This is a genomic window from Exiguobacterium sp. s48 (assembly GCF_018617395.1).
Lineage (GTDB): Bacteria > Bacillota > Bacilli > Exiguobacteriales > Exiguobacteriaceae > Exiguobacterium.
This window is the reverse complement of the sequence record NZ_JACSKC010000001.1, coordinates 1,379,903-1,610,588: the sequence shown is the minus strand read 5'-3', so window position 1 is coordinate 1,610,588 and position 230,686 is coordinate 1,379,903. Positions and strand designations below refer to the sequence as shown.

The following is a 230,686-nucleotide window of genomic DNA, read 5'->3' as shown; positions in this document are numbered from 1 at the left end:
TTTGATTACCCGATAAGATACAGCATCAGTCACTTTAAAGTTTTTATCGTAATAATTTAAAGTATTGGAAGCGATGTAAATAGTGCCATTGGCTTTTCGATTTACAATTACAGAGTGATACCACCCACTACTATTTTTAAATTGAATAATATCCCCTACACTTGCATTGCTGATAATTGTACTTTGATTAGTGCTTGTTACAGTTTTCATACCTTTTTTTGTCCAATATGAATAAAAGTCAGTGACACGAACCCATGAAGTAGAGGTTTTGTCCCTCATGTAACAACTGTTCGAACCGCTACACTCCATATAGTTATCATTAAACCAGTATGTTGTAGTTTCAAGCATTCCTTTATTTACAGGGGAAGGTTTGCTTTCCACTTTCCCGCCAGCATGAATAGCTTGTGAGACGAAGTTTGTACAATTTAAGTTATATCGTTTGTATTTTGGGTTAGTTTTTTCTGCGTATTCTTTTGCGTAAACTATAGCTTTAGAGGGACTGTAAGTTGACATCGCCGATAAATCAGATGGTTCAGATTTTGTGATATACGATGCTCTGCCCACTTGTTGTTCTTCTTCATTACGTAGTTTAATTTTCTCTTTAAGTTCTTCGATTGTCATATTTAAGAAATGGGTATCCATATATTCATTAGGGTTATCAGATTGGAACAAACTTAATTGATAAAGGTATTCTCCTATATAATAGTTAATTGATTCATATTGAGGATGAACAAGTAATGACTGATCTTGGTGTTCTAATTGTTGTGCCATTAGGTATTCCACATACTCGTGAGTACCTAATTCGATATCGATGTTGTTATTTTTCATGTTATCAATTAAAACCTGTTCAATTTCTTTAAGTGTAATATCTTCTAGTTCTCCAGCATATACCGAGCTATTGCTAGAAAATAATGTTCCTAGAATTAAAGCAAACATAATAGGAAGTGCAAAGAATCTTTTCATAATTTGATGCTCCTTTTTTTATTTTGTTCAAAAATAATGGAAACATTTTCATTCTGCATCCGAAAGCAATTATATTACAATCCGATAACAATTAATACAACTTTGGTTGATTATAGTAACAAATAACTATTAAAATGTATAATTTGTACCTAATCCCAATATTGTATTTCTTTTGATTATCTTCTCTACAATATCAATATATGAATATATAAAATTAAAAATGACACTATATTTTAATGTGTTATCAAAATTAAATAAATTCTGTAGGGTAAGGTTTTTGTAAAGAATGAAAAATGAATTTAGTGCAAGGTACGAAAAAAGCACCTCCTGAGGAGATGCTTCAAGATTAATACACTTCGTACGTCTGTCCAGTCTGCGCGCCTTCGACGCTCTTCACGTAGGCGAGGGCGACCCGTTCACCCGGTACCGCCTCGTAACCACGGAAATAAGGACCATACGCATCGAGTGCTTCGACGAGGACGTTCGGACTGACGTTGTTGATGCGGATGCCCCGTGGCATCTCGATCGCCGAACCGGTCACGAATCCTTTGATGGCACCGTTCGCGAGTGCCGCCGATGCGCCTTCTTTGATGGGGTCGTCCATCAAGATTCCGCTCGTCAGTGTAAAGCTACCACCATCGTTCACATAATCGAGCCCGAGAAGGACGAGGTTGACTTGTCCTTTAATCTTGCTGTCGATACTCTTCTGATTATCCGCCGGCGTCATTTCGGAAAGTGGACCGAAATGCGTGCTGCCCGCCGTGCTGATGACCGCGTCGACGCGCCCGACCGTCTCATACATCTGGCGGATGCTGTCTTCAGAAGTGAGATCGACTTGCACGTCCGCCCCGTTACGCCCAGCCCGGATGATTGTATGTGTTTTCTCCAACTCTTTTGCGACGGCCTGCCCGATCGTGCCGCTTGCCCCGATGAGTAAAATTTTCATGTGAAAATTGCCCCTTTCGTCACGCTTAGATTCCACTTCAGAGTAGCGGATGACGAGGATGTTCGGCAATCAAGTTGCCTCCGGTGGGACGACCGTGCCTTGGTGGAATCGCATCTTCCAACGTCCGTCCACGAATACCCAAATCGAGCTGCGACGTGTCACACGATTTAGTTTCGGTTGAACGAGACGGTACGTCACCAAGACGTGACCTTCCGTCAACGGATGCAGCGTGAATTCGGATAACTCCGCCTCGATCGGGTCGAGCTGGAGTGTCGTCTGATCCCAATTTTGATACAGCAAACGTCCCGAGCTACCGATTTCAAAGAAGTCGTCGGTCAACAGTTCACGCAATCGCTCCGTCGACTGCCTGACTTCCGTCGTCAATAACGCTTCTTCTAGTGTTTGAAGATGATCTGCCAACTCGTTCATGTCACGACTTCCTCTCTTCGTTGATTCATCACGATGACGCCGAGGACGATCAACAAGAGACCGATTCCGTTCAACGCCGAAAGAACTTCCCCGTACACGAACACCCCGATGAGTCCGGTCGCCACCGTCCCGAGTCCAGCCCAAATGCTATAGGCGATACTGAGGGGAATCGTCTTTAACACGATGCCCATGAGGGTGAACGAGGCGGCGAAACTGACCAAAAGGACGGCACTCGGCACGAGATTCGTGAATCCGTCCGACAGCTTCAACATCGATGTCCCGAGTACCTCAAATCCGATAGAAAAGAACAGTAAAAGATAGGCTTTCATGCCGATTCACCTCACACTTTCATCAAGACGAGCCCGATGATGACGAGCCCGATCCCCGCAATTTTTTGACGACTGATCTGTTCTCGGAAGACGACGAAACCGATCACCGCCGTGAGCGCCGTCCCGACCCCGCTCCAAAACGCATAGGCGAAGCTGAGCGGGATGGTGAAGAGGGCAAGTGATAAGAGATAAAACGCTGTCCCATAACCGAAGGCGACCCCGAGAATCGGAAGTCGGCTCGTCGAGGTGGCGTTCACTTTCAACATGCTCGACCCGAACAGTTCCGAGGCGATGGCCCCGACCAAATAGATGAATCCCATATTACGAACCTCCTTGAACCAACTCGTCACATGATTCCCGAATGAGTGTCGCCGCACGGTCCTTGAACGACTCACTGTACCCATAAAGAACGGCGAACCAAAAGCCGTCACAGAGGAGACGAAGTTTTAAAATCGCATCCTGATCGGGCCCATCGGCAGCGAATCGCTCGTTCCAACCGGTCGATACGTCGCTCCAAATCGACTCGCTCGTCGCATCTTCTTGTGAGGAGATGAAGACGGCGACAAGGTCTGTGTCTCCATGATCGACATCCTCCAATGTGGCGAGCGCATAGGCGCGGGTGAACGAATATGGACCATCGGAGAGATGATCACTGATTCGTTTCTCGAACGTCTCGATGGCGAGCTCGTTCATCTGACGCAACAAGTTGGCCTTGCTGTCGAAATGGTAGAGGACCCCGGCTTTTGTGATGCCCGCTTTCGTCGCCAACCGTTCGAGCGACAACTGACTGATGCCGTCCTCTCGAATCATCTGGGCGGCTGTTTGTAGCAACAATTGTTTTTTATTCATGATCAAACACCTCGCTTTACTATACTGACCGTTCAGTAAAGTCATCCTATCAAATATTGATTCAGGTTGTCTAGCGAAATGACTGATGGAATAATGTGGGAAAGGAGGTGTCGTGATGGGTTCGCATTTGATGCATCTCGTCATCGCGAACGAGATGTTCCCAGCGTTGTCAGAGGTGGATGAGGTCGCATTTATGCTCGGAAGTCTTGCGCCGGACGCAACGACCGAAAAAGGGGATTCACATTACTATGCGGGGAGACATGATGATTTGTCGCGTCGCCTCGATTTCGAACAGTACTGGCGTGATAGTGAGGATGAGGAGATGTCATTTCGACTTGGTTACTATGCGCATCTTGTCGCGGATGAGATATGGTTGCAAGGGTTTTATAAGAGTTGGCTGAAGGAAGTCATCGCACAGAGTCCAGAGAAACAGGCAGCCTATTATGCGGACTTTGATGCGTATAATGCTCGGCTGTCGAAACGCCTCGGGACGTTCGATTTTGAACGCTTGAAAGGAAATCCGAAGTTCGTTGAACTGGTCGAAAAAGTCGAGCGGGACGCGGCGATGACAGAAGAGGGGACGTACACAATGTTCTTGCCGCATCAGTTCGATGGCTATGTCGATACGTGTGTCCGCCGCTGCCTGGAGATGGTCAAACGGAAGCGGGCGATGCTCGTATGAACAAGCGATTTGCCCCGCTATACGCGACGCTCGGACTCTTCCTCTTGACGGTCATCACTTTTTTCACGCTGAACGGACGGGTGTTTCCGAATCTCGAATTGATGATGGTCATCTGGGTATATGTCGCGATTGATGTCGGATTGTTCGTCACATTGATTTGGGGATTGTTTTGGAAAGATCAAGTCATCAAAATATACACAATCCTTGCGACGATTGGATTGATGATTCCATTGTCGATTTGGATTTTCTTGTTGCTGTTGGCGAATGGGATTTCGGAGGCGTGAGTCAGATGGACGAACCGAAGAACATTCCGTTTCTAATGCGCCGTGTACCATTTTTTATGTTGTATGCCCTTTGCGGTCCGCTTGCGCTTGTCATCTTGATCATTTACTGGCGAGACACATCGACTGACGATCGAGGACCGTATTTGTTTTTCTCGGTTGTATTCTCGCTGTTCTTCATCACGAAAATCATACCGGACGGATTATTGAGTATCGTGATTTTTTCAGCGACGTATACGTTCGTCTTATTCGCCACCTATATCATTCTCAATCGAAAACGAAATTCGACTGACAATGAGTAACTTTGAAAGTGGACCTCCACTTTCTTTTTTTGTGCGTGCATTTATAGAAAGAAAAATTTTCCTATCCGAATCTTGTCAAATTGGCATTGCGCATCCACATTTTGTTTGCTATGCTACTTGATGAAAACGACAATGATAATCATTATCAATGAGAATGAGTACGTGAGAATAGACATACATAACCAACGCGACTCGTTCCAGATATGAAAATCATTGAACTTTACATACAGAGGAGATGGATGAAGTGGGGAAATTCAAGATTTCACTCATGTTGACGTTGCTCGTCTTCGTACTCGCCGCATGTGGCGGAACGAGTGAGACGAAGAAAGAAGAAAACGTCGACGGCGCAACAAAGACAGAGACGGTCGAAATTACAGACGCACACGGCACAATCGAGGTACCGGTCAACCCGGAGAAGGTCGTCGCCCTTGATAACCGGACGTTCGAGACATTGGCAGCATGGGACATCGACTTGGTGGCGGCACCGATCGGACTCCTTCCAGCGGAGTCACCATACGCATCTGACAAAGACATCGCAGACGTCGGCATGCACTTCGAGCCGAACTTAGAGGCGATTGCGGGAGTTGACCCGGACGTCGTCATCGTCGGTCAACGTTTCGCAGATTACTACGAGGACATCAAAAAGTTGGTACCGGAAGCAGCGGTCATCGATTTGAACATCGAAATCCCAGAGGATTCAGGCACACCGGGTGAGATTTTAGTCAAAGGATTGACGGACACGACGCTCACACTCGGAAAAATCTTTGACAAAAACACAGAAGCCGATGCCATCGTCGCGGACCTCGAGAAATCGATTGAAGACGCGAAAGCGGCATACAACGGAGAAGACACAATCATGTCGGTCATCGTATCGGGTGGAGACATTGGGTTCTCAGCACCGGTGACGGGACGCGTGTTCGGACCGATGTACGACATCTTCGGATGGGTCCCAGCCCTTGAAGTCGAGAAGACGACAGGTGACCACGAAGGTGACGAAGTATCCGTCGAAGCCATTGCGGAAAGTAACCCGGATTGGTTGTTCGTCCTCGACCGTGACGCACCACTTGGTAACGCGGAAGGTGCTGTACCAGCAGAGGACGTGATTGACAACGCACCGGCGCTTCAAAAGACGACGGCTGTGACGAAAGAGCAAATCGTCTATGCCCCGAAAGACACGTACTTGAACGAATCGATTCAAACATACGCAGAATTCTTCAACAGTGTCACGGAAGCGCTCGCGAAGTAAGGTTCCGTCATGCAAAAACCTTTGACAGCCAGGGTTGAGACGATGTCTCAGCCCTCCTTTTCTAGATTGTGGACGAAGTCGTTCATGTTCACCGTGATCATCGTCCTCGGTTTGGCGGTGCTGTCGCTCTTTACCGGGGTGTACGATCTGTCACGGACAGACGGATTCGATATGTTTTGGATCACCCGAGTCCCACGGACGATCGCCCTCATGCTGACGGGTGCGGCGATGGCGATGGCGGGGCTCGTCATGCAGCTCATCACGCAAAACCGACTCGTCGAACCGACGACGACGGGGACGCTCGAATGGGCGGGACTCGGACTGCTCACCGTTTACTTACTTGTACCGGCACCGAGCCTCATGATGCGGATGACCGGGGCGATCGTCTTCTCGTTTATCGGGACGATGGTCTTCTTCTGGTTCTTACGTTCGGTCAAACTTCGTTCATCGCTCATCGTGCCGATTATCGGGCTCATGTTAGGGGCGGTCATCTCCGCCATCTCGACGTTCCTCGGTCTATTCTTCCGAGCAAGCCAGGCGATCGAGGGCTGGTTCGTCGGTTCGTTTGCCTCGGTGCAAATCGGGCGCTACGAGTACCTATGGGTCATCATCGTCGTGACAGTGCTCATCTTCTTACTGGCGAATCGCTTGACGCTCGCGGGATTAGGGGAAGACATTGCGACGAGTCTCGGCGTGAACTATAACCAGCTCATGATGATGGCGACGGGGCTCATCGCCTTATCGGTCGGGGTCGTGGCGACGGTCATCGGGAATTTACCGTTCCTTGGACTCATCGTCCCGAACCTCGTCTCGATGTTCCGCGGGGATGATTTACGCAGCAACTTGCCATGGGTCTGTCTTGTCGGGATGGGTGCGATTCTCGTCAGTGATTTGATTTCACGGACGATCATCATGCCGTTCGAACTCCCGGTCTCACTGATTCTCGGGACGGTCGGGGCAATCGTCTTCATCATGATCTTGATACGACAACGGAAGAAGGGAGGGGTTCGATGAGTACGGTCATGGAACGAGACGGTGTCGAAGTATCAATCGGGGAATTGAGAGAAGAACGTCATGCCTCAGCGTTTCAATCGAAACGGGCGAGCAGGCGCTATTGGCTCTTCTTAAGTGCCTTCATTCTCGGCGGACTGTTGTGTGCGCTCGGGCTTCTACTTTATAACAATCCGGTCCCGATGGACTCTCCGTCATTCGTGCCGGTCGTGGAACGGCGAATCGTCGCCATCGTCACGATGTTGATTGCGTCACTCTGTCAAAGTCTTGCGACGGTCGCATTCCACTCCGTGACGAACAACCGCATCATCACGCCATCGCTGCTTGGATTTGACGCGCTCTATTCGACGATTCAGACGAGCATGGTCTTCTTCTTCGGGGCAGGGGCGTTGATCGGCTTCTCGGGGACAAGCGCCTTCTTGACACAGGTCGGCCTCATGGTGACGATGAGTCTCCTCCTTTACGGATGGCTCTTGTCAGGGAAATACGCCAACCTGCAGCTCATGCTACTCATTGGGATCATCATCGGGACGGGTCTGAACTCGGTGTCGTCGTTCATGCGCCGCATGCTCGCCCCGTCCGAGTTCGATATCCTGCAGGCACGACTGTTCGGCTCGGTGACGAATGCCGACGTGGCGTACTTTCCCATCGTCATCCCGATCGTCGTCATCGCCGGGACACTCTTGTTCCTGTTCTCGAATCGATTGAATATCGTCGCACTCGGCAAGGACGTCGCGACAACGTTCGGGATGAACCATCGGAGGAGCGTCATCTACACGCTCGTCCTGATTTCACTCCTCATGTCCGTCTCGACGGCGCTCATCGGACCGCTCACGTTCTTTGGATTTTTAGTCGCGACGCTCAGCTATCAGGTCGCCTCGACGTATGACCATAAGTATGTCTTTCCGATGGCGTTCGCCCTAGGGTTCTTCGTCCTGACGAGCGCGTATTTCTTTATGTATCACATATTCCAGACGCCAAGTGTCGTCTCCGTCATCATCGAACTGTTCGGCGGACTCATCTTCTTGGCCGTCATTCTAAGGAAGAGGTCGCTATGATTCAAATCGAACAAGTCAAAAAATCGTATACAGACGATGTCCACATCGGACCGCTCACGCTCGACATCCCGAAAGCCAGGTTCACCTCACTCATTGGGCCGAACGGGGCGGGCAAATCGACGACGCTCATGATGATCGGACGGTTGCTCAACTTAGACGAGGGACAGATCCAAGTCGCCGACATGGACGTGTCGAGCACGAAATCGAAAGACTTGGCGAAAATCATCACCATCCTGCGCCAAGAGAACCACTTCGTGACAAGGCTCACGGTCCGACAACTCGCCGGATTCGGGCGTTTCCCTTACTCGAAAGGGCGCCTCACGAAAGAGGACGAGGCCATCATCTCGAAATATATCGACTTCCTCGATTTGACCGCGCTCGAGAACCGCTATCTCGACGAGCTCTCAGGGGGGCAAAGGCAGCGTGCGTATGTGGCGATGGTGCTCTGTCAGGAGACGGAATACGTCCTCCTCGATGAACCGCTCAACAACTTGGACATCGCCCGTTCGGTACAGATGATGGAGTATTTGCGCCACGTCGCCGACGAGTTCGGACGGACGATCGTCACGGTGCTCCACGATATCAACTTCGCGGCGAAATATTCGGATCGCATCTGTGCGATGAAAGACGGACAGATCGCTGCGTTCGGAACGGTCGATGAGATCATGGACGCGAAGATCTTATCCGATATTTTTGAGACGAAACTAGAAATCATCGAAGGGCCGTATGGGCCGATTGCGGTGTATTAAGCCAGGTTAAATCACGGTAACTTTAGACCACAGTATTACCAATACTTCAGACTTTATAAATGAGGAGGATTCACATGAAAATTGACTGGACACCGATCACCAAAGTAGTGGCCGAGGCACCGGATACATACACGTTCCATCTCGCCTTACCACCTGAGTTCACGTGGCAGGAAGGGGCGCACACGCATCTCGCGCTCGAAGGGTTCAACGCCGGGGACAAGCCGGATCGGAGCCTCGTCCGCCATATGTCAATCTCGACATTGCCAAACGAGGGGGCAATCGGGATCACGACCCGCATCAAATCTGAATGCTCAACGTTCAAATCGATCCTTCGCGACATGGTGCCGGGGGACAAGGTTGCCTTGTTCAAGACACATTCGAACGTCCCACTCGAACGGAGTGGGAAGAGCGTCTATCTCTTATCGGCTGGGGTCGGACTGGCGACATTCCGTCCCGTCGTCCTCGAGTACTTGGCGAACGGGGAAGGTGTCCCGCATCTCCATTCGTTGAACGTCGATTCGTCGAAGGCGTATCTGTTTGGTGACGTCTTCGAATCGAACGAGCACTTCACGTCAGAGTTCGTGCCGAGTCGGAAAGACTACTACGAACGCGTAGAGAGGATGGCATCCGACAAGGGCGCCTTGTTCTACATCGTCGGTAGTGACGAGCTGTTGCGCGAAACAATCCACGTGCTCCGGACAAACGGAGTGGCATGTGACAACATCAAGATCGACAAGCATGATTTTCAGCGGGAAGATTTTTTAGGCTGACACTCAAACCGGGGACACGTGCCCCGGTTTTTTCGTGCACAGCTGGACGAAGCGCTCGAAGATGCCACGTCCGTCCGGGGTCCCAATCGACTCGGGATGGAACTGGACACCGTACGTCGGATGGGTCGGGTGTTCGAGTGCCATGATGACACCGTCTGTCGTCTCCGCCGTGATCGTCAGTTCGGTCTCTTGTACAACGAGCGAGTGATAGCGCATGACGTCCATCGACAAGCCTTCGAAAAGGACGCCTGGCACCGTATTGATGCGCGACACTTTCCCATGCATCACCTCGTTCGCCCGTCCGACGACCCCACCGAACGCCTCGGCGATGACCTGGTGACCGAGACAGACCCCAAGAATCGGGATGTAGCCGGACAATTGTCGCACGACCGCGAGCGAGACACCGGCGTCTTGTGGACCGCCGGGACCGGGAGAAAGGATGATGCCACTCGGGTTCATGCGACGGATTTCTTCTATAGTATGTTCATCGTTCCGGATGACACAGACATCACTGAATCGGGCGACATCCTGATAGACGTTATACGTGAACGAATCGTAGTTATCGATGAGGAGAATCATGCGAACACCTCCAAAAGGGATTTGGCTTTATGCAGCGTTTCTTCATATTCCGACACCGGGTCTGAGTCATAGACGATGCCGGCACCGGCTTGGACATGGGCCGTGTCACCTTGGACGACCATCGTCCGGATGGCGAGGGCGAAATCGAATCCGCCACGGACGTCAATATAGCCGACCGCCCCGGCGTAGACTTCCCGTTTCACCGTCTCGAGCTCGTCAATCAACTGCATCGCGCGAATCTTCGGAGCCCCGGAGACGGTACCGGCCGGAAGACAGGCACGGAGCGCATCGATTGGGGTCACATCGTCACGTAAATCCCCTTCGACTTCCGAGACGAGATGCATCACGTTTTTGAACCGTTCGAGCTCGATGTGTTTCGGGATGGTGACCGTGCCGACTTTGGCGACCCTCCCGATATCGTTCCGTCCGAGGTCGAGGAGCATCCGATGTTCGGCGAGTTCCTTCTCGTCTTGAAGGAGTGACTCTGCATGACGCATGTCTTCCTCGACGGTCTTCCCACGAGGGCGTGTCCCAGCGATCGGGTTCGTCGTCACTTTGCCGTTCTCGACCCGGACGAGACTCTCTGGTGAGGCACCGAGGACGATCGCTTCCCCGAGGTCGATGTAGAACAAGTACGGACTTGGATTTTGTTTCCGCAGCGTCCGGTAAAAGTGGAACGGGTCCCCGGTGAACGTCGCGTCGATTCGTTGCGACAAGACGAGTTGGAACACCTCGCCCGCAAGGATCGCCTCTTTCGCCTGGAGCACACGGTCGATGAATTCATCTTTCGGCGTCAAAATCTGCTCGCTCGTCCGGACGACCGGTTCGAGGGCGTGCGTCTCCGGAGTCTCGAGCTGTTCGCGGATGGCCTCGAGTCGCATCGTCGCATCCGTCTCGCTTGTATCGATCAAGATGACCTGTTCTTCGAAGTGGTCGTATAAGACGACCGTCTCATAGCGCTGAAAGAGTGCGTCCGGCAAATCACGCGTCACGGTCGGCGTGTTGGGGATTGGCTCATACACCCGAAGCAAGTCGTAGCCGATATAGCCGACGGCACCGCCGATGAACGGGTACGGGGCAGTGAGGTCGTCACGGGTGGTCCGTTCCGACAGGGCATGGAGCGGGTCGTCCGCATAGACCGTCCCCGTTGCATCCGTCACAGCGTTCCCGTCGACCCGGATCGTCTCGATTGGGTTCGCCGCGATGATAGAGTAGCGGCCGTGTTTGCCTTCCGCGCGACTTTCGAGTAATACCTTTCGTTCACCTTGCAGTCGGTGGAAGATTGCCACCGGTGTGAGTTCGTCACCATTGATGATCCGTTGTTGCATTGAAAAAACCTCCTTATAATGGATAGTAGAAAGGGGATATGCCGATGTCAGTTTTACGACCTGACCAATTTTCAGGCGAAGCGTTGACCGAGCACATCGAACTCGAGGACATGCTGTCACCTTACCTTGGTATTAAATCCGATGAACTGAATCTTGAATATTTTGAGGCTGTTGTTCGTCATGCCCAGCAATTGTTTGATGCGTTGTTCGAAGAGGGTGACCCCATCCGGATCGTTTGGCATGTATATGGACAGCCCGTCAAACCGACCCGTCTGTTCCGTTACATCCGGGACAAATCGGTACGCTTCAAGACGACCGCCACATCGTGCATGTTCGATGACGAACCGTTATGGATGTTCACGGTGCCGGTAGCGGACAAGTCCGCAATCCGTGTGCGACCGCTCCTCGAGGCGATTTGTTATCAAGATTTTTATACGAAATCGAAACCGCGTTTGAACGGAGAATTCACAACGTACCCTCTCGTTCAGTTCATCCACGAACGAGAGGGGCACGTCTTGTTCGTATACGATGACCGCGGTGCGTATATCCGTGGTACGTCACCAGCCCACCTCCAATCGCTCAAACAAAAAATCTCCCCGTCCCACATGCCCAATCGGACATGAAGGACGAGGAGATTCCCCGTGTTGCCACCTTCGTTGAAAGACGCCTTGTCTTCCCACTCATCGCGAACCATCATTCGCTGTCCCCGATAACGGGAGGACCCGTCAGAGCCTACATGTCGGTCTGAACGCTCAAAAGCCCATTCACGCAAGGCACGACACCGGTTCGCATCGACCACCGGCTTTCTGAAGACGTCCCTTCGCGCTACTCTTCTTTCTCATCGCGAGTTCGTATGAATGTTATCGTTACTTTAACGGGATAAAGATGCGTTGTCAAGCATCATTTGATCGAAGCGTGCTCCACCGGACGTTTTCCGATGAACGTGAACGTGATCCCCAATGCCAGGAGGGGAAGGAGCCACCACTTCGTAAAGAAGAAGAGGGTGCCCCGATACATGAACCACTCCATGCCCCAGTAGGCAATCAGTGTGATCAAGGGAGCGAAAGACAAGCGCTTCAGGTGCAGTGCGATGGCGACGCCTAGTCCGATCGTCAACGTTGGAACGATCACGAGTTGCCATAAGAACGGATCGATATAGTCAAACATGGAGCATCCCCCTTATAACGATTTGTATCCTAAGAAGTATGGGCGCCACATCGGGTCGTGAATCGAGTTGATTTGAAGCATCTCGCCCCCGGCATGGATGAAGAACTCGTCATCGAGCATGATGCCGATGTGGGATGGGCCCGATTTGTACGTGCCGGCGAAGAAGATGATGTCTCCGCGACGACCACTCGTGATGCCTGTCCGTTTGTTCTTGAAGTGTCCGCTATACCAATAGCCCGACACGTTCGTGCGCCCGCCGATCTTCCCGGCCTGGTTCGTCGCATAATGGATGAGACCGGAACAGTCGAATCCACCGTTCAGTGGTGACTGCGAGCCCCATGTGTACGGCGTTCCGAGATGTTTCACGGCAACGGCAATCATGCGTTCTCTTTGTGAGGTATCGCGTTTTTTTAACAAGGCATCCTGCTTGATGCGGATGTCTTTCGTCTTGACGTAGACGGGGCGCCAGTCGTACTGGATGAGATACGAGTCGCCACTCTTCCCGCGTGGGTAGATGCGACGTCCGGCATCGAGATAGCCGATCGGACGGGTGTCGTTCGGGTTTGCATAGAACGGTGTCTTCTTCGTCGTCCGGTAGTGGGCGGCCGTATAGACGCTCGCCGGCTGAATCGCCTTCGGTTTCGTCTCGGCGATATATGGGTTCAACACGTATACGCGTTTCCCGGACGGAAGACGAACGTGCCAGAAGTCGGCATCGATCGAGCGGAGTCCGACGAGTTTCGTTCCACGTGGCAATGTGCCGGCCGGACGACCATATGCAACGTCAGCCGAGAAGTACGGTGTCCCGTTGAATTGCGTATAGAAGACCGTTCCTGCCTTTGGCTTCGCGGTCGGTTTCGAGACGGCGAGGTAGCCGGTCGCGACATAGCGATATGCCCCGTTCAGACGGATGCGCGTGTAGTACCCACTCGTCCCGTATGTTTCGATGAGTTGACCGCGTTTTAATGAACCAACCTGTTTCACGACAGAGGTCGAGGCGTATACTTCCACCTCGTCATAACGACTGTAACGCTTCCCGGTCGACTCGAAGCGAGGCGGTTTCTTCGTACTTGTCACACTCGTCGGGACGAAGTAGTAGTTCCCTTTCGTGAAGATACGGGTATAGCCTCCTCGGGTGCCATAGATATAGACGAGTTGTCCACGCTTCAGGGACAAGGTCGTCTTGGATGATTTCATCGTCCGAGCATAGACAGGTGTATTCTTCGTGATGTAGCGCTCACCAGTTTTCAAATATGGCGGTTCCGTCGTTCCGAGTGATGCGGATTCGACGAAGACATATTGTCCGTTGTAATAGATACGGGTGAACAAATCATCTGTCCCATAGATGCTGACGAGTTGACTCCGTTTGAGTGAGCCGACTACGTGTTTCTTGTCTGTGTCTAAATAAATCGATACCTCTTTTTGAGCATAACGACTCCCCGTTTTAGCGTAGCGGGGCATCTTCGCGGCTAATACGTCTCGGTTCATATACACATATGCGCCGTTTTGATAGAGGCGGGCCATCGAGCCATTCGTTCCATATACACTTACTCGTTTGCCTCGGACAATCGTCCCGACGATCTCACCGTCTTCATTCATATATGAAGATGTCGTCAGAACGAATTGTGAGTCCGTCTTAAATGGAATCCGATTCGTCATCGAGAGCGGGATATATCCGATCTCCCCATTCAAATTGATACGCAACTGTCCATCGACGAGGAAGCCGTTCAAGGTTTGCCCGGCTTCGAGCTCGGCGATTGTTTCCCCGTCTGGTTCGGACAAGACGAGCGCACCTGCTTTCGCGTAACGGGTCACAGTCTCCGGGGCCGTCTCTCCGAGGGCGTCACGAGAAACATATGTCCCGTCCGTCGTGAGAAGTAGATCGCCTTCGATGTCGAAGACGTCGACCGCTGTCCCGATGGGGAGTGTCTTAACAAGGTTTCCTGCCTCATCGAGCGCATCTGTTTCGGTGTGGACGTAACGTGTGACGGCATAAAGGACGTCGTCGTTTCGAACGAATCCTGTTTGAGAAGCGATGGTAACAGCCGTATGCGTTTCGGTAGAAGTTGAGATTTCCACACGTTCCGGTTGATTGGTCACTAAGAGAACCATTGATTCGTCTGGATCAGCATAAAGGGTCGTGCCAGCACGAAGCATGGCGTCTGACCCGACCGCCTGTGCGGTAAGCGTCCAAAGTAGGGTAAAGAAAAAGAGCAAACTGAAGATTCGTTTCAATATTTCCACCTCGGTTCATGAAATTTACAATTTTTAGTATATCCTTTATAAATGCGAAAAAGGTTGCATATTTCGATAAAAGGGAAATGATTGAGAGATTCAGCGCTCGGCATTCCGCTCGTTCGTTTGCGGTCATCTGTGCTATGATAAACGGGGAAAGGAAGGGACAACTATGGAGACACTCAACATGAAACAACTTTCTGACGACCGGTCGGCCCATCAGGTGGCCGGCGATCTCGACGCGATGCGGGCGCTCATGCACGACTCGTTCCGATATGTCGATTCGAGCGGGCGTCAGTTCGATAAAGAGACGTTCTTAGACCAGTACGTCGACCCGACAGCGATTCAATGGATCGCACAGGACACGGTCACGTTCGATGAGACGGTACGCGGCGACCTCGCTGTCGTCCAACTCTTGTTAGAAGAGAAGTTCATCATCGGCACGAACGCCTACGAAGGTCGGTTCTGGATGCTTCATCTTTATGTGAAAGAAGATGGCGTCTGGTTATGGCAAGGCGGACAGGCGACGATGATTAACGAAGGCTAAGCGTTCAGGCACTCCAAACAGTGGGGTGTCTTTTTTTATTAAATGAAGGAAATGTGAATTTGAAAAAATTATACCTATTTTAGAAAATTTATGTACCCTTTTGAAAAAGGACAGATTATAATAATTTTGTAAACGATTGTCATTATTCTTGAGGGGGACCCTACTTATTATGAAGCAACCGAAATATGCAGCACTTTTCCTTGCGGGCACACTCGCATTCGGAGGTATCGCGCCTTCGACAATCGTCAACGCAGAAACGACGGAAGACGTTACTGCTCCTGACGCACCTGTATTATCGGCACCATACCACACATCGACATCACTCACGATCACTGGTGAAGTGGCTGCGAAAGCGGAGATCTTGATCAACGGTAAGACGTACGTCCGTACCATCTTAGAAGGTGGCGAGGCCGTCTTCAAGATGTCACCACAATCGGTCGGCAAAGTTATCGACGTCCGTCTCGTCGACGCGAGCGGCAACGTGAGTGACACGACACGCGCCATCGTCGCAGAAGATCCAGAAGCACGTCCTGACGCACCGGTCATCAAACCGTTGACAGAGACGTCACGTGAAGTGCGCGTCGTCGGGGAGCCGGGACAATACGTCGAGCTCTCGATCGGCAGCAGCACGTATAAAGGGAAGTTCGATGCGAACGGTCTCTACCGTCGTGGCATCGCGCCGCAACCGGCCTACTCATGGCTTTCGGCGAAGACGATCACGACGAAAGGCGCGACGAGCGACGTCTCGAAACGTAGCGTCTACAAAGACCGCGTCGCACCGAGAACGGCGACATTGACACAGTCCGTGACGGCGGCATCATATGGTGTCTTCGGAAAAGCCGAGCCGTATGCGACAGCCATCGTCAAGATTGGCACGAAGTCATACACGGCACCGGTCATGTCGACTGGGAAGTTCATCGTGAAGATCCCGCGTCAAGCGATGGGGCAGAAGATGTCACTCGTCATCCGTGACGGTGCAGGCAACGTCAGCCAACCAAAAGCGATCACGGTACAGCACGCGCTCTACAACAACTTCCACCGTGTCTACTTTGAAGGGATGAAGGTGACGGTTCATAAAGAAGTCTTCTATGCAGATGCGACGACGAAGTATGCGGACACGTTCGTACCACTCTTCTTCGGACATCCGTCGAAGTCGGGCCTCGGGTTCCTCCTCAGTAGTTACACAGAGGACGGATCGGTCGCTGGATTTGAGAAGTTGACGCTCCGTGTCGGTCGTGCGACATATTCGCAAAACATCGACGAGTACGATGTCTATTATGACGAGTTCGACGACGGCTCGGTCGAAGAGTCATACTTGTTCGAACCAGATGCGAAACTCATCAGCTTCGTCGACAAGTACGTCCGTCCGGAAAACCGGATCACGGTCATGGTCCAAGGAACGGATTACGACCTCGAGTTCAACTTATCGGGTGCAGAGAAACGCGCATTTATCCAATCGCTTCAATACGCAGGATACTAATTCCTTAGGACCGGTGGAGACACCGGTCTTTTTGGTGAACGGAGTTGCAACATGAAAGACAAGCGAGATCTCATCTATTCGCTCAAACCCCTACCGGTTACACCTGTCTCATCGAATCGATTCATGTGGTGGATGAAAGCATTTCTTCTATTATTAATCCTCGGCTGGTGCATGACGATGCTGAACATCGTAAGTGAAAACTCGATGGAGCATTACCTGAAAAGGGAATACGGTGTCGAGCAGATCTATTATAAAGAAGAAGGACGCTTTTATTATGTAGTCGATCGCCAGTTCAAGTTCGAACGGTTCTCGAGCGCGACCGAAGACCACGGGTACTTACGGATCGAGCAGATCGACTATACCGACCGATACGGGAACAAGGTCGACTTTCGCTTCATGAAAGTCGCAGGGCTCTTCTTCGACCAAACCGACCACGAGACGAATCTGAAAGTGCTCGAACGTAAAAAGTTGAACAACGAACAATTATTTGAAGAATGAATCGAAATGTTTTAGAAATCTTTTTGTTACATTTTTGAAACATAAACCGATAAATAACGTAGAACAACGTGGAGCCAAACGCTTCACTATTTAGGAAAAGAGGGAAAAAGGTATGAAACAAGCTTTGCAACGCCTCGTTGCATTTGTATCGGTCCTCGCGCTCGTCGTGTCGCTCGTCCCAATGCGGACGATGGCAGCAGGTGCGGCCGATGTGAGCGGGGCCACTTTACTTACACCTGGACAGACTGTCGACTTTACGACAGGAACGGACACGGTGAACACATATTGGTACAAGATGGAGCGAGAAGCTTCATCTATGACACATATGGAGATTACGATGGAAGCGTCAGCCGTGACGAACATCTCAGTCTACCCGAGTGCTGAAATGGCAGCTGCTGATGAGACGTTCGATCGCTACCGGGCGAGTGCTGCACCGGACGCAGAGACGTCAGTCGCAAAAATCCAATTCCCATACGCATGGGAAGGTCCATACTACATCAAAGTAGAATACATGCCACTCGAGACGATCGATGAAGAGGGTGCGGTAACTCCACCGACGGCAGCCGATGTCTCACTTGGTTATAAATCAGTGAAACTCCCAGTGAAATATGAAGAAGGAAACGGAACGATGTGTCCGGTCGAATCATTGCTCCCGATGCCAGAGGATGGCGGGTTGCTCGAGTTGATTCGTCGCCTGCAAGAAGAGATTCTTGGTGCGTCGGAGGCGGGACGTCAGTTGGAGGCCCTCTACTATAAGTCGTCCCCGTACCTCGTCCGCAAATTAGCATTTGACAAACAGAAGCGGCAAGAGGCGTTGACGGACCTTCAGACGCTACGTCCGCTCATCACGTCACTCGTCAACAAAGAAAGCCACACCATCACGAAAAATGAAGCGGCTGCAATCAACCGCATGCACGCTTTGGTCAAATCAAGTGTACCGAGTGGAATCAAGTCGGAAGTGAATGACTTGGCTACATCGGTCGATATGACACGCCTTGCCGGTTCGACGGTGGAAGACGTGTTCGCTCAGATTGGAATGGAGCTTCAAACGGTAGATACACCACGTTATATCGTTAAATACAAATCACAACCATCGACATCGATCGGCAAGATGAATGCCATGACGGACGTCTCGGCAGAACGCATCTCGATCGGTCGTCCGGGCGACTACTTCGCGCTCGTTGATGTTGAGTCGGCAAGTACGAAGATGCAAGCAAAAGCGAAAGCGACATTGAACGCCGATTCGAACGTTGAGTTCATTGAACCCGTTCAGACGTACAAAGCGTTCGCGACGGATTCGAGCTATGAGTATCAATGGGCAATCAACGAGAAATCGGTCCTTCAACCGATGAAATATGCAGGTGTCGGGCTGGAAGGCTATGAGGCACTCCGTCTTCCAGGTCGTTCAATCAAAGTAGCCGTACTCGATACAGGTGTGGATGATCGTCTGCTCGACTTTAAAGGAAAAGTCGATGTCGCGAACGGAAAAGACTTCACGGACCCGAATGGGGATGGGAGCTCTCGTGATGGGAACGGTCACGGGACGCACGTTGCCGGTGTCATCGGAGCAGTACGGGACAACGGTGTCTCGATGCGTGGAATGGTACCGAACGTATCCATCTTGCCTGTTAAAGTACTTGGTGCAGACGGGACGGGAGATACGGATCAAATCGCACTTGGCATTAAGTATGCCGTCGATGCGGGAGCAAAAGTCATCAACATGAGTCTCGGTGGCGGTGAAAGCCGGACGATCGGTTACATGTTGAAGTATGCCTATGACCGCGGTGTCGTCGTCGTGGCGGCAACGGGGAATGAAAGTGAACCGGAAGTATCTTATCCGGCTTCTTCGAAGTATACGATCTCGGTCGGAGCGACGAACTCGCTTGGAATCGTGACGGATTATTCAAACTATGGGTTTGGTGTCGATGTCGTGGCACCAGGTTCGAAAATCGCGAGCCTTGTCCCAGATGGGAACGTCGTGTATTTGGACGGGACGAGCATGGCGACGCCACACGTCACAGGCGTCGTGGCACTCTTGAAATCACAACACCCGACCCTCACGGTCGAGTCGATCCGTACGCTCTTGCAACGGACGGCTGACCCGGTCGCCTTCTCAGGCGGAGACGTACCGGAAATACCGGTAGACCCGGAAGACGATTGGGACTTTGAAGAGACAGGTGTCTCGTTCACGTTGCCTGTTTCGTATTATGATGTATTAGGTGGTTACGGCAAGGTGAACCTTCATCGCGCCGAATCGATGCTTCGCTTGAATGCGAACCGTGCGGTCGTGGCGGAAAATGCGGCGAACTTCAAAGTGAACGTGAAGTCAGGTACGGTCGTCTCCGTTTATAACGGCGATCAAGTCGTCGGACGCGGGACGGCGAAGCAAGCCGTCGCATCGTTTAAGATGAAACCACAATCTGCAGGGACGGTCTTGCGTGTCGTCTACACGAACGGCAAGTATCAGTCGACGGAACGGTTGATCGTGGCAGCAGGCAAGCGTCCGGCCAGTCCGTCGGTCACAACGCTCCGTGCTGGCGCGAGAGCGGTGTCTGGTAAAGCGACACCGGGTATGACGATTGTCGTTCGCAATGCGCAGCGCCAATTGTTCGGGACGGCGATGATTCGTCCGGACGGCACATACAGTATCAAGACGCGGGCTCTCCGCAAAGGAGAATCCATTTACGTCCACGTGGAAGATTTGAACGGCCGTGCCGGACAAATGACACGCGCAATCGTCAAATAAGCTAGTTCCAACAGGAGACGGGGATGCCGATGGGCATCCCCGTCTTTTTGCATAGGTTGCGAGTCGCTGTCGAGAAGATCAGACGAGGTTCGGATGATAGAAACGTAGATCGTGAAGAAAAAACGGCGTCAGGTGGATACGATTCGCCTGTCATCGGGTAGGTCGAAAGTCCTCGGAGGACGGGAGAAGGCTGAAACGAGAGGCGCAGATGAGATAAATGGAACACATCTAATACTTTTGGATAACTTTGGTTTTGTTAAACAGGTCAATGATTTTATGAGTTGGAAATAACTAAGGTAAACATTGGACTTTAAGAATCAATATTGTAAATTAAATACTAAAGGTAATTAATGGTATAAAAATGGTTTTCAGCAATCAAAACCGATTAAATCGCTTTAAATCAACAAAAATCGACGCGTTTCGACATTTCCAAAAAAGGTAAACTTAAAAATGAATTAAACTAAAATATCCAAAATTCAAAAACGTTACCATTTTTGCGAAAAAAAACGCTTGTGTCGCTTGGAAGTGTTATGTATATTATGGATGTAAGGTTTTCCAAGAACAGTCTTGGTAAATTGTTCAAGATGATTCTTGCAAAGACTTCTATCGGGGGAGAACGCCCGGTCTACAGAAGAGTCGGTTACATAATCATTAGTACTTTATTCATTGTTATGGATACATGACTCCGAACGAGATCGGTTGGGCGAGGACGGTAGAAAAACCTATCTACCTAAGGGAGGATTTACATCAAATGGCTAAGAAGAAACAATTCGTTACTGCAGCGGCAGCGTTCGCAGTAGCAGCATCAGCAGTAGCGCCTGCAATCACAGCAGACGCAGCATCATCAACAGTCCGTCTTTCATCGGACTACGTACGCGGCGGGGACCTCGACGCGGCACTTGACAAAGAGTACAAAGGTAGCGAGATCTACTGGTACAAATCGTCAATCGACATGAACAAACTTGGCGTGTTCCAAACTGCTAAAGGTTTTGTAAAAGGCCAAGGCATCCGCGTTGAGAAAAAACTTCGCGTTTTGAACCACGCACAAGATATCCAACCTGAAGAAATCGTCCTCGAAGAAGGCGTTCCTGCATCAGGTCTTCGTATTCAGCCAGTTCTCTTCGCAGACGGCGTGAAATACAACAAAGTTGTCACATACGCTGGTTTCTCAACTGAGAAAGCTGGAGAGTTCGAAGGAACATTCACTTACTCGAACAAAGCATTCGGCGTTGTAACAAAAACAGTTAAATACAAAGTAGTTGCTTCGAAAGTAGAACTTTCTGAAGTGAAGAGCGAAGTTATGGACGACGTTCTCTCAGTAACTGCTGACGTGAAAAACCTCAAAGACGGCGAAAAAGTTGAACTCGTTGTGTACGCTAACCGCGACATGAACGCAGCTCTTCCAGCTGTTCAAGCAGAAGTTAAAGACGGAAAACTTTCAGTTAAGTCTGGTACACTTCCTGCAGGTAACCACTCATTCATCCTCCGTTCAGGCGAAGTGAAGACTGACGTTATGAATTTTGTTGTCGAAACACCAATGGTTAAAGAAGTTAAAGCGATCAACCTTAAGCAAGTTGAAGTTAAATTCAACAAGGAACTCGACAAAGCAACTGCAGAAACAAAGACTAATTACTCGTTGAAAGTAGGTTCAACTACAGTTAACCCAACTGCAGCTGAAGTTACTTCAGAAGGCACAGTTCTTCTTACCTTTGCTGAGCAGGGACAATCAACAGATGCAACGCTCACAGTTAAAAATGTGAAGACTGCTAAAAATGTAGTAATCGCTGATGCTACTAAAGATGTTCGTTTCCTTGACATCGTTGCTCCAACTGTAGGAGAGATTTCAGTAGTAGCTCCACGTATTATTCGTGTGAACTTCTCTGAACCATTAAAATCAGCACCTACGTTCAAATTGAACAACGGTCAAACAGCAATCGTTTCTACAGAATGGGTTGAAGGTCAAGACTACGCAGACCTTACAATTGGAATTGATCCTGAAAACGGTTCATCACATTCACTTGAGATTTCTGGTGGAGCGGATTACGCTGGATTCAAGATTGATGCTGTAACGAAAACATTCGTTTACCAAACAGATGCTACTGCACCTAAAGCTATGATTTCAAAAGTTGTTGATAACAACACAGTTGAAATTAAGTTTGATAAAGAAATCAATGCTTCGACATTGACTTCAAACCTTGAAATCTTCCACACTGTTAAAGGTGCGTCTGGATACAAAGCATCAGCAGTGACATCACTTAAATCTGGTACTAATGACACGATTGTAGTTGACTTCCCAGTAGTGTTCCCTGAAGGTCAAGTGAAATTCTTCTTGGGCTACGCTGACGATAAAGACACGCTTGTTCAAGATAAGTGGGGCAACAAATTTACTGCAACTGAATTGTCTGCAGTGTATGCAGCTGATACTGTAGCGCCTACACTTGTATCTGTTGAAGGTAAAACTAAAACAACAATCGAACTTAAGTTCAGTGAAGAAGTGACTGAAGCTTCAGCTAAATTGGCGGGTAACATTGTTCTCACTGACGCTGACAATAAAGTTGTTGCACAATCTGCAACACTTGGTGAAGATGGCAAAACAGTAACGTTGACTGCAACTGCTGACCTTGCTGGTGGAAACTACAAAGTGACTGTGAAGAATGTTGTCGATGCTTCAAACAATAAGATTGCTGAAGTTTCACGCACATTCTACGTCAATGACATGGTTGCTCCAACAGTGATCGAAGACGCTGACCTTTTAGCTGGAAACAAAAAAGTTAAAATTAAGTTTAGCGAAGCGATGAACGCTGCTTCAATCACAGACAAGTCGAAATATAAACTTGCTGACGCTGACCTTGATTCTAAAGTGACAATCACAGCTGTTGATGGTAACAAAGCAGTTATCCTTGACTTCTCTGCTACTAATGAAACATCACTTGCTGATGCTAACATCACGGTTGGACGTGTAGCAGATGCTACTGGTAACTTAACAGCTAATTTCTCAAACCCTGTTAAGGTTGCTGCAGCTCAATCTACTGTCGCTGCTAAAAAAGTAGAAGTTACTGCAAAACGTACTGTAAAAGTCTACTTTGATGAAGTGATCACTGGTGCAGTTGCAGGAGATTTCATCGTAAACGATGGAACAAAAGACTTAGGTACAACTAATCTTGTTAATTCAATTGTTGATGGCAAGTCGGTTATTACACTTACTGTAGACGGAGACTTAGCTTACGACGCAGCTGGAGTTACAGTTTCTTCTGCAACTGAAGTAAATGCTAAAAACAATGATGGTCTTCTTGTAGCATTTACTGATAAAGTAGCTGATGACAAGTTCGCACCTGAAATTAGTGTTGCTGAATTTACCGATGGCGTTGCTGCAAACGATCAAGATCTCTTGGCAGTTAAATTCACGGAGTCACTTTACGTTCCTTCAGTTCAAGATTCAGACTTCACAGTCGCTGGCCGTGTGATTGAAGAAATTTCAGTTGATGCTGATACAAACACAGTGACATTGAAACTTAAAGCTGATGGAAATGCTGATAGCGCTACACCAGCTTCAGTCTCAATCGTAGGATCTGTTGAAGATGCGAAACGTAACGCTAAGACTTCACAAGTCTTCACAGGGATTATTATTAAATAAGAATGAAACGCTATCCGTATCCTCGAGGTTTGAACGACCTCTAGGATACGAACCGGATGACGACACAAACTAGTAGTCACTCTGATGATCTCTTAGCCCCCCTTCCATACTGAAGAAGGGGGGGTTTTTGTGCTCATTATTTTCGAGGTAAAGGAATAATTAAATGCTAACAAAATTCATAAATTGGAATTTTTGTCTGTTGGTGAAAATTTAGTAACTGTATTTACGATTCTGTAAAAGCACCGGGACGTTATAAGAAATCCTTAACACTCACATGTGGAAAGTACTATGTTTCTTTGAATCGTGGTTATTGGAAGAGTGATAATGGGAAGTAATTGTTGAAAGTCACTTCTACACATCTCTTGCCAACCGTATCAGTAAATAAAGTTACAGTTGGCTCGATGAAAGTGAGTAGCAAGACCGAGAAACGAGCGACCGTCACGATGACGATTGGGAAAAAGTCGTATAAGCGAACGGCTGATGCGAAAGGGAATTACTCGTTCTCGATCAACAAACAAAAAGTAGGGACGTCAATCAAGGTGACGAGCAAGAATAAATATGGCTCTTCGATAAAATCGATTAAGGTCAGCAAATGATGACAAACCACACTTTTCAAATAGAGAGGTGTGGTTTTATTATGTCTTATCATCAATCACCACTTGAAATTGGATGATCGCTTAATGATGTTGCCATGATGTAGGTCTGTAATGACTCGTAACTTGGTGTTATTCATGTGAATGAATATGTAGAAACTATCTAATGGGGGTAATTGGTGATAAAAGGGTATAACTATTAGAGGTAAAAATCTTTGTGACTACTCCAACACATCCGTTACCATAAAATTAAAAAAACAGAAATCGTTTTCATATCTGATGTGCTAAGGTTGAGGCGTAAGACTTCACTGATAATGGCAAAACTACGCGAAAGCTAGTGACGCAAAGCTACAGGGCCTGTAAAATGGCAGCCAGTTTCCAAAGGAGGTTCGTCTCGTGAAGAAATTCTTCGCAGGGATATTGGTATTGTTGTTCGCACTGATTGTGGTGCGACCTGACACCGCTGACGCCGCAAGTGCGCGTGTCGATACACAGACGGGGAAAGTTGAAGTGTACGTCTCGAATCATGATACAGGAACGCTCAAGTTCGAGGTTCGACAAGGGGAGCAGGTTCGTACTTACGATGTCTATAAAGGAATGAATCATTTTAACGTCAACTTCGGGAATGGAGATTATACGTTTATGCTTTATCAGTCATCCGATGGGAAACGCTACAAACGTGTCTATCGTCTCCAAAAAACGGTACGCCTCTCTCATTCGACAGCACCGTACCTCCATTCCATTCAAAATGTCTCCATCGATTCTGCGACGTCGCGTCTCGCCTCGTCGTTGTCACGTTCATCATACTCCACTTCGACGCAAACGCTCGTGACGAGCCGTCACGTCAATCGACTCATTGACTATGACGACAACAAGCTCATGAAGCTCTCATCCACATATCTGCCGGATAATGCCGAAACGATTCGGACGAAACGGGGGATTTGCTACGACTTTGCGTCCTTGAACGCTGCACTCCTTCGTGCCCAAGGCATCCCGACCCGGCTTGTCATGGGAACGGCGAAAGGAATCAATGGCTATCATGCATGGAACGAGGTGTTCGTGAACGGAAAGTGGCGTGTCATCGATGTGACGCGTGACGTGACCGAGCGACGGACGACGACGTACCGCGACGCCTCTGACTATCGTGCCACACTCTATGATTGAATGACGACCAAGGTCCCTTCCTGAGAAGGCGGCCTTTTTTTGGTATGTTCTTTGAGGCGAATCTCCTTGTTCCACGTTTGTGATGTCTGCAAACAAAGACACAGGAGGAAACGCACATGAAACGATGGTTATCCATGGTCTTGACCATGTTGCTCGTCGTGCAGCCGTTCGCTGTCTCACGGATGGCGTATGCGGAAGGGGACCCGGTCATCACGGACCCGCAACCACCGGACAATCCGGTCATGACAATCACCGACAATATTTTGGACGCGTATACGATTCGGACGACCACGACGGAAAACGTCGAGGTGAGTACGGTCACGACGGACTCGATTGTCGAAATCAACTACAACTGGTCAATCCCGAACGGGCACAGCTACACGGACGGATCGACGTTTACGTTCCAGATGCCGAGTGAGTTGAAGGTGTATGACGCGGTCACGAATGAACCGCTGAACTTCAACGGTCAGTCGATGGGGACGTATTCGCTTGACCTTGATGGTACGGCGACGATGACGTTTAACGACAACGTCTACAAGTACTCGAACATCCAAGGGACGATTCAAGCCCTGACACAAGTGAAAGAGACGACCGAGATTTCAGAAGAGCGGACGGTCACGATCACCCCAATCGAGAACAAGCTCTCACACACGTTACCGGTCGGATTAAAAAATCCAGGGAAAGACATCACGAAAGCCGGTGTCGCCGACCGACCGTATAACCCGAGTTCCATCGAGTGGACGGTCGAGTTGAACAAAGGGCTGAAACGGATTGAGAATGCCCGTTGGACGGATGTGATTCCTGCTGGCCTGGCGTATCGCGCCGACAGTATGGAAGTAACCCGGCTCGTCATGGCGATGAACGGGAGCGTCATCCGTGAAGAACCGGTGACGGGTTTCACCGTCGACACGACGGATGGTCTTGCTATCGACTTCGGGACAATCCAAAATGCCTATCGTCTCACGTTCATCACGGACATCGTCGATGAAGAGGTGGCGACATTCAACAACGTCACAAATCTCGAAGGAACATCCTTCTCTAAAGCAACGGCCTCAGCGACGGTTGCTGCTGGGCGTGGGACGGAGCTTGAGAAACGGACTGCAGGCTATGACGATGTCAATCAGACCATTTCTTGGCAGTCAGACATCAACTTCCGTCAACGCACTTTAGGCTCGCTCGCGGTGAAGGACTTGTTCACCGACACGCATGAATTGGTCGACCTCACGTTGTATGAAGTGACGCTCGATGCCAATGGGAACATTTCGAATCGAGTGGAGGTTCCTGTGACGACAAGCAACATCACAGACACTGGACTCGAAGGATTTACGCTTGACCTTCCGAAGAACGGGACGGCGTATCAGCTCGACTATACGACACGTGCGAAGAATCGTGTCGTTACCTCAGGTAGTGTGACAAACACAATCGAAGTGAACGGCTGGAAGAAGTCGGCGACACAATCAATTGGACAAGCCGTCTTGCGAAAGACGCACAAGGCGCCCGATTATGCGGCGGAAACAATCGAATGGTCGCTCGAGTTGAACCGGGACAAGCGTGTGATGAACGATGTCGTCATCACGGACACGTTCCCGAACAACGGATTGACATTCATCGGAGATTCGCTGACAATCAGCGGATTGACGAAAGGAACAGACTATACGGTCACGCCTGACGCGAACGGCTTTACCATTCGCTTCAACGTACAATTGATCGACACACATAGCATCACGTATAAGACGGCGTTTGATTACCGCGAGCGTCTGGACGCGAACAATACGAGCTTCATCAACGAAGCGACCGTCGAGTGGGTCGATGAATCATCGAACGGTCGTACGGTGACGACGACGGATTCCGTCCAACCGGCATCGAACACGCGCAACAATGGATTCAAAGGTGGCACGTATAACGCCGTCACGAAGGACATCACTTGGAAAGTCGGGATTAACTATCATGAGTATGCGACGACGAACCTGACCGTCACCGACACATGGGAAGGGACGCAAATACCGGACAAGGATTCCTTCACCGTCGCGAAGATGACGCGCGGTAGTGGGGCGAATGCCTACTCCATTGATGCGACACCAATCCCATCGTCTGCTTACAACGTCATGTGGAGTGAGACGGGCTTTGTTCTGACGTTCAACGAACCGACGAGTGACGCATACGTCATCTCGTATGACACGAATATTGGTGATACGAAAATCGCACCGTCGTACAAAAACACGGCCGTCGTCACAGACGGGGCGACGGAGCTCGGGAACTTGCCGGCGACGGTGACGGTTCGTCATGGTGGCGAATACAACGAGAAGCGAGGCATCCAGCAAGGGAAGCTCATCGCCTGGACGATCGACATCAACTTCGGACAATCGTCGTTACAAAACGTCAAACTCCGTGACGTCCCATCGAACAATCAGGACATCCTGCTTGATTCGTTGAGCGTCTATGAGACGACAGTCGCTGCGAACGGTACGGTCACGAAGGCAGGGAAGCTGTCGACGGATGCGTACACGGTCCGAGCGATCCAAGAGATGGGGGAGTTCGAACTTACGTTCAACAATCCGATCGATCGCCCTTACATCTTAGAATATGACTCGTATATCCTGGCTGCGGTCGGGACGGATATCACGAACGACGTCTATTTGACGGCGGACGAGGTCTCCGAGAACACGACGACGAAACAATCGAAGGTCCGAGTCGCCCGCACGTCCGGAATGGGGACGGCGAGTGGAGAACTCGGTGAATTGACGATCACGAAGACGGATGAGTTGAGCGAGAAGAACTTGAGTGGGGCCTCGTTCGACTTGATCGATACGGGTAGTGGTCGTACCGTCCGTCGTGGCACGACAGGAACCGATGGAACATTGACGTTCGGTCGTCTTCTTTACGGGGACTATCGTCTAGTCGAAACGAAAGCGCCGGACGGTTATTTGATTTCGACGGCGTCTCGAAACATTACCATCGCGAAAGTGAAGGAAACGACGACCGTCAAAAACAACACGATTCGTCAAGACGTCGAATTGACGAAGACGTCGACTTCCGGCAAGGTGCTCGAAGGAGCAGAATTCACGTTATATGACGCTTCAGACAATATCGTTCGTCAAGGGCTTGTGACGGACAAGGACGGTAAGATCACCGTGAACGACCTCGAGCCGGGTATGTATGCCTTCGTCGAAACGAAAGCGCCGACGGGTCATCTTCTCGATGCGAAGAAGCATGGTTTCTCTATCGTGAAAGACCAACTGACAACAACAAAAGTCGGTGTACAGAACCAACCGTTCAAATCAATCGAATTGACAAAAGTCGATTGGAAGACGGGCTTGGCGCTACCAGGTGCCGTCTTTGACTTGAAAGACATGAACGGGAACACGCTCCGTAGTGGGCTCGCGGCCGATGCGTTCGGTGTCCTATTGATCGAGGATCTCAATCTCGGCACATACCAACTCGTCGAGACGAAAGCGCCGGACGGGTACGTGTTGCCCGAGAAGGCGTACACGTTCACGGTGACGCTTGAAAGTGACGCCGTTCAAAAAGACAACGTCAAAAATGAGACGATGAAGCGTGTGAAGCTGACGAAAGTCGACAAAGACACGAACGCCGTCCTTCAAGGCGCGGTCTTCACGTTATATAACAGCAAGAACGAAATCGTCCGTGACAACGTGACGACGGGAGCAGACGGAACGGTCGTCGTCGACCGATTGGACATCGGTACGTACACATTCGTCGAGAAGACCGCACCGACCGGCTACATCTTAGACAAGACACCACATGCGTTCACGGTCGAATACGGACAAGACGTCGATGAACAGATCACCATCACGAACGAGCAACAAAAGTCAGTTCGTCTCGTCAAGACAGATGGGGTGAACGGAACACGCCTCGCCAATGCGACGTTCTCGCTCTATCATCAGAGTGGTGTCCTCGTTCAGGCAGGATTGAAGACGGATGCGAACGGAGAGATCCGGGTCGATCGATTGAACCCTGGTGCGTATTATTTCCAAGAGACCATTGCCCCATCTGGATACATGCTAGACATGACGGCACGTCCGTTCATGCTCGTACGCGGAACGAACGACGTGACGGAAGTCTATGCAACGAACGATTCGTACAAAGCGGTCCGAATGACGAAAGTCGACTCGGAAACAGGCAATCGTCTAGCGGGTGCGACGTTCAAACTCGTCAACACGTTCGGAACGACGATCCGCGATGGACTGGTGACGGACGCGACGGGTGAGATTTATGTCAGCGGCCTCACACCAGGTAGCTATGCGTTTATCGAAACGAAAGCACCAGACGGTTACTTGCTCGATACGAAAGAGCACACGTTCAGCGTGGTAGCACGTCAAGCGGCACCGACGACACTCACTGTCACGAATGAACAGAAAAAGTCAGTCCGTCTCACGAAGACGGATGTCGCGACAAGCAATGTACTTCCGGGCGCGACATTTGACTTGATCGATGCGTCGGGTGACGTCGTCCGTGAAGGACTCGTCACAGATGCGTCTGGAGAGATCTTCGTTCGCGACCTTGATCCGGGCGACTATGCGTTCATCGAGACAAAGGCACCGGCAGGCTACATCTTAGATACGACAAAGCACGAGTTCACGCTCACAAGCGGGACGAATGAAGTTCTCGCGGTCGACGTGACGAACGACTCGTACAAAGCGGTCCGTCTCATCAAGACAGACAGTGAGTCTGGTGATGTGCTTTCAGGTGCGACGTTCAAGCTGTTGAATGGTAAAGGGGAACTCGTGAAAGCGGACCTCGTCACGAATGAAGACGGAGAGATTGTCGTCGAGGAGCTTGTCCCAGGTGATTATCAATTCGTCGAGACGAAGGCACCGAAGGGGTACTTCTTAGATGAAACATTGCATCCGTTCACGTTTGAGCGAGGTGATGTCGAGAAGACGGTCAAGGTTGAAAACGACCGTATCAAGACACTACTTGTCAAGAAAGTCGATGAAGAGACGGGCGAACCACTCGAAGGGGCTACGTTCACATTGACCGATGCAACCGGTGAGGTGTTCACCTTTACGACGGATGCGTCGGGCGAAGCGCGCGTGACCGATTTGAGACTCGGCACGTATACGCTCGTGGAAACTGAGGCGCCGTTCGGCTATGAGTTGGACGAGACGCCACGGGTGATCCGATTCGAGCGCGGTGGTGCGAACGAGCAACAGACCATCGTGGAAAACTCGGCAGTGTATTTCGAATTTGAAGAGCCTCAGATTCCAGGAGGGAGCGGAGAAAGCGGAAATGGTGACGCGGATACCGAATCGACTCTTGGAGCAGGCGACAATAAGAAATCGACATTGACGGAACGCCTCCCGTTCTTAGGGGGAGAGTCCTCAAATAGTTGGTGGATCGGCTTGTTGCTCCTTGTTATCGGGAGCGCCTTCTTATGGCGAACAAGACGGAAAGCCGTTTGAGTCAAAGTCGTTGTGTCAATATATGCATAACAAAAACGGAACCTCCAGAGGGTTCCGTTTTTGTTATGCAGTCTGTTTTTGCTGTTGCTGTTCTTGGCGTCGACGAATGAGCTTGCGTCCGAGCTGAATGCCGGGCCGCTCGATGAATCGATACGTGACGGATGCGATGACGCCAGAGACGAAGAGCGTCACGAGGAACGTCAATATCCATACCGTCGTCACATGATATTGCTGGATCCACATTTCTTTGAATAGGTGATTGACCCAGTCGAGGACGAAAAAGTGAACCAGGTACAGGCTGAAGCTGATATGCCCGATGTACTGCATCACCGGATGGTTGAGGATATGTCCCCGAATACCGGATAAGCCGAGAGCCAACAGACAAAAGGCGAGACCGAACAGCGCATGTTTTGGGAACGCGCTATAGACATCATATGGAGTAATCCCTAGTACGATAAGTAACGCAATCGAGCCGAACGTCATCGCATAGTGCGTTCGCACGGACCATGATTGGTCGCGCCACACGAGATACAACGTGACCCCCATCAAGAAAATCGGCAGCTGGTTCGGGAACCAATAAAAGGCGAAACTCTTCACGTCCATAAATGGCTGACTCTGCTCGGTCAGGAGATGCAGGACGATACTGAGGACGAGCGTCGATGTCGTCCATAAGATCCCTTGACGCGCTGTCTTGATCCATTTGAATAGAAGCGGCACACATGCATAAAATAAAAATTCGTTCGAGATGGACCAACCGCCCGGCACGAGACTAAATAACCACTCGGGATGCAGGACGTTCGTGAACGTCAACGTCGAGACCAACAGGGAGAGTGTCACCTCAGGATAGGCTGTTGAAATCCCGATGAATTCATTGATTACATCAAAACTTAAATAAAAGAGCAAGGCAGCATAAAACATCGGCGCAATCCGGAAAAAGCGCTTCGTGTAGAAGTCCTGGAGCGGAATCTTTCGTGATGCCGTATAGCGTTCCAATGAATAGAACAACGTGAACGCGCTGACGATGAAAAAGAGTTGGACGCCGCGCGACCCTTGTATCCCGATATGATATAACCAATCGGGCAACTCTTGGAGGGAGCGTGTCGAGTGTGTCAACACGACCCCGAGGATGGCATAACCGCGAAGGGCATCTAAAAAACTGAGCTTCTGCACCTGATATAATCTCCTCTATACATTCCATTTTTTCTTTCCATCACAATCTAGCATGTCGACGATGACGTGTCTATTTCATTCCAGTACTTGTGTTCAAACTGTAAAATAGCATTTACATTAAATCGGGACGGACATCTGTCGCGTCTCTTTATTCGAGAGCGTGTACGTCACGATATAGTTCGAACCAGATACTTTCACATTCGCCGACCGGATCGTCGTCTTCGACTGGTCGAGTCGGATGAGCGTGAGGTAGCGCACGTCTTTCCCGGTGTTATACGAGATGACTTGCGGACGGGGCTTCCATTCGTAATCCTCGACGGCGACGAAACTCGTGCTGTTACGCATCGATGAATTTTTTAGGTTGAGCTGCATGAGCTGAATCGTCCGATCGTTCGAGTCGCCATAGACGACGTTCTGGGTCGTCATCGAGCTTTGACGGAGTTGCAAGCCTTCCGCAAGGTGGAATCGCTGCACGAACTTTGAAGTCGTCGGGGAGCTGATTCGGTCATAGACGACGAGTGTCTGTTGCCTGTCATAAACGAGCGTCCGCCGGTGCGTCGTCCCGTTTCCGATGAGTTGGCTCTCTCCAATCGTAAGGAGCGAGGAGCCGAGATTTTGCACGGTCTTGATGTTGCTCTTCCCACGCATCGTGGAACGGAGGTCGAGGTTCGCACCGTCGCGGTGGACGGTATTATGGGCATCGACGCCAAAGACACGCTGGCGCTCGGGCCGATTCGTATAGCCATAGCGTCCCGTCTCGATGATGAAGTCGCGCCCGAGCCCGTACAGGTCGATGCTCAAGTCATCGGCATGTTTATGGGCACTGCTGTGGTAGCCGGCCGTCATCATCACCTGGGTCGCCTGGTTGAATGCGCGAGGTGGAGATGCCCAGTATTCGCGCATGAAGCTATATTGGTTGCTGATTCGTTTCGCCGTGACGGGCGGACGCGTCCCTTCCTTCCCTTGGGTGAGGGCGAAGACCAGTTCAGGGAAGTCCTCGATATGAGGAATGATCGAAGTGTTCCGTCTGACGCCGGACGTGTCCCCGAAAATCGGGAGTGCCCCGTTCGGTTTGATCATATAGGTCAGCTGCTTCGGCATCTGTTCAACCCGTGCCATGCTCGAAGGGAGTGAGAAGCGGTTCGCTTCTGCCCAAATGAGGAAACGGTCGAGTACGTGATAAATATAGGACTGATAGCCGGGCGAGTGCTCGAGATGGACGGCGTCCGACGTGATGCTGTGCCGAATTTGTTTATCGAGGCGACTATCGGCGAGCGTCTTCCATGCTCTGCTCTGGTCGAACTGTGGGAACGTCTGCGCGATGGCGGTGAGCGCCATGTCTTGGAAGATCCCATGGTTGTGATCATTTTTATAGAAGCTAGCCGTTGCGAGTAACGTACCGTGGTCGTGCAGGGTGCGTAACATCAGACCGGTGAACGCCGTATCTTTATAGAGAGAAGACGATTTGTAGGCATCCCAAAAATTTAAGAGATGGAATGTCCGAATCGACGTGCCATGGTCGTTATACGGCCAACGGTACTGTTTGTAGTTCGCAATCGGATGGGCTTTCGTCCAACTTTTAACGACCCGTACCCCGTACTTCAAATAAGCGGTATTGCCGGTCTCGTTATACGCCTGGGTCAATTGATTGAGCACCGTCAAATAGTGAATTTGGAACGGATAGGAATTGCTCGACGAGCTCGGGATGTCCCGGTGCCAGTCGAACGTATCGATATTTGGGACGGACAATTGATATGGTTTTGACGGGATCGACCAATCTCCTCGAATCGCACGATTGGCATAATCGACAGCGCGCGTAGGTGTCAATTGTTCATATTCATATGGCGCGTGAGGTGGCATCTGTTTCATATACTCATGCGCCAGTCGTGCCGTTCCGCTCGACTTCAGGTTCGAAGCGGTGAGTGGGTCTCCGAGTAAGAGTTTGGCCTGACTTTTTTTTATGTATATTTTTTTCGTATTACTCAGTGCGATATAGTACCAGCCGGACGTACTGATGGCTGTGTAGCGTTTCGTTGTCGAATACGCTGCCACTTTCGTCAATCGACCGTTCTTCATTTCGTAGACGGTCGCATTCGGAATGGAGCGAATATCGAAAGGGTTCGTCGCGGCCTGTACGGAATCGGTCGGGGTCATGCCCCAGACTCCAATCAAGACGAGGACGAGAAAAATTCGTTTCATGGATACACCTCAATAAATTTGGATTTACTTCTTTTTCAAAGTATACCATGAGGTGAGTTTATTCCCTTAATTTTCTATATCCTCTTTGTTTTTAAGAGAGACGTGATTAACCTGTCTTCCACAACGCGAGATGAAGAAGTACGATCGGTACATATTGAGATCTTATTTGGGAAAATATGATAAAGTGAGGTGGGTCGAATGCGTTGTATGTTATATGTCAAAGGAGAAGATGTGAATGAAGCACGTTAGTTTGTTTTTGTTACTATTTTTTGTGACGGCACTCGTGATTTACGGAATCTCACTGACCGCGCCGGGGTTATTGGTACCGATTGTGTACTTGGCTATTGCGGCATTGATTGGAATCATCGTGTACTTACTCAAAGTGTATATCGTAAACAGGTAAGAACGATTCGACTTCAATCAGCGATGGACCGATTTTGTTCAAGCAGATATCGATATCATCATCCTTAACCGATTTCCAAACGAAATAAGGCCGACCTGTGAATAGGTCGGCCTTCTTTATCTGGTCTGACTTAATCCAACGTCAACCGTTCGACCGCATCGCGCAAATGATTCTCGCGGACGCGAATGTACCGACGTGTCGTCTTCGGCTCGGCATGTCCGAGTAATTCAGATAACGTCGTCTCCATGACCCCTTTGTCATATAGGTGTGTCGTAAACGCGTGCCGGAGCGTATGAGACGTGACGGGATAGCCGAGTACTTCGATGGCAGCTGTGGTCAAATGGCGATTGATGGTCGTTTTACAAATCAAGGCGCCACGTGCAGAAGGGAAGACATACGGCGAATCCACGAGTCGTCGCTCCTCATCGAGATAGGTAGAGATGACAGTATAGATTTGATCATTCAATGGGATTTTCCGAGGTTTTCCCGTTTTGGATTCAAGGACATACACGATTCGCTCCTTTAAATTGATGGCATCACATGTCAGCATGCGTACCTCATTGATCCGCATGCCCGTATGGAGCTGAAAGGTTAAAAAGGTACGATACAGAGGACTGTCAATCGCCTCGATGACGGCGGACAACTGTCTAGGAGAGGGAATCTCCGAAGCTTGTCGCGCGGTCACTTTTACCCGTAGTTGATGGAAAGGATTATGAGTGACAAGGTGTTCGGCGATCGCCCAGTCATATAATCCACGGAGCGCGCTCAAATAGTTGTTGATGGTCACAGGCTGACATCCTCCGGAACGGAGAGCACCGAGATACGGGATGATGTCTTGTCTCGTCTTGAAATCATCGAGTGTTCGTTCGTCTCCCATGATTTGCTGGAATCGGGCGAATTTATAAGCCGCCTGACTGACCGTGTTGTTCGATTTTCCGGTCATGCGTAAGTAGTGGATATGCTGGTCGACAGCGTCCTTCATGTGTAAGGTCATCTTCATTCTCCTCTTACTCGTTGTCCTCACGGAGCATCCGCTGGAGTTCCGCCTTATAGGCACGGAGGCGGCTCGGGGAGTATCCGAGCGAGGCTTCGGTTCCGTGAAGCATATGGCAGAGTAAGGTGAAATGACGATTTGGTAAAGTGGAACGCTTGTCGTCTAGCCAAAGGGACAGCGGCATCTCGCTCTTGTCGATTTGTTCGGGGAGTCGCTCACTCGTCACCTCGTGTTGGAGCGTCTTCGCCTGCTTGGCGCGCTCGTTCAAAATCGCTCCACGGATGCGGATGAAACAGTAGGTTTTCCCTAGCGTCTTGCCGTCTTGGATGGCTCGCCATAAGGCGATCCGTGCCGTCTGGGCGGCATCGTCGACTTCGTTCGGATGGAGATGGAGTTGTCGGATGACGTAAAAGATCATTGGTTCCCACTCTATGATTTGTTCGTTTGCGTCTAGCATGATGGGCTGCTTTCCCGCGCGCGTCTCAAGTTTCCTAGGTGGATACAGCATAATGGTTGTTATGCAGATTTCGCACCCTGCCAACGTTGATGTTTCGTCAAATCAAACAAGAGGTAACCTCGAAATGCTGTATCTCCATTGCGCCAAGCCTTATGAATCAAAAGCATCAATTCTCTATAACAACCATTATAGAAGGATGTCGAGCCTGAATTTTCTAAAAAGGTGAACGATATCCAAGTTTTAGTTGTTTATCATTCTGTTAATGGATATAATTTACAGGGTGAAATCAAACAGAAACTGTGAGGAATATCATGAAACCTTTGTATACACGATTGTCCATCAGTGCGTTGAGCGGGATGCTCCTATTCGCGCCGGTGACGACGGCTTCGGCCAACTCAGACTTTAACGTGCGCGTCGCTCCGTCGACGACGCTGCATGAGATGAAAGGGAAGAAACTGGTCCCGTTACAAAAGACGAATACGACAAAAGAGTATCGCATCGTTCGCCCATCCGGATGGTATTATTTGGCCATGTCTGGTGGCAAACGGATTTATATCAAGAAAAGTCAAGCGGAGGTCGTCCCGGCTCGCTCATTGACGAAATCACGGATCCAATCGAAGACGAACCGTCCGCTCATTCATACATATATGAAAGAGACCGATACTCACGTTCCGTATGAATATGATTCGCTCTCGACCGAAAAGGCGAAACAGTACGCGGACCAGGCACTTGCCGGCAACTGGTACATCCCGGCGGAGCCGAAACAATTGTCTGTTCCGAACATCGACACATTCAACTGGCATAAGGACGTCCCGGCTGTCGACAATAACTCGTTCCCGTTCCAAATCCACTATATGACGGTGCTCAATCAATTGACCCAGGCGTATAACGACTCAGGCGACCTCGCCTATCTCAAATATGGCGAGCGTCTCGTCAAAAGCTGGACGAAAGCGCATCCGGCCTATAACTACAAGCGACTCAAGTGGGGATACAATGACCAGGGGACCGCGCTTCGTGTCTTCCATCTGTTGAACTTCTGGGATGTATACAAACAGACGTCGCTGAACAAAGACCCGGCGTTCACCGAGCTCATCTTGAAGACGTTGTATGAGCACGGTGAGATTTTAGCATCCGCTGACTTCTATAAAAAAGAGCACAACCATGGAATCTTCCAAGACATGGCACTCACAGCAATCGCACAGACGTTCCCAGAGTTCGACAAGAGTAAGACGTGGCAGTCCCTCGCGAGCTCGCGCCTTCAGGCACAACTTGCCTTCAGCATTTCGCCGGACGGGACTCACCTCGAACATTCACCTTACTACCATGTATACGTGTATGAAACGTTGTCGCAGTTTATCGAATGGGCCAACGCCAACGCCTTCGTCTTGCCGTCGCGGTCGGGGTATATCGAGAAGATGCCAGATCAGCTTACTTATATGTTGAAACCGAACCGAACGCTCCCGATTTTCGGTGATACGACAGGCTATTTAAAAGCGATGAACATCATTCCAAAGACCGAGAACTATCCGGAACTCTCTTACGCCGTCAGTGGTGGGGCAGAAGGGACGGTGCCGCAACAGTTGACGAAACAACTCGGTGACCAGTACAGCTTCATGCGTGAATATTGGTCACGTCCACCGGAGTCGTTCTCGGGAGCGACCCAAGTGATGATGACGGCGGGGTATCATAGTACCGCCCACAAGCACGCCGATGACTTGAGCATCGACCTGTATGGGCTCGCTCGTGACTTCATCGTCGAGACGGGACGCTTTGGCTACTCGACGGACCCACGACGCCGGGAAGTGCTCAAGGTCGAGGCGCACAACACCGTGCACCGCTACGGGGATGGTCTTGATTTGAGCGCGAGTATGGTCGGCAAGAGCCGAATCGTATCGGTCGAGGACAAGGGCGATACGAGTATCGCCATCGGAGAGAGTGCCCTCGTCGGGAAAGGCGCGACCCATCGCCGGACGCTTGTCTATGACAAGGCGAAGATGCTCGTCGTCTACGATAAGATCACTTCTCCGGCACCGGACATGTTCGTGCAGCGATTCCATCTCGGCGATGGCTTGAAGCCATACGCCGGCTCGACAGACGCTCAAAACGTGACGTTCCGAGATGACAAGCGCCGGACGATTCAGTTGATGCAGCTCGAGACGGACGAAGAATCGTACATGTCGATTCAACCGAGTCATTTGTCTGTCCGTAACTTCGAGTGGAAACCACGTGAACAAGTCGTCTCGATCGAGTATGGGGATGACGTCCGTTACCTCACGCTCATCCGGATCGACCGGACGAGCACGTCGATCGTCGATGCCTCATTAGCCGAGCAACCCGAGCAATACGTCGTCACGTATACGCTCTCGAACGGCACGACGAATACGATCAACGTACCAAAATGAGCATGGCCCAGCGAAAGCTGGGCTTTTTTGTGTGAACGACTGGCTAACTCTTGAATCCCACCATTTGCTAAGGTAGAATTTTCAAGTATAACAATTGACAAGTGAGGGAACGAATGGAACATTCAATTGCAAGACTCGTCGCCCAGTTCGGTGGCTCGCTCGCGGCACGGGGAAGCCACGGGTGGGACGTCGTCATCTCGGCGGGGACGATGTGTTATCAGTGGAAAGGAAGACGGGTCACACCAGAGGCTCGACTCGAGAAGACCAAGACGGGTCGACTCATGCGCCCATACGGTCGTTATTATGTCGTTCGTCTTGACGGCAAACAGATGCTCGTCCAAACGCCCGATGCGATGCTCGTCTTGACGCATCCGCTCACAAAGGCGAGACTAGCCGACCGGATGGAGCGACTGCTCGTGCATCAGTATATGCGTGACAAGCGTCCCATCGCTCCGTACCGCTATGAACGGTTGACAGATGATCAGGCCGTGCGTTTTGCGGACGGTGTCTTACTAGGGAACTGGTATATTCCGGCGGCACCCGATGCCTTACGTGTCGCCGACATTTCGACGTTTGATTGGGACCGCATGGTACCGGAAGTGGACAACAACTCTTTTCGCCTTCAGCTCCATTATTTGACGACCGTCCATCAGTTGACGCGTGCTTTCGAAGTGACGGGCAATATCGACTACATAGAACATGCGGCACGCATCGTCGACAGTTGGCATGCTCATCATCCTGCTTTCACGGTCAGTCGAAAACGGGTGGCGTACCACGAGCATGGCACGGCAATCCGGGTATTCCACCTGCTCGGGTTCTTTGAGGCGTATCGATGCGCGAACGTAAAAGATGACCCTAACAGGACGGAACGAATCTTAAAAATGTTGTACGACCATGCGGTCCTTTTGGCGACGCCGACGTTTTATCGGCCGCGTCATAATCACGGGATTTTCCAGGACATGGCGCTCTTCGCCATCGCCTCCTGTTTCCCGGAGTTCGACCGGAGCCCGGAATGGGAACGGGTCGCCCGCGCGCGTCTCGATGCCCAGCTCGATTCGAGTCTTGCTATGGACGGGACCCATCTCGAACATTCGCCAGGCTATCACGTGTACGTCTATCATATTCTTAGCCGCTTCGTCGACTGGACGAACGTGAACGGCTTCCCGTTGTCCGACCGATTTGACGTCATCGACGCGATGCCGGGGCGTCTCGTCCATCTGATTAAGCCGAACCGGACCCTCCCGATGGTCGGGGATACGGGCGGTCAAATCCGAGGACGGCATCTGATCCCGCGGGTCGAATCGCATCCACAGCTCGACTATGCACTGAGTGGGGGACAGGGAGGAATTTGTCCGACTGAACGAATGGTGAATCTCGGTTCGAATTATGCCGTCATGCGTGAATATTGGACACATCCGAAGCGTCCGTTCAGTGACGCGACGCATCTCTTGATGACAGCCGGCTATCATGGCCCCGCCCATAAACATGCGGATGACTTAAGCCTTGAATTGTATGGACTCGGTCGCGACTTCATCGTCGAGGCGGGACGTTATGGGTATGCGGATTGTCCGGAACGAGCGGAGGCGATGCGTGTCATGTCACACAACACCGTCCATCGTCTCGGGGAAGAACTTGACCTATCCGTTGATCGGGTCGGAGAAAGTGGGATTGTATCTGTCGAACCGATTGGAAAGCAGGTAGTGGCGACAGGTGTGAGTCGTCTTATCGGAAAGGGAGCGGTCCATACTCGGAAAGTGGTTTACGATCAGGCACGAACACTCGTCGTCTATGATCGGATCACGTCACCGGAACCTGACCTGTTCGTCCAAAGATTCCATGTGGCACCTGGACTAGAGCTCGTCGAAGGAACACCGGAATCACAAGATGTTCGCTTCAAGGATGCATCGAATCGAGCCATTCAATTCGTTCAACTGATGACGGGTGACGAGTCGTATATGACGATTGAAGAAAGTCACGTGTCGGTTCGTGATTTTGAATGGGTGAAGCGTCCGCAAGTCGTGTCCATCGAGTGTGGGACCGAGGTTCGCTTCATGACGTTGATTCGACTCGACCGAACCAATTCGCGCATCGTTAAAACAGAAGTGGTGGAGACGAAGGGAAGTTCTGTCGTCTCCTACTGGTTAGCGAGCGGGACGAAGCACGTCATCCGTATTCCTCATTGACTATATGATGAAATAGTAGAATAAAAATCTGCTTTGATGAATTTTGTCAATTGAGGAATCGTTTTTTGTGAAAATTGTAAAAACCTTAAAAATCTTCAATTTGTGATTGTTTATTCGCGTCGTTTCCGTTACGTTAGAACTAGAGCGATTTGTACATATGAGGGAAAAACGGACGACTTTGGGGTAAGGGAATTTAGTATAAAGTCGAATGATGTAAGCGCTTCCTTTGTGTGTCCTCTTCGCAAATCTGAAAGGGGAATTGGACATGACTAAGAAATCATCTCGTAAGTTGTATACAGCATTCGCTGTAGCGGCCGTGTCAACAGCATCGCTCGCACCAGTTGCTGTAACGGAAGCTGCGTCAAAAGCACCAGTCGTGAAAGCGAAATCGGCTTATGTGTATGCAGGGGACTTGGACGCGGCACTCGATGCTACATATGAAGGCGCACCGATCCATTGGTACAAATCAAGCGTGAACTTGGAGAAATTAGGTACATTCCAAACAGCTAAAGGAATCGTCAAGGGCAAAGGGAAGTACATTGAAAAACGTGTACGCGTCCTCGATCATCCGATTGAAATCCTTCCACCGTCTGAGCCACTCGTGTTCAAACAAGGGAAGCCAGCACTTGGCATCGTGAAGCAACAAGTAAAATTCGCAAGTGGCACGTATGAAAAGGCAGTACGTTGGAGCAAGATTGACACGAGTGAAGTCGGCGAATTCGTCGCGACGGCTACATATACAAACCGTGGAAAAACAATCACACTTGAAGTTCCTTATACAGTAGAAGGCTACAAACTCTCCATCATGCACACGAACGACACACACGCAGCGCTTGACCTCGCACCAAAACGTGCGACAGCAATCAAGCAAATTCGTGCTGAGAAGCCAGATAGCCTCTTGATCGACGCAGGGGACGTCTTCTCGGGTTCGCTTTACTTCAACGAGTTCAAAGGTCAAGCCGATCTTAAACTCATGAACTACATGAAGTACGATTTGATGGTACCGGGTAACCACGAATTTGACCTCGGTACAGAGCAAGGGCACAAAGAACTTGCTGATTTTGTTCGTTATGCGAACTTCCCGTTCGTCAGCTCGAACGTCAACTATTCAAATGACCAATACATGAAGAGCCTCTACCGTGACGAAGTTTCGCAAAAAGCGTATAACGGTCGTCTTTACGAAGGGGTCATCAAAGTGGTCGATGGTGAAAAAGTCGGATTCTTTGGTTTGACGACGGAAGAAACGGCGACAATCGCTAGTCCAGGTCCGATTCAATTCCAAAACTACATTGCAGAAGCACAAAAAGCGGTCGACGCATTCAAAGAAATGGGTGTTGACCAAATCGTTGCGGTCTCGCACCTTGGCTACAATGACAACCCGGAATTCGACAACGACTTGTTGCTTGCTGAAAACGTAGACGGAATCGATATCATCGTCGGCGGTCACACGCACACTCGTTTGAGCGAACCGGTCCTCATCACACAAGGAAAAACAGAGCCGACGGTTATCGTTCAAGCGGACCAATACAGCAATTTCCTCGGAACAGTTGATGTCGAGTTCGACAAAGATGGAAAAATCATCAAACATGCAGGCAGCTTGATTGACGTGAAGGGACTTCAACCAGATCCATACGCGGTCGAATTGCTCGCACCATTTAAAGATGTCGTCGATACAATCAGCCAAGACCCAATCGGCGTCTCACTCACAGCTCCACTCGATAACCCACGTGACAAAGGTGACGTCAACGCACCGAGTGTCCGTAAAAATGAGACGGCGCTCGGTAACTTGATTACAGACGGTATGCTCACGAAAGCGAAAGAATATGATTCTGCTGTCATCGGTGCCGTTCAAAACGGTGGTGGAATCCGTGCAGCAATCGATGCTGGTCCTGTTACGACAGGTGAAGTGTTGACGACACTTCCATTCGGAAACACACTTGCCATCATGAACTTGAAAGGTAGCGAGTTGAAAGCAGCCTTCGAGCGTAGCGTTGGTATTTATCCAATCGAAAACGGTGGATTCCTTCACGTATCTGGATTCAAAGTATTGTTCGACAGCTCGAAACCAGCTGGTGAGCGCATCGTCAGCTTGCAATATAACAATGGTACAGAGTTCGTTGATGTCGAAGATGCGACGAGCTATAAAGTTGCAACGAACTTCTTCACTGCACAAGGTGGAGACAACTATGTAGAATTTAAGACGGCATTTGAAGATGGTCGCGTCAACGACCTCGGTCTCATCGACTGGGAAAACTTCCGCGATCACTTGATCAGCCTTGGTGAAGAAGTTACACCAGCTGTTGAAGGACGTATCGTCGACGTCAACGCAGCAGAGTAAGTGAATAATTGTTTTAAGGACGGGTCCACGTGTGGGTCCGTCTTTTTATATAGAACGCCGGCTCATACATTTGTCATCAAATTGCGACCGACATGTAACTCTGTTAAGATACGATAAGATGAAGAAATACTGATTACTTAAAAAAGGTGGAGCGGACGTATGGATGTAAAAGCGACGCTACGCGACGTGCAAAAGCATATCGCGTGGTTAAAAGAAGAAAAAGAACGAGTCAACCGAAAAGAGGCATTAGTCGGGGATGACTTGATTACCTTAGATGAACTTCCTTCTTTGTCGAGACAGGCGCAACGCCCGCGTCTAGATGACAAATTGTTCGAGGAACAACAAACCGCATTACAGGAAGAGCTCGAAGTAGCTCGGAAACGCCTCCCAGAACTTGATGTGACCCGCATCCAGTCGAACGGGAGCAGTTTTTATGAGAAGGCGAATGTGCATGTTGCGTTCGTCGGACCGGTCAAGCGGGCACATGAGCTCGAACGTCTTTGTCACACCCATTACTTTGAGAACGTGACAGGTTTTTTAGAGTTGCTTGAAACAGAAGATATTGATTTCCTTCTCATCTCGGCAGCGCTCACAGAAGACGAGACGACGGCATTCCATCACATGGGGACGCCGCGTTCGCACTCTCGTCACTGGCTTGAGAATTTGATTCGCAAGGCGAAACAAAAGGACATCCGTGTCGTCTTCGAAACGACACTCGATACGAATCACTTCGATCGTTTCTCGTCACTTGCAGCGCAATGTGATTATATCTTCACGGCAAATGAGGAGCGTGTATCGGAATATATAGAAGAAGCTGGGCATGAACGGGTATTCGTCATCCGCCCGGGAATCGACCCGCTTCATGTGAACCCGATCGGGATGACACGCGGCAATATAGACCGTGTCGTCGTAACAAACCGTTTTCCCGTCCAACGGTTCGCAAAAGATTTGGAGACGCTCGCTCAAGGCGTTCGCGATGCGAACAAAGAGCTCTATGTGATTCGTGAGGCGAATGAGTCGAAAGCGTCACTCGCACCGAAGTCGCTTCAAGACGTCCTCGTCCATGGGGACCCTGAGGATATGGAGAAGCTGAAAGAGACATCGAATTGGGTGCTCCACGTCAATGAAGTGAAGAACAGTCCGACGATGAGCGCGCAAGCCATCTATGATGCTCAGGCTCGCGGTCAACTCGTCTTGACGAATTATAACGTCGCCGTCAACAACGATTTCCCGAACGTGTTCATCGCGACAAGCGCTCTAGATGCACAAGGGATTTTAGAAATGTTCAAATCGGACGAAGAACGTCTCGAACATCAGCTGTCCGGTGTCCGTACCATCTTCTCGAACCACACGATGTATGACCGCTTCAGTGAGATGTTATTTATTCTTGGCATCAACCATGAAATCCGTCGTGACGTCCTCGTCATCGGTCGCGGTGATGTGACGGCGACACGCGAACAGTTCGAGCGCCAATCGTATCCATATAAACGCTTCGTCGCCGAAGCAGATTTACAGGAAGTCGATTTACGAACGGCTGATTTTGTGACCGTGTTCGATGACCGTCATCACTATCTCGACTATTACGTAGAGGATTTGGTCAATGCCTTCAAGTACACGGACGTCTCGTTCGTGACGAAAGGGCAAGACACCATCCATGAGTTCGTGGAAGACTATACTGACGTGGCTTTGACGATGTTCGCGGCTAGTCATGTGTCGCTCGAGACGCTTCGGGACAATCAACGTGTCGAAGGGCAAGGCTATGCGATCGATCGTTTCGAACTGCTCGCGGCAGACGACGTGCTCGTCCCGAACGAACCGGGTGACTATCAGCTTTCGATGATCGTCCCGATTTACAATAACGGTCGCTATCTATATAACAAATGTTTCTCTAGTCTTCGCCGAAGCTCGATGTTTGAAGACATGGAGATTTGGCTCGTCGACGACGGTTCGACGGATCAAGAGACGATTGGCTATATCGAACGCCTCGTCCGGAAATATCCGAACGTCTACACGTACTCGTTCAACGACGGCGGGAGCGGCAGCGCCTCGCGCCCACGAAACAAAGGGGTGGAGCTCGCGACGACGCCATACATCGCCTTCCTTGATCCGGATAATGAAGCGGTCAACGACGGGTATGCAGCACTGTTCCGTGTCATGCAAGAAGATGACACGCTCGACCTCTCTGTCGGAAGCATGTTGAAGCTTGCGAACCGTGAAGCGATGATCGAGCTCGAAGACCTTGAGAAAGATGGCGTTCGCGTCATCGAAGACCCTAGAGCGTACTTACTCGAGCATAACTTCAAGGTGCAGAGTATTCAGACGATGGTCATCAAAAAAGACTTCATCCAGAAGCATGATTTGAAACAGGTCATCGGCGCGGTCGGACAAGACTCGCTCTTCTTCCAAGAGATGTTCCTCAGCGCGGAACGGGTCGCCCTGCTCGACTTGACGATCCATGACTATTACGCGGCCGTCGCTGGTTCGACGGTCAATACGATCACGAAGAAATACTTTATGAAGTGTGTCATCCGGGAGACGGCCCGGGCGAAAGCGTTCGCTCGCGAAGGCGTGCTCGACCAATACCGCTCGACTCGATTCGAACGGTTCTTCTCGATGTGGTACCTCGTCTTCCTACGCCGCAGCAAGCCGGAAGAATTTTTCGACAACGCCGGAATGCTTTATGAAATCATCGAACAGTATCGTCCGATGGAACTAGAGACGCCGATTGTGAAACAGTTCGTCGACTTATATGAATCAGGACAAAAAGAAGAATTGAAGCGTCTCTATTTTGACGCATACTTGTGAGGTGAGACCATGAGCAATGAAGTGGAAAAAGAAATCGGATTGTTGAAACAGCGAATCAAACTTCAAGAAGAGGAGATTCGTCATCTGAAACACGATGAGCGGCTCTTGCGCCAAAAGCATCGCCGCCTCGTCCAAAAGTATGGGGATCTTCTCTATACGTTCGAATGGACGGTCCAATCGCTTGAGAAGAAAGAACAGGCGGTTCGTGACCTAAAGCATAAATATGAGATTTTGAACAAGAAGTATCGTCGCCTCGTGCAATCAAAAGCGGGTAAAGCCATTTTGAAAGCACAAGCTGTCGCACGACGCATTCGTAAATAAAGAATCGGATTCGGGAGAATCGATGATTTGGAGGATATGAGGATGGATTGGCAGAAAAAAGCACGTCGCGCCGCTTACCTTGGGGTACAACGGTCGAAGCGACTCGGTCGTAAAGTGTTGAAGCGTCCGAATAAATCGCATCAACTACGAGAAGTCGTACCGAACTGGTATACACGTTCACCATACGTACACGTCGAAGGGACGGACCTCGTCTTCTCAGGAGACGAAGCGGTCACGCTTACCTATCGTCCTAAACGTGAAAGTGACATCATCTCGGTGAACGACTTGGTCGATTCCGGCCAAAAGACATTCACAGCCATGATGCGCGTCAAATCGCGCGAAGGCTTGATGCCGACATTGACGTTAGAAGTCGTTCGCAAAGGGGGACGTACCCGTTACGTCACCGTACAGGACGGGGACCACGTCGATGTGACACTCGGGATGGGTGAACAAATTGTCCGGGCACACCTTGAAGTCAATGGGGCAGGCGCGTTCAGCCTCGTAGAGCTCACGCTCGGCACACTTTCGCTTTGGACAGTGGAAGGGACGGCTGCGAACATTTCGCTCGATGCCTTTGACTTCCGTTATCCGCTCACGTCAACATCACTCCGTTCCCTCAAACCACAGAGTGAGGTGGCTCACTTCGATGGCGACACACTCGTTGTGCGTGCCGAAGGAAACCAATATACACATTACGGTGTCGACGAGGTCGCGTTGCCGAACGTCGATACGGAACGTGGCATCGACTTTGAGACGGGTGACATGGATGATGACTTGTATCGTTTCTATTTGAAAGGAGACCGTACAGGTACAGCGGACGCGTCGCTATTCATCGCGACGTACACGGTGTCAGGACAGGACCGTTTGATTGAGGTGCCACTCGGACTGAGTGGAATTGTCCGCATCGCACCGTCACATCGCTCAATCCGTTACTTCCTCCGCGTAAGCGGGTCAGGAGAGCTCGAGAACTTGAACATCGGGATGATTCGTGAGAAGAGCGTCCGTCGTGAGGACGTCTTGTCGCTCAAACCGGACATGTGGACGATTCCTGCACCGGACCTCATCAAGTTGAAGAGCCGGGATGACCAACTCGTCGTCAATTTGAAAGGCGAGGACGATCAGCGCCGTTACATCTCGTACGCCGAGATGAACAACAGTTTCAAATTGCTCCCGACAGAGTTCCCATATGAAGTGAAGGCGAACAGTCGCTATCGTGTCACGCTCGACGGTGTGGCCGATGAAGGGGCGAACGTCGTCCTCTATATCATCGCCTACTCGGCGACAGAGCGTCAGATTATGCAACAAGTTCAAATCGGTAGCGAGAAAGTCTTCTATTTCGACCGTGGGATCCGCTTCCTTCGTTTCGCCCTCCGCGTCGACGGTGTCGGTGAGGCACGAATCGACCGCATCCGTGTGGCCGAGGAACTCGTCAGCGACGGTACGGAAAACCCGACGTGGATGGACGTGCGCGAGGCGCGCTTCTTCGCACCGGTTCCGCGTGAACTTCACGAACTGAAGGTCGCGGCGATCTTTGATGAGTTCACGATGGCTTCCTATAAGCCAGAATGCCAACTCATCACGTTCACACCAGACAACTGGAAGACGGTGCTCCTCGATGAGCAACCGGACGTTCTCGTCGTCGAATCGGCATGGAAAGGGAACGCCGGCGCGTGGGAGAAGAAAATCGTCAAATACGGCACGAACACGTGGGAAGAGCTCGACGCACTCCTCGCTTGGTGCCGTTATCACAACATCCCGACCGTCTTCTGGAACAAAGAGGACCCGATTCACTACGACCGTTTCATCGAGACGGCGAAGCGATTCGACTATGTGTATACGACCGACATGAACCGTGTCCCGAACTATAAAGAGGATTGCGGTCATGACCGGGTCGATGCGTTACCGTTCGCGGCTCAGCCGAAAGAACATAACCCGATTCGTCTCCCGGGGACACGTGAACCATATGCGTGCTTCGCCGGTTCGTATTATGCGAATCGTCACGAATCGCGGAAAGCCGACATGGACCGCTTGTTCGCGGCGGCGGACAAATATGGTCTAGCGATTTATGACCGAAACTATGCGGTCAACCAACGTGGAGAGAGCGACCAGCTCCAGTTCCCAGAACAGTTCCGTCACGCCATTCGTGGTAGTTTGAAATACAACCAGATTGCCAAGGCGTATAAAGGGTATAAAGTGATGTTGAACGTCAACTCGGTCAACGATTCACCGACGATGTTCTCCCGTCGTGTCTTTGAAGGGCTCGCATGTGCGACACCGGTCGTCAGCACCCGTTCGGTCGGAGTCGACGCCATGCTTGGCGATTACGTCTTCCTCGATGATGGGGAGTCTGACTTAGACGAGACGTTCCGCCGCTTGATGACGGATGACTCGTTCTATGAGGACATCGCGATGCGCGGGATGCGTCACGTCTTGACGTATCACACGTATACGCAACGTCTGGCGAAGATCGTCCAGGACGTCGGCATCCCGTACCGTGTCGACCATGAAAAGATTGCTGTTGTCGCCTTCATCAAGTCGCGCGAAGAGGCAGAACGTGTCGTCGCCCAGTTCGAGGCACAGCACTATGAGCATAAACACCTCATGATGTTCCTCGATAAGTTCGACGATCACATCGATGTGTACAACACGTACAACACGCCGTCGATTTCGACGTATATGCGCAGCTATTTGACGCACTACACGTCGTTCACGGAGATGGTCGAATCGTACGATTGGGTCGCCCACTTGAAGTCGGACGATTATTACGGTCCGAACTACTTGAGCGATTATCTGCTCGCGGCACGCTATGCGGAAGCGGACATTCTCACGAAAGAGGATTACTATACGTATGACGGCAAGCTTGCCAAACAAGATCACGATGAATCGTATCGTTACGTGTTTGACGCGACACCGTCTCGCTCCATCGTGCAACCATCGGCACTCCGTTTCTATACGGTCGAGGAGGCGCTTCACCTCTTTGAAGCGGACGAGAGCTTGAATGAGCTCGCCCGTTCGGGTAAACGCATCTTCAGTGTCGACCCGTATCAATACGTGAAAGCCGGTGCCGCCATGGATGAAGCGGACCTTCAGGAGGTAACATTATGACGAAGCAACCGCTACGGATCCTCGTATACGGGGACGTCAATTTAAACTTGATCGACGGGTCGGCCATCTGGCTCACGTCGGTCGTGCATATGTTGAACCAAGATCCGAACATCGAGGTCGACGTGCTCTTGAAGCGCTCGATCGTGAAACCGGAAGTGACGGCGTCAATCAAACAGCTCGCCCGCGTCAACTTCATCGACGTCTTCACGGAAGACTCGACGAAAAAAGACGAGCCGTATTATGAGAAGAAGGTGCTCCAGCCGGAAGAGGCGGCCCAACTCATTCACGAGCTCGTCGAGACGAAACAGTACGACATGACGTTCATCCGCGGCTTCCAGCTCGCTTATGCGCTCTCGGATTATGAACATACGATGAAAAAGACGTGGACGTATCTCACAGATTTCACGCATGATTCGTCGTCGGCGTCACAGGAAGAGTTGGCACGTCTGAAGAAGATTGCGGACCGTTCGGCTCGCATGCTTTGTCAGACAGCGGAGATGAAGGCGTACTTCGAGACGTTTTTACAGACGCCGAAGCCGTTCCTCATCTTGAACCCGATGATTCCGAATATGCGCGAAGCGACGCCGACGTTTAAGCGTCAGGCGAAACGTCTCGTCTATACAGGAAAGTTCGCGCCACTTTGGTACTCGGCTGAGATTCTCGATGCACTCGAGAAAGTACGGGTTCGGATACCGGACGTCGAGTTGAAGGTGGCGGGTGACAAGTTCAACCAAGACCCGAATAACCCGAACTTCCGAAAAGAAGTGACACATCGTCTCCAGACAGATGAGGGGATTCACTGGTTGAAAGGCATCCCGCGTGCGGACGTCGAGACGCTCATCGAAGAGAGCGATATCGGGATTTCGTGGCGTCACCCGGACCTTGACGACAGCCTCGAGTTGTCGACAAAGCTCCTCGAATACGGGGCACTCGGGAAACCGGTCCTCCTTAACCGTAACAAGATGCACGAGATGCTGCTCGGGTCGAGCTACCCGCTCTTCGTCAACTCGGAAGATGAGTTCGTCGAAAAGGTCGAGCTCGCCTTCACGCATCCGGCCATTTATAAGGATGCGGCAGAACGTCTGTACAATATGGCGAAAAACTACACGTTCGCGAGTACGTTTGAACGTCTGCACGACGCCATCTGGGAGATGCAGAAGACGACCATCCTCTTCGCCGGGCACGACTTGAAGTTTATCCGCATGTTCATGGAGCGCTTCGAGGCCGATCCGCGCTATCGTGTCCTCGTCGATCAGTGGGACGGACACAAGATTCATGATGTGAATCACAGTAAGGCATGTCTCGCGCAAGCGGACGTCATTTTCTGTGAATGGGGACTCGGCAACGCCGTCTGGTACTCGCAACATAAGTTGCCGCATCAGCGTCTCATCGTTCGGATTCATCGTCAGGAAAAAGAGACACCATTTCCACGGGAATATGCGCTCGACAATATCGACCGCATCATCCTCGTCTCGCCGTATATGTTAGAAGAGATGCACCGTCTCTTTGGGATTCCGCGTCACCAGATGACCGTGATCTATAACGCCGTCGATGCGGATAAACTCGACAAACCGAAACAAGCGGACGACTTGACGTTCCGTCTCGGTATGATCGGCATGAACCCGAAACTGAAGCGTCCGGATCTGGCGCTCGACGTGCTCGAAGAGTTGCTGAAGACGGACAAACGATACCAGCTCCACTTCAAGGGGCACCATCCAAAAGATGTCTATTGGATTGGAAAACGTGAAGAGGAGAGTGCGTACTACGAGGCGTTACTGAAGCGCATCGAGGAGTCGGATCTTCGCGACCACGTCCATTTTGATGGACACGGAAACGATGTCGACACATGGCTCCAATCGATTGGCTTCGTCTTCTCGACGAGTGACTTGGAGAGCTTCCACCTCGCGCCGGCCGAAGCGATGGCTGCAGGGTCTTATCCGCTCATCCGTCACTGGACGGGCGCGGAGACGATTTACCCGGACGAATTGCTCGTCACGGACACGATGGAATTTGTCAATACGATCCTCTCTTATAAAGAAGATACCGAGAAGTTGATGACGGACGTGAAAGCCTATAAGGCATACGCTCGTAAACATTTTGCGCTCGATCGTCTTTATCAAGAGATGGAACAAATCATTTCAGGCAAAACACACGAGCAATTTGCGACGACATTGTCATGAAAATGTAATTGCACCAAAGAATTGTTCAAGAGTATAATGAGTATTGTTTTATTATCGAATGTGAAATAAAATGATGGACAATGCGCTATTTAAAAAGCGCGTCAAAACATTTGGAGGTTACCACACAATGAAAGTATGTACAGTAGGTCTTGGATATATCGGATTACCGACATCGGCTGTCTTTGCGAACTATGGCGTCGACGTCGTCGGAGTCGATATCTCACAACATGTTGTTGATAAATTGAACCGTGGAGAGATCCACATTGAAGAGCCAGGTCTCGGCGAAATGGTCGCAGACGTCGTGGCAAAAGGGAAGTTCCGTGCATCACTCTCACCAGAGAAAGCAGATGCCTTCATCATCGCGGTGCCAACACCAAACAACGACGATGAGCACAAATCATGTGACTTGACGTACGTCTTGGATGCGACACGCAAAGTGTTGCCATTCGTTGAAAAAGGCAACGTCATCATCGTCGAGTCGACAATCGCACCACGTACGATGGACGACTTCGTCAAACCACTCGTTGAAGAAGCTGGGTTCACTGTCGGTGAAGATATCTTCCTCGTACACTGCCCAGAGCGCGTATTGCCTGGACAAATCCTTCATGAACTCGTGCACAACAACCGCATCGTCGGTGGAATCACGACAGAATGTGCAGAAGCAGGCGCACGCGTCTACGGTACATTCGTTGAAGGCGAAATCGTGAAAACGGATGCGAAGACGGCAGAAATGTCGAAACTCATGGAAAACACGTTCCGTGACGTCAACATTGCACTCGCGAACGAACTTGCAAAAGTTTGTAACGACCTTGACATCAACGTACTTGACGTCATCGAAATGGCGAACAAACACCCACGTGTCAACTTGCACAGCCCAGGTCCTGGTGTCGGTGGACACTGCCTCGCGGTCGACCCTTACTTCATCGTCGCGAAGTCTCCTGACCTTGCGAAAATCATCAACTTGTCACGTGAGACGAACGTCTCGATGCCACACTACGTTGCAGACAACGTTCAGAAGTTGACTGCAGGAATCGAAGACGCGAAAGTCGCTGTCTTTGGTGTGACATACAAAGGAAACGTCGATGACATGCGTGAGAGCCCAGCGGTTGAGATCGCTGAAATCTTGCTTGACCGTGGCGTGAACATCTCGGTTCACGATTCACACGTTGAAAAATCAACATCAAGCCGTTTCGAGCTCGTTTCAAAAGAAGAAGCACTCAAAGACGCGGACCTCGTCCTCGTATTAGTTGACCACAACGAGTTCAAAGTCCTCGACTTCGCGGAGCTCAAGTCAACGATGCGCCGTCCGATGATCTTCGACACTCGCAACATCGTGAAACCAGAAGGTGAAGACGTAGCGGTCGTCAACTACGGCAACCTCTATAAATATACAAAGGAAACGAATCTCGTTCTTTGATTCAGGTGAATGAACATGTTTAAATCCGCGAAAGCTATTCTTTCAGAGCTAAAGTCGAGCTTGTACTTGATTTTCCGTCTCGCCACATATGAGACGCGAAGTAACAACTCGATGCAGTACCTCGGATTTTTATGGGAGTTCGTGACACCGTTATTGCAGATTGGAGTATATTGGTTCGTATTTGGATTTGGTATTCGGAGCGGCAGGCCGGTTGACGGCGTGCCGTTTCTGCCATGGTTGGTCGCAGGGATTGTCGTCTGGTTCTTCGTAGCCGCGGCGATCACTTCGACGGCCCGGTCCGTCTATTCGAAAATCGGCATGGTCTCCAAAATGAGCTTCCCAATCTCGACGATTCCGGCATACGTCTTGCTCGCACTCTTCTATCGCCACGTGGCGTTAGTCGGTGTATCGTTTATCTTGATGTGGGCATTCGGATTCCCGATGGGGCTGCATTCTTTATGGTTTATCTACTTGGCGTTTAGTGCACTCGCACTACTGTACTCACTCGCCTTGATTACGTCTGCGCTCACAACGATTGTGCGTGACATTCAAAACCTTCTTCAGTCGATGATGCGGATGTTGATGTATTTGACACCAATCTTTTGGATTCCGCCGGCGAAGCTTGCGAATATCCTACAAATCAACCCGCTCTACTATTTAATCGAAGGATATCGGTCGATGTTCCTCGGAACCGACTGGTTGGCGAATAACTGGGCTTACGGTCTCTACTATTGGGTCGTTGTCATTGTTCTCTTCTTCGTCGGGTCGATGATTCATTTGCGCTTCCGTCGACACTTCATCGATTACATTTGAGGAGGACCTTATGTACCAGGTTAAATTTGAAAACGTATCGAAACGATATACGCTTTATAACAAACCGTCTGACAAGCTGAAGGAAATCTTCTTTAGTAAAGCAGGGGGCAAACAGTTTTATGCGCTCCGTAATGTCTCGTTTGAAGTTCCGCCTGGAGAAGTGGTCGGGATTATCGGCATCAACGGGTCAGGGAAGTCGACGATGTCGAACTTGCTGGCTGATGTGATGCCACCGACCCACGGGAAAATCGAACTTCACGGGAAGACGGCGTTGATCGCGATTTCTTCTGGTTTGAACGGCAACTTGACAGGGCTCGAGAACATCGAGCTCAAAGGCTTGATGCTCGGGATGACGAAACAGGAGATTATCGATTTGACACCGGCGATCATTGAATTCGCTGACATCGGTGACTTTATCAATCAACCGGTCAAGACGTACTCGAGCGGGATGAAGTCTCGTCTCGGATTCGCCATCTCGATCAATGTCGACCCTGATATTCTCGTCATCGATGAGGCACTCTCAGTCGGGGACCAAACGTTCACCGACAAGTGTCTCGCTAAGATGAACGAGTTTAAAGATCAAGGGAAGACAATCTTCTTCATCAGCCACTCGGTCTCACAAGTCCGCCAATTCTGTACGCTCGGCCTTTGGCTTGAGTTTGGAGAAGTGCGCGAGTATGGACCGGTCAATGAAGTCGTTGGGGAGTACAACAAGTTTTTGAAATGGTTCCGCAACTTGTCAAAAGAACAGCAAGATTCGTTCAAAGCCGATAAGCTCAAACGTCGTACGACGGTCGTCGATGCGACAGAGCTCGGGGAGACGTATATCTTACCGCCTTTGACAGAAGAACAACTACAAACACGCCATTCGTCGGTCGCAGTATCGAACGAAGCGTGAGCAATTGGGAGGAGGAAGCACGGCGAAAGTAGACCGTGCGAAACGACCTATGAAAAAAGTCATGACCGTCTTTGGGACGCGACCAGAAGCCATCAAAATGGCACCACTCGTACTTGAGTTGAAAAAACGTGAAGGGGTAGAGCCGATTGTTGTCGTCACAGCACAGCACCGTCAAATGCTTGACCAAGTGCTCGAGCTGTTCGAAATCAAACCGGACTACGATCTCGACATCATGAAAGACAAGCAGACGCTTTATGATGTCACATCACGCGTATTGAAAGGGATGGGCGAAGTCATCGCTGAAACGAAACCAGACATCGTCTTGGTCCACGGGGACACAACGACGACATTCGCGGCATCACTCGCAGCTTTCTACAACCAAGTCGCAGTCGGTCACGTTGAGGCTGGCCTGCGCACACACAACAAATATTCACCATTCCCGGAAGAGATGAACCGCCAATTGACGGGTGTCATGGCTGACCTTCATTTCGCACCGACAGAAACGTCGCGTGACAACCTCCTTCGTGAAGGCAAGAATGAAGAGACGATCTTCGTCACAGGGAACACGGCAATCGATGCACTCAAAACGACAGTACGTGACGACTATGCGAGTGAATTGCTCGATAGCATCCGTTCGCAAGGTCGTCGTCTCGTCATGTTGACGGCGCACCGTCGTGAGAACTTGGGTGAGCCGATGCGTAACATGTTCCGCGCGGTTCGTCGCTTGATCGAGAAGTATGACGATATCGAAGTCGTGTATCCGGTCCACATGAACCCTGTCGTTCGTGAACTCGCTAACGAGATTCTTCACGATGTCGAACGTGTTCATTTGATCGAACCACTCGACGTCTTCGACTTCCACAACTATGCAGCGACATCGCACTTGATCTTAACGGATTCAGGTGGCGTTCAAGAAGAAGCACCATCTCTCGGTGTACCTGTCCTTGTCCTTCGAGACACGACAGAACGTCCAGAAGGTGTAGCGGCAGGAACGCTCAAACTCGCAGGAATCGAAGAAGAGAACATCTTCTCACTCGCGGACGAGCTCTTGTCTGACGAAGCGGCATATAAAGCGATGTCACAAGCATCGAACCCCTACGGTGATGGTGAGGCGTCACGTCGAATCGTCGATGCTATCCTTGCCAACTAAATGAAAACGAATAGAGTTGTTTTGTGCCCGGCACAGCAACTCTTTTCTATATCATCAACCTAATGATTCGGAGGTGCTTATATGTCAACGAAGCGAATTCGTCCTGCGATTTACCATTATTATCCGCGTGGACCACACAAGAACCATATGTCGATGCGCGAAGAAGAGTACAAAACAGAGGTTACGTTTTTGCCTCAATCGCTTAAGGATTCGATTTATGTACAGTTGTTTGATTTGAAATTTGAAATTCCTCCATCGAAAATCTTTTTGGCAGACGCCAAAATGGATGAAGGGGAAGAGATGGAGGTCAACACATCCGTTTATGTCGAAGGCGACCGCGCCATCCGACTGGAATTGTACGTTATGCAGTATTCAGACGAGGAGCGTTTATCGAATAAACGCTTTATGCTCACATTGAACCCAGGGGAGAACCCCGTCAAAGAAGTTGTCAAACAGATGGATGGAGCCAAGTATTTTAAGATGTCTTATAAATACATCGTTGAGACACTCGATCCAATCACAGTACGTTTCGATGACCTCTATGTGACATTCCGTTAAACGCGGAATAAGTCTTAAGGGAGAAAGGGACCATACGGTATGTTATTTAGTTCCACAGTATTCTTATTTTATTTCTTACCGGTCGTGTTGTTGCTGTATTTTGTGTCACCACGCTGGTTAAAAAATACGATTTTACTTGTCTCAAGTTTGTTCTTCTATGCTTGGGGTGAGCCACGCTTTGTACTCATTATGCTCGCTTCCATTGTCATGAACTATGCGTTCGGTTTCATGGTCGACAAATATCGTGACGATGCGAAGAAAATAAAGTGGACGATGGTACTTATGCTTCTCGGTAACCTCGGGATGCTCGGCGTCTTCAAATATGCGAGCTTCTTCGTTGAGAACGTCAACTCGGTATTCGGCTTCTCATTGAATGACCCGGAGATTCCACTTCCACTCGGGATTTCGTTTTTCACGTTCCAAGCAATGAGTTATGTCATCGACGTGTATCGGAACGATGGACGACTCCAGAAGAACTTGTTTGACTTGGCACTTTATGTCTCGTTCTTCCCGCAGTTGATTGCCGGACCAATCGTCCGCTATCAAACGGTGGCAGATGAGATTGTGGACCGCCGTGAGACAGTCGATGACTTCGTCTCGGGGATTCAACGATTCGTCATCGGTCTAGGCAAGAAAATGATTTTGGCCAATAGTTGCGGTTATGTGGCCGATCAAGTGTTTAGTCAATCGGCAGGGGACTTGTCGACGACACTCGCTTGGATTGGAATCATTGCCTACTCGCTCCAAATTTACTTTGATTTCTCCGGTTATTCGGATATGGCGATCGGTCTTGGTCGGATGTTTGGGTTCCATTTCCTTGAGAACTTTAATTATCCGTATATTTCAAAATCGGTGTCTGAGTTTTGGCGTCGTTGGCACATCTCGCTCGGAAGCTGGTTCCGGGACTACGTATACATCCCGCTCGGCGGAAATCGACAAGGTCCTTGGAAGACATACCGTAACTTGACTGTCGTTTGGTTATTGACGGGAGTTTGGCATGGAGCGAGCTGGACATTCATCGCATGGGGACTTTACTATGGAATCTTCATCATGCTGGAACGAGCATTCCTTGGGAAATGGCTTGCAGCATGGCCGGCGTGGCTGGCGCACGCATTCACGCTATTCATCGTCGTCATCGGTTGGGTATTCTTCCGTGCCGATAACTTCACGTATGCGACAGAATATCTTCAAGTCATGTTTGGCTTGCACGGTGGGGAAGTGTTTGACCAAACCGCTTACTTCTATCTCGTTCAATACGGCGCTGTGCTTGTCTTGGCAATGATTGCCGCGACACCGATTCCGAAATTACTTGTTGCACATTTCTTGCGCCATGAAGTGAGTGTAGATCGTCCAGTTCTTGCGATGAGTGCCGGCTTGATGCGTGCGGTCTACATCTTGCTCATCTTTGCAGTATCGATTTCTTATGTTGTTTCGAGTACATTTAATCCATTCATTTACTTCAGGTTCTAAGGAGGGCTGATCATGATACAACAAACCAAAAGTGAACAAGTCCGTTCGAAAGAACGACGAATCTCTTGGGTGGTCAACAGTATAATGTTGATTGGCTTCCTTGGTACACTTTTTTATGGACTAGCCGTCTATGCGTTTGGGACAGAACAGGCTCGCTCGGATAGTGAGGGTCGAATGTTGGCACAACGTCCGGAGCCTACTGTCGAGACAATCATGGATGGCTCGTATATGGAGGGCGTTGAAGCATCGGCGAATGACCAGGTCTTCGAACGATATCTGTGGATTGAGACACAGGCTTGGGTACAGCGCAATGTTCTTCAACAACAAATGAATAATGGTGTCATCAGTATCGATGAATTTTTATATTCACCAGATCCTGTAGCAAGTGACTATTCGTCACTTGGTGTGTTCTTTAAAAAGTTTAAACAAGAGATGGATGAAGCAGAGATTCCCTCTTATTTTGCATCAGCACCGAGTAAACCAGTCTATGCAACAAGACAAGGAATTTTTCCGGCTTACATCGAGTCAGCGGATGCACAAAACCGAGGACAACTTCACGAACGTCTAAAAGATAATGAAATTCCACTCATTGATTTAGAAGAGACACTCGGGGACAAAACGGCTAAAGAGATTTACTTTAAAACCGACCACCACTGGCGACCAGAAGGGGCGTTTCTCGCATACGGTCAAATCATGGACCGCCTACGCGAGCAGTTCCCGGATGCGCCTGTGCTGACAGCCGAGCAAATGGAGACGAAGACGGTCGATGGTCCGTTCTATGGGTCTCATGCCCGAGAAATCTCCATGCCTTACGTGGAATCGGCAGATACGTTTACGTATTTGGAACCAAAAGATGGATTCACGACGACTGTTTGTCGGAATGGTGATGATTGTGGACATCCAGTTCTCGATAAAGATGTTTTAAAAAATGCATCGAAGTTCACAAACTATTACAACATCTTCATGGGTGATAACTATGCCCAAGCAAAAATCACGCAGAAGAACCCTAAGAATGACTACCATCTTCTTGTTCTGAAAGATTCATATGCAAACCCGGTACTTGGATATCTTGGGGAATCGTTTGGAACGGTATCGGCATTAGATGTCCGTTACTTCGATGACTATGATGTCAGCATTGCCGACTATGCAAAAGAGAATGACGTAGATGCAGTATTATTCGTTCATAACGACCGCATTCGTGGTCTTGGTTCCATGTATCAACGAGGGCTTTAAGCGAATAAGTCGATTGTATATAAAAGGCAGGTGCGCAACATGAACATATTGCTACCGGTATTTTTTCACTCAGCAATGGGTGGACTTCATCGACATATTCTTTCATCTGTAAAAGCATTTATCCGAGAAAACCATCACGTCACCGTAGTATGTAAACCAGGTCCTTTTGCGGATGAGGTAGAGCGGCTCGGTGGTAAGGTGACTCGTACAGACTATTCGATTGAAGACGTTCAGCGTGTGATTGATGAGATCATGGGAAAATCATTTGATATTGTGTATGCCCATCCGTTTGATTCACGTCAACTTGGGCTCGCAATAGCAGAATCAAAGGCGATCCCGTTCGTCCTCGTCATCCATGGGATGTATTATGATGAAATCGAGCAATATCATTCGAGTGTCTCGCGTGTGATTGCCGTCTCTGAACAGATTGCGACCTATCTCGTGGAGCATTGTCCCGCCATCGAATCAAAACTCACCGTCATCCCGAATGGAGTCGATGATGCATTCGTGCCTGATGCGACGAGCGTGTCGTCAGAACGCGTGACGGGCCTATTCACTTCACGACTCGATGCGGACAAACTGTTTATTTTAGACGTCTTCTTAGACGCGCTAGAAGACGAGCGGGTCCGGTCTCTACCGATTGACTGGATCGTTGTCGGGGACGGGACACAACGGGAAAAATATGCATCACGTTATGAGGAAGCGCTTGAAGGGACCAGTCAAACGATAAAGTGGCTCGGTTGGGTCGAACAGGACGATTTACCCGAAGCGATGCGTCGTGCCGATTTCATCATCGCCCCAGGGCGCTCTGCCCTTGAAGGGATGGCAGTCGGGAAGCCAACGATTGCTGTCGGTAGTAAAAGCTATCAAGGATTGGTCACACCTTCGACGTGGAACGATATCGCGAGTACGAATTTCGGTGGTATCGGGACGAAGTACGATGGATATACATCTGGACAAATCGGTGATGCGATTCTCGAATTGATGGATGAGACAACGAGGCAAGAGCTTGGGCGTTTCTCGACTTCACTCGTTGATGAACATTTTCGGGATCAAGGTGCTCAACTGCTTCTCCTTAGTCTGCTTGAAGACGTGAGACAAGAAGGGGTCGAGGCAATCGATTTGGTTCATCGTTATCCGCACGTTCGTTATGATGAACTTCATGTCCGTCGCGCAAACAGGATTTGTTCTTGGAAATTGACGAATCGAGAGCAACGACTCGATGTCATGCGTGAGGAGCTCGAGGCAACGAAGCGACTCCTTGATGAACTTCAAGCAATTCAAGCGGAGCAGTCTGCTGAAATCAGTCAGTTACGACTAACCATACAGCGATTGTCCGATGCTACGGAATAAATATGGCGAAAGAGAACTTCACATCAGAAGTTCTCTTTTTGAATATAGCGAATTTCAGGTTTGGTCGAATGACATATAACACCGAAAGTATTATGTATCCACAATAGTAAAAATAAGTATTTATAATGTTACTTTAGTACCACTTATATTACAAAATTTACATAATATATTCGTTTTTGGGGTACATTTTACTATCAACTTAGAGGCACGCACATCATGTACACCTGTCGTCATTTTTTTTATGAAGGAGGATGCATGAATGAAAAAAGTCGTTGCCCTTTTTTTGTGTTTTTTCTTATTGGTCGGATTCACTGTCGTACCGGGATCTGGAGTTGAAGCAAGTTCATCATCCGTACAGCACGTGTTTTCTCCAAAATCGTATACCCATTATGGAGGAGTGACGTATGCGGCTAAAAAATTCACCTATCCAAAAAGCGTAAAAGTCAAATTATCCAATGGACGATATGCTTATCGAACGGTGAAATGGTCAAAAGTCAGTTTTCAAAAAGAGTATTTGAACCGAACCCAACGCGTCGTTGGAAGTGTTCAAGGAACAAGTAAAAAAGCAGTCTGGTATGTAAGAGTGAAGAACTATCCGGTCAAGATTTCAACACCGGTGATTCGTACGGTTGGAAAAGGCCAAGAGGCGAATTTGCCGACCAAGTTAACTGCTTATTTTGCGAATGGCCAACGTTCCACTTACAAATTGGAATGGGGTCCTGCTTATACAAGTAAGCTCGGAACCAGGATGGTCAGCTATAAGGCTCGCGGATTAAACTTATTCTTCAGCGGGAAAGCGAAACTTGTTGTTCGTGATGTTCATTTGACCCAACCTGTCTTTTCAATTTTGACAAACAATGAACAAATCCAAGCTATAGGAAAAATTCATTATCCTGCGCGAGGTGTACGGCACTACTTGATTGCTGAAAACCGAGAAACCAAAGTACAGTATAAAAAGTTGATTTATCCTGAACGAGATGGTTCTTACAAAGTGGCATCGCTTCCGCTTAAAGCTGCGTCATATAACATGTATGTTCAGTCGGGGGTCAAACGGACTTCTCCTGTTGTCGTGACGTTAAAAGGTGGACAAGTCCCTGGTGATACTGAAACAGATGTCCGTAACCTATTGAAGGGACTCCTGTTAAACATTCACGTGACAAATCCGTTACTGCAGGACATCGTCTTCCCGCAAATTGATGGTGTGACGTTCTCGATTGATTCAAACAACGATGCTTTGTCGAGTGCTGGTAAAGTGACAAGAGACACGAATGATACGCTTGTGACGTTCACGATTCAAGCAAAGCGCGGAGAAATCACAGAATCCATCACATATAACAACATCTTGATTCCAAAACGCTCCCAGACGGATGAGGAAGAGCTCGACCTTTTTTTAAACAGCATTCAAATCGATAATCCACTCATTAAAAACATTGAATTACCTTCTTATCCAGGTGTCGTCTTCTCGATTGACTCGAGCAATCCATCCGTCGTCTCCTCATCAGGTGTCGTCACACGAGGTGACCAAGATGTGTATGTGAATTTGACCGTAAAAGCGACGAAAAATTCAGTGGTGCGGACGAAGTCCTTCCCGAATATCCTCGTACCGAAGAAAGATGCATCGGCGGAAAGTCTCATCGATGATTACTTGAACCGACTCGTCATTTCGAGTCCGGTAACTGCAAACATCACACTCCCTCCACTCGCTGGAGCGACGGTGACGCTGACTTCTTCGAATCAAGCGGTCATCACGAACGGAGGGATCGTCACGCGCGGCACGACGGATCAATCCGTCTCACTCGTCGTGACGGTGACAAAAGATGGGGTGACCAAGACGAAAATCTTCCTCGGCCTGATCGTACCGAAGAAAGAAGGCGGAACTGAAGGGGAGGTAGACGACTACTTGGCAGGCCTGTCCATCACGAGCCCTTTGACGGCGAATATCATCTTACCACCATTCACAGACGGAACGGCGACGCTATCCTCATCGAATCCAGCGGTCGTCTCGAACGGAGGGGTCGTCACGCGAGGTACGACCGATCAAACGGTGTCGATCACGGTCAATGCGACGAAAGACGGTGTGACGAAATCACGCACGTTCTCGAACCTCATGGTACCGAAAGATGATGTGGCTTTAACGGCTGAGCTTGATGCAGCTTTGAATGCCATCAATCTTGGGAATCTCATTAACTTGTCGACCAACATCTCACTCCCGTCGGCATCGAATGGAATCAATGTCAGTTGGTCCTCGAATCAGCCTGTGATCATCTCGAACACCGGCGTGATTCAACAAGATCCGACCGAGTCGAAACCATTCATCTTGACGGCTTCCGTCACGAAGAGTGGATTGACACGGACGAAGACATTCAATGGATCGGTTGCTGCAAATGTTCAGTTGGTATTAGCAGACGATGTGACGAAAATCAAGTCGACATTTGGAACGCTGTATCCGGTATTTGACTTGTCGTTACCAACGAGCTTGAATGGTTCTTCGCTCACATGGACATCAAGCAATCCGGCGCTGATGACAAGTGCGGGGGATGTTCGTGAGACCGACATCGTTTCACCATTTACGTTATCTGTTGAGAATGCGAGCACGACCCAAATCATGAATATGTCGACGCAAGACGTTGATACAGGTCTACTCGGTGGGTTACTCGACACACTTGGAACGATTGTCAATCCGGTCGTCAATGCGCTCGGAGGAAACTCTCAAAGTGCAACTCTCCCATCACAGTATGGCGGTTTGCTTGGAATCGGAGCGAAGAGTATTACGAACTGGGAAAGCTCGCATCCAGACCTCGTGACGATTCAAGGGTATAACGTGACGATTAAACGTAGTCAGCAAGACCACTTAATTGTTCTGCGAGCAAAATATGAAGGAATCAATCAACCGATTCCAATCATCGCCAAATTGTCGAAGCAATAATAAAGAACGGAGTCGCATGGTTGCGACTCCGTTCTTTTGGTCAATGTGTTGTAAAGCGAGCTGGTCCAATCGAAGAGACGAGACGTGTCGCGGCACGTAAGCAATCCAGCTGTCTCGTATACACGTGACTCACATCAGAAAAGGCAGAGGGGAGATGACCTGAGTCGAGGGGACCTTGTCGCATATAAGGAGATTCCCCGGCGCCAAGCGGTGTCGGATGAATCACAAACTTATAGTGTGATGGGTCGAGCTCGATGACCTCAATCTCTGCAAACAGTCGTGCGTCGCGTGTATATAAGAAGCGGGTGGATAACCATTTATCTGAATCTGTCATGGTTCACCAGTCCTTCCTCAAGAAGTCTTACCTCCCTTATCATAAAACAATTTTTGGATATTTCAAATTAACTTTTCATATTTATGTAAATATATTTACTTGAAATTGTAAAAAAGAGTGGATTCGTGCAATCATTTCTATGTTTGAGTAAAGTTAGGGAAGAACGTACGAAGGCGGGGTGACAACATGAGAAAGAACGCGACAGGGACGTATCGGTTCGTCCTCATTCTTGGGGCGAAAGTGAATGGGACTAGACCGTCCCGAGCGCTCCAACATCGAATTGACGTGGCTGCCGCCTATGCGAAGGCACACCCTCATGTCGAACTGATCGCAACGGGTGGTCAAGGACCGGATGAAGGGATGGCGGAGGCACACGTTATCGAACGAGAACTGAAGGCGCAAGGGATTGATGCGACACGCATCCATGTCGAAGCGACATCGACGTCGACGATTGAGAATTTTGAGCACAGCCGTTCATTTTGGGATGGCACATCAGGTGTGACGATTGTGACGAATGATTTCCATGTGCCGCGCGCCCGTCTGATCGCGAGACTCTATTTTCAGCTCGAGAGCGATGCCCTATATGCGCCGACCCCTCAGCTTGCGAAAGGACGATATCTCATTCGTGAAGTATTGGCGTATGTGAAGCTGTTGGGACGATATGTATTCAGAAAAGAAAAAAACTAGGCTCTTGCACTCGCAAGAGCCTAGTTTAGTTGGCAACCGATTTCTTCGTTCAGCACATTTCCGAACGCTTCGGCACCTTCCACATTCAAATGGACCCCGTCACCTTCGAAATACGCTTCTTTCCCGATTGACCGTTCATGCCAATCGATGAGGGACACGTTCTCGTGCAGTTCACTGGCTCGGGCGAGTTTCTCGTTGACCTCGCTCTCCCATGGACGTGGGACGCGCGTATTGATCAAATAGATGTGGTCCGCTCGCTCGAACTGCTTGAGTAGCGTCTCGAGTTGCTCCATTTTGAAGGCACCGTTCGTCCCGAGATGGAGAAATACGACGTGACCCGGAGCGTTATACGATTGATATTGTGACGCAACTGGGATGGCGTCTCGAACTTGACGTCCGATTTGGGCGTCGATTTTCATATTTGGGAAGGCATCTGCCAAATATTCGTTCAATCCGAGCATGACCGAGTCCCCAATCGCGAGAGCCGGTGGACATGTCTGGATGTCTGGTTCCTCAGGTGGTGCCGTGTTCTCGTCAGTCGATGTCTCTTCAGATGGGACGTCTTCCGATTCTTCGGATTCCGATTCTTTCGGTACGTCCGGTCTTTCTTCTTTTGGCATCGGTACTTTCACGATTGGAATCTCATCTTGAACCGATTCTGGTTCTGTGAATGCCAAGATGGTCAGATTCCCAACGAGGACGAGTGAGAGTGCCGTCGCACACGCCGTGGTGACGAAGCGTGCGCTCGGATGCGTCGGTGTCGAGATGAGCTGGCGAAACGAATGGTTAAACCCGTTCCGGCGAATCGGTGTCTCGACGAAGCGATACGACAATTCGGCGATCAAGAGCGTCAATGCGACTTGTCCGACGGAAAGGAGCGGCGAGAACGTGCCGAGTCGTTCGAGCGGTGTCGACAGAATGATGACCGGATAGTGCCACAAGTAAATCCCATACGTTCGTGTGCCAATCACGCGAAGCCAAGCGCTTCCAAACAGTCGTGACCAGATTGTCGCCGGATGGGCGACGGCGGCAATCAATAGGGCGGATAAGAAGGCGACAAGTAGAAAGCCCCCATAATAAAGAAATGCGTCGTAGGCGTTGACATGACTGATGATGAAGACAATCCCAATGAGCGAGATTCCTCCTGTGACGTTTAACACGTGACGACCGATAGAAGGTATAACTTCTTTGAATGCATCCGGACGCCAACCAAATGCTAAAACAGCTCCCATGAGAAGACCGAACAATCGTGTGTCGGTTCCGTAGTAAACACGGCTCGGGTCGGCCTCGGGGACATATCGGAACGCCATCCAAGCGGCGGAAACGAATAAGAGTGTAGCGACCAATTGAAGCAACCGCTTCCGAAACGCGAGACCGACGAGTAAGAATAACGGCCAGACCGCATAAAACTGTTCTTCAATTGAGAGAGACCATAAGTTTTGAAGCGGTGACGGCTTTCCGAAACTCTCGAAGTACGAGACTTCGTGGAAGATATACCACCAGTTATTCACATAGGCGAGTGCTGCCAGTGAATCCTGGCGCACCGTATCGAGCAAGGAACGGTCAAACAGCGTCACATACGTCATGACGACCGACAGCATCAAGACGAGTGCCGGGAGCAATCGACGGAAACGCGCGACATAAAATGTTTTCAAATCGATTGTGCCCGTCTTCGTCCATTCCCGAAGCAAGATGCCGGTGATCAAATAGCCGGACAAGACGAAGAAGACATCGACACCGAGGAACCCCCCGGATATGTAAGGTACATTTAAATGATATAAAATGACAGCCAAGACGGCGAACGTGCGCAATCCGTCGAGACCAGGCATATACGTTGTATGTTTGAGTGGTTTCATGCCCCCCACTTCCTTTCTGGTAAAGCGGACATTTCCCTTTTTTTAGAATCCATTCTTCAGTATAACGAGTGGGGGAGAGGGAATGGTTTCAAAAGATTAACAATCAAATGATCTCGAATTCCAATAAAAAAAGGGACATAAAGTCCCTTACACCTTACATCATCGTAATCAACGTTCCACCAAGTACTCCGGCGATAACGAGTGCCCATGGGGGCAGTTTCCAATAGGCAATCATGACGAACAGGAAGGCTGCGAATACGAAGTCGACCGCATCGTTAATGGTAATCATGAAGATTGGGCTGTAGAATGCCGCAATCAAAATACCGACCACCGCCGCGTTGACCCCGATGAGGGCACCGGCGACTTTTGGGTTATGACGGAGCGCATCCCAGAACGGAAGTGCCCCGAGGATGAGCAAGAAGGCCGGCAAGAAAATCGCGACCGTCGCCAGGATGCCACCCGGCACACCGTTAATCACCGTTCCTAAATAAGAAGCGAACGTGAAAAGCGGTCCAGGGACGGCCTGAGCGGCACCGTACCCTGCAAGGAAGGCTTCTTCACTCAAGAAACCAGCAGGTACGAGCTCACGCTCAAGTAACGGCAAGACGACGTGACCACCACCGAAGACGAGGGCACCGGCCCGGTAAAAACTATCGAACAAGGCAATCGTCTGATTTTCAAACGTCTCTCGCAAAATCGGCAAGATGACGAGAAGGGTACCAAATATCGACAACAAGACGGCACCGAGTCGTTTTGAAATGGGGAACGAACTTGATTTCGCATCGAGGCGCTCCGGTTTGAACAACAAGAATCCGGCGAGAGCCGCGAGAAGAATGAACAACACCTGACTGAACGTCGTCTGCCAGAGCAAGACGCCCGCCAAGGCGAAAAAGGCGATTGTTCGTGTCTTTGTATCAGGTGTCAGTTTACTTGCCATGCCTAAGATAGCATGGGCAACGATCGCGACGGCGACGACCTTCAAGCCATAGAGCCAACCTGCGTCGGACACGTCGAGTCCGGACAACAGTAAAGCGAATAGGATGAGAGCGACAACCGACGGAGTCGTGAAGCCGATAAATGAGGTGAGCCCACCTAATAGGCCACCCCGGACGATCCCAATGCCGATTCCGACCTGTGAACTGGCCGGTCCGGGTAAGAATTGGCATAATGCAACGAGGTCGGCGTATGCTTTCTCATCCATCCATTTGCGTCGTCTCACGTACTCCTCATGGAAGTATCCAAGGTGGGCGACCGGTCCACCGAACGAGGTGAGGCCGAGCCTCGTTGAAACAAACAAGATTTCTAGTAACGTTTTAAACGTCACACGTTGTGTCATATCTTCACTCCTTAATTTCTTTGAATAACTCGTACGCCTTTTGACGAGCATCTTTTAACACTGAGAGACCTTTCTCGGTCGTCACGTAATTTTTACGGACATGTCCATCGACCGTCTCGTTCTCACGAATCAAGAGCCCATCTTTCTCCATACCATGCAGGATTGGGTAGAGCGTTCCAGCACTGATTTCATACCCATGCTCCCGAAGTTCATCGACCATCCATGCCCCGTATACGGGATGTGCTGCGGCATGATGCAAAATGTGAATATGGATGAATCCGAGAAATAGTTTTCGCAAGACGCGGTCTTCCATACGTGTCATCTCCTTCATATCGAAAATCGATATCGGTTTTCGAAAACAGTCTAACAAACGAGATAAATGGTGGCAAGAAGTCGGCATGCATTTTACAAAAACTTTAAAAGTGTATATGGGAATGACTTCGGAAAAAATAGGGAATCAATCATAAATGAGGTAAACTAGGTAGTGATTATTCTTGCTGAGGAGGAAGTGACGTGACAAACCCCATTCATTCTTCATACGATACATTGTTACGCCATATGCCCCAAGGCTACGTCGAGTTTAAAGTGATATACGACGATGCTTCGGAGCCGATTGACTACGAGTTCTTTGAAGTGAATCCTGCCTTTGAGAAGATTATGAAGGGGAAACGCAAACATTTTATCGGAAAAAAAGTGTCAAGCGTCTTGAAGGACTTTGAATTTAGTGAACGAGAGTGGATGATTCAAGTGGCACACGTCGTCAACGATGGCGGTACGGTGGCGTTCGAACATTTTTCTCGTCGTAATAAATCATGGTTCGAGATGTCCGTATTCAGTGAACGACAAGGATTCGTCTCGGTCATGTTTCACGATATTACGCGGCATGTCCAAGAAAACAATGCGTTGAAGCAACTCGTCAACGTCTCCCATCGATTCATTTCTACTGGAAGCGATTTGTTGATGAACCAACAATTTCTTGATCAAATTCGTGATTTCACCGGCGCGAAAGCCGTTGCGCTTAACTTAGTGGAGAAGGATGGAGAATCGTATACGACAGTCGCCTTATCCGGTATCGACGAAATGTTAGAGAGAAGCCTCGACGTACTCGGTTTCCATCCGGTCGGACGGAAATGGCCGATGACGGAGCAGCGACGCGACCTGTTCAAACAATCGAATCCCCGTGTCTTCGATGGGATTGACCCACTGATTGATGGTGCACTTCCGAAACGTCTCGTCAAAAATCTACTTCGGATTTTCTCTCTTGGGGAAGTCGTTCTATTTAAAATCGAAAAAGACGGCGTCTTGTATGGAGATTTGACGATTGTGATGGAACAAGGGAAACAAGCGAACCGTCTCGGTCTCGTCGAGTTGTACCTCGTCCATGTACTTCAGCAATTGACGAAAGCCGATCATCAAGTAGGTGAGACGAAGAAGTCGATGTTTGATGGATTCGCGACACTTGATTTAGAGTGCATCATGGCCTTCAACACACGGCAAGTGCTGCACTTGAATGATTCGTGGGAGCGCGTTTTAGGATTCTCTCTTGAGGAGTTGGAGAATATCGATTTCCTCAGCCTGATTCATCCAGACGATGATCGTATTACGGAAGCTGGCTTTGCGGAACTTGAAGAACGAGGTGAATTGTTCCGCTTCGTCAACCGATTCCGGACGATTGACGATACGTATCGCTCAATCGAGTGGCACTGTAAGCTTCAAGGGGATTATATTTATGCGGTCGCCAAAGACGTGACAGACCGAGTCCAATTGGAAGAAAAATTGGCCGATCGGGACCGGCTGTTGACGAAACTGTCCGACCAAATTCCTGGGGCGATCTATCAGTTTGAACTGATGCCCGACGGTAGTTTCAACTTCCCATTCTTTAGTAAAGGATTCGAAGACATGTTAGGGATCACGGCAGAAGAAGTACAAACCGATGCAGGACGTGTCTTCCAACGGATGCATCCGGATGATTATCCGTACGTCATGCAGTCGATTGATGAATCGTATCGCAACTTGACGATTTGGGACGCGGAATTCCGTGTTTTGACCGAGGATGGCCGTACGATTTGGATTCTCGGGTCATCCCGTCCAGAGAAGATCGCGGAGGGGCATGTGTTATGGCACGGATATATCGGGGATGTCACGGAGAAGAAAACATACGAGAGAGAGATTGAATATCTCAGTTATCACGATCAATTGACAGGTATCAAAAACCGACGTTACTTTGAAGAGGCTTTGGAGCGCTATGATGATGAACAGTTTTATCCCCTCACGCTCATCGTCATCGATATCAATGGCCTCAAGCTCACGAACGATGCATTCGGTCACTTGGTTGGCGATCAATTACTTGTCGAAGCAGCGAATATTTTACGAAATGAATTGCGCGCGAAAGATGAAGTGGCGCGAGTCGGTGGCGATGAGTTTGTCATCATCTCGCCGAACACGACACTCGATGAGGCGAAACAACTGTCGGACCGTCTTGGTCGTCTCTTTCACGAACAGACGGTAGAAGGATTACCGATTTCCGCATCGTTCGGTGAAGCGGTCAAACATGACGCAAATGCCGAATTGAGCGAAGTGTTCAATTTAGCGGAAGATCGGATGTATCACCATAAAGTTTCTGAAAAGCAGAGTCGACGCCATCATTCCATTCAAATCATCATGCGCACGCTGTATGAGAAGATTCCACGCGAAGAAGCGCATTCAAAGCGGGTCGCCAACTTGTCCGGGCAACTCGCAGAGGCGATGGGCTTCACGACTGCCGAGGTGAATGAGATTCGCACAGCCGCCATCTTGCACGATATCGGAAAAGTGGCCATCAGTAACGACATTCTAGATAAGCCCGACGCGTTGACGGAAGACGAGTGGCGCGAAATCAAGCGTCATCCGGAAATCAGTTATAACATTTTAAGTACGGTACCTGAATATGTCGCCTTGTCCGAAATCGTACTGGCGCACCATGAACGTTGGGACGGAAAAGGGTATCCGAAAGGATTGAGCAATTATGACATCCCGCTCGCCTCACGGATCATTGCCGTCGCCGACACGTTCGACGTCATGGTGACAGGGCGACCGTACAGACAAGCGAAGACGATTGACGAGGCACTTGCCATCATCAAACAAGAGGCAGGGAAACAGTTCGACCCATCACTCGTCGACGTCTTCTTTGAAAAAGTCGTGCCGACACTGCAACAGTAAAAAATCGTTCTCTCCGTATTGTTTTAGGAGAGAACGATTTTTTACTGTTATTGATTATTTTGAAGGTGATAATCCTAATTCGTTCAAGTAGTATACAAGATCCTTTTTCCCGATTGTTTCCATTGGAGATTTTCCTTTTGGAGCATTTGGTCCTCTCGACAAGAAATTCTTTTCAACGAATCGTACATCTTTTTCATCCACAATCCCATCTTGATTTATATCATGTGTCTGAACTTCTGGATTATTTGTGCCGTAGTCTTCGGCGAGGTCACGGATATCTTTTATATCAATGAAATTGTCATGATTTACGTCTCCTGCAAGACTCTTTTTCATTCCCGCACTCACAAACCTTCCAAATACCTCACCATGTAATTCAAATCCTGAGATGACAGATGTGTACGTTTTTAAATGACCAGGTACATCCACTACAATTTGATATGGAACGATTGATGCTGGTACACCTTTGATTTCATATCTTCCATCTGTACCGATTTTACCACTGTATACCTCACCGTTCGGCGAGAGTGCATATACTTTTGCCCCGATCTTTTGGGCAATGCCTGTCGGCAAGAATGATCCATTATTTAAAAACGCCTCAGGTTGGATATTTCCTCGAATTTCAGAATGTTTACTCACGAAATCGTAATCTGAAGTACTGTAATACGGAAGATTGATAGATTGGCTATTTCCATATTGGGTGTATGTGGATGTAATTACTTTTAATTTATCCTCCCCTTGGAACCACTCATCGCCGGTTACTTTGAAAGTCACATCTATAAGCGGCATATCGCCGTCGAGTCCAGTAAAGGCATCTCCGTCTAACTGTGTATTTAATTTAACGGTAGCGTAGTAATCATTTATTTTGACTAGTGGTTCTTGAAGAGTAGCATCCACCCCGTTTTTAATGGCATACGCTATGAATGCTTCATTTAACGTGGCCGACTCGAATGTGTACATATTCCCCTTATACTCAATTTCGTAATCACCAGCTATCCAATCCTTCACGTTATTCAAACTAAGCGTCATTGTGAGTTGATCTCCTAACGTGACTTCTGTAAGGTTATAATTTGAATTTAAATATTCTGTGCCTTCCTCAAGGAAAATATATCTTTGATAGTTTACGTTTTTCGCAAGGTCGGTTGCTGCTAAACTTAATCGCAGTGGACCATTGGCGATGTCGGTTGGTTCGATTCCAAAATATGTTTCCCCGTTCACATCTGCTTTCGGAAAACAGCAGTCAAAATATTCGCGATATCCTGCTGAAATATAAAACTTGTTGGAAGATTGATCATATGATAGACCGCGTGATTGTAGAATCTCCACAGCCTTGTCTTGAATCGTGCCATGAATATAGAATGCTTTTTTTCCGTTCTTATCAGTAAGCATATTTTCATTAATTTCATACACACCTGGTGCATGGTCGAATGTTACTTGAGGCTTTGAGTTATCGATAACGACAGGAGTATCGACTGTATAAGTTTTCCCATCATCATCGTATCCGATGAACATTAAGTCATAATCGCCTTCGAGTAAGTCCACTTTTTGTGACGAAATTGGATTTTCCTTGTCACCAGTGAAAGGATAAATCGAACCGCCAAAAATATTTGGGATGTAATATCTGAAGTCCGGTTTTGCAGAAGGTTGAGATAGAGATGCTACCATTCCTAAAGCGTCACCATTTTTTGCATCCTTCACCAAAATATCAATTCGATCAAATGCACTCTTCATTTGAAAAGCTGTAGTGAGAGCAGGACTAGAGTATTGCCATCTCGGAGTATTATTCGCTAGAGTTGGACTATTTGTTTCCAAATAGTCAAAGCCTTTTTCAGTTATACGAATGGCAAATGGGATTTGATACGTTTCTGATGAATCTTCTTCATTCGTCATATGGAGATAACCCTCGTATCGTCCTTCTTCTGCATCAGCAGGAATCGTGAGTTGCGGAGAAATCACTTCGTGACTTCCACCATCAACATTGATTCGATTTGGTACTTTCAGAACAAGATTGTTTTTCACAGAATCTTTGATTCCTGTACGTTCTGCATGATATTCGACCTCGAGTGTAAACGATTTTTGTTCGGAACCTCTGTTGTCAATCAACATTTCGCTACTAGCTTGAACGGATTGATCTGTTTTGAAGTGACTGCCGAAACTCAATGAACCGGTCTCCTCCTCAATCTCAATCACTTGTCCCTGCTCATCCAAATGCTTTGTCTGACCTAACACTTGGATGGAAATATCGGTATGAACGGCTTCATATGCATCTATTCGACCGGCTCCCTGTTCGAATACAGATACTTCACCATTCAAGTCTTCAGCAGTGTTCATTAAAGCAGTCTTCACATCGAAAGGTGAAAAGTCGGGATTTTCCTGGAGCATGAGTGCGGCCACGCCTGCAACATGAGGAGCTGCCATCGACGTACCTTGTAATCGCTTATAGGAAGACGAATAATCGATCCCTGACTCTGGACTGTTCATATATTCGGGAACAGTTGAAAATATAGCTACACCTGGTGCAATAACATCTGGCTTAATATCATAACTCCCTCCGACAGGTCCGCGGGAACTAAAACTAGCGAGGTGATCACCTTCTGTTTGAATGCTGTTCAACAAACCGAACGTAATTTGTGCATTGTCACCTAATTGTTTCAAACGTTCTCCCTCGACTTTAGAAATTCGGAACGTAGGGATATAATCTGGTCCTTCACCGAGATATGACGAAATGTTTCCATCCACATTGTTATAGAGAATCACAGCAATGGCTCCAGCCTCACGTGCGTTTTTGATCTTCTCAACAAACGTGATATCGCCTCGCTCAATCAGAGCGATTTTGCCAGAGAAGTCTTTCCCTTCAAAACTAGATGATGTCCCAATCCCAGCGAATTGAACTTCATACGATTGATTTTCAAAAGTAGACAAATCATCTGAGAAGTTTTTCCCCATCAGCAAGACGTTTTCAAATGATTCTCCACTTGCTTGAACGGTTTCAAAATTCGGGATTGCCATGGCAAAATCACTGGCACCAACAGTGATTCCGAGCGCAGCGGCACCTGGTGCACCTAGCGTTCCTTCATTCGGTCCGCTGTTACCCGCAGCCACAACCGTGACCACTCCTGATAACATCGCATGGTTGACGGCAACAGACGTTGGATAAAGCGGATCGTTTGTCGATGCTCCAAGAGATAGGTTAATGACATCCATTTCGTCTGCAATCGACTTCTCAATTCCAGCAAGAATCCCCGAAGTCGCGCCTGACCCATATGGACCTAAGACACGATAGCTGTATAGATCAACTTGAGGAGCGACCCCTTTAACTGCATAATCGACATCATTCTTTTGATCACCTGCAATCGTACCAGCGACATGTGTGCCATGTTCCGTGTAATAGGCAGAACCCGAACTCGGATGTTTCTCAGGTAATCCCGAGTTCTTCCAATCTTCATATGTTGCTTCCATCGGATCCGAATCGTTGTCTATGTAATCATAACCACCCTTATATACGTTCTTTAAATCGGGATGATTGTAATCGATTCCAGTATCAAGTACGCCGACCTTGATGCCTTCTCCAGTAATGTTTTCTGCATGGAGTCGATCGACATGGATTTGAGGAATGCTATCCATCATTTTTGATTGGGTAGATATCTCGTTTTGTTCGGGAAGTTCGAGTTGAACGGTTTCATCATTCCAAACGCGCTTGACGACACCAGTGTCTAGGAGATGTTCAATTTCGTTCGCAGGAATCGTCATGGCGACCCCGTTGATCGCCAATCGATATTCTTTCGTGATTTTGGCGTCTTTTAGTAATGAACTGGCGTCCTTTTTATTTTTTAAAGCGTTGAATGTTTCTTTGAACGATGCATGGGCTTGTTCTACTTTTTGAGAAGCTTCACGTTGACTTGTTCGAACACCTTTTGCTGCTTGTTTCAATACTTCTACTTTCGCAGGGGCTTGGTTAAATTCAACAATAATATCTACCATGCCTTCAGTCATCGTGTTGATATGTGGAGAAATTTTAAACGTTGGTTGGGCTTCTACTTGCTGAATTGCCTGTTGTTGTTCTTTAGTCAATGTCTTTAATACGTTTATTGCTTGCTGTGTTTTCATAACTTGTACCTGTGCAGATGAGCGCTCAGCAGTCGTATGGGAGGGGAGGACCAAGGTTCCCATCAGACTGGTTGTCAATGCAACAGCCAAAAGTGTTCCAGATTTCTTTTTCATCTTGTTCGCCTCTTTCTCATCATTAAATTAGTATTCGTACTAGTCACAGTGTAGAGTGAGATAGAGTATTCTGTTAATTGGGAAAATTCTGTTCGATTTATGCGGTTACTTTATACAAAAAGAATAAGGGTTCCATTTTTATAAAGTGGATTCGTAAAAATGTGAATGAAAAGTTGGGAAAATTATTTGCTCAAAAGACTTAAGTCCTAACCATTTTCATATAATAACTGAATATCAGGATGTAGCACCTATAGATAAACAGAGGGAATTTGACCTAAAAAAGAGCAAGTAGCAGGGCTACTTGCTCATCATGTATTTGAATGATTGAATAAAAGATTTTTTAGTAATGAATTGGCGAGATGTAAATAGTCATTTGAGCGAACAGGATCTCCATGTTCATTAAAAATAGTCGCTACTCTTTCGGCATATGAAACCGCTTTGTATACATCCTCTTGTTCCATAATAGGAATGCCATACTCGATGAGATACTCGGTAAGGCGTTTCGTGTCCCCGTTCATCTCTAAATATAGAACCATCAAATCTACATACTGACCGGACTGTTCTCCTTTAAATTCCCTTAAGATGTTTTTTAGTAAATCGATTGCTACTTCTTTCTCCCCTAAATCAAGTTGAACTTTAACAATCTCGCTAACTGTTCCGTAATAGCCAGAAGTATTGTGTTGCTTTAGTTGAAGCGATTTTGTAAAGTAATGCAAAGCGTCTTTGAGATTACCTTTCTTGTAATACCATAAACCAAGATTATGTAAAACAATCGGTCGTGTCACATGATCGTTCAACATTTCTGCATCATGAAGAGCGGTTTGGAGAAGATGCTCTGCCCCCTCTAGGTCATTGATGTAGATGAGATTTGCTGATAACCCAATTTTCACATGCAACATGCGCGAAAGATTCCCGGTGCTTTGAAATGTTTGTAACGCTCTATGTGAGTAATGTAGAGATAAGGTGAAGTGTTTCAATTGCCCATGGACAGCTGCTTTATAGTAATAATAATCCGTTACTTTCCCACTGTATAGTTCGGCTTCCTTCTCGATTTGATTGAGCAAAATAAGTGATTCGGAAAACCGAAGTTGTTGTGCACGGTATACGGCTTGAAAGAAAGTCCATAGAAATCTTTCGAAAGGGGATAATTTATTGAAATTTTTCTTAAGACGTCTCGCTCCATCTTCAAATTGAGAAGATTGATTGGTAAACAATAAATAACGCAGCATGTATAACTCGAATAGATAAACCATTTCGGTACATCTTACAAAATCTCGCTCATCGTCCAGTTCATTCTTCAAACGTGTTGCGTAATCGCGGTGAAGGCGTTCAATCGATTCATAAAATTGAGCGAGCTTTCGATTCAGCGCCTCGGTCCTACGATTCTCCTCTTCGATTGAAATACCAAGGCGGTTACAGAGTAATGCTAAGGTTTTTGCATTAACTTCCTTTGTATTGTTTTCGATTTTACTTAGATGAGTAGTGGAACAAATACCTTCGCAAAGTTGTTCCTGGGTTTTACGTTGCATTTTACGGTGATAGTAGATGATTCTTCCGATAGACACATAAACACTTCCTTCTCTCTATAAGAAACTATGTGACTCATTAAGAAGGAGTCCAACAGTCAAAGCTGGAGGACTCGCTTGATTTAAACGGTGAGTGGCCGCTTCTTCAATACGAGAACCGTCAACAAGAAAACGACGCCAGTCATGCCGATCATAACGATGATGGAGAGGAACGGAAACTGTCCTTCATACATCGTAATGACGCCGTTATTCAACCAATAGGTCGGTAGGAAACGACCGACAAGTTTCAATGAATCGGGTAACCAGAGCAGGCTGATGAACGCCCCTCCGGTGATAGCGGACGCCATCGTGACCGAGATTTGAAAGATGTTCGCCTTCTCCCGATTCGTCGCAAAGACGGCGATGAGACCACCGAAGGCTAAACAAACAAGGAGGTAGGAAGCGAATAATGCGAACACGGTCGGGAGATAGGACCAGACGTCTTGACCGTATAAAGCAAGGCTCACACCAATCAATAGCATCACGTAGACGAAGCCGACGAGATAAAAGGCGAGGAGAAGTGAGCCGAAGTAACGCCTTGGCGTCACGGGTGAGGCAAACAACCGCGAATAAATCTTCTCGTCCCGGTCGTCTGCGACGAACATCGGGATGAACTGAAGAAACGTCGACATCATGATGAACGACAATAGACCGAAGAAGGCTTGTGTCCGAGCAGTCGTGGCAACACTCTCTTGGAACGGTTCGCTTCTGATGGTGTAACCGTTCGACGTCTCAATTGATGCGAGTTGTTCGAACGTCGCTTCCTCATAGCCGCTCGCCTCAAGTAGTTGGCGTTCGCGGGACAGATGACCGTTCAGCGCCTGTTCAATCAACGAGGCATCACTCCCCGCAATTGCCGAGAAGGAGAGGCGGGGCATATCGCCTGTGAACGCCTCTTCCGTGAAGTCTTCAGGAATAATCAGAACAATGTCTTCCCCTTCTAACAAGACGTCCTCTGTGTCCGACTCGAGCAACGTGACCCGACCAAATCGTTCGGCCTCTTCAATGAGGCGTTCGGCGAGGAGTCCACCATCCCGGTCGACAATGCCGATCGATGCGTTCAAACTAGATGTTCCGCCGACGAAAGAGAGGATGAGCGCGAATCCGAACATCGACACGAAGGTGAACACCCATAATCCTTTCTTTCGGAGCATTCGTTTGGCCACGTGTTTAATAAGCACCATGACGCTTCACCCCTTTCGAAAGAAGATAACTGATTGCAATCAAGACGAGTAAATGAATCCCGAGCAGTCCGAGACTTTGCCAGTACATACTGATGTCCCCTTCGCGGAGGAGGACGGCAAGCATTCCGTCCCGCATAAAGATCGGCATGAACACATAGGCAGCCCAGGGTGCGTAGTTCAACGTCACTTGGTCAAAGCCGGGGACATAGCCACCGGATAAAATCATGAGGATGGCGACGAACCCGTTGACGATCGCGTCTTTAGTCGTCGTGCTCAACTTCGGCAAGTTGACAATCAAAAAGCCGATGGCGACCCCGTACGCGGTCAAGGCGAGCCAAGACAGAATCAGATAGCCGAACTGTACGTTGGCCAAGTCAAACGTACGATAAACAAAGTGACTGAACCAAAACAGTAGGATGAGCTGCAATAAAATGATGACATAACGACTGAATGTCCGTGCGAGGCGGTACTGAATCGTCCGGACAGGAGCCGCCTGGATGCGTAAATAACTTCCTGTGTTCGGCTGTTCTTCCCGTGCCATCGCCGTGATATAAAATGAACCGAATAGTGCTGTCATGATGGAGATGGTAACGGTAAAATATTCGAGCGAGGTCGGGGTGCGACCTGCCAAGTCGACACTTGACGTGTCGAGCCAAGCCTCATTCGCATATGGAGCCGACACGCCCGCTTCGGCGAGCGTGATCTGTTGATTGGCGATCGCCGTATATTGATCGAGGATGGCATCGAGAACGTCGAACTCTACTGTCGTCGGTTCTTCGTAAAAGAGCGTGATGTCGGACCCGGAGAGTTGCAAGATGACGTCCGCATCGCCATCGTTCACACCACGTTCGGCAGCAGAGATGTCTTCGTATGGGACGAGTTGAATGAACGCCTTGATTTCCTCATCATTTAAGAAGGTTTCGAGTGGTTCGCGATACTGGTCGGTCGATGACTCCACGTAGGCGACATTCGTGACCGGAAGCTTGAATGTGTCACTAAAGACGGCCGACAGCATCGTCCCGAGTCCAAAGATGAGGATGAGTGGGAAGATGAGCATCCAAAAGAGAGTGGCGCGGTCGCGTAGTCTCTGTTTCACATCATATTTGATGAAAGTCCACATAACGTCCCTCCTATTCCCGAAGCGTCTTCCCGGTCAATGCCAAAAAGACGGTATTGAGGGAAGGGCGGTCGACCGTGATGGAGGTGAAGTGGACATATTCTTGATGGAGTGTCTCAAGGAGCGGGGCGAGCGGCGTGTCCTTGTCTAACGACACCTCGATGTACGGCTCTTCATACTCCACTTTTTGAACGTGGTCGAGTGCATCGAGGCGTTCGAGTAAATTTGGCGTGAGTGCATCGACTTTGATCCGTGCTGTCTCGAGCGTCATGACGCTGTCTTTCAGTTCATCTTGCGTTCCTTCGGCGATGATTTTTCCTTCATCGACGATGGCGATTCGGTCGCAAAGGAGTTCAACCTCTTCCATATAGTGTGACGTGTAGATGATGGTAGCGCCGCGACGATTCAGTTCACGGATGTTTTCTAGAATGGTATTTCGCGACTGCGGGTCGATAGCGACGGTCGGTTCATCCATGAAGATGAGTTCAGGTTCATGGACGATGCCGCAAGCGATATTGAGGCGACGGAGGAGACCTCCGGATAGTTCAGGGGGACGTTTCTTTTGATGGGCATCGAGTTCGACGAAGTGAAGCGCGGCCTCGGTCTTTTGTTTCGCTTCTTTCGGATTGAATCCGTATAGTTCCGCGAAAAATTGAATATTCTCATAGACGGTCAGCTGATCATACACGGAGACGTGTTGCGGCACAATTCCGACACGGCGCTTGATGGTCAGCTCGTCTTTCGGCATCTCTTTTCCGAAAATGTGAATCGATCCAGCGTCTGCCTCATATAGATTCAACATGACCGAGATGGCGGTCGTCTTTCCGGCGCCGTTCGGTCCGAGTAATCCGAACAGTTCCCCAGCTTCTACTTTTAGACTAAGGTCGTTCAAAGCAACGGTGTCCCCGAACCGTTTCGTGACATGGTCGAGCGAGATAATGGACATCGTGATACTCCTCTCTTATGTGAAATGTTTCTCGTTCTTTATAAAGGTGTTCGAGGATTGTCACGAATATCCCTGTCCGGAATCATCAAAATGTGTAATAATCTAATTATTCAGATAATTAAGGTGTTGAAATGAGGGATTTGGATGAAAGGATGGCAATTCAATAAACAAGAGGGGGCGTTGTTCCCGGACGAGATCGTGCTTTCCGCGTTTTGTACCGTCGAACCGAAGCGAATGGATTCGACGTTACCGTTTTACTATGACGAGTCGATTTTTCGATTCACAAATAAAGAGGAGACGTTCTACTTTAAAATATCACCAAGCTATCACGAATTTGAGATCAACGTCAAAAATCGGGACGGGGAGCTCGTATACTATCAATTACTCCGTACTGTCAGTAAAGTCGAAATCTTAGAAGACCGACGGGATCAGGCGGAGTTATTGATCGTCCTCGCAGAAGATCGGAAGCGGACCGTGACGTCAATCGAATTGACCGTCCGACCGCGTTTTCGTGTGCTTGTGAAAGAGCACGAGATATAAGAAGCGAGTCGACCTTAAGAGCGGGATGTGAATTCCGCTTTTTTGAATGGTCAAACAAAAAGACAGCCACGACGTGACTGTCTTTTCAGCGGTTATTTCGTTAAAAAGACTTGGACATGGATGGTAAATCCTTGAGCGTCGGTCGCTTTGCCAATTCCGAGATGCGTATAATTCGCATTCAAGATGTTTGCGCGATGACCGCTACTGTTCATCCAGGCATCGACCGCACGAACCGGGTCGCTTGACCCTTTATAGATGTTCTCTCCCCAGCCACGATACGAGACACCGTATGCGTCTAACGTGTCACCAGGTGTGCCGTTCTCGTTGAGCGTATGCGAGAATTGACCTGTGCGTGCCATCTCATCCGCACGGACTTGGGCGACACGATTTGCCTCACTCGAAGCGGAGAGAAGGGAGAGGCCGGCAGCATCTCGTTCTTTGTTCGTCTCAGTCAACACGTTGATGGGCGATGTGAAGCTGACGTATTTCGCAAGGATGTAGCCGGTATACGAACCATACCGGACCTTATACCAACGAGTCGTACCCGTATAGCGATATGACACGGTCTCGAGTTCGGTGCCTTGCCGGACGAACTTGACGTTCGAAGAGGTCGTGAGCGGACGCGATTTCAAATAAATACTCGACGGCTTGACATACGTCGGTTTCGTGAAATTCACCTCAGCAGTGGACAAGCGGACATATTTGGCAGGCAGGTAAGCATAGCCGTTGCCCCATTGAATCTTATACCAACGCACGCCGTCCAACTGGAACGATGTCCGGACGCGCATCGAGCCGTCTCGTGGAATGAGTGCAAGTCGTTTCGCGGTCAAAGAAGGCGACTGCCGGACGTTGAGTTGACTGATGTTCGTTACGTAACCGGTCGTGTTGATCGACGTCTCATAATATGCTTGGACGCGATTAGTCGAGAGCGGTGACCCGATCACACCGAGTGTCAGAATGATGGTGAGTAGTAGAGAGAGATGCTTCTTCAATGGAATCGACTCCTTTTATGGGACTCCCTATATTCTATATTGTTTGGGTGATTTTTGGTTTTACCATTTCATTACAAAAAGGATGGACTCTTCGTGAGCCCATCCTCGCTTCATTTATACAGCAAATACTCTTTTCGAATCGGGAGGAAGGCGTCTCGCTCGTCCTCGATTTTCGTCAGGATGTCTTCAAGCGGAGCTCCTTCGAGAATCATGTCTTTCACATAAGCGTTCCCTGTCAGTTTCGTGATGAAGTCGTTCGCTAAAAATTCGAAGTCGTTCGGATACATGGCATGAGCCGTTTGAATCATCGCGATCCCGGTTCTCGTCGATTCGAATCGAGCTGGATCGGTGACATACACCTCGACTCCGTGTGTCAGTTTGCCTGCATGTTTGGAGAACGTCGGTGTGAATGAGGCAGCCCGGAAGGCGACTCCCGGCAACTCGATTTCGTTCAGCTCTTTCGCGTACTCATGTGCGTGAATATACGGCGCGCCGATCAACTGAAACGGTTTCGTCGTCCCACGACCCTCGGATAGGTTCGTCCCTTCAAACAGCCCGGTCGCCGGATAGACGTTGACCGTGTCGGTCGTCGGCATGTTCGGGGATGGCATGACGAACGGGAGGCCCGTGTCCTCATACATCATCGAACGTTTCCATCCTTTCATTTTGACGACTTCGAGGTCGGCTTGAATCTGATACTCAGTGTTGAACAGTTGCGCGAGTTCTCCGACGGTCATCCCATGCTTTAGTGGAATCGGATAGAGACCGATGAAGCTAGAGTAGTCCGGGTCGAGCACCGGACCGTCGACGCGAAGCCCACCTTGTGGGTTCGGACGGTCGAGGACGACGAACGGAATATCGTTCTCGGCTGCGGCTTCCATCGCATACGCCATCGTATAGATATACGTATAGTAGCGTGTCCCGACATCCTGGATGTCAAAGACGAGCACGTCGACATCTTGTAGCATCTCAGCCGTCGGTTTCTTCGTGGCACCATATAGACTGTATACGGGCAATCCCGTCACGTCATCGATGTAGGAGCTGACGGTCGACCCGGCTTGGGCGTCTCCTCGAACGCCGTGTTCCGGTCCGTATAGTGCCGTCAATTCGAAGTCATCGGACTGGTCGAATAGATCGACGATGCTCGTTCGTTCCGCATTGACCCCGGTCGGATTCGTGATCAGTCCAACCCGTTTCCCTTTCAAAATCTCCGGATTTTCCATCAAGCGGTCGACCCCGAGTTCGACCTTTGGCTTTTTCGGTTCAGACTTCGCATCGGCATCCAACCAGACGATGGAAGTCGTAAGGATCGTCAACGCGGCCATACCACCCATCCACTTTTTCATCAAAAGTTCCTCCCTTGATTTGTGTAAGCGCTTCAATTTCTTAACAGGAGTGTATCATCTAGAAATTTAATTTCAATATTTAATCATAAAAATAGGAATTTATATTTCTGTATTTCGTACTTTTCTCCTAATCACACACAAAAAACGTGCCATTCGATGAAAGGCACGTTCTTTCTTACTTATCTGACCGCGAGCGCTTTCCATCCTGTCGCGCTCATGACGGCGCTCACTTTGGATTTCGGGATGACCAAGCGACCACGATACGGGTCATTGATATACAAGTTTGACTTGTCATAACCGGTCGCCAACATGACGTGATAATTGACGTAACCGGTGAACTTCTTGTTCGAAGCGGTGTACCAGTTGAAGTAGCCGTACGGTTTGTTGAAGTCGACGCTCGCCCAGACGATGACCGGGTTGCCCATCGACAGTTCACGTTCGATTGAACCAAGTCCTTGGTTGGACAAGTCTTTCACCGGACGATATTTACTGGCGAATCCGATCATACCTTTTGGATAGATCCCATAGTTCTTATATTTGCCGAGCGTCCCTTTCGGATCACCTGTGAACATGACGTTCGGGTCGACCCAGCGATAGAGACGGTTCTCATAGCGGGCGTTCCACATACTCTTTGGCATCTCGTTATATAAGGTCGAGGCGCTGACGGCACGACCTTTCTCTTCAAGTGCCATCTTGAGGGAGAAGAACTCGCAGCCGGACGGATAGCCCATCGGGAACTGACGATAGAGTGGGACACTCATTTTATAGATGGACAGTGCCTGAGAATAGGCACCCCGCGCATCGAACGAGGCGTTCCCGACACGACGGTTTTGATACATCTTTCCGTATGGATCAAAGTAATACCACTTGCCGTCGATGGCTTGCCAATCCGTCTTCTTCGTCAACGCTGGAGCGTAATACTCGTACTGGGTCGTATATTTCCATCCCTTCTCGGGGACACCCGTCGAGTGGAAATGATACGTCTTTCCATCCAATCGGAATTTTCCTTGCAACCGGTATCCGTAGGTCGGATGGAATCCGATCTTCTTCCCCTCGACCGTTTGGAACCCATACTCGCGGCGTCCGTAGGAATCGAACGAATAGACGCGTGCATTCAATGTGTGGACACCTTCTAGTCGATATCCGTAGGTCGGATGGAACCCATACATGACGCCGTCGATTCGTTGTAGCCCGTACTTACGATCGCCGTATTTTCCGAAGAGGTAGTGACGATTGTTAATCCGATGCAGTCCTTCGAGGCGATACCCATAATAGGGATGGAATCCATATACTTTTTCACCAATTCGGGAGAGTCCCTGGCGACGTACCCCGTCATCCCCGAAGTAATAGCGACGTATGCCAATCGTCTGCCAACCGGTCGCCATCTTTCCTTGCTCCATCAAATAGTATTTCTTGCCGTCAATCGTATACATCCCTGTATGGATCGTGCCATCCGGGAAAATATAATGCTTGGCGTTTCCGAGTTGTTGCCATCCTGAGAGACGGACTCCTTCCTCGTTGAAGTAGTATCGCTTGCCTGCGATTGTCTGGAATCCCGTGACAGGTTGACCAGTCTCGTCGTAATAGTAGACGAGACCATCTCGTTCTTGCCAGCCGGTGAGCAACTTCCCGTTCTCGTCAAATGTGTATGTCGTTCCGTCAATCGCGTAAGCACCCGTGATGAGTCGACCGTCTGTCTCGAAATAATATGTAGCCCCTTCAATTTCTTGCCAACCTGTGAGAAGGGTACTATTTTCATTCAGGTAGTATGTATGACCGTCTATTTCTTGCCATCCCGTCAATACCGTCCCATCACTCGATGTATAGACGATGCCATCCTCCGTCTGTTGGAATGAACCTTCGGCGGATGCAAACTGCGGACTCGTCCATACTGCACCAATCAATAGACCGATGCCAATCTTTTTTTTCCATGCCATTCACGTGACCTCCTCTGTATACATACAGAAGAGGTACCCATATTTATCCAATACAAAGCTATGGCAAATGAATCATTTAAGAGGTCAGACGTTTACGCCGAATGGCTCATGAACCGAAGTCGTTTCGACGCCACAAAAAGGGAGAGGGTAACGACAACGGTTCCCGTCACGAGTGGCCACACGAGATCCACCTCGGTCAGGAGCACTTGGCTCGATAGAGGACCGAGCATCCATGGCATCCAATCGAGGTCGACCCATCCGATAAGGAGCGACATGATGAAATGAAGACCGAGCGTCAAGACGACCGCAACGACCCCGCTCTCGAGCATAGAGGCGAGGAGAATGAAGATGGAGAGTTGGACGACGAAATGACAGATGAGAAGTACCGTCGATACGAGAAATGCGGGTACATCAAACGCCTCGAAAAGAATGACCGTATAGTAAGCCGCCGCTAGTTGGGCGAGTAAGAGACCACCGACCGTCAAGAGGACGTAATGTGCCCATTTGCTGACGACGATGCGAGACGTCGGGATTTGTAACGATTTGAGCCAGGCGAGCGTCCCGTTCGTCCGCTCATGACTGAACGTGTGCATCGCCGACAACAAGACGACGAGAAGTCCGATTTGACGAAGCTGTTCACTGACTGAAATCAATACTTCTTCCGGTGTCGGTGTCGGAAGCTCGATGACGGCCCCGTCCGGTAAATTGCCGCCGGCGGAGAGAATATCCGGTAAAAAGTAGAGCGTGAGCGGCTGCATCGAGGCAAGGAGCATGAGAGCGATCGGGATCCAGACGAGCCGTTTGTTCGACCATGCCTCCCGCCATTCCTGTTTGAAGATTGCGGTACGCATCAGGCGTTCACCTCCAAAAATAAAGATTCGAGCGACGGATGCCCGACGTGTAGTGATTGGATGGTGACGTTCCGTTCTAACACGCGCTGCAAAATCGCACGTTCGGCGAGGTTCCGGTCCGTTGACTCGAACGTCCACGTGGAACCTCGTTTCGTTGTCTGAGTCACGCCTTCTAACTGCGTCCAGTCTGCTTCACTCGTCTCGTCATCAAAAAGACGTAACTCGATGGTCGACTTTGACCCGAGCAGGTCGGTCACGGTCCCTTCCATGAGCAATTTGCCTTGGCGAAGCAAGAGCACCCAGTCGCTCGCTTCTTCGGCATCCGGAAGGACGTGCGTCGAGTACAGGATCATCCGCTCTCGCTTCAAGTCACTCAACAAATCGAGCACTTCTCGTCGACCACGTGGGTCGAGTGCGGAGACGGGTTCATCGAGCAGTAAGAGTTCCGGGTCATGCACGAGCGCCTGGGCAATCCCGAGCCGTTGTCGCATCCCGCCCGATAAATTCGTTGCTGGACGGTCGACCGGTTCGAGCCCGACCCGTTTCAATAGTTGGATCGGGTCGACGTGTTTCGTCCCCGTCAATTCAGCGGCATACCGAATCGTCTCGACGGGTGTCAACGATGGATAGAGGGCCGGACGTTGCGGCAAATAGCCGATTCGAATGCGTTCATGTCCGCTCATGTCGCCACTTGTCGGCTCGGTGACACGTGCGAGCAGGTTCAAAAGTGTCGTCTTCCCGGCACCGTTCTCACCAAGGAGGGACGTACAGCCTGGTCGTAATTCGAAACTGACATCATCGAGTGCCGTGAAGGAGCCGAATTGTTTCGTTACATGTGTGACTCTCATCGCGGTGTCCGTCCCCATAGGAAGTAGATGATTGGACCGAGTATGTTGATGAAGACGATGACGAGTAGCCATACCCATTTTGGACCGTTCGTCACGTCGCGTTTAAACAAGTCAATCAAGGCGACGACGAGTAAGATGAGTTGCAGAATCAAAACAGGTAATAAAATGAGAAAAAGGGTATTCGGGTCATTTACGATATCCATCGTGTGAACCTCCTTATTAAAATAAACTGTCCTTAACACATTCTACACGTACGGGGTGTCCCCTGTATGTGACACAAAAATTCCCCACCTCATGGAGAGGTGGGGACGATTCATTATTTGACGATGATGACAGGGGCGAGAGCACGTTTGGCGAGTTTATGACTCACGCTACCGAGCACGAACTCTTGGAACGTGTTCAATCCGCGTGATCCGACGACGACATACTCGTACGGCTCATGGTTCGCATATTTGACGAGCTCGACGTCCGGCTCCCCACGAAGTTCGATATATTCGTAGGCGATGCCTTCTGCTTCCGTCAACTCAAACAGCGGCTTGAGCATCTGCTTTCGCTTCGTCTCCAAGTCGATTTTTCCTGTCGAATTGAGGGCCGCTTCTTTCGATTCCTTCGCGCTGATGACGTGCACGATGTCAATCGATGCGTGCGACGCCTTTGCGAGCTGAATCGCTTTTTCAAGCGCACGTTTCGAGTGGGCAGAACCGTCTGCCGCTAAAAATACCTTTCCCATGAAAACTCCTCCTCTTTCGCACGTTCTACTTTCAGTATAGGTGATTTAACGAGTCGGGGGAACGATGAATCAATGTCCCGCGTTCGCGTCTTGTTGCTTCAAGTGAAGCGCGAGCGTGTTGAGCAGTTTTTCCGAGTCTTTGTTCAAGTTGAGCAGTTCAGGTTCGATGCCGACTTCCCGATATTTGAAGACGACCTTATCGATTGCGCCGATGGCCGAATCGTCCCAAAGATGGGTGTTCGCAAAGTCGATTGTGACTTTTTTGACACCGGCATCAACATCTTCCGTGATGTCGAATTGGTTGACGAATTCAGACGTCGAGGCGAAGAATAGCTGTCCGTTGACCGTATAGTCGGCACGGTCGGACGTGACACTTCGACCGAGGTCGATTTTTGAAATTTTAGCGGCGAACAAGATGGCAGCCGTCAAGATTCCGCCTAATACACCGAGTGAGAGGTCATGCGTGAAGACGGTGACGAGTACTGTGACAAGCATGACGACCGTGTCCGACTTTTGAGCGGTACGCATCGCTTTGAGCGAACCCCAGTCAAACGTCGCATACGAGACGAAGAACATGACCCCGACGAGCGCACCGACCGGGATGAGCATGAGCACATCGCTGATCGTCATGATCATGATGAAGAGCGCGAGCCCGGCAGTGAATGTCGAGAGTCGACCACGGGCGCCAGATGAGACGTTGATGACCGATTGTCCAATCATCGCACATCCTGGCATCCCACCGAAGAAACCGGCGATGATGTTCGAGATTCCTTGTCCGCGTGATTCACGGTTTTTGTTTGAGTCCGTTCCTGTCATGTCATCGACGATTTGGGCAGTCAAGAGCGATTCGATCAATCCGACGAAGGCGAGCGAGATTGAGTATGGCAAGATGATCGTGAGCGTCTCGAGCGTGAACGGCACGTCCGGGAACAAGAAGTCCGGAAGTGTCGCAGAAATCGTTCCCATGTCCCCGATGTTTTTCGTGTCGAGTCCGAGCGTGATCGCGAGGACCGTCATGACGACGATAGCGACGAGCGGTGCCGGAATGGCTTTCGTCACACGTGGGAACAAGAAGATGATGGCGAGCGATGCGGCGACGATCGCCCAGATGATCCAACTCTCTCCTTCAAAGTTAGAGAGTTGCGCTTGGAAAATTAAAATCGCAAGCGCGTTGACGAAACCGACCATGACGGCACGCGGGATGAATTTCATCAAGCGGGCGATGCCGAGATAACCGAGAACGATTTGGATGATCCCGGTTAGAATACCTGCAGCGAGCAGATACTGGAGTCCATGGTCAGCAACGAGTGAGACGACGACGAGCGCCATCGCACCGGTCGCAGCCGAAATCATCGCCGGTCGACCTCCAGCAATCGAAATGACCATCGCGATGATGAAGGAAGCGTATAGCCCAATCATCGGGTTGACTCCCGCGATGAGGGAGAAAGCGATGGCTTCCGGGATGAGCGCCAAGGCGACAACGATCCCGGCCAAAATGTCGGCTCGGACGTTTCCGAACCATTCGTGTTTCAACGTATTCAATCTTTCCAAAAGAACACACCTTTCTATTTATAATGATTTGATTTTCGAGTCTCACGAAAATCAAAAAACTGGAATCCGTTCATTTTCAACGTGTTTCATCATACCGAATTGAGTCCAAAATGACAATTGCTTCGCGTATAAAACTATGTTAATTTCATAACGTATAGGTTATATAACTTTTTTGTTATATGAGAGGGTGAGAGAAAGTGTATGCCGTTGAAGAATTGAGTAAGGTGCTCAAGGTGCTCGGAGATTCTACCCGATTGACGATGTTGAAACAAATGGAGGCAGGCGAGCAATGTGCGTGTAGTTTCGTCGACCGTTTCGATATCTCGCAACCGGCGATCAGCCGTCATTTGAAAATGTTACGTCAGGCAGGACTACTGTTAGAACGTCGAGACAAACAGTGGATTCATTACCGGTTGAACGAGACGAGTCCGTTTTATCCGCTCGTCACCGAATTATTAGCCAATCTAGAAACCGTCGAGCCGAGCTGTGATTGTGAGCCGGATTGTGCGATGTAAGGAGAGAAAAAGATGAAACTTGAAGTGTTTGAGCCTGCAATGTGTTGTCCGACAGGGTTATGCGGACCGTCCATCGACCCAGAATTGACGCGAGTGGCGACGATTCACTACGTGTTGCAGCAGCGCGGTTTTGATGTGTCACGATCCAATCTCGCATCGGAACCGAATCGCTTCGTCGAGAACAGCGTCGTCAAAGCTGAAATCGCAAACGGGATTGAGTCGCTTCCATTGACGCTTGTCGACGGGAAGGTTGTGAAACGGGGCGCGTATTTGACGAATGAAGAGCTGGCGGAGTTGACGGGATTACCGATCACCGCTTTCGCCAAACAGGACGGAGAAAAACCGAAAGTTCGCATCTCACTCAAGAAATAAGGAGATATGCTCATGTTGCCATTTGATTTTCATACGACCCAACCGACTCGTTATGTGTTCTTGACCGGAAAAGGTGGCGTCGGGAAGACATCGACCGCATCAAGTCTCGCATTGACACTTGCCGACCGTGGCAAGCGTGTCTTGCTCGTTTCGACCGACCCGGCGAGCAATTTACAAGACGTCTTTGAGATGAAATTCGACGAGTCGCCCCGACTTGTCGCAGGAACGACACTCGCGATTGCCAACTTTGACCCTGATCAGGCGGCCAAACAATACATGGAACGCATGGTCGGTCCGTATCGCGGCGTGTTACCCGACGTTGCCATCCAGTCAATGGAAGAACAGCTGTCCGGTGCCTGTACGGTCGAGATCGCGGCGTTCGACCAGTTCACGGAGCTATTGACGTCAGACGAGGCGCGCGAACAGTATGACCATGTCATCTTCGATACGGCACCGACGGGACACACGCTCCGGCTCTTGACGCTACCGAGTGCATGGAATGAGTTTTTAGAGACGAACACGACCGGTATGTCATGCCTCGGTCCGCTCGCCGGTCTTTCGGAGAAGCAACACCAATACAAACGTGCCGTCGAGACACTGCGTGATGGGGAAGAGACGACTCTGCTCCTCGTCGCCAGACCAGACGTGTCGACACTGTTGGAGGCCGAACGTGCCGCCACCGAGCTACAGGCGATCGGAATCGAGCACATGCAGCTCATCATCAATGGTGTCATCTCGTTAGAAGAAGCGACGGACCGGTTTGCGCGTGCGGTCATCGATCGCCAACAAGACACGCTTCAATCGCTCCCGGAAACACTCGCCTCGCTTCCGGTCTTCACCCTACCGTATGCGTTTGAGAACCTTGTCGGTATTTCGGCACTCCGGCGCTGGGGAAGCGGGCAAGAGGTAGCGATCTCGCGTGAGGTGTACGAGACGAGTATATATGGGGAACTCCATCAACTCGTCGACGAGTTGGAAGCGGACGGACCGAGCGTCATCATGACGATGGGGAAAGGTGGCGTCGGGAAGACGACAATCGCCTCGCTCCTTGCCGTGGCGCTTCATGAACGGGGACACGCCGTCCATTTGACGACGACGGATCCGGCTGCCCATGTTGCATTGGCCATTGGGACGGATGTTCCAGAAACGTTCACCGTGGACGCGATTGACCCGCGAATCGAGGTCGAGACGTATCGACGGGACGTGTTCGAACAGGCCGGTGAGATGACCGATGAACAACGTGCGATGCTCGAAGAAGATTTGCGCTCACCCTGTACTGAAGAGATTGCCGTCTTCCGTGCCTTTGCCGATCAAGTGGCGAAGCGAAAGATCGTTTCGTCGTCATCGATACGGCACCGACGGGACACACGCTTCTTCTGTTAGATGCGACCGAGAGTTATCACCGCGAACTCGAACGCTCGACCGGTCTCGTTCCGGAAGCGGTCCGAGAATTGTTACCGAAACTACGTGATCCGAAACAAACGCACGTTATCATCACGACATTGCCTGAAGCGACACCGGTATACGAGGCCGAGCGCCTCGCCAGTGACTTAGAACGGGCGACGATTCGACCGTTCGCCTGGGTCGTCAATCAATCATTCACGACGCTCGAGGTCACAAGTAAATTATTGACCGCGAAAGTCGCGAATGAGGTCCCGTGGCTCGAAAGCGTAAGCACCAAGTCACGTCCGACGATGCTCGAATGGCAAGAACGACTGCCGGTCGGATATGCGGCGTTATCTCAATTAGTAAAGGAGAAAATACAATGAATATCACAAACGAAGCGATCGACTTTTTACAAACTGCGTTAGAAGAGGAAGAAACGAAATCGGTCCGCATCATCACGGAGGCAGGCTGCTGTGGACCGACACTCGGTCTGACCGTAGCGACACCGGAAACGACGGATGAAGTGAAGCATTTCGACGACCTCACGTTTGCCGTAGCGAAGGAAGCTGAAGCACTAGCCGCGAACGTCACGCTCGACGTCGAATCGACAGAAGAGGGAATGACGCTGGTGTTGCATGGATTGCAACCGTCTTGCTAAAACAATAAATAGAGAATATCGGAGGAACTCATTGTGCAGTGGATTGCTAGTTTAATTTTTGTGGTGACGCTTTTTCTGATCATCAAGCAACCGAAAGGCCTAGGCATCGGTTACTCGGCGATGGGAATGGCCGTCATCGCCCTCATTTCAGGTGTCGTCAATCTTGATGACGTCGGCACGGTGTGGGGCATCATTTGGAACGCGACGTTCACCTTCATCGCGGTCATCATCATCTCGCTCATTTTAGATGAGATTGGATTTTTCGAATGGGCCGCATTACATATGGCGCGAATCGCCAAAGGTGGCGGGGTGAGGCTCTTCGTCTATATCACACTACTCGGTGCGCTCGTCGCGGCCTTGTTTGCGAACGACGGGGCAGCGCTGATCTTGACCCCCATCGTCTTGGCGATGGTCCGGGCTCTTAAACTGCCGGACGCGGTCGTCTTGGCATACGTGATGGCATCCGGATTCATCGCCGATACGGCGAGTCTCCCGTTCATCGTTTCGAACCTCGTCAACATCGTCTCAGCCGACTTCTTTGATATCGGTTTTGCCGAGTACGCCGCGCGGATGGTATTCGTGAACGTGTTCGCGGTCGCGGGCAGTTTGCTCGTGTTGTACTTGTATTTCAAAAAAGACATCCCGAAACACTATGACGCCTTACAGTTGGCTGAACCTTCGTCCGTCATTAAAGATCATACGATGTTCCGCTTATCGTGGGTCGTACTCGGGTTACTGGTCATCGGGTACTTCACGAGTGATTTAGTGGAGATTCCCGTTTCGCTCGTCGCGGGTGTCATCGCCTTGTTCTTCCTCGTGATGGCGAATCGCTCGTCAGCGGTACAAACGACTCAAGTCGTGAAAGGTGCACCGTGGGCCATCGTCTTCTTCTCGCTCGGGATGTATATCGTCGTCTACGGTCTTCAAAACGCCGGACTCACTCAAGTACTGGCGAACTTTATCGACTGGTTCGCGGTGAACGCATTCAGTGCCACGTTCGGGATGGGCTTTTTGGCTGCCATCTTGTCATCGGTCATGAACAACATGCCGACCGTCATGATTGACGCGCTCGCCATTGACTTGACGCATACGACCGGGCAGATTCGGGAAGCGTTAATCTATGCGAACGTCATCGGATCAGACCTTGGTCCGAAGATTACCCCGATCGGGTCGCTGGCGACACTTCTATGGCTCCACGTCCTTCGTACGAAAGGGCTTAAAATCGGGTGGGGTGAGTATTTCAAAGTCGGGATCATCTTGACGATTCCGACACTCGCTATCACATTGCTCGGTCTATATATCAGCTTATTACTTTATTGAGGAGTGGTTATATGAAACTAGTCATCATCGGTTCAGTCGCTGCCGGGACATCGGTCGCGGCGAAAGCACGTCGGAACAACGAGGACGCACAGATTACGATTTACGACCGGGACTACGACATCTCGTATTCGGGATGTGGGATTCCATATTACATCGGTGGAGAAGTCGAGTCACGTGACGACTTGACGCCGCGTGACGCTGCCTTCTTTAAGAAGCGTTACAACATTGACGTTATGACACGTCATAACGTCACAGCTGTCAACAAAGACGCGAAGACGGTGACGGTTGAAAACTTAGAGACGGGTGAGACGCTCACGGACACCTATGACGTCCTTGTCCTTGCGACGGGTGCGTCGAGCATCATCCCACCGATTCCAGGGGTGAAGTCCGACAACGTCTTCCCGATTCGAAACATCCAACATGCGGAGGCGACACGTACCTTCGTCGATTCGACAGACCCGAAACATGCGACGATCATCGGCGCCGGCTTCATCGGTCTAGAGATGGCGGAGCAGTTGAAGCTTCGCGGGGTGGACGTGACCATCATCGAACGTGTGCCGCAAGTGATGCCGCCACTCGACAAGGATATGGCGTGTCGCGTCGAGGAGCACCTCGAGAAGAACGGAATCGAGCTCATGCTTGGTGAGACCGTGACGGAACTTGTCGGCGACGGACATGTCGAACGGGTCGTCACGGAGAGTGGCAAGACGATTGAGACGGACCTCGTCATCTTGTCGGTCGGAGTCCGACCGAACGTCGAGCTCGCCATGAAGATGGGCGTCACGATAGGGGAAACGGGTGCGATCGCTGTCAATGAGCGGATGGAAACGAACATCCCAGACGTCTATGCGGCCGGAGACGTCGCGGAGAGCTTCTCGATCGTGACAGGCAAACCGATTTGGCGTCCACTCGGTTCGACAGCGAACAAGATGGGGCGGACCGCCGGGGACGTCATCACGGGCGGTCATCTCGAACATCGGGGTATCCTCGGCACGGGTATCTTCAAAGTGTTCGGACTTGCCGTCGCACAGACGGGTCTCGCCGAAAAAGAAGCACGTGAACTCGGATACGATATCGAGGTGCTTCATAATACGAAACCGGATAAGCCTGCCTACATGGGTGGGAAAGATATGACAATCAAAGCGGTCGCGGACCGTGCGACACGTCAACTGCTCGGTGTCCAAATCGTTGGATTCGAAGGAGTCGACAAACGAATCGACGTCTTCGTCACAGCCATCACGCTCAAGGCGAAAGTGGACGACTTGTTCCACCTCGACCTCGCCTACGCACCACCGTTCTCGACGACGAAAGATCCGGTCATGTATACGGGGATGGTGCTTTCGAACAGTATCGACAAGGCGGCGCGACTCATCACACCGGCCGAGCTTCAGACACGAATCGATGCCGGGGAAGACATGCAAATCATCGACACGCGGAAAGCTGCGCAGTTCGAGAAGGCGTGTGTCGATTGTGCCGTCAACGTCCCGCTCGGTAACCTCCGGGAAGCGGCGAAAGACATGGACAAGCACAAACCGACCGTCGTCTACTGTAATGGAGGGGTGACGGGGAATGCGGCTCAGAACGTGCTCCGTAACCTCGGATTCACTGACGTGTACAACTTGTCAGGTGGAAATAAGAACTATCAGTTGTTCAAAAAATACGGGAACTAAACAAGACGACGTCCGAATCTACCGGACGTCGTTTTTTCGTGAATGAGGACTTCACTCGTTCATATTCCCTATATGAGATGGGCGGCTATTGATGCCAATTGACCCTTTTCTAAAATAACGTTGCTTCACTAAAGGAAACCGTTTACAATTTTTTGTGTAAGCGTTTTCTCGAAATAGTGCTACAAGGAGGGACCCTCATGGTCAAAAAGCAGTGGAAACCCGTATGGGCAGTTGTGCTAACGTTTGCACTAATTCTGTCAATGTTTCCGATGACGACGTCCGCTTTAGATAAAGGGAAGTCGACACTTGTCGTCGTCCATTATCAAGAGGCGCCGGATAACGAAAAGGATTGGAACTTATGGCTTTGGGCGAACGGCCCAGATTACTTCCCGAATAAAGGCTTCACATTTAACGGGGAAGATGCATTCGGAAAGGTGGCGGCTTACGAATTCCCAGTCGATTCACCTGAAAAAATCGGTCTCATCGTCCGCACGGACAATTGGGACAAAGATAAAGGTTCTGAGAATGACCGCTTCATCACGAGCGACATGATTCAAGATGGTGTCGCTGAAGTATGGATCAAGTCAGGAGATCCGACCATCTATACGTCAAACCCGGACGGTGAGACGGCTTCAACAGAAATCGATATGAACGTTCATTATTTCCGTTACGACAATACATACACGGACTGGGGTCTATGGGCTTGGCCAGACGGTGGGGACGGACAGAGCATCGTGTTCGATGGGACAGATGATTTCGGTGCCGTCGCGAACGTGAAACTCGCTAACCCAGAGTCGAAGAAACTCATGGGCTTGATCACGAAAAAAGGAGAATGGACGGAGAAGGATGGGGAAGACCGATTCGTTCTCGGGACTGCAAAAGAGATTTGGCTCGTTGAAGGAGATTCGACAATCTACTATTCAGAGCCACAAATCGATCGTTCTCCGAAACTCGTCTCGTTCTCGGCGGACACGTTCCGTCAGGCGACACTCACGACTAACCGTGTCATCACGGATGCGTTCATCGATGAAGTGAGCGTGGAAGGGGCAACGGTGGAATCGATTGAAAAGGCTGGCGACAAGTCTGTCACGATTCAATTCAAGTCAGACATCGACTTAGCGAAAGTCATCAAAGCCTCGCACCCGGAGTTTGGGGAACAGACACTCCAAGCCGGCAAGGTCCTTCGTTCGAAGGAATTCGATGCGAAATATGCATATGACGGTAAACTCGGTGTCACGTATCAAAAAGCGAAAACGAAGTTCGTCCTTTGGGCACCGACGGCTCAACAAGTGGAACTAGAGCTGTGGAACATGCCGACGAACCGACCGACGAACGACAAAGATATGAAAAAAGCCATCAAGATGAAACGCGGTGAGCGTGGCACATGGGTGGCGGAAGTGCGCGGCGACCTGGACGGCATCGGTTATACGTACCAAGTGACCCATGCGACTGGAAAAGTCCGTGCGGTCGATCCGTATGCGACGGCTGTCGGCGTGAACGGTGACCAAGGAGTCGTCGTCGATTTGAAAGAGACAGATCCGAAACGTTGGAATTCGATGAAACCGAAGTTGAAACAATCAACGGATGCGATCATCTATGAGACGCATGTCCGTGATTTCTCAATCTTCGATGTGAAGACGGACAAATACGATTCAGGTATTCAAAACAAAGGGAAGTATCTCGGGGTCGTCGAACGTGGCACACGTCTTCTCGTTGACGGGAAGAAAACGGCGACGAAGACGGGGCTCGATCATGTCAAAGACCTCGGTGTGACACACGTTCAGTTCATTCCGGTCTATGACTTCAACACGGCCTCGGTCGATGAGACGAATCCGATGGCGACGTACAACTGGGGATATGATCCGAAAAACTACAATGCACCAGAAGGTTCGTATGCAACGAACCCTTACGATGCGAAAGTGCGCATCATGGAAATGAAACAGATGATTCAAGGATTACATGACAACAACCTCCGTGGTGTCATGGACGTCGTATACAACCACATGTTCGATGCGCAGGCATCAAACTTACACAAAATCGTCCCGGGTTACTACTATCGCTACACAGCAGGTGGCGACTTCGCGAACGGAACAGGTGTCGGAAACGATACGGCTTCTGAGCGGGCGATGATGCAAAAACTGATCGTCGATTCTGTCGTCTATTGGGCGAAAGAATACCATTGGGACGGATTCCGTTTCGACTTGATGGGAATTCATGACGTCGATACGATGAACAAAGTTCGTGCGGAGTTGAACCGAGTCGACAAGTCGATCCTCGTCTTCGGAGAAGGATGGGACCTCGGTACGCCACTTGACGCCGAACTCAAAGCAAACCAAAAGAACGCTTATGCAATGCCGGGCATCGCCCACTTCAACGACAACATCCGTGATGGATTGAAAGGTAGCGTCTTCTACGATGAGGACAACGGCTTCATCAACGGAAAAGAAGGTATGGAAAATCGAGTGAAGACGGGAATCGTCGGTGAGATCGCATATAGCGACACGATTAAAGGATTCACGAAAGAACCGACGCAAGCGATCACATACGTCGAAGCCCATGACAACCATACTCTGTGGGATAAATTGACGTTGACGAACCCGAACGAATCTGAGGTGAATAAGACGAAGATGCATCGTCTCGCCTCGAGCATTCTCTTAACGAGCCAAGGGACGACATTCCTTCACGCAGGACAAGAGTTCATGCGCACGAAGGAAGGCGACCACAACTCATACAAATCACCAGACTCAATCAACCAGCTCGACTGGAAACGGGCAGCCGACCGCAAGGCGGACGTCCAATACATGAAAGGCTTGATTGAGATGCGTAAAGCCAACCCAGGTCTTCGGATGACGAAAGCGAGCGACGTGAAACGATTCTTGACGTTCCAAAAAGCGGAAGCGAATATCATCACGTACTTGATTGATGAAGACGCACCAGGACAAAAGAACGACTTGTTCATCACGCATAACGCCAATCCGACAAATGTTCAAGTTTCCCTTCCAAAAGGGAACTGGAACGTGATTGTCGACGGCGATCGTGCCGGAACGAAGACAATCAAGCGCGCGACTGGAACAGTCAATGTGCCTGCATACAAGACGTTCGTCCTCGAACGAAATTAATTATTGACCCCACTTTAAACAAGTGGGGTTTTCTAATGGCCCAATGATGGGTAATTGGTAATTAATGTTTTGTAAACTAGATATTTTGTATGAACGCGAGAATTTCCGTTTGAAACTTCCATCTCTTTCGAAAGGAGAGATTGTATGGCGATTTTTAAGAAATGGATTCATCGCGTCAATGGAGACGTTACAGATATACTGTCATCTGAATCGATTCCGGTATTTCATGTGGACTCACTCCAAATGGAACAGTACCCAGATGCGATTTATGTACTCGATATGAAGGGACAACTCATCGAATCGAACGAAAAAATGGAGCAGTTACTTGACGACCTTGCCTTATCTTTGACAGGAGCCGAAGAGTTTATTCCATATCATGAACAAGCGCTAGCTGGAGAAACGGTTCATTTTGAACTAATCAAAGTACAAGACGGACAAAAGCGGAAGTTTGCGGTAACGTGTACCCCGCTTTATAAAGATCAGCTCATTGAAGGCGTTTACGGGATTGTCAAAGACATGAGTGCCGTATGGGACAAACAAAACCGTTATGCCTTCATGAAAGTCGGCCGGGAGTTGCTTGAACAAGTACCCGGTCTTATGATCATCGAAGTACATCTCGCGGACGGGTCGTTCTCCTTCTCTTCCCAAGTTTCGTCTTTCCTCGGTGTTTCGAGGCAACGACTGAATGAGATGAGTGCGGACCAGATTCGAGAAACGGTGCACCCTGATGATTGGGAACGATTAAAGCAATCGGTTCAATCGTTGCGAGCAGATGCTGGGGAGAGCGACTTTACGATGGAGATTCGACTTCGTCACCAACAGACGTTTGAAGATATGCCAGTGACCGTGCGAGGTGTGTTATCTCTTGAACGTAACGTTTTGACATACGTCATCTTTTCAACGAAAGATCAGCAGCGAATCGAGCACGAGCTGACGGATAAAGAAGAGCTGTTACATCGCGTATGTGAGGCATCCGATACGACGATTTGCGATTACAGTTATGATACAAATCAAATCGAGTTTGCGGCAGGACAGTTCCACACGATGTTTGGGTATACGGTGAAACACTTCAATGCTCATCCTGACTATTGGAAAGCAGTGATTCATCAAGACGATTTAGAAAAGATCAATCAGGCGAACGAAGAGACACGGCACACGAATCATGTCGAACTGGAATATCGGATTTTTGTCGGAAAGAAGCAAAAGTGGATGAAAGAGAGTCGTCAACATTTATTTGATCATAAGGGACGGGTTCGGGGATTTCAGGCATTGATTCGCGATGTGACTGAGGTGAGAGAGCAAGAAGCAAAACTTATGCAGCGAAACGAATTCGATCCGATGACGAATATCCCGAGTCGTGAGACGATGTTTCAGTCGATTGCGCGATTGATTCAAGCAGATTTGACATTCGTCTTGTTTGCCATCTCATTCAATCGAATCGCGGACATCAATCGAACGTTCGGACATGAGTATGGTGATGAGTGGCGTATTCAAACGGCACATCGACTGCAACGAATCGTACCGGATGAAGCGGTCGTCGGTCATTTAGACGGGGATACCTTCCTGATGTTTATGCCCGGTAGTCATGGCGATGAACATCTTTTGCACATCGGGGATCACCTATTGAATCTGTCTAAACATTGTTTTCAACTTGAACCCTACTCGGTTTATCCAAATATTAAAATCGGGGTCAGCCGTTATCCGAACGATGCCTCTGATGAAGTGACGCTCATTCGTCGAAGTTACATGGCGATGGGAAGAGCGGGCAAAACGGGAGGGACTCCGATTTCACTTTATACGTCACACATGAATCTTGAAGAACTAAAGCGTTTCGAATTGTTGCGAGACTTGCCGACCGCAATCGACCGCAATGAATTTTATCTCCTCTATCAACCGAAAGTGAATACGTGGACCGGTGAAATCACCGGGGCTGAAGCGCTCATTCGATGGGAACATCCATTGTGGGGAACGGTTTCGCCACTCGATTTTATCCCATTGGCGGAGGAAAGTAACTTATTCATCCGAATGACAGATTACGTCATTGATGAAGTGTTTCGCTTTTTGGCGACATTACCGAATAAAGTTCCCATATCGTTGAATGTTTCACCGAAATATTTGTACCACGAACATTTGTTGAGTACGTTCGAATCGGCGAGTCGGCGACATGATGTGTCATTCAATTGGATTGAGATTGAAGTGGCCGAGACATCAAGACTTGACGAATCCGACCACATCACAAACATTTTTTCATCACTTAGAGATTTAGGGATTCAACTTGCGCTCGATGATTTCGGGAAAGGTTATTCCTCACTTGCTTATTTGCAACAGTTTCAAGTTAACACAATCAAGATCGATCGGATTTTCGGGCATGGTGTGTCCGAAAATAAACAAGCACGAGCTATCATTCATAGCCTCGTCGTCTTGGCAGAGGAGTTCGGTCTCGACGTGGTTGTCGAGGGAATCGAGCAAATGAATGATCTCCTGTTATTGCGTCAGCTCGGATGTAAGACGATTCAAGGGTATTTGTTCAGTCCGCCTGTAAGAGGCGAAGTTTTCGAAAATATGATGATTCAAGGAAAACTCACTCCCGACTCATTCAATCAACACGAGTGGGGGACTAGCCGTTACATTCAAGCAGGAATCACGATTAAAACGATTCGACAGCAACAGATGGCGATTGGTCAATCTCCGATTGTGTTGACATCACGTTCGGAGCAACATCTACATTTCTACTCTGCGCTTCGTCTTCCATTAGATGGAGAAATCGAATTTATCATTCGCTTCCCGTCAGGCGTTGATTTACCCGTCCGCTTGCGCCGAATCACTGAGATAACGCATGGACTCTATCAATATGTTGCGGAATACGAATCGAGTCCGACACTAGAAGCGCAACTGGCTTCCCTTGAAGTAGAAGGGACGGGAAGCATAGAAATTGCTGATTATATCAAACTCGTTCACCAGCCGGAACGATCCTGATGACCCGACGTGCCATGTCTGAGAATAGATAGTTGAAACGAAGGTCTCCTTTTCTCTAAGATGGAGAAAGAGAGAATTGAGTGAGGAGATCTTAGATATGAATCTGTATGAACAAGCGAGCGACTGGATGCGGCAATGGCATGACGCCCCGTCCGAACGCCTCCAGCAAATCAAAGATGAAATTGAGCGCACGGGCACTTATTCGTTGACGACGGAAGAGTTGTGTGAGGGCGCCAAGGTGGCGTGGCGGAATTCGAATCGTTGCATCGGTCGTTTGTTTTGGCAGACACTCCATGTGATCGATGCACGGGATGCCGATACGTTTGAGGCAGTCTACGCCTCCCTCGTCGATCATCTTCAGTTCGCCACGAACGGTGGAAAAATCCGTTCGACGATGACAGTCCTTCCGAACGAGTTCAAACTATTGAACTCACAGTTGATTCGGTACGCGGGATACGAGACGCCGGACGGGATTGTCGGAGACCCGATGTCTGTGACGATGACGAAGCGCGCAAAAGAGCTCGGATGGGTCGGAGCCGGAACACCGTTCGATATCCTCCCACTCATGATCACGGACGGACGAGACGTCCGCTTGTTTGAATTGCCGAGCGAGGCCGTGCTTGAGGTGGACATTCAGCATGAAGATGTAGACCTATTTGACGGGCGGACCATTAAATGGCACGCGGTCCCGGCAATCGCGGATATGGAGCTTGAGATCGGAGGGCTCCGGTTTACGTCGGTCCCGTTCAACGGCTGGTACATGGAGACAGAGATCGGGGCACGGAATTTGGCCGACACCGACCGTTATGATCTGTTGCCCCTCGTCGGACGGTCGCTTGGGCTCGATACGACGAAAGAGCGGTCCCTTTGGCGCGACCGGGCACTCGTCGAATTGAATATCGCCGTCCTGCAATCGTTCGAGCGAGCAGGTGTGACGATCGTCGACCATCATACGGCCGCCAAACAGTTCAAGCGGTTCGAAAAAAACGAACGAGACGCGGGGCGTGACGTCACCGGACAATGGAGTTGGCTTATCCCACCGCTCTCTCCTGCGACGACGCACGTCTTTCATGAGCATTACGATAATCAGATTAAGACACCGAACCTGTTCGCAAGGAGTGGTTGTCCGTTCTCAGGGTTTCGTCAGCCGGTAAAAGAGGAATTGAAAGGCTAGAACCGAGAGAAAGGATGATTGCTGTGGCAGTCCCACTTTGGAAACGAGCCGTTGCCGGTCAAATCGACCAACTCGTCTTTCAGACACCGGCGAAACTGATTGAAAAGGCCGTCCGTAAAAAGATTTGGCCAGACAAAGAAGTGAAACGGTATTACTTGCCGACCGTCGTGACGATGGCAGGTGAAGTGTACTGTATGTTGTATCAAAAAGGTCAGACATTGGGTGACCGCGTCGTCGGCATTCGAGTCGTGAGTGCGGACGGACGCCCACTCTCCCTCGAGCAAGTCGTGAAGCGGACGCTCTATAAAGACGTCGTCTATCCGGCGACGCTCGGGATTCCGCTCATCCGTGCACTTCAACAGATGAAGTCGAACAAAGACCTCGAGTTGCCACACGATGAGTTCGCCCATACGAAATTGATTTCCACCAAGTAAAGAGAAGCAGGGCGACCGCGTGTCGCTCTGTTTTTTCGTCCTATTCGGTCGGGTAGGAATAGGGATAAGAAATAAGGTATAATGGGATTGGACAAAAATGAACGACCATTGGAGGATTTTTAGTTATGACAAAAATTGCATGGATTACCGACAGCATGGCCAACTTCTCTCAAGAAGAAGCGGCTCGTCTCGGTGTCGATATCGTTCCGATTCAATTGATTGTGGACGGGAACGGATATAGTGAAACAAATCTCTCGCTTGATGACTTACATCGGTATATGATTGACCAAAAGAAAGAAGCGAAGACGTCACAACCGATTTTCGGAGACTTTATCGCCCGCTACGAGCGCTTAAAAGAAGAGGGGTACGATTGTGCCATCGCCGTCCATTGTTCGAACGGATTGAGTAGCACGGCAAAAAACTCGAAAGCGGCAGCCGAAGCGGCTGACTTCAAAGTGTATGCCATCGACTCACATGCTGCGCTCGAAGCACAGCAGGAACTTGTTCGAATCGGAAAGGCTGCTGAACAAGATGGCAAATCTGTCGAAGAGATTGTCGCGTTGCTCGAAGCATGGCGCGATAAGAAGAACTTCTTCATGATTATCGGAAACATGGAGACGATGCGCCGCGGTGGTCGCGTTTCTTCTGGTGAGATGTTCCTCGCAAACATCTTGAACATCAAGCCGATCATCACCCTCGATGAGACGGGGAAAGTTATCCCGTTCAAAAAAGCACGCTCGTTGAAGAAGGCGTATGCGGAGATGGTCGGTGAGCTCGAACGTCGCCACGCGGAAAACGGTGTGAAGGACAACCGAGTGTTCGTTCAGACGGCACTCGCACCGAAGATGCAAGACGATCTCGTCGCGCTCATCGAATCGAAGTTACCGGAGATTGAAATCGTACGGACGCGTTTCTGTCCGTCCATCGCGGTACATGCCGGATTCGAGACGGTCGGTGTCTTGTGGCTCAACGCTTAATCAAGTAGGAGGAATGCAAGATGGAAGCAATGACAACCTTGACTGGATTGAATGAACGGATTGCGGGCACGGAACAGTTGCTCGTCTACGTGTCACATCCGGGATGCAGTGTCTGTCATGCGCTGAAACCTCAAATCGAAGAGATGCTCAAAGAGTTCCCTGAGATCGAGGCGGTCGCAGTGGATTCGGACGAGGTGCCTGAAGTCGCAGGTGCCTTCTCGATTTTCACGGTGCCGGTCGTCCTCTTTTTCATCAACGGGAAAGAAATGCTCCGCCGGGCGCGGTTCGTCCCGATTGGAGAGTTGACGCATCAGCTTGAACGTATGCAAGAAATGAGGCAAGCCTGAACTTGACCCATCATCCATTCATTGGATGGTGGGTTTTTTTCATAGTGTAACGGGTAAAGACCCGCAAACACATAAGGGGTGATTCGATGCGAGGCAAACAATACGTAGGAGAATCGATTGATGTGTACTATGACGTGTCGCTCTGCGTCCATGCGGCAGAATGTGTGCGTGGGCTACCGGAAGTGTTTGATACAAAGCGGAAACCATGGATCTTACCGGATGGTGCCGAAGCGCCAGACGTTGCCACGGTGATTGAACGTTGTCCGAGCGGTGCGCTCCAGTTCGTTCGGAAGGATGGTGGAGATGCGGAGACGCCGGACGTGCCGACGTCTGTAAAGTTGAACGACTGGCAACAAATCGAGGTGCGCGGTGACCTTCACATCGAGCAAGGGGATGAGGTCATCTCCACTTACCGAGCCACGCTATGTGGGTGTGGGCAATCTGGGAAGCGACCGATTTGCGACCATAGTGGGGCGTGCAAAGAGTGAAAGGATGATTGAGGATGCACATTCCAATGCATTCAGAATGGCACGATACGAAATTGACACTGCATTTGATCTCGCAGCTTCTTGGAAAGATCAAGCTCAAACTGGCACCACCGGAACCGCAATGGGGGCACGTCTCGTTGCCACTTACGGTTCATGGCTTCACGACAGGGTTGTTATTTGAAGGAGATCGGGCGCTTCAAATTGATGTGGACCTGTTGACGTCTTGCCTGGTCATCCATGTCGAAGATCAAACGGACGCTATCCCGATTGAAGCAGGGAAGACAATCAAGTCGTACCACGATGACTTATTCAATCGGCTGCGGACGCATGGAGTCAACATACGCATCAATCCGAAACCACAGGAGATGTCGTTCAAAGGGTTACTCGATACGGATGAGACGCCGCTCGCCTATGACGCGACGTATGCCCGAAAAGGATTGAGGTTGTTTCAACGGGCGGCGCACGAACAATTGACGTACTTATCGAAACTGCGATGCCGAAAAATCAAACCGGCACTCTTTTGGGGGACATTCGACGTGTCGTCGCTCGTCATCTATCCGATTGAGCACCCGTTTCCGGAAGATAAAGTGATCGAGCGTGTCGCCTTCGATGAACAGTTGATTGAATTCGGATTTTGGCTCGGAGACGATGTAACGGAACGTCCGAGCTATTTTGTCTTACCTTATCCGTTCCTGTTCAGACCGATGCCGACCGAAACGCTCAAGCCGGAAGCTGCCTATTATGATGCGGAGAAGAGTGAGTTTTTCTTACCGCTTGATGAAGGAACGAGTCGGGAAGTACAAACGTTTTTGTCTACATCATTTGACATCTTGATGGATGAGATGGATTGGACGACGCGTGATCATTTCTTCATTCCATTAAAATTAGATGAGGAGCGTGGGGAGTAAATGGAGAGTGAACTACTCACCACTTATTTGCTTCGCAAATTGAAGTGGGAGCTTCTTGGGAAGACCGTGCTCTTATTAGCCACGATTGTTTACCAAGCTCGTCGGGTGGTTCCCACCCTGAAGGAATTCGTTTTAGTTTGCCAACATCAACAGGTTGATGCTCGCGTTGATGTCTCGGTCATGATGCGCGCCACAGGCACACGTCCATTCACGGACATCCATCGCCTTCTTCTGACCTTTCTCGCCACAAGAAGAACAGATCTGCGTCGATGCGTACCATGGATCCGCCTTGATGAGTGTCCGTCCGTAGAAGTTTGACTTATACTCGAGTTGACGGACGAACTCGTACCAGCTGACATCCCCGATGGACTTCGCTACCTTGTGATCCTTCATCATATCCTTTGACTTCAATGACTCCACGACGATGACTTGGTTCTCGTCAACGATCCGTCTTGACAGCTTGTGAAGGAAGTCCTTGCGTTGATTGGCGATTTTCTCGTGTTTCTTGGCTAAGATCAGCTTAGCTTTTTCACGATTCTTGCTCCCGATCTTCTTTCGAGACAACGCGCGCTGCGCCTTCTTGACCTTCGCTTCGGATTGTCGGAGAAAGCGAGGGTTTCCAATCTTCTCAGAAACCATCTCGTCATTCGTCATGACGGCGAAGTGTTCCAGGCCAAGATCGATCCCGACCTTGTTCTTGGCTGGGATCAATTGTTCATCCTCTTGATCGACAAGGATGGAGACGAAGAACTTGCCTGTCTTGGTCATCGAGACCGTCGCCGACCGGATGACGCCCTCGAACGGACGATGTTGTGTGAACCGCACGAACCCGACCTTCGGCAGCCGAACCTTGCCCGCCTCGATGCGGATCGTGCCGTGCTGGTTGTTCGTCGTGTAGGAGGCACGCGACCGTCGTCTCGATTTGAAGGTCGGGAAGCCACCCGTCCCGGCGAAGAACTTCGCGAACGCGGTGTCCAGGTTCAGCTTCGCGTTCGCGAGCGCGAGGCTGTCCGCCTCGGCGAGGAACGGGAAGAGGGGCTTGTAGGAGGCGGGTGTCGCCGGTTTCCGTCTCGTCCCGCTCCCCTCCTTCGCCTCCTCGCGGATGGCGATGCGGTCCTCGAGCAGCTTGTTGTAGATGAACCGGGCGCAGCCGATCGTCCGGACCAGGAACTCGGCCTGTGCCGGCGTCGGGTGGAGCCTATATTTATAGCCTTTCAGCATGTCCGTCCCTCCTCCCTTCAGAAGATCGTGATGTGTCCTCCTCATCCGATACCCGCGGAGGGGGAGGGAGAATCTGACGGAATCGCAAACTTTTGTTCGTCATATCTGTCACAGGGGGAAAAGACGTTTGGACCGGGCGATTCATCTCCCACCTACGCCGGACCTCGCCCCGAGACGCTTAGAGGAGGGGGAATTCTCGCCTGATTTAGTTAAACAAAAGGAAAATACGTTCTATGTTGGGGACGAGAACGAACCATCAGCAGAATTACATTACGTGCCGACTGGACCCGATAAACTGATTGTCGACCATACGTACGTCAGTGATGAGCTTCGGGGACAAGGAATCGGAGAGAAGCTTGTCGTTACGGTGGTCGAATATGCTCGAGAACAAGGGAAGACAATCATCCCGCTCTGTCCGTTCACGAAAAATCAGTTCGACCGACATCCGGAATATCACGACGTATTGGCGAATTGAACAGAGGTGGATGAAATGGAAGAAAAACGCGCCACGTGGTTAGAACTTTTCTATGACTTGGTCTATGTCGCCGCGATCGCGACGGCGACCCATGTCTTACTCCATACACATCATGGCGTCATTCCATTCGAATACGCCTCGAAATTCGTCCTCATGTTCATCCCGATTTGGTGGGCATGGGTGGGGCAGACGATGTTTATCAATCGCTTTTTTGAAGACGCTGTCTACCAGCGTCTCTTTGTGATTGGACAGATGATCTTCGTCCTCATCATGACGGCGAGCCTGAACGTGAATTTTGATGATTACTACTATTCCTTTCTGATTGGCTATTTGGGACTGCGCATCATGACGGTCTTGCAGTATACGATGGTGAATCGACGCATTCAAGACTCGGCGGCACGGTTTTTAGGAACGTATTTTTGGATTGGAATCGTGGTCTCGTCATTCTCTCTCTTTTTTGACGGAAATTTGCGCTACGTTGTCCTGTACCTCGGGATCATCATCGATTTGATTGTCCCGATCATCGGTCGGAAACGCTTGGCCATGACGCCCATAAACTTAGGATATTTGCTCGAACGCTTTGGTCTTTTGACCATCATCGTCTTAGGGGAATCGATCATCAGTATTCTCGCTGTGCTCGAGCCACAAGATGGAGATATCCGGTCCATCAGCTTTTCGATTTTAGCATTCATTGTCCTCATCGCCATCTGGTGGCAATACTTTGACAATATCGAAAAGAAAGTGGACAAAGACGCGGTCGGGACCGGTCAAATCATTCTGTACGGTCATCTGTTCATTTGGATGTCACTCAGTGTCCTGGCGAGCATGATGAAACTCATGTATCTCGGTGAATTGGATGAGCGTTTTGAAGTCATCGTGACGTTCGGTGCGGCACTTGTGTACTTTTTATCCACAACACTCGTATTTCACAATCATCGTTTCCCGGAGAGTCGGTTGCACTGGAGCTATTTCGTGTTTTTCGTCGCGCTCCTGCTCGTCTTCTTGGGGATTCATCTGATTGTCCTCGTGTCACCGTTAATCATCATGATTGAACTCGCCATCTTCTTCGCCATCTACGCCAAACTGACGACCACATAAAAATGGAGCGCCGCGGGGCGCTCCATTTTCTTATTCTGCTGCTTGTGGGACAAGATAAATCAAGCCGAACGGGTTATGCAACAAATTGTCGATGGTCGTCCGCTCGTCTTCTCCCATCTCGACCGTGAAGGCACGTCCGTCTTCAAAGGCGAAATGGTCGCCATCGCCGAACATCGCGCCACCGGAGATGAGGTGGAAGTTGAACGAGTGAATGATGTGAATGGCATCTTCAATGTCGAGGGTCATCGGTACGGCCACGTCTGCATGACCGAACGCTTTCATCCCCCATGACATATAGGCGTTCTCTTCTTCCGTGATTGCCGTGAGGAGCGAGTAGTCGAGCGCGAGGTCTTCTTCTTTTGATTCTTGCCACTCGTCTTTCGAGAAGGAGACACCAGCCGATTCGACCATGACGCCAACTCCACCAGCATTTAAGACGGCATTTGCGGCACGACGCGCAGCAGCGACGTCTGTCAAATCGTTGACGTCGACAATCAAGTAGACGACGTGCGTGTGACGGGCGATTCCTTTCGCCACTTTCGGTGTGAAGCCACCAGAACTCGCGTGGATCATCGCCTCGGCGAGGGCCGGGTCGCGTTCCACGACTTCCACGGTAAACGCCTTGCCTGTTTCATCTTCGAGCAATAACAGACCGGCCATCGTGTAGCCTTCGCTATGTAAACTGATTTGTTCGCTGACACCTTCTGCGGAAGACCAGTTTCCGGGAATGGCGAGCATAACTTGTGTACGATTCATGTCAATCATCCTTTTCTGCAAAAGTCAGGTCCCTCCTCAGGAGAGACCTGGTCTATCTCTTATTATGCCCTATTTTGGCATGAATTATTCTTGATACGTCTTTAAAACTTCCTGAAGCGGGATTTGATCAATCTTCCGACGACTGATGAACGTACTCAGGAAGAAGAGGAGAACGACTGCGCCGAGCGTATAGACGATATAGATCCACTCGAATTCAAGCGGGAGGACGAGGCCGTAATCTTCTGCGAAGACGACGATGATGACCCGCAGCGTCAACAAGGCGATCGGGATGCTCAAGAGAGCCGAGACGAGCGCGTAAATGAAATAACTGTTCAAAATCATCGAGCGAACTTCCCGTTTTTGATAACCCATCACTTTCAATAAGGAGATGACGTAATAGTTCTTCTCGACCGTCAGCGCCGTCAAGACGAACAGGATGCTGAAAGCGATGAGAGAGGCTCCACCGATCAAGACGTTCATCATGAAATTCATATATTGATTGATGGACTCGGACTGCTCAATCAACCCTTGACGTGACAGGATGGTCGGATAGTCCGTTTCGTTCGGGCGGTCCGTCGCATAAATGCCGTTGAACAGCTCATCTGTCGCCCCGTCCGTGAGTAGTTCACTTAATGTCGCCCGAGGCAAGTAGGCGAAATCCCCGGAGAATTCATCGGCAATCCCGATGATTGGATAGGTCAGCGTGTCCTCGTTCAGTTCGACATCGATGTCTTGACCAACTTCAAGCCCGAGTTTGAGGGCGAGTGACGAAGATACGATTAGACCATCCGGTTCAAGTGTCAATGCGTCACCATCCTCGTTACGTAGCGGGAACAAGGTATTGTCGACATCTAATCCTTTCAACGTGACTAATTTCTCTTCGACAAATGCGAATGGATAGGTGAGAAATGGCTCTTGCCCGTCTTCAATTGGCGGTGAACCATCCGTATAGGCTTCGTATTCATAGGCTGCTTCGTTCAAACCACCTACCGTCATTCGGTCAACGGCCCCGTTCATCATGAGGGCGAAGACGATGAGGATTGTCGAGAACAAGATACCGAAAAAGAAAATGAAAAAGCTACCCGTGTTCTTGACGGCGTATAAATATTTGAACTTTGTCTTTCCACTCGCTCGTTTCAACAGTCGACTGACGAGACGACTGAGCCGGTTCAGTGACACATTGTCCCGTGGTGACAAGAGGGAGAGGGCGCTTTCTCCCATGATCTTATAGATGACAGCTCCCGCGACGAGTGTAAAGAAGAAGAGCGGGGCGAACACGGCTGTCAAAAATACGAGTGGACTTTGGGCGATGGTGATGGACGGTAAGAGATAAAAGTCGAGATAGAGTTCTTTCAACGGGTTCGCAAAATAAAGTCCCAGGAAATAACCGATGATGAGCATAAAAAATGCAAAAATCAAGATGAGCACCAAGTAAGGTGAGGCGATTTTTCGACGACTATAGCCGATTGCTTTTAACAGACCGATTTGTCCTCGTTCTGCCTCAAGCATATTGGAGATCAGGATAGCGACGATGATGACGGCAATCGAGACGATAAAGAGACTGAGCCCGAGCGCCATCGCCTTTCCGGATGAAATCTCGCTATAAATGGCACCGCTTCGAATGATGTTCTCCGTCTCCATGACCGAGACGACAAATGGGAGCTCAAGGTCGGTCTTGACCGTTTGATCGGTCACCCCGGACAATCGGAACGACTCTTGTCCAGTGAATGATTCAAACGAGTCATCTGTCATCAAGAGGAGGGTTTGAGAGCCTGGGTCGAGATTGAAAAAGTTGTCATCGAACAGCGGAAGCGTGTAGTCCGGGAAGAGGACATACCCACTCACCGTGAACGGACGACCGAGGTCGATCGTGTCCCCGATGTCGATGCCGTTCTCTTCGGCATATTTTTTGTTTAAAGCGATTTCGTCATTCGCGCTCGGTCGCTCACCGGCTTCGAGGTAGGAGCGGTTGATCGTGTCTGATTCTTTGACGATCAGTCCCCGATGTTCGGCATCCTCGAACGTGTAGGTGACGGATTTAAGGTCACGGAGTTCAATCGTAGCATCCGGCATTTCCTGTTCGACGGCGGCGATACGTGATTCGATCAGACGATTGAAGATTTCCGCATCGGCTTGTTTGATGTCAGCTAATGTGAACGTTCCTGTTTCCGCGAGCGCAGCGACAACGGGATCGCGTAATTCTTCTTCTGTCACCCGATTGAGCATTTCAATGGCGAAATCTTCCTGATTCGATTCCTTTAGGTAGTCTTCCGTTGGGACCTCGATTCCGCTGATTCCATAAAACATCATCGTATATGTGAGAGAACTCATGACGATGATGATGGCGATGGCGAGGAGTTGCATCCATTTCTTTCCGAGCGTCTTCCACACATTTTTGTACAGCATGTCACCACCCCCTTATCCCCAACGGATGTCACGCGCCGCGACTCGAGTGTCGTGATGGGTCACTTCGACGATTCGACCGGAGTTCATCTTGATGACATCGTCAGCCATCTCACTGATTCCGTTATTGTGTGTGATGACGACGATGGTCTTTTGGTACGTCTCGTTCAAGCGTTCCAACAGTTCGAGCACCTTTTTCGAGTTTTCCTCATCAAGGGATCCTGTCGGTTCGTCACAAAAAACGATGGCCGGATTTTTGGCGAGGCTCCGGGCGACGGAGACCCGTTGCTGCTCACCGCCGGATAGTTGATACGGATATTTATCGCGTGCCGATGAGAGTCCCACTTGTTCGAGCAATTCATCAATCGGGAGCGGGTCTTTCGTCAAATCGGACCCGATTTGAATGTTCTCGTATACAGTCAGATTTTGAAGGAGATTGTATTGTTGAAAGATGAAGCCGAGATGGTCGCGTCGAAACGACGTCATCCGTTCGGGAGACAATTCGGTCAGCACGATGTCGTCGAACGTGATTTTGCCACTCGTCACCGTGTCGAGTCCGCTGATGACGTTGAGTAACGTACTTTTCCCGCTCCCGCTTGGTCCGAGAATGACGACGAATGCGCCATCACGAATGGTCAGGTCGATCTCTTTCAAAGCAGCTGTTTCCACGTCGCCGGTTTTATAAATTTTATTGACGTTCTCGAGCTGGATCATGTCTCTTTCGCCTCCTTGATCGTTATGTATCTTTACCCGTTCCGATATAGGATTGGACCTGGTACAGGTTGAATGTTTTGAAAAAATAGTGAAAACGCTTCACCTATGATAAAATAATATAACCAGGTACTAAAAACTTTTTAAGGGAGAAATTTCTCATGAAGATTGCTTATATTACGGACAGTACGATTGTCCTTCCAGATGCTTTAGTGAATCACCCTGACATCCACATCGTCCCGCTTTACGTCGTCAAAGGGGACCAACCGTATAAAGACGGGATTGAAGTCGATGCGAAAACCGTTTATGAATGGATTGATGCCGGGGAGCGTGTGTCGACGAGTCAGCCGGCAATCGGAGATTTCGTCACGCTCTATGAGAAATTGAAAGATGAATACGACATGGGCATCGCGATTCATCTATCGTCCGATCTAAGTGGGACGTACTCGGCGTCTGTGCAGGGTGCCGAAATCGCAGAATTCAAGTTGCTCGCTTTCGATTCACGGGCAGGAATCTATACGATGGGACTCATGTTCGAGGAATTAATTGAACGAGTCGAACGAGGCGATGCGCTCGAAGACGTAGAAGCCTACATGAAGGCGCGCGTGGAGGACGTCCGCATCGAGTTGACGCTTCAAAACTTGACGCAAATGCAAAAAGGCGGTCGCATCTCCAAATCGAAAGCGCTCATCGGGAATATGCTTCAGTTGAAACCGGTACTCCGATTCGAAGACGGGTTGATTGTCCCGTATCAAACCGTTCGGACGTATAAAAAAGCGCAAGCTCATTTATTTGAAGTGTTGCGTGCAGCAATCGAGTCAGGCGAATGTCAGGACGTCTCGATTTTCCATGGGAACGTTCCTGAACTTGCCGAAGAGTGGAAACAACGACTCGGTGATACGATTCCGATTCGGGTCGATACGCTCGCTCCGCTCCTCGGGGCGCATACGGGATCTGGGTCGATTGGGATTTCATATTTGAAAGCGAAATAATGGGTAAGGACGGTCCTTCTGAGAGGGACCGTCCTCTTTACGTATTCTTTTGTTTCCTCAAATAGAGAAGTGTAATGGTAAGCGAATAGATGACCAAAAAAGAAATCAGAAATAGAGAAAAATCCATGATTATCCCCCTTTATAAAAGTTGTTGCCGACATCTAAAGTAACGAAACATCGAATTGGGAATGATTTCAATATTTCATTGTCTCAACTTTCAAACAATTGCTGGAATGTTTTTGTATTACGAGGCATACTAAAACAAAATGAACGAGAAAAGGGGAGAAGGCGATGCAATTTCGGAAGTATCTGGCTCGAAGCTGGCTCGCGTGGATGTTCGTCTTCACGAGTGTGACTTATATGACCATTCATCATCTTGACTCGTTCGACTGGCCGTTGTTTTGGTTCATTTATACGCTCGGCGCACTATTTGTCATGAATCCTCTCAAGCGTCGACATCTTCACTTCACGTTTCATGAGATGTTCGTCTTTATCACGTTCTTCCTATACGGACTCGCACCCGCCCTGTTGATGGGGCAGTTACTTCTGTTCACGTTTCAGGCCCGTGCCTTCAACCGTAGAGTGGGACGCCGGCGATTCCTTCACTTCTATCCGCTCAATACGATGATTGAATGTCTACTCGTTCTATTACCTGGACTCGCGTATATCGGGCTTGGAGGACGGATTGGCGAACCTGTGCACTTGATGCAGCAAGGATGGGCGATGGTAGCCTTTTTGGGGACCCTGTTCCTTGTCCTTATGATGAGTTTTGCCTTGTCTTATTTTATGGTCGGGGAACGGATCCCATTTCCCATCATGTGGCGCCTGATTCGTTTTGATTGGCTCGTCGTGTCACTTGAACTCTTGTTCACGATGATTGCCATCGAGGCCTACCTTGTATCTGGATATGTTGGACTCATCGTCACGTTCTTTGTTCTCTCGGTCTTGAAGATGTCGATGTCAAAAGCGACGGAGACGGAAGAGACGAAGTCAAAAGTCGATCAGGTAGAACGTTTGAAAGAACAGCTCTATCGTGTCGATAGCGAACAGCTGTTGATTGAGAAGTTTTGGAACGGGCTTCGTGATATCGTCGAAGTAGAACGAGGCTGGTTACAGGTCAACCGAAAAGGGGATCGCACGTTTTACGATATGACGGGTCGGGTCATCCCGAGTGTGCCAGACGCCTTCACGATTGAGCGATATCAAGATGAGGACGAGTCCTGCTTCGTTTACGACTCGCTCCACGAGTGGCACCCTGAGCTACAAAAGCAACAACAAGAACTACATCATTCGGCGCTCGTCATCCAACCCGTCTGGGGAGCGGAAACGGCGGTCAGCTGTATGGTATCGACGACGGCCAACGGGGCATATGAGACACCGATTGCTGTTGAGGTGAACCGTCTACTCAAGACGTTATCGTGGTCCATCGAGCGCATCGACGAACGCAACCGTTTGCAACACGAGAGCTTGACGGATCCGTTGACGGGATTACATAATCAGCGGGCGCTACGCCGTTGGACGAAAGAACGACTGAACGATGTGGCGTCCTATCCGCTCTCTGTCTTCTTGATTGATTTGGATCATTTCAAATCGATTAACGACACGTACGGGCATGCGTTCGGGGACGAGGTATTGATTGAAGCAGGTCAACTCTTTACCCGCAATGTCCGAGCGACGGACTTGGTGACACGCTATGGTGGGGAGGAGTTCGTATTCGTCTTCCCGAGAATGGACGAGGCTGCCGCCCATCTGGTCGGTGAGAAGATACGAGACGCCCTAAAGCGTCATGATTTTGGGACGGAGGGCACATGTGTCACCGTAACGGCGAGTATCGGAATTGAAACGATTTATGAGTATGAAGACCTTGATACGGTATTGCGACACGCGGACCGAGCCATGTACGTCGGAGCGAAATTCAATGGGCGAGATCGTGTCGCCCACTATCATGATTTATCGACTGAAGTCAGATAAAAGGAGGATCCACCAAAACGGGGATCCTCCTTTCGTATGAAATGATTATGAGTTCGTATTATATAGTTCAGATTCAACCGCATGAACGGCGGCTGACCAGGAGCCATAGCGATGCAGGATCGCCTTTGTCGAAGGTTTGTTGTTCCGTTTTGCCCATTCACGGTAAGCTTCGAATGAGAGCGAGAAGCCCATTTCCTGAATGGCTTCACGGAGCGCATTTGAGAGCTCTGTTTTTGAATAGGTCACACTCGCCTCAAGACCCGCTTCGGCACAGGCATCATGCCACGAACCGAACGTCTTGACGATATGGTAATGGCTCGGTGCCTTCGGATGGAGCTTTCGCCATTGCTGATACTTCTTCAAGGTGATAATCGAGCCCATGTCTCGGGAATAAATCGCGAGCGTCTCGATGATGTCCTCGCGTGTATACTTCGGCATTTTGTCTGGCAATTCGACGGTTGATTCCCCGTGCCATTCATAGCCTGCGATGGCAAGTGCCTCAGCCCATGACCCGAACTGACGAATAATGGATTCAGGAGATGGCCAATTCTGTTCCATTGCGAAGCGACGGTAAACAGAACGACGTGGACGTTCTTTCAATAAGTCCCCGAGAAGACGAATGCAATGGATCATCCTTTGCTGTTCGGTGGACAAGTGATGGGATTTAGTGGATAGCGTTTGACTCAATGATGGTTCCTCCTTCCGTGGACTCAAATCTGAACCGACAATGATTAAAAAAATGCTCCTACAATCATACTATCGGATTGTTTTTCGGATTTATTAACGTGATTTTGAAAAAATTTAAACAATTCCTAAGAATTGGATAGGACTAAAGTCGCATTTGACAATTTCAAAAAATGGTAACAGTTCTATTACAAATTAAATCGAATTTCGTGATAAATGTAAACATAAAGTTTTAATCACCCAAATATGTAATATTTTTATAAAAAAGTACCCAACTGGAGAGTTGGGGTCATCGCCTTCGCTCCAGATGAGTACCCTTCTATAATAAATTTAATTTTCAGACTAATCAATCAAATATTGAAATTACGTCAAAAAAATTTATAAGCTGGTCAATGAAAGACCGATTCTGCTAAAATAGCCGCATTGAGTGAAAAACAGAAAAGAGGATCATCACTATGACAGTTTGGTTATTTTATACGTTGCTCGGTTTGATTCAAGGGTTCACAGAGCCTATTCCGATTTCGTCGAGTGGACATCTGGTTATCTTCCAAGAACTATTTAACATCGACTTACCGGGATTGTCATTTGAAGTTTTCGTAAATTTTGCTTCACTTCTCGCCGTCTTGACAATTTATCGTCAAGATGTGATTCGTCTCATCGTGAGTCTTTGGACGTTCTTATTTAAAAAAGACCGCACTGAGGAAACGATGATCGATGTGAAGTTCATCGGATTGCTACTCGTTGCGACCGTTCCAGCCGGTGTGCTCGGTGTCCTGTTCGGGGACTGGATTGGAGAAGTGCTCGGGGGTGTGGCGACAGTCGGTTATACGCTCATCATCACGGGACTCGCCCTTTGGTTCATCCGAAATATGCGAGGGAACAAGGGTGATGGAGGCATCACGCTACGCGATGCCATCTTGATCGGATTGGCGCAGGCCGTGGCGCTCATTCCTGGAATCAGCCGTTCTGGGGCGACCATCGTCATGGCGATGCTCCTCGGAATCAAACAGGAGTCGGCACTTCGCTTCTCGTTCTTCCTGTTCATTCCAATCAGTCTTGGAACGATGATTTTGGACGGACCGACCTTGTTTACGAATCCGGAGACACGCGACTTATTTGGACCGTTGATTCTCGCATTCGTCGCCTCGTATGTGCTGACCGCCATTTCATTGAAGTGGTTCCAACACATCATGGCAAAAGGCGAATTAAAATATTTTTCATATTATTGTTGGATTGTCGGGCTTCTTGTCGTCCTCTTTCTCGCATAACCAGGACGCTACTCTCACGAGTGGCGTTTTTTCTTTTGCGAAATAAAAACAATTGCGCTACAGTAAACACGTACAAACAAATATTCCTTCGGGGTCGGGTGAAATTCCCAACCGGCGGTGATGGGCCAATGCCCTAAGTCCGTGACCCGGGCGCACGTGTGCGAACGGTGGATCTAGTGAGACTCTAGAGCCGACAGTATAGTCTGGATGGGAGAAGGAACAAAAAACAGGTCCGTGTGACCTGTGCTTCGTCGTACGCTTTTCTGTATAGAAAACGTTTATTTGGCTTGCTCAAATTCGACGAAACCCTCCCACCAAGACCCTAAGGAGCGCTCCTTAGGGTCTTTTGTTTGTGCGGAAAAAGGAGGGAGAACGATGAAACAGTACATGGAACAGGCCATTCAATTGGCGAAATCAGCCGATGGACAGACCGGCGTCAATCCACTCGTCGGTGCCGTTCTCGTCAAAGACGGGCGCATCGTTGGGATGGGTGCTCACCTTAAGGCGGGCGAACCCCATGCCGAGGTACACGCCATCAATATGGCTGGGGCGGCTGCATACGGGGCGACCCTGTATGTCACGCTCGAACCGTGCTCGCATCATGGCAAGACGCCACCGTGCGCCGACTTGATTGTAGAGTCGGGCATCAAACGTGTCGTTGTCGCCATGAAAGACCCAAACCCGCTCGTTGCAGGGAACGGGATCATGCGTCTCCAGTCGGCCGGAGTTGAAGTCGATGTGGGGTTGCTTGAGGAGGAGGCGCGTGCCTTGAATCCGGCGTTCTTACGGTCGCTTGAGACGAAAAGACCGTACGTCATCTTGAAGACGGCGACGAGCCTCGATGGAAAAGTGGCGTTGGAGACAGGGGAGAGTCAATGGGTGACGAGTTCAGAAGCCCGTCGTGATGTGCATGAACTTCGTGCCACGGTCGATGCGATATTGACCGGGATTGGCACGGTGCTCGCGGATGATCCGTCACTCACGGTTCGATTGGACCGTGTGACGCGTCAGCCGAAACGAGTCGTGCTCGACCGTGACTTGAGGTTACCGTTCGCCAGTACGCTCGCACGTACCGCCGAAGACGTCCCGGTGCTCCTCTTCACTTCGTCAGACGAAACGGAGAGACGTGAACGAGCTCAAGTCACTGGTATCGAATTATTCGATTATACGTCGCTCGGTACAGTTTTTGAGACGCTATACGCAAATGGAATCGGGCGTGTGTTAGTCGAGGCTGGACCGACGCTCGTCACATCCCTTCTTGACGGAGGTTACGTTGATGAGTGGGTCGCCTATCAATCACCACGGGTGTTCGGCGGTAAGCATGGCGTCTATCGCTCACAACAAGAAGGGGCGATCGATGGGATTTCTCGCTTTACAATTCATCAGGTCGAAACGATTGGCCCCGATCTAAAAGTCGTCCTTCGTAAGGAGGCGTTCTGATGTTCACGGGAATCGTAGAAGAAATCGGCTCAGTCAAAGCGGTGAAGCGAAACGGTCCGTCTTTACGACTCGTCATATCCGCTGCGAAAGTGCTCGACGATGTGAAGCTCGGGGACAGCATTGCCGTCAATGGGATCTGTCTCACCGTGACGACGTTCGATGACACGACGTTCTCTGTCGATGTCATGCCAGAAACGTTGAAGGCATCGAGTTTAGATGGGGTCAAGCCGGGGACACGTGTCAATCTCGAACGGGCGATGCCGGCGAACGGACGGTTCGGTGGGCATTTCGTATCTGGACACGTCGACGGGGTCGGACGTATCACGAAGAAACGTTCGCTTGCGAATGCCGTCTATATCGACATCCAATGCGAGAGCAACCTCTTGTCTTACATCGTACCGAAAGGCTCGATTTCCGTAGATGGGACGAGCTTGACCGTGTTCGATGTATCGGCGCGTGGCTTCACGCTGTCATTGATTCCGCACACGTATAGCGAAACCGTGCTTGGGATGAAGCAGACGGGTGATTTAGTCAATTTGGAATGTGATCTGTTAGCAAAATATATGGAAAAGGTCGTCGGGCAGTCGAAGATGACGCTCAAGTCCTTAGCAGAACAGGGATACGGAAAGGCGGGATGGTAATGTTTGATTCAATTGAACGGGCACTCGAGGAATTGAGACGAGGACGTCCCATCATCGTCGTGGATGACGAGGACCGTGAGAATGAGGGAGACTTTGTCGTACTCGGAGACAAGATGGCACCGGAGACGATGAACTTTTTAATCACGGAAGGAAAGGGGCTCGTCTGTAGCGCCGTCGCGGAAGAAGTGGCGGCACGTCTTGCCCTCGCGCCGATGGTGACGAACAGTACGGACCCACACGGTACCGCCTTTACGGTCAGTGTCGACCATATCGATTCGACGACTGGCATCTCGGCGAGTGAGCGGTCTCATACCGTTCGAGAACTGGCGAACCCGTCATCCCGTCCGTCCGACTTTCAACGCCCGGGACATCTGTTCCCGTTGATTGCGAAAAAAGGAGGGGTCTCTGTTCGCCGAGGTCACACGGAAGCGTCCGTCGACCTGGCGCGACTCGCCGGAAGTGAACCGGTCGCGGTCATCTGTGAAATCATTCGAGAGGACGGGGAGATGGCGCGCGTACCGGATTTGGTCCAAGTCGCAGAACGCCACAGGTTGGCATTCATCACCATCGAAGCGCTAGTCCGATACATGGAAGAAAACCTCGTCACGCGCGTTGCGGACGTGTCCCTGCCTTCCTCGAAAGGAGCGTTTCGCATGATTGGGTACGAGAATCGATTGGACCGACAAGAGCATGTGGCGCTCGTGACAGAGACGCTTGAAGAAGCCCCGCTCGTTCGCATTCACTCCGAATGTTTGACCGGCGACGTCTTCGGCTCGTATCGCTGTGACTGCGGTCCACAACTCGATGCGTCGATAGAAAGAATCGAGCAGGAGTCAGGGATTGTCCTGTACATGCGTCAAGAAGGACGAGGGATTGGACTGTTGAACAAACTCAGAGCCTATGCATTACAAGAAGACGGATTGGATACGGTCGAGGCGAATGAGGCGCTCGGTTTTCATCCCGACCTTCGAGACTATCGGGTGAGCGCGGCGATGCTTCGTGACCTTGGGGTGACCCGTGTACGACTCATGACGAACAACCCTGAGAAAGTCGAGGCGCTCGAAGCATGTGGCATCACGGTCGTCGAACGTGTTCCGATTCATGTCGGTGCCAATCAAACGAACGAATCGTATCGGATGACGAAACAACTTAAAATGAACCATATCGGAGGATGAAGGACATGACACATACATTTGAAGGAAATTTAGTTGGAGAAGGATTAAAGATTGGAATCGTCGTCGGACGGTTCAACGATTTGATTACGATGCGTCTGCTTGACGGGGCGAAAGATGCCTTGAAACGTCATGGGGTGAAGGAAGAAGATGTATCGCTTGCTTTCGTCCCGGGTGCATTCGAACTGCCGCTCGTTGCGAAAAAGATGGCGATGAGTCAAAACTATGACGCGGTCATCACGCTTGGGGCCGTCATCCGGGGTGCGACACCGCACTTTGACTACGTCTGTAATGAAGCGGCCAAAGGAATCGCCCAGGCGAGCTATCAGTCCGAAGTACCGGTCATCTTTGGTGTGTTGACGACGGAGACGATTGAACAGGCGATTGAGCGTGCGGGTACAAAGGCAGGAAACAAAGGATGGGAAGCGGCGACTTCCGCCATCGAGATGGCCAATCTATTGAAACAAGTGTGATCAGAACCGGGTGGCGACCACCCGGTTTTTCAAATGGATAAAGTAGGATAAAAAGACTGAAAATTGGGTAAATTACATGCATGGAACGATTGATTTTCATTTCAGAAGAATAGGGAGGTTTGGCACATGGCAACTTCGCATGAATCATTGACGTTACAGTTACAACAACAAGAGCGGCTCCATCACCTGCTTTCGTCACTCCTCAATCGCTTTTTAACGACAGAGATTGCGGATTTCAAAAAGCGGGTTGACCAGTCGTTAGCCGAGCTCGGACATTATTTCGCGGTCGACCGCGTCTATGTCTTTGATTACGATTTTACGAATCAAGTCTGCCACAACACATTCGAATGGTGCGCCGAAGGAATCACGGCCGAGATGGACAATCTGCAGGACGTGCCAATCGATGTATTGCCCGAGTGGGTCAACACCCATGTGGCAGGTGAGACGATGTATATTCCCCGTGTCTCCGATTTACCTGAGAATAGTGTCGTCCGAGGAATCCTTGAGCCGCAATCGATTCAAAGCTTGCTCGCGGTTCCAATGATGCAAGGGAAGACGTGCCAAGGATTTGTCGGGTTCGACTCGGTTGTCACGGAACGGACGTACACCGAATATGAACAACAGGCACTCCTTGATTTCAGTAACGCCCTTCTTGGAGCGGTCGAACGTCATCGAATTGAGGCGGGACGAGAAGAGGCGCAACGGGTGCTCGCAGAACGTGAAAAAGAATTGATTGACTATCAAGAAGGACTCGTACGGACGTTACTCCGTCTGTCGGCACTCCGAAACAATGAGACAGGGAACCATATCGAGAGGGTCCAAGATTTGTCGACGTTGTTTGCGACGATTCTTTATGAACATCACCATCCGGACGTCACGCCACTCTTCATCGAAGGGATTCGACTCGCAGCACCGCTCCATGATATCGGGAAGATTTCTGTACCGGATTCGATCTTATTGAAGGCGAATAAGCTATCCGACCAGGAATGGGTATTCATGAAAGATCATGTGCGTGTCGGGGGTGAAGTGTTGAAGGATCTCCAGATACAGTTCCCTCAAAACTACTTTATCCAAATGGCCTATCAGATCGCTCTCTATCATCACGAACGTTGGGATGGAACGGGATATATTAAAGGGTTGAAGGGAGAGGAGATTCCACTCGCTGCCCGAATCGTCACCATCATCGATGTCTATGACGCACTTCGGACCGTTCGCCCATATAAACCGGCCTTCTCACATGACGAGACGATTGTCGCGATGAAAGACATGAACGGGGCGTTCGACCCTACCTTGTTCGAACTATTCCTGCTCCATCAAGAAGAAATCGCCATCATGTTCGATCAGACATTTAAAGCACACTAAACAAAGAGACGCTCCCGAGGGAACGTCTCTTTTATTGATTAGAACGTTTCAGATGTCGTTTTCGCTTGCATGTGGAGTTGGATGTAATCCGGGCCACCTGCTTTTGAATCCGTACCTGACATGTTGAATCCACCGAACGGCTGATAGCCGACGATTGCGCCTGTGCAACCACGGTTGAAGTAAAGGTTCCCGACGTGGAAGTTTTGACGAGCGTATTCTTGATTCATCCGGTCGCGTGTGAGGACCGCACCAGTCAAGCCGTACTCTGTGTTGTTCGCGATATCGATCGCTTCTTTGAAGTCTTTCGCTTTTGTGAAAGCGACAACAGGTCCGAAGATCTCTTCTTGCATGAGACGCGCTTTCGGGTCAACGTCTGCGACGACAGTCGGTTCGATGAAGTAGCCTGTTGAATCGTCTGCTTTCCCACCTGCGACGATGCGTCCTTCTTCTTTAGCGACATCGAAGTACGATGTGATTTTCTTGAAGGCTGCTGCATCGATGACCGGTCCCATGAAGTGTTCGTTCTTCTCAGTGTTTCCGACAGAGAGTTCGTTCGTGAGTTCGACGACACGATCGAGTACCGTATCGTATACGCTGTCGACGATGACGGCACGCGAACAAGCTGAACATTTCTGACCAGAGAAACCGAATGCCGATTTCACGATCGACTGTGCTGCGAGCTCGAGGTCGGCTGATTCGTCGACGACGATCGTATCTTTTCCGCCCATCTCCGCGATCACGCGTTTGAGCCAAATTTGACCTTCGTTCAATTTAGAGGCACGTTCGTTGATGCGGAGTCCGACATCACGCGATCCCGTGAAGCTGATGAAACGTGTCTTCGGATGGTCGACGAGATAGTCCCCGACTTCTGCACCCGGTCCTGGGATGAAGTTGAGCACGCCTTTTGGAAGACCTGCCTCTTCCATCACTTCGACGAATTTCGCCGCGACGATCGGTGTCGTCGAAGCTGGTTTCAAGAGAATCGTGTTACCGGCAACGATGGCCGCAACCGCTGTACCGGCCATGATTGCGAACGGGAAGTTCCATGGGCTGATGACGATCCCGACCCCGAGTGGGATGTAGTCATATCGGTTGTATTCGCCTGGACGGCTCTCGACTTTCTTGCCTGGTTTAAGTTCGAGCATTTGACGTGCATAGTACTCCATGAAGTCGATCGCTTCCGCTGTATCCGCATCTGCTTCGTTCCACGGTTTACCTGCTTCTTTAACGAGGTAAGCCGAGAACTCGTGCTTACGTTTGCGGACGATGTTCGCGGCTTTGAACAAGACATCGGCGCGGACAGCTGGGTCGACATGGCGCCATGAGTCAAACGCTGTGAGTGCTTCTTGCATCGCACGTTCTGCGAGCTCTTGGTTCGCTTTTGAGACGCGACCGATCACTTCTTCTTTGTTAGCCGGGTTATAAGACGTGATTTTTCCTTCCGTTGTAACCTTTTCCCCACCGATTACGAGCGGATAGTCTTTCCCGAGCTCACCGTTCACTTTCTCGATTGCCGCCTGAATCGCCTCGGCATTCTCTTTTTGTGTAAAGTCTGTGAATGGTTCATGTTTGTATGGAATCATTCTCGTTCCCCCTTAAAGTGATGTTGAGCGTTAAAGCGCTTACGTCTGTATTGTATCGAAATTATCGTAGAAATCCTAGTGAAACAATTTTCCAGAAACACAAGGCATTGGAGTGAAAAATCGAGACATGGTAGGATGGGGGAGAACACGGCTTTTGAAAGGACGGACAACATGAAAAAATGGTTCATTCCGCTTCTCCTTGTCTTCATGCTCGGAGCATGCGGGAACGAGGGAGAGACGGTAGTGAAAGAGACGGAACGTGCGTTGCCGGATGCGGTCACGGAAGTGTATGAAGACTATCAAAAGGCGCTTGAATCGGGAGATGCCGAGGCATTGACCGCAATTGATTATGCTGGTCGCTTGACCGATATCCCGGCGACTGGAGCCGTCACGCGTCAGCTCACACCAGGTGACATCTATAAAGGATGGGTCAATGAAGATGAGGATGTGGCTTTTCTTGTTCATGAGATGGTCGATGCGGACGGCAATCCGCTCCCGAACCGGCTCAGTAAAGTTGCTGTGAAGGAAGGCGATGAGTGGTCACTCGTCATCACGCCGGCCGCTTTGCCGAAAGACGTGATTGCCGAAGTCGGAGATTTGCTCATCGGGGTCCAGGCGAACGAGTATGGAGTCAATGCCGAAGCGAACGCCCGTCTTGCTGAACTTCCGGAAGATGAGGCCGGTCCGATCTATGACCAAGTCAATGCGCAGACGGACTATATGGCGCTCGAGGCGGATAATAACGTCTTCTTGCTCATGGCGGAAACGTTGACGGTCGAAGAGAACCAAACCATCATGACCGACTATTTTAAAGCGTACGAGACATGGTACACAGGTAACGAGGAAACACTCCGAAAAGCGGCTGCAACGGAAGATCCGATCGAGTATATCGAAGTGCTGGACCCGTTAAAGACTAAACTAGAAGAAGCAATTGATGGTTATGACGAACAACTCGTCGACCCATCGTTTGGCTAAGGAGGAAAACAGATGAATGCACCAACATTTTCATTACCAAACCAAAACGGAGAGATGATTTCATTAAAGGATTATCTCGGTAAGAAAGTCGTCTTATACTTCTATCCTCGAGATTCGACACCCGGTTGTACGACGGAGGCATGCGATTTCCGTGATGCTCTGCCGAAGATGGAAGGGGCGGTCGTCCTCGGGGTGTCGGCTGACAGTCAGAAGAAGCATCAAAATTTTATCGCCAAAAATGACCTTCCGTTCGATTTACTCGTCGACGAGAATCATGAAGTGTCTGAATCGTATGGCGTCTGGCAATTGAAAAAGAATTACGGGAAAGAGTATTACGGCATCGTCCGTTCGACTTTCTTGATCGGTGAGGACGGTCAAATCGAAAAAGAATGGCGCAACGTCAAAGTGAACGGGCACGTCGAAGAAGTCGTGACTGCCATTCGTTCGTAAAACGAATTCGTATCAGACTGTAGACAAACTATGCGTCTACAGTCTTTTTTGTGCCCAAGTTAGGCACGGCTCGCTTTCCTAGGGGCAAGCAGTGAGCCGCATCGCGACTTTCTTTCGCTACTGGGTCTCCCTTTGCTTGCTATTCCCTCAGGAGTCTCGCCTACCTGTACTTGGTCATTGCTCTAAAGCCGCCACGAGCGGTTTTTCTATCGCGACGAATCGATTTCTCGTTGAGGTACAGTCTATCGATCAACGATTCGTATGGATTGTAAAATCGCTGTTTATGAATTCTGAGATATATTACAATCATATTTCGAAATAAATTTTAAGAAGCTTTTAAGAATAAGGGTTCATGGAAAATATTACAATTATATAACGTTTTGAAAACGTTTTCTTTAAGCGGTGTACCTTGACTCGATTGTGAATGTTCTGAAAAATAAAGGGAGAGCGCTCAAATCAAGAACATAGGAGGAGAGCAACACCGTGAATCAAATTGAAAGTTGGCTGGCGAGTTTATCGAATCTCGTCTGGGGGCCACATTTACTTATCTTACTCGTGGGGACAGGAATCTTCCTGACCGTCCGTCTCGGATTTATCCAAGTGACGCGACTTGGGGTCGGGCTTAAAGAGGCATTTATCCCAAAACAAGAACAACCGAAGAAAAAGCAACGAGGGGACATCTCTCATTTCCAAGCACTCATGACGGCTTTAGCGGCCACGGTCGGTACGGGAAACATGGTCGGTGTCGCAACGGCAATTGTCCTCGGGGGACCGGGTGCTGTCGTTTGGATGTGGTTATCTGGTTTCGTCGGGATGGCGACAAAGTACGCCGAGGCCATCCTTGCCGTCAAATATCGTGTCGTCGATGAACGAGGCGAGATTGCCGGTGGACCGATGTATTACTTAGAACACGGTCTAAAGAAAAAGTGGCTCGGCATATTGTTTGCCTTATTCGCATCGGTCGCAGCCTTTGGGATTGGGAACGGGGTCCAGACGAACTCAATCAGTCTCGCCTTGAACAATTCGTTCAACGTCCCAATGGTTGTGACAGGAATCGTCATGATGGCGGTCACGGCATTCGTCATCTTAGGTGGTGTCAAATCAATCGGGAAAGTCGTCGGAATCTTCGTTCCGTTCATGATTTTCGCATATGTCGGGAGTGGGCTCGTGATTCTCATCATGAACCTCGAATTGGTACCGGGTGCCTTATCGACGATGTTCTCGAGCACATTCAGTGCCGAAGCCATCGGTGGGGGGGCGTTAGGTGCCGCGATTCGCTACGGGGTCGCGCGCGGTGTGTTCTCTAACGAGGCAGGACTTGGATCTGCACCGATTGCGGCCGCGGCAGCGAAGACCGACTTCCCGGGACGTCAAGCACTCGTCTCGATGACACAAGTGTTGATCGACACGCTCATCGTCTGTTCCATCACGGGACTCACGATTGTCATGGGTGGTCAATATACGGAAGGGCTTGAAGGAATCGCCTTGACGCAAGCCTCGTTCGCTTACTTCTTAGGACCGATTGGTGAAATCATCGTGACAATCTCGCTCGTCTTCTTCGCCTATTCGACCGTTCTCGGTTGGTGCTATTACGGCGAACGTTCAGCGTATTATTTACTTGGGGAAAAAGTGATCGTCCCGTATCGTGTCCTCTATATTTTAGTCGCAGGACTCGGTGCGATGACGACGAACTTGAATTTGATTTGGTCCATCTCGGATGTGTTCAACGGTCTCATGGCGATCCCGAACTTGATTGGACTCTTGTTCCTCTCAGGTGTCGTTGTTGCTGAGACGAAACGATTCGAACTCGAACGAAAAAAAGAAGCGGCACAATCTGCCGCTTGATGAGAAAACCCGCCGGACAGCACGTGTCGGCGGGTTTTTGTCATACCTTGAATTGGCGAATCAGTGAATCAAGTTCTTCCATCTTTTGTTGCGACTGTTCCGTCGCATGGTTCAACTCGGCGAACCGTTCGACGGACATCGTCACTTTTTCGGCGATTTCTTGCGTACCGAGCGCACCGTTGTTGACGGTCGTCGCGACGTCCTGAATGACGCCAATCATGTTCGACGTCAGTTGTTCAAGTTCTCCGGCGGCAGTGGCGAACTCGGTCGCGGTCGTCTCAAAGCGTCCTGCGTCCGTACTATACTGTCCGGCTGCCTCTTCGAGTTGGTCATAGTCTTTCAAGACGTTCGTGTCGAGGAAGTGGAGCATTTGTCCAGAGCTCTCGTTCAAATGATCGACCGAATGGAGGACGGTCGTCGAGATAACTTGAATGCGTTCGACGGTTGCCCGGCTCGTTTCGGCGAGTTTTCGAATCTCATCGGCAACAACGGCGAACCCACGTCCGGCTTCACCAGCACGTGCCGCTTCAATCGATGCGTTGAGTGACAACAGGTTCGTCTGCGCGGCGATATCGAGAATGTCGTTCGTGAGTGTCGCAATCTCACGCACGGCTTTCGCATCTTGCATCGCCTTCTCCAAGTTCGTACGGGTCGATTGAAGGACGCTGATGGCGTTTTCTTTCGCTTCCACCGCATGTGACTTGAGAGAGAGGGCGCGTTCATCGATTTGTCTCGCTTCGTCTTTCCGTTCATCGGCCATGGACACGATATGTTGAATCGTTCGCTCCATATCCGACGCGGAGGCGTTCATCTCTTGAGCGCTCGCCGCCGTCTGTTGCATGCCGGCGGTCAAATCCTCTGTCGTCGCAGCGGTCGTCGTCATGTACGTATCAAGTTCTTTCAACTCTTCATACATATGGGTTGATTGTTTTGACACGCCAGTCGTCACATCGTTCACTTGAAGAATCAACTGACGCAAGTTCGCGATGAACTGGTTAAAGTCGCGTGCGAGTCCGGCGAACTCGTCGCGGCGCTTCACAGGGATTGACGTCGTCAAATCGCCTTCGCTCGTGGCGAGCTCACGCATCTTCGTCTTGAACTCTTTGAGCGGTTCAAAGATGGAGCGGAAGATGAAGAGCATCATGAGAATCGTCATGACAGCGGCGACCCCGAGGACGATGAATAGTGTGAGTTGTACTTGCTCAAACATCTTGGCAGCTGCTGCCGTATCTGTTTGAATCTCTTCCCGGTTCAAGTTGACGAGAAGACCGAGCGAATTCGAGAGTGCATCGGCACTCGGTGTCGCCGTGTCACGAATATACGTTTCTGCGGCAGCGGTCCCTTCTTCGTTAGAAATACGGATGAGTTCAATCATAACGGTTTGGAAGTTGGCCCAATCGGAACTTGCTTGATCGAAGAGCTGTTGATCTTCTTCCATGATAATCGTGTCTTCATAGCCGTCCATCCGTTGTTCTAAGATGGCGACGGATGCTTGAATGTCCCGCTCGATATTTTGTTTCGTCACCGCGTCATCGACGAGTGCGTGACGAAGTAGATGACGGCGAATTTCAAGCAATTGTTTATCGACTTGATGGATTTGATCCATTCCTGGTACCCAAGAGACGGTCATGTCCTCCTGGGCTGCTTTTGATGCGTTCAAGGCATACCAAGAGTAACCGCTTACAACAAGAAGCAGCACAAACATGATACTAAACGCAGTGATCAGTTTATTCCGGATCGACATACGATCCCTCCTTACGAATCTTTTCTATCTTTAGCATAATCAGAATTCGTCACCGACCGTATAGCTGATTTTGAAAGCGGGTCAATATTCAGAGTACATTCCCCTAGTTTCTTAAAAAGAAGACGATTTAGAACGAGATAGATTTCCTTTTTTGTCTTATGAAAAAGTGGTATGATAATGAACGATGTATTGAAAACTGTTGGAGGTGGGAATTTTGGCTCGTATTACAGAAGCTGAAGTTCGGCACGTCGCCGGACTTGCCCGACTTGCGATCACGGATGAAGAAGTGACGCACTTCACGGAGCAATTGACAAAAATTCTCGAGTTCGCCGAGCAACTCGATGAGCTGGATACAACGGGAGTCGAACCGACGACCCATGCCCTAGATTTGAAAAACGTACTACGCAAAGACGAGGTTCGTCCATCGCTTCCACGTGAGGAAGTCGAACGGATGGCGCCTGACTGGGAGAACGGTCAAGTCCGTGTCCCTGCGGTCTTTGAGTAAGGAGGCCTTTCATGAGTTTATTTGACCACGGTGTAGCGAAACTGCATACGTTATTAAAAGAAGGCGAAGTCACGGTCACGGACCTCGTCAAAGAGTCGTTCGAGCGCATCGAAGCGACGGATGATCAAATCGGTGCGTTCTTAACGCTCAATGAAGAAGCGTTCGAGCAAGCGAAACGTATGGATGAACTTGCGAAAACATCAGACAACCCGCTCTTCGGGATGCCGATCGGTGTGAAAGACAATATCGTCACAAAAGGGATGCGGACGACATGTGCCTCGACGTTCCTCGAGAACTTCGTCCCGGCACACGATGCGACGGTCGTCGAGCGTCTTCATGACGCCGGAGCCGTCACAATCGGAAAGTTGAACATGGACGAGTTCGCCATGGGTTCGTCAAACGAGAACTCGGCGTTCAAGCCGGTTCGTAACCCATGGGACCCGACACGTGTACCAGGAGGTTCTTCAGGCGGTTCAGCGGCATCGGTCGCAGCTGGGCAAGTCCTTTTCAGCCTCGGTTCGGATACGGGTGGTTCGATTCGTCAACCAGCCGCATATTGTGGTGTCGTCGGGATGAAACCGACATACGGTCTTGTCTCACGCTTCGGCCTCGTTGCCTTCGCGTCTTCACTTGACCAAATCGGTCCGCTCACACGTACCGTTGAAGACAATGCTTACTTATTGAATACGATTGCGGGCCATTGCGACATGGATTCGACGTCGGCTGAGGTCGAGGTGCCGGACTATACGGCAGCGCTCAACCAGGATTTGACGGGTATGAAGTTCGCACTTCCGGAAGAGTTCATGGCAGAAGGTGTCGCGCCTGGCGTCCGTGAACAGATTGAACAAGCAATCGAGACGCTCAAATCTCTCGGTGCGACGATCGAGACGGTTTCGATTCCGTCTGTGAAGTATGCCCTCTCGGCGTACTACTTGCTCGCCTCGTCAGAAGCCTCTTCAAACTTGGCTCGTTTCGACGGCATCCGTTATGGACGTCGCGCCGAAGCGGACACGCTCGACGAAGTGTTCACGTATTCGCGTGAACAAGGGTTCGGGGACGAGGTCAAACGCCGGATCATGCTCGGGACATATGCCCTCAGCTCTGGTTACTACGATGCGTTCTACAAGAAAGCCCAACAAGTCCGTACCCTCATGAAGCAGGACTTCGCGAAAGTGTTCGAAGAGTATGATGCCATCGTTGGACCAACCGCTCCGACGACAGCGTTCAAACTCGGTGAACAGCTCGACGATCCGCTCACGATGTACGCGAACGATATCATGACGATTCCGGTCAACTTGGTCGGTATCCCGGCTATCTCAGTTCCGGCAGGTCTTTCAGAAGGTCTCCCGGTCGGTCTTCAAATTATCGGGAACTACTTTGATGAATCAACACTTTACCGCGTGGCCCATGCTTTTGAACAAGCAAACGGCGGTTTCAAGATGCCACAGCTCTAAGGAGGACGTACGATGAACTTTGAAACGATCATCGGGATCGAGGTGCACGCCGAGCTGAGCACGAAGTCGAAGATTTGGTGTGGCTGCTCACGCACTTACGGTGCCGAAACGAATACACAGACGTGTCCGATTTGTCTTGGACACCCGGGCGTCTTGCCTAAATTGAACGAAGAAGCGGTCAACCTCGCCATCAAGGCGGCAATGGCACTCAACTGTGAGATTGCGACAGATACGAAGTTCGACCGGAAGAACTACTTCTACCCAGACACGCCGAAAGCGTATCAAATCTCTCAGTTCGATAAACCGATTGGTTCGAACGGTCACGTCGACGTCGAAGTGGACGGCGAGATCAAACGATTCCGCATCGAGCGCGTGCACTTGGAAGAAGATGCCGGGAAGATGAACCATACGGGCGAGAAACACTCGGTCGTCGACTTCAACCGGACCGGTTCACCGCTCATCGAGATTGTCAGTGAAGCGGACATGCGCTCACCGAAAGACGCGGTCGCATACCTCGAGCGCTTGAAAGAAGTCCTCTCGTTCGCTGGCGTCTCGGACGTCAAGATGGAAGAGGGTTCACTTCGTTGTGACTGTAACATCTCGGTCCGTCCATTCGGACAGGAGAAGTTCGGTACGAAGACAGAGCTCAAGAACTTGAATTCGTTCTCAAACGTCTTGAAGGCACTCGACTATGAAGAAACGCGTCATCGCAAATTGCTTCTCTCAGGTGGCGTCATGCGTCAAGAGACGCTCCGTTACGACGAAGCGGCGAAAAAGACGATTCTCATGCGTGTCAAAGAAGGGGCAGCGGACTATCGTTACTTCCCAGAACCGGACCTCGTCCGTCTTGAAATCGATGAGGCATGGAAAGAGCGCATCCGCGCGACGATCCCAGAGATGCCGGCAGCACGTCGTGAACGCTACATGAGCCAATACGGTCTCTCGGCATACGACGCGAAAGCCCTCACGTCAACGCGTGAGTTCTCAGACTTCTTCGAAGCGACGACAGCGGCCGGAGCGGAGCCAAAAGCGGCAGCGAACTGGCTCATGGGTGAAGTGCTCGGTCATTTGAATAAGACGAATGAAACGGTCGAGACGATGAAGTTGACACCGGAAGCACTCGCTGAGCTCATCCGCTTGATTGCGGAAGGGACGATTTCATCGAAGATCGCGAAGCGTGTCTTCACGGCGATGATGGAAGAAGGAGCTGAGCCGAAAGCGTATGTCGAAGCGAACGGTCTCGCCCAAATCTCGGACGAGAACTTGCTCCGCGGCTACATCCTCGAATTGTTCGAGGCACACCCGCAAATGATCGAAGACTTCAAGAACGGGAAAGACCGTGCGAAAGGCTTCATCATCGGCCAAATCATGAAACAGACGAAAGGGATGGCGAACCCGGCACTCCTCGATGGCTTGTTCCACGAAGAGATGGCAAAACGCTAAGCAGGCGGCGAGACACTTGTGTCTCGCTTTTCGCTCGAGTTGAGCACAGGGGAGAGAATCAATATGCAACGGAAACGTGCGCGGGTCATTTATAACCCGACATCTGGTAAAGAAGTGATCAAACGGGAACTCCCGTACATTTTGAACCGCCTCGAGGATGCGGGTTATGAGACGTCGACGTATGCGACGAAAGCGATTGGTGATGCCACGCTCGAAGCAAAACGGGCCTCAGCGGCCGAGTTCGACCTCATCATCGCCGCAGGTGGAGACGGGACATTGAACGAAGTCATCTCCGGGCTCGCCCCGCTAGAGAATCGTCCGACGATTGGACTCATTCCGGTCGGGACGACGAACGACTTCGCTCGGGCGATGCGGATCCCACTAAGTGTGGTCGGTGCACTCGACGTCATCTGTGACGGGTTCGAGATGCCGGTCGACCTCGGGGAAATCGAAGGCGAGAAAGGTGACATCCACTATTTCATCAATATCGCAGGCGGCGGTATCATGACTGAACTCTCGTATGAGGTGCCATCGAAGTTGAAGACGGCACTCGGACAGCTCGCCTATTACGTGAAGGGAATGGAGAAACTTCCACTCATCAAACCGACGTACATCGAACTTGAGCACGATGAAGGGACGTTCCAAGGCGAAGTCATGGTCTTCCTTACATCGAACTCGAACTCGGTCGGTGGATTTGAAAAAATCTCACCACACGCGTCATTAAATGACGGGTTGTTCGATCTGTTCATTTTGCGGAAATGTAACTTGTTCGAATTCATCCACGTCGTCCGCCTTCTCCTCCGGGGTGAGCATTTATCCAGCTCACTCGTCGAGCACGTGAAGACGAGCCGCGTCCGGATGAAGACGACCGAGCCGATGAGTCTGAACATCGACGGCGAGTATGGCGGGGAGTGCACAGGTGAGATGCGGAACTTGTTCCGTCACTTGACGGTGCTCGCACCGAACGCCCGAATCCGCGAAATGGAAGATTTGAATGCACAATATGAACGCGAACAGATGATCAAGCAATTGTTCAATGTTTCGCTCGATAAAGCAGAGTGAAAAGATAGGAATGACGACATCAGTCATTCCTATTTGTAATGGAAGGAGCATTCGTATGCTACCAGTGAAAAAGAACGATCGTCTCGATGTCCATGTCCACGACCTGACCCACGAAGGGGCGGGTGTGGCACGTGTCGACGGCTATACGCTGTTCGTGCCGAACGCGTTGCCGGGAGAGACGGTCGAAATCGTCGTGACGAAGACGAACAAGCAGTACGGGTTCGCCCGATTGTTGAACGTGAAAGAAGCGAGTGCCGACCGCGTCGAGCCACCGTGCCCGATCTTTTATCAGTGTGGCGGCTGCCAGCTGCAACACTTCAGCTATGAAGGGCAACTACGCCAGAAACGAGAACGCGTCGTCGATGCGCTCAAGCGTCTCGGGCAGTTCGACGTGCCGGTCCATGACACGATTGGCATGCCAGAACCTTGGCGCTACCGCAACAAGGCACAAGTCCCGTTCAAACAAGAAGGGGACCGTCTCGTCTCAGGCTTCTATCGTCCTCGTTCCCATGACATCGTCGAGATGAATGAATGTTTGATTCAAGATGAGCGTAATGATCAGGCGATCCAAGTCGTCCGTGATGTGTTGGATGCACGTGGCGTACCGGCGTATGACGAGAAGACAGGACGTGGGGTCATCCGTCACGTGATGGCCCGTTACGGGTACCATTCGGGTGAACTGATGATCGTCCTCATCACGAAGACGACGAAATTAAAAGGCGTGAATGAGATCGTCGCCGATATCGTCGAGCGTCTTCCAGACGTGACGTCAATCATGCAAAACGTCAACCCGGACAAGACGAATGTCATCCTCGGGACGACGAACAAGTTGCTCTACGGCCATGAGACGATTGAGGATAAAATCGCAGGACTCACGTTCACGATTTCTCCGCACTCGTTCTTCCAAGTCAATCCGGTCCAAACGGAGAAGTTGTACGGGAAGGCGCTAGAGTACGCACAATTGTCAGGTACGGAACAAGTCGTCGATGCCTATTGCGGCATCGGGACAATCAGTCTTTTCCTCGCTCGGAAGGCGGCGCACGTGTATGGTGTTGAAGTCGTTCCAGAAGCGATCGAGGACGCGAAACAGAATGCGCTCGTCAATGAGATCGATAACGTGACGTACGCATGTGGCGCGGCGGAAGATGTGCTTCCAGAGTGGAAGAAAGACGGTGTGAACCCGGACGTCATCGTCGTCGATCCACCACGTAAAGGATGTGCCGAATCGTTCCTTGAGACGATGGTCGAGATGGGACCGAAGCGAATCGTATACGTCTCGTGTAACGTCGCGACGCAGGCGCGCGATATGCGTTACCTCGCCGACCGAGGTTATCGCTTGATGGAAGTGACACCGGTCGACATGTTCCCGCATACGGCGCATGTGGAGACGGTGGCGTGGATGGAGAAAGTAGAATAAGATGAATGTAACATGCCTTCGATTGAATCAATCGGAGGCTTTTTTTGCAAACAGCCGAAAGGGGAGTCGGAGATGAGAAAAATCATTGTTCTGGAACATCTGTCGTTAGACGGTGTCATTCAAGCACCGGGTGGAAAAGAAGAGGACGTGAGTGGGGATTTCATGCATGGCGGATGGACGGAGCTTTTCTCGAGCCAAGAGCTTGGGATTTGGATTCGGACCCAAATGCATAGTGAGTTTGATTTGTTGCTCGGGCGAAAGACATATGACCAATGGGCGAGTTATTGGCCAAAACATAATGACATTTGGCCGGAAGCCAACCGTGCAGTGAAATATGTGGTTAGTAGACATTCACATGATTCACAATGGGAAGCAACGACGTTTCTGACAGAACCGGTCGAAGCGTTGAAACGACTCAAACAAGAGGACGGACCGGATTTACATGTATGGGGCAGCAGTGAACTCGTCCATACGCTACTTGCAAACAATCTCATCGATGAATACCGATTGATTATGTATCCGATTATCATTGGTTCCGGAAAACGTCTTTTCCCAGATGGAAACATCTTGCCACTTCAACTTGATGTAGTCGAGCAACAGTTGATGCCAAACGGAGTCAGTATCATCCGCTATGAACGTATTCAAAAAGATGGAGAGGGGCTATGAGAATCGAGCAACACCTCGAGATGACCATTTCAGAATCGATGGATACGGAACTGATTGAGCTATTACAGCATTCATTTCCTTCCATTTATCCGAATCGCCGCTACTTTAAGCAACTGCCGCATCTTCGGCTCATCGCGTATGAGGATCAACAAATCATCGGACAAGTCGGGTTGGATTTTCGTGTGATGAATATAGATGGAACTCCGATTCACGTGCTTGGCATCATCGATTTATGCGTACGGGAAGCAGTGCGAGGACGTGGGGTCGGACGGGCGCTAATGGAAAAAGTCATTGCGCTCGGAGAAGAGTACCCAATCGATTTTCTCCTGTTGTTCGCAGATCGACTAGACCTTTACGAACGGATCGGGTTTCAAAAGGTATCGAATACATGTACATGGCTTCAAATCGATGACGAGAATCAAACGACACGCGGGATTGGGGAGGCGTCATTCGAAGAATTGATGGTTCGATCGGTCGGGGATAAGCGATGGACGGAAGGGAAACTCGATTTGCTCGGATATTTATACTAGGGGGATAACGATGAATCTTGAACAAGTGACAGAAATGTATGAGACGTATGCACAAAAAATCGGGGACCGAAAACAAGTGTATGAAACGATTGCTGAAACCTTTGACGTGAAGCGGACGCTCTATCCTGGGAGTCACGTCGACGTCGCCCCTTCCCTCGTCATCCCTCACGTCATCTATGTCGACAGTTTCAAAGGGACGATCCGTTTCTTCAAGCAAATTGAAACGGTGCAGGAGCTGATGGATCAACGAAAGGAATATGATGAGCCGTGTACGATTGAATTTTTTGGTCAGGACTATACGCAGCCGCTCGACATCGAACCCGTTGACTTGATCATCTCGCAATATGCGGGGTTTGTCGGTCAGGCGACGAAACAATATTTGAAGCCGGGTGGCATCTTGCTCTGTAACGATAGTCATGGAGATGCGACGTTGGCGCGATTTGATGAAACGTTCGAATTGATTGGGGTCATGGGTAGTTCAAATGAATTCGTTCAGACTGGACTAGATGAGTATTTCCGATTGCCGAAAGGAAAAGACGTGGATGTAGCCGAAGTGAGGAAGACGATGAAGGGACCGAGTTATTTAAAGGCAGTTGAGAATTATGTGTTTCAAAAAAGGAGGGATTGAATGAAACAATATACGTTTCGAACTCGTAACGTCCCACTTTCCCTGAATGATGCAGTCATCACAGAAGCGACTGTGACGGGTTCGACAATCCGTCTCGTCTTTACGGATGGGATCCGTGACTTGTTCAAAAAGGAAGCGGTATGGACGGGTCGTGCCACCGTGACCATCTCGAACGTGGACCGAGATTTTTCTTCCCTTACACGCTTTAGTGAAACGACCTATTTGATGTGTCCAATCGAGCAACTCAGTCAGTTCGTTCAAATAGGGCGCTTCGAAATCGTCGATGAACTGTACGGATATCAGCAACTGTTGTTCCGCTGCATGTGGTTGACGGATACGACATGTGAGACGGTGGAGTTGAATCTCTCCCATGCAAGCGAGCTCGTCATCCAATGGGAAGACGAACCCGTGGAAGAAATGTATGAATCTGAATCATTTTGAGGAAAGTATGAGACCGACGTGATCGGCGACCGCTCGCGCAACATCTGACTTCGAACGATGGTCGGTCATAATTTTTTCTGCATGAATCTCAGATTCGAATGCGGACTGGCAGCGGTCAATCTGCGCTTTTCCCCAAGAGTTGAACCATTCGAAGCGTTTATTCAGTCGTTTTACAAGCGTGTGTTGATTCGCTTCAAGGATGAGGTGACGTACATCGACGCCGTCCCGCTGAAGTCGACCGATGATTTCATCTACATACGTTGCGTCCACCAGTGTCATCGGAACGAGGATGACCCCATCGAACGACGTGGCAATTTTCGACAGCATTTGATAATTGAACTCTCGCCATTCCGGGTGATGTTGAAAATCGGGTTGCTGAAGGCTCTCCGGTAATTGATCCCGAATGAAAAAGCCAGCCTGCTCCGGGTCATAGAGAAACGCGTTTGGCAGTTGTTTCTGAAGTATATTAGCACATGTGGTTTTACCTGAACCGAAAGCGCCGTTGATCCATATAATCATTCCTACTCCTCATTTCATTGTAATTGTTCCTTTATTATATCGAACAGTGTGGTGTAACAGTTGATACAATCCGACAGACATAATAGAATAGATGAGTGATTTTGTTGGACTGTATGGATGAAAGGAACTGATTTTACGATGAAAGAAAACTTTTGGCGCGATCTTCCGCGTCCATTCTTTATACTTGCCCCGATGGAAGATGTGACCGATGTCGTCTTCCGTCACGTCGTCGCCCATGCGGGACGCCCGGACGTCTTCTTCACAGAATTCGCGAACTCGGACAGCTATTGCCATCCGGAAGGGAAGGGCAGCCTCCGTGGCCGTTTGACGTTCACCGAGGACGAGCAGCCGATGGTCGCCCACATCTGGGGGGACAATCCGGAATACTTCCGTCAAATGAGTATCGGTATGGCCGAGATGGGCTATAAAGGACTCGACATCAACATGGGTTGCCCGGTCCCGAACGTCGCGAAACGTGGAAAAGGGAGTGGTCTCATTCTCCGTCCGGAAGTCGCGGCTGAGCTCATTCAAGCGGCAAAAGCCGGCGGCATCCCTGTCAGCGTCAAGACGCGTCTCGGTTTCGCGAAGCTCGACGAGTGGCGCGACTGGTTGACACATCTCTTGAAACAAGACATCGCGAACTTGTCGATTCACTTGCGCACGCGCAACGAGATGAGTAAAGTCGACGCGCACTGGGAAATGATCCCGGACATCGTGAAGTTACGTGACGAGATCGCGCCGGATACGCTCATCACGATCAATGGAGACATCCTCGATCGTCAAATGGGACTCGAGCTCGTTGAGAAATATGGGGTCGATGGCGTCATGATTGGTCGTGGGATCTTCAAAAATCCGTTCGCGTTTGAGAAAGAGCCACGCGAACACTCGATGGAAGAACATCTCGACTTGTTGCGTTTGCAACTGGACCTTCAGGATAAATTCCAAGAAGACGTGCCGCGTTCGATTTCGAACTTGCACCGTTTCTTCAAGATTTATGTTAAAGGATTCCGTGGGGCGAGCGAGCTTCGTCATAACTTGATGGAAACGAAATCGACGGACGAGGTACGAGCGTTGCTTGATGCCTTTGTCGAGAAATATCATGAAGAAGAGGCAGCGCTCGCTGAGGCGGTCTCGACAGTCGAATAGTTTTTTGAAGGGGTTCAGTGAATACTGGAGCCCCTTTTTTATAATTAAAATAGTAGATGGCGATGAAACGTTTAATGAACGATTAAATAACACTCATGTGATAAAAATCTTAATACGAGTATAGCCGGTTCACACTCCTGCCGAATGAGATACCTCGTTCGGTTTTTTTGTTTTATCTCCTCACTTGAATAAAGACTGCTATATTATGGGGAGAAGAGTCAGGAGGGACTACCATGCATATTCTAATCGTAGAAGACGACCGGACGATAGCCTCCGGTCTTCAATATTCACTCGAACAAGAACAATTTAAAACAACGTTATGCCAAAACGTGACTGACGCGACGTTTATGATTGAACAACAGTTACATACAATCGATTTATGTCTCTTTGATTTGTCACTACCAGATGGGAGTGGATATGACTTATGTCGGCTCGTGAAGCAACAACAAGACATCCCTGTCATCTTTCTGACGGCATTCGATGATGAAGTGAATGTGGTGATGGGACTCGATATGGGAGCGGACGACTACATCACGAAACCGTTCCGTGTCCGAGAACTCGTTTCACGAATTCACTCGGTACTTCGTCGATACAATAAAAACGTACGCTCGCCTCTGTTGACGATTGGACCAGTTGAAATCAATACGCAAGATGCAAAAGTGAAAAAGAATGGGGACGAAATTTTGTTGACAGCGCTAGAGTATCGTTTGTTGCTCATCTTTGGGAGACATACAGGGCAAGTATTGTCACGAGCCCAACTACTCGATCAGATTTGGGATGTGGGTGGGGAATTCGTGAACGATAATACGTTGACTGTTTATATTAAGCGACTCCGCGAGAAACTAGAGGATGATCCACAACACCCGATGCTTATTACGACTGTGCGTGGAATCGGATATAAGGTGGGGCGCTAATATGTTGCGAAACCAAGAAATAAGAATATACTTGTTCACTTGTTTATTTCTTATTGGACTAGCTGTAGGTATTGCCGTCTTGTTCATGTCCATAGAGGCGGCCGTTCTGGTCGTCCTATTAGCAATCATACTTTTCGGCGTTACGTATCGTTTCACGGCATGGCGTTATCGAGAAATCGAGCAGCTCTCGGGATATCTTCAAGAAATCAGTAATGGCAACTATACATTGGATGTCCGTGATAATCGCGAAGGGGAGCTCAGTTTGTTAAAGAGCCAACTCTACAAAGTGACGAAAATGCTATCTGAACAAGGCGCGCATCTTGAAGAAGATAAACAGAAGCTAACTGATGCGATCTCCGATATCTCTCATCAATTGAAGACACCGCTCACCTCGATGACCGTCATGGCAGATCTTCTTAGTGACCCGCGTCTATCTGAGGAGAAGCGTCAAGAATTCACCCATAACGTACAAGTACAACTTGAACGAATGGAGTGGCTCTTGTCTTCTCTCCTCAAACTATCAAAAATGGATGCCGGGACAATACATTTCAAGCGCGAATTGGTATCCGTCCCTGCACTCATTCAAGCCGTAGCAGAACCGATGCTCGTACCGATTGATATTAAAATGCAACGACTTCACGTTCAAGGCGAAAAAGATGTTACGTTCGAGGGTGATTTGAAGTGGACGACCGAGGCGCTCATCAACATCTTAAAAAATTGCGTGGAGCATACGCCGGAACAGGGCGATGTATTCATCGAGTCCAGTGAAAATACGCTGTATACAGAAATTGTGATTCGTGACACGGGGATTGGTGTCGCAAAACAAGACCTCCCGTACATTTTCCAAAGGTTTTATAAAGGTGTGAATGCGAGCGAAGAGAGTGTCGGGATTGGACTTGCCATGGCACACAGCATCATTATGAGCCAGGAAGGTGAGTTGACTGTTCGGAGTGAACCCGGGGTCGGAACGGATTTTCATATTCGCTTTTATAAAGCAATTGTCTGATCGCTAAGTGACGAAATCGTCACTTTCGAGTCACAGACGAGTCACACTCACTCGGTACACTCGAAGTAGATCAAGTACTGGAGGGTGCAAACATGAATATATTAGAAGTACAAAACTTATCGAAAGTATACGGCAAGGACGAGATGGAGGTCAGAGCGCTCGATGACGTCTCGTTCACGGTGAAGAAAGGTGAATTTGTCTGTATCGTCGGTCCTTCGGGTTCGGGGAAATCGACATTGTTGCATTTACTTGGTGGTGTCGATGTGCCGACGAGTGGACAGGTGTTGATTGATCAAACAGACATTTATGCATTGGACGAGACACAGCTCGCCATTTTCCGTCGTCGACAAATCGGTTTGATTTATCAGTTTTATAACTTGATTCCGATTTTAACGGTCGAAGAGAACATCACGTTACCGATGCTATTAGATGAACAAAAAGTGGATATCGCTCATTTGGAACGCATCATCGGCATCTTGGGCTTGTCAAACCGATTGACTCATTTACCAAACCAATTATCGGGAGGGCAACAGCAGCGCGTTTCCATCGGTCGGGCACTGATTAGTAATCCAGCTATTATCTTGGCCGACGAGCCGACAGGAAACTTGGATAGTCAAAATAGTGAAGAAATCATGAGCCTGTTAAAACTATTCAATAAGAAATTCAATCAAACGCTCATCATCATCACCCATGACGAGCGGATTGCCTTACAAGCGGATCGTATCATTTCGATTGAAGATGGCAAGATTGCGAAGAATGAGGTCGTCCGCGCATGAACATCATCAATAAAATGACACTTCGGCATTTGCGCGAGAACAAACGACGCTCACTTGTTACAATCATCGGAGTCATCATCTCTGTATCGATGATTACAGCTGTCACAACGCTCGGATCTTCTTTTTTGGATTTGATGATTCGTCAAGACATCGCAGATAACGGAGAATGGCATGTTCAGTATCTAGATACGAACGAAAAACAAGTCGAAACTATCCGGGATGATGCGAACACGAAGGCTGTCATCCTTTCAAATGATGGCTATGCTCAACTGAAAGAGTCACAAAATGCTTACAAACCATACTTATATGTTCGAAACTATAACACATCCGGATTGAAGAGTTTTCCAGTCGACTTGACTGAGGGACGTCTACCGGAAAAAGAAGGCGAAGTCGTCATTTCAGAAGAGATTCGCCAAAATGCCCTCGTCACCTATAACATCGGTGATGAATTGACACTTGAGATTGGAGAGCGGATTGATCCGTCATCAGGTCACGTGTTGACACAAAATGATGGTTTGGTTCGGGAAGACGAGACGATCCTCGAACAATTAAACGTTGAGGATACGGTAACATTGACGGTTGTTGGCACGATGGCTCGACCTGACTGGGAACCGACTTGGTCACCAGGGTATACAGTCGTCGGATTCATCGATGATCAAGAATTGAATGGGGCAAGAGTCGACACGTTCGTCGCCTTGAACGATGTAGACAACTCGATTTATTCGGAAGCAAAACAGTTGATGACCGAACAGAACATAGAACGTGTCGCCTATAATTCCTCGTTGCTTCGTTATTATGGAGTGACGAATGACGATGGATTGCGTAAAACACTATATGGATTTGGTGGAATCATCATGGCGGTCATCGTGATTGGCTCGATTTCTCTAATCTATAACGCATTCGCCATCAGTGTGTCGGAGCGCTCTCGTTACCTCGGAATGTTGGCAAGTGTCGGGGCTACGAAGCGACAAAAGCGGAACTCGGTCTATTTTGAAGGGATGGTCATTGGGGGGATTAGCATTCCACTTGGTATCCTGGCTGGGATTACGGGTATTGCGTTCACATTCCTGTTCATCAATGAATTTGCCGAAAAAGCGTTGAACGTGACGGAGAAGTTTGAAGTTGTCGTCACACCGATTACTTTACTATTAACACTCTTCATTTCGAGCATAACCATTTTCATTTCCTGCTATCTGCCGGCGCGTCGAGCCTCAAAGATTTCTTCGATTGAGGCCATTCGTCAAACGCAAGATGTACGATTGACGTCAAAACAAGTGAAGACGTCAAAACTAGTTCGTCGTCTTTTCGGTTTAGAAGCAGAGATTGGGTTAAAAAATACGAAGCGTAACCGTAAACGGTATTTGGTTACCGTCTTCTCGCTCGTCATCAGTATCGTCCTGTTTTTAGTGGTCAGTTACTTCACTGATCGTCTTGAACAGTCCCTCGACATGTCTCAATCAGATTATGATTTCGATATTCTTGTGAATGGTTCAACGCTTGATCAAAATGATTTACGACGCTATGAAACGTTAGATCATGTGACGAACGGAACATATTTTGAAAATGCAACGGTCCAAACGATGGTCAGCGAAGCGCAATTACCGAGTGCGATTACCGAGAACGAGAATTTGGCATCAACTGTCGTTGACGGGAAGTTTATGTACTACGTATCCCTCTATCAATTGGATGATGACAGTTTCAATGCGTATTTAAAACAAATCGGAGCGCCTGTCAGTCGTTTTGAAGACGGAGACGTACCAGGAGCCGTCTTAATTGATGAGGTCTCGTATCAAGATATAGAACAGAAAAAATTCATCACTACAGAGACGGTCGAAGCAGAAATCGGTGATACGCTTGAATTGAGGGACGAGAATGCAACGGGCGACACGGCACCGCTTAAAACGATTCAAGTTGGCGCTATGACAGATATCGCCCCGACCGGTGTGATGACAGGTTCTCTTGGATGGCTCGATATGATAGTACGAGAAGGGACGTTTGAAGAAGACGCAATCGGGGATTTGATGAAACAATCGAGTCCGTCAATCGCGTTGAATACAGATGATCCCGAGGACACACAACAAGTGATTGAAGCGGAACAGAATTTAGATCTGTATGTCTTTAATGTATCGGAACAACGAGAACAACAAGAAAAGATGTTGTTACTTTTATCAATATTTGTGTATGGGTTCATCGTGCTGATTTCGTTAATTTCGATTGCGAACATTTTTAACACGATTTCAACGAGCGTCTCACTTCGTCGTCGGGAATTTGCCATGCTTCGTTCGGTTGGGATGACACCGAAAGGGTTCAATAAGATGGTGTACTATGAAAGCATTTTTTATGGGATAAAAGCCCTTGCATATGGGATTCCCATCAGTCTTCTCATCATGTACCTCATCTATCGAGCGCAAATCAATACGTTTGATGCTCCGTTCACCTTGCCGTGGAGTAGCATTCTGTTTGTCGTCATCATGATTTTCATGATTGTAGGTGCTTCGATGCTATATTCGGTTTCAAAAATAAAGAAGGACAATATTATCGATCGATTAAAACAAGAAAATGATTAAGTGGGTTATTAAATAGTCGTGAGAGATATTGCTTAATAACACAGGGGCTCAGTATATAATGAGTCCCTGTGTTTTTGATGTCACATTAAATGAAACACGTTTACCAAAGTTGTATAAGTAATCGCCCAAAAAACAAAAAGAATTATTTTTTGTCTCGACTCTTGTCAATTAACCAAAAATAGGATATTTTTGATATATCGGATGACGATATAACGAAACACGATATAAAGGAGTAGGATACGTGACACAACAGTCGAGTACAGGCGCCTTAACCGAGGCGGTTTATTATATATTGTTGTCCCTTCAAGTCTCGAGACATGGGTATGGGATGATGCAATTCGTTCAAGAATTGAGCAATGGTCGGGTTCAACTCGCACCGGGTACGTTATACGGCGCACTCAGCAGTCTAGTAGAGCGTGGATGGATTCAAGCACTTGATGGAACAGGGCGGAAGAAAGAGTATGAGATCACGGAGGCGGGTCGAGAGGCACTTCGGTCGGAATTAAGACGGCTAGAAGAACTGGTACGACATGGTCATGAATGGACGAAGGAGTTGGACACATGAAGACGAAAACGGTCTATCGCATATTTGTTGATTATGAGAAGGAAGAGAAATGGCTCAACGAGATGGTGCAAACCGGATGGGCGCTCGAATCCTTTCGTTTGATGCGATATGTGTTCAAGCAAGTTGAACCTGGGTCGTACACGTATCGAATCGAACTATTGTCCAACTTACCTTCTCACCCTGAGTCGAAGGCGTATATGGCATTCCTGAATGAAGTGGACGTTGAAGTGGTCGACACCTCGTATCGGTGGATCTTCTTACGAAAACGAACGAGTGACGGACCGTTCCAATTGTATTCGGATTTTGATTCGATGATTCAGCGAGAAAAGCGAATCATCCAACTATATGGCGCTGTGCTAGCCGCCAACTTTGTTGTGATCGTAGCGAATCTTTCGAATCCATTTGCACAATGGACCATCCTATTGAATGTAGTCGTCGTCGCGATGTTGGCCTATGCGGTCCAGCATCATACACGGAAAATGAGGACGCTAAAAGGTCTTAAGGCAATTGGAGAGATGAAGTCGTCAGATTGAGCGGATGGTTAAGGAGGAGCTAGATGGATTCACGAGAATGGAAAGACTGTATGATTTGTTTTGGATTGATTGCGGGGACGACACTCGGCGTAGTTCTCTCGTTCTTCTTCCATATTCAACTGACATACGGGATTGCGAGCGGAGCGATGGTTGGCTATATCGGAGGGCTTGGATTATCGATTTGGAAGAAATGATGAATCAGGGTAACATTCCTCGTCTCGATGACGAGGTTTTTTTGATAGATTGTGACGAATGATATGAAATTGGGATCTATAGGTATAGAGGGGTTATACGAAGGGGGTAACTGGATGGATGACCAGGTCATCATCGATTGGTACTGGGAACGGTCGGAGTATGCGATTGTCGCGACGAAGAAGAAATACGGAAGCTATTGTCATCGTGTTTCTTACAATATTCTACAAAATCGCGAAGACACGGAAGAGTGTTTGAACGACTTATATATGAAAGCCTGGGAGTCGATTCCACCGACACGCCCGCTTCGATTCGGGGCGTATTTGACGAAAATTGTACGCAATCTCGCATTGCAACGCTATAAGAAGAATCATGCCAAAAAACGTGGCGGTGGGGAAGTCCCGCTCGTCTATGAAGAGCTAGAACACGTCCTCACGGAATCGAGGAGAGACGAGGACATCGTTGATCTGTTGAACACATTTCTAGCAGACCTGCCACGACTGACAAGGGTGATGTTCATGCAACGTTATTTCTATCTACACTCGATTCAAGAAATCGCAACGACACATAAGCTCGGGGAGAGTCATGTCAAAATGACCTTGAAGCGCACGCGAGATGCGTTGAAGCGAGCACTTGAAGCAGAAGGAGTTCGTGTATGAAAAATGAACAACTCCTTCGACTACTCGGGGAAGTGGATGACTGGTATATAGAGGAATCCATGATGGTAGAGCGAAAACCTTATCAACGACTGAAATGGGGAGGGGGACTCCTCATTGTGATCGCTGCGGGATTCATGCTCTTCACATCGAATGTCTGGAACGAACGGATCCCACTATCTACGGATTCCACTGCGAATTCCGTTCACATTGTCGATCAATCAAAAGTAAAACCAGGTATTTCCGAGGAAAATTTGAATGACATGACCGAGGATGAACTCTTTTCGAAATGGAATCCGGTCGTGGTCAGAGGAGCGGTCTCGGACATTCGACATATCGAGATTGATTTCAATGGAGAGACGGAATATCAGTCTCTTATCAAGATACACGTCTCCAATGTCTATCGTGGAGATGTGCAGGTCGGGCAAGATTTAATCGTTCGTGCCGATGCAATTGAGGAAACTGGACAGGCATCGCATTCTAGTGTTATCTCGCACGTACGGCAAGGCATGGAAGGGATTTTCATGCCGATTCCATATGATGACGAGTTTGTCTGGGAACAAAATGACGCGACGCTTCGATTGAAAGATATTGCCGATTACGGTTTTCCGGATGGTGAACGTTATCTGTTTTTAGATACTCCGAACGGATTGTTGTTCGAGCGGGGTGCTTACCCGTCCTTACAAGATTTGGACTCACTCGATGAAGTAGAGCACTGGATGATGACACGATTTACAGAATAATGGAGACCTCAAATCGATAAGGGGGAAATGGATATGGAACGAAAGATTACTGTAAAAGGGACGGGGAACGTCTCATCTCGACCAGATTTGATTGTGATTCACATGGACCTCGTCTCGAAAGCGCCACGATATGAAGATACGATGACCGAAGCAGCAAGTGCGGTGTCCCATCTTCAAAAAGCCATCACGCGTGCTGGTTTTGACAAGACGGAACTCAAAACGAGTGACTTTTCGATCGATACGGAATACGAGAGCTACCGTGATCGAGATGAGAATTATCGGTCGCGTTTCGTCGGATATGTCTGTAAACAGAAGACGAAGCTCGAATTTGCGCTCGATACATCTAAACTATCGGACGTCATCGAACAAATCAGTCAATCTCGGGCAAATCCGAAACTCTCCATTCGCTTCACGATGAAAGACCCGAATGCGATCGAGGATCAGCTATTGGTGAGTGCTGCGGAGAATGCGAAGAAACGAGCGGAGCTTCTTGCGAAAGGAGCAGGCGCCGAGCTCGGGGACTTGCTCCAGATTGACTACACGTGGGGGGAGATTCATCTGTTCTCGCCTACAAACGTCCTTTATAGCCAGGACGTCGTCTATTCGGAATCACGGATGCCTGAACTCGAACCGGATGATATTGACGTCAGTGATTCAGCGACATTTGTCTGGAGTTTAAAATGAGGCGACTGATTTTCTTAATTCTTCTTTCCGTATTCATTGCGATTCCCGTATCTGCTCTTTCTTTTGCCTATACGTTTGTCGTGTTCGACCGAAACGCATATGAAGTGCTCGACACAACGATCGAGGAGGATGCACTCGGTGATGTGATCGGTAAAGTGGAAACAACGGTCAATGATGAGACCGGGCGGTACTACGGAAATGCCTCGAACGGATATCCGATCGGGACAGCGTATCGTGAAGTCGACGGGGAGTCCGTGGAAGACGTCATTGCGGTCGAGGACGGTTTGGACTGGAAGCGAGCGGAGTACCGATTCGAAGCACCGTACCATTCAAGAGACTTTATCAAATTCTTCGGTTACGGCCTACTTGGGATGGGCATTGTGATGTTGAGTTGGACGTTCTACAAGCGAAGTTCGCTGTATAAAAAAGAAGCATGAACGAACGGAGAAATGGGAAGGGGAATACAGAAAGGTTCGGAAAAGGGGGATTTATGATGAACATCTTGATTATTTTTGACTCACTGTATGGTCATACAGAAAAGATTGCCCATGCGATGCAGAAAGAACTGTCGAAAGACCATGAGGCACGCATGGAACACGTGTTGAATATTGGATTGGGCGACTTAGCGCATGTCGATCTCGTCGTCATCGGTTCACCGACACACGGAGGATATGAGACGGAAGACATTAAAGTGTTTTTGGATGGAATCTCGGACAATGCGTTACGAGGAAAACGGACAGCTGCGTTTGATACGAGTGTTGTCAAAGAAAAACAGAATCCGATTCTCGGTAAAATCATCGACTGGTTCGGTCACGCCGTCAATCGGGTCGAAGGAGAAATGATTGAAAAAGGGGCAGCGAACGTTCAAAAAGAATCGTTCTTAGTTGATGGGGAGACGGAAATGTTGAAAGAAGGCGAACTCGAACGAGCGAAAACATGGGCACGAGAGTTGGTCAGATAATGCATGAAGCGCATTCTGAAAACAGAATGCGTTTTTTAGTTGAATCAGACAAGTAGACTGTAAAAACGGGTAAATATTAGTATTCAACTCTTCAGAGAGGAAGTTGGTTGTCATGAAAAAAATGGAACGAGATGTATTTATCGGTTGGATTGTTGTCGTGCTCGTCCTATTGGTACACTTTCTCATCACCATCTCTCTCGGCAACTCGTATTTTGCTGAAAGTTCACTGAATCGGATGTTGTGGCTCTCGAGTTTTCCAGCATTTTTGATTGCATTCGGCGCAGCCTTCTTCCAAAAGACGAACACGGTCTTCTTGGCGGTTCGTCGTGGGCTACTGTGGACCATCGAGTTGATGGTCGCCTTCACCGTTCTGGCTTGGGTGTTTCGTTCTTTCGAAGGACTGTATGCGAATGCGGGTCTCTATTGGTTATTCGGTGCCGTCTTAATTGGTCCGATCTTTTATATGATGGCGTTCCGGCGTCAACATACAAAACGAATCCGGACGCCTTGACTCGAAACGTCTCCTCTTAAAGGAGGCGTTTTTAGATTGTCTTAGGATGGGAAAGGATAGAGAGAAGAGATTGGAGGAGAGTGCGATGAGTCAGTATTTTTCATCATCTTATGAAGAGTCGCGAGAGAAGTTCATGAACTTATTGTCTGAAGTGAAACGATTTTATCCGAAAGCGGAGCTGTTGACACACTCCATCGGGGACGAGAGTATCGACATTATTTTAGGCGAGCCGAAACGAGAGCGGAAAGCGATGATTCTCATGACGATTGGCGAACATGGGATTGAAGGGTATGCAGGTGCCGCCGTGACCCATCAATTCGTTCAAACGCAACTCGCGCATGTCCGTCACGAGACGACAGGGATTTGTCTCATCCATGCAGTCAATCCATGGGGGATGAAACACTTTCGACGGGTCAATGAACACAATGTCGATTTGAACCGAAATTACGTCATCGATCGTGAGTCGGTTCCCTATAATATCAACCGTGAATATGAGCTGATGCGTCATCTCTTCGTACCGGACGGGGTGATTGACGACTATCATGAAGCGCGTGAACAGATCTATTCGTTCCTTGGTTCCGGAATTAAGCTCGATGGCTTCAAAGCGATGAGTGGGGCAAAAGGGATGGGACAATATCAATTCCCGAAAGGGGTGTATTACGGGGGAGAAGGAGACGAACCGTCCGCCATCTTTTTGAAAGGGATTCAACATGATTTACTGGAACGCTACGGAAAAGTAGTCCATATTGATTGGCATACCGCACTCGGTCCGACAAACGAGGTGACGATGGTCATCAGTAAACGAGACGGTCGCACCGAAGATGAGTTAAAACAAGCGTACGGTCTCGACAACGTCAACGTGTATGACCCAGATGAAGTGCTCGGGGACTCGACGAATCATTTTTACTACGTGCGCGATACGGAATACCCGGATAAGGGGCTCGTCTCTGCTCTCTTTGAATTCGGTACGTTCGGGACATCGACAAAAGCGTCCATCCGTGAGTTTTTGACGATCATCTTAGAGAACCGACTTTATTTTGAAGGAACAAAGGACCCTGAAGCACGAAACGGGATTCAAAACGAATTCATGGCGATGTTTTATCCGGACGACCCGACTTGGCGGGAAGCCGTGTTACGAGAAGGGGCAAAAGCTGTTGAAGGCTACCTAAAAGGGGAAGCACTCTGGCGCGACACATAAGAGGGTTTCTCAAAGTTAGATTAGGGAACAATGAGGTTGTGAGTGTTTTCGCTTAACAATGACTGTGGAGGTTGGATGATGGGATACATTACAGCACATGACGGCACGAATCTATATGTGGAAGACGTTGGGTCTGGGGAACCGATTGTGTTCTTGCACGGTTGGCCGGCGAACAACAATATGTTCGAGTATCAGAAAAATGCGCTCATCGAAGCGGGATATCGCTACATCGGGATCGACTTCAGAGGATACGGAAAGTCTGATGCACCGGCGACAGGTTATGACTATGAGACGATGGCGTCTGATGTGCATATGGTCGTCTACGGACTTGGCTTGAAAGACTTCACACTCGTCGGTTTCTCAATGGGTGGGGCGATTGCAGTTCGCTACGCAGCCGATTATAAAGAGGATGGACTCAACAAGTTGGTCTTGGCCGGAGCCGCGGCACCAATCTTCACACAGCGTGCAGATTATCCATATGGAATGACGACGGATGAAGTCGATGCGTTGATTGACGATACAAGGGCTGACCGACCGAAGATGCTCGAAGGATTCGGAGAAATCTTTTTCGAGAAAGAACATTCGAAACCGATGCAAAACTGGTTCCACCATCTGGCGCTCGTCGCGTCGAGCCATGGCACGATTGCCTCGGCACAGGCGTTACGTGACGAAGATTTACGCGATGCCTTGCCGAAAATTGACGTCGAGACGTTAATCATTCACGGAGTGCACGACAAAATTTGTCCGTTTGAGTTTGCCGAACAGATGGAGCAGGGCATTTCAAATGCTCGGATTGAACGTTTTGAAGAGAGCGGACACGGTACAGTGCTTGATGAACGAGAGAAATTTAACAAGACGTTGTTGCAGTTTGTACAATAATCAATGGCCTCCGAATCGGGGGCCTTTTGTATGTCGATATGGATAAGAACCAACGAAAACGGGTATAAATCAATTGGAGTTCCCTTCCATTTTTGAATCACTGAAACATCGCTGTGATCAGAATCACGATGTTTTTTTGTGTTGTTTTGGAGAAAGGGGGATGAAACCAGATTCGAACATGGATTTAGTTCAACCTGTCCTACCATTCATGGTACAATAGCGGGGTGGATTAACAGATTGAGGAGAGATTTAAATGAACATCGCTTTCTTTTTATATCCGAAAGAAGACGTCAAATATTTGGACCCCGAATCAACGGTACGACAAGCACTTGAAAAGATGAAACATCATCGATTCACGTCTGTCCCACTCGTTTCGGAGAACGGATTTTACGCCGGGACGATGACAGAGGGGGATTTACTCTGGGCACTCGCAGAACAACTTCGCGGGGAAGAAGATTATGAAAAAGTGCTCCGGACACGTCTAAAAGACATTAAACAACGGGTTCGCTATAAGCCGGTTTCGATTACGGCACAAATCGAAGAACTTGTCGATGCGATCACGGACCAAAACTTCGTGCCGGTCGTCGATGACGGGAAGTATTTCATCGGCATCATCCGACGCCGTGATATCATCGAGTATTACTCGACAAAGTTGAAACAACTGGAGAATGAAGTACGATAATGAACAAGCCAGAACCGACTTACGGTCCTGGCTTGTTTTTACGTTTCTTTTCGTTTTGTTTTCAAGAACGGAAAAGGAGCAATCATCGCGACATAGTAGATGAATGTAATGACGAGCAACAAGATGATTGCCGGTAAATAAGGGGCAATCAGTGGAACGGCGAGAAGGACGGCAAGAGTCATGAGTCGCTTCCACGACACTTTGAAGAAGAGACGGTTAAAGTAAATGACGCCATATCCAAATAGGACGATTGCGACATACAACGTGATTCGATGTGCCAAATCGAGCGTTTGCATCGGGTCATGGACGATTGTGATTTTGACGACAGCGAGTAAGATGATGCCGAGGAACATCGCGAAATGAGACCAGTAAAACCCAGCTTTAGAGGCTTGATCTCGTTGATCGATGTCCATTTCGTGAAACTGTTTTTCTCGTTCTGTGTCATCTTTGACGTAGGAATACCAGAATAACACGGTCAAACCGAGAGCGAGTATCATCGTCAAGACAACATCAGATGTTAAATCCTCATCAATCGCAGCTCTACCGGTCGACGCAATCGTTTCACCTAGAGCGATGACGAGAATCAGGTAATGTCGCTCTAAGAAGTGCCAAGGAGAAACGGCAAACTGTCCTTTATTTTTTTGAACGAGTGGTCCGAGAACAGCCACTGCTGCGACAATCCCCCATACAATCAGTCGCACGTCACCATTAAATAAAGACGAAACAAGTACGATGATGGCAAAGGTTAAATTGTAAGGTACAATCGCGGACATTGCTTTCTTTGTCTCATCGTTACTGTGGAGCAAGAATAGAAGGGAATGGGTGGCAACAATACTTAAAAAGCCTAATCCAAAGATAAATCCATTTTTTCCGTATGCCTCAGGGATGGCGACCGAAATCATCATGAATCCAATCATGCCGAGTGCTAAAAAGATTCGATGATTTCGTTCGGTCAATTCGGTCGTATTGGTCAACCAAATATATCCTTCAAAGATATACCAAATGAGCGCTAAAAGCACGAAGACCTCTAAAAACGTATGGAAATCTAAATGATGTTCCAGCTTTAACGTCAATTGGATGAATGTAAAGACGAACACTAAGTCAAAAAAGAGTTCGATCTTATCGACTTCTTTGTTTTGTGTAGCCATAGAGTACGCTCCTTTTCTTAAGTCACTAGTTGTTTACCCACCTCGGTATAAAAAAATCCTTCATTTCAGAAAATGAAGGATTTTTCGTTCAAGAGTGACGACCATTTGAAAAGCTAATTCCATAGTGAAGATTGTTCTCTGATGCTAGCAATCGTGCTGAAGAATCTAGGGATAACTTTGTTGGATCAGTTGACCAAAGCAGTTGATCGGGTCGTTCATTGACAGCATCCATCACATTGTTTGAGAAACAAAAGGTTTCATCTGGTGTACACAAGTATTCTTCCCGCCTCTTCATTAATTCGCGAAGTTTCGCACCTGCGACTTGTAACGAGACACTTCGTTTACGGAACTCGATCGCTTGTTCGACAATAAACGCCTGCCCATACAAAAACGATTTTGTATCAATCAATTGGAACGGGATGTCATACTCCTTTGAAATCAGGAGAGCTTCTTGATAATTGACTGTATAGTGAGCATTTGATGTCAAATAGAGAATTCCAAGTTTAAGACGGTGTGCCTTACTAAACATTCGATGAAGTTGTTCTCGAAGATCAGGTAGTGAAACAGCATTCCGTTTTACGGCTTGTAACCGTTCTTCAAAGAAATGATGACGTTCTCCGTTCTCGTACAAAAAGCAGGTGAGTGCACCGAAAACGGGGAGTATCTTGTCCGCATGGTGCATATAGCGGATTGATGCGGCATCTGTAATGACTTGATAATCCATATAATCTCACCTTTCTTTAATCAAGCGGTGGAAAATGAGGTAACACATATTCTCCTAATTCATCGATGACTTCCTCAGCCGGACGTTCTCCGTCAAAGAGGGCGAAGAAGAGATGGTTCACGCCGATGGCTCGATACGCTTCAAGCAACTTGATCAAGTGATTGCGGCCAATTCGGAATCCGAGACGAATCGGTGTCGGTGGCTCGTCTGGGTCATGCGTCAAATCAAGATGCATCGGCATCGAGAAGGGACGGAAAGCACGACCATGCGCTTCACCGCTTGCGCGCCAAGCGTCGAGCACTTGTTGTTGCGCGAAAGGCGCTTGCGGGTAATACATCCACCCGTCTCCATTCGCTCCGAGCCAGTCCATGTCCTGTTGGGCGAATCCGGTGATCATCGTCGGAATCCGTTTCTTCGGACGAGGCACGAGCGTTGCCTGTTCGACTTCTCCGTAAGGGGAGTCGATGGTTGGATAGTTGTTATAGAGCGCCTGTTCCATGACGCGAAGTGATTCTTTGAACTGGTCGCCCCGTGTCGGATGATCGACTCCGAGTCCTTTGAAGTCGGCACGGCGGTCGCCTGACGAAATCCCGAGAATCAACCGTTCGGGGAATAACGCTTCAATCGTCGCGACTTCCTTTGCCGAACGAAGGGGATGACGGAGTGGTAAAACGAGCGCGGACGTACCGAGCGCAATGTTTTTCGTTTGACCGAGCAAATGTGTGCCATAAATCAGCATGTCGTAGATTTGACCGACAGCCGGGTCTAAGAAGTTCGGATCTTTGAGTAAGACATCACGTAACCATAGCGCTGTGAAGCCATAGTCGTCTGCCTTTTGAGAAAGTTCGACTTGGCGCTCGAGTGTCGGGGTACGCATTTTGAAATTCTCTAAAGGGATGTGGAGGCCGAGCGTGAGCTCGCCCTCCCGATACATCCGATTGTAGCTTTTGTGATTGTTGAACATAAGCGCCTCCTTAGTTTGCTTCCAAACGACGTGAGATGGCTGTCAAGATGACAGCGATGATGACCATGATGCCACCGACCCAAGGTGTGTGGACGAGTCCGATTGAATCGGCGACGAGTCCGCCGATTGTCGCACCGAGGGCGATCCCGATGTTGAAAGCCGCGATGTTGAGTGCGGATGCGACATCGACAGCAGCCGGTACATATTTTTCAGCTAATTGCACGATATACAGTTGAAGTCCAGGTACGTTCATGAAGGCAAGGAGACCCATCAAGACGATGGCGATGAGACCTGCTACTTTGAACGGAATCATGAACGACATGAGGATCATGACCGCTGCGTGAACGATGAACATATAGAACAGTGCTTTCGCCGGGTTTTCGTTGGCGAGTTTTCCGCCGACCGCGTTCCCGATGGCGACTGCGATTCCGTAAACGAGTAAGACGACACTGATCAAGCTCGGGCTAATCTTTGTCACGTCTTGCATGATTGGTGTCAAGTACGTGAAGGCGACGAACGTTCCGCCGTAACCGAGTGCTGTGATCAAGAATCCGAGCATGAGACGACCGTTCGTGAGTAATTTCTTCATATCTGAGAATTTTGCCGGTGGTGACTGTTTCAAATCATTCGGAATCAAGAAGAAACTTGCGATGATTGAAACGATACCGAGTGCTGCGACGGCGAAGAATGTGGCACGCCATCCGAATGCTTGACCGATGAAGGTACCGAGTGGGACCCCTGTGACAGTCGCGACAGTTAAACCTGTGAACATGAGTGCGATCGCACTCGCTTTTTTATGCGGGGGTACGAGCTGTACGGCAATCGTTGCCCCGATTGAGAAGAAGACACCGTGTGAGAACGCGGTGATAAATCGGGCGACGATCAAGAGTTCGAAGCTTGTTGACATGGCTGAGATTAAGTTTCCGCCGATGAAGACGACCATGAGTGCCATGAGTAACGTCTTGCGGTTCATCCGGTTCGTCAGTGCCGTCAAAATCGGTGCACCGACGGCGACACCAATTGCGTATCCCGAGATAATGAGACCCGCGAGTGTGATGCCGATATTTAAGTCACTTGCGATGGATGCGAGCAATCCAACTGGGACGAACTCGGTCGTCCCGATCCCGAAGGCGCTGATGGCGAGGGCGAGTAACGCCAATCCTCCATTTTTAGGTGCCTGTTCTTCAACAGGCTGTGAATAAGGTTGATTCATGAGTAGTTCCTCCTAGTTAAATAAAAATGATGTGGAAGACGAGGGCCCTTCGTCTCCGGATAGCAAAGACATCTCACTTTCCTCTATTGTTCAGTACGGTCGAAAAAGTACCTTACCGTCTCAAGAGGGTGTTACGAGCGAAATGAACTTGTATAGATTTGCTATAGTTGCTATCATAAGGGCATGAAAACAGTTTGAGAAGTACGTACTTTTTAGTGCGGTAGGCACCAAAAAGTGCCTATGGGAGAAACGGAGGAAATGATATGCCATATAATATTCCGGTCGAAGCGACACTTGACGTCATCGGCGGTAAATGGAAAGTCGTCATCATGTGTCATTTGATCAAAGGAGAGCGTCGGACGAGTGAACTGCGTAAACTCATGCCGAACATCACCCAAAAGATGCTCACCCAGCAACTGCGTGAGCTCGAAGCGGATGGAGTCGTCGTGCGTACGGTGTACGAGCAAGTTCCACCGAAAGTCATCTACTCGCTCTCGGAGTACGGATGGTCACTCAAGCCAATCTTGGACGCCATGTGCGCCTGGGGCGAATGCCATATCGATCAGTCCGGTGAAGAGGTCATTTCATAACCATCACGGTCGTCCACTACGGGCGACCGTTTTTCGTTGTGACAAGTCGGGTACAGGGACAAAGACAAGGAGGGAATTAGGATGAATGTGAAAACTTTTTTGTTTACAGATGACGGCTCCATTCCCAACCATCCGGATTATCCGGCGCTCCTCTATCGTGGCGTCTTTGATGACCCGAACGGGATGCGAGAGACGTTCGCCCATAATGAATGGACGAATAGTTGGGTGAACGGGGTGTTCGACTTTCATCACTATCACAGCAACTCGCATGAGGTGCTAGGCGTGGTACAAGGTGAGGCGACCCTACAACTCGGAGGAACGAACGGTGACCTCGTCCGTGTCCGCGCAGGGGACGTTCTGATTTTGCCGGCGGGAACCGGACATCGTCGGATTGAAATGAGCGAGGATTTCCAAGTCGTCGGGGCATACCCGGACGGTCGCGACTATGACACGTTGACGGGTAAACCGGAAGAGCGTCCGGATAATTTAAAACGCATTGTACAAGTCGAGAAGCCGACGTACGACCCCGTCTTCGGGACGACGGGACCGTTACATGAGGCATGGACAAAGGAGGAAACGTTATGAATCAACGACTACCACATTCTTTATTGCTCGCAGCTTTGAAGCAGAACGTCGTCGAACTGAAAGATGGGCGCGAGATGCGTGCGCTGGGACAAGGCACATGGCGGATGGGGGAAGACGAATCGAAGCATGACGCTGAGGTGGAGGCGCTTCGGACAGGACTCGACTGCGGACTTCATGTTATCGATACAGCGGAGATGTACGGGGAAGGGGAGTCTGAGAAGTTGGTCGGGGAAGCCATCCGAGACCGACGTGAGGACGTGTTCCTCGTCTCGAAAGTATATCCATACAATGCGTACGGCGACAAACTTGTCAACGCATGCGACGCGTCACTCGAACGACTCGGGACGGACTATCTCGATCTCTACTTACTTCACTGGCGGGGTGATGCCCCGCTCGAGGAGACGATTCAAGGGATGGAACAGCTCAAAGCGGACGGGAAGATTCGGGCATGGGGAGTCTCGAACTTCGACGTCGACGAAATGAAAGAACTTCTTGCCTTACCGAACGGAGACAACTGTGCGATCAACCAAGTGCTCTATCATCTCGGCAGTCGAGGAATTGAGTATGACCTCCTTCCTTATTTGAAAGAACAAGGAATTCCCGTCATGGCATACGCGCCACTCGCCGAAGGAAGTGACGTGAAAGAAGACGTCTTCGAAAACGAGACGGTCAATCGAATCGCGGAGGCGTATAGTGCCTCGGTCGCCCAAATCTTGCTTGCCTGGACGATTCGGAGCGGACACGTCATCGCCATCCCGAAAGCCGGACAGGCCGAACATGTCGAGGAGAATGCGGCAGCGCTCTTGCTCGACTTGAGTGAGGAAGATTTTGCGGCGCTCGATGAGGCGTTCCCTCCACCAACGACGAAACAACCGCTAGACATCATTTGACGATATGAACTGGACCAATCAATCGGTCCAGTTTTTCTTTTGGCGAAATCGATTGCCCTGTACACGTTGCGGGTAAATAAAGGAAGGACTTGCTTGTGTAGATAACATCGATACGACAAGGGAGCTGAACTCTATATGGAACAGACGTACACCGCTGAAGAATTCAAGGACAAGATGTACACGAATTTAAAAGTACGACCGAGTGATTCCGTCATTTTGATGTGCTCGATTTTTATCGCTTCTATCGGACTGAATATGAACTCCATTCCCATCATTATCGGGGCCATGTTGATTTCGCCGCTCATGACACCGATCTTGAGTATCGGTCTCGCCTTGTCGCTCTATGACATGAAACTCTTGCGAGCGGGTGTGCGTTTATTGCTCGTCCAAGTCGCGGTCAGTCTCACCGTCGCGACCATTTATTTCGCCATCTCACCGATTACGTATGCGAGCAATGAAATCATTGCCCGGACCGAACCGACGATTTGGGATGTCATCATCGCCTTTGCCGGGGGAACCGCCGGCATCATCGGGGCACAAAAGAAGATGAGTAACAACATCGTCCCAGGTGTCGCCATCGCGACCGCCTTGATGCCACCTCTCTGTACGGTCGGCTATTCGATTGCGACATGGAACGTCGATTATTTGATCGGGTCGAGTTATCTCTTTGTCATCAACTGTGCGTTCATCGCCATTGCGACGTTCATCGGCGTCAAGTTCATGGGCATCTCGCAAGTGTTGACGAAACAAGACGCGAACCATAAAAAAATCAATCGCCTTCTCATCGGTTTGTCTGTCCTGATTGTCGTCCCAAGTATTTTTTCGGCCGCGACGCTCGTTCAAGACAGCATCGTCCGGACGGGAATCAATAATTTTATCGAAGAAGAGTTTTCAGACGCCATCATCATCAGTCAGGACTATCAAGAGGATGACAATCTTCTTCTCGTGACGACGACGGGGAAACGGTTGACCGAGGAAGAACTCGCCGACATCGAATCGCGCCTGCCGGACTATGGGCTTCGGAGCATCGAGCTCTCGGTGACACAAGTCCCAGACTTGAACGGGTTGTCCGGGGAGAAAGTGGCCGAACTGCTACAGAAGTATTTAGAGAGTCGCCTGCAACAGTTCAACTTGTTCGACAGCCGTCAAATCGATTTGGAGGATTTGCCGTTCGAACTGCAGAATGAGATGAATTAGTATTTCGATTATTCTTAATTATGTAATGGTGATTGATAAATGATTTCTTAATATGAGCTAGATGATCATCACATTTCCCTTTCATTTAAAAAGGTAACTGGAATCTCATTATTGTTTAAGTAAAATAGACGTACATTAACTATTGATGATCGTGATACACGAAGCGATTAACTTAAACTAGTTTACCGGAGGAGTTTTCATGTTTCTAGATGTACTTTTATTTTTTGAGATTTCATTAGTCTTATGTATGATCCTTGCTCTGTACAAATTTAAACGTAAGCAATTTTCTAGTGATTTACTTTTTGTGTTTTTAGAAGAAAAAAATAGAATGCAGCTTGAAACTAAAAATATTGAAAGTACAAAATATCATAAAGTTAAAAAGTTATTGTTGCTGCAAGCTCTTAATATATTGATATTACTTGTTACATTAAATTATATGGTTATCAGTAACGATGGTAGAAGTGAGATGAATTTAATTGTTGTCTTCTTCTTACTTCTTAATCGATATGTAGTGAATTTTTTTGTAGAGAAGAGTCTAAACTAAGTAGTGCAAAACCGTGTTGCTTGAAATCTGAATTCTCTTGGGTATCAGTCATAAAAGAATAAAAAACAAATAGCAGAAATAACTCGAATTCAGTAGAGTTATTTCTGCTATTTTCATATCAAGTGAATAAAATAATCCTGAAACGTCATTTTTCCAAAGCGCCCGAATTTCTTATGGTAAGCCTATTGGGCGGAAAAAAATCCAGTAATCATTTTACTTGTTAGTTCGCAAGTGGATGTTTCAAGAGATAGTCTTCGATTTGATCGATCGTTTCTTTCAACACGCCGTCTGCGAACGGAGACTTGAGACCTGCCAGTTCCACGAGTTCGAGGAACGAGCGGCTTCCGCCTGCCTGACAGAGTGTGAGGTAATCGCTCCATGCCGCCTCACGGTCTTCATGCATGCGTACCCAGAACTGGAATGCACACACTTGTGCGAGTGTGTAGTCGATATAGTAGAACGGGCTTTGGAAGATGTGGCCTTGTTGGTGCCACCATGCGCCAGACTCAAGGTAGTCGTTCGTCTCATAATCGCGGTGCGGGAGATAGACCTTCTCCAAATCGCGCCATGCCTGACGACGCTCGGCTGCTGTCATCTCTGGGTTGCGGTAGACGACGTGTTGGAACTCATCGACGAGCACGCCATAAGGAAGGAACGTCATGCTACCGGCCAAGTGATTGAACTTGTACTTGTCGACTTGGTCGCCGAAGAAGAGCTCCATCCATGGCCAACAGAAGAACTCCATCGACATCGAGTGAATCTCGCACGCCTCATATGTCGGGAAGGCGTATTCCGGTGTCGTCAAATGACGGCTCTCATATACTTGGAAGGCATGACCGACTTCGTGCGTGAGCACGTCGATGTCGCCGGCCGTTCCGTTGAAGTTCGAGAAGATGAACGGAAGTCCTTCAGACGGTAAGTACGTGCAGTAGCCACCACCTGACTTCCCTGGTTTCGCCGTCAAGTCGAGGGCGCCGCGTTCCTGCATGTACTGGAAGAACTCGTCCGTCTCGTTTGAGAGCTCACGATACATCTTGTTTCCGCCTTCGATGATGAACGACTCATCCCCTTGAGGTGTCGCGTTTCCGTCTGGGAAGACGAACGACTCATCATAGTAATAGAGGTGGTCGACACCGATTCGTTTCGCCTGCTTTTCTTTTAAGGCAGAAGCGAGCGGGACGATGACGTCACGGACTTGTTTCCGGAAGTTGTCGACCATCGATTCGTCATATCCGACGCGTTGCATGCGTGCATAACCGAGTTCAACGAACGACGGGAAGCCGAGCGCGTGAGCGATTTCCGTGCGGACTCGTACGAGTTCCCCATAAATGCGATCGAGCTCGTCGCCGTTGTCTGAAAGGTATGTATAGCGGGCGACGGATGCGGCTTTGCGGACATCACGGTCTGGTGACTGAAGATACGGACCAAACTGTGACAAGTTGAGCGTCTTGCCGTCAAATTCGATTTGCGCAGCGGACATGACTTTTTGATAAGCTGTCGCGAGGCGGTTTTCTTCCTGTAATTTCGGGATGAGTGACTCCTCGAACGTTTCGAGTGCGCGTTCGGCGAGCGAGAACAGTTGGCTGCCCCATTCCGCTTCGAGCTCAGTGCGGAGCTCGTGGTTCGTCAAGACGCGATAGTACGCTTGAATCTCCTTCTCATAGACCGGAAGTGCGTCGTCAAAGAAGGCTTGTTCTTCCTCATAAAACGAATCGCGTGTGTCGACCGAATGTCGGATCGCGACGAGCTGACTTTGTGTCTCAAAGTCGTTCCGTTCCTTGTTGATTTGGCGAATGAGTTCGTTCGCTTCCTCGAGTGTACTGGCTTGCTGTAATTCGGCAGAATAGTCCGACAATCTGCTGTTTAAAGCATCCAAGTCGGGCCGTTCATATGACAATTTTGTGAAAGTCGTCATTGTAAGCGCCTCCATCGTGTGAAATTTTTACAAAGTGTAAAAAGGGCTTGCAAAAGCGATTGCACACTCGTATTCTTACGATGTGTAAAACGATTTCGCACTACCTTATTACAACTATACCGTTAATGGGGTAGGGATTGAAGTATTAGCTTTTCGGGTATAAAAGTGAAGACTTCGATTGAATAGAACATGTTGGAGGGATTAAGCTATGGGATTCTTTAAAAAACTTTTTGGTGGTAAAGAAGAACAACTCAACGCGGTTTCACCGCTTACAGGAAAGGTCGTCGACATCACGAACGTACCGGACCAAGTATTCTCACAAAAAATGATGGGTGACGGAATTGCGATCGAGCCGACAGAAGGAAAGGTCGTCTCACCGGTTAGCGGAACAATCGCGACAGTATTCCCGACGAAACACGCGATCGGTATCAATGCCGACAACGGTGCAGAATACTTGATTCATATCGGTTTGGACACAGTCAACTTGAAAGGTGAAGGCTTCGAGACTCACGTCACAGAAGGTCAGTCAGTCAAAGCAGGCGACCCGCTCGTCACGTTCGACCTCGACTTCATCAAAGCGAATGCTCCATCAACGATCACTCCGATCATTATCACGAACCATGACAGCTTCGGCGTGAACAAACTTGTCGCAGAAGGCGACACGGTGACAGCTGGATCTTCAGAAGTCGTCGAATTGACAAAGAAATAAGAGAACGACTTAATACTCGGGAGCTTACGCTTCCGAGTATTTTTTTGTGAATGCGGGAATTATAATGGAGAGAGGGAAGGGGGAAATGAGATGGACGGAAAAAATGCACCATACCGGGGATATGGGGATCGGATACGAATAATTCGAGAACGGGCGGGGTTGTCGATTGAGACGCTTGCGGAACGAATCGGTGTCGCCCCTTACTTCATTCGACGTACGGAACTGAGTGAGGTGTATCCGACTATGCCTTACATAGAGGCGCTCGCAGACGCTTTGCAAATCGATCCGAACTATTTGGCACGCCATATTTGGACGGGGGAGTCGCTCAAGGTGCTCATGCGAGGGAAGGTGCCGGAACTCGAACAGATGAAGCTCGCCTATGAAGAAGCGATGCACGGGAAGTCCGTCGAGGAGATGCAGCGCCAACTCGAAGAACGGATGCGCATCTTTGACCTGATGCACGAAGAGGAGTTACATCGCATTTTCAAAGAAGACGAGGAACCGACGTCACACCATGCACTCGAAGCGCTCGTTGATGCGGTGCTTGACCTCGGGCGGTCACATGATACGACGCGCCACATCGTCCCGTTCGCCCGCTATGTGGAGCGGCTCGTTCCAGACCGGTTTGCGGACAACTCATTCCAGTACGCAGAATATGGTGTCGTGGACAAATCATATAAATTGCAATGACCGTAGAGCATTCTACGGTTTTTTTGCGTAAAAAAATGACCAGGAGATTCTCCCGGTCATGTCAATCAGCGCATCGGACGCGCTTCGTAGCGTACTTTTGGACGCGTGCCGGCGAGTAAGAAGCCGAGCACGATATTCAAGATTGTGAGCACCCATCCGACATAACCGAATGTGTAAGCAAGACTCGCTAGCATCGTTTGCCAGTCGAGCAATGCGGCTGCGTCTCCGCGGAATGTGAAGCGGATGGCAGTGAAGCCAATGAGTGTCGTTGCAGTAATCATGATGCCGATCCATGCGCCACCGAAGCGGGACGTTTGTGGACGTCTGCTGACTGGATACCAAAACGCGAGCGTTCCGATAAACGTGCTACCTGCATAGGCAAGTAGAATTTGCCATAACGCATCTGCGTCTAAGAAGACGGTATAACAGATGAACGTCGTGAGCGTCGACATAAACGTAAAGATTAAGGCTGCGAGTAATCGTGATCGCATAGTTCGTTTTCCTCCTCATTTTGCACATTCTTTAGAGTAAACGAAAACGAATTTGCTGTAAACGTTATTGTCGATTTTGTAATATTTGTCGCCATTGTTTAATGGCATTCGTCCCATAGAACAAGACGCCACCACGATAGAATTTTGAACCGATCCATAACGTGACGCCAATCGTTCCCATGAGAAGTCCGATCGAGAGTGCCACTTCCCATACAGCCACATCGACGAGCATGACCCGAAGGAACATGAGCATCGGTGTGAAGAATGGAACGAATGAGAGGATGGTTACGATGGTCGCATCCGGGTTGTTCAATCCGAACATCGCGACTAAGAACGCAGCGACAAGTAGCATGATGACCGGCATAACCATTTGTTGTGACTCTTCTACACGGCTGACGAGTGAGCCGAGGACAGCGAAAAGAGAAGCGTACAACAAGTAACCGAGTAAGAAGAACACAAGTAGATAGATGACTGCCCGTGCGTTGCCGGCGTTCTCGATGACCGTAGATGCCAGTTCGCTACCACTCGCACTCACATATCCGAACCCGAGGAAAAGACCGATTTGGAAAAGAGCGAGTGTACCGATGGCGGTCACTTTCGCAAGCATATGGGTCACCGGATGAGTCGTTGAGATGATGAGTTCCATGACGCGCGACGATTTCTCAGTCGTCACTTCTGTTGAAATCATCGATCCATAGGTGATGATTGAGATGTATAGGAGCATCAACATAACGTAAACGAGCGCCGAGGACGAGAGGAGTTCATCCGAGTTTTCCCCACCGCGTCCGAGATACGACTCGTCAAGTTGAATCGGTTCGCTGAGGGAAGCGATGACGGCCGGGTCAATGTTCGACGTTTCAATCAATTCAGCATTTCGCAATTGTTGCAACGACGTTTGTAAAATCGCCGTGAACTCCTGTTCTGGCCGTTCGGAGATGACACGGGCATCATACCCTTCGACAAAGGCGACAACGCCATACTCGCCGTCGTTAATCCCAGCACGTGCCTCGTCTTCCGTGAGGTCGCTCGTTGCGACATCTTCATAACCAAGGGATTGCATCGTATCGACGATTTCCGTGTTCTCAGACACGACGAGAGCACTAGCCTGTTCAGAATCCTCAAACATAGACATGATGCGATCGATGTTCGTGAAGCCAAAGATGAAGAGGACCGTTAACGCCGTCGAGATGAGGAATGCTTTCGAACGAATTCTCGATTTGAGTGTGAACGTATAGAGAGGTCCAAAGTTATGAAACATGTTGTCCAACCTCCTTGATGAAGATGTCATTGAGCGATACGGGTTGACGCATGAACGTCTTCACGTTCGCTTGATGACGCACCAGTGCTGACAGGACGGCATCACTATCGTCAAAAGAATGCAAGTGAACTAGATGACCGGATTTGTAGGGTTCGATTGTCTCCACGACTGGGAGGGACTCGAGAATATGAATCTGGTCCGTTTCAATAAAGAGGGCAGGCTCTTCGTATCTCGACTTGATTGTCGGAACGTCACCGCTCACGACGGCACGGCCACCTTTCAAGATGCCGACGTGTTGGCACAATTCTTCGACGTGTTCCATTCGATGACTCGAGAAGACGATGGTCGTCCCGGCGTCACGCAACGCGAGAACTTCACGCTTCAGGATTTCGACGTTGACCGGGTCGAGCCCGCTGAACGGTTCGTCTAAGATGACGAGTTCTGGGTTGTGAAGCAGGGCGGCGACGAGCTGAACCTTCTGTTGATTTCCTTTTGAGAGCTGTTCGACGCGCATCGTCTCATATTGAGGAATTTCGAGGCGTTCGAGCCAAGACTTGACCGCACGTTTGGCGTCGCTCCCACGCATCCCTTTTAGGCTCGCGAGAAAGACGAGCTGTTCTCGAACTTGGGATTTCGGGTACAAGCCGCGTTCCTCGGGCAAATAACCGACGATGCGATGATCGACCGCCTTCCCGTTCCACGTGATGCTCCCATCAGTCGGTTTTAAGATGTCGAGGATCATCCGGAATGTCGTTGTCTTTCCGGCACCATTTGCACCGAGTAAACCGAACATTTCCCCTTGTGGGACACGGAAAGTGAGGTCGTCGACGGCTGTGAAATCCCCAAACTCTTTGGTGACGCGTTCGATATGTAATGCCATGTTCATTTACCTCCTTAAAATGTTTTCTTCTCCTTATCGTACGCCACCTTGAGCAAAAAGTTTCACTTTCTTTGGTAAATGTTTTATCTTGAAATCAAGATAATAAAAGGAGGATGACAATGAAAACGCAGTCTACGGGGATCCATCACATCTCATCGATGGTACAGGACCCACAGCGCACGCTTGATTTTTATGGCCAAGTACTCGGTCTTCGCTTCGTGAAGCAGACCGTCAACTTTGATGATCCGGGAACGTACCACCTTTATTTTGGGGACGTGGTCGGGACACCTGGGACGGTGATTACTTTCTTCCCGATTCCGGGACTAGGGAAAGGGCAGGTCGGGAGCGGGCAAGTCGGTGTGACTGCCTATCTCGTACCGGCAGGAAGTTTGCCGTTCTGGGAAGAAAGATTACAACAGCATGGCATCGCGACCGTCGCCACAGAACGGTTCGGTGAGGCATCGCTCTTGTTCGAGGACCCGGATGGACTCGTTGTCGAGCTCGTTGCGCGACCGAGCACCAAACAGACGAGCTGGGTCGTCCCAGGTATTACCAAAGATGAGGCGATCGTCGGATTCGCTGGTGCGACGCTTCTTTCAAAAGCACCGGATGAGACCGTTCGTCTGTTGACGGAGCTGTTCGGATTGGAACGGGTGTCAGAGGATGAAGAATGGATTCGGTTGAAAGGTTCAGCCGACTATGGAAACGTCATCGATGTGAAGAAAACGATTTTACCGAAAGGGGTTCCGGGCACAGGAACAGTTCATCACATCGCTTGGCGAATCGCAGATGGTGAACATTACACAACTTGGCAAGACGCCATCTTTGATCTCGGGCTACGTCCGACCGAAGTGAAAGAGCGAAACTACTTCCGCTCCGTCTACTTCCATGATGCCGGCCGTATTTTACATGAACTTGCGACGGACGTACCAGGATTCACCGTGGATGAATCCGTTGATACACTCGGTGAAACGTTACGTTTACCATCATGGTTAGAAGCGGACCGCGACAAAATTGTCCGCACCTTGCCAGCCATCACGATACCGAAAGGAGAACGGATATGATTCATCAATTCATAAAAGGAACGACAGAGACGACACTTGTTTTATTACACGGCACAGGAGGGACAGAACAGGACTTGATCCCACTTGCGAAAGAATTGTCAACGGAGGCAAACATCCTGACACTTCGAGGGGACGTCATTGAAAACGGCATGTCCCGTTTTTTCCGTCGCCATGCAGAAGGCGTGCTCGACCTCGAAGACTTAAAGAAACAGACCGAGCGCTTCCTTCAGTTTTTGGATGAGGCTGCCACGGAGTATGGCATCGACCGGGACAAGATGATTCCACTCGGCTATTCGAACGGGGCGAACTTGATTGGCTCGGCACTTTATCGTCACCCGGCGTTCAACGCTTCACTCCTCTTCCATCCGATGGTCCCGGACCGCTCGTTGACACTCCCTGACTTAGTGGGGACGAACGTGTTCATCTCGGCAGGGGAGCGTGACCCGATTTGCCCGAAAACAGAAACAGAAGAGCTGACATCGACACTCCGAAACGCAGGAGCGGACGTCGAGCTCTTCTATCACTCGGGCGGCCATGAACTTCGTATGGAAGAAGTCGAGGCGGCACGGACATGGATCGCCGCATACCTCAACTAATTCGTTCAAGCCATTTTTTTCCGTTTGTTCGGACGGGAGTAGACGACGAGGACACCTCGATCAATCAAATAGGCGGCGAATAAACGTTTCGCCTCCTCAGCACTGACAGTTCGGTCGATTTGGATATACAATCGGCCGAGCTTTTTTTGTGAGGTGCGGGTGAGCAACCAAATCGAGTCGAGCGTATACTGCCAACTTTGCAGTGTGTCGCCACCGATATATAAGTAGCGATTTTGGGTACGCTCGAGCAAATAGTTGAGCCACCAGACGTCACGAACCAATTTGGCACCGACCCCGAGAACGAATGTGAGTCCGAAGAAAGCCATACTCGCTAGTACAGGATGAATGGCAGAGAACCCGTTGCGGACGGACTCGAAAGTGACGAGGAGCAATCCGACGAAAGAGACGCTGACGAACCACCAGAATCCGAAGTTAGAGAATGATCGTTTCGGATCATGAACCATATGATGTCGATTTCGAATGATCGAAGCCATTCTCTCCACCTCCTTTATTAGAATATTCTGAATATTTAGTAACACCACTATACTATACTGTACCCAATCCCGTCTATTTGAATACGCACACAACATGCTGAATCGTGAGGATTTTTTGACGTTTCGGCTTGCATTCCTCGAATTATGGGAATGATGACAGTGAAGACATGAAAATTTTGTTGAAACGTAATTTCACATGACGAGGGAATCGATTATGATAGGTGAGGGATTTTTTCATATGACCTTCCATGTGCTTCGTGCGTAGAGAGAACGTGAAAACATATAGGTCAACTTCATTGCAAACATCATAGAGAACTAGAGGGAATGTTATGAGAAATTATTGGTATGACAATATTAAAGGAGTGCTCGTCCTACTCGTCGTCTTCGGACACTTGTTGACCGATGTTCGCGGTGCGTACGACGACATTCTACCGAAGTGGGTGTATTTGTTCCTGTATACCTTCCACATGCCGTTATTCATCATGTTGAGCGGTTACTTCTATCGAGAGAACCGTTATTTGCGTGTGATTCAGCTATTCGTCGTTTATGTCATTTGGCAAGTCATCCTCGGGTCCTGGTTCGCCTTTACGGAAGGAATCCCGATTTTCTCGCTTGAAAATCCAGGACTGAACCTATTGAAGCCATACTGGGCACTCTGGTATCTGATGGCAATCATCTTCTGGTACATCATCACACCGTATGTGACACAACTGAAAGGGTATGTCTTATACGCACTATTATTTGCACTTCTATTTGGATTCCAGGCCGAGGCGACGGGATATTTCGCATTGCGCAAAGTCATCATGTTCTATCCGTTCTTCTTGATTGGGAACTGGATGTCTGAGCGCAACACACTAAATTTCTTTGAGTTACCGAAACGAGCCGAGCATCGCAACCGCTACCGGATTGGTGGGGCCATCGTTTTTGTGACGTTGACGATTGGATTGTTGATTTCCATGCGTGTCCAACAAGACGACGCGTTCTATCATATCGGTAACTTGTTCAAGTTCCGCTTCGCTTATGATACGGCTGTCCCTGAGGCGATGTGGGGAGGTCCGTTTGCCTTCTTGATCGTCTACACGATTTCACTGCTCATGTCGATCAGTTTCGCCATGATTATTCCGGGACGTAGGCTCCCGATTTTCTCGCGTGCCGGTCGATATAGTCTTTACGTCTATCTCGTTCATGTCTTCTTTGTCGTCGCATGGAAAGCGTTCATACCGGCAGGGTTCATGCCGACATCCTGGATGCAACTGCTCGTACTGTTCGGGGTCGCTTTCCTGATGGTCCTCGTGATTATCAGTCCACCGATGGTTCGTCTCTTGCGTCCGCTCGTCGAAATCGATGTGAAACGCATACAGAATACGAAGGGCGTGAAAGGGTAAAGTCTTTTCTAAACGCTCCATTTCAGCTACACTTTATAGAGAAGACACGAAATTAGAGTTAAGGAAGTGACCCTATGCCATACGAAAATGGAATGCACAGCACAGAAGGCGACGTGAACGTCTCACGTCACGTCGTGGAAATGATTGCCGCGGTCGCGGTCAAGGAAACGAAACACGTCTCGTTCACGCAAGAAGATACGAAATTATCAGAACGGGCGCTCATGAAACATGTAAAAGTCGATGAGTCAGAAGAAGGCATCACCATCAACCTGTCGCTCTATATCGCATACGGACAGTCGATCATTAAGACAGTGACAGCCGTACAAGAGCGCATCACGCAAGATATGGACACGATGCTTGCGATGACGCCACTTTCAGTAAATGTGAAAGTGGTCGGCATTCAATTGTAATTAGAAGGGGAGAGCGTAGGCTCTTCTCTTTTTTTGATTTTTGCGAAATCGGTTGCATCAAGATAACGTTTTCATTTATAATAGAAATCGAACAAGTGCAACCGTTTGCATCATCGACCAAACGTGCGACGGGTACTTGTCAAGTTCCCTAAATGTAGTCTGACGACACAAGCATTTGAAGGAAAGGCGGAAAGCATGTATGTCAACGATTGAAGCAGTGATTTTCGATTTGGACGGTGTCATCACTGACACGGCAGAGTACCATTACCTCGCTTGGAAGCAGCTCGGTGAAGAGCTCGGAATTCCATTTGACCGCGAATTCAACGAAACGCTCAAAGGCGTGAGTCGGACTGAGTCGCTTGAGCGGATCCTTACGCTTGGCGGTATACAGAACGACTTCACACCGGAAGAGAAAGAAGAACTCGCTCAAAAGAAAAACGAGCACTACGTTGAACTCATTCAACATATCTCATCCGACGATCTTCTTCCTGGTATCGTTTCATTCCTCGATGAAATTAAAGAGGCGGGACTCAAAATCGGAATGGCCTCTGCTTCAAAGAACGCATTCGCGGTCGTTGACGCACTTGGTGTCCGTCACTATTTCGATCATATTGTCGATGCAGCAACTGTCGCCCAGTCAAAACCACACCCCGAAGTGTTTTTGAAGGCCGCTTCTGCCCTTGGCGTGAAACCCGAACTCGCTATCGGTGTTGAAGATGCGGCTGCCGGCGTAACTGCAATCAAAGCGGCAAATATGTTTGCTGTCGCCGTCGGTGAAGAATCGATGCTTGGTCACGCTGACCTCATCGTCGCTTCAACTGACGAACTTTCACTTGAACGCATCCTCGAACGTGTTCACGTGTAAATGACTACAATCATCTTCCGTGAGACGGCGACTGCCCCGAACAGTCGCCGTCTTTTTTGAGTCAAAAGTCCTAAATGGACAATTTCGCCCAAAAAAAGATGACAAACACATTACAAATCCGTTACACTTTTATAGAAGATATAAAGGGATAATTAGGAATTGCTGATTTAAATTAGGGAATTCCTAATTATAATTGGATGTAGAAGGGGATTTGTGTATGGAGTCTACGAATGTCAATGACCATATTTATCGAGAATTGATGGAAATTGAGGAGTCGTATCGTCAATTACAACGTCGTGCGGAATATTTAATTGCGGAATTGAGTCGAGATAAAGAAGAAAAAGATTCGGTGAGCGATGCGTCAAAACGCCTACGCCCACGTCGTGTGAACCAACGCTATCCGCTCGAAGTATACGTTCACCAAGTGACCGATCTTTTGAAAGAACGCCAGACGATGAGCGTGCGTGATATTCAAATGGAACTTGAACTTCGTTACCGCCATCATATCAGCAACATTTACCAGTTGATGGTGAAGATTGAAGGGGTCAATCCAGAAATCAAAAAAATCGGTCGCGGTCTCTATACATACGAACCGACAGAAGAAGTAGCCGCGACACTATCATAATGTAGAGCCGATGAGGAACGCCTCGTCGGCTTTTCTTGTAATCGGACTGATATCCACTCCTTGATTCAAAATATGATATAATTCGCCAGAGTCTATTTTTTTGAGAGAGGAACTGTCGGCCCATGTTATGGATTGCCATGTTGGTCAGTTTTGTGATGGCCATCTTGATTACACCGCTCGTTCGTCGATTCGCATTTTTCATCGGTGCGGTCGATCATCCGAACGCACGAAAAGTACATTTACGGACGATGCCACGAATCGGGGGTCTCGCGATTTTCATCGCATTCTTTATCGGCTATGCCTTGCTGCTTCCGACGAGTCGCTATAACGACGCCATCTTGATTGGGGCTGTCGTCATTCTCCTTACCGGACTGATCGATGACCGATTCCAGTTGTCGGCGCGCGTCAAGCTGATGGGCCAGATGATTGCGACCGTTATCGTGTTAAACTCTGGGATGCGGATCGAACTGATCAACCTTCCGTTCGATCAACAGCTCTATCTCGGGTCATGGAGCATCCCGATCACCGTCCTTTGGCTCATCGGGATCACGAATGCCATCAACTTGATCGACGGTCTTGACGGCCTCGCCGCCGGCGTATCGAGCATCGCGCTCGGCACGATTGCCGTTTTAGCCATCATTCAAGGGAACGTCTATTTGACGGTGATGGCCCTCTTGCTTCTTGCGAGCACACTCGGATTTCTCGTCCATAATTTCTATCCGGCGAAAATCTTCATGGGGGACACAGGCGCACTCTTCCTCGGATATATGCTCGCCGTCTTCTCGCTCATCGGGTTCAAGAATGTGACGTTGTTCTCGCTTGTCGTCCCGGTCCTCTTGCTCGGTCTACCGATCTCGGATACGATTTTTGCGATCGTCCGTCGACTCGTCCAAGGCCGACCGCCGATGTCACCGGACAAATCACATATGCACCATCAGTTGATTGACATGGGATTCACGACAAGGCAAGCCGTCCTGCTCATGTATGGCATGACCTTGTTCTTCGGTATTTCATCGATTCTGTTTGCGAAGACGACCATGCTCGGTGCCGTCATCACATTCATCGTGGTCCTTCTCGTCATCGAATTGATTGTGGAATCGACCGAACTGATTCATCCGAATTATAAACCGATCATCCGCACATCCCGCAGACTGCTCGGTCGACCTCGCACATAAAATAACCGTTATCGCAGAGCGATAACGGTTATTTTTAGTATGTCGTCGTCTCGGTCATCGAGTCGTCCGTTTCATCCGTTGTCGGTTCGTCTGCTGTGACGGGCATACCGAGTTCGGTTTGAAGGAGCGCCTGTGCGTCACGAAGGTCAGCCGGGTCAAGTTCGTAATAATAGACACCGTTTAACGTCAAGTCGTTTCCTTCGAGCGTTTCGCGATTGAACGACTTCAAGGATTTTGCGTACGGTTGAAGCTGTGAAGCTTCCGATAGGGACATATTCGTCCGAATGTTTTCACCGACCGCGTTCATGATTCGGTTCAACTTGGTGAAGGAATTGATTGTCGTCGCCTCATTGATAATGGCTTCGATGACCTGTTGCTGTCGACCGGCACGACCGATGTCTCCGGCGGGGTCTTGTTTTCGCATACGGGCGTAAGCGAGTGCTTCTTTTCCGTTCAAGACTTGAACACCAGGCTCAAGCTCGACATTTCCCGTCGCTTTTCCGGAGATGGGGATGAGTACATCGACTTCGACGCCGCCGACCGCATCGACTAAATCTTCGATTCCATCAAAGTTGATGGTCGCATAATAGTCGATTGGGATGTCGAGCAGATTCTCGACGGTCGAGATGGTCGCATCGATACCTCCATAGGCGTAAGCGTGGTTAATCTTGTCTTTGAACGGGTCGTTGTCGTCGAGGATGATATCGACATACGAGTCGCGGGGGATGCTGACGAGTGTCACTTGGCGCGATTCTTTGTTGAACGTCGCGACCATCAGTGAGTCACTCCGTCCTTCTTCGAGCGAGGCGCCGCCATCGACTCCTGCTAATAGGACGGAAAAGTGATCTTTCGTCAAATCGATGGTCTCTTCACGGCGTTCTGACTTGTCGCCGCGCTCGAGTTCCTTGTTCGTACTCTCGGCAGTTTCATTCGCTTTAAAGACAAAATACCCAAAAGCGGAACCACCGATCAGCAATACGACACCCAACACGATGAGGACGATTTTCCAAGGTGATCTTTTCTTGCGTGGGGGTGTTTCCATGTTGTTTTCCTCATTTCAGTCGTTTCTTTTAGTATAGGCGTTTCAGCGTTTGAAATCACGTTCGATGATGCGGATATCGGTTGTTTGGAGCTTACCTTGACCGTTCGTTAAATCCGTTAGCCAGGCGAGCGCCTTATCTGTATTTTCCACGGGTACCGATACATGAAACGTGACGAGGTCAGCATAGGTGATCTCATCGAGCAAGTAGTCAGATTGTCTCAACTCATTTTCGACTTTCCCGATCCACGTATAGTCGACAGTGAGCGTCAATTGTTGCATCTGTAACCGTTCAACGATTCCAACTGCATCGAGGCCTTCGCTGACCGTTCCGCCATACGCCCGAATCAGTCCACCACCTCCGAGTTTGATTCCACCGAAATAACGTGTCACGACGACGACCGTATCTTTCAAGTGGCGTTTGCGCAACACCTCGAGCATCGGCATGCCGGCCGTACCACTCGGCTCGCCGTCATCGTTCGCCTTTTGATGCTCGTCTCGCTCTCCGATGATATAGGCAGAACAGTTATGGTTTGCGTTCCAATGCTCTTTTTTGATGGCTTGAATGAACGTCTGTGCCTCTTCTTCGGTCTCGACACGTTTGAAATGTGCAATAAATTTTGACTTTTGGATAAGGACCTCGTATGTTCCACTTTGTTTTATAGTATAATTTGACTCAATAGACATTTCTGAAAATTCTCCTTTCTATTTTTAAATATTTTTTTTAGAATTTAAGTAGGCACACACGCTTCACATAGCGAATGAACTATATAGAAAATCTCTCATGTCCGCTGTAAACCTGCTAGTAGTGGACGATATATAAGAATAGATGAGGATTAACTACCGAACTATTAGGGGATGGCATCGTGAATCATATTACCGATCGGACAGCTTTAGAACATATCATAACAAATATGATTGAAACGGTGACGGAAAGTAAAGAGGAGATCGTCCGTATAACCGAAAGTTCTGCAACTGAATATTCAGCAATTCAAAACGAGTTAAAAGAATTGACGGATAAAATCGAGTTCTATATCGGGGAGTCCGATCGACTCGACCGACTCGTGAAAGCTGCAAAGGCGAAGCTCGTTCAAGTGAGTAAGAAGTTTCATATACATAGTGAGCAAGAAATTCGTGACGCATATGAACGGGCGAATCAAATGCAACTCGAACGATTTCTCGTCCAAAAAGAAGAGATGGCGGCTCAGCAACGGCGGAACGACTTAGAGCGTCGGCTGCTCATTTTAGAGGACACGATCGAGCGTGCCGAAAAATTGATCGGTCGTGTGAGCGTCGTCTTGAACTTTTTACGGGACGACCTGCAGCAAGAGTATTCGGACATGATGAAGAAGCAAGAGATGGCCATCGGTGTATTCGAAGCGGCCGAGCGCGAACGACGTCATCTCGCCCGCGAGATGCATGACGGCCCAGCGCAATCGCTTGCTCATATTTTGATTCGGGCCGACCTGATTGAAAAGACGTTCGATAAACGAGGAAAAGATGAAGCTTTTGCCGAATTACATGAATTGAAAAAACTGATTCGTGGGGCACTCGTCGACGTCCGTCGTTTGATTTATGATTTACGCCCGATGTCGCTTGACGATTTAGGCTTTTTACCGACGCTCGAGCGTTACCTCCACCAAACGGAAGAGTACACGGCCATCAAGACACGTCTCAATTACCGGGGGTCACGTGCCCGTTTGCCGGAGAAGCTCGAGATCAACGTGTTCCGTCTCGTTCAAGAATCCGTACAAAACGCGATCAAACATGCCAAAACGGCAGAGATTATCGTCAATGTCGAACAGGCGAGCGATGTGATTCATATTCACGTCCGCGACTATGGTGTCGGGTTTGAACCGAGTGCAATCGGCGAAGAGTCGTTTGGCATCGTCGGAATGCGCGAACGGATTGAGTTGGTGAACGGAAGCATCAGCATTGACTCGGAAGTCGGCAAAGGGACGGTCGTCCGGATGTCGATTCCGATTTCGTGAGAGAACAAGGGGGAAGACATACATGGAAATGACACAGACACGCATTGCAATCGTGGATGATCACGAACTGTTCCGCGAGGGATTGAAGCGGATCTTTGATTTAGAAGATGAATTTAAGGTTGTCGCCGAAGGACGGACGGGTCGCGAAGCGATTCGCATCGCAGGCGAGCAGAAACCAGAGATTTTGATTATGGATATCAATATGCCGGACATGAACGGGATCGAGGCGACGAAACAACTGTCACTCTTGTCACCGGAGACACGTGTCCTTATCCTTTCGATCCATGATGATGAGTCGTATATCACGCATGCGCTTGAAGCGGGTGCGTCAGGGTTTTTATTGAAGGAAGTGGCATCGACAGAATTGATTTCGGCAGTCCGTGCCGTCGCACGGGACGGGGCGTACCTTCATCCGAAAGTAACAACGAACGTGTTGAAAGAGTACCGTCGTCTTTTACAATTCAAAGGGGAGCAAGCAGGTCGTGGTGTCGAGAGTCGTACGGATGACCCGGTCTATCAATTGTTGTCGCGCCGTGAGGTTGAGGTGTTGCACCTTCTCGCAGACGGGCGCTCGAACCGAGACATCAGTGACATGCTCTTTATTAGTGAGAAGACAGTCAAAAACCACGTCTCTTCTGTCCTTCGCAAAATGGACGTAAACGACCGGACGCAAGCCGTCGTCGATGCGATTCGCCGGGGTTGGGTCGAGATTTGAGCGTCACCGATGCTTTACATCGTTTTTGTGTTACAATATGGAATGGAATCCTAACATAATTGGAAAAATGAAACGACGTAAAGTGAGGATATAGTATGGGAAACATTGCGATTTTAACCGACAGTACCGCCTATCTGTCGGATGATTTTTTGGCGCGGCATGACGTCCATGTCGCACCACTCAGTGTCATCTTCGATGGCGCGTCGTACCGTGAATCGGTGGATTTATCGACCGAGGCGTTTTATGAGCGAATCGAGGCGGGCAACCTGCCGACGACGTCACAACCGGTCATCGGAGAAACGGTCGAATTGATTGAGAACTTGCCGGATGACGTGACCGACGTGATCGCGATCACGCTCTCGAGCGGCATCAGCGGAACGTACCAATCGATGGTCGCGTTAAATGATATGGTCGATGTGACCGTTCATGCGTTTGACTCAGAGATTTCGTGTATGCCGCAAGCATTTCTTGTCGAAGAGGCACTTCACCTTCGTGACACAGGTGCGACACCGGAAGAAATCATCGCTCGTCTGGAGACGGTCCGTGATTCGATTCGTGCCTACTTCGTCGTCGATGACCTCGCTCATCTGCAACGCGGTGGACGATTGAGCGCAGCGCAAGCGCTCGTCGGTTCATTCTTACAAATCAAGCCGGTCCTTCACTTCCAAGACAAATTGATCGTCCCGTTCGAGAAGATTCGGACGTACAAGAAAGCCGTACGTCGAATCGAAGAGATGATGGACGAATCGATTGCCGGGGATGGCGAAGGCTACTGCATCGGTATCATTCACGCCAACTGTCCGGAGCGTCAGGCGGAAGAAATCGCTTCGATGAAACAGAAGTTCCCGAAAGCACACATCTCGGGGAGCCATTTTGGTCCGGTCATCGGAACACATCTTGGACCTGGTGCAATCGGTATCACCTGGTATCGTCGCGAATGGTAAGAGAGACGACCGTTTAAGGTCGTCTTTTTCAATGGAGGAGGGAATGTGATGGCGAAATACCGCCAAATCTTTGAGCGCCTGGCAGAAGAGATGCGAAACGGCACGAGACCCGCTGACTCAAAACTTCCGTCGGAGACCGAGTTGATGCATCAGTTCGAGGCCAGCCGGGGGACGGTTCGGAAAGCGCTCGATCTGTTACAGGAAAACGGGTATGTCCGGAAGCATCACGGAAAAGGCGTGTTCGTGTTGAAACGAGACCAGATCGAGTTTCAATTCAACGGCATCGTCAGTTTCTCGGAAGTGTACGCGAGCATGCTCGGTCGTTCCATTCAGACCCATGTCGCTTCGTTTGAAGAGATGGAAGCCCCGACTTGGCTCGCCGAACGGATGAACTTGGCGGCAGGGACGCGCGTGTTTCGCATCGAACGGGTTCGAAACTTTGACGGGGAGAACGTCATCTTAGATATCAACTATTTCGTCAAAGACCTCGTTCCTGGATTGACAGAAGAGATTGCGGCTCGTTCGATTTATGGATATATCGAAGGCGAGCTCGGCCTACAGATCAGTTATGCCAAACGGAAGATTGCAGCTGAGGACGTGACGGAACTCGACCGGAAGCGACTCGACTTGCATGACTATGAATATGTCATCGTCATCACGAACGATACGTTCTTATATGAAGGACAACAATTTGAATACACGGAGTCACGTCACCGGTTGGACAAGTTCCAGTTCAGTGACGTCGCCCGTCGGTAAACCTCTTTCGTACAGGAAGAGGTTTTTTGTTTGACCGAAGTCGACACAGGGAAAATTTAACAGTAAATCACGAGACAAAACCTTCACGTATAACTTATCTATATGAGTTGTTGACTTAACTTATATAGATAAGTTATACTTTGTTTGTACTCATAAGTAACCGTTTTCATTTATAGTTTTCAAACAAAGGAGGACATTCAACATGAAGGCAGATTATCGTCAAATTGCCGCTGAGATCTTAGACGCGATCGGAGGCAAAGACAACGTGGACAAGGCCGCACACTGTGTGACGCGTCTCCGTCTCTCTCTTAAAGATCAATCAAAAGTCAACGAGGCACGTGTGAAAGAAATCGATCTCGTCAAAGGGGCGTTCGAGAACTCCGGCGTGTATCAGATCGTTATTGGAGCCGGCGATGTCGATCGCGTCTATGCCGAGTTCATCAAGCTCGCCGGACTTGAGGCGGCAACGGTCGCCGAGGTCAAATCCGCGGGCGGCAAAAAAATGAATCCGCTTCAAAAACTCGTCAAAGTCTTCTCTGACGTCTTTATGCCGATCATTCCAGCCATCATCGTGGCCGGTCTCCTCATGGGGATCAACAACTTACTCGCTTCAGAAGGTCTATTCATCGACGGAAAGACACTCATCGAGGCGTATCCAAACTTACAAGGACTTTGGGATCTCATTAACATGATGGCGAACACGTCATTCGTCTTCTTACCGGCACTCGTCGGTTGGTCGGCGACGAAACGTTTCGGCGGGAGCGAAGTACTCGGGATCGTCATGGGTCTCTTGCTCGTTCACCCGGACCTCTTGAACGCATGGGGCTACGGGACGGCGGCACTTGAAGGAGAAGTACCGACGTTCAATATCCTCGGACTCTTCGAAATCGAGAAAGTCGGCTATCAAGGTCAAATCTTGCCGGTCCTCGCCGCAGCCTATATCTTGAGCCAAATCGAGATGTTCTTGAAAAAACGTGTACCGAACGCCATTCAACTCTTGGTCGTGCCGATCACAACAATCGTCGTCACTGGATTCCTTGCACTCGCAATCGTTGGACCGGTCACACGCGGAATCGGGAATGTGATCGCGACAGGACTCGTCAACACGTTTGAAGCCGTACCGGTCGTCGGGGCACTCCTCTTCGGATTGTTCTACGCGCCGCTCGTCGTCACAGGGATGCACCACTTGTTCATCGCCATCGACCTTCAGTTGATCGCCGATACAGGCGGTACGTTCATCTGGCCGATGATCGCACTCTCAAACATCGCCCAAGGTTCGGCCGCACTCGCGATGTTCTTCGTCTACAAACACAATGCGAAACAAAAGAGCATGGCGTCGACTTCAGCCATCTCGGCTTACTTCGGAATTACGGAGCCGGCCATGTTCGGGGTCAACTTACCAAATAAATTCCCGTTCTATTCAGCCATGATCGGGTCAGCGATCGCTGCCATCTTCATCACATTGAACGATGTTCAAGCCATCGCCATCGGAGTCGGAGGGCTCCCTGGATTCCTCTCCATTTTCACAGATAAGATCCTTCTCTTCATCGTAGGCATGGTCATCGCGATCATCGTACCGTTCGCGCTCACATTCATCTTGTCGAAGCGCTACATGAAAAAAGGTGAAATCGAAGAAAATAAAGTCGCATAAGCATTGACTCGGGAGGGAGGGACGGCAGTTCTTCCCTCTTTCTTATTGAAATGAAAACTCTTACAAAAAGGAGATGTCGTTGATGACACAGAAAAATTGGCGCAAATCAGTCGTCTATCAAATTTACCCGAAAAGCTTTTACAGTCCGGAAGGGAATGCGACCGGATCAATCAAAGGGGTGACGGCGAAGCTGGATTATTTGGCAGAACTCGGCATCGAATACATTTGGATGACACCTGTCTATCAGTCACCTCAACACGATAACGGCTATGATGTGAGTGATTACTATGCCATCGACCCGTCTTACGGGACGATGGAAGACCTCGACGAATTGATTCGTGAAGCAGAGGCGCGGGGCATCGGCCTTATGATGGACATCGTCGTCAACCACTCGTCGACCGAGCACGAATGGTTCCAAAAATCATTGGCAGGAGACGAGCGGTACCGTGACTATTACATCTGGCGTGACGAACCAACGAACTGGGAGTCCAAGTTCGGAGGGAATGCGTGGGAATATGATGAGAAGAGCGGACAATACTACCTTCACTTGTTCGACGTGACCCAGGCCGACCTGAACTGGGAGAATGAACAGATGCGCGAGGACGTCTACGAGATGATGCGATTCTGGCGTAAAAAAGGAATCAAAGGATTCCGTCTCGACGTCATCAACCTCATTTCAAAAGAACAGGACTTCCCGGAAGATAAGTCGGACGGTCGCAAGTTCTATACGGACGGTCCACGCATCCACGAATATTTAAAAGAGATGAACCGGGAAGTATTCGACGGGCACGACGTCATCACGGTCGGGGAGATGTCTTCGACGACGCTCGACCACTGCGTCCGCTATTCAAACCCGGATGAGAACGAGCTCAGCATGACGTTCAGCTTCCACCACTTGAAAGTCGACTATCCGAATGGAGAGAAGTTCGTCGCGGCGCCGTTCGACTTCATTCAATTAAAAAACATCATGTCGACGTGGCAACAAGGGATGCACGGGAAAGGATGGAACGCCATCTTCTGGTGCAACCACGACCAACCGCGTGTCGTCAGCCGTTTCGGGAACGACACGAACCACCGCGTCGAGAGCGCGAAGATGCTTGCGACAGTGCTCCATGGCCTTCAAGGGACACCGTACATCTATCAAGGGGAAGAAATTGGGATGACGAATCCCGGCTTCGACTCGCTCGACGAGTATCGGGATATCGAGACGCTCAACATCTATAAGTTGAAGCGGGAAGAGGGCGTGTCGCATGAAGACATGATGGCCGCCATCAAACAGAAGTCACGCGACAACTCGCGGACACCGATGCAGTGGGATGCGACGACGCATGCCGGCTTCACGAGTGGCACGCCGTGGATCAACGTGGCACCGAACTATGAGGACGTGAACGTCGAGACGGCGCTCCTTGACCCGAACTCGGTGTTCTACCACTACAAGAACTTGATTGCGTTACGAAAAGAACTTGACGTCTTGACGGACGGGGACTATACGCTCCTTACGCCTGATTCGTTAGACGTTTGGGCATATACACGGAAGACCGACCGCGAGGAGCTTCTCGTCGTCGCCAACTTCTATGGAACCGAAACGACGTACACGATTCCGGAAGGTTTCGAGCAGGTGAGCGTTGTCAGCCACAACTACGACGTGCCTGAGCTCGACGGGACGACGTTGTCCCTTCGTCCGTACGAGGCAATCATGTTCTACAAACAGAAGTAACAGATGGGACCCGACGCTTTCGTCGGGTCCTATTTGTGTAATGGGTCTATGTTGTCTTAGATAAGTCGAATCGCATTCATATAGCCGTTTTGGTAGCGTGAGGACAAAAAGGAGTAAAGTCATGGGAGAACTCATCGTCGCTCAGGCAGGAAAACGGGCCATCCGCTTCGGCATTTGCCAACGCTGCCTCAGCACAGACGTTCGGACGTTCACTTGTCATCACGGAAGTTGTGCCTATTGTCGAAATTGTCTATACCTCGGGCGTGTCTGTCGCTGTGATTATCTAGAGGAGCGGGACATCACGACACCTCTCGAAACGACCGATTTGACGATGCCGTTCGAGCTCGCCCCCGACCAAACGCGGGTCGCGAATCGCTTGCTCACGTGGTGGGACGAACGAAAGACGGGGCTCGTGCATGCGGTGTGCGGGGCTGGTAAGACGGAGATGACGTTCCCGGTGATTGAGCGGGTCGTCAATGAAGGGAAGCGTGTACTGATTGTGTCCCCGCGGAAAGATGTCGCCATCGAATGGGTGGAACGACTTGAACGAGCATTCACCGTGCCTGTCACGAGGCGATACGGGGGCGGGGATAAAGACTCCATCGGGATGATCACGGTGGCGACCGCGCCGTTACTCATGAATGTACGGGACGTCTTCGATTATGTGGTCGTCGATGAGTCCGATGCCTTCCCGTTTGCCTTTGACGTGGCGCTATGGAATACGATTCGGCGTGCCGGGAGAGGTGTCTTCTTATTCATCACGGCGACCCCGACCGTTTGGCAGCAGTTGTTTCCGACGGTTTATCTGTCGCGTCGCTATCACGGATTTGATTTGCCGGTCCCGACACTCGTCAAACAGTCCGACGAGCGACTCATAGCCTTATGTCGACGTCACGCCTTGAAACCACGTCTCTTGTTCGTCCCAACGAAGGCTGACTTGGAGCGGTACCGCGAGACGTTAGAAGGTGCGGGACTAACCTGTCGGACAGTATCGGCCGAGACCGAGGAGCGGACCGACGCCCTTCACTGGCTCCAAGAGACGAACGGGGTCGTCCTTGCGACCTCGATTTGGGAGCGGGGGATGACGGTCCGGGATGTACAGGTCGGGGTACTTGAGAGCGAACATCGTCTCTTCTCGACACGGGGTCTCATTCAGATGGCAGGTCGGGCGGGGCGGAAACCGGACGCGCCGACAGGAGAGGTCTGTTTCTTTTACAAGGAGCGGACGTTTCGTCAAGATGTTGCCATCCGGAAGATCAAGGAGGCGAATCGGCGATGAAATGTCTTCTTTGTCATGAGTCGATGACCGTCCCGTGGACCCCTGCCACATTATGGCGACGTGACTGGGTGTGTCCTTCGTGCGAGTCAAAACTGACGCCGCTCGGGACGGGTTGCCCACGCTGTGGTCAACCGAATGAGACTGGTGAAACGTGTTCGGACTGCATCCGTTGGCTTGCGCTCGGTCTCGATTTGATAGTCCGCTGCATATACGCATACGATGAGGCAGGGATTAACTGGCTACATCGCTTTAAATTCAGTGGGGATGTCGTCATCGCCTCATCGGTCGCGCCAGCGCTTCGGGCATTACGTTCATCTAACGTGACCTATGTTCCGATTCCAGTGAGTAGGGAGCGGCTTCAGATACGTCGCTTCAATCAGGCAGAGGTACTCGCACGATGTATCGGTCCGACGCGACAGCTTCTCGAAAAAACGGAGGTTTCAAGTCAACGTGAACTCGGGAAAGAAGGAAGACGACACCGAACGAATCCTTTCACTGTACCAACTTCAGTGAAATGTGGGAAAATCATTCTTGTAGACGACGTCTATACGACGGGGACGACCCTTCAACAGGCGGCATTTTCGTTGCGACAGGCAGGTGCATCAGAAGTTTCTGCGATTTGCTTATTTCGAGCGCTAAACAAATCGAAATCGCGTCCGATATAAAGAGCAGAGGTGAAACCAATGGATGCAGCAACTTGCCAAATGTGTGGACGTTTGTTTATGAAACAGAGTCGTTCACCGTATTGTCCATCATGTAATGAGGTTGATTATAAGAACTTTTTAAAAGTTCGTGACTTCATTCGTGAGCCAGCCAACAAACAAACGACCATCGGAGGTCTTGTCGAAGCGACGGGAATCTCTGAACTTGATATCACGCGGTATATCCATGAAGGACGCTTGATTATCAAGGACAACCCGGCGCTTGCCATCAGCTGCGTCCGTTGTGGTCAGCCGACGAACGAAGGGAAAATTTGTTCGAACTGCCAGAGAGATATGCAGAAGGAACTGTCTAGTCTACAGGATAGCTTGAAGAAACAGTCAAGTGTCCGCGCTTATCGTTTGGATTAACATCATGAAGAGGGGGAAGACGCATGCGCATCGATTCAGCCAAGTGGGTACATTTACCGAACACTTATGAAAAGAAAACGCAAGTCGAGCCGAAGCCCGCGCAATCACGCCAAACGGACCAATTGTCAATCTCGGCGGAAGCTCGCGCCCGGTTTGAAGAACCGGTGAAACATCCGGATCGTCTCGCAAAAATCGACGCTTTGAAAGCAGAGATTGATACGGGCACGTATTCACGGGACGCGCGTGAAATCGCTAAACGCTTTCTACAAGGATGAATGGAAGCGAGGTCCGTTTGAGGCCTTCGCACTGAATAACATGGCACGGAAGCTGACTAAATAAGGGGTACCCCTTTCTTTAGTCGGCTCTTTTTTTGAAAAAAGGAGAGACTCATGCTCACATTACATAAACGGTTACTCGAATTGGCCTATGCAAAAGAACAGCAACTCATTCAAAATGACATGGCGGCATTTAGCGCGCTCGTCAAAGAAGAAGCGAAACTCGTCCGACAAATTTCACAAAAAGAAGCGGAACGACTTCAAGGGACGTATGAATTGGACGATGAAGAGATAGAGGAATTGAGACCGGTCTTGTTCGAGTTGAAGCGACAGAACGAATTGAACGCGACACTGCTCGAACAATCCCTTCGTTATATTACCTGGCATTTAGACATGCTCATGCCGGAAGCAGATGATTTCACATACGGACAACAAGCATTCGAAACACGCTCGTTCAGCCGTGACGTTTAAGGAGGAAGTGTAATGGGTTCAACATTTATGGGATTGGAGACGGCACGCCGCAGTCTCTCGACACACCAATGGGCGCTTCAAGCGACTGGGAATAACGTGGCGAACGCCTCGAATCCTGGCTATTCACGCCAACGACTCACACTTGGGATGACCGAACAGCTCTCGGTCAACTTCGGAGGAACGAAAGCCGGACAATTTGGGACCGGCGTACGCGGAGAGACGCTCGCTCGGATTCGTGATCTCATGATCGATCAACAGTATCGTGACGAGTCGGTGAAGAACGCCTTCTATGCGACGAAAGAAGCGGCGTTCGGTCGAATGGAAGACATCATCAACGAACCCTCAGAGAATGGTCTCGCTAAATCGCTTGACTTGTTCTGGGCCTCGCTTCAAGACTTGTCAGTCAATCCAGATGATACTGGGGCGAGAAGCGTGGTTCGACAGAGAGCATTGACGTTGACTCAAACATTCAATTACTTGTCATCTTCGTTATCCAAAGTGCAGGATGACTTAAAGACTGAAGCTGGCGTTGTCACAAAAAAAATCAACGACTTGTTGACGAAAATCGGTGATGTCAACCGTCAAATCGGGGATGCGGAACCACTCGGGGTTCTACCGAATGAACTATATGATGAGCGCGACCGCTACATGGATGAATTATCACAGTATGTCGAATTCGAACGAGTGCCGGTCGATTACCTAAATGGGGAAACACGCGGGAATTCGCAACGTGTCGCGGAAGGGCGGATTGATATTCGCTTGACGATTGGTGGAACAGAAGTGACACTCGTGGATGGTCTTACAGGCGGAGTTGGTAAGATTGAAGATATGTCATTAACGAATGCTGCAGGGGGGACATCAACTCTGACATTTACCGACCTACCAAATGGTAAATGGAAAGCCCTCGTGGACATGTATGGTTCATCTACCGGTACAGAAGCACATGACGGAGCTTTCACCAAAATGTTGAAAGATTTAGATGCCATGTCACAAGAATTTACGACTGCGTTTAATGATTTGCACAAGACTTTTTACGATGGAAATGTACAAGACAACCCTCGTCAAACCGGTATTGACTTCTTTATTGTCGGTGATGCGAAAACCGTAACGGTTAATCCGGTAATTTTATCGAATTTGAACTTAATTGCTATCTCAAAAGATCAAAACATTGGAGACGGCAGTGGGGCTCTTGAATTGGCGAACTTGAAACATGCACAAATCACGTTTACAGGCGCATCGACGACAGCAACCACTTCAATTGGTAAATTTTATCAAAATGTCATCGGGAACATGGCAGTCGAGGCGAGCCAAAATGCGAATCTCGCCAAGAGTACATTCGCCCTGTTGAGCAGTTCAGACCAGCGTCGTCAGTCGGTCAGTGCCGTCTCGCTCGATGAAGAGATGACGATGATGATTCAATATCAGCACGCCTATAATGCGGCGGCACGTAACATCACGGCCGTCGATGAAATGTTAGACAAAATCATTAACGGCATGGGTGTCGTAGGGAGGTAATGACTGATGCGTGTCACACAGACAATGCTCACACAAACGAACTTGAAGCATTTATCAAGTAGCTACAACACACTCGCTCGCGTCCAGGAACAACTTATTAGTGGAAAACGGATTCAAAAAGCATCAGAGGACCCAGTCGTCGCGATGCAAGGGATTCGTTACCGAACTGAGGTGCGTGAAGTCGACCAATTCCGACGAAACGTCAGCGAGGCGACGAGCTGGATGGATTTGACGGACTCGACGTTGAATGAGGTTACGGAAGCCGTAAAACGGATTCGTGAATTGACGACGCAAGCAGCGAACGATACGTATGAATCATCGCAACGCGCCATCATCAAGAGTGAGGTCGATCAGTTGATTGAACATATCGGTTCTCTCGCCAACTCGAAGGCGGGCGAGAAGTATATTTACAACGGGACGAAAACTGATAAACCCTTGATCAATGTAGATCAGTTAAAAGCATATTTGGCAAATCCGACGGGATCTGTCGATTCGATTTACGAGAGTGGAACGGCACCGACAGCAAGCGGGAAAATCGAATTCGAAGTGTCAAAAGGGATTACGGTGCAAGTGAATATGCAACCAGAGACGGTTTTTGGTAAAGAGTTGTTTGAAGGTCTTCATAAATTGAGCACACTTTTGAACGATCCAACGACTGCTGGGGCAGACCTTTCAGCTGAACTCGATACGCTCGATACACTCGGTCAAAGTTTGATCACAGAGCGCGCCGAACTCGGTGCCCGTGCGAATCGATTGGAGCTCGTCGATAACCGTCTACAAGACCATGAGATTATCGCCAAGACGATCATGTCTGATAACGAAGATATCGATGTGGAGAAAGTCATCATGGAGCTGAAGTCTCATGAGACCGTTCATCGTGCGGCGCTTTCTGCAGGTGCGCGCATCATTCAACCGACGCTCCTCGATTTCTTACGGTAATCGGTCATGAATCTCGCGAGACTTGAGATGCGGCAGACATTTGCCGCAATCCAAATGACATCCAATCGGCCCGTGCTCGAGATGCGTCAAGGGCGGGCTGACCTGTCGATTCAACAAGGCAAAGCCGAGATAACGCAACAGACGACACCGGGAAAGCTTGAGGTCGACTCATCGGTGGCGAGAAGTGAGAGCAACCTGAAAGGCGTGCTTGAACTCGGGAAATACCTCGGTCAGATGGGGGAGAAAGGTGCCCATGAGGCGATGGCGAACATCGCCCGGGACGGGGACCGTCTGATGCGCATCGAGAACGGGAATCCGATTCCATCGATGGCAGCGGAGAAGGTGAACGACCCGTATCCGATTGTCGAGATGGGCTATATGCCAAAATCGATTGATCGTGTCAAGTTGACGTATACGCCGGCGAATGTAAAAATCGAGTGGAATATCACGCCACCCCAAATTGATGTATCGCTCACGCCAGCCGATATTTCGTTCACGCCATGGACGACGGACATCTCGCTCCGTCAACAGGCGTCACTCGAAATATGGCCGGTCGGCGGGATGTATGATGAAACGCGTTGAAAGTGAGGACAATCCATGTTCATTGAAACAGACTACTTTGGCAAGATTGAAATAAACGAAGCGGAGACGATCACATTCGTCAGTGAGATCCCGGGGTTCCCGGATTCGAAGACATTCGTGTTGATCCCGTATGGCGAGGAGTTACCGTTCTGGTCGCTTCAGTCAATCGAGGAACAAGCGTGTGCGTTCGTCGTGACAAATCCATTCTGGCATAAGTCGGACTATGCGTTCGAATTGTCGGATGGCGCGAAAGATCAACTCGGAATCGAAGAGGCGGAACACGTCTCAGTCTATTCCATCGTCACGCTCCGTGAACCGTTCGAATCGTCGACGCTCAACTTGAAGGCACCGATTGTCATTGAGACGAAGGAACGTCGTGGGAAACAAGTCATACTAGACGATGCGTATCCGGCCCGATATCCGCTCGGTGGCACGAAAGCGGAGGTGCGCTAATGCTCGTATTGAAACGAAAACAAGGTGAGGCCATCCATATCGGGGACGACGTGACGCTCACGGTACTCGCTATCGAAGGCGACCAGGTGAAGCTCGGGATCGATGCCCCACGTCATATCGATATCCACCGTCATGAAGTGTACATTCAAATGCAAGAAGAGAACGAGTCGGCACGAAATAGCGCCAACTTAATGAAGCAGATGATTCAGAAGCAGTCGGAAGCGTGAGCTTTCGACTTTTTTTCATAATTGTGGAACCTAAGGGTGACATTTTTCATCGAGTTGGGATAGGATGGAAACGGATAGGGAGGGAGGAGAATCTGTGGGAATCGTTATCAACCATTTTGTCATCAATATCAGTCTTATCTTTTTATTCATGTCGCTCACACTCTATGTGATGCGGACGGTCTTACCGATTCAACCGACTTCCCCGTTATTCGTACGATTTTGGTTCGGGGTATCGAACGGGTTGACGGCAATCCTGTTGACGATCAATGCCATCGAACTTGGTGAAGCGCGCATTGACTTACGTCTGATTCCGATCGCCTTAGCCGCGACGTTCGTAGGACCGTTCGGGGCAATGGTCACTCTAGGACTCATCTTTATCGGTCGGATGACGATTCACGGGATGAGCGCTCCATTCATCGATGCCGTTCTCATGTTTGTTGTCTTTTTCTTGTTTTCCCTCTTGATGTCTCGTGTACCCTTCAGCCGTGGAAGAGGATATGCCACGTATATCGGATTCGGTGCACTACTTGTTTTGATCCGTGTGACCGGAAGTGTGGATGCTGAGGTGTTCGTGAAAGTGTTCATCCCGTATTTTCTAATGCTCTCACTGGGGGCCTGGCTCTGTTATTGGGCCGCAAAGAAAATCGAGACGCACCTATGGATGTTTCTTCTCCATACGCACCGGGCGACCATCGATGAATTGACGGGGCTTCCGAATCGGTATCGGACGTTAGAGCAAATGAACGACATGGAAATGTCCGGGAAGCCATGGACATTACTCGTCATCGATGTCGATCATTTCAAACAGTTGAATGATACATATGGACACTTGGCAGGAGACGCGGCGCTACGTCATATCGGACAAACGTTGGAGAGACATCGTCCATCGTCCGGATTTGTTGGACGCTATGGAGGAGAAGAGTTCTTGCTTGTCATCGAAGGGAATGAAGAGATGGCGAAGGTGGCAGAAGACATCGTGCACACGGTTCGCCACACGATGTTCGAATTTCAAGGTGAACGCATTCCGATGACCGTCTCCGTCGGGGTAGCGGTCGCAGGGCATGAACCGAGCATGGTTGTGTTTGAACGGGCAGATGCAGCATTATACGAAGCAAAACGAAATGGACGGGATCAAGTGAAGTTTGCATAAAAATCCCCTATAACCGTTGGCAATGATGGTCCAGCGGTTATAGGGGATTTCACGTTTAGTGAATATTTTTCTTCTTGAACTGACCGCCGCGGACGTCGTGAATGTTGCCGATGGCGAGGAAGGCTTTTTCGTCATAATCGTCCAAAATATCTTTCAGTTTCGTCTCTTCGAGTCGGCTGATGACTGTGAAGACGACTTTTTTTCCGTCACCCGTGTAGGCACCTTCTCCATGAAGATACGTCACACCACGACCGAGCCGGTCCATGATGGCCTGTCCGATATCGTCAGGTGCGGACGTGATAATCCACGCCGCTTTCGATTGATCAATCCCTTCTAAGACGACATCGATTGTTTTGAAGGCGATAAAGTATGTGAGGAGTGAGTACATGGCACGGTCCCAACTGAAAACGAAACCGGCTGTCCCGAGGATGAAGATGTTGAAGAACATGACAATCTCGCCGACGGAGAACGGCAACCGGTTCGTGAAGGCGACGGCGAGAATCTCCGTTCCATCGAGCGACCCCCCTGCACGGATGACGAGGCCGATTCCGGCACCTAGTAAGAAGCCGCCGAAGACAGTCGACAAAAGGAGGTCGTCTGTGAACGGGTTGATGTTATGCAGGACGATGGTGAAACCGGACATAAGTAAGATGGCCGTCAACGTGACGACGGCAAACGTTTTCCCGATTTGCCGATACCCGAAGTAGATGAACGGCAAATTGAAGAGGACGAGCCAGATGGCCAGCTTCGTTTCGGTCAGGTACGACACGATGATTGACACACCGACGATACCGCCGTCGATGATCTGATTCGGTACGAGGAACGCTTCCAAGCCGACCGCGAAAACAAGAGAACCGAGCAATAAGAGGACCACTTTCGCAAACAGTTCGGACGCCTTGATCGGATTATGTTCGCGCCTTAAGCGCTGCACTTCCTCCGGTGTCGGGGAAGGCATTGGTGTACGCTGCATACATGGTGCCCCCTTTCCATTTCCTTCAGTATACCAAATGATGCGAAGCGACAATCATTTACGACAGAGAATCTGACATGAATATTCAGAATTGATGAATGATTCTTGACAAGGTATTTTGATATCATTTTGTGTTAGGCTAAGAAGATTGTTGAACAATGGATGGAGGTCTATACATCATGAAACGAGAAAACAGGAAGTGGTTGATGGGTTTTCAAATCATCATGAATATCATTGGAGGACTCATCGCAGCGTATGGGCTAGAGTCCGTTCTCATTCCGAATGATGTGTCGGATGGGGGCGTCACCGGAATCAGTATCGTCGGGTCACAGCTGACAGGGTTGCCGCTCGGTATTTTCATTGGGTTGTTGAATATCCCATTTATCTATCTCGGATATAAACAGATTGGGAAGAGCTTCGCCATCCTCTCGGTTACCGGGATTGTGTCCTTGTCTGTCGGTACGGTCATCATGCACCGCGTACCGACCATCATCGAAGGGGACGCGCTCCTCATCACCGTGGTCGGTGGAATCATCCTCGGATTCGGGATGGGGATTTCGCTTCGTAATGGGGGCGCGCTTGACGGCATCGACATGTTGGCGGTCCTCTTATCACGGAAACTGCCGTTCGGGACGAGTGATTTGATCCTGTTTTTGAATACGTTCGTCTTTATCGTCGTCTCGACGGTGTTCGGTCTTCAAGGGGCCGTCTTGTCCGCCATCGCCTACTTCATCGCCTCGAAAGTGATTCATATCGTTGAAGAGGGATTGAGCGGGGCGAAAACATTCAAAATCATCACGAGTGAACCTCATGAGATGGTCGAGACGATTCGGGACCGTCTCGGACGGAGCACCACGTTGAATCAAATCCAAGGGGCGTATTCCAAGGAAAGCTATTATGAAATCACGTGTGTCATCAACCGGCTCGAGGAACGAAAGATCAAAGACATCATCGATGATGTCGACCCGAAAGCGTTCGTCGTCGTGTATGAGGTGACAGAGGTCAAAGGTGGGAATTTCCAAAAACGCGATATTCACTAACGGATGGTCAAGGGTCGTCCGTTTTTAATTTCCACAGGGATCCGTCCAGGCAGGAAATCACATAGGGAAAGTGGAAGAAGTCGATGCTAGAGAAAGGGGAGGATTGGGAATGTACGCACTGATTGGAAAGCTTGTCACGAAAGCGGGGCAACGCGACAGGCTCGTGGCGATTTTATCGGAAGCGGCGCGGGAGATGGAGGCGACATCGGACTGTGAATCGTATCGGGTCCATGTGTCGCTCGACGAAGCGAATACCGTGTTTGTCTATGAAGTATGGCGAAATGAAGAGGCGCATGCGGCATCGTTGTCGCTTGCTGAAGTGAGGGCGTATATTGATCAGGCGAAGCCGATCCTCGAACGGATGGAGCGGATTGCCGCACTCGAGCTCCGAACGTGACTGATATGGGATGATGAAGCGGATGGCGAAGCGCTGTCCGTTTTTTTTGCAGGAGAAATGGCAAAGTGTCGAGAACATGACAGGATTCGGAAAGGAGGGAACAGATGCGTCCACTCATACTTGGTGTCTTCGCCGCATTGTTTTTTGCGAGCACGTTCGTGTTAAATGAAGTAATGCAAGTCGGAGGTGGCAGCTTTGCCTATAGTGCCTCGCTCCGCTTTTTATGGATGATTCCGTTACTGCTAGTTGTAGTTGCGTTTCGTGGTGGACTCAAGCGAGTTCTCTCAACATTGAAAGAAAGTCCTCGTCCATGGATTGTTTGGGGGACGGTCGGCTTCGGATTGTTTTACGTCCCGATTTGTCTTGCGGCTGAGGTCGCACCCCCATGGCTGATTGCGGGCACGTGGCAAGTGACCATTGTCGCTGGGGCACTGTTGTCCCCACTCTTCAAGAAGATAGACGGGACACGGGAACGCATCCCGTGGCGCGGACTTCGCTTCTCCATCTTGATTTTAATTGGGGTCGCATTGATGCAAGTGGAGTTCTTTGAATCGTTTGAACCTCGCTTCCTTTGGCTCGGGGTCGTCCCGGTCATCATTGCCGCGTTCGCCTACCCGCTCGGGAACCGGAAGATGATGCAACATACGAACCTCGACGTGTTCGAGCGAATTCTCGGGATGTGCCTCGGGTCTCTCCCGGTCTGGCTATTGTTGTTTGGGTACGGCTTGACGACGGGGCGTCCCTCGTCGAGTCAACTCGGACAGACGTTCCTCGTCGCCCTGTTATCTGGAATTGTCGCGACGGTTCTCTTCTTCATGGCGACCGATCTCGTCAAACAGGACATGGGAAAACTTGCATCCGTTGAAGCGACGCAAGCGCTTGAAGTCCTGTTCGCGCTCATTGGGGAACTGGTCTTCCTGCATACCGTCATGCCGTCACCGATCGCCTTGTCTGGGATCGCGCTCGTCATGATCGGGGTCGTTTTGCACAGTCGGAGTCAGTTCATGGAGCTCCCGACCGTCGTCCGCCAAGAAGCATAAAAAATCCCCCTCGGTCTTATGGACGAGGGGGATTGTCATCAACTTGTTGTCAAACTGCCTTTGACTTTGTCATAGAAATCATCCATCATACCGGTACGGCTACCGAGTTGGCAGATGAGTTCGAGCGTTTCTTTATAGAACTTCTTGACGAGTCCTTTGTTTTTGATGCCGTCCATCGATGCAAGTGTCTTGTCGAGATTCTCTAAAATCTCTTGAATCTGCGCGTCCGAGTCCGGTTTGACGACCGTCATGTTCTCGGGGATGCTGACGACTTTCTCTTGGCCTTGGTGGCGGAATGATGCGCCGAAGCCGAGGTTTTCGATAAAGAGGTGTGGCATCACTTTTTGACCGAAGAAATGTTTGTGCCAGTCCGTTGCTTTCATCGTGTCCATGTCCTGTTTGAACGTAGATGCCGTCGAGACATATTGTTTAAACAAATCCGTCATGAATTTCTCGATGACTGGGATTTGAAGGGCGAAGACGTTTTTCAAGAGCGCATCGAGCTGGGCGCGCGTCAAAGTAGTTTCGTTAGACATGTCAGTTCCTCTTTTCTATAGTACGTTACTACCATCGTATGGGATTGACGGACACTCGTCAATGTAAGGGGAAACATTTTTTCAGAATATTTAATGAAAAGTCGGCAACTTGTGGGATAATCAAGTGAAGACATCAACAAGTGAGGAGTGGTTCTTGTGAACAAATCGATGAAATGGGCGCTCGCGCTCGGTGTGACAGGTGCATTGGTAGCAACGGTCGGTGTCGTCTCGTCCCGGGGGCGGACAGAAGATACGACGCAGACGATTCGTGACCGAGAGCTCGGCTATGAGATCATCTTGCCAACAAAAATTGTCGAGGCAATCGAGCGAGGGGACGTCTATATTGAGAAAGCGCAAGACGTTGTCGACATCGGTGACACGAAGAGCTACGGCACGTTCGATTTATACTACAACGTCGAGAACGGGGACGACCAGCTCTTGTTCCACTTGGACTTGATTGACCGCGAGTTGACACAAGAGGCGTTCGCGACAGAAATTGGCTACGGCAATTATCTCGGAACGAACGACAAGACGTTCTTCTGGGTCGAACCGACAGAGGCCGTCCCGGGTGCTGAGGCACATACGGACGAAATTGCCGAGTTGATCGAAACACTCCCTGAGTTAGAGTTCCGGACGTTATAATATTGTGAGACTGTAAACGGCTGGATCGTTTGCAGTCTTTTTAGAATGGGTGGTCGTGTGCGAATAAGAAAACGGGATTATTCGGAAGGATTGATTGTAGCCCTTCTGTTTATCGTTGCGATGTATGTATTTGATTTACCGAAACAAGAGAGCTTGATCACCTTGGCTGTCGTCATCGTCATCTCGGTGATGATGCGAGAAGTGACGCAACTTTTTCAGAATGAACGGAATGACTAAGAGACTGCTCGCTACGGCGGGCTTTTTCCTTTGTGCTACAATAAAACATGAGGTGATATGAATGAATTGGACAGTAGAAGAGGTAAGGCAGGCAGATGACGTCAAGGCGTTAGAACAGGCGGTCAACGAGAACGACAAGATTGACGTGAAAGTCGGCCATGAGTCGGTCGGACAGAACGACTATGCGGTATATGACGAGGAGACACTCGTCGGGTATCTCATGCTTTTCCCGTATCTCCCGAACGAGTATGAAGTGAATGCCCTTGTCCACCCGAAATACCGCAAGCAAGGTGTCTTCACGGCACTGCTTGAGACGGCGAAACAAGATGCGAAATTGAACGGTTGCGAAGCGTTTACGTTCGTCATCGACCGAAATTCAGCGTCCGGGAAAGCAGTGCTCGAGCATCTTCAGGCGGCGTATCAGTTCTCGGAATACAATCTTGTCTTGAAAAAGGCGGAATTGTTCTTGAAGCCGGACGAGGTATCGCTACGTGAGGCGACAGCAGACGACCGTCCGCTCATCATCGCGACGCTCAGTGAGGCGTTCGGTGACCCGGTCGATGTGACGGAAAACATCTATCAACAAATCGAAACGCCAGATCGCGTGACGTATATCGGTGAAGTGGACGGCAAGCCAATCGGTGTGATTCGTGCCCTGCTTACAGGGGACGATTCAGCAAGTATCCATGCGTTCGGCGTTAAGGCGGGCAATCAAGGCAAAGGCTACGGTACGAAAATGTTGAAACAGATGGTCCAACAACTGTTCCGAATGGGTCGGACGAAAGTCGAACTCGATGTCGAGACGGAAAACAAGGCAGCGCTCGAGATTTATAAACGCGCCGGTTTTGCGGAGAATGGCGGCTATGAGTTTTACATGATCGAAGTGTGAGGTGAACCACATGGTGAAAAATCTGAAATGGCTCGGCGCGGCGTTTGAAGCCTTTCTCGGGATTCCGCTTCTCGGCGGTCTCTTCATCATCGGGATGGGCTATTCCCCCCTCGGTTTCATGTTCGTCTACCACGTGATCGTATTGATTATTTCGTTCAGTCGACTGAATCGATTCTCTTACGGCGCGGCGGTCGGAATTGCGGCATCAATCCTCGGCTTCATTCCGTTTGTCGGAATGATGCTGCACTGGGCGGCTGCCATCACGCTCGCGATTGACGCGGCGACGACACCACGACGTGTGGTGCATATCGAACGTGACGATGAAGCATTCTAACGAAACGTACTCCTTGACGGGGTACGTTTTTTCATTGACCAAACGTTCAACTGAAAACGCTATACATTCATTGGAAATCGGACGATATAAGGAGTGATGAACACAATGAGGAGGAACAAACAGTGAAAGTATTTAAAAACTTTACGACGCAATTGCTCGCGTGGATTTTGGTCACGTCCTTTATCACGGGCGGAGCGGTCGGCTACATCACCCTATTACTCTTGACGGAACTCGAGATGGAACAAGGTCAGGTCATGCTCGTCGGTACGGTCGTGGCGTTACTTGTCTCATCACTCGGCGGAATCGTCATTTACTTGATTGCCCGTCGTCCATTGAAAGCGGTCGAAATGGCTTCCGAAAAAGCAGTCGAAGTCGGGAACGGTGACTTGACGGTGCACTTCGCCGACGAGAAGACGACGGATCGTTCAGAGATGGGACGTTTGCTCTTATCGATGGACAACATGGTTGAACACCTTCGGGAGCAAGGTACGAACATGCGTTACACGGCGGATCAATTGACAGGTTCGGCACAAGAAATCGCAGCAGCGGTCCAAGAAGGAAATGTTGCAGGCGAAAACATTCGTGTAGCAATGGATTCCCTCAATAAGATGTTAGAAGACAACGTCAGTGCGACATATAGTTCGATGGACTTGCTTGGAGCGGTCGCGCGTACGATGGAGAGCATCCGCCAAGAAATGTCATCGGCGCTTGATTCAGCGAGTGAGATGCAACAGGAAGCGGAGAGCGGGAAAGGCCTTGCCTCGTCTTCCGTCAATGCGATGCATGCGATTGCTGGGAAAGTGGAGCAATCATCAACACTTAACAGCCAGTTGACAGAAATGACAGGCGAAATCTCGCGTATCACGGATGTCATCAGTGACATCTCGGCACAGACGAACTTGCTTGCCTTGAACGCATCAATCGAAGCGGCACGTGCTGGTGAGCATGGTCGTGGGTTTGCCGTCGTAGCGGCAGAAGTGAAAAAACTCGCGGAACAAACTGCGAACTCAACTCAAGAAATCACAGATCTCATCGTAGACGTGAAACGTCTCGTTGGCGATACATCGTCTTCAATGGCGAACGTCAAAGCGGAAGTAGAGACAGGTGTCGGCTTAGTTGAAAAAGCAGGTGGTGCTTTCGCATCGATCCACAACTCGGCAAATGAAGTATACAGCCATGTTCATTCGGTCGATTCACTCTTGGATGAGTCACGCGGTCAAATTGATTCGGTCGTGACAAACTCGGCAGGCATCGTTGGCATGGTCGAAGAAGCATCGCGTTATGCGAATGAAGTGACGTCAGCGGCGAGCCAGCAAGCGGCAAGTCTTGGTGAAGTGAACGGGGCGATGTCAGAGCTCGTTCGTGTCGCGGAAAGTTTGCAGAATGAGACGGAACAGATGAAGGTGGAAGCATAAAAGGCTGAAAACGTCCCAGTGATGGGACGTTTTTTATGACTTCAATATAAAATTTGAAGAAATTATAAAAAAAGTTGTAAAAAGACTAAACTGCCGAGCTTCCACTCCGATATAGAGTATGGAAACGATAAAACGTTCCAACAAATGTAAGGTGAGGGGCCGGCCTAAACCTTACATGCTCGGACAAACGGATTTGGAAGAGCGGAAAAACTCAAACCTATGGAGGGAAATTACAATGATTATCAACCACAACCTTAACGCAATGAACGCACACCGCAACATGTCGTTCAACACAACTAACTCTGGGAAGGCAATGGAGAAACTTTCTTCAGGTCTTCGCATCAACCGTGCTGGCGATGACGCTGCTGGTCTTGCAATCTCTGAAAAAATGCGTGGACAAATTCGCGGTCTTGATCAAGCGTCACGTAACGCACAAGACGGAATCTCACTCATCCAAACAGCTGAAGGTGCATTGAACGAAACACACTCAATCCTTCAACGTATGCGTGAACTCGCAGTTCAATCGTCAAACGATACGAACACAGATGCTGACCGTACTGAGCTTCAAAAAGAAGTTACAGAGTTGACAAGTGAAATCACACGTATCGCTGAAAACACAGAGTTCAACACCAAGACATTGATGGATGGTGGCTTCTCTGCTACTGGCCTTAAGTTCCATATTGGTGCAAACTCAGGTCAAAACATTGAATTGACAATTGCTGATATGACTGCAACTGGACTTTCTGTAGACGCGGTTGATATCTCATCACAATCTGGTGCAAACTCAGCAATCACAGTTATCAACGATGCAATCGAGTCTGTATCTTCTGAACGTGCGAAACTCGGGGCAACACAAAACCGTCTTGAGCACACAATCAACAACTTGAACGTTGGAGCTGAAAACCTTCAAGCTGCTGAATCACGTGTCCGTGACGTTGATATGGCAAAAGAAATGATGAACTTCACGAAAAACAACATCTTGAACCAAGCTGCTCAAGCAATGCTTGCTCAAGCGAACCAACAGCCACAAGCTGTACTTCAGTTGTTACGTTAAGATTCAATTAAAACCATAAAAAAAGGGAAACAGACACAAAGTCTGTTTCCCTTTTTTTAAATAAATTTGTCAGTCTATCGATATTCATATATTGAAATTGTATACTATATACAGATGAACTTTTAAAACATAAAGGAGTGCCTTATGTCACAACTGCAAAACATCTTAAAAGAACTTCGGGACATCTCAAATCAAGTTGTCCTTTTAGTTGAAAACGAAAAGTGGGATGTCCTCGATGAGATTGTGGGAATCATTCGACTATTTGGCGAAAATATTCATTCTAATGGAATTCGAACAATGGAACATGTATCGGAGCTCCAAGCCATCAAGAAAGAGAATTTACAACTGTATGTCAATGTTGTCTATGATAATTTGCAGTTATTAATTACAGAATATGAAGCATTAATAGAAGTGGAACATCAGAATCAAATCGTTCTCCCGTTCCGTTATCACGAGAACGAGATGGCTCTTATAAAGCAGAACGATAGTAGCCACTATTTTGTTAGTGAAACGCTTATAGAGTTTGAGCAGTTACAAGCCGAGATTGCTGACGACACGGAAGCTATTATCCTTTTAGGGTATGGGAGTGGGTTGTTTCATGGCAACCTGCTAAAACACTATCATATTTTGACGATTGACCCACTTGATCTACCCGAAAATGTTAAAGGTGAGGCAGTATTATCTTCTAATGCATCGAAGGAACATTACAAAGAGTTGTTACAGTCAAAGTTTCAGTCCTTTATTGGTTTAAAAACAGAGGTCATCAAACATCCTTATTATGAAGATACAGAAGAATTAATAGATCTTTTAAAATTAGTGCGAAATTACTTAAGCGAAAGCCGAATTGATTTAACGACACGTAAAGTGTATACGGAGAGCTGGTATCAAGAATCATTTCAAAATGCGAACTACCTGAACCAGCATTCAGATCGTCTTTTCAACATCGATTGTCTTAAACATAAATATAAAGGAAGCCATGCGCTGATGATTGCAGGGGGTCCTTCACTAGAAGATGCAATCCCTTATCTTCAACAGGCTCAGCATGCTTACTATATCATTGCAATCGGTCAGACAGTCAAAGTTCTACTTGAGAATGAAATCCGACCGGACTTTGTCATATCGATTGACGCTGGTGAAGCTAACGCTCATTTCTTCAACGATATTGAAATTGATGTACCACTTGTCTATTCGTTACAAGTGAATCATCAGATTCCACAACGAGCAAAGGGATTACTTGTTCCTTATGCTGATGCCAAGATTACACAAGATTTGCTACCCTATACAAAAACAGTTTTCAGTACGTACCCTACGGTGGCGTTAGCAGCGGTTGCATTTGCGAACTATTTGGACTTTGATTCAATTGGATTGATCGGACAAGATTTAGCATTGCGAGAAGGTGAATATTATAGTGCTTCGGTCAAACAAGCTTCTTCAAACGATGGTCAGTTCACTAAAACGTTATATGACGTACCATTGAATAGTGGTGAGATGGGGAAAACCACACCGATCTTATTTGGGTTTTTAACTAGTTACCAAGTATTAATCAATTCACAGCTCGGATTAAAAGAAAAACTAGTCAACTATTCAGAGAAAGGTGCTCGAATTGAGGGAGTTTCGTATCAATCCCTTGAAACGCTCCACACCACACCGATTCAAAAACAGAAACTTAAACAAGTTAGAGAATCAGAATTGAATGTCCCAATTGAACATGTACAACAATTACTTGATAGTGTGAGCGAAAGATTGCAAATGCTTGAAAAACGATTGCGTCGCGTTATGAATCAAAAAGCGGTAACCATTGATGAGTTTGAAAAAATGCTACGTGATTGGGATGCGATGATTGAAGCACCATCTTTCCGCACACATATCATGCCACTTCAATTGGTCAATTTATTAATCATTCAAAATAAAATTAAATTCCATAATCGATATAATCGGACGAGTGCATTACGTCTTTCGATTTTGTCGCGAATGTTTGAGTCGATTCAAGAACTACAAACTCAACTTTACACGATAAAACAAGCGTGTGCAGAAACCATTAAATAATAAGTGTCGCCAATAATATATTTATTAGACATTGTGCATGAGAGAGGAAGTATATAAGCATGTTTACAAATCAGACAATTTTAGTCACGGGTGGTACAGGATCTTTTGGGAAAAAATTCATCTCCGCCGTATTAAAACAAAATGTAAAAAAAGTCATCGTATTTAGTCGCGATGAACTAAAACAATATGAAATGGCACAAGAATTTACAGATCCCCGCATTCGTTTCTTCATTGGGGATGTTCGTGATAAGGAGCGCCTTTATCGTGCATTTGACGGGGTGGATATTGTCATTCATGCTGCGGCGCTCAAACATGTCGGAGCTTGTGAGTATAATCCATTCGAGGCCGTAAAAACAAATATTCATGGTGCTCAAAATATTATTGAAGCGGCTATTGATCGTGGTGTCAAGAAAGTTATCGCACTAAGTACGGATAAGGCTGCAAGTCCAATCAACTTGTATGGTGCAACTAAATTGGCATCTGATAAATTATTTGTAGCTGGTAACTCGTATGCAGGAGACAAAGACACACGATTTGCTGTCGTCCGATACGGTAACGTCGTCGGAAGCCGAGGTAGCGTTGTACCATTTTTCAAAAAGTTGAAGCAAGACGGAGCAACGGTCATTCCAGTGACCGATGATCGGATGACTCGCTTTTGGATCACATTAGACCAAGGTGTCCAGTTTGTTATCGATAGTTTGACACGTATGAACGGTGGAGAAATTTTTATTCCGAAAATCCCAAGTATGTCGATTCTTGACTTGGCTGAGGCGATTGCTCCGGAGTGCGACATCAAAATTGTGGGGATTCGTCCTGGTGAAAAGTTACATGAGGCGATGATTACGGAAGATGATGCGCGACACACGCTAGAGTACGACGATTATTTTGTCATTCAACCTGAGTTCCCTTGGTGGAGTGCAGAGTATTCAAATGGTGGAAAATCGTTACCAGAAGGGTTTACATACGTCAGTAATGTAAACAATCAGTGGTTATCGGTCGATGAATTAAGAGAGTTAGTGAAGTGAGGAAGACGGCATAGTCATTTTTTGATGAGAGGGAGTTTAGATTGATTGATCAACCTGTACGAAATACGTTCCTGCCCTATGGCAGACAATGGATTGATGAAGAAGATATTCAAGCTGTGGTCGATACGTTACGAGGTGACTTTTTAACAACTGGTCCTGCTGTTGATGAGTTTGAACAAGCAATCGCTCAGTATGTTGGAGCTCGATATGCTGTCTCCTTTTCTAATGGGACGGCCGCCCTACACGGTGCCTGTTTTGCAGCAGGAATTGGTGAGGGTGATGAAGTCATCACCACCCCTATGACATTTGCAGCTAGTGCGAATTGTGTTCTTTATCAAAAAGGAACACCTGTGTTTGCTGACATTGATCCAACGACGTATAACTTAGACCCGAATGCGATTGAAAAAGCCATCACTCCACGCACAAAAGCCATCATCCCTGTCCACTTTACCGGTCAACCTGCAGCGATGCAGGAGATTCATCGAATTGCCGAACAACATGATTTAGTCGTCATTGAAGATGCGGCTCATGCGTTAGGTGCCACCTATCAAGGGAAACGAATCGGTGCGTTAAGTGATATGACGATGTTTAGTTTTCATCCTGTTAAACATATTACTTCCGGTGAAGGTGGAATCATCACGACAAATGATGAAGTGTACTATCGTAAATTATTACAATTCCGGACCCATGGAATTACAAAAAGTGCTGAACAGTTAGTTGATCACCATGGTCCTTGGTACTACGAAATGCAGTTTTTGGGTTTCAATTATCGAATGACAGATATTCAAGCTGTCCTTGGAACAAGCCAATTGAAGAAGATTGGACGATTTATTGAGTTACGAAAACACTATGTTTCTTTATATAATGAGGCTTTTCGCGAGTTATCTGAAATTACGATACCGCATCAAGATGAAAGTGGAGAGTCAAGCTGGCACTTATATATCATTCGCTTAAATCAAAACCGGTTAAATGGTTCACGAAAAGAACTGTTTGAGGCCTTATTGAATGAAAACATTGGAGTCAACGTCCACTATATTCCTGTTCATTGGATGCCATATTATCAAGAGCTGGGGTATGAAAAAGGGATTTGTCCACACGCGGAGACGCTATACGAAAATATCATTACACTTCCTCTATTTCCTGCGATGACTGAGGAAGATGTGTACGATGTGATCGATGCGGTGAAAAAAGTGTTAAAACGATATGGGAAGTGAAAAATGGCTATGAAAACGGTGGCGATTATTCAAGCACGAATGGGCTCAACAAGGCTTCCTGGGAAAGTATTGATGAAACTTCAAAACCGTACGGTGCTTGACCATGTTATTACTCGAGTCAAACAAGCAAAATTGATTGATGAAATCATCGTAGCAACGACAACGTTGAGTGAAGACGATGCATTGTCGGAGGAAGCAAAGCGATATGGTGTTCGTGTGTATCGAGGAAGTTCAGCTAACGTACTGAGTCGTTACTATGAGGCAGCTAGAGAAGCAAAGGCTGATGTAGTGATTCGAATCACTTCAGATTGTCCTTTGATAGATCCTTTCATTATCGATCATGTGATTCAACAATACCATGACACAACAAACCATCTTGTGACAAATGTAGGGACCAAGCCAAGTGAGCGAACGTTTCCAAGAGGTCTAGATGTAGAAGTGTTTTCATTTGAATCCCTCTTTGCTGCTTATCATCATGCAACAAAAGATTATGAGCAGGAACATGTCACCCCGTTAATATATGAACAGCATCAACACAAAGTATCTTGTTATGACAACGAAACAAACTATTCTCAGCATCGGTGGACGTTGGATACACCAGAAGATTTGAAATTGATTTCTGAGATTTATAGTCGTCTTTACAAGGGGCAACATGACTTTTATTTAGAAGACATTATTCAGTTATTTGAGAATGAGCCTCAATTAATTGAAATCAATAAGCATGTTGAACAAAAAGTAATTAGATAAGAAGGTACAAATTATGAAAGTCATGATTTTTACGGAAGGTGGAAAAAGGACAGGATTTGGACACCTGACAAGGTGTATCGCTTTGTATGATGAAGTACACCGCAGAGGTATAGAAGTTGAGTTAATTGTTCAAAGTGATGCAGATTTGAAAGACTTGGTTGGGAACCGCTGTTGTAAGATTATCAACTGGTACGCCATCGATTCTTTGTCTAAAGTCATTCAAGCTGATGTGTACTGTATCGTTGATTCCTACATTGCTTCGAAGGATCTGTATCAAGTCATAGTTGACCGTTCAAAATCAGCCATCTTCTTAGATGATACAAATCGTCTTCACTACCCTGAAGGAATTGTAGTGCATCCTTCACTATGTGTGAACGATGCACCTCCTGGAAGTTTAGCTGGACCAGAATACATTATTTTACGAGAAGCGTTTCGAGAAAAGGTGCACCCTTTTATCCGACAAGATGTAACTAATGTCTTGATTACTGTTGGTGGTACGTTACAACCTTCTCTTATCGAATCTATTGTCCACCTCATCTGCTCCAGTTATCCAGAAATCACATTTCATATTTTAATTGGAGATAATTACGATCCTGTCCTTGAACGATTGCTACTATCGGTGTCTAATATTATCCTACATCGATACGTACCAAGTCATGAAATGAAACGATTGATGTCATGTTCAGACTTAGTGCTCACTGCTGCTGGGCAAACTATCTATGAATTAATTCTCTCAGGAGTCCCATTCATTCCAATAAAAATTGCTGAAAATCAAGCTCGGAACATGAATGCGTTACGAGAAAAAAATATAATTTTTTCAAACGTAACATGGGAATCTTCAACGTTTGCTCAAGATTTACAGACTGAGTTTAAAAGAATGCTCCCAATGCATATTCGAACTAAGCAAACGATGAGTTATGATGGACTATTGGATGGAAACGGTCCTCTTCGAATCATTGATTCGTTGCTTTATAACAAAGGAAATAATTTGTTTTTAAGAAAAGCAACGCTACAAGATTCTCGTCAAGTTTTTGAACTATCCAACCAGAAATATGTTCGTAAGTATTCAATCAATCAAAAGTCAATTTTATGGGAAACACATCAAGATTGGTACAAAAAAGTTTTATCGTCGAAACAATATCTTTTTTTGATTGTGACGGATCATTCGAATCAAGTATTAGGTCAAATTCGATACGAACGAATAACTAACCATGCGGTCATTAGTATCAGCTTATCGGAAAGATTGATAGGAAAAAAAGTCAGTCAACCACTGATTCAACAAAGTCTAATGATGGTTCAACAAGTTTTGAAAGATGTTCGTGAGATAAAAGCCTATATTTCAAATGAAAACATTGCATCGAAGAAGGCGTTCGAAAGAGTAGGCTTTGAGATGAAAGCTCACGAAGATGATAATAAACTACTCACATACATATATAAAATGGAATAAAGGTGACACTTCATGAATCTTTCGAAACAAGTATTTATCATTGCCGAACTATCTGCTAATCATGGCAGTAGTATTGAAATCGCAAAACAGACAATGAATGCAGCGAAAAAAGCAGGTGCTGATGCGATTAAAATTCAAACATATACACCTGACACCATTACAATCGATAGTCGTAAAGAGTACTTTCAACTAACGCAAGGTACAATCTGGGATGGTCGCACACTTTATGACTTGTACCAAGAGGCCTATACACCGTGGGAGTGGCATAAAGAGTTGATGAACTATGCAAAAGAGTTGGATATCATTTGTTTTTCAAGTCCTTTCGACCCTACTGCTGTGGATTTATTAGAAAGCTTACAGGTACCTGCGTACAAAATTGCTTCATTTGAAATCACTGATTTACCACTCATTGAATATGTTGCCTCAAAGAATAAACCAATCATCATCTCAACTGGAATTGCAACGCTTCAAGAAATCGAAGATGCGGTATCCATCTGTCGTAAAGTCGGAAACGAACAAATCATACTATTGAAATGTACGTCAGCCTATCCGGCCAAAATTGAGGATGCGAATCTTTTAACGATGCAAAACATGAAAGAAACCTTTGGTGTCGAAGTTGGGTTATCGGATCACACGCTTGGAATCACTGCACCGATTGTGTCTGTTGCATTAGGGGCGAAAGTGATTGAAAAACATTTTATTTTAGATAAAACAATTGGAGGTCCGGATGCTAGTTTTTCCTTAGAGCCTCATGAGTTTAAAGCGATGGTCAATGCTGTACGAGAAGCGGAACAAGCATTAGGGCGCGTCGATTATCAATTAAACGAGAAAAAAGTGAAAAACCGTGAGTTTGCACGTTCGTTGTTTGTCGTGAAAGATATTCAAGCTGGGGAAATCTTTACGACTGAACATGTCAGATCAATTCGTCCGGGACATGGATTGGCTCCGAAACATATCGATTCCATTCTTGGTAAAGTTGCAAGGAAAGACATTGAGCGTGGAACACCAATGAGTTGGGATTTGATTAAGTAAATAAAGTGATTGCCAAGGCAACGGATTACGTTGCCTCTTTATTATGTGTGAGAAAGAAGAAGAAACTTAAGGAAAAAGTATTTTGACCGATATAAGAAATGAGACCATAACATGTGAGGGAGTAGAAGACTATGAATCCGACCATTTCTGAAGTCAGACTTCACTTGCCTTCTTCTATATTACCGTATGAGCAAACTAAAAATGTGTTTGTTGAAGCCAATCAAGCTCAACTCGCCGATGAAGGTATTGTAATTCTTCCGACGCCTCAACACATTACAAAGTTAGAGGCAGCGGTCGAGAAGGCGAATCAAGTCCTTGAACAGCAACGTACCGGTTTGAAATTTATGAAACACGAAAAACTGAATGATTACTATATTCAAATCGTCGATGCGAACAATGAAGTAATCCGTGAAATTCCAAGTAAAAAATCAATGGATTTCTTTGCGGCTTTCATGGAATTTAATCATTTATTCGACGAGCGGATCTAAAAAAGGAGTGGACATATGACATCACCAATTCGATTTGGCGGATTAGCAAGTGGAATCGATACCGATAGTATCATTAAACAAATGATGCAAGCAGAGCGAATTCCAGTAGATCGTTTAGAACAGAAAAAGCAATTGACCGAATGGCGGCGTGACTCTTATCGTGAGGTCAACCGTTCACTGTTAGCATTACGAAACAGTGCGGTCGATATGATGTTCAGTCGAAACTATTACGCTAAAACGGCTTCATCCTCTGATGAATCGCGTGTATCTGTCGTTGCAGGTCCATCAAGTGGAAATGCTTCGCTTACTATCAATTCTGCGACGTTGGCCACCTCGGCTTCTCATGTGGCAGTGGCAAATGGTGGAGGCATCACAAATGACACGGCAGTGTCGACACTCGGGTTAGAAGTAGGTATTCGGAAACAAACGTTAACTGCGGGAACAACAGAACTCACAGTGAAACCGTTACCGAATAATCCGCCAACTTTTACGGATAAAGATGGTAATGCGATTACGTTAGCTCATACGTATGATGCGGCAACAGGGAAAATCACCTTCGATAGTGGCGTGACAATCCCTGAAGGTGCACAAGTCGTGTATGAAGCCGGCTATCAAGTTCGTTTCCGTAACGAAGACGGTGGAGCTTTACAGACAGTATACGTTGATGAGAATGCTAAGTTTAAAGATCTCGTCACCGCGTTGAATGGTACGAAGACGGGGATTAGTGCATTCTTTGATCAAACTTCAGGGCAGATTTCATTAACGCGTAAAGATACGGGCGTGAAATCGGTAATCGAATTTGAAGGTACTGCAGCTAAAGCGCTATTTGGTTTAAATGGTTCCGTAGCAGGGACAAACGCCTCTGTGGATGTAAACGGTATTACGTTGACCCAAAGTTCAAACACATTTACGATTGATAATATGACCATTACATTGAAGTCCTCATTCAATGATGGAACAAAAGTGAATTTATCCTCTGCAACAGATACTCAAAAAATCTTTGACGGAATCAAAGGGTTCGTTGATAAATACAATGAAACCATCGACCTCATGAACAAAAAGACACGGGAAGAACGATTCCGTTCGTTTTCACCGTTGACTCAAGCTCAACGTGATGAGTTATCTGAAGACGAAATCAAGAAGTGGGAAGAAAAAGCGATGAGCGGTATGCTCCGCGGTGATACAATTTTACGTGGAACCATGGACAACCTTCGTAGTAAGTGGTCGAGCGCTACAGCTGCGACGAATGACCTTGAGATGTCGCGTCTGTACCAAATCGGTCTTTCAACTGGAGCAGATTTCACCAATGGTGGTAAAATCGAACTCGACGAAGAGAAGCTAAAAGCGGCTATTGAAAAAGATCCGGAGCAAGTATATCAGTTGTTTACAAATGCTGAAACTGGATTATTGCCACAAATCCGAGATGCTGCCAAAGATTCGCGCGATACGATTACACGAATCGCTGGAGCGGAAGGTTCTGGCGCACAAACCCATTCGATGGGGAAAGAAATGACCGATATTGATTCGCGTATCAAGCGGTTAAATGATTTACTCATCGATAAAGAAAACGCCTATTACCGTCGTTTCACAGCGATGGAAACAGCGATGAACCAAGCGAATGCTCAAGCGGCGTCGCTGTCACAGTTTTTAGGCGGAGGCATGTAAGAGGAGGAGTTTAAATGGTAGCCAATCCATATGCAGCATATCAAAACAATGCGGTCACGACCGCGAACCCACAGGAACTGACGCTTATGCTTTATGACGGGGCGCTCAAGTTCATGCGCCTCGCCAAGCTTGCAATCGACCAGGGGAATCCTGATTTAAAGAACGTCAATATTCAAAAGACGCAAGCAATCTTTCGGGAACTTCGTCTCACACTCAACAAAGATGTCGCCATCTCGGCGAACTTGGACTCGCTCTATGACTACATGTGGCGTCGGCTCGTCGATGCGAACGTCAAGAACGATACAACCATCCTCGACGAAGTGCTCGACTTCACAACGGAACTCCGTGACACGTGGAAGGAAGCGATGAAACTCGCGAAGCAGTCATGAGACCGATTGATGAAATCATCTTAAAGACACAGCGCTTAAAAGAGTTGCTCGCACAAGTTCCGGAAGAACCGACGTATGATACATGGATGGAACAGATTCATGAGCTCTTGGACGATCGGGAACAGTTGCTCGCAGCACACGGTCCCGATCTGGAGAAAGCCGATCAGACGGTCCTCAGGCAACTCGTCGACGACAGTCAAAAGATTTCTCGTCTCATTGAAGCCGAACATCAGCGCCTCGGGATGACGCTCGGGACGGCCCGGATGGAGCGGAAGACGGTCAAGTCCTACGTCGATCCATATGAGGACGTCGATTCCAACTTTTCCGGTCTATTTGACCAACAGACATAACAAAAGCTCGAAGGCGCATGCCTTCGAGTTTTTGTGTTAAGAGGTGTTGACTTGGCGTCGCATCCGGATGATGAAATAAGAAAAGGTAAACAAGATGAGACCACTTACCGTAAAGTTCAAGTAGAGACGTGCAGCATCGTGAAGTGATGTGATTGGCGTAGCTCCACCGAACCAAAGGAGTGGCAGAATCGTCACGTGCATGATGCTCCAGTGAATGAAAATCTGCTTTTTGAACGACCAATGTCGAACTTCGTAAATGACACTCGTGAGCCCGAGAAAGAAGGCGACCCCGGCATAAACGAGCATAGCGTGTACAGCGTCTGTATTTCCTGACCAGCTTTGATAGAGGGCGAGTATGGCGAATGGTAGAGACCAGATGAGACTCCGTATGATTCCTTTTTTCAATAATTGCATATGAATCTTCCTTTCATCGCATCGTTGTATATGTATACGTGTAGGGGAGGGAAAAGTTTCATCTGCAGAGTAGGGGTGAAATGACGTCTGTTTTCCGCTATAATCGGGTAAATATCAATGTAGCCGTTGCTTCTTTTCTGGAAAGAGGAGGGAAACGAGATGCGTGAGAAAGAGTCCAAATCGGTATCGTCACGGAAACGCCGTTATTTCGTCTATGGTCCAGAGGGAGCGTACGATGAATATGTGGAGCGGGACCCGAAACTCGAGGCTTATGTCGAAGAAGATACGCCGTTTGAGGATCGTCCCGACCCATACGAGGAAGAAGAGCTGAAATCAAGAGGATAAGTATACAAGTCAAGGTCCGAATATGGACCTTGGCTTTTATTTTCCCTTGAATTTTTTCTTTTCACGGTATGGATTGCCAATTCGTTATTTTCGTCTTAACTACATTGCTTGGATTATGAAAAGGGAGAGATGAAGATGAATATGAAACGATTTGGCTTACTGGTGGCGGTACCACTCTTACTACTCGTCGGATGTGGAGAAGCAGATGAACTGAAGACGACGGCGACGGATACGGAAGAAGTGGCAGAGATGGAAGCGAGTGCGCCTGAGGAATCGACTAGTGAGAACGAAGACATTCAGGAGAGTGAACTCGGCACAAACAAGATCTATATGAAAAACAAAGCACTCACCATCACGGAGACGATGGGACCGATTCAGTTCGCCATCGACAAGGTACAGACGTCACGCCTCACGGTCGCGGAAGCTTATAGCGACTCATTCGATGGACAAGAAGAGGTGACGGTCGTCGCGATGAACATGATTGTTGAGAACACGGTCGACGAGACGATGAGCTTCCATCCGAACCAGGCGACACTCGTGACGAGCACAGGGGAGCAAGTCTCTTCTGACTTATGGTTCTCGGATGACGTTGGTGGAGAATTTTTAGGAAAAGTGAAGAAGGAAGGAAATGTTCTCTTCTTCGTCAAAGCAAAACCAGAAGAGTTGACTGATTTGAAGGTCGTCATCGACGGCCCGTTTGATGAGCAGTTCGATAAAGTGGCAGAAGAACGCTATGAATACACAATCGATGTATCGAAATAAAAGGTGGCGTGCCGATATAACTCGGCACGCCCTATTTATCTAGTCTAAACCCGAGCGGTAGAGGATAATCAAGATATTTCATCTTGTAGGAGGTCTACCATGAATAACGTCTCTCTACTCAAATACGACCAACAGCTCCATTATGAATGATCGAGTCACGTCATCGAAGAAACGGATGATTATGTGTTGTTGTATGCGGGATCTGGGCGAACGCTCCAGCATCATACGCGAGGTGCTTGTTATACATACGATTCGCATTCCCTCGAGTGCTTCATGCGACATGAAGGATTCACTCGATTTAAAGCATGATGGGACGATGCGTTGGTACTCCAATATCGGACTTCCGCCGACCATGATCGACGAAGCGATTCATTTTGTTGATTTGGATCTAGACTTTGTTGCAGTACAACCAGATGAGTGGCGTCTTGTCGACGAAGAAGAGTTCGAGATTAATCAAGAGCGTTACGATTATCCAGATGCGTTAATCTCTTACGTCTGGCAGACCGTTTGTGAGGTGAAACACCGGATTCAATATCGACAATTCCCGTTTGATGGTTCGTTCGAGCGACGTCTCCTCGAACTTTCTCAATCAAAGACGTCTCACTTCCGTTGATGTGGCAACGGGATCGACAACACGTCCCAGTCGCTTCCGGCAAATAGCTTCGACAGATAGACAATCTGCCCAACATGGTACCCGTAATGCGACACTTGACGTTCAATCGCATCAATCACGGAATGGGCCTCCCCGCGAATGATCACGTTTTTCCCTAAGTCATCCGGTGCCAGATCGGCTAAGACGTCATCCAACAGTTGCCATCGCTCGTCCCACACGCGCATGAGGTCTTCACGGGACAGTTGCTGGTCCTCGAACTCGGCATCCCGATTACGGTCCGGTTTCTCGCCGTCCGTCGTCAAGAAATCGGTCCAGCGTGACTTCATATTGTTCGCCATGTGCTGAATGATCAGGGCGAGGGAGAGTGTATCCGGTGCAAGCGCCTTATGAAGATCCTCGTCACTCACTTGGACGAGTGCGCGCTCGGCGAGTTGTTTCTGACTTTTGAACGTAGCACGGACGGTGTCGAGATATTGCGTTTCAAACATAAATAACATCCTCCTTTTCATATGTATCCATTTTGACTATACCCCACATTCATCCCGGCCAAAAACTATATTAATATTATAAAATAGGCGTTATACTAGTCTTATCGCGCAAGACGCCACCGCGTAGTCGGCATGAGGGTGCCTTGTTTTGGTTTTCACGTGAGTCATGTCGCGTGGTCTCTTTTCGGTTTGAAGGTTCACCCATCAATTGTCCCGATTGCGTTTGTCCGTGAGTGGATGAGCGCGATTTTTTTATGCAAAAAGTGTGAGACACGAGGTCCCGCACTTCTGATTACGCATGCTCCAACCGAAACTCTTCCCAATGATCGCGGGCCTGATTCCGGATCCGCTCCGATACTTCCTTACTGCTTAAGAGAATCCCATACCAGCGACGTGCGTCCTCGTAGTAGTCGAGCGCGGCCGACAAGTCGGCAATGCGCAACATGAGCTGGTCGTAAGGTAATCCGGTCCGAATCGGGTCCGTATACGCTTCTTGCACCTCATTGTATTTATCGAGCGTCCGCTGCATCCATTCCTTCTCAGATGCCACATCCCCAATCAACCGGTACATCCAGACAATCCGCATCCCGAGCATGGCGACGACAGATGGTTTTTGTCCGCTCAATTGGGCCGTCATGACGGCGAACTTATAGAGAAGGATGACGTGCTCATATGAGCGGTCACCTTTCAACACATTCGGATTCACTTGATTGAAGTAGTTCGTCTCAAGTGATTCCCGGTTATGTTTGCGCACCTTGTCGAACGAGTCGTGGAAAACGAGGTGACAATGTTCACAGACGGTCGGCTCGTATAAATACGGGTTCGGTCCATCATATGTTGTGTAGCCATCTTTTTCTACCTCGAGCGGTCGGATATGACGTGATAAGACGCGATTCGCCTTACTTTCCTGTAAACAATACGGACATTTAACTTTCTTCAAAAATAAATGCTCTGCCATCTCGACACCTCACACATAGACGTTGACGAGCAGTCCGCGAATCTCACCGACCTGGTCGAGTAGGGAGAGGCGAGATGCTTCTCCTGAGATGACCTGATCCGTCAGCGCGAGGAGTTTTTGGTCGACTTGTTCGACGACCTTATAAATCTTCGCGCGACCGCGGCGATTGAATCCGCGTTTGTCCTCGAGACGGAGTGCCGCGTCAACGGCCTCTTTCATAAAGTCTTTAATCAATTGTTTGTATTCGGCGAGCGCCTCGACGGTCTGACTTTCGGCTAGGAGTTCTCCTTGTTCATGAATCGCGGCGATTTGACGCTGGAAGCGTTCATGTTCTCGGTCTTCTCGCTTTTGACCAATCACGTTTTGGAAGGAGACGCCGGGTTCGACTTCGGGGCGCTTTGCCTTGCTTGAGCCGAGGAGCGATTGCGTCTCCATGATGCGACGAATGTCCATATGGGCAACCGTCCTTTCTTTAGGTTGTTAGTTCAATAATTGTAACACGCCTTGTGGTAAAGCGTTTGATTGGGCAATCATTGCCATCCCGGACTGATTCAAGATGTTTAGACGGGCGAAGTCCATCATTTCACGGGCCATATCGGCATCACGGATCCGTGACTCAGATGCCGTTAAGTTTTCAGAACCGATGGCGACGACGCTGACGTTCGCCTCGAGTCGGTTTTGGATGGCACCGAGTTTCGAACGTTCGAGTGACACTTTGTTGATGGCTGCATCAAATTTCGAAATGGCATCCCCTGCGTCCGCCGGTGTCAACACGCTGAGTGCATAATACGTTTCAGTAGGTGTCACCTGATCATTGTCGTGATCGACGGGAGGAAGCTCTCCACCACCTGCTGTCGCTGTCGTGATGTCAAGCGCATGCGCTCGCATATCTTGTACATTTAAGATGACGGCTTCGTTGTTACCGGCACCGATTTGGAAAAATAACGTACTCTTTCCTTCTTTGTATTCCCCGTTCATGATCTTCTTCGAGTTGAATTCGGTCGTCTCCGCAATCCGCGTCACTTCTGCAGTCAACGCGTTAATTTCTTCCTGAACGGCTTTGGCGTCGTCCTCACTAAGCGTCCCATTCGCTGCTTGGACGGACAATTCGCGCATGCGCTGGAGAAGGGAATGAGTCTCATTCATTCCACCTTCGAGCGTCTGTGTAAGGGAAATGCTATCGAGCGTGTTGCGTTCTGCCATTGAGAGGGAGTCGAGGCGCATCCGCATCTTTTCAGAGATGGCGAGACCGGCTGCATCATCAGACGCTTTATTGATTCGAATTCCGCTCGAGAGGCGGTCCATCGTTTTTTTCATCGATGCCTGATTCAAAGAAAGAGATGTATATGCTTTTAAGGCTTGTACGTTATTGGTAATTTTCATAGCGGTTTCCTCCATTCGGGACAGGTTGTGTCTTGGCACGCGCCATCGCTTCGCTCCACGTTTGATCGAGATCGCTCGCGAGCGTATGTAGTTCGGCGATTTTTTCTTTATCCTGATCGATAATTGCTTCGACGCTTGCGTTTGCCATGTAGAGATAAATCTCATCGAGTTGAGCAGCAATAATCCCGCCACCGTCATGAAGTCCTTGGTGAAGTTTGACCAATAGCTCCCGGGCTTGGCGAAGGTGCCGGTTCCGTTCGGCAATTGTTGAGTCTTGTGCATTTTTGTAGTGATAGACGAGTGCGTGAAGCATTGCCTGTGTCAATTCCTCCGGTCTCATTTCATATAGTTGCGTTGAATTCATTTTTGTTCTCCTTTGATTGAATCAAGTTCCTCTATTAACAACAACACTTCTGCCATCACGTCATAAAGTTGGGGTGGGATGGCGTCCCCTAAGTCAAGATCGAGCAGATGGCCGAGTAGGGAATGATCGTTCTCGACCGCGACCCCCCGGGCACGTGCTTCTTGTAGAATTTTTTCAGCGACGGCGCCTGTCCCGCGGGCGACGACGACGGGCGCTTTGTCTGTCGTTTCATCATAGCGGACGACCGCGGCCGTCTTTCGTTTCGTCAAATCCATGCGTTGATACATCGGGACCTCCTAAATTCTAAAGTCATAACCGGTCGTCGGTGCTACCGTAGGTTCATCGATAACACGCTCCGTTTTCGTGAGTGGTTTGAACTGGGTCGTCACACTCTTATATCCAATCGTCTCGAGCGTCTGTTCGATCTTCCCGAGAAGGGGACGAGCGAGTTGTTCAACCGTCGAATCGTCGTGCTCGAGTGTGAGTCGGAGGTTTCTGTCCTTCGCCTCGAGCTTGATCCCGATCTCTCCAAGGCGAGGGGTATCTAAACGAATGTAGAGGACACTGTTTTCCCAGTCGACGACGTCACCGGATTCCCGGTTTTGGATATGGACATGGATCCCCGTGTCAATTTCCTGTACTTTTGCTGGTAAGGCGAATAAGAGCTGATGGAGCTGCCCCCCGTCGAGACGGTTGAGTGTCTGTTGGACTTGGAAGAACGAAGCGAGACGTTGTGCCTCGGGGTTTGTCGTATCTCCACGTACCGATAGAGCTGATGTCGGTGTATTGGACGTCGCTTGGGCAAGTTGTGCCTTCACCTGCACACGTTGCGCCACTTCCTGGACGTGTCGTCCGGATAACGTCGAATCGAGCTTGAGTGGGGCGACAGTCGGCATCTCGCCGGCGCGTGTCGCCCCGTGCGGAATATATTCGATACGTGCCTGGTTCGGCGCATAGCGGAAGTCATTCAGTGCCGCCCGGACCTCTTTGACGAGTGTCGCGCTCTCTTGTGGTTTCGTCGCGAGCAACGACAACGCGACGTCAAGTTTGGCCGTCATGGTGACCAGTTGTTTTTCTTGCGTCACGTCGGTATGAAGCAAAGCGTCCGTCTTTTGGACGAGTTGCGTTAGACGGGTTGAGACGGTCTCGAGGGCAGGACGTGCCGCATGCGGATTCGTCTCAATCAACGCGGCGACTTGTCCGAGTTGTTTCGTCACGGTCGCTTGCTCGCTTCGGAACGTGTTCGTCACGGTCGCGAGATGTGACGTCACTTCCTTCACCATTACTTGTTTCCCGTTGACTGGAGGGAGTGGCAACGCTTGGCGCGATTCAGATTCAATTGGACGCGGTGATGATGGTGGCGGTGTAAGGTCACGGATGACTCGGTCGATCGTCTCCGGTGTCGGTGTGACGCGTTCACTCACGGGACGTGACAGATTGACGAGCTCGACGTACCGCTCTTTTTGTGGGTAAGGAGCGTTCGTCGCCGGTGGTGTGATCTGTTGTCTCGCTTCATTCAAAGAAAGGATGGCAATCTCCCGAGCCATCTCCCTGGAAACGGCCTCAGTATCGAGCGTCTTCAAATGTAGGATGACGTCTCGCATGTCCCCTTTGAATGCCGTTTCGAGTAGACGCACAGTATCTTCATTCATCGGCAAGCGTCCAGATTGTAGCAGGCGGCTGACCGCGCTTCGTACTTCGGGCGGAAGGGAAGCGAGGAGTGTCTGGATCTTCGCGTCAAGCTTTGACGACGTGGACGCAGGTGGTGCGGATTCAAGTGTCTCTTCCTTTGGAGGAACGACGGTCGCCATCAAGACACCGTCCTGTTCAGCGAGCGTCACTTGGAACGGATTCGTCTTCGGGAGCCCGTCTTTAAATGTGACCTCGACTTCTTCCCCGTTGATCTTGACGATCGCTGAGTCGGGTCCTGTCTGTTTAACGAGCTCGGCCTTGTACGTCCGATTCGTCTGGATGCCTGGTAAGACCGAACTGACGGCGGTCGATTGGGCTTGAATTTGCATGTTTGTCACCTCGACCATAATATCGACCTCTTTTTAAAAAAATGAAGCGAAACAATAGAAAAAAACCTTCCGTCTTTTCGACGGAAGGCGTGTCAGGACTCGAGCACGGGGCTCGCGTTCAATTGTTGGAACCGAGCGACGAGTTCGCCTGTCGCTTTCAGTTGGTTCCGGAGGACGTACGGTGTTGCGTTCGTTTGGATTTGATGTCCATCGGTTGTGAGGACGAGGCCGTTTGGCTCACCCTCAATGTTCAGTATGTCTCGAATATGGGACCAGGCATACCATTCACAATCGTCTCGTTTTGGAGACTTCGTCGGGAAGAAGACGAGCCCGGTTGTCGGTTCAATCACGACAGGGACTTTCCCTTTTACGCCGGCGACGCGTTTGGCGATGAAGATTCTTTCCTCGATCGAGCTGTTGTACTGGCGGCAAGAAAGTTGCAACAACTGGTACGGCCGGAGCGGGGTTGAAATCTCGGTGCCATCCTCGAGAATGATCCGTGACTGCTTCATGATGTCAAAGCAAGGGAGAATCGCCACGGTTCGCTTTGTGATGCGATATTTTTCCTCAGAATAGTAGGAGCGCATACGCTGCACCATCCTCCTCGTATTAGATTTTCAGGATCGGCTAAAGACAAACGGCACAAACCTAAATCATCCCTTCAATGATATATCACAAAAAATGTAAATTCAACAACACAATATGAAAAGTAGGGAAATATAATTCCAATGAAAGCCAAATGACGAAACGTTTACAAATATTTGAGAAAGTATTTGTCACGCTTACAAGAAGGTGGTAAGATTAGCCGTAGAGGAAAACCCTCTGTATTCTCCAATGGTGAAAGGAATGGATTTACACATGGTAGGTAAAGTAAAATGGTTTAACTCAGAAAAAGGTTTTGGATTCATCGAAGTTGAAGGCGGCAAAGACGTGTTCGTACACTTCTCAGCAATCCAATCTGAAGGCTACAAATCACTTGACGAAGGTCAAGAAGTAGAGTTTGAAATCGTTGATGGCGAGCGTGGCCCACAAGCGGCTAACGTTGTAAAATTATAATTTCAAACCACGAAGCCGGCTCCCTTGGGAGTCGGCTTATTATTTTGTCTACATAATAAAAAAAGGTGTTTAAAAATGATTGGAATGGGTATTTTCTTTCTATACCTTCCGCTCGTTCTAGGAAATGTTGAATTCGGAACAAAATTGTCATTATTTTCTGATGATAACGTTTTCAAAAGCGGCGTTTTCGGGGTATAATATGAATGAGCCACCTGGTTCCACTTTCTTTTTTAAGAAATGAAGCAGGAGATTCCGTCTCGTTCGACGAATCATTGGTTCAAGCGGTAATTTTAAGGAGGAGTTCAGATGATTTATAACATTCGCGGCGAAAACATTGAGGTCACACCAGCAATCAAAGACTATGTCGAGAAAAAGCTGGAGAAGTTGACTCGGTATTTCACAACTCCTACGGATGCACAGACGGCTTATGTCAACTTGAAAGTGTATAACGAGAAACAAAAAGTGGAAGTGACGATCCCGATGCCGAACTTGTTGCTCCGTGCCGAGGACATGAACCTCGACATGTATGCAGCAATCGACCTCGTCGTCGATAAATTGGAACGTCAAATCCGTAAACACAAAACGAAACTCAACCGTAAAGGACGCGGAAAAGAAGGTGGCGTCGGCGAGTACTTCAAGTCTCTCGAAGGACCTGATGATGCACCGGTCGTCTATGATGAGGACGAGGCAGAACTCGAACTCGTACGGACGAAACGCTTCACATTGAAACCGATGGACACGGAAGAGGCGATTCTTCAAATGGATATGCTCGGTCACAGCTTCTTCGTCTTCTCAGACGCAGAAACGGGCAACACAAACGTCGTCTACCGTCGTAAAGATGGGAAGTACGGCTTGATCGAACCTGAATAATAAACTTGACTATACACGGCCTCCCGGCTTCGGGGGGTCGTTTCCTTTTGCCTTTCCTTGAAAGGTGGCACCACTTCGGTTAAACTGTACATTAGGGAAAAAACATGCATTTTTTAGTGAGTGCAGAGGAGATATGAGTATGGCGAACTTTTTGAAAGAGTTATTTGCTCCACAGAAACGAATGTTGAAAAAAGCAGAGAAAGCGGCCGACTTGATCGAGTCGTTCGCCGAACCAATCAAAGCATTGTCTGACGAACAGCTTCAGGCGAAGACGGAAGAGTTCCGGGAGCGTCTGGCGAAAGGCGAGACACTTGACGACCTCTTGCCGGAGGCGTTCGCGGTCTGTCGTGAAGCATCAGAGCGTGTGCTCGGTATGCGTCACTACCGTGTTCAACTCATCGGGGGTTACGTGCTCCATAACGGCGACATCGCCGAAATGAAAACCGGTGAAGGGAAGACGCTCGTCGCGACACTTCCAGTCTACTTGAACGCGCTCACTGGCCGTGGCGTACACGTCGTAACGGTCAACGAATATTTGGCGAAACGAGATAAAGAACTCATGGAGCCGCTCTATTTCGCACTCGGTCTTTCGGTCGGCCTCAACGTGTCGAACATGGACCGTGTCGAGAAACAGGCGGCCTATAACTGTGATATCACGTACTCGACGAACAACGAGCTCGGGTTCGACTACCTCCGTGACAACATGGTCCTTTATAAGGAAGACCGTGTCCAACGTGAGCTCTACTACACGATCGTCGATGAAGTCGACTCGATCCTCGTCGATGAGGCGCGTACTCCGCTCATCATCTCGGGATCGGCTCAAAAATCGACAGAACTCTACACACGCGCGGATGCGTTCGTCCGTACGTTAAAAGAGGAAGAAGATTATACGGTCGACATCAAGACGAAATCAGTCCTCTTGACGGACCAAGGGGTCGACCTCGCTGAGAAATTCTTCGGCATCGACAACTTGTTCGCCATCGAACACGTCGCGGTCAACCACCACGTCGGACTCGCACTACGTGCGAACGCGGTCATGCATCATGACATCGACTATATGGTTCGCGAAGGACAAGTCATGATTATCGACCAGTTCACGGGACGTGTCATGGATGGACGTCGCTACTCTGAAGGTCTTCACCAAGCGATCGAGGCGAAAGAAGGCGTCGAGATTCAACGTGAATCCATGACGCTCGCGACAATCACGTATCAAAACTACTTCCGGATGTATGAGAAGCTTGCTGGGATGACCGGTACAGCGAAGACGGAGGAAGAGGAGTTCCGTAATATTTACAATATGCAAGTTGTGACGATTCCGACGAACAAGCCGATCCTTCGGGACGACAAGTCGGACCTCATCTTCAAATCGATGGAAGGCAAGTTCAAATCCGTCGTTGAAGAAATTGCAACGGTTCATGCGACAGGTCAACCGATTCTTGTCGGTACGGTCGCTGTTGAAACGTCTGAATACTTGAGCAAGCTCTTGACGAAGAAAAAGATTCGTCACGATGTCTTGAATGCGAAGAACCATGCCCGTGAAGCGGAAATTATCGAGAACGCCGGACAAAAAGGTGCGGTCACGATTGCGACGAACATGGCCGGTCGTGGTACCGATATCAAACTTGGAGAAGGTGTCGTCGACCTTGGTGGTCTCTATATCATCGGGACAGAACGTCACGAGTCACGCCGAATCGATAATCAGCTCCGTGGTCGTTCAGGTCGTCAAGGGGACCCGGGTAAATCGCAGTTCTACTTGTCACTCGAAGATGAGCTCATGCGCCGCTTCGGGACGGATAGCCTCCAAAGCATGATGGAGCGTCTTGGAATGGATGACACACAACCGATTGAGAGCCGTATGGTATCAAAAGCGGTCGAGTCGGCTCAAAAACGTGTTGAAGGAAACAACTATGATGCACGTAAACAGCTTCTCGGTTACGACAACGTCATGGCTGACCAACGGAAAGTCATGTACAAAGACCGCGCCAGCATCCTTGAGAACGAGTCAGTCACGGATATCGTCCGCTCGATGATGGCCCAGACGGTCGAACTCGGTGTCTTACAATATACACCGATCGAACTCGTGCCAGAAGAATGGAACATCGACGAGCTTGCACATTGGGCAAACCAAACACTCGCACTCGAAAAAACAGTCGAAGGCAAAGACTTCTACGGTAAAGAGCGTGAAGAAATCGTCGAACTCCTCATGGAGCGCGTGAACGAGCAGTATGAAGCGAAGCGTGAACTCGCGCCACCTGAACGCTTTAACGAGTTCGAGAAGATTATCGTACTCCGTGCCGTCGACTCGCACTGGATGTCTCATATCGACCATATGGACCAGTTGCGCCAAGGGATTCACCTCCGCGCTTACGGACAGAACGATCCGCTTCGTGAGTACCAAGCGGAAGGGATCAACATGTTCGACGCGATGAATGCGGCGATCGCAGAAGAAGTGACAGGCTTCGTGCTTCGTGCCGAAGTCGGGGACAACCTCCGACGCGAGAAAGTCGTCGAAGAGGAAGTTGCCGTCTCTGGCAAGAGCGATGCGCCGGTCAAGAAGAAACCGGTCCGTCGTTCGAAAGAAGACAGCATTGGCCGGAACGACCCGTGCTGGTGTGGTTCTGGTAAGAAGTTCAAGAACTGTCACGGTAGACAACAGGCTTAATTATTGAAGAGGCGGGTCCGCTCGCCTCTTTCCTACGGAAAGGTGAATCACACTATGGAAATTTCAGATATTCGGAACGAACTAGAGGCGATGGCGAAACGCCTCGAGAATTACAGAGCATCGCTCAACTTGACAGAGAAAGAGGCACGTATCGCCGAGCTCGAGAACGAGATGACGTATCCTGACTTCTGGGACAACCAGGAGAAGGCTCAAAAAGTCATCGACGAATCGAACGGCCTCAAAGCGATGGTCGACAAGTATCAAGACCTCGCGACCCAACATGAGGACGGCGAAGTGACGCTCGAACTCATCAAGGAAGAGCCGGATGCAGAGATGCAAGAAGAGCTCGGAGAATCGATTCAAGCGCTCAAGAAAGAGTTTGATGACTTTGAACTTGAAATTCTATTGAACGGACCATACGATGCGAACAACGCCATCCTTGAATTGCACCCGGGTGCGGGCGGTACCGAGTCGCAGGACTGGGCATCGATGCTCCTTCGGATGTATCAACGTTTCGCGGATAAACAGGGCTGGAAAGTCGAGACGGTCGATTACCTCCCAGGAGAGGAAGCGGGCGTCAAGTCGGTCACGCTCCGCATCATCGGGCATAACGCATACGGCTACTTGAAAGCGGAAAAAGGGATTCACCGTTTAGTCCGCATCTCGCCGTTTGATTCGTCAGGTCGTCGTCACACGTCGTTCGTGTCATGTGACGTCATGCCGGAATTCGATGACGACATCGAGATCGAAGTACGGACAGAAGACCTCCGCATCGACACGTACCGCGCGTCAGGTGCTGGCGGACAGCACATTAACACGACGGACTCTGCCGTCCGAATCACGCACGTGCCGACAGGCGTCGTCGTCTCATGTCAGACAGAGCGTTCACAAATCAAGAACCGTGAGTCGGCAATGAAGATGTTGAAAGCGAAATTGTACCAACGCGAACTCGACGAGCAACAACGTAAACTCGATGAGATCCGTGGAGAGAAGACAGATATCGGTTGGGGTAGCCAAATCCGTTCATACGTCTTCCACCCGTACTCGATGGTTAAAGACCATCGGACGAACCACGAGGTCGGAAACACAAGTGGTGTCATGGACGGGGATGTCATGCCGTTTATCGATGCTTACCTTCGTAAAACAAATATGTGATGCATGTGGCTCAAAGACTCCCGTCTTTGGGCCACGTTGTCTGTAAAGGAGAATTTCTTTAATGAAGCAAATCGTCAAAGACTATCTGTATTTGTTGACGGGTTCGGTGTTCGTCGCCTCGGCCTTCAGCCTATTCCTGTTGCCGAACAACCTCGCATCGGGCGGGGTGAGTGGGATCTCGGTCATCACGTATGAACTGTTTGGCATCTCGCCAGGTGCGTTTCAGCTCGTGGCAAACGTACTACTCCTCATCGTCGGATGGGCAATCCTCGGACTCGGGTTCGGCGTGAAATCACTCGTCGGCTCCATTTTCTTGCCAGGTGTCATTCTTTTTTACGAGGCGATTGATGCCGGGGCTGCCGTGAACGACACGTTACTCGCTGCCATCTTCGGTGGAGTTGGCGTCGGTGTCGGGCTCGGTCTCATCTTCCGCGGACGCGCCTCGACGGGTGGGATGGACTTGATCGCACAGATCTTACATAAGTTCACGCACATCCCGCTCTATCTCTGTATCGCCATTCTCGACGGCATGGTCGTTTTGACCGCAGCTCTCACATTCTCGTTCTCGACTGGGCTTTATGCACTGATTGCACTATTTATCACGGTCAAAATGATCGACTTCGTCCAGCTTGGGTTCACACAGGACAAGATGGCGTATATTATCTCGGAGAAACGGGACTTCATCGTCCGGGCCGTCTTTGAGGAACTCGATCGCGGTGCGACGGAGATTCAGGCGATCGGGGCGTACTCACGTCTGGACCGTCCGATGCTCATGATTGTCGTCCGTCAGAGTGAAGTGAGCCGACTGAAAGAAATCATTCGTCGGATCGACCCGGAAGCGTTCCTCGTCTTTAGCGAGGCACACGAGGTACTTGGACAAGGGTTTACGTCAGATAAGCGTTATATCAACGTGCCGTAAGTTGTGGAATCTTTGTGTACTTTTCGTGAGATTAGGTTAGAAAGGATACGTTTACGGCTATAATGGTAAATGTAGGTGATTTCTACAACTTAGGAGGGGAACGCGGTTATGAAAAAATGGATGATGGCCATTGGCCTCGGCGCCATGTTGACGCTCGGAGCATGTGGCGGTGGTGAAGAAGAAGGAACGTCGAGCGACGGGGATACGGGCTCGAACACAGCATCGATTGATGCAGAAGCGGTCTTCGCGCAAAACTGTGCAGCGTGTCACGGTGCGAACCTCGAAGGAATGAGTGGTCCGTCACTCGAGCAAGTCGGTGCTCGTTTGTCGGCAGAAGAGATTGAAAATGTCATTCGAAACGGTCAAGGCGCGATGCCTGCGAACGTCCTCGAAGATGATGAAGAAATCACGGCGGTCGCCGCTTGGCTCGCTGAGAAAAAATAAGTGTTGGAAGCATGAGGCGAACAGGTCCCTCATGCTTTTTTTGTTTGGGGTCCTAAGGCTTAGGGAATTATTTTTAAGGTAATAGGAGATGTTATGGAAATGGAGTGATGACAATTGAAGACGAAGTTGATTGACTGGCCGACTTTTATCGGCTCGTTCGTATTACTGTTAGGGGTGACGCTACCGCTCATCTTCTTCCCGGAGACAGGGAAGGCATGGGTCGGCGCGGCGAACGAATACATGACCTCTAACTTTGGGATGTTGTACTTAGCGATGGGGTTAGGCGCATTCGGATTTTTGATCTTTATTGCCTTCAGTAAGAATGGGCACATCAAATTAGGTCGTGAAGATGAAGAACCCGAATTCAGTACATTCTCTTGGGCGGCGATGTTGTTTGCTGCCGGGATCGGGTCGAGTATTCTTTATTGGTCGGTCATCGAATGGGTGTATTACTATGAAGGACCACCATTTGGATTGACACCCGAGTCACCGGAAGCCATCCAATGGTCGACGGCATACGGGATGTTCCACTGGGGACCGATTGCCTGGGCAATTTATACGTTACCAGCCTTACCGATTGCCTATTTCTTCTATGTCCGCAAGAAGTCCGTATTGAAAGTAAGTGAAGCAGTGCGTCCCGTGATCGGGAGATGGGCGGATGGTCCACTCGGCAAGATTATTGATATCTTATTTATTTTTGGATTATTGGGTGGAGCCGGAACGACACTCGCGCTCGGGACACCGATGATTGCCGAAGGGGTCAACGAATTAACCGGAATTCCTGTCACGCTCGGCATGCAAGCCGTCATCATGTTAATTTGTACGGTGATCTTCGCCATCAGTTCATATATCGGACTAAAGGGCGGAATCAAAGTACTAAGTGATTTGAACATCTGGCTCGCCCTGGGGATCTTGACGTTCGTCTTCATCTTCGGTCCGACTCGCTTCATATTGGAAACGACGTTCAATGGGGTCGGGATTGTCATGGATAACTTCTTCCGGATGGCGACATGGATGGAGCCGTTCGGTGACTTCGGAGGGTTCACCTCGACGGGATTCCCAGAATCATGGACCGTGTTCTATTGGGCTTGGTGGCTCGTGTATGCACCGTTCGTCGGACTGTTCGTTGCTCGAATCTCACGTGGACGTACGATTCGCAACATGATTTTCGGGACGATGGTATATGGGACACTCGGTTGTATCCTCTTCTTTGGGATTCTCGGAAACTACGGGCTGTATCTTCACTTGAGTGGCACGTTCGACGTCGTCGGATATATGGCAGCGAATGGACCGGCCCCGACGATCATCGCCATCATTGGACAGTTGCCGTTCGGGAAAGTCGTCATCGGCGTCTTTACCCTCCTCGCCATCATCTTCTTGGCGACGACGTTCGATTCATCGTCTTACATCTTGGCATCGGTTACACAAAAACACGTCGAAGACGAGCCAATCGTCTGGAACCGACTCTTTTGGGCGTTCGCCCTTGCGATCATGCCGCTCACGCTCATGTTCCTAGGTGGTCTCGATACGCTCCAAACAGCGAGTATTGTCGGGGGCTTCCCGCTCATCTTTATCATGTTCCTCTTGGCATGGTCGTTCGTCCGTGTCTCGAGCCAGGATATACGGGCTTCTGATGACTATGAGTCCTCGACGATTCATATCAAATATCGAAAACGAAAGAAATCACCATTTGATGCCTTGAAAGAAAAACCACGCGACTAATATTGTCGAATTTGTGAAGGGTGTTCCTTAGGGAGCACCCTTTTGAAATGCGGTTTCAGCCTCACGAAGAACAGGGTGAAAGTCAGGTTCATCGCGACATTTTCACACGGAACGCTATTCAACTGAAATACTCCTGTAATGGTGTTTTAAAAGTTGGATTGATATAATTGTAGTCGCTTCAGCTTTGCCCTAGATGTTTTTTTGACCAGGCTATTACCAATCAATGAGACCTTGACAGAGGGAATCAATTCCTGTAAAAAAGACTCTAGGCGAAATATACAGTAACTAAAACAATTGATTCAAATTCGTCATAGATGCTTAAAAAAATTTTAAAAAGGGTAGGGAATACGTTATGATCTCGATGCAAAAAGTCAGTAAAGTATATCCGAACGGCGTCGTTGCCATGGATGACCTCGATTTAGAGATTCGCGACGGCGAGTTTCTTTATGTCGTCGGACCTTCTGGTGCCGGTAAATCGACATTCATGAAGATGATTTATCGCGAGGAGAAACCGACAGCCGGTCAATTATTGATTGACGGACTCGATGTCGGAAAAGTCAAAGACCGTCACGTGCCAAAACTTCGTCGTCAACTCGGCGTCATCTTCCAAGATTTTAAATTGCTTCCGTCACTCACGGTCTATGAGAATGTGGCGTTCGCATTAGAAGTTGTCGGAGCAGACACGTCGTCGATTCGTAAACAAGTCATGGATGTGTTGAACTTGGTCGGATTGAAGAATAAAGCACGCAACTATCCCGATGAGCTTTCAGGTGGAGAACAACAGCGTGTCTCCATCGCCCGAGCAATCGTGAACAAACCGAAACTGATCATCGCCGATGAGCCGACGGGGAACTTGGACCCAGAGACAGCATGGGGCATTATGGAAGTATTTGAAGAAATTCATCGCCGTGGAGCAACGATTGTCATGGCGACACACAACCGTGACATTGTTGATAAGATTCGTCACCGCGTCATTGCGATTGAGAACGGGAAAGTCGTTCGCGATGAAGAGAAAGGAGCATATGGCTATGATGTTTAAGACTGGATTGCGCCATTTGCGCGAAGGGTTCAAAGGAACGCTTCGTAATGGTTGGATGTCGTTCGCGGCAATCAGTGCCGTCACCATCACGTTACTACTTGTCGGTGTATTCGCACTCGTCATGTTCAACGTCAACGAAATCTCAGACAACGTCGAGAACGATGTCGAGATTCAAGTGTTCATCACGCGTACCGCAGATGAGAACTCGGTCGAGAAACTTGGAGAGAATATCGAACAGGTGCCGGGCGTCTCGACGGTCACATTCAGCTCGAAAGAAGATGAGTTACAGAAGTTCCAAGACCAACTTGGGGACGATGCGGCTGCATACGGAACGGTAGAAAAAGATAACCCGCTCCATGCCCGTTATATCGTCAAAGCGCAAGACCCGACAGAATTAGAAGAAGTGGCCAAATCGGTCGGTTCACTTGATAATGTCGACGATGTGAAGTATGGGAAAGACTACATCGATAAAATGTTCGCCTTCTTCAACGGGATTCGCATCGGTGGACTCGCGTTGATCGTCGGTTTGACATTGATGGCGATGTTCTTGATCTCGAATACGATTAAAATGACGATTTTCTCACGTCGCCGTGAGATTGAAATCATGCGACTCGTTGGAGCGAAGAACAGCTTCATCCGCTGGCCGTTCTTCATCGAAGGATTGCTTCTCGGAATGCTTGGGGCTCTTATCCCGATTTTAGTCATTTATTTCGGATATGACGTTGCATATAGTGCTTTACAACCATCGCTTGATCAATTGAATAGTGATATATTTAAGTTGATTGATCCATCGACGCTCACGGTCCAAGTATCATTCGTGTTACTTGCACTCGGTGCGTTCATCGGAATCTGGGGATCGACGACATCGCTCGGTCGTTTCTTGAAAATCTAACTTGAATAAGGAGGAGTTGGCGGATGAAACGTTCGCTTGCGCTAGGGTTGTGTGTATCATTACTTGCCATGCCGGTCATGGCGACAGAGAAAGACACGTTGAAAGCTCGGCAAGACCGACTATCCAATGAATTGGAGGAGTCGGAAAAAGCGCAAGCCAAGACGGATGCCGAACTCGAGGTCACCGAGGCAGAGCGTGATGCCGTGAAGACGGAAATTCACGTCGTCGACGACCGGTTGAATGTGTTGAGCGAACAAATCGCCATTCAACAGCACGAGGTCGATACGGCCCAGGCAGAACTCGAGTCGACCCGCCAACAACTCTCCGTTCAAGAGGAATATTTGGAAAGCCAAAAGGAACTCTTGAACGAACGCCTTCGTGTCTTACAAGTACACGAAGACACGTCTTATCTACAAGTCATTTTTGAGTCCCGTTCCTTCGGCGACTTCGTGACACGAGTCATGACGGCCCGCACGATCGCCGAACAGGACCGGGAACTCATACATAATTATATGAGTGAGATGGAACGTCTGGAGTCGCTCGAGTCGACACAGCGTACCCAACTCTCTTTCATCAAGCAAAAAGAGCGGGAACTTGTCATCACGAAACAAGACCTCGACCGAACGGCCGAGAAGAAGCGTGACTTGTTGGCTGAGCTTGACGAGCAAGTCGAGCAACTCGAACTAGAGAAGATGACGCGTAGTGAAGAACAGGCCGTCATGGCTGAACAGAACCGAATCATCGGTGAACAGCTCGAGGCGATCGCGACTGCAGAACGGGAAGCGGCCGAGGCGGCAGAACGTGCCAAACGAGAAGCGGAAGCGCGTGCCGCTGAAGAACAGGCACGAGCTGAGGCTGAAGCGAGAGAAGCGGAAACAGAAGTCGAGGCACCTGAAGTGACGGCACCTGCCGACACACCGACGCCGGTATCCACATCGACCGGATTCGTTCGTCCCGTATCCGGTTATGTCTCTAGCCCGTTCGGTCCTCGGAATAATCCGTTGACGGGAGTCCCTGAGATTCATAAGGGAATCGACCTCGTCAATGCGCCAGGTACACCCATTGTCGCGAGCGCACCGGGAGTCGTCATCAAAGCGGCACCGGCGACGGGATATGGGAATGTCGTTTTCGTCTCACATGTCATGAACGGTGAAGTATGGACGACCGTCTACGCTCACTTGAGTGCAATCACGGTCGGAGCCGGACAATCTGTTTCAGCCGGACAAACGGTCGGGACGCTCGGAAGCACCGGGTGGTCGACCGGTCCCCATCTTCATTTTGAGTTGCACCGAGGAAAATGGGCACCTGGACAACCGAACGCAATTGACCCTGCCCCGTATATTGGCTACTGACAGAAGCGGACGCGTCCCAAATATGTGGAACGCGTCCGCTTTTCCTTTCGTTTTTGCTATACTAATGAAAAGACTTACAAAGAGAAATGAGGGACCAACCCGTGAAAAATTCAACCGCAGGACTACTCGCTGGCACAACATTCGTGGCTGGGGCCGGTGCAGGCCTTGCGACGATGGCGTTTACAGACACATCGCTTCCCGTTCAAACGAATGCGGAAGGCTGGGATAAAGTCGATCAAGTACGTGATTTAATTGAAGAGCATTCCTTACAAGACATTTCAGAAGATGATTTATTGACCGGTGCGCTCGATGGAATGACCGCAGCGTTGAACGATCCGTATTCGGATTTCTTGGACGCAGAAGAAACATCACAATTTACGGACTCGATTGAATCGAGTTTTGAAGGAATCGGTGCGACTTTGGAGAAGAAAGGAGAAGACATTTTAATTGTCGCTCCAATTAAAGGAGCTCCGGCCGAAGAAGCAGGACTACGTCCCGGTGACATCATCACGGCGGTCGACGGGGAATCGATCGAAGGGATGGACGTTCAGGAAGCCGTCCAACTTATTCGAGGAGAAAAAGGAACGACCGTCACGTTGACCATTCGTCGTGGCAGCCAGACGGCGGACTATGAAATCACACGGGATACGATTCCGATTGAGACAGTGTTCTCTGAAGTGAAGGAGAAAGACGGCAAAAAGATTGGGTATCTTCAAATCACCCAATTTTCAGAGCCGACGGCCGACGAGTTTCTTGAACAGTTGGACCAACTCGAATCGGAAGACATCGACAGTTTGATCATCGACGTCCGCGGAAACCCGGGTGGTCTCTTGCCGGCCGTCATCGAGATGTCTGAAGGATTCGTCCCGACATCAAAACCGGTCGTTCAAATCGAAAATGCGGATGGGGACCGTGATGCCCAAAACGGTCGTGCCCGCGAAGCGAAACCGTATGACCTGTTCGTCTTGACGGACGAGGGTTCTGCCTCGGCATCTGAGATTTTGACAGGCGCGATGAAAGAAGGGGCAGGCGCAACCATCATCGGGACGAAGACGTTCGGAAAAGGCGTTGTCCAGACGGCGTTCGATTTAGAGGACGGTAGCAATTTGAAGCTGACGACGAGCAAATGGCTCACGCCGGATGGGAACTGGATCCATAAAAAAGGGATTGAACCGGACATTGAAGTGAAACAACCGGATTATTTCAATGTGACTCGTGTCCTGACCGAGGAAGACGAATTAAAAACTGGCGACTACGGGGATGCCGTGTCGAACTTGCATAAAATTTTAACTGGTATCGGCTATGAACCTGGTGGTCAGCCTGGCTACTACGGGGACACGATGGCCGAGGCAGTCAAAGCGTTCCAGACCGATCAAAATCTCACGGCTTCTGGAACGGTCGATGAAGAGACGGCTTCGGCACTCGAATCGAAGCTACTCGAAGCGATTCAAGATGAGGCGAACGATGCTCAATTGAATCGTGCGCTCGAAGAAGCTGCAAAATAACGTTGTATGAAAGAAAGGGTTGGACCGCGTGGAAGTTGTACGAATGAGTGTTACGGCTTTATTGACGTTGTTAGGTAGTCCGCTGTTCTGGGTGACGCTGGTCGCCCTTACATATGTATCGATGACCCGAGTCAAGCGAGAACGAGCCATGTTTCGTTCAAGACGCCGCTCACCGAAATCGGAATGGAAGCATTTCATTTGGCCGAGTCTTCTACTAGCGGTCCTTTCTTCAACCGCGACGATTTTATTGGAGACGACGATTACGTTCGAATGGGCGGTATCGTTCACGGTGCTCTATACGCTCGTGGTATTGACGATGCATCCGCGGTTCTTCAACCCGGTGCTCCCGCTCCTCGTCATCTATGGTGTCGTCTTGTTGCGCGATGTCGTCGCGTACGGGGCGTTCCATGATTGGGTAGAAGCACTCGCCACGGTAGATTGGACAGTCTATGCGCTGACGTTCGGTCTTGTGACACTTGCGGAAGCGATCCTGTTACGATGGAACGGACCGAAAGAAACGTCGCCGACTTTGATTTTATCGAAACGGGGCCAATTCATCGGGGGGCACGTCGTCAAACGCATTTGGTTTTTCCCGCTCGTGCTCTTTTTACCACCGACATTCGGTCTCGACTGGCCGATGGTTCCGATTATTCTTCCGATTCCGATCGGGGTCAGTTTATTGTCGACCGGAGCGTTACCCGGGACGTTGCTTGCGCGGTTGAGTTCTTATCGTGGTGTCCTCGCTTTAATCGCCCTCGGCTTATTCGGACTTTCGTATACATGGGAAGTCCCATACGCTGACTACGTGTTATTGGCACTCTTCGTTCTCTATGAGCTTGGCCTTCAGTGGATCAAACGTGAGAATCGGGGAACGACGCCCGTCTTTATCAATGGGAATCGAGGGGCCGTCATCGTCGACACCCTTCCAAATTCACCAGGGGAAGCGATGCAACTGATTCCGGGTGAGTCTATCTACAAAGTGAACGGAACGGTCATCACCGGAGGGCACAGCTTTTATGAGGCGCTCCAGCAGCATAAACCATACATCAAGCTTGAGGTGTTGAATCTGAACGGAGACATCCGGTTCGTGCAACGGGCGATGTATGAGACCGATCCACATGAACTCGGGATCTTGTTCGTCGGAGAGCCGACGAGCCCTCGGGTCCGCCTTCGTAAACTGTAAGAGTATCCGCTATGGATACTCTTTTTTTGCATAGAAAAAGGGCACCCGTGAGGATGCCCGTCTTCTTATACGTCAAGTTTTGAAGGTTTGAAGGCCATGGTCGCTTCGACAGCGTGTTGCCAACCTTTGTAGAGTGCTTCGCGATGAGACTCGTCCATGTTCGGCTCAAACTTCTTATCGAGTTTCCATTGGTCTTTGATTTCTGATTGGTCTTTCCAGAAACCGACCGCGAGACCTGCCAAGTAGGCGGCACCGAGTGCAGTCGTTTCACTCACTTCAGGACGTTCGACCGGAACATTGAGAATGTCCGATTGGAACTGCATGAGGAAGTTGTTACTGACGGCTCCACCATCGACACGGAGTGTTTTCAAGTTGATGCCTGAGTCATTTTCCATCGATGTGAGAACGTCGCGTGTCTGATAAGCGAGCGATTCGATCGTCGCACGGACCAATTGTTCTTTCTCTGTTCCGCGTGTGAGACCGAAGATGGCACCACGAACGTCAGAGTTCCAATACGGTGCACCGAGACCGACGAATGCCGGAACGACGTAAACGCCTTCTGTCGATTCAATGCGTGTCGCATATTGTTCTGAGTCTTTCGCAGATTTCAACATCCGCAATCCGTCACGGAGCCACTGGATGGCCGAACCAGCGACGAAAATGGATCCCTCGAGCGCATATTCGACTTTTCCGTTATAGCCCCATGCGATTGTCGTCAAGAGACCGTGATCGGATTTGACGGCTTCTTCGCCCGTGTTCATGAGCATGAAGCAACCCGTTCCGTAAGTGTTTTTCCCTTCACCTTTTTCAAAGCACGTCTGACCGAACAAGGCAGCCTGTTGGTCACCGGCGGCTCCGGCAATCGGTACTTCGAATCCGAAGAAGTGATACGGGATCGTGTTCGCATATACTTCACTCGAAGGTTTGACTTCAGGAAGCATCGATTTTGGTACTGACAAGATGTCGAGTAACTCGTCATCCCATTTTTGTTCGTAGATGTTATACATGAGTGTACGTGATGCGTTCGAATAATCCGTCACGTGGGCTTTTCCACCTGAGAGTTTCCAAATGAGCCATGTGTCAATGGTACCGAAGAGAAGTTCGCCGTTCTCGGCCTTCTCGCGCGCACCTTCGACGTTGTCGAGAATCCATTTGACTTTCGTACCTGAGAAGTAGGCATCGATCAAGAGACCTGTTTTGTCACGGACCATGTCAGAATGACCTGCCGCTTTCAACTCTTCACAGATATCAGCAGTTTGACGGGATTGCCAAACGACGGCGTTATAGACAGGGCGGCCAGTCTCTTTTTCCCAGACGACTGCCGTTTCACGTTGGTTCGTGATCCCGATTCCAGCGATCTCATTCGGGTCGATATCAGCTGAACCGAACGCTTCCGCCATGACGGCGAGGACAGAACCCCAAATCTCATTGGCGTTATGTTCAACCCAGCCTGGTTTCGGGAAGTATTGTTTGAATTCGCGTTGTGCGAC

The 230,686-nt window shown here is 49.1% G+C and carries 217 protein-coding genes, 1 pseudogene, 2 riboswitches and 1 other annotated feature (2 of these 221 cut by a window edge); of the genes and pseudogenes, 156 read left to right on the top strand and 62 right to left on the bottom strand.

The window, feature by feature from the left end:
• The 6 genes from KNO66_RS08120 to KNO66_RS08095 all read right to left on the bottom strand — a co-directional run.
• Positions 1 to 963, bottom strand: partial view of an amidase domain-containing protein gene (locus KNO66_RS08120; protein ID WP_214741944.1) — the 5' portion only. Its footprint begins 9 nt before the window's first position; 963 of the gene's 972 nt are visible here — the first part of the coding sequence; it begins with the start codon at positions 961 to 963; its stop codon lies beyond the left edge, outside the window.
• A 346-nt stretch (positions 964 to 1,309) separates the two neighbouring features.
• The gene (locus KNO66_RS08115) at positions 1,310 to 1,909 is read right to left on the bottom strand and encodes a short chain dehydrogenase (RefSeq protein ID WP_214741943.1); all 600 of its coding nucleotides are present in this window, start codon (positions 1,907 to 1,909) and stop codon (positions 1,310 to 1,312) included.
• A gap of 69 nt (positions 1,910 to 1,978) precedes the next feature.
• Positions 1,979 to 2,338 carry a nuclear transport factor 2 family protein gene (locus tag KNO66_RS08110; protein WP_214741942.1) on the bottom strand — a complete coding sequence of 120 codons (360 nt, stop codon included), beginning with the start codon at positions 2,336 to 2,338 and terminating at the stop codon, positions 1,979 to 1,981.
• Entirely contained in the window at positions 2,335 to 2,667 is a 333-nt protein-coding gene (locus tag KNO66_RS08105; RefSeq protein ID WP_214741941.1) for a DMT family transporter, read from the bottom strand. The genes KNO66_RS08110 and KNO66_RS08105 overlap by 4 nt, the downstream gene beginning before the upstream one ends.
• 11 nt (positions 2,668 to 2,678) lie before the next feature.
• On the bottom strand, positions 2,679 to 2,987 hold the full coding sequence (locus tag KNO66_RS08100) for a DMT family transporter (RefSeq protein WP_214699873.1): 309 nt from the start codon (positions 2,985 to 2,987) through the stop codon (positions 2,679 to 2,681).
• Between the two features lies 1 nt (position 2,988).
• Complete coding sequence (locus tag KNO66_RS08095; protein WP_214741940.1) at positions 2,989 to 3,516, bottom strand: TetR/AcrR family transcriptional regulator; 528 nt, start codon at positions 3,514 to 3,516, stop codon at positions 2,989 to 2,991.
• A 115-nt stretch (positions 3,517 to 3,631) separates the two neighbouring features.
• Here KNO66_RS08095 and KNO66_RS08090 point away from each other — a divergent pair, with 115 nt between their 5' ends.
• The 8 genes from KNO66_RS08090 (at position 3,632) to KNO66_RS08055 (ending at position 9,615) form a co-directional block, all read left to right on the top strand.
• Positions 3,632 to 4,198, top strand: a complete 567-nt coding sequence (locus tag KNO66_RS08090; protein WP_214741939.1) for a zinc dependent phospholipase C family protein — start codon at positions 3,632 to 3,634, stop codon at positions 4,196 to 4,198.
• Positions 4,195 to 4,482 carry a hypothetical protein gene (locus KNO66_RS08085; protein WP_214741938.1) on the top strand — a complete coding sequence of 96 codons (288 nt, stop codon included), beginning with the start codon at positions 4,195 to 4,197 and terminating at the stop codon, positions 4,480 to 4,482. The genes KNO66_RS08090 and KNO66_RS08085 overlap by 4 nt, the downstream gene beginning before the upstream one ends.
• 5 nt (positions 4,483 to 4,487) lie before the next feature.
• Entirely contained in the window at positions 4,488 to 4,781 is a 294-nt protein-coding gene (locus KNO66_RS08080) for a hypothetical protein (RefSeq protein ID WP_214741937.1), read from the top strand.
• A gap of 235 nt (positions 4,782 to 5,016) precedes the next feature.
• A complete protein-coding gene (locus KNO66_RS08075) occupies positions 5,017 to 6,027 on the top strand; it encodes a siderophore ABC transporter substrate-binding protein (RefSeq protein WP_214741936.1) in 1,011 nt (336 codons plus the stop codon).
• A 9-nt stretch (positions 6,028 to 6,036) separates the two neighbouring features.
• Positions 6,037 to 7,041: an ABC transporter permease gene (locus KNO66_RS08070; protein ID WP_214741935.1), complete on the top strand. Its 1,005-nt coding sequence runs from the start codon at positions 6,037 to 6,039 to the stop codon at positions 7,039 to 7,041.
• Positions 7,038 to 8,096, top strand: coding sequence for an iron chelate uptake ABC transporter family permease subunit (locus KNO66_RS08065; protein WP_214741934.1), 1,059 nt, complete (start codon positions 7,038 to 7,040; stop codon positions 8,094 to 8,096). The genes KNO66_RS08070 and KNO66_RS08065 overlap by 4 nt, the downstream gene beginning before the upstream one ends.
• Positions 8,093 to 8,845: an iron ABC transporter ATP-binding protein gene (locus tag KNO66_RS08060; RefSeq protein WP_214741933.1), complete on the top strand. Its 753-nt coding sequence runs from the start codon at positions 8,093 to 8,095 to the stop codon at positions 8,843 to 8,845. Before KNO66_RS08065 ends, KNO66_RS08060 begins: the two co-directional genes overlap by 4 nt.
• A gap of 74 nt (positions 8,846 to 8,919) precedes the next feature.
• Positions 8,920 to 9,615 carry a dihydropteridine reductase gene (locus KNO66_RS08055; protein ID WP_214741932.1) on the top strand — a complete coding sequence of 232 codons (696 nt, stop codon included), beginning with the start codon at positions 8,920 to 8,922 and terminating at the stop codon, positions 9,613 to 9,615.
• 3 nt (positions 9,616 to 9,618) lie between these two features.
• Here KNO66_RS08055 and KNO66_RS08050 read toward each other — a convergent pair whose 3' ends face one another.
• On the bottom strand, positions 9,619 to 10,194 hold the full coding sequence (locus KNO66_RS08050; protein ID WP_214741931.1) for an anthranilate synthase component II: 576 nt from the start codon (positions 10,192 to 10,194) through the stop codon (positions 9,619 to 9,621).
• Positions 10,191 to 11,522: an anthranilate synthase component I gene (trpE, locus tag KNO66_RS08045; RefSeq protein WP_214741930.1), complete on the bottom strand. Its 1,332-nt coding sequence runs from the start codon at positions 11,520 to 11,522 to the stop codon at positions 10,191 to 10,193. Before trpE ends, KNO66_RS08050 begins: the two co-directional genes overlap by 4 nt.
• 44 nt (positions 11,523 to 11,566) lie before the next feature.
• On the opposite strand from trpE, the gene KNO66_RS08040 reads away from it, so the two are divergent.
• The gene (locus KNO66_RS08040) at positions 11,567 to 12,145 is read left to right on the top strand and encodes a DUF3885 domain-containing protein (RefSeq protein ID WP_214741929.1); all 579 of its coding nucleotides are present in this window, start codon (positions 11,567 to 11,569) and stop codon (positions 12,143 to 12,145) included.
• Positions 12,142 to 12,373 (bottom strand) — a binding site (T-box leader). (Overlaps the previous gene by 4 nt.)
• A 49-nt stretch (positions 12,374 to 12,422) precedes the next feature.
• Here the strand turns inward: KNO66_RS08040 and KNO66_RS08035 are convergent.
• Positions 12,423 to 12,689, bottom strand: a complete 267-nt coding sequence (locus KNO66_RS08035; RefSeq protein ID WP_214741928.1) for a hypothetical protein — start codon at positions 12,687 to 12,689, stop codon at positions 12,423 to 12,425.
• Between the two features lie 12 nt (positions 12,690 to 12,701).
• Positions 12,702 to 14,933, bottom strand: a complete 2,232-nt coding sequence (locus tag KNO66_RS08030) for a C40 family peptidase (RefSeq protein WP_353048548.1) — start codon at positions 14,931 to 14,933, stop codon at positions 12,702 to 12,704.
• Positions 14,934 to 15,096: 163 nt separating this feature from the next.
• Here KNO66_RS08030 and KNO66_RS08025 point away from each other — a divergent pair, with 163 nt between their 5' ends.
• The 8 genes from KNO66_RS08025 (at position 15,097) to KNO66_RS07990 (ending at position 31,009) form a co-directional block, all read left to right on the top strand.
• The gene (locus KNO66_RS08025) at positions 15,097 to 15,471 is read left to right on the top strand and encodes a nuclear transport factor 2 family protein (RefSeq protein WP_251127321.1); all 375 of its coding nucleotides are present in this window, start codon (positions 15,097 to 15,099) and stop codon (positions 15,469 to 15,471) included.
• Between the two features lie 169 nt (positions 15,472 to 15,640).
• The gene (locus tag KNO66_RS08020; RefSeq protein WP_214741926.1) at positions 15,641 to 16,951 is read left to right on the top strand and encodes an Ig-like domain-containing protein; all 1,311 of its coding nucleotides are present in this window, start codon (positions 15,641 to 15,643) and stop codon (positions 16,949 to 16,951) included.
• Between the two features lie 51 nt (positions 16,952 to 17,002).
• Positions 17,003 to 17,449, top strand: coding sequence for a hypothetical protein (locus KNO66_RS08015; RefSeq protein ID WP_214741925.1), 447 nt, complete (start codon positions 17,003 to 17,005; stop codon positions 17,447 to 17,449).
• 112 nt (positions 17,450 to 17,561) lie between these two features.
• A complete protein-coding gene (locus tag KNO66_RS08010) occupies positions 17,562 to 20,195 on the top strand; it encodes a S8 family peptidase (protein WP_214741924.1) in 2,634 nt (877 codons plus the stop codon).
• A 751-nt stretch (positions 20,196 to 20,946) separates the two neighbouring features.
• A complete protein-coding gene (locus KNO66_RS08005; protein WP_214741923.1) occupies positions 20,947 to 23,829 on the top strand; it encodes an Ig-like domain-containing domain in 2,883 nt (960 codons plus the stop codon).
• 362 nt (positions 23,830 to 24,191) lie between these two features.
• Positions 24,192 to 24,425, top strand: coding sequence for an Ig-like domain-containing protein (locus tag KNO66_RS08000; RefSeq protein WP_214741922.1), 234 nt, complete (start codon positions 24,192 to 24,194; stop codon positions 24,423 to 24,425).
• A 303-nt stretch (positions 24,426 to 24,728) separates the two neighbouring features.
• Positions 24,729 to 24,805, top strand: a riboswitch (cyclic di-GMP riboswitch).
• A 13-nt stretch (positions 24,806 to 24,818) separates the two neighbouring features.
• Positions 24,819 to 25,586, top strand: a complete 768-nt coding sequence (locus KNO66_RS07995; RefSeq protein ID WP_214741921.1) for a transglutaminase-like domain-containing protein — start codon at positions 24,819 to 24,821, stop codon at positions 25,584 to 25,586.
• Between the two features lie 116 nt (positions 25,587 to 25,702).
• Complete coding sequence (locus tag KNO66_RS07990; RefSeq protein ID WP_214741920.1) at positions 25,703 to 31,009, top strand: SpaA isopeptide-forming pilin-related protein; 5,307 nt, start codon at positions 25,703 to 25,705, stop codon at positions 31,007 to 31,009.
• Between the two features lie 63 nt (positions 31,010 to 31,072).
• On the opposite strand, the gene KNO66_RS07985 is transcribed toward KNO66_RS07990, so the two are convergent.
• Entirely contained in the window at positions 31,073 to 32,179 is a 1,107-nt protein-coding gene (locus tag KNO66_RS07985) for an acyltransferase family protein (protein WP_214741919.1), read from the bottom strand.
• Between the two features lie 117 nt (positions 32,180 to 32,296).
• Positions 32,297 to 34,378 (bottom strand): alginate lyase family protein, encoded by a 2,082-nt coding sequence (locus KNO66_RS07980; protein ID WP_214741918.1) that lies wholly within the window; start codon positions 34,376 to 34,378, stop codon positions 32,297 to 32,299.
• Positions 34,379 to 34,613: 235 nt separating this feature from the next.
• Here KNO66_RS07980 and KNO66_RS07975 point away from each other — a divergent pair, with 235 nt between their 5' ends.
• The gene (locus tag KNO66_RS07975) at positions 34,614 to 34,781 is read left to right on the top strand and encodes a hypothetical protein (protein ID WP_159562827.1); all 168 of its coding nucleotides are present in this window, start codon (positions 34,614 to 34,616) and stop codon (positions 34,779 to 34,781) included.
• A gap of 130 nt (positions 34,782 to 34,911) precedes the next feature.
• On the opposite strand, the gene KNO66_RS07970 is transcribed toward KNO66_RS07975, so the two are convergent.
• Entirely contained in the window at positions 34,912 to 35,775 is an 864-nt protein-coding gene (locus KNO66_RS07970) for a tyrosine-type recombinase/integrase (RefSeq protein ID WP_214741917.1), read from the bottom strand.
• Between the two features lie 13 nt (positions 35,776 to 35,788).
• Positions 35,789 to 36,232, bottom strand: coding sequence for a sigma factor (locus tag KNO66_RS07965; RefSeq protein ID WP_214741916.1), 444 nt, complete (start codon positions 36,230 to 36,232; stop codon positions 35,789 to 35,791).
• A 311-nt stretch (positions 36,233 to 36,543) separates the two neighbouring features.
• Here KNO66_RS07965 and KNO66_RS07960 point away from each other — a divergent pair, with 311 nt between their 5' ends.
• The 16 genes and pseudogenes from KNO66_RS07960 (at position 36,544) to KNO66_RS07885 (ending at position 63,384) form a co-directional block, all read left to right on the top strand.
• A complete protein-coding gene (locus tag KNO66_RS07960) occupies positions 36,544 to 38,634 on the top strand; it encodes a heparinase II/III family protein (RefSeq protein ID WP_214741915.1) in 2,091 nt (696 codons plus the stop codon).
• Between the two features lie 113 nt (positions 38,635 to 38,747).
• Complete coding sequence (locus KNO66_RS07955) at positions 38,748 to 40,817, top strand: alginate lyase family protein (protein ID WP_214741914.1); 2,070 nt, start codon at positions 38,748 to 38,750, stop codon at positions 40,815 to 40,817.
• A gap of 265 nt (positions 40,818 to 41,082) precedes the next feature.
• Positions 41,083 to 43,155: a bifunctional metallophosphatase/5'-nucleotidase gene (locus KNO66_RS07950; RefSeq protein WP_214741913.1), complete on the top strand. Its 2,073-nt coding sequence runs from the start codon at positions 41,083 to 41,085 to the stop codon at positions 43,153 to 43,155.
• A 159-nt stretch (positions 43,156 to 43,314) separates the two neighbouring features.
• Positions 43,315 to 45,960, top strand: a complete 2,646-nt coding sequence (locus KNO66_RS07945) for a glycosyltransferase (RefSeq protein WP_214741912.1) — start codon at positions 43,315 to 43,317, stop codon at positions 45,958 to 45,960.
• Between the two features lie 9 nt (positions 45,961 to 45,969).
• Positions 45,970 to 46,281: a hypothetical protein gene (locus KNO66_RS07940; protein ID WP_214741911.1), complete on the top strand. Its 312-nt coding sequence runs from the start codon at positions 45,970 to 45,972 to the stop codon at positions 46,279 to 46,281.
• A 42-nt stretch (positions 46,282 to 46,323) separates the two neighbouring features.
• Entirely contained in the window at positions 46,324 to 49,386 is a 3,063-nt protein-coding gene (locus tag KNO66_RS07935) for a CgeB family protein (protein WP_214741910.1), read from the top strand.
• Complete coding sequence (locus KNO66_RS07930; protein ID WP_214741909.1) at positions 49,383 to 51,566, top strand: glycosyltransferase; 2,184 nt, start codon at positions 49,383 to 49,385, stop codon at positions 51,564 to 51,566. Before KNO66_RS07935 ends, KNO66_RS07930 begins: the two co-directional genes overlap by 4 nt.
• Before the next feature lie 127 nt (positions 51,567 to 51,693).
• A complete protein-coding gene (locus KNO66_RS07925; RefSeq protein WP_214741908.1) occupies positions 51,694 to 52,983 on the top strand; it encodes a nucleotide sugar dehydrogenase in 1,290 nt (429 codons plus the stop codon).
• 9 nt (positions 52,984 to 52,992) lie between these two features.
• Positions 52,993 to 53,796 (top strand): ABC transporter permease, encoded by an 804-nt coding sequence (locus tag KNO66_RS07920; protein ID WP_214741907.1) that lies wholly within the window; start codon positions 52,993 to 52,995, stop codon positions 53,794 to 53,796.
• A 10-nt stretch (positions 53,797 to 53,806) separates the two neighbouring features.
• Positions 53,807 to 54,580: pseudogene (tagH, locus tag KNO66_RS07915) on the top strand (teichoic acids export ABC transporter ATP-binding subunit TagH); the annotation flags it as partial.
• Positions 54,581 to 54,743: 163 nt separating this feature from the next.
• On the top strand, positions 54,744 to 55,844 hold the full coding sequence (gene wecB / locus KNO66_RS07910; protein ID WP_214741905.1) for a non-hydrolyzing UDP-N-acetylglucosamine 2-epimerase: 1,101 nt from the start codon (positions 54,744 to 54,746) through the stop codon (positions 55,842 to 55,844).
• Positions 55,845 to 55,925: 81 nt separating this feature from the next.
• Entirely contained in the window at positions 55,926 to 56,402 is a 477-nt protein-coding gene (locus KNO66_RS07905) for a hypothetical protein (protein ID WP_214741904.1), read from the top strand.
• Positions 56,403 to 56,441: 39 nt separating this feature from the next.
• On the top strand, positions 56,442 to 57,872 hold the full coding sequence (locus KNO66_RS07900; RefSeq protein WP_214741903.1) for an MBOAT family O-acyltransferase: 1,431 nt from the start codon (positions 56,442 to 56,444) through the stop codon (positions 57,870 to 57,872).
• Between the two features lie 12 nt (positions 57,873 to 57,884).
• Positions 57,885 to 59,105, top strand: coding sequence for a DHHW family protein (locus KNO66_RS07895; protein ID WP_214741902.1), 1,221 nt, complete (start codon positions 57,885 to 57,887; stop codon positions 59,103 to 59,105).
• A gap of 39 nt (positions 59,106 to 59,144) precedes the next feature.
• The gene (locus tag KNO66_RS07890; RefSeq protein WP_214741901.1) at positions 59,145 to 60,458 is read left to right on the top strand and encodes a glycosyltransferase family 4 protein; all 1,314 of its coding nucleotides are present in this window, start codon (positions 59,145 to 59,147) and stop codon (positions 60,456 to 60,458) included.
• Between the two features lie 259 nt (positions 60,459 to 60,717).
• Entirely contained in the window at positions 60,718 to 63,384 is a 2,667-nt protein-coding gene (locus tag KNO66_RS07885; RefSeq protein ID WP_214741900.1) for an immunoglobulin-like domain-containing protein, read from the top strand.
• Positions 63,385 to 63,424: 40 nt separating this feature from the next.
• Here the strand turns inward: KNO66_RS07885 and KNO66_RS07880 are convergent, their stop codons facing one another.
• On the bottom strand, positions 63,425 to 63,718 hold the full coding sequence (locus KNO66_RS07880; protein ID WP_214741899.1) for a hypothetical protein: 294 nt from the start codon (positions 63,716 to 63,718) through the stop codon (positions 63,425 to 63,427).
• 186 nt (positions 63,719 to 63,904) lie between these two features.
• Between KNO66_RS07880 and KNO66_RS07875 the strand changes: the two genes are divergently transcribed.
• The gene (locus KNO66_RS07875) at positions 63,905 to 64,405 is read left to right on the top strand and encodes a YdcF family protein (RefSeq protein WP_214741898.1); all 501 of its coding nucleotides are present in this window, start codon (positions 63,905 to 63,907) and stop codon (positions 64,403 to 64,405) included.
• 20 nt (positions 64,406 to 64,425) lie between these two features.
• Here the strand turns inward: KNO66_RS07875 and KNO66_RS07870 are convergent, their stop codons facing one another.
• From KNO66_RS07870 to KNO66_RS07860, 3 genes are all read right to left on the bottom strand, one after another.
• On the bottom strand, positions 64,426 to 66,261 hold the full coding sequence (locus tag KNO66_RS07870; protein WP_214741897.1) for an acyltransferase family protein: 1,836 nt from the start codon (positions 66,259 to 66,261) through the stop codon (positions 64,426 to 64,428).
• A gap of 154 nt (positions 66,262 to 66,415) precedes the next feature.
• On the bottom strand, positions 66,416 to 67,597 hold the full coding sequence (gene chrA, locus KNO66_RS07865) for a chromate efflux transporter (protein ID WP_214741896.1): 1,182 nt from the start codon (positions 67,595 to 67,597) through the stop codon (positions 66,416 to 66,418).
• Between the two features lie 4 nt (positions 67,598 to 67,601).
• Positions 67,602 to 67,910, bottom strand: a complete 309-nt coding sequence (locus tag KNO66_RS07860; RefSeq protein ID WP_214741895.1) for a PadR family transcriptional regulator — start codon at positions 67,908 to 67,910, stop codon at positions 67,602 to 67,604.
• A 200-nt stretch (positions 67,911 to 68,110) separates the two neighbouring features.
• Here KNO66_RS07860 and KNO66_RS07855 point away from each other — a divergent pair, with 200 nt between their 5' ends.
• Positions 68,111 to 70,795: an HD domain-containing phosphohydrolase gene (locus KNO66_RS07855; RefSeq protein ID WP_214741894.1), complete on the top strand. Its 2,685-nt coding sequence runs from the start codon at positions 68,111 to 68,113 to the stop codon at positions 70,793 to 70,795.
• A 54-nt stretch (positions 70,796 to 70,849) separates the two neighbouring features.
• Here KNO66_RS07855 and KNO66_RS07850 read toward each other — a convergent pair whose 3' ends face one another.
• From KNO66_RS07850 to KNO66_RS07830, 5 genes are all read right to left on the bottom strand, one after another.
• A complete protein-coding gene (locus KNO66_RS07850; RefSeq protein ID WP_214741893.1) occupies positions 70,850 to 75,013 on the bottom strand; it encodes a S8 family serine peptidase in 4,164 nt (1,387 codons plus the stop codon).
• Between the two features lie 308 nt (positions 75,014 to 75,321).
• On the bottom strand, positions 75,322 to 76,542 hold the full coding sequence (locus KNO66_RS07845; protein WP_214741892.1) for a tetratricopeptide repeat protein: 1,221 nt from the start codon (positions 76,540 to 76,542) through the stop codon (positions 75,322 to 75,324).
• A 119-nt stretch (positions 76,543 to 76,661) separates the two neighbouring features.
• Positions 76,662 to 77,762 carry an ABC transporter permease gene (locus KNO66_RS07840; RefSeq protein ID WP_214741891.1) on the bottom strand — a complete coding sequence of 367 codons (1,101 nt, stop codon included), beginning with the start codon at positions 77,760 to 77,762 and terminating at the stop codon, positions 76,662 to 76,664.
• On the bottom strand, positions 77,749 to 78,882 hold the full coding sequence (locus tag KNO66_RS07835) for an ABC transporter permease (protein ID WP_214741890.1): 1,134 nt from the start codon (positions 78,880 to 78,882) through the stop codon (positions 77,749 to 77,751). The genes KNO66_RS07840 and KNO66_RS07835 overlap by 14 nt, the downstream gene beginning before the upstream one ends.
• 10 nt (positions 78,883 to 78,892) lie before the next feature.
• Complete coding sequence (locus tag KNO66_RS07830; RefSeq protein WP_214741889.1) at positions 78,893 to 79,825, bottom strand: ABC transporter ATP-binding protein; 933 nt, start codon at positions 79,823 to 79,825, stop codon at positions 78,893 to 78,895.
• A gap of 144 nt (positions 79,826 to 79,969) precedes the next feature.
• On the opposite strand from KNO66_RS07830, the gene KNO66_RS07825 reads away from it, so the two are divergent.
• Positions 79,970 to 80,365, top strand: a complete 396-nt coding sequence (locus tag KNO66_RS07825) for a hypothetical protein (protein WP_214741888.1) — start codon at positions 79,970 to 79,972, stop codon at positions 80,363 to 80,365.
• 92 nt (positions 80,366 to 80,457) lie between these two features.
• On the opposite strand, the gene KNO66_RS07820 is transcribed toward KNO66_RS07825, so the two are convergent.
• The 8 genes from KNO66_RS07820 to KNO66_RS07785 all read right to left on the bottom strand — a co-directional run bounded on the left by KNO66_RS07820 (position 80,458) and on the right by KNO66_RS07785 (position 88,620).
• Positions 80,458 to 81,357 (bottom strand): CAP domain-containing protein, encoded by a 900-nt coding sequence (locus KNO66_RS07820; RefSeq protein WP_214741887.1) that lies wholly within the window; start codon positions 81,355 to 81,357, stop codon positions 80,458 to 80,460.
• Positions 81,358 to 81,467: 110 nt separating this feature from the next.
• Positions 81,468 to 82,691: an exo-beta-N-acetylmuramidase NamZ family protein gene (locus KNO66_RS07815; RefSeq protein ID WP_483299193.1), complete on the bottom strand. Its 1,224-nt coding sequence runs from the start codon at positions 82,689 to 82,691 to the stop codon at positions 81,468 to 81,470.
• 191 nt (positions 82,692 to 82,882) lie between these two features.
• Positions 82,883 to 84,640: a C39 family peptidase gene (locus tag KNO66_RS07810; protein ID WP_214741885.1), complete on the bottom strand. Its 1,758-nt coding sequence runs from the start codon at positions 84,638 to 84,640 to the stop codon at positions 82,883 to 82,885.
• Between the two features lie 92 nt (positions 84,641 to 84,732).
• On the bottom strand, positions 84,733 to 85,491 hold the full coding sequence (locus tag KNO66_RS07805) for an ABC transporter permease (RefSeq protein WP_214741884.1): 759 nt from the start codon (positions 85,489 to 85,491) through the stop codon (positions 84,733 to 84,735).
• On the bottom strand, positions 85,491 to 86,339 hold the full coding sequence (locus KNO66_RS07800) for an ABC transporter ATP-binding protein (protein ID WP_214741883.1): 849 nt from the start codon (positions 86,337 to 86,339) through the stop codon (positions 85,491 to 85,493). Before KNO66_RS07800 ends, KNO66_RS07805 begins: the two co-directional genes overlap by 1 nt.
• Positions 86,336 to 86,542: a PLD nuclease N-terminal domain-containing protein gene (locus tag KNO66_RS07795; RefSeq protein ID WP_031422647.1), complete on the bottom strand. Its 207-nt coding sequence runs from the start codon at positions 86,540 to 86,542 to the stop codon at positions 86,336 to 86,338. Before KNO66_RS07795 ends, KNO66_RS07800 begins: the two co-directional genes overlap by 4 nt.
• A 113-nt stretch (positions 86,543 to 86,655) precedes the next feature.
• Positions 86,656 to 87,069, bottom strand: coding sequence for a universal stress protein (locus tag KNO66_RS07790; protein ID WP_214741882.1), 414 nt, complete (start codon positions 87,067 to 87,069; stop codon positions 86,656 to 86,658).
• A gap of 69 nt (positions 87,070 to 87,138) precedes the next feature.
• The gene (locus tag KNO66_RS07785) at positions 87,139 to 88,620 is read right to left on the bottom strand and encodes a SulP family inorganic anion transporter (RefSeq protein WP_214741881.1); all 1,482 of its coding nucleotides are present in this window, start codon (positions 88,618 to 88,620) and stop codon (positions 87,139 to 87,141) included.
• 197 nt (positions 88,621 to 88,817) lie between these two features.
• Here KNO66_RS07785 and KNO66_RS07780 point away from each other — a divergent pair, with 197 nt between their 5' ends.
• From KNO66_RS07780 to KNO66_RS07715, 15 genes are all read left to right on the top strand, one after another.
• Positions 88,818 to 89,135, top strand: a complete 318-nt coding sequence (locus KNO66_RS07780; RefSeq protein ID WP_214741880.1) for an ArsR/SmtB family transcription factor — start codon at positions 88,818 to 88,820, stop codon at positions 89,133 to 89,135.
• Between the two features lie 12 nt (positions 89,136 to 89,147).
• Positions 89,148 to 89,507, top strand: a complete 360-nt coding sequence (arsD, locus tag KNO66_RS07775) for an arsenite efflux transporter metallochaperone ArsD (protein WP_214741879.1) — start codon at positions 89,148 to 89,150, stop codon at positions 89,505 to 89,507.
• Between the two features lie 12 nt (positions 89,508 to 89,519).
• Positions 89,520 to 90,890, top strand: coding sequence for a TRC40/GET3/ArsA family transport-energizing ATPase (locus KNO66_RS07770; protein WP_353048547.1), 1,371 nt, complete (start codon positions 89,520 to 89,522; stop codon positions 90,888 to 90,890).
• Positions 90,851 to 91,276, top strand: a complete 426-nt coding sequence (locus KNO66_RS15000) for an ArsA-related P-loop ATPase (protein WP_353048565.1) — start codon at positions 90,851 to 90,853, stop codon at positions 91,274 to 91,276. Before KNO66_RS07770 ends, KNO66_RS15000 begins: the two co-directional genes overlap by 40 nt.
• Positions 91,273 to 91,551 carry a Fe-S cluster assembly protein HesB gene (locus KNO66_RS07765; RefSeq protein ID WP_214741878.1) on the top strand — a complete coding sequence of 93 codons (279 nt, stop codon included), beginning with the start codon at positions 91,273 to 91,275 and terminating at the stop codon, positions 91,549 to 91,551. The genes KNO66_RS15000 and KNO66_RS07765 overlap by 4 nt, the downstream gene beginning before the upstream one ends.
• Positions 91,552 to 91,584: 33 nt before the next feature.
• Positions 91,585 to 92,871, top strand: coding sequence for an arsenic transporter (locus tag KNO66_RS07760; protein WP_214741877.1), 1,287 nt, complete (start codon positions 91,585 to 91,587; stop codon positions 92,869 to 92,871).
• An 11-nt stretch (positions 92,872 to 92,882) separates the two neighbouring features.
• Positions 92,883 to 94,541 (top strand): FAD-dependent oxidoreductase, encoded by a 1,659-nt coding sequence (locus KNO66_RS07755; protein ID WP_214741876.1) that lies wholly within the window; start codon positions 92,883 to 92,885, stop codon positions 94,539 to 94,541.
• A 197-nt stretch (positions 94,542 to 94,738) separates the two neighbouring features.
• Positions 94,739 to 97,660, top strand: a complete 2,922-nt coding sequence (gene pulA / locus KNO66_RS07750) for a type I pullulanase (RefSeq protein WP_214741875.1) — start codon at positions 94,739 to 94,741, stop codon at positions 97,658 to 97,660.
• Positions 97,661 to 97,804: 144 nt separating this feature from the next.
• Positions 97,805 to 100,636, top strand: coding sequence for an EAL domain-containing protein (locus KNO66_RS07745; RefSeq protein WP_214741874.1), 2,832 nt, complete (start codon positions 97,805 to 97,807; stop codon positions 100,634 to 100,636).
• A gap of 97 nt (positions 100,637 to 100,733) precedes the next feature.
• Positions 100,734 to 101,810: a nitric oxide synthase oxygenase gene (locus KNO66_RS07740; protein WP_214741873.1), complete on the top strand. Its 1,077-nt coding sequence runs from the start codon at positions 100,734 to 100,736 to the stop codon at positions 101,808 to 101,810.
• Between the two features lie 14 nt (positions 101,811 to 101,824).
• Positions 101,825 to 102,244, top strand: a complete 420-nt coding sequence (locus KNO66_RS07735) for an RDD family protein (RefSeq protein WP_214741872.1) — start codon at positions 101,825 to 101,827, stop codon at positions 102,242 to 102,244.
• Between the two features lie 125 nt (positions 102,245 to 102,369).
• On the top strand, positions 102,370 to 103,221 hold the full coding sequence (locus KNO66_RS07730; protein ID WP_214741871.1) for a DegV family protein: 852 nt from the start codon (positions 102,370 to 102,372) through the stop codon (positions 103,219 to 103,221).
• Positions 103,222 to 103,241: 20 nt separating this feature from the next.
• Positions 103,242 to 103,568: a thioredoxin family protein gene (locus KNO66_RS07725; protein ID WP_214741870.1), complete on the top strand. Its 327-nt coding sequence runs from the start codon at positions 103,242 to 103,244 to the stop codon at positions 103,566 to 103,568.
• Between the two features lie 86 nt (positions 103,569 to 103,654).
• Positions 103,655 to 104,056 carry a (4Fe-4S)-binding protein gene (locus tag KNO66_RS07720; RefSeq protein WP_214741869.1) on the top strand — a complete coding sequence of 134 codons (402 nt, stop codon included), beginning with the start codon at positions 103,655 to 103,657 and terminating at the stop codon, positions 104,054 to 104,056.
• A gap of 26 nt (positions 104,057 to 104,082) precedes the next feature.
• Entirely contained in the window at positions 104,083 to 104,964 is an 882-nt protein-coding gene (locus tag KNO66_RS07715) for a DUF5996 family protein (RefSeq protein ID WP_251127319.1), read from the top strand.
• A 132-nt stretch (positions 104,965 to 105,096) separates the two neighbouring features.
• Here KNO66_RS07715 and tnpB read toward each other — a convergent pair whose 3' ends face one another.
• Positions 105,097 to 106,185, bottom strand: a complete 1,089-nt coding sequence (gene tnpB / locus KNO66_RS07710; protein WP_214741867.1) for an IS200/IS605 family element RNA-guided endonuclease TnpB — start codon at positions 106,183 to 106,185, stop codon at positions 105,097 to 105,099.
• Between the two features lie 127 nt (positions 106,186 to 106,312).
• Between tnpB and KNO66_RS07705 the strand changes: the two genes are divergently transcribed.
• Both KNO66_RS07705 and KNO66_RS07700 read left to right on the top strand, forming a co-directional pair.
• Entirely contained in the window at positions 106,313 to 106,660 is a 348-nt protein-coding gene (locus KNO66_RS07705) for a GNAT family N-acetyltransferase (RefSeq protein ID WP_251128072.1), read from the top strand.
• A 15-nt stretch (positions 106,661 to 106,675) separates the two neighbouring features.
• The gene (locus KNO66_RS07700) at positions 106,676 to 107,758 is read left to right on the top strand and encodes a low temperature requirement protein A (protein ID WP_214741866.1); all 1,083 of its coding nucleotides are present in this window, start codon (positions 106,676 to 106,678) and stop codon (positions 107,756 to 107,758) included.
• Between the two features lie 30 nt (positions 107,759 to 107,788).
• On the opposite strand, the gene KNO66_RS07695 is transcribed toward KNO66_RS07700, so the two are convergent.
• The 3 genes from KNO66_RS07695 to KNO66_RS07685 all read right to left on the bottom strand — a co-directional run bounded on the left by KNO66_RS07695 (position 107,789) and on the right by KNO66_RS07685 (position 111,631).
• On the bottom strand, positions 107,789 to 108,514 hold the full coding sequence (locus KNO66_RS07695; RefSeq protein WP_214741865.1) for a DUF4261 domain-containing protein: 726 nt from the start codon (positions 108,512 to 108,514) through the stop codon (positions 107,789 to 107,791).
• An 84-nt stretch (positions 108,515 to 108,598) separates the two neighbouring features.
• On the bottom strand, positions 108,599 to 110,920 hold the full coding sequence (locus KNO66_RS07690; RefSeq protein WP_214741864.1) for an ABC transporter permease: 2,322 nt from the start codon (positions 110,918 to 110,920) through the stop codon (positions 108,599 to 108,601).
• 12 nt (positions 110,921 to 110,932) lie between these two features.
• Positions 110,933 to 111,631: an ABC transporter ATP-binding protein gene (locus tag KNO66_RS07685; protein WP_214741862.1), complete on the bottom strand. Its 699-nt coding sequence runs from the start codon at positions 111,629 to 111,631 to the stop codon at positions 110,933 to 110,935.
• A 158-nt stretch (positions 111,632 to 111,789) separates the two neighbouring features.
• On the opposite strand from KNO66_RS07685, the gene KNO66_RS07680 reads away from it, so the two are divergent.
• Both KNO66_RS07680 and KNO66_RS07675 read left to right on the top strand, forming a co-directional pair.
• The gene (locus KNO66_RS07680; RefSeq protein ID WP_214741860.1) at positions 111,790 to 112,620 is read left to right on the top strand and encodes a DegV family protein; all 831 of its coding nucleotides are present in this window, start codon (positions 111,790 to 111,792) and stop codon (positions 112,618 to 112,620) included.
• A 291-nt stretch (positions 112,621 to 112,911) separates the two neighbouring features.
• Positions 112,912 to 114,591, top strand: coding sequence for a sensor domain-containing diguanylate cyclase (locus KNO66_RS07675; protein WP_214741858.1), 1,680 nt, complete (start codon positions 112,912 to 112,914; stop codon positions 114,589 to 114,591).
• 45 nt (positions 114,592 to 114,636) lie between these two features.
• Here KNO66_RS07675 and KNO66_RS07670 read toward each other — a convergent pair whose 3' ends face one another.
• Entirely contained in the window at positions 114,637 to 115,278 is a 642-nt protein-coding gene (locus KNO66_RS07670) for a homing endonuclease associated repeat-containing protein (RefSeq protein ID WP_012727053.1), read from the bottom strand.
• A gap of 452 nt (positions 115,279 to 115,730) precedes the next feature.
• On the opposite strand from KNO66_RS07670, the gene KNO66_RS07665 reads away from it, so the two are divergent.
• From KNO66_RS07665 to KNO66_RS07640, 6 genes are all read left to right on the top strand, one after another.
• Entirely contained in the window at positions 115,731 to 116,543 is an 813-nt protein-coding gene (locus KNO66_RS07665; RefSeq protein ID WP_214741856.1) for an undecaprenyl-diphosphate phosphatase, read from the top strand.
• Between the two features lie 80 nt (positions 116,544 to 116,623).
• A riboswitch (FMN riboswitch) is annotated at positions 116,624 to 116,766 on the top strand.
• Between the two features lie 152 nt (positions 116,767 to 116,918).
• Positions 116,919 to 117,983 (top strand): bifunctional diaminohydroxyphosphoribosylaminopyrimidine deaminase/5-amino-6-(5-phosphoribosylamino)uracil reductase RibD, encoded by a 1,065-nt coding sequence (ribD, locus tag KNO66_RS07660; protein WP_214741854.1) that lies wholly within the window; start codon positions 116,919 to 116,921, stop codon positions 117,981 to 117,983.
• Complete coding sequence (gene ribE / locus KNO66_RS07655; protein ID WP_214741852.1) at positions 117,983 to 118,624, top strand: riboflavin synthase; 642 nt, start codon at positions 117,983 to 117,985, stop codon at positions 118,622 to 118,624. The genes ribD and ribE overlap by 1 nt, the downstream gene beginning before the upstream one ends.
• Positions 118,624 to 119,799, top strand: a complete 1,176-nt coding sequence (gene ribA / locus KNO66_RS07650; protein WP_214741851.1) for a GTP cyclohydrolase II — start codon at positions 118,624 to 118,626, stop codon at positions 119,797 to 119,799. Before ribE ends, ribA begins: the two co-directional genes overlap by 1 nt.
• A gap of 5 nt (positions 119,800 to 119,804) precedes the next feature.
• Positions 119,805 to 120,269 carry a 6,7-dimethyl-8-ribityllumazine synthase gene (gene ribH / locus KNO66_RS07645; RefSeq protein ID WP_214741849.1) on the top strand — a complete coding sequence of 155 codons (465 nt, stop codon included), beginning with the start codon at positions 119,805 to 119,807 and terminating at the stop codon, positions 120,267 to 120,269.
• Between the two features lie 126 nt (positions 120,270 to 120,395).
• Entirely contained in the window at positions 120,396 to 121,631 is a 1,236-nt protein-coding gene (locus KNO66_RS07640; RefSeq protein WP_214741847.1) for an HD domain-containing phosphohydrolase, read from the top strand.
• A 38-nt stretch (positions 121,632 to 121,669) separates the two neighbouring features.
• Here the strand turns inward: KNO66_RS07640 and pruA are convergent, their stop codons facing one another.
• Positions 121,670 to 123,214, bottom strand: a complete 1,545-nt coding sequence (gene pruA, locus KNO66_RS07635) for an L-glutamate gamma-semialdehyde dehydrogenase (protein ID WP_214741845.1) — start codon at positions 123,212 to 123,214, stop codon at positions 121,670 to 121,672.
• Positions 123,215 to 123,385: 171 nt separating this feature from the next.
• On the opposite strand from pruA, the gene KNO66_RS07630 reads away from it, so the two are divergent.
• From KNO66_RS07630 to KNO66_RS07620, 3 genes are all read left to right on the top strand, one after another.
• Positions 123,386 to 124,189 carry a hypothetical protein gene (locus KNO66_RS07630; protein ID WP_214741843.1) on the top strand — a complete coding sequence of 268 codons (804 nt, stop codon included), beginning with the start codon at positions 123,386 to 123,388 and terminating at the stop codon, positions 124,187 to 124,189.
• A gap of 12 nt (positions 124,190 to 124,201) precedes the next feature.
• Positions 124,202 to 124,639 carry a thioredoxin-dependent thiol peroxidase gene (gene bcp / locus KNO66_RS07625; protein WP_214741841.1) on the top strand — a complete coding sequence of 146 codons (438 nt, stop codon included), beginning with the start codon at positions 124,202 to 124,204 and terminating at the stop codon, positions 124,637 to 124,639.
• 483 nt (positions 124,640 to 125,122) lie between these two features.
• The gene (locus KNO66_RS07620) at positions 125,123 to 126,484 is read left to right on the top strand and encodes an alanine/glycine:cation symporter family protein (RefSeq protein WP_214741839.1); all 1,362 of its coding nucleotides are present in this window, start codon (positions 125,123 to 125,125) and stop codon (positions 126,482 to 126,484) included.
• Positions 126,485 to 126,524: 40 nt separating this feature from the next.
• Here KNO66_RS07620 and KNO66_RS07615 read toward each other — a convergent pair whose 3' ends face one another.
• The gene (locus tag KNO66_RS07615; RefSeq protein WP_214741837.1) at positions 126,525 to 128,228 is read right to left on the bottom strand and encodes a methyl-accepting chemotaxis protein; all 1,704 of its coding nucleotides are present in this window, start codon (positions 128,226 to 128,228) and stop codon (positions 126,525 to 126,527) included.
• Between the two features lie 214 nt (positions 128,229 to 128,442).
• Here KNO66_RS07615 and gatC point away from each other — a divergent pair, with 214 nt between their 5' ends.
• The 9 genes from gatC (at position 128,443) to KNO66_RS07570 (ending at position 136,374) form a co-directional block, all read left to right on the top strand.
• Positions 128,443 to 128,733, top strand: coding sequence for an Asp-tRNA(Asn)/Glu-tRNA(Gln) amidotransferase subunit GatC (gene gatC, locus KNO66_RS07610; protein ID WP_012727041.1), 291 nt, complete (start codon positions 128,443 to 128,445; stop codon positions 128,731 to 128,733).
• Positions 128,734 to 128,744: 11 nt separating this feature from the next.
• On the top strand, positions 128,745 to 130,187 hold the full coding sequence (gene gatA / locus KNO66_RS07605) for an Asp-tRNA(Asn)/Glu-tRNA(Gln) amidotransferase subunit GatA (protein WP_214741835.1): 1,443 nt from the start codon (positions 128,745 to 128,747) through the stop codon (positions 130,185 to 130,187).
• 12 nt (positions 130,188 to 130,199) lie between these two features.
• Positions 130,200 to 131,630 carry an Asp-tRNA(Asn)/Glu-tRNA(Gln) amidotransferase subunit GatB gene (gene gatB / locus KNO66_RS07600; RefSeq protein WP_214741833.1) on the top strand — a complete coding sequence of 477 codons (1,431 nt, stop codon included), beginning with the start codon at positions 130,200 to 130,202 and terminating at the stop codon, positions 131,628 to 131,630.
• A 63-nt stretch (positions 131,631 to 131,693) separates the two neighbouring features.
• Entirely contained in the window at positions 131,694 to 132,692 is a 999-nt protein-coding gene (locus KNO66_RS07595) for a diacylglycerol kinase (RefSeq protein ID WP_012727038.1), read from the top strand.
• A gap of 55 nt (positions 132,693 to 132,747) precedes the next feature.
• Entirely contained in the window at positions 132,748 to 134,109 is a 1,362-nt protein-coding gene (gene rlmD, locus KNO66_RS07590; protein ID WP_214741831.1) for a 23S rRNA (uracil(1939)-C(5))-methyltransferase RlmD, read from the top strand.
• Between the two features lie 72 nt (positions 134,110 to 134,181).
• Positions 134,182 to 134,775 (top strand): dihydrofolate reductase family protein, encoded by a 594-nt coding sequence (locus KNO66_RS07585; RefSeq protein WP_214741829.1) that lies wholly within the window; start codon positions 134,182 to 134,184, stop codon positions 134,773 to 134,775.
• On the top strand, positions 134,772 to 135,305 hold the full coding sequence (locus tag KNO66_RS07580) for a GNAT family N-acetyltransferase (protein ID WP_214741827.1): 534 nt from the start codon (positions 134,772 to 134,774) through the stop codon (positions 135,303 to 135,305). The genes KNO66_RS07585 and KNO66_RS07580 overlap by 4 nt, the downstream gene beginning before the upstream one ends.
• Before the next feature lie 10 nt (positions 135,306 to 135,315).
• Positions 135,316 to 135,933 carry a hypothetical protein gene (locus KNO66_RS07575; protein ID WP_214741825.1) on the top strand — a complete coding sequence of 206 codons (618 nt, stop codon included), beginning with the start codon at positions 135,316 to 135,318 and terminating at the stop codon, positions 135,931 to 135,933.
• Positions 135,934 to 136,374, top strand: coding sequence for a hypothetical protein (locus KNO66_RS07570; protein ID WP_214741823.1), 441 nt, complete (start codon positions 135,934 to 135,936; stop codon positions 136,372 to 136,374).
• Here the strand turns inward: KNO66_RS07570 and KNO66_RS07565 are convergent.
• The gene (locus tag KNO66_RS07565; protein ID WP_214741821.1) at positions 136,366 to 136,893 is read right to left on the bottom strand and encodes an AAA family ATPase; all 528 of its coding nucleotides are present in this window, start codon (positions 136,891 to 136,893) and stop codon (positions 136,366 to 136,368) included. The genes KNO66_RS07570 and KNO66_RS07565 overlap by 9 nt on opposite strands.
• Positions 136,894 to 137,031: 138 nt before the next feature.
• On the opposite strand from KNO66_RS07565, the gene KNO66_RS07560 reads away from it, so the two are divergent.
• The 17 genes from KNO66_RS07560 (at position 137,032) to KNO66_RS07480 (ending at position 150,906) form a co-directional block, all read left to right on the top strand.
• Positions 137,032 to 138,039, top strand: a complete 1,008-nt coding sequence (locus KNO66_RS07560; RefSeq protein WP_483299192.1) for a tRNA dihydrouridine synthase — start codon at positions 137,032 to 137,034, stop codon at positions 138,037 to 138,039.
• Between the two features lie 233 nt (positions 138,040 to 138,272).
• Positions 138,273 to 138,953 carry a response regulator transcription factor gene (locus KNO66_RS07555; protein ID WP_214741817.1) on the top strand — a complete coding sequence of 227 codons (681 nt, stop codon included), beginning with the start codon at positions 138,273 to 138,275 and terminating at the stop codon, positions 138,951 to 138,953.
• A 1-nt stretch (position 138,954) separates the two neighbouring features.
• On the top strand, positions 138,955 to 139,959 hold the full coding sequence (locus tag KNO66_RS07550; protein WP_214741815.1) for a sensor histidine kinase: 1,005 nt from the start codon (positions 138,955 to 138,957) through the stop codon (positions 139,957 to 139,959).
• Between the two features lie 92 nt (positions 139,960 to 140,051).
• Entirely contained in the window at positions 140,052 to 140,735 is a 684-nt protein-coding gene (locus KNO66_RS07545) for an ABC transporter ATP-binding protein (RefSeq protein ID WP_074033830.1), read from the top strand.
• Entirely contained in the window at positions 140,732 to 143,302 is a 2,571-nt protein-coding gene (locus KNO66_RS07540) for an ABC transporter permease (RefSeq protein ID WP_214741813.1), read from the top strand. Before KNO66_RS07545 ends, KNO66_RS07540 begins: the two co-directional genes overlap by 4 nt.
• 241 nt (positions 143,303 to 143,543) lie before the next feature.
• Positions 143,544 to 143,867 (top strand): PadR family transcriptional regulator, encoded by a 324-nt coding sequence (locus tag KNO66_RS07535; protein ID WP_214741811.1) that lies wholly within the window; start codon positions 143,544 to 143,546, stop codon positions 143,865 to 143,867.
• Positions 143,864 to 144,400, top strand: a complete 537-nt coding sequence (locus KNO66_RS07530) for a DUF2812 domain-containing protein (RefSeq protein WP_214741809.1) — start codon at positions 143,864 to 143,866, stop codon at positions 144,398 to 144,400. Before KNO66_RS07535 ends, KNO66_RS07530 begins: the two co-directional genes overlap by 4 nt.
• 23 nt (positions 144,401 to 144,423) lie before the next feature.
• A complete protein-coding gene (locus KNO66_RS07525; protein ID WP_214735196.1) occupies positions 144,424 to 144,594 on the top strand; it encodes a hypothetical protein in 171 nt (56 codons plus the stop codon).
• A gap of 114 nt (positions 144,595 to 144,708) precedes the next feature.
• The gene (locus KNO66_RS07520; RefSeq protein WP_214741807.1) at positions 144,709 to 145,251 is read left to right on the top strand and encodes an RNA polymerase sigma factor; all 543 of its coding nucleotides are present in this window, start codon (positions 144,709 to 144,711) and stop codon (positions 145,249 to 145,251) included.
• Positions 145,248 to 145,991, top strand: a complete 744-nt coding sequence (locus tag KNO66_RS07515) for a hypothetical protein (RefSeq protein ID WP_214741806.1) — start codon at positions 145,248 to 145,250, stop codon at positions 145,989 to 145,991. Before KNO66_RS07520 ends, KNO66_RS07515 begins: the two co-directional genes overlap by 4 nt.
• Before the next feature lie 33 nt (positions 145,992 to 146,024).
• Positions 146,025 to 146,675 (top strand): SIMPL domain-containing protein, encoded by a 651-nt coding sequence (locus KNO66_RS07510; protein ID WP_214741804.1) that lies wholly within the window; start codon positions 146,025 to 146,027, stop codon positions 146,673 to 146,675.
• Positions 146,672 to 147,112 (top strand): hypothetical protein, encoded by a 441-nt coding sequence (locus KNO66_RS07505; RefSeq protein ID WP_214741802.1) that lies wholly within the window; start codon positions 146,672 to 146,674, stop codon positions 147,110 to 147,112. Before KNO66_RS07510 ends, KNO66_RS07505 begins: the two co-directional genes overlap by 4 nt.
• A 56-nt stretch (positions 147,113 to 147,168) precedes the next feature.
• Positions 147,169 to 147,636: a flavodoxin family protein gene (locus tag KNO66_RS07500; RefSeq protein WP_214741800.1), complete on the top strand. Its 468-nt coding sequence runs from the start codon at positions 147,169 to 147,171 to the stop codon at positions 147,634 to 147,636.
• Positions 147,637 to 147,748: 112 nt separating this feature from the next.
• Positions 147,749 to 148,147, top strand: coding sequence for a hypothetical protein (locus KNO66_RS07495; protein ID WP_214741798.1), 399 nt, complete (start codon positions 147,749 to 147,751; stop codon positions 148,145 to 148,147).
• Positions 148,148 to 148,232: 85 nt separating this feature from the next.
• Positions 148,233 to 149,345 (top strand): M14 family metallopeptidase, encoded by a 1,113-nt coding sequence (locus KNO66_RS07490; RefSeq protein ID WP_214741796.1) that lies wholly within the window; start codon positions 148,233 to 148,235, stop codon positions 149,343 to 149,345.
• Between the two features lie 75 nt (positions 149,346 to 149,420).
• Positions 149,421 to 150,224, top strand: a complete 804-nt coding sequence (locus KNO66_RS07485) for an alpha/beta fold hydrolase (protein ID WP_214741794.1) — start codon at positions 149,421 to 149,423, stop codon at positions 150,222 to 150,224.
• Between the two features lie 253 nt (positions 150,225 to 150,477).
• Positions 150,478 to 150,906, top strand: coding sequence for a CBS domain-containing protein (locus KNO66_RS07480; RefSeq protein ID WP_012727014.1), 429 nt, complete (start codon positions 150,478 to 150,480; stop codon positions 150,904 to 150,906).
• 38 nt (positions 150,907 to 150,944) lie between these two features.
• On the opposite strand, the gene KNO66_RS07475 is transcribed toward KNO66_RS07480, so the two are convergent.
• The 4 genes from KNO66_RS07475 to KNO66_RS07460 all read right to left on the bottom strand — a co-directional run bounded on the left by KNO66_RS07475 (position 150,945) and on the right by KNO66_RS07460 (position 154,955).
• On the bottom strand, positions 150,945 to 152,054 hold the full coding sequence (locus KNO66_RS07475) for a low temperature requirement protein A (RefSeq protein WP_214741792.1): 1,110 nt from the start codon (positions 152,052 to 152,054) through the stop codon (positions 150,945 to 150,947).
• Positions 152,055 to 152,142: 88 nt separating this feature from the next.
• Positions 152,143 to 152,778 (bottom strand): DegV family protein, encoded by a 636-nt coding sequence (locus tag KNO66_RS07470; RefSeq protein WP_214741790.1) that lies wholly within the window; start codon positions 152,776 to 152,778, stop codon positions 152,143 to 152,145.
• A gap of 16 nt (positions 152,779 to 152,794) precedes the next feature.
• Positions 152,795 to 153,742 (bottom strand): LLM class oxidoreductase, encoded by a 948-nt coding sequence (locus tag KNO66_RS07465; protein WP_214741788.1) that lies wholly within the window; start codon positions 153,740 to 153,742, stop codon positions 152,795 to 152,797.
• Between the two features lie 10 nt (positions 153,743 to 153,752).
• Positions 153,753 to 154,955: an MFS transporter gene (locus KNO66_RS07460; protein WP_214741787.1), complete on the bottom strand. Its 1,203-nt coding sequence runs from the start codon at positions 154,953 to 154,955 to the stop codon at positions 153,753 to 153,755.
• 263 nt (positions 154,956 to 155,218) lie between these two features.
• On the opposite strand from KNO66_RS07460, the gene KNO66_RS07455 reads away from it, so the two are divergent.
• The 5 genes from KNO66_RS07455 (at position 155,219) to KNO66_RS07435 (ending at position 158,761) form a co-directional block, all read left to right on the top strand.
• A complete protein-coding gene (locus KNO66_RS07455) occupies positions 155,219 to 155,545 on the top strand; it encodes a winged helix-turn-helix transcriptional regulator (RefSeq protein ID WP_012727011.1) in 327 nt (108 codons plus the stop codon).
• Positions 155,546 to 155,626: 81 nt separating this feature from the next.
• On the top strand, positions 155,627 to 156,130 hold the full coding sequence (locus KNO66_RS07450; protein WP_214741784.1) for a cupin domain-containing protein: 504 nt from the start codon (positions 155,627 to 155,629) through the stop codon (positions 156,128 to 156,130).
• Positions 156,127 to 157,020 (top strand): aldo/keto reductase, encoded by an 894-nt coding sequence (locus KNO66_RS07445; protein ID WP_285800752.1) that lies wholly within the window; start codon positions 156,127 to 156,129, stop codon positions 157,018 to 157,020. Before KNO66_RS07450 ends, KNO66_RS07445 begins: the two co-directional genes overlap by 4 nt.
• 135 nt (positions 157,021 to 157,155) lie before the next feature.
• Positions 157,156 to 158,217, top strand: coding sequence for a DUF389 domain-containing protein (locus KNO66_RS07440; protein WP_214741783.1), 1,062 nt, complete (start codon positions 157,156 to 157,158; stop codon positions 158,215 to 158,217).
• A 199-nt stretch (positions 158,218 to 158,416) separates the two neighbouring features.
• Entirely contained in the window at positions 158,417 to 158,761 is a 345-nt protein-coding gene (locus KNO66_RS07435; RefSeq protein ID WP_214741781.1) for a hypothetical protein, read from the top strand.
• Between the two features lie 220 nt (positions 158,762 to 158,981).
• Here the strand turns inward: KNO66_RS07435 and KNO66_RS07430 are convergent, their stop codons facing one another.
• A complete protein-coding gene (locus KNO66_RS07430) occupies positions 158,982 to 160,676 on the bottom strand; it encodes a M3 family oligoendopeptidase (RefSeq protein ID WP_031422757.1) in 1,695 nt (564 codons plus the stop codon).
• Between the two features lie 208 nt (positions 160,677 to 160,884).
• On the opposite strand from KNO66_RS07430, the gene KNO66_RS07425 reads away from it, so the two are divergent.
• Together KNO66_RS07425 and KNO66_RS07420 are read left to right on the top strand one after the other, a co-directional pair.
• Positions 160,885 to 161,385 carry a PTS sugar transporter subunit IIA gene (locus KNO66_RS07425; protein ID WP_012727005.1) on the top strand — a complete coding sequence of 167 codons (501 nt, stop codon included), beginning with the start codon at positions 160,885 to 160,887 and terminating at the stop codon, positions 161,383 to 161,385.
• 90 nt (positions 161,386 to 161,475) lie between these two features.
• Positions 161,476 to 162,075 (top strand): helix-turn-helix domain-containing protein, encoded by a 600-nt coding sequence (locus KNO66_RS07420; RefSeq protein ID WP_214741779.1) that lies wholly within the window; start codon positions 161,476 to 161,478, stop codon positions 162,073 to 162,075.
• 65 nt (positions 162,076 to 162,140) lie between these two features.
• Here KNO66_RS07420 and KNO66_RS07415 read toward each other — a convergent pair whose 3' ends face one another.
• The 3 genes from KNO66_RS07415 to KNO66_RS07405 all read right to left on the bottom strand — a co-directional run bounded on the left by KNO66_RS07415 (position 162,141) and on the right by KNO66_RS07405 (position 164,704).
• Positions 162,141 to 162,566, bottom strand: a complete 426-nt coding sequence (locus tag KNO66_RS07415) for a hypothetical protein (RefSeq protein WP_214741777.1) — start codon at positions 162,564 to 162,566, stop codon at positions 162,141 to 162,143.
• Positions 162,567 to 162,630: 64 nt separating this feature from the next.
• On the bottom strand, positions 162,631 to 163,824 hold the full coding sequence (locus KNO66_RS07410) for an ABC transporter permease (protein ID WP_214741775.1): 1,194 nt from the start codon (positions 163,822 to 163,824) through the stop codon (positions 162,631 to 162,633).
• Positions 163,814 to 164,704, bottom strand: coding sequence for an ABC transporter ATP-binding protein (locus KNO66_RS07405; protein ID WP_214741773.1), 891 nt, complete (start codon positions 164,702 to 164,704; stop codon positions 163,814 to 163,816). The genes KNO66_RS07410 and KNO66_RS07405 overlap by 11 nt, the downstream gene beginning before the upstream one ends.
• A gap of 119 nt (positions 164,705 to 164,823) precedes the next feature.
• Between KNO66_RS07405 and KNO66_RS07400 the strand changes: the two genes are divergently transcribed.
• Together KNO66_RS07400 and KNO66_RS07395 are read left to right on the top strand one after the other, a co-directional pair.
• Complete coding sequence (locus tag KNO66_RS07400) at positions 164,824 to 165,768, top strand: VOC family protein (RefSeq protein WP_214741771.1); 945 nt, start codon at positions 164,824 to 164,826, stop codon at positions 165,766 to 165,768.
• Positions 165,765 to 166,364 carry an alpha/beta hydrolase gene (locus KNO66_RS07395; RefSeq protein WP_214741769.1) on the top strand — a complete coding sequence of 200 codons (600 nt, stop codon included), beginning with the start codon at positions 165,765 to 165,767 and terminating at the stop codon, positions 166,362 to 166,364. The genes KNO66_RS07400 and KNO66_RS07395 overlap by 4 nt, the downstream gene beginning before the upstream one ends.
• 5 nt (positions 166,365 to 166,369) lie before the next feature.
• On the opposite strand, the gene KNO66_RS07390 is transcribed toward KNO66_RS07395, so the two are convergent.
• Positions 166,370 to 166,858, bottom strand: a complete 489-nt coding sequence (locus tag KNO66_RS07390) for a restriction endonuclease subunit S domain-containing protein (protein WP_214741767.1) — start codon at positions 166,856 to 166,858, stop codon at positions 166,370 to 166,372.
• Between the two features lie 329 nt (positions 166,859 to 167,187).
• Between KNO66_RS07390 and KNO66_RS07385 the strand changes: the two genes are divergently transcribed.
• From KNO66_RS07385 to KNO66_RS07365, 5 genes are all read left to right on the top strand, one after another.
• Positions 167,188 to 168,243, top strand: a complete 1,056-nt coding sequence (locus KNO66_RS07385) for an acyltransferase family protein (protein ID WP_214741765.1) — start codon at positions 167,188 to 167,190, stop codon at positions 168,241 to 168,243.
• A gap of 74 nt (positions 168,244 to 168,317) precedes the next feature.
• Complete coding sequence (locus KNO66_RS07380; protein WP_214741763.1) at positions 168,318 to 168,653, top strand: Asp23/Gls24 family envelope stress response protein; 336 nt, start codon at positions 168,318 to 168,320, stop codon at positions 168,651 to 168,653.
• A 199-nt stretch (positions 168,654 to 168,852) separates the two neighbouring features.
• Positions 168,853 to 169,518: a beta-phosphoglucomutase gene (pgmB, locus tag KNO66_RS07375; RefSeq protein ID WP_214741761.1), complete on the top strand. Its 666-nt coding sequence runs from the start codon at positions 168,853 to 168,855 to the stop codon at positions 169,516 to 169,518.
• A gap of 217 nt (positions 169,519 to 169,735) precedes the next feature.
• A complete protein-coding gene (locus tag KNO66_RS07370; RefSeq protein WP_214741759.1) occupies positions 169,736 to 170,143 on the top strand; it encodes a Rok-like winged helix domain-containing protein in 408 nt (135 codons plus the stop codon).
• A gap of 122 nt (positions 170,144 to 170,265) precedes the next feature.
• On the top strand, positions 170,266 to 171,318 hold the full coding sequence (locus tag KNO66_RS07365; protein ID WP_214741757.1) for a glycosyltransferase family 4 protein: 1,053 nt from the start codon (positions 170,266 to 170,268) through the stop codon (positions 171,316 to 171,318).
• A gap of 34 nt (positions 171,319 to 171,352) precedes the next feature.
• Here the strand turns inward: KNO66_RS07365 and KNO66_RS07360 are convergent, their stop codons facing one another.
• Both KNO66_RS07360 and KNO66_RS07355 read right to left on the bottom strand, forming a co-directional pair.
• Positions 171,353 to 172,360: an LCP family protein gene (locus tag KNO66_RS07360; RefSeq protein WP_214741755.1), complete on the bottom strand. Its 1,008-nt coding sequence runs from the start codon at positions 172,358 to 172,360 to the stop codon at positions 171,353 to 171,355.
• Between the two features lie 42 nt (positions 172,361 to 172,402).
• Positions 172,403 to 173,044 (bottom strand): YigZ family protein, encoded by a 642-nt coding sequence (locus tag KNO66_RS07355; RefSeq protein ID WP_214741752.1) that lies wholly within the window; start codon positions 173,042 to 173,044, stop codon positions 172,403 to 172,405.
• A 179-nt stretch (positions 173,045 to 173,223) separates the two neighbouring features.
• Here KNO66_RS07355 and KNO66_RS14995 point away from each other — a divergent pair, with 179 nt between their 5' ends.
• The 17 genes from KNO66_RS14995 to KNO66_RS07270 all read left to right on the top strand — a co-directional run bounded on the left by KNO66_RS14995 (position 173,224) and on the right by KNO66_RS07270 (position 188,092).
• On the top strand, positions 173,224 to 174,348 hold the full coding sequence (locus KNO66_RS14995; protein WP_214741751.1) for a sensor histidine kinase: 1,125 nt from the start codon (positions 173,224 to 173,226) through the stop codon (positions 174,346 to 174,348).
• Positions 174,349 to 174,370: 22 nt separating this feature from the next.
• Positions 174,371 to 175,063 (top strand): response regulator transcription factor, encoded by a 693-nt coding sequence (locus KNO66_RS07345; protein WP_285800716.1) that lies wholly within the window; start codon positions 174,371 to 174,373, stop codon positions 175,061 to 175,063.
• A gap of 95 nt (positions 175,064 to 175,158) precedes the next feature.
• Complete coding sequence (locus tag KNO66_RS07340; protein ID WP_214741749.1) at positions 175,159 to 176,007, top strand: DegV family protein; 849 nt, start codon at positions 175,159 to 175,161, stop codon at positions 176,005 to 176,007.
• Between the two features lie 45 nt (positions 176,008 to 176,052).
• Positions 176,053 to 176,763, top strand: a complete 711-nt coding sequence (gene treR / locus KNO66_RS07335; RefSeq protein ID WP_214741747.1) for a trehalose operon repressor — start codon at positions 176,053 to 176,055, stop codon at positions 176,761 to 176,763.
• A 202-nt stretch (positions 176,764 to 176,965) separates the two neighbouring features.
• A complete protein-coding gene (gene treP / locus KNO66_RS07330; RefSeq protein WP_214741745.1) occupies positions 176,966 to 178,414 on the top strand; it encodes a PTS system trehalose-specific EIIBC component in 1,449 nt (482 codons plus the stop codon).
• Between the two features lie 82 nt (positions 178,415 to 178,496).
• Entirely contained in the window at positions 178,497 to 180,131 is a 1,635-nt protein-coding gene (treC, locus tag KNO66_RS07325; RefSeq protein ID WP_214741737.1) for an alpha,alpha-phosphotrehalase, read from the top strand.
• Positions 180,132 to 180,252: 121 nt separating this feature from the next.
• Positions 180,253 to 181,410: a DEAD/DEAH box helicase family protein gene (locus KNO66_RS07320; RefSeq protein WP_214741735.1), complete on the top strand. Its 1,158-nt coding sequence runs from the start codon at positions 180,253 to 180,255 to the stop codon at positions 181,408 to 181,410.
• A complete protein-coding gene (locus KNO66_RS07315; RefSeq protein WP_214741734.1) occupies positions 181,407 to 182,075 on the top strand; it encodes a ComF family protein in 669 nt (222 codons plus the stop codon). The genes KNO66_RS07320 and KNO66_RS07315 overlap by 4 nt, the downstream gene beginning before the upstream one ends.
• Positions 182,076 to 182,093: 18 nt before the next feature.
• Complete coding sequence (locus KNO66_RS07310) at positions 182,094 to 182,480, top strand: flagellar protein (protein ID WP_214742404.1); 387 nt, start codon at positions 182,094 to 182,096, stop codon at positions 182,478 to 182,480.
• Between the two features lie 23 nt (positions 182,481 to 182,503).
• Complete coding sequence (locus tag KNO66_RS07305; protein WP_214741732.1) at positions 182,504 to 182,755, top strand: flagellar biosynthesis anti-sigma factor FlgM; 252 nt, start codon at positions 182,504 to 182,506, stop codon at positions 182,753 to 182,755.
• A 114-nt stretch (positions 182,756 to 182,869) separates the two neighbouring features.
• Positions 182,870 to 183,226, top strand: coding sequence for a flagellar export chaperone FlgN (flgN, locus tag KNO66_RS07300; protein WP_214741730.1), 357 nt, complete (start codon positions 182,870 to 182,872; stop codon positions 183,224 to 183,226).
• A 12-nt stretch (positions 183,227 to 183,238) separates the two neighbouring features.
• The gene (gene flgK, locus KNO66_RS07295; RefSeq protein ID WP_214741728.1) at positions 183,239 to 184,741 is read left to right on the top strand and encodes a flagellar hook-associated protein FlgK; all 1,503 of its coding nucleotides are present in this window, start codon (positions 183,239 to 183,241) and stop codon (positions 184,739 to 184,741) included.
• Positions 184,742 to 184,747: 6 nt separating this feature from the next.
• Positions 184,748 to 185,680, top strand: coding sequence for a flagellar hook-associated protein FlgL (gene flgL, locus KNO66_RS07290; protein WP_214741726.1), 933 nt, complete (start codon positions 184,748 to 184,750; stop codon positions 185,678 to 185,680).
• A gap of 27 nt (positions 185,681 to 185,707) precedes the next feature.
• On the top strand, positions 185,708 to 186,262 hold the full coding sequence (locus KNO66_RS07285; protein WP_251127317.1) for a DUF6470 family protein: 555 nt from the start codon (positions 185,708 to 185,710) through the stop codon (positions 186,260 to 186,262).
• Positions 186,263 to 186,277: 15 nt separating this feature from the next.
• The gene (gene fliW / locus KNO66_RS07280) at positions 186,278 to 186,715 is read left to right on the top strand and encodes a flagellar assembly protein FliW (RefSeq protein ID WP_214741722.1); all 438 of its coding nucleotides are present in this window, start codon (positions 186,278 to 186,280) and stop codon (positions 186,713 to 186,715) included.
• Complete coding sequence (csrA, locus tag KNO66_RS07275) at positions 186,715 to 186,942, top strand: carbon storage regulator CsrA (RefSeq protein ID WP_012726976.1); 228 nt, start codon at positions 186,715 to 186,717, stop codon at positions 186,940 to 186,942. Before fliW ends, csrA begins: the two co-directional genes overlap by 1 nt.
• A gap of 94 nt (positions 186,943 to 187,036) precedes the next feature.
• The gene (locus KNO66_RS07270; RefSeq protein ID WP_214741720.1) at positions 187,037 to 188,092 is read left to right on the top strand and encodes a GGDEF domain-containing protein; all 1,056 of its coding nucleotides are present in this window, start codon (positions 187,037 to 187,039) and stop codon (positions 188,090 to 188,092) included.
• A 55-nt stretch (positions 188,093 to 188,147) separates the two neighbouring features.
• On the opposite strand, the gene KNO66_RS07265 is transcribed toward KNO66_RS07270, so the two are convergent.
• Positions 188,148 to 189,062 carry a YitT family protein gene (locus tag KNO66_RS07265; RefSeq protein WP_214741718.1) on the bottom strand — a complete coding sequence of 305 codons (915 nt, stop codon included), beginning with the start codon at positions 189,060 to 189,062 and terminating at the stop codon, positions 188,148 to 188,150.
• Between the two features lie 179 nt (positions 189,063 to 189,241).
• Here KNO66_RS07265 and KNO66_RS07260 point away from each other — a divergent pair, with 179 nt between their 5' ends.
• From KNO66_RS07260 to KNO66_RS07250, 3 genes are all read left to right on the top strand, one after another.
• The gene (locus KNO66_RS07260; RefSeq protein ID WP_214741716.1) at positions 189,242 to 190,102 is read left to right on the top strand and encodes a YitT family protein; all 861 of its coding nucleotides are present in this window, start codon (positions 189,242 to 189,244) and stop codon (positions 190,100 to 190,102) included.
• A gap of 109 nt (positions 190,103 to 190,211) precedes the next feature.
• Positions 190,212 to 190,499 (top strand): putative quinol monooxygenase, encoded by a 288-nt coding sequence (locus KNO66_RS07255; RefSeq protein ID WP_031422801.1) that lies wholly within the window; start codon positions 190,212 to 190,214, stop codon positions 190,497 to 190,499.
• Between the two features lie 104 nt (positions 190,500 to 190,603).
• The gene (locus KNO66_RS07250; RefSeq protein WP_214741714.1) at positions 190,604 to 191,539 is read left to right on the top strand and encodes a DMT family transporter; all 936 of its coding nucleotides are present in this window, start codon (positions 190,604 to 190,606) and stop codon (positions 191,537 to 191,539) included.
• A gap of 38 nt (positions 191,540 to 191,577) precedes the next feature.
• Here KNO66_RS07250 and KNO66_RS07245 read toward each other — a convergent pair whose 3' ends face one another.
• Complete coding sequence (locus KNO66_RS07245; protein WP_214741712.1) at positions 191,578 to 192,075, bottom strand: hypothetical protein; 498 nt, start codon at positions 192,073 to 192,075, stop codon at positions 191,578 to 191,580.
• 156 nt (positions 192,076 to 192,231) lie between these two features.
• On the opposite strand from KNO66_RS07245, the gene KNO66_RS07240 reads away from it, so the two are divergent.
• The 16 genes from KNO66_RS07240 (at position 192,232) to KNO66_RS07165 (ending at position 207,049) form a co-directional block, all read left to right on the top strand.
• Positions 192,232 to 192,717: a hypothetical protein gene (locus tag KNO66_RS07240; RefSeq protein WP_214741710.1), complete on the top strand. Its 486-nt coding sequence runs from the start codon at positions 192,232 to 192,234 to the stop codon at positions 192,715 to 192,717.
• Between the two features lie 45 nt (positions 192,718 to 192,762).
• Entirely contained in the window at positions 192,763 to 192,954 is a 192-nt protein-coding gene (locus KNO66_RS07235; protein ID WP_214741708.1) for a hypothetical protein, read from the top strand.
• A gap of 61 nt (positions 192,955 to 193,015) precedes the next feature.
• Positions 193,016 to 193,843 (top strand): GNAT family N-acetyltransferase, encoded by an 828-nt coding sequence (locus KNO66_RS07230; protein ID WP_214741706.1) that lies wholly within the window; start codon positions 193,016 to 193,018, stop codon positions 193,841 to 193,843.
• 10 nt (positions 193,844 to 193,853) lie between these two features.
• On the top strand, positions 193,854 to 194,177 hold the full coding sequence (locus tag KNO66_RS07225; protein ID WP_214741704.1) for a hypothetical protein: 324 nt from the start codon (positions 193,854 to 193,856) through the stop codon (positions 194,175 to 194,177).
• Between the two features lie 122 nt (positions 194,178 to 194,299).
• Positions 194,300 to 195,592, top strand: a complete 1,293-nt coding sequence (locus tag KNO66_RS07220) for a methyl-accepting chemotaxis protein (RefSeq protein WP_214741702.1) — start codon at positions 194,300 to 194,302, stop codon at positions 195,590 to 195,592.
• Positions 195,593 to 195,827: 235 nt separating this feature from the next.
• Positions 195,828 to 196,646, top strand: a complete 819-nt coding sequence (locus tag KNO66_RS07215) for a flagellin N-terminal helical domain-containing protein (RefSeq protein WP_214741700.1) — start codon at positions 195,828 to 195,830, stop codon at positions 196,644 to 196,646.
• 144 nt (positions 196,647 to 196,790) lie between these two features.
• Positions 196,791 to 198,692 (top strand): motility associated factor glycosyltransferase family protein, encoded by a 1,902-nt coding sequence (locus KNO66_RS07210; RefSeq protein WP_214741698.1) that lies wholly within the window; start codon positions 196,791 to 196,793, stop codon positions 198,690 to 198,692.
• A gap of 59 nt (positions 198,693 to 198,751) precedes the next feature.
• On the top strand, positions 198,752 to 199,717 hold the full coding sequence (gene pseB, locus KNO66_RS07205) for a UDP-N-acetylglucosamine 4,6-dehydratase (inverting) (protein WP_214690638.1): 966 nt from the start codon (positions 198,752 to 198,754) through the stop codon (positions 199,715 to 199,717).
• Positions 199,718 to 199,758: 41 nt separating this feature from the next.
• Positions 199,759 to 200,931: a UDP-4-amino-4,6-dideoxy-N-acetyl-beta-L-altrosamine transaminase gene (gene pseC / locus KNO66_RS07200; RefSeq protein WP_214741696.1), complete on the top strand. Its 1,173-nt coding sequence runs from the start codon at positions 199,759 to 199,761 to the stop codon at positions 200,929 to 200,931.
• A gap of 3 nt (positions 200,932 to 200,934) precedes the next feature.
• Entirely contained in the window at positions 200,935 to 201,678 is a 744-nt protein-coding gene (locus tag KNO66_RS07195) for a cytidylyltransferase domain-containing protein (RefSeq protein ID WP_251128071.1), read from the top strand.
• A 13-nt stretch (positions 201,679 to 201,691) separates the two neighbouring features.
• A complete protein-coding gene (locus tag KNO66_RS07190; protein ID WP_214741694.1) occupies positions 201,692 to 203,125 on the top strand; it encodes a bifunctional UDP-2,4-diacetamido-2,4,6-trideoxy-beta-L-altropyranose hydrolase/GNAT family N-acetyltransferase in 1,434 nt (477 codons plus the stop codon).
• A gap of 12 nt (positions 203,126 to 203,137) precedes the next feature.
• Complete coding sequence (gene pseI, locus KNO66_RS07185) at positions 203,138 to 204,157, top strand: pseudaminic acid synthase (protein ID WP_214741692.1); 1,020 nt, start codon at positions 203,138 to 203,140, stop codon at positions 204,155 to 204,157.
• 131 nt (positions 204,158 to 204,288) lie between these two features.
• A complete protein-coding gene (locus KNO66_RS07180; protein ID WP_214741690.1) occupies positions 204,289 to 204,645 on the top strand; it encodes a flagellar protein FlaG in 357 nt (118 codons plus the stop codon).
• A 15-nt stretch (positions 204,646 to 204,660) separates the two neighbouring features.
• The gene (gene fliD, locus KNO66_RS07175) at positions 204,661 to 206,310 is read left to right on the top strand and encodes a flagellar filament capping protein FliD (protein WP_214741688.1); all 1,650 of its coding nucleotides are present in this window, start codon (positions 204,661 to 204,663) and stop codon (positions 206,308 to 206,310) included.
• Positions 206,311 to 206,324: 14 nt separating this feature from the next.
• Positions 206,325 to 206,699: a flagellar export chaperone FliS gene (fliS, locus tag KNO66_RS07170; RefSeq protein ID WP_214741686.1), complete on the top strand. Its 375-nt coding sequence runs from the start codon at positions 206,325 to 206,327 to the stop codon at positions 206,697 to 206,699.
• Entirely contained in the window at positions 206,696 to 207,049 is a 354-nt protein-coding gene (locus tag KNO66_RS07165; RefSeq protein WP_159562652.1) for a flagellar protein FliT, read from the top strand. The genes fliS and KNO66_RS07165 overlap by 4 nt, the downstream gene beginning before the upstream one ends.
• Before the next feature lie 36 nt (positions 207,050 to 207,085).
• Here the strand turns inward: KNO66_RS07165 and KNO66_RS07160 are convergent, their stop codons facing one another.
• Positions 207,086 to 207,463 (bottom strand): DUF3021 family protein, encoded by a 378-nt coding sequence (locus tag KNO66_RS07160; RefSeq protein WP_214741684.1) that lies wholly within the window; start codon positions 207,461 to 207,463, stop codon positions 207,086 to 207,088.
• 159 nt (positions 207,464 to 207,622) lie between these two features.
• Here KNO66_RS07160 and KNO66_RS07155 point away from each other — a divergent pair, with 159 nt between their 5' ends.
• The 3 genes from KNO66_RS07155 to KNO66_RS07145 all read left to right on the top strand — a co-directional run bounded on the left by KNO66_RS07155 (position 207,623) and on the right by KNO66_RS07145 (position 209,183).
• Positions 207,623 to 207,808 carry a hypothetical protein gene (locus KNO66_RS07155; protein WP_214741682.1) on the top strand — a complete coding sequence of 62 codons (186 nt, stop codon included), beginning with the start codon at positions 207,623 to 207,625 and terminating at the stop codon, positions 207,806 to 207,808.
• A 135-nt stretch (positions 207,809 to 207,943) separates the two neighbouring features.
• Complete coding sequence (locus tag KNO66_RS07150) at positions 207,944 to 208,570, top strand: DUF4352 domain-containing protein (protein WP_214741680.1); 627 nt, start codon at positions 207,944 to 207,946, stop codon at positions 208,568 to 208,570.
• Positions 208,571 to 208,850: 280 nt separating this feature from the next.
• Complete coding sequence (locus tag KNO66_RS07145) at positions 208,851 to 209,183, top strand: DUF402 domain-containing protein (protein ID WP_214741677.1); 333 nt, start codon at positions 208,851 to 208,853, stop codon at positions 209,181 to 209,183.
• On the opposite strand, the gene KNO66_RS07140 is transcribed toward KNO66_RS07145, so the two are convergent.
• From KNO66_RS07140 to KNO66_RS07105, 8 genes are all read right to left on the bottom strand, one after another.
• Positions 209,171 to 209,671 carry a DUF1572 family protein gene (locus KNO66_RS07140; protein ID WP_214741675.1) on the bottom strand — a complete coding sequence of 167 codons (501 nt, stop codon included), beginning with the start codon at positions 209,669 to 209,671 and terminating at the stop codon, positions 209,171 to 209,173. The genes KNO66_RS07145 and KNO66_RS07140 overlap by 13 nt on opposite strands.
• 292 nt (positions 209,672 to 209,963) lie before the next feature.
• On the bottom strand, positions 209,964 to 210,629 hold the full coding sequence (locus KNO66_RS07135; RefSeq protein ID WP_214741673.1) for a DUF2225 domain-containing protein: 666 nt from the start codon (positions 210,627 to 210,629) through the stop codon (positions 209,964 to 209,966).
• A gap of 9 nt (positions 210,630 to 210,638) precedes the next feature.
• The gene (locus KNO66_RS07130) at positions 210,639 to 211,082 is read right to left on the bottom strand and encodes a YaaR family protein (RefSeq protein WP_026825404.1); all 444 of its coding nucleotides are present in this window, start codon (positions 211,080 to 211,082) and stop codon (positions 210,639 to 210,641) included.
• Between the two features lie 27 nt (positions 211,083 to 211,109).
• Positions 211,110 to 212,012 carry a flagellin N-terminal helical domain-containing protein gene (locus tag KNO66_RS07125; protein ID WP_214741671.1) on the bottom strand — a complete coding sequence of 301 codons (903 nt, stop codon included), beginning with the start codon at positions 212,010 to 212,012 and terminating at the stop codon, positions 211,110 to 211,112.
• Positions 211,996 to 212,376 carry a flagellar export chaperone FliS gene (locus tag KNO66_RS07120; RefSeq protein ID WP_214741668.1) on the bottom strand — a complete coding sequence of 127 codons (381 nt, stop codon included), beginning with the start codon at positions 212,374 to 212,376 and terminating at the stop codon, positions 211,996 to 211,998. The genes KNO66_RS07125 and KNO66_RS07120 overlap by 17 nt, the downstream gene beginning before the upstream one ends.
• Positions 212,373 to 212,663, bottom strand: a complete 291-nt coding sequence (locus KNO66_RS07115) for an EscU/YscU/HrcU family type III secretion system export apparatus switch protein (protein WP_214741666.1) — start codon at positions 212,661 to 212,663, stop codon at positions 212,373 to 212,375. The genes KNO66_RS07120 and KNO66_RS07115 overlap by 4 nt, the downstream gene beginning before the upstream one ends.
• Positions 212,664 to 212,672: 9 nt before the next feature.
• Positions 212,673 to 214,415: a hypothetical protein gene (locus tag KNO66_RS07110; protein ID WP_214741664.1), complete on the bottom strand. Its 1,743-nt coding sequence runs from the start codon at positions 214,413 to 214,415 to the stop codon at positions 212,673 to 212,675.
• A 74-nt stretch (positions 214,416 to 214,489) separates the two neighbouring features.
• Positions 214,490 to 214,996 (bottom strand): competence protein ComK, encoded by a 507-nt coding sequence (locus tag KNO66_RS07105; protein ID WP_235189275.1) that lies wholly within the window; start codon positions 214,994 to 214,996, stop codon positions 214,490 to 214,492.
• 259 nt (positions 214,997 to 215,255) lie between these two features.
• On the opposite strand from KNO66_RS07105, the gene cspD reads away from it, so the two are divergent.
• The 12 genes from cspD (at position 215,256) to KNO66_RS07045 (ending at position 229,196) form a co-directional block, all read left to right on the top strand.
• On the top strand, positions 215,256 to 215,453 hold the full coding sequence (gene cspD / locus KNO66_RS07100; protein ID WP_214741662.1) for a cold-shock protein: 198 nt from the start codon (positions 215,256 to 215,258) through the stop codon (positions 215,451 to 215,453).
• 306 nt (positions 215,454 to 215,759) lie between these two features.
• Complete coding sequence (hpf, locus tag KNO66_RS07095) at positions 215,760 to 216,323, top strand: ribosome hibernation-promoting factor, HPF/YfiA family (RefSeq protein WP_214741660.1); 564 nt, start codon at positions 215,760 to 215,762, stop codon at positions 216,321 to 216,323.
• Positions 216,324 to 216,462: 139 nt separating this feature from the next.
• The gene (gene secA / locus KNO66_RS07090; protein WP_214741658.1) at positions 216,463 to 218,985 is read left to right on the top strand and encodes a preprotein translocase subunit SecA; all 2,523 of its coding nucleotides are present in this window, start codon (positions 216,463 to 216,465) and stop codon (positions 218,983 to 218,985) included.
• A gap of 54 nt (positions 218,986 to 219,039) precedes the next feature.
• Positions 219,040 to 220,140 (top strand): peptide chain release factor 2, encoded by a 1,101-nt coding sequence (prfB, locus tag KNO66_RS07085; RefSeq protein ID WP_214741656.1) that lies wholly within the window; start codon positions 219,040 to 219,042, stop codon positions 220,138 to 220,140.
• 61 nt (positions 220,141 to 220,201) lie between these two features.
• Positions 220,202 to 221,059, top strand: a complete 858-nt coding sequence (locus tag KNO66_RS07080) for a YitT family protein (RefSeq protein WP_214741653.1) — start codon at positions 220,202 to 220,204, stop codon at positions 221,057 to 221,059.
• Between the two features lie 108 nt (positions 221,060 to 221,167).
• Positions 221,168 to 221,503 carry a cytochrome c551 gene (cccB, locus tag KNO66_RS07075; RefSeq protein WP_214741651.1) on the top strand — a complete coding sequence of 112 codons (336 nt, stop codon included), beginning with the start codon at positions 221,168 to 221,170 and terminating at the stop codon, positions 221,501 to 221,503.
• 114 nt (positions 221,504 to 221,617) lie between these two features.
• Positions 221,618 to 223,225, top strand: coding sequence for a BCCT family transporter (locus KNO66_RS07070; protein ID WP_214741649.1), 1,608 nt, complete (start codon positions 221,618 to 221,620; stop codon positions 223,223 to 223,225).
• A 352-nt stretch (positions 223,226 to 223,577) separates the two neighbouring features.
• Positions 223,578 to 224,264, top strand: a complete 687-nt coding sequence (gene ftsE, locus KNO66_RS07065) for a cell division ATP-binding protein FtsE (RefSeq protein ID WP_214741647.1) — start codon at positions 223,578 to 223,580, stop codon at positions 224,262 to 224,264.
• The gene (gene ftsX / locus KNO66_RS07060; protein WP_214742402.1) at positions 224,254 to 225,156 is read left to right on the top strand and encodes a permease-like cell division protein FtsX; all 903 of its coding nucleotides are present in this window, start codon (positions 224,254 to 224,256) and stop codon (positions 225,154 to 225,156) included. Before ftsE ends, ftsX begins: the two co-directional genes overlap by 11 nt.
• Positions 225,157 to 225,179: 23 nt before the next feature.
• Positions 225,180 to 226,508: a murein hydrolase activator EnvC family protein gene (locus KNO66_RS07055; RefSeq protein ID WP_214741644.1), complete on the top strand. Its 1,329-nt coding sequence runs from the start codon at positions 225,180 to 225,182 to the stop codon at positions 226,506 to 226,508.
• 101 nt (positions 226,509 to 226,609) lie between these two features.
• Complete coding sequence (locus KNO66_RS07050; protein ID WP_214741642.1) at positions 226,610 to 228,013, top strand: S41 family peptidase; 1,404 nt, start codon at positions 226,610 to 226,612, stop codon at positions 228,011 to 228,013.
• 43 nt (positions 228,014 to 228,056) lie between these two features.
• Positions 228,057 to 229,196, top strand: coding sequence for a PDZ domain-containing protein (locus KNO66_RS07045; protein WP_214741640.1), 1,140 nt, complete (start codon positions 228,057 to 228,059; stop codon positions 229,194 to 229,196).
• Between the two features lie 65 nt (positions 229,197 to 229,261).
• Here KNO66_RS07045 and glpK read toward each other — a convergent pair whose 3' ends face one another.
• A protein-coding gene (gene glpK / locus KNO66_RS07040; protein ID WP_214741638.1) for a glycerol kinase GlpK crosses the window boundary here: on the bottom strand, positions 229,262 to 230,686 show its 3' portion. 93 nt of this gene lie beyond the right edge of the window; 1,425 of the gene's 1,518 nt are visible here — the last part of the coding sequence; the start codon falls outside the window, past its right edge; its stop codon occupies positions 229,262 to 229,264.

What these genes read in the sequence shown, in the direction of transcription:
- KNO66_RS07255 (WP_031422801.1), top strand. Translation starts at nt 190,212, where the DNA reads ATGTACGCACTGATTGGAAAGCTTGTCACGAAAGCGGGGCAACGCGAC.
- KNO66_RS07110 (WP_214741664.1), bottom strand. Translation starts at nt 214,415, where the DNA reads ATGGTCGAGGTGACAAACATGCAAATTCAAGCCCAATCGACCGCCGTC.
- KNO66_RS07545 (WP_074033830.1), top strand. Translation starts at nt 140,052, where the DNA reads ATGAATATATTAGAAGTACAAAACTTATCGAAAGTATACGGCAAGGAC.
- KNO66_RS07285 (WP_251127317.1), top strand. Translation starts at nt 185,708, where the DNA reads ATGCGGCAGACATTTGCCGCAATCCAAATGACATCCAATCGGCCCGTG.
- KNO66_RS07920 (WP_214741907.1), top strand. Translation starts at nt 52,993, where the DNA reads ATGAACATGTTTAAATCCGCGAAAGCTATTCTTTCAGAGCTAAAGTCG.
- KNO66_RS07540 (WP_214741813.1), top strand. Translation starts at nt 140,732, where the DNA reads ATGAACATCATCAATAAAATGACACTTCGGCATTTGCGCGAGAACAAA.
- KNO66_RS07765 (WP_214741878.1), top strand. Translation starts at nt 91,273, where the DNA reads ATGAATATCACAAACGAAGCGATCGACTTTTTACAAACTGCGTTAGAA.
- KNO66_RS07815 (WP_483299193.1), bottom strand. Translation starts at nt 82,691, where the DNA reads ATGGGTGGTATGGCCGCGTTGACGATCCTTACGACTTCCATCGTCTGG.
- KNO66_RS07265 (WP_214741718.1), bottom strand. Translation starts at nt 189,062, where the DNA reads ATGCAGCGTACACCAATGCCTTCCCCGACACCGGAGGAAGTGCAGCGC.
- KNO66_RS07190 (WP_214741694.1), top strand. Translation starts at nt 201,692, where the DNA reads ATGAAAGTCATGATTTTTACGGAAGGTGGAAAAAGGACAGGATTTGGA.
- KNO66_RS08080 (WP_214741937.1), top strand. Translation starts at nt 4,488, where the DNA reads ATGGACGAACCGAAGAACATTCCGTTTCTAATGCGCCGTGTACCATTT.
- KNO66_RS07850 (WP_214741893.1), bottom strand. Translation starts at nt 75,013, where the DNA reads ATGAAAAAGAAATCTGGAACACTTTTGGCTGTTGCATTGACAACCAGT.
- KNO66_RS07160 (WP_214741684.1), bottom strand. Translation starts at nt 207,463, where the DNA reads ATGCAATTATTGAAAAAAGGAATCATACGGAGTCTCATCTGGTCTCTA.
- KNO66_RS07485 (WP_214741794.1), top strand. Translation starts at nt 149,421, where the DNA reads ATGATGGGATACATTACAGCACATGACGGCACGAATCTATATGTGGAA.
- KNO66_RS07515 (WP_214741806.1), top strand. Translation starts at nt 145,248, where the DNA reads ATGAAAAATGAACAACTCCTTCGACTACTCGGGGAAGTGGATGACTGG.
- KNO66_RS08090 (WP_214741939.1), top strand. Translation starts at nt 3,632, where the DNA reads ATGGGTTCGCATTTGATGCATCTCGTCATCGCGAACGAGATGTTCCCA.
- KNO66_RS07800 (WP_214741883.1), bottom strand. Translation starts at nt 86,339, where the DNA reads ATGAGAGTCACACATGTAACGAAACAATTCGGCTCCTTCACGGCACTC.
- KNO66_RS07345 (WP_285800716.1), top strand. Translation starts at nt 174,371, where the DNA reads ATGGAAATGACACAGACACGCATTGCAATCGTGGATGATCACGAACTG.
- KNO66_RS07530 (WP_214741809.1), top strand. Translation starts at nt 143,864, where the DNA reads ATGAAGACGAAAACGGTCTATCGCATATTTGTTGATTATGAGAAGGAA.
- KNO66_RS07885 (WP_214741900.1), top strand. Translation starts at nt 60,718, where the DNA reads ATGAAAAAAGTCGTTGCCCTTTTTTTGTGTTTTTTCTTATTGGTCGGA.
- ribE (WP_214741852.1), top strand. Translation starts at nt 117,983, where the DNA reads ATGTTCACGGGAATCGTAGAAGAAATCGGCTCAGTCAAAGCGGTGAAG.
- KNO66_RS07980 (WP_214741918.1), bottom strand. Translation starts at nt 34,378, where the DNA reads ATGAAACGAATTTTTCTCGTCCTCGTCTTGATTGGAGTCTGGGGCATG.
- KNO66_RS07565 (WP_214741821.1), bottom strand. Translation starts at nt 136,893, where the DNA reads ATGATTATATGGATCAACGGCGCTTTCGGTTCAGGTAAAACCACATGT.
- treC (WP_214741737.1), top strand. Translation starts at nt 178,497, where the DNA reads ATGACACAGAAAAATTGGCGCAAATCAGTCGTCTATCAAATTTACCCG.
- KNO66_RS07365 (WP_214741757.1), top strand. Translation starts at nt 170,266, where the DNA reads ATGTTATGGATTGCCATGTTGGTCAGTTTTGTGATGGCCATCTTGATT.
- KNO66_RS07315 (WP_214741734.1), top strand. Translation starts at nt 181,407, where the DNA reads ATGAAATGTCTTCTTTGTCATGAGTCGATGACCGTCCCGTGGACCCCT.
- KNO66_RS07675 (WP_214741858.1), top strand. Translation starts at nt 112,912, where the DNA reads ATGCAATTTCGGAAGTATCTGGCTCGAAGCTGGCTCGCGTGGATGTTC.
- KNO66_RS08085 (WP_214741938.1), top strand. Translation starts at nt 4,195, where the DNA reads ATGAACAAGCGATTTGCCCCGCTATACGCGACGCTCGGACTCTTCCTC.
- KNO66_RS07320 (WP_214741735.1), top strand. Translation starts at nt 180,253, where the DNA reads ATGGGAGAACTCATCGTCGCTCAGGCAGGAAAACGGGCCATCCGCTTC.
- KNO66_RS07740 (WP_214741873.1), top strand. Translation starts at nt 100,734, where the DNA reads ATGAATCTGTATGAACAAGCGAGCGACTGGATGCGGCAATGGCATGAC.
- KNO66_RS07105 (WP_235189275.1), bottom strand. Translation starts at nt 214,996, where the DNA reads ATGGTGCAGCGTATGCGCTCCTACTATTCTGAGGAAAAATATCGCATC.
- KNO66_RS07830 (WP_214741889.1), bottom strand. Translation starts at nt 79,825, where the DNA reads ATGTCCATTATCTCGCTCGACCATGTCACGAAACGGTTCGGGGACACC.
- KNO66_RS07135 (WP_214741673.1), bottom strand. Translation starts at nt 210,629, where the DNA reads ATGGCAGAGCATTTATTTTTGAAGAAAGTTAAATGTCCGTATTGTTTA.
- KNO66_RS07795 (WP_031422647.1), bottom strand. Translation starts at nt 86,542, where the DNA reads ATGGATATCGTAAATGACCCGAATACCCTTTTTCTCATTTTATTACCT.
- KNO66_RS07080 (WP_214741653.1), top strand. Translation starts at nt 220,202, where the DNA reads ATGAAGCAAATCGTCAAAGACTATCTGTATTTGTTGACGGGTTCGGTG.
- KNO66_RS08060 (WP_214741933.1), top strand. Translation starts at nt 8,093, where the DNA reads ATGATTCAAATCGAACAAGTCAAAAAATCGTATACAGACGATGTCCAC.
- KNO66_RS07890 (WP_214741901.1), top strand. Translation starts at nt 59,145, where the DNA reads ATGAACATATTGCTACCGGTATTTTTTCACTCAGCAATGGGTGGACTT.
- ftsE (WP_214741647.1), top strand. Translation starts at nt 223,578, where the DNA reads ATGATCTCGATGCAAAAAGTCAGTAAAGTATATCCGAACGGCGTCGTT.
- treP (WP_214741745.1), top strand. Translation starts at nt 176,966, where the DNA reads ATGAAGGCAGATTATCGTCAAATTGCCGCTGAGATCTTAGACGCGATC.
- KNO66_RS07500 (WP_214741800.1), top strand. Translation starts at nt 147,169, where the DNA reads ATGAACATCTTGATTATTTTTGACTCACTGTATGGTCATACAGAAAAG.
- arsD (WP_214741879.1), top strand. Translation starts at nt 89,148, where the DNA reads ATGAAACTTGAAGTGTTTGAGCCTGCAATGTGTTGTCCGACAGGGTTA.
- KNO66_RS07735 (WP_214741872.1), top strand. Translation starts at nt 101,825, where the DNA reads ATGATTGCTGTGGCAGTCCCACTTTGGAAACGAGCCGTTGCCGGTCAA.
- KNO66_RS07965 (WP_214741916.1), bottom strand. Translation starts at nt 36,232, where the DNA reads ATGCTAGACGCAAACGAACAAATCATAGAGTGGGAACCAATGATCTTT.
- KNO66_RS08065 (WP_214741934.1), top strand. Translation starts at nt 7,038, where the DNA reads ATGAGTACGGTCATGGAACGAGACGGTGTCGAAGTATCAATCGGGGAA.
- hpf (WP_214741660.1), top strand. Translation starts at nt 215,760, where the DNA reads ATGATTTATAACATTCGCGGCGAAAACATTGAGGTCACACCAGCAATC.
- prfB (WP_214741656.1), top strand. Translation starts at nt 219,040, where the DNA reads ATGGAAATTTCAGATATTCGGAACGAACTAGAGGCGATGGCGAAACGC.
- pseB (WP_214690638.1), top strand. Translation starts at nt 198,752, where the DNA reads ATGTTTACAAATCAGACAATTTTAGTCACGGGTGGTACAGGATCTTTT.
- KNO66_RS08100 (WP_214699873.1), bottom strand. Translation starts at nt 2,987, where the DNA reads ATGGGATTCATCTATTTGGTCGGGGCCATCGCCTCGGAACTGTTCGGG.
- KNO66_RS08095 (WP_214741940.1), bottom strand. Translation starts at nt 3,516, where the DNA reads ATGAATAAAAAACAATTGTTGCTACAAACAGCCGCCCAGATGATTCGA.
- KNO66_RS08035 (WP_214741928.1), bottom strand. Translation starts at nt 12,689, where the DNA reads ATGTTTGACTATATCGATCCGTTCTTATGGCAACTCGTGATCGTTCCA.
- KNO66_RS07405 (WP_214741773.1), bottom strand. Translation starts at nt 164,704, where the DNA reads ATGGCATTACATATCGAACGCGTCACCAAAGAGTTTGGGGATTTCACA.
- KNO66_RS07580 (WP_214741827.1), top strand. Translation starts at nt 134,772, where the DNA reads ATGAGAATCGAGCAACACCTCGAGATGACCATTTCAGAATCGATGGAT.
- KNO66_RS08025 (WP_251127321.1), top strand. Translation starts at nt 15,097, where the DNA reads ATGGAGACACTCAACATGAAACAACTTTCTGACGACCGGTCGGCCCAT.
- pgmB (WP_214741761.1), top strand. Translation starts at nt 168,853, where the DNA reads ATGTCAACGATTGAAGCAGTGATTTTCGATTTGGACGGTGTCATCACT.
- KNO66_RS07495 (WP_214741798.1), top strand. Translation starts at nt 147,749, where the DNA reads ATGAAAAAAATGGAACGAGATGTATTTATCGGTTGGATTGTTGTCGTG.
- KNO66_RS07225 (WP_214741704.1), top strand. Translation starts at nt 193,854, where the DNA reads ATGGTGAAAAATCTGAAATGGCTCGGCGCGGCGTTTGAAGCCTTTCTC.
- KNO66_RS07180 (WP_214741690.1), top strand. Translation starts at nt 204,289, where the DNA reads ATGAATCCGACCATTTCTGAAGTCAGACTTCACTTGCCTTCTTCTATA.
- KNO66_RS07370 (WP_214741759.1), top strand. Translation starts at nt 169,736, where the DNA reads ATGGAGTCTACGAATGTCAATGACCATATTTATCGAGAATTGATGGAA.
- KNO66_RS07905 (WP_214741904.1), top strand. Translation starts at nt 55,926, where the DNA reads ATGTCAACGAAGCGAATTCGTCCTGCGATTTACCATTATTATCCGCGT.
- KNO66_RS07940 (WP_214741911.1), top strand. Translation starts at nt 45,970, where the DNA reads ATGAGCAATGAAGTGGAAAAAGAAATCGGATTGTTGAAACAGCGAATC.
- KNO66_RS07445 (WP_285800752.1), top strand. Translation starts at nt 156,127, where the DNA reads ATGAATCAACGACTACCACATTCTTTATTGCTCGCAGCTTTGAAGCAG.
- KNO66_RS07970 (WP_214741917.1), bottom strand. Translation starts at nt 35,775, where the DNA reads ATGACCTTACACATGAAGGACGCTGTCGACCAGCATATCCACTACTTA.
- cccB (WP_214741651.1), top strand. Translation starts at nt 221,168, where the DNA reads ATGAAAAAATGGATGATGGCCATTGGCCTCGGCGCCATGTTGACGCTC.
- KNO66_RS07935 (WP_214741910.1), top strand. Translation starts at nt 46,324, where the DNA reads ATGGATTGGCAGAAAAAAGCACGTCGCGCCGCTTACCTTGGGGTACAA.
- KNO66_RS07805 (WP_214741884.1), bottom strand. Translation starts at nt 85,491, where the DNA reads ATGCGTACCGCAATCTTCAAACAGGAATGGCGGGAGGCATGGTCGAAC.
- KNO66_RS07120 (WP_214741668.1), bottom strand. Translation starts at nt 212,376, where the DNA reads ATGAATTCAACGCAACTATATGAAATGAGACCGGAGGAATTGACACAG.
- KNO66_RS07390 (WP_214741767.1), bottom strand. Translation starts at nt 166,858, where the DNA reads ATGGCTTCGATCATTCGAAATCGACATCATATGGTTCATGATCCGAAA.
- KNO66_RS07925 (WP_214741908.1), top strand. Translation starts at nt 51,694, where the DNA reads ATGAAAGTATGTACAGTAGGTCTTGGATATATCGGATTACCGACATCG.
- KNO66_RS07680 (WP_214741860.1), top strand. Translation starts at nt 111,790, where the DNA reads ATGAAGATTGCTTATATTACGGACAGTACGATTGTCCTTCCAGATGCT.
- KNO66_RS08010 (WP_214741924.1), top strand. Translation starts at nt 17,562, where the DNA reads ATGAAACAAGCTTTGCAACGCCTCGTTGCATTTGTATCGGTCCTCGCG.
- KNO66_RS07870 (WP_214741897.1), bottom strand. Translation starts at nt 66,261, where the DNA reads ATGAAACCACTCAAACATACAACGTATATGCCTGGTCTCGACGGATTG.
- KNO66_RS07420 (WP_214741779.1), top strand. Translation starts at nt 161,476, where the DNA reads ATGGACGGAAAAAATGCACCATACCGGGGATATGGGGATCGGATACGA.
- KNO66_RS07730 (WP_214741871.1), top strand. Translation starts at nt 102,370, where the DNA reads ATGACAAAAATTGCATGGATTACCGACAGCATGGCCAACTTCTCTCAA.
- ftsX (WP_214742402.1), top strand. Translation starts at nt 224,254, where the DNA reads ATGATGTTTAAGACTGGATTGCGCCATTTGCGCGAAGGGTTCAAAGGA.
- KNO66_RS08070 (WP_214741935.1), top strand. Translation starts at nt 6,037, where the DNA reads ATGCAAAAACCTTTGACAGCCAGGGTTGAGACGATGTCTCAGCCCTCC.
- KNO66_RS07235 (WP_214741708.1), top strand. Translation starts at nt 192,763, where the DNA reads ATGGGTGGTCGTGTGCGAATAAGAAAACGGGATTATTCGGAAGGATTG.
- KNO66_RS08075 (WP_214741936.1), top strand. Translation starts at nt 5,017, where the DNA reads ATGGATGAAGTGGGGAAATTCAAGATTTCACTCATGTTGACGTTGCTC.
- KNO66_RS07720 (WP_214741869.1), top strand. Translation starts at nt 103,655, where the DNA reads ATGCGAGGCAAACAATACGTAGGAGAATCGATTGATGTGTACTATGAC.
- ribH (WP_214741849.1), top strand. Translation starts at nt 119,805, where the DNA reads ATGACACATACATTTGAAGGAAATTTAGTTGGAGAAGGATTAAAGATT.
- KNO66_RS07130 (WP_026825404.1), bottom strand. Translation starts at nt 211,082, where the DNA reads ATGGACATTCGTCGCATCATGGAGACGCAATCGCTCCTCGGCTCAAGC.
- KNO66_RS08040 (WP_214741929.1), top strand. Translation starts at nt 11,567, where the DNA reads ATGTCAGTTTTACGACCTGACCAATTTTCAGGCGAAGCGTTGACCGAG.
- KNO66_RS07570 (WP_214741823.1), top strand. Translation starts at nt 135,934, where the DNA reads ATGAAACAATATACGTTTCGAACTCGTAACGTCCCACTTTCCCTGAAT.
- KNO66_RS07395 (WP_214741769.1), top strand. Translation starts at nt 165,765, where the DNA reads ATGATTCATCAATTCATAAAAGGAACGACAGAGACGACACTTGTTTTA.
- KNO66_RS08055 (WP_214741932.1), top strand. Translation starts at nt 8,920, where the DNA reads ATGAAAATTGACTGGACACCGATCACCAAAGTAGTGGCCGAGGCACCG.
- KNO66_RS07955 (WP_214741914.1), top strand. Translation starts at nt 38,748, where the DNA reads ATGGAACATTCAATTGCAAGACTCGTCGCCCAGTTCGGTGGCTCGCTC.
- KNO66_RS07665 (WP_214741856.1), top strand. Translation starts at nt 115,731, where the DNA reads ATGACAGTTTGGTTATTTTATACGTTGCTCGGTTTGATTCAAGGGTTC.
- fliW (WP_214741722.1), top strand. Translation starts at nt 186,278, where the DNA reads ATGTTCATTGAAACAGACTACTTTGGCAAGATTGAAATAAACGAAGCG.
- KNO66_RS07340 (WP_214741749.1), top strand. Translation starts at nt 175,159, where the DNA reads ATGGGAAACATTGCGATTTTAACCGACAGTACCGCCTATCTGTCGGAT.
- KNO66_RS07470 (WP_214741790.1), bottom strand. Translation starts at nt 152,778, where the DNA reads ATGGATTATCAAGTCATTACAGATGCCGCATCAATCCGCTATATGCAC.
- KNO66_RS07840 (WP_214741891.1), bottom strand. Translation starts at nt 77,762, where the DNA reads ATGGTGCTTATTAAACACGTGGCCAAACGAATGCTCCGAAAGAAAGGA.
- KNO66_RS07950 (WP_214741913.1), top strand. Translation starts at nt 41,083, where the DNA reads ATGACTAAGAAATCATCTCGTAAGTTGTATACAGCATTCGCTGTAGCG.
- gatB (WP_214741833.1), top strand. Translation starts at nt 130,200, where the DNA reads ATGAACTTTGAAACGATCATCGGGATCGAGGTGCACGCCGAGCTGAGC.
- KNO66_RS07875 (WP_214741898.1), top strand. Translation starts at nt 63,905, where the DNA reads ATGAGAAAGAACGCGACAGGGACGTATCGGTTCGTCCTCATTCTTGGG.
- KNO66_RS07385 (WP_214741765.1), top strand. Translation starts at nt 167,188, where the DNA reads ATGAGAAATTATTGGTATGACAATATTAAAGGAGTGCTCGTCCTACTC.
- KNO66_RS07685 (WP_214741862.1), bottom strand. Translation starts at nt 111,631, where the DNA reads ATGATCCAGCTCGAGAACGTCAATAAAATTTATAAAACCGGCGACGTG.
- KNO66_RS08020 (WP_214741926.1), top strand. Translation starts at nt 15,641, where the DNA reads ATGAAGCAACCGAAATATGCAGCACTTTTCCTTGCGGGCACACTCGCA.
- KNO66_RS07310 (WP_214742404.1), top strand. Translation starts at nt 182,094, where the DNA reads ATGGATGCAGCAACTTGCCAAATGTGTGGACGTTTGTTTATGAAACAG.
- KNO66_RS07700 (WP_214741866.1), top strand. Translation starts at nt 106,676, where the DNA reads ATGGAAGAAAAACGCGCCACGTGGTTAGAACTTTTCTATGACTTGGTC.
- KNO66_RS08105 (WP_214741941.1), bottom strand. Translation starts at nt 2,667, where the DNA reads ATGAAAGCCTATCTTTTACTGTTCTTTTCTATCGGATTTGAGGTACTC.
- ribA (WP_214741851.1), top strand. Translation starts at nt 118,624, where the DNA reads ATGTTTGATTCAATTGAACGGGCACTCGAGGAATTGAGACGAGGACGT.
- KNO66_RS07960 (WP_214741915.1), top strand. Translation starts at nt 36,544, where the DNA reads ATGAAACCTTTGTATACACGATTGTCCATCAGTGCGTTGAGCGGGATG.
- KNO66_RS07215 (WP_214741700.1), top strand. Translation starts at nt 195,828, where the DNA reads ATGATTATCAACCACAACCTTAACGCAATGAACGCACACCGCAACATG.
- KNO66_RS07460 (WP_214741787.1), bottom strand. Translation starts at nt 154,955, where the DNA reads ATGAATCAACCTTATTCACAGCCTGTTGAAGAACAGGCACCTAAAAAT.
- KNO66_RS07555 (WP_214741817.1), top strand. Translation starts at nt 138,273, where the DNA reads ATGCATATTCTAATCGTAGAAGACGACCGGACGATAGCCTCCGGTCTT.
- KNO66_RS07525 (WP_214735196.1), top strand. Translation starts at nt 144,424, where the DNA reads ATGGATTCACGAGAATGGAAAGACTGTATGATTTGTTTTGGATTGATT.
- KNO66_RS07745 (WP_214741874.1), top strand. Translation starts at nt 97,805, where the DNA reads ATGGCGATTTTTAAGAAATGGATTCATCGCGTCAATGGAGACGTTACA.
- KNO66_RS07520 (WP_214741807.1), top strand. Translation starts at nt 144,709, where the DNA reads ATGGATGACCAGGTCATCATCGATTGGTACTGGGAACGGTCGGAGTAT.
- KNO66_RS08015 (WP_214741925.1), top strand. Translation starts at nt 17,003, where the DNA reads ATGAAAGACAAGCGAGATCTCATCTATTCGCTCAAACCCCTACCGGTT.
- KNO66_RS08005 (WP_214741923.1), top strand. Translation starts at nt 20,947, where the DNA reads ATGGCTAAGAAGAAACAATTCGTTACTGCAGCGGCAGCGTTCGCAGTA.
- KNO66_RS07640 (WP_214741847.1), top strand. Translation starts at nt 120,396, where the DNA reads ATGGCAACTTCGCATGAATCATTGACGTTACAGTTACAACAACAAGAG.
- KNO66_RS07945 (WP_214741912.1), top strand. Translation starts at nt 43,315, where the DNA reads ATGGATGTAAAAGCGACGCTACGCGACGTGCAAAAGCATATCGCGTGG.
- KNO66_RS07825 (WP_214741888.1), top strand. Translation starts at nt 79,970, where the DNA reads ATGAAAGGATGGCAATTCAATAAACAAGAGGGGGCGTTGTTCCCGGAC.
- chrA (WP_214741896.1), bottom strand. Translation starts at nt 67,597, where the DNA reads ATGACACAACGTGTGACGTTTAAAACGTTACTAGAAATCTTGTTTGTT.
- KNO66_RS07510 (WP_214741804.1), top strand. Translation starts at nt 146,025, where the DNA reads ATGGAACGAAAGATTACTGTAAAAGGGACGGGGAACGTCTCATCTCGA.
- KNO66_RS07410 (WP_214741775.1), bottom strand. Translation starts at nt 163,824, where the DNA reads ATGTTTCATAACTTTGGACCTCTCTATACGTTCACACTCAAATCGAGA.
- KNO66_RS07425 (WP_012727005.1), top strand. Translation starts at nt 160,885, where the DNA reads ATGGGATTCTTTAAAAAACTTTTTGGTGGTAAAGAAGAACAACTCAAC.
- KNO66_RS07860 (WP_214741895.1), bottom strand. Translation starts at nt 67,910, where the DNA reads ATGGAAGACCGCGTCTTGCGAAAACTATTTCTCGGATTCATCCATATT.
- KNO66_RS07400 (WP_214741771.1), top strand. Translation starts at nt 164,824, where the DNA reads ATGAAAACGCAGTCTACGGGGATCCATCACATCTCATCGATGGTACAG.
- KNO66_RS07245 (WP_214741712.1), bottom strand. Translation starts at nt 192,075, where the DNA reads ATGTCTAACGAAACTACTTTGACGCGCGCCCAGCTCGATGCGCTCTTG.
- tnpB (WP_214741867.1), bottom strand. Translation starts at nt 106,185, where the DNA reads ATGCTGAAAGGCTATAAATATAGGCTCCACCCGACGCCGGCACAGGCC.
- KNO66_RS07695 (WP_214741865.1), bottom strand. Translation starts at nt 108,514, where the DNA reads ATGAATCGTACACAAGTTATGCTCGCCATTCCCGGAAACTGGTCTTCC.
- KNO66_RS07440 (WP_214741783.1), top strand. Translation starts at nt 157,156, where the DNA reads ATGGAACAGACGTACACCGCTGAAGAATTCAAGGACAAGATGTACACG.
- KNO66_RS07790 (WP_214741882.1), bottom strand. Translation starts at nt 87,069, where the DNA reads ATGGGAAAGGTATTTTTAGCGGCAGACGGTTCTGCCCACTCGAAACGT.
- flgN (WP_214741730.1), top strand. Translation starts at nt 182,870, where the DNA reads ATGCTCACATTACATAAACGGTTACTCGAATTGGCCTATGCAAAAGAA.
- KNO66_RS07430 (WP_031422757.1), bottom strand. Translation starts at nt 160,676, where the DNA reads ATGACGACTTTCACAAAATTGTCATATGAACGGCCCGACTTGGATGCT.
- KNO66_RS07260 (WP_214741716.1), top strand. Translation starts at nt 189,242, where the DNA reads ATGAAACGAGAAAACAGGAAGTGGTTGATGGGTTTTCAAATCATCATG.
- KNO66_RS07575 (WP_214741825.1), top strand. Translation starts at nt 135,316, where the DNA reads ATGAATCTTGAACAAGTGACAGAAATGTATGAGACGTATGCACAAAAA.
- KNO66_RS07415 (WP_214741777.1), bottom strand. Translation starts at nt 162,566, where the DNA reads ATGCGATCACGATTACTCGCAGCCTTAATCTTTACGTTTATGTCGACG.
- secA (WP_214741658.1), top strand. Translation starts at nt 216,463, where the DNA reads ATGGCGAACTTTTTGAAAGAGTTATTTGCTCCACAGAAACGAATGTTG.
- KNO66_RS07975 (WP_159562827.1), top strand. Translation starts at nt 34,614, where the DNA reads ATGAAGCACGTTAGTTTGTTTTTGTTACTATTTTTTGTGACGGCACTC.
- KNO66_RS07895 (WP_214741902.1), top strand. Translation starts at nt 57,885, where the DNA reads ATGATACAACAAACCAAAAGTGAACAAGTCCGTTCGAAAGAACGACGA.
- KNO66_RS08050 (WP_214741931.1), bottom strand. Translation starts at nt 10,194, where the DNA reads ATGATTCTCCTCATCGATAACTACGATTCGTTCACGTATAACGTCTAT.
- bcp (WP_214741841.1), top strand. Translation starts at nt 124,202, where the DNA reads ATGAATGCACCAACATTTTCATTACCAAACCAAAACGGAGAGATGATT.
- KNO66_RS07630 (WP_214741843.1), top strand. Translation starts at nt 123,386, where the DNA reads ATGAAAAAATGGTTCATTCCGCTTCTCCTTGTCTTCATGCTCGGAGCA.
- pseI (WP_214741692.1), top strand. Translation starts at nt 203,138, where the DNA reads ATGAATCTTTCGAAACAAGTATTTATCATTGCCGAACTATCTGCTAAT.
- KNO66_RS07210 (WP_214741698.1), top strand. Translation starts at nt 196,791, where the DNA reads ATGTCACAACTGCAAAACATCTTAAAAGAACTTCGGGACATCTCAAAT.
- KNO66_RS07560 (WP_483299192.1), top strand. Translation starts at nt 137,032, where the DNA reads ATGAAAGAAAACTTTTGGCGCGATCTTCCGCGTCCATTCTTTATACTT.
- KNO66_RS07115 (WP_214741666.1), bottom strand. Translation starts at nt 212,663, where the DNA reads ATGTATCAACGCATGGATTTGACGAAACGAAAGACGGCCGCGGTCGTC.
- KNO66_RS07465 (WP_214741788.1), bottom strand. Translation starts at nt 153,742, where the DNA reads ATGTTCAACAATCACAAAAGCTACAATCGGATGTATCGGGAGGGCGAG.
- KNO66_RS07810 (WP_214741885.1), bottom strand. Translation starts at nt 84,640, where the DNA reads ATGGCATGGAAAAAAAAGATTGGCATCGGTCTATTGATTGGTGCAGTA.
- rlmD (WP_214741831.1), top strand. Translation starts at nt 132,748, where the DNA reads ATGCTACCAGTGAAAAAGAACGATCGTCTCGATGTCCATGTCCACGAC.
- KNO66_RS07490 (WP_214741796.1), top strand. Translation starts at nt 148,233, where the DNA reads ATGAGTCAGTATTTTTCATCATCTTATGAAGAGTCGCGAGAGAAGTTC.
- KNO66_RS07195 (WP_251128071.1), top strand. Translation starts at nt 200,935, where the DNA reads ATGGCTATGAAAACGGTGGCGATTATTCAAGCACGAATGGGCTCAACA.
- pulA (WP_214741875.1), top strand. Translation starts at nt 94,739, where the DNA reads ATGGTCAAAAAGCAGTGGAAACCCGTATGGGCAGTTGTGCTAACGTTT.
- KNO66_RS07435 (WP_214741781.1), top strand. Translation starts at nt 158,417, where the DNA reads ATGTTTCTAGATGTACTTTTATTTTTTGAGATTTCATTAGTCTTATGT.
- fliD (WP_214741688.1), top strand. Translation starts at nt 204,661, where the DNA reads ATGACATCACCAATTCGATTTGGCGGATTAGCAAGTGGAATCGATACC.
- trpE (WP_214741930.1), bottom strand. Translation starts at nt 11,522, where the DNA reads ATGCAACAACGGATCATCAATGGTGACGAACTCACACCGGTGGCAATC.
- KNO66_RS07835 (WP_214741890.1), bottom strand. Translation starts at nt 78,882, where the DNA reads ATGTGGACTTTCATCAAATATGATGTGAAACAGAGACTACGCGACCGC.
- cspD (WP_214741662.1), top strand. Translation starts at nt 215,256, where the DNA reads ATGGTAGGTAAAGTAAAATGGTTTAACTCAGAAAAAGGTTTTGGATTC.
- KNO66_RS07305 (WP_214741732.1), top strand. Translation starts at nt 182,504, where the DNA reads ATGCGCATCGATTCAGCCAAGTGGGTACATTTACCGAACACTTATGAA.
- KNO66_RS07145 (WP_214741677.1), top strand. Translation starts at nt 208,851, where the DNA reads ATGAAGGATTCACTCGATTTAAAGCATGATGGGACGATGCGTTGGTAC.
- gatA (WP_214741835.1), top strand. Translation starts at nt 128,745, where the DNA reads ATGAGTTTATTTGACCACGGTGTAGCGAAACTGCATACGTTATTAAAA.
- KNO66_RS07450 (WP_214741784.1), top strand. Translation starts at nt 155,627, where the DNA reads ATGAATGTGAAAACTTTTTTGTTTACAGATGACGGCTCCATTCCCAAC.
- KNO66_RS07715 (WP_251127319.1), top strand. Translation starts at nt 104,083, where the DNA reads ATGCATTCAGAATGGCACGATACGAAATTGACACTGCATTTGATCTCG.
- csrA (WP_012726976.1), top strand. Translation starts at nt 186,715, where the DNA reads ATGCTCGTATTGAAACGAAAACAAGGTGAGGCCATCCATATCGGGGAC.
- KNO66_RS07845 (WP_214741892.1), bottom strand. Translation starts at nt 76,542, where the DNA reads ATGCAACGTAAAACCCAGGAACAACTTTGCGAAGGTATTTGTTCCACT.
- KNO66_RS07900 (WP_214741903.1), top strand. Translation starts at nt 56,442, where the DNA reads ATGTTATTTAGTTCCACAGTATTCTTATTTTATTTCTTACCGGTCGTG.
- KNO66_RS07165 (WP_159562652.1), top strand. Translation starts at nt 206,696, where the DNA reads ATGAGACCGATTGATGAAATCATCTTAAAGACACAGCGCTTAAAAGAG.
- flgL (WP_214741726.1), top strand. Translation starts at nt 184,748, where the DNA reads ATGCGTGTCACACAGACAATGCTCACACAAACGAACTTGAAGCATTTA.
- KNO66_RS07140 (WP_214741675.1), bottom strand. Translation starts at nt 209,671, where the DNA reads ATGTTTGAAACGCAATATCTCGACACCGTCCGTGCTACGTTCAAAAGT.
- KNO66_RS07360 (WP_214741755.1), bottom strand. Translation starts at nt 172,360, where the DNA reads ATGGAAACACCCCCACGCAAGAAAAGATCACCTTGGAAAATCGTCCTC.
- KNO66_RS07150 (WP_214741680.1), top strand. Translation starts at nt 207,944, where the DNA reads ATGAATATGAAACGATTTGGCTTACTGGTGGCGGTACCACTCTTACTA.
- pruA (WP_214741845.1), bottom strand. Translation starts at nt 123,214, where the DNA reads ATGATTCCATACAAACATGAACCATTCACAGACTTTACACAAAAAGAG.
- KNO66_RS07250 (WP_214741714.1), top strand. Translation starts at nt 190,604, where the DNA reads ATGCGTCCACTCATACTTGGTGTCTTCGCCGCATTGTTTTTTGCGAGC.
- KNO66_RS08110 (WP_214741942.1), bottom strand. Translation starts at nt 2,338, where the DNA reads ATGAACGAGTTGGCAGATCATCTTCAAACACTAGAAGAAGCGTTATTG.
- KNO66_RS07125 (WP_214741671.1), bottom strand. Translation starts at nt 212,012, where the DNA reads ATGAAAATTACCAATAACGTACAAGCCTTAAAAGCATATACATCTCTT.
- KNO66_RS07455 (WP_012727011.1), top strand. Translation starts at nt 155,219, where the DNA reads ATGCCATATAATATTCCGGTCGAAGCGACACTTGACGTCATCGGCGGT.
- KNO66_RS07475 (WP_214741792.1), bottom strand. Translation starts at nt 152,054, where the DNA reads ATGGCTACACAAAACAAAGAAGTCGATAAGATCGAACTCTTTTTTGAC.
- KNO66_RS07690 (WP_214741864.1), bottom strand. Translation starts at nt 110,920, where the DNA reads ATGCTGTACAAAAATGTGTGGAAGACGCTCGGAAAGAAATGGATGCAA.
- KNO66_RS07930 (WP_214741909.1), top strand. Translation starts at nt 49,383, where the DNA reads ATGACGAAGCAACCGCTACGGATCCTCGTATACGGGGACGTCAATTTA.
- KNO66_RS07755 (WP_214741876.1), top strand. Translation starts at nt 92,883, where the DNA reads ATGAAACTAGTCATCATCGGTTCAGTCGCTGCCGGGACATCGGTCGCG.
- KNO66_RS07055 (WP_214741644.1), top strand. Translation starts at nt 225,180, where the DNA reads ATGAAACGTTCGCTTGCGCTAGGGTTGTGTGTATCATTACTTGCCATG.
- KNO66_RS07480 (WP_012727014.1), top strand. Translation starts at nt 150,478, where the DNA reads ATGAACATCGCTTTCTTTTTATATCCGAAAGAAGACGTCAAATATTTG.
- flgK (WP_214741728.1), top strand. Translation starts at nt 183,239, where the DNA reads ATGGGTTCAACATTTATGGGATTGGAGACGGCACGCCGCAGTCTCTCG.
- KNO66_RS08115 (WP_214741943.1), bottom strand. Translation starts at nt 1,909, where the DNA reads ATGAAAATTTTACTCATCGGGGCAAGCGGCACGATCGGGCAGGCCGTC.
- KNO66_RS07615 (WP_214741837.1), bottom strand. Translation starts at nt 128,228, where the DNA reads ATGTCGATCCGGAATAAACTGATCACTGCGTTTAGTATCATGTTTGTG.
- KNO66_RS07045 (WP_214741640.1), top strand. Translation starts at nt 228,057, where the DNA reads ATGAGTGTTACGGCTTTATTGACGTTGTTAGGTAGTCCGCTGTTCTGG.
- KNO66_RS07770 (WP_353048547.1), top strand. Translation starts at nt 89,520, where the DNA reads ATGTTGCCATTTGATTTTCATACGACCCAACCGACTCGTTATGTGTTC.
- KNO66_RS07585 (WP_214741829.1), top strand. Translation starts at nt 134,182, where the DNA reads ATGAGAAAAATCATTGTTCTGGAACATCTGTCGTTAGACGGTGTCATT.
- KNO66_RS07595 (WP_012727038.1), top strand. Translation starts at nt 131,694, where the DNA reads ATGCAACGGAAACGTGCGCGGGTCATTTATAACCCGACATCTGGTAAA.
- KNO66_RS07990 (WP_214741920.1), top strand. Translation starts at nt 25,703, where the DNA reads ATGAAACGATGGTTATCCATGGTCTTGACCATGTTGCTCGTCGTGCAG.
- ribD (WP_214741854.1), top strand. Translation starts at nt 116,919, where the DNA reads ATGAAACAGTACATGGAACAGGCCATTCAATTGGCGAAATCAGCCGAT.
- KNO66_RS07355 (WP_214741752.1), bottom strand. Translation starts at nt 173,044, where the DNA reads ATGTCTATTGAGTCAAATTATACTATAAAACAAAGTGGAACATACGAG.
- KNO66_RS07155 (WP_214741682.1), top strand. Translation starts at nt 207,623, where the DNA reads ATGCGTGAGAAAGAGTCCAAATCGGTATCGTCACGGAAACGCCGTTAT.
- KNO66_RS07550 (WP_214741815.1), top strand. Translation starts at nt 138,955, where the DNA reads ATGTTGCGAAACCAAGAAATAAGAATATACTTGTTCACTTGTTTATTT.
- KNO66_RS07880 (WP_214741899.1), bottom strand. Translation starts at nt 63,718, where the DNA reads ATGACAGATTCAGATAAATGGTTATCCACCCGCTTCTTATATACACGC.
- wecB (WP_214741905.1), top strand. Translation starts at nt 54,744, where the DNA reads ATGAAAAAAGTCATGACCGTCTTTGGGACGCGACCAGAAGCCATCAAA.
- fliS (WP_214741686.1), top strand. Translation starts at nt 206,325, where the DNA reads ATGGTAGCCAATCCATATGCAGCATATCAAAACAATGCGGTCACGACC.
- KNO66_RS07230 (WP_214741706.1), top strand. Translation starts at nt 193,016, where the DNA reads ATGAATTGGACAGTAGAAGAGGTAAGGCAGGCAGATGACGTCAAGGCG.
- KNO66_RS07380 (WP_214741763.1), top strand. Translation starts at nt 168,318, where the DNA reads ATGCCATACGAAAATGGAATGCACAGCACAGAAGGCGACGTGAACGTC.
- KNO66_RS07505 (WP_214741802.1), top strand. Translation starts at nt 146,672, where the DNA reads ATGAGGCGACTGATTTTCTTAATTCTTCTTTCCGTATTCATTGCGATT.
- KNO66_RS07725 (WP_214741870.1), top strand. Translation starts at nt 103,242, where the DNA reads ATGGAAGCAATGACAACCTTGACTGGATTGAATGAACGGATTGCGGGC.